We start from the raw sequence: 229390 nt of genomic DNA, 5'->3' as shown, positions 1-229390 counted from the left end.
GCGGGAGCCCTGGCGAATCGCCGAGCGGGCGCTCGGGCGGCCGCTCGGCGCCGCCGAGGTTTCGGCCTACTGGCGGGATCGTGCGCTCGCCTGGGCGCGCGAGCGGCCGGCCGATTTCGCCCGGCTCCAGTGGCGCAAGCTCGGTCTCTACTGGAGCGCGATCGAGTGGCCCGACGCCGTCGACTACGCCTGGGTGCGCGAACGATCGCCCCTCCTGGCCGTCCTGGCGTTGGAGTTTCCCGGTCTCGTCGGACTGGCTGTTCTCGGCCTCGGGGTCGCCTGGCGCCGCCGGCAGTTGGCCGCGCTGGCGCCTGCCTGGCTCTTCGCGTTCGCCTGGATGGCCTCGACCGTCGCCTTCTTCCTCTTCTCGCGCTACCGGCTCCCGGGGCTCGTGCCGCTCACCCTCGTCGCGGGGGTGGGCCTCGCGGACCTGCCCCGGGCCGTCTCACGCGAGCGCCAGCCGATCGTTCTCGCCGGCCTCCTCCTGCTCGCCTGGGGCGTCTCGCGGCTGGCGCCGGCGGAGCCGAACCGCGAACTCGTCCACTTGAATCTCGGTCGCCTCGCGGCGCTGCGCGGCGACCTCGTCTCGGCGGAGCGCGAGTGGCGCGCCGTGCTGGCCACCGCTCCGGAGAACGCCGTGGCGCCACTCGAGCTCGGAACGCTCGCCGCGCGGCAGGGACGGCTCGCCGAGGCGCGGCAGCTCTTCGCCGAAGCGGTCGGACGCGACGCGGGATCTCCGGAGGCCTGGGCCAACCTCGGCGCGGCCGCGGCGGCGACCGGCGACGTCGCGGCCGGGCGTCAGGCGCTCGACCGGGCCTACGCTCTCGACCCGACCTTTGCGGCGGCGCTGATCAATCGCGTCGTCGTCGAGGTCGCGGCGGGGGACCTCGGCGCTGCCCAGGTCTGGTACGAGCGACTCGCCGCGGCGGCGCCGGAGCACCCCTCGTTGGCCCCGCTCGCCGCGCGGATCGCCGCCGCGCGATCCTCCGCGAAGCCCTAGTTTCCGGCGCCTTCGCGTCGACCCCGGTCAGCGCTGCTCGGGCGTGGAGGCGAGGGCTGCCGCGAGCGCCGCGCGTTGCGCGGCAAGCAGCTCGCCGCGCCCGGCCCAGAGGCTGCGGGCGCGCGCCTGTTCGTCGGGCGGGAGCGCTGCCAGGTAGTCGTCGGGCGGCGTCTCCGGGCGCAGGGCGAGCAACGCCGAGAACGTGGCGAGCCACGGCCGGTTCTTGTCGAGCAGTCGTCCGCTCTCGTATTCGACTGCCGGCAGGTCGTCGATGTGCGGCGGGATGGTGCGGAGCGAGTCCGCGAGACGTTCGCCACCGGCGAGGTAGCAGGTGAGCAGGTCCGCAGGTCCGCGGATTCCCAGAGCCGCGAGCTCGCCAGCGACCTTCGGATCGGCGAAGGCCCTGGCGAGCGCAGCGCCGTCCCAGGGCGTCGCCGCCAGGCGTCCGGTGACGATGGTGAAGGCATTGAGGGCGCTCGGCTCGTACCAGACCGTTGTGTGCGGGAAGACCTCCTGGAAGGCGCGGAGGATCATCGCGTAGTTGCGCGGCGAGAGCGAATAGGTGGGGAGCCACATCGAGGCGACGCCCCGCGGGGCGAGCCGCTTGGCGAGCAGGGCGAAGTAATCGCGCGTGTAGAGCGAGCCGTTGCCGGCGTAGCGCGGGTGGATCGAGTCGGAGAGCACCGCGTCGAAGGTGCGTGGCGTGGCGAGCAGGAAGTTGCGCCCGTCATTGATCTCGACCTGGACCCGGGGATCCCTGAGCACGCCGTGATTGACGTCGGCGAAGAAGCGATCCGACGCGGCGATGACCTCGGGACTGATCTCGACGATGAGGATTTCGTCGACAGGATGGCGCGAGACCGCCCAGGCGGTGCCGCCGCTGCCGAAGCCGATGTGGGCCACGCTGTGCGCATCGCCGGCGAGCAGGAGCGGCAGGTGCCCTTGCATCATCTGGACGGCAAACAGGTCGGGGCTGGTGCCGGCCACGTTGACGCCGTTGAGCTCGAGTGACAGGTAGGGACGTCCATCCGATTCGCGTTGGCGTCGAACCGTCACCGAGGTCGACGCATCCTCGTCGAAGAAGAGAAGGTCGTCCGGCTGATCCGTGCTGAAGATCCCGGCGCGAAGAATCACTCCGTCCGCAGGGAACGCCGGCATGGCGAGCAGGCAGAGGACGGGAGCAGCCCAGCCGACGCGGGAGGCGAGCCGAGCGGCGCGACCGCCGAGACCGCTCCTTGCCGCGGCGAAGAGCACCGCGGCGCCCAGGGTGCCGTTGACCGCACCGAGCGCGAGCATCGAGCTCTGGGTGCCGATCGCCGGAAGGAGAGCGAACCCGGTGCCGAGCGACCCGGCGATCGAGCCGAGGGTGTTGGCGCCGTAGACGCTGCCGACGTCGTGACCGAGCGGGTCGAGCTCGCGATGGAAGGCTCGCACGGCCAAGGGGAACGAGACACCCATGAGCAGCGTCGGTGGGAGGACGAGCGGCAGGACGGCGAGCAGTTGAACCACCGTGCCGCCGCCGAAGCTCTGGGGGCGCAGCAACTCGGACCATGCGGCGAGCGATCGGGCGAGCGAGGCGAAGAGCGGCACCTGTGCGATACCCCAGACGGCGAGCGCGAGCTCGACCGCGCCGAGTGCGGCGAGCGGCGACGTGACGCGATCGGCCCATGGCACCAGCGCGAGACTGCCGAGACCGACGCCGGCGAGGAAGAGCGAGAGCATCAGGCTGTAGGCATAGACGCTCGAGCCGAGGTGGAACACCAGGGCGCGAGTCCACAACACCTCGTAGCCGAGACTCGTTGCTCCCATGAGGAAGAAGAGCGCCAGCAGGGCACGCCGCGTTGCCCGGCCGGCCGAGAGCGTTCCGGTCGAGGTGGCGGTCTCGACCGGCCGGGAGAGCGCGAGCGCACCGAGCGCGGCGGCGAGGTTGAGCGCGGCGGCGAGCAGCAGGGTTGCCGAGAGTCCCAGGGTGCGGATGGTGGCGAACCCGGCCAGCGCGACGCCACCGGTGGCGCCGAGCGTGTTGAGCGCGTAGAGCAGCGCGGTGCGCCGGCCGACGTGGGGCCCGTCGTCGGAGAGGCCGCGCAGCAGCAGCGGCAGGGTGCCCCCCATCAGCAGGGTCGGCGGCAACAGCGCACCGGCCGCGAGCAGCACGCGGAGCGCGACAAAGATCGCGGGCGAGGCGAAGAAATGCTGATGCGTCCAGACGTAGCCGCGGTCGATGGCGGCGAAGATCGCGGGACTGGCGAGGGCCGCCAGGGCGAGGCCGGTCTCGAGCAGGGCGTACGCCGCGAGCGGGCGCCGGAGCCGGTCGGCTAGTCGCCCGCCGAGCAGCGCCCCGAAGCCGAGCCCGCCCATGAAGACGGCAAGCAGCGTCGCCGTGGCCTGCGTGGTATTGCCGAACGTCAGCGAGAGGAAGCGCAGCCAGACGACCTGGTCCATCAGGCTCGCGGCGCCGGAGGCGGCGAAGCAGAGGGCCAACAGGGTGAGGCGGCGGGAGGATCCGGCCGAAGTCGTCGTCAACTCAGAAGGCATGAACGATCGCCGCGGCGGCGGCCGCCCAGAGTGCGATGTTGGCGAGGAAAGGCAGGTCGCGGAGGATCGCTTCGGTGGGATTGAGCATCTCGTCGGGGCGGCGGTGCATCAGGTAGAGGTAGCGGAAGACGCCGAAAAGCACCATCGGCAAGGTCAGCAGCAGGCGGTCGGTATGGAACTTCGCCACGGTCTCGGGCGCCACCGCGTAGAGGGCGTACGAGACGACCGCCGAGGCGGTGACGACGTTGATCATCTGATCGAGGAACTGCGGACTGTAATCGGAGAGCACCTGGCGCTGTTCGCTGGCGTTGCTGAGCAACAGCAGCTCGTGCCGCCGCTTGGAGAAGCCGAGGAACAGAGCGAGGAAGCTCGTGCACAACAGGAGCCAGTGCGACACGGCGACGTCGATCGCCGCCGCGCCGCCGAGCACGCGCAGGACGAAGCCGGCGCTGATCGCCATCACGTCGAGAATGACGATGCGCTTGAGGGCGAGCGTGTAAAGTAGTCCGAGGCCGAGGTAGCCGACGAGCAGCAACGCGAAGGGAGTCCCGAGCCGCCAGGCGAGCCCGGTGGCGAAGAGCGCCAGAACGACCGCGGCGATCGCGGCGACTGCCGGCGGGAGAGCGCCCGAGGCGATCGGGCGCTCTCGCTTGAGAGGATGGCGACGATCGCGTTCGCGATCGCCGAGGTCGTTGAGCAGATAGGTCGTGCTCGCGGCCGCCGAGAAGGCGGCGAACGCTGCGGCGGCATCGCGCAGGGCAGCCGGGTCGCCCAGCCGCCGAGCGAAGAGCAGGGGAGCCAGGACGAAGAGGTTCTTCGACCACTGAGCGGGGCGCAGTGAGCGCACGAGGGCGACGAGCATGGCGGGTATTCTAAGGGCCGTGACGCGTGGCCCGTTGCCGGACGAGCGGAGAGTCGCCCGGGGCCTCCTCGGGGCTCTGCTGCTGCTCTGGCTCGCGCTGACCCTGCCCCTGGCGCTCGGGGATCGCACCCTCTTCCTGCGGGATGTCTTCGCGACCGGGCTCCCCGCCAAGGCCTTCGGTGCCGCCGAGCTCGCCGCCGGGAGGATCCCGGCGGTCGATCCCGCCTGGGCGCTTGGCCAGGTCTACCGCGGCGACCCGAACACTCTCTCCTTCTACCCGGACAACCTGCTCTATCTCGTGTTGCCCTTCTGGAGCGCGTTCAATCTCCACTTCGCGCTCCATTGGCTGCTCGGGTTCTTTGCCATGCGCCGGCTCGCTCGCGAGCTCGGTCAGCCGCCGCTCGCCGCGTTGCTCGCCGGAGTGACCTGGGCGGCTTGCGGCTACGGCCTCTCGGCCCTCAGTTTCTACAACCTCGTCGTCGTCGCGGCGTGGTGGCCGTTCGCTCTTGCCGGGGTGGCTCGCGGAGGTCGGCGGGGTTGGTCGTTCGCCGCCTTGGCGCTCGGGCTCGCACTGCTCGGTGGTGAGCCGGTGACGGCGGCTCTCGGGCTGGTGCCGCTGTTGCTGGTGGCCGTCGAGCGTCACGGCTGGAGGACGGGACTCGTGGGCGCGGCGGGCACGTTCGCGGGCGCCCTCGCCGTGGCCGCGCCGCAGCTCGTCGCGACTCTGCGGGTCGTGGGCTTCTCGACCCGGGCGTTCTGGGGGGCGGGCGAAGCGGCCGGTCGTTTCGCGCTTCACCCGGTGCGCTTGCTCGAGCTCCTCCTCCCGCTGCCGTTCGGCTGGCCGACCCGCTACGGCCCGTTCGACTACTGGAGCTTCGACTGGTTCCCCGTGGTGCCCTTCGTCTTCAGTCTCCATGTCGGCGTGGTCGGAGGCCTGCTCGCCATCGCCGCCGCTCGTCGAGCGAGCTGGTGGTCCTGGCTGGCTGTCGCGGGGTTGGGGTTCGCCTGGCTCGGAGGGGTCGCGCCTGGCCTCCTCGGCGCGGTCTCCGCGGGTCTCTTCCGCTATCCGGAGAAGTTCCTCTTCTGGTTCTTCCTGGCGGCCTGTGTGCTCGCCGGACAGGGGCTTTCGGCGTGGGAATCGTGGGCTGCCGCGGCGCGCCACCGGTTGGTGGCGGGTGCTGCGCTCCTCGCGGTCGGAGGCGTGGCGTTGCTCCTGCTCGCCGCGCCTGCGGCGGAGGTGGTGGTCCGTTGGGCCGGGTCGGCGATCGGAGGCCCGGCGGCCGGGGTGCAGATCCGGCTGGCGGCGCTCGGTCTCGTCGCCGCGGGGCTCCTGGTCGGTGCGGCGACGGTGGCGCGGCGAAGTGCCGCAGCGCTGGTCGGTCTGCAGCTTCTCGGCCTCTTCCAGCTCGCGCCGCTCTGGGCAACCGACGCGACGGAGCCCTATCGAGAGGGGCCGGCTTGGCGTGCGCTCCTGCCGGCCGGTGCGGCGGTGGCTCGTTTCGAGGCGCTCGAGCGATTGCCCGCCGGCGACGAGGCCCCGGCCGATGCCGCCGCCCGGGCCCGCCTGGACCTGGCCGATCTCGCCGCCGCGCCGGGGGCTCTCTTCGGCATGACCTACCCGCTCGCCCCCGATCTCGTCGGACTGCAGTCACCCCTCTCGGCGCATCTCGAGCTGGAGCTGCGGCGCCTCGATTGGCGGGAGCGGGTCGTCTGGCTTCGCCGGTTGGGAGCGGACGCTCTCGTGGTCCGTGGCGACGAGCAGGTGCCACTTCCCCGAACTGCTTCGCGTCGGCACGGTGGTTTCACCACGTCGCTCTACGCGGTGCCGGATGCGTCCGCCACTCGCGCTCGACAGCCTCGAGCCTGGTGGCCCGAGCGGGTCGACGTCGAGCCCGACCTCGGACGCGCGGTTCGTCGACTCGCCGCGGTGGAGGACCCGCGCCAGCTCTCGCTCGTCCCGCGAGCCCTCGCCCATGCGCCCGGAGGTCGCGTCGCGCTCGTCGCGGAATCGTCCGACCGGCTCGAGCTCGAGATCGACGGCGGGGGCGGCCTCGTGGTGATTCGCCGCGCCTATCTGCCGCTCTACCGGGCGACCCTCGAGAATGGGGCGCGGGTGCCGACGGGACCCGTCGATGTCGCTCTGCTCGGAATCGAGGTGCCGCCCGGAAAACACCGGCTGGTCGTCGACGTGAGCGCGGCAGCGGAGCGTGCCGCGGGATGGGTGGCGGGGTTCGCGGTGCTTGCGCTCGTCGCTCTGGGAGTGGCTCCCATCCGATGAGACGCTTCCTCCTGCTCTTCGTGCTGCCGGCGACGCTGGCCCTCGCCGTCGTCGTCTGGCCGCTGGCGAGCGGCGAGCGGACGCTCTGCCTGCGCGACGTGATCAACACACACGTCTCCCTCAAGGCGTTCGGGGCCGAGGCGCTGCGGCGCGGCGAGCTGCCGTCGGTCGACCCGTTGCGAGCCGGAGGGCAGCCGTACCTCGGCAACCTGAACGCTTTTCCGTTCTATCCGACGAACCTTCTCTTCCTTCTCGGCTCGACGCTCTGGGCGCTCAACGCCCACCTCTGGTTGCACTGGCTGCTCGCCCCGTGGGCGATGTTCGCCCTGGCGCGGCGCTGGGGGCTCGAGCGACTCCCGGCCTGGACGGCCGGGGTGCTCTTCGCCTTCTCCGGGCACTTCGTGTCGCAGTTGAACATGGCGAACCTCGTCGGCGGTGTCACCGTGGCGCCGGCGCTTGCCGCGGCGGCGCTGGCGCTCGGCGAGCCCGAGCGCCGAGCGCGCGCGTTCGTCGCCTGCGCCCTCCTGTGGATGCTCGAGCTGCTCGCCGGGGACCCGGTGACGGCAGCGATCGCCGCCCTCGCCGCCCTCTCGGCGGCCCTGGTGCGACACGGACGGCGGGCCGGATGGGGATGGGTCGCCACCGCTTTCGCGCTGGGCACCTTGCTCGCCGCACCCCAGCTCGTCGAGCTGGGGCGGATTCTCGGGTTCTCCTATCGCGGTTTCTGGGGCTATGCCCGGACCACGGCCGGTGGCTGGGATCCGCGGCTGCTAATCGAGTGGCTCGTCCCCTTCGCCTTCGGCCGGCCGGATCAGTTGCTGTTCTGGGGGCAGCGTCTGTCGGGAGGCGAGGAGCCACTCTTCTTCTCCCTGCTCCCGGGTCTGCTCACCTGCGCGCTCGTGGCCGCCTCGGGTCGTCGGCCGGGCCGGATCGGGTGGTGGGGCTGGGGGGCGGTGGCCGTGGGCATGTTCCTCGCCGGGGCCGAGTCGAACCCTCTGCTGCGAGGACTGTACACGCTGCCTGGCGCCGGTCTCTTTCGCTTCCCGGTGAAGTTCACGCTGCTCGCGGCGATGGGAATGAGCCTGCTCGGCGGCCTCGGTGCCCGTCGGCTGCTCGACGGTGCCGGCCGGCGCGGGGCGGCAACGGCGCTCTCCCTCGCCGGGCTCGCGCTCGGCACGGTGTGGAGCGTCGGTGCGCTCGCCCCCGCCGGGCTCGGACAGTGGATGGCCGGGGTGGCCGGCGACCGACTCGCCGCCGACCAGATCCCGAGCGAGATCTCCCGCTGGCAGGCCCTCGGATTCCTCGGTCTCGTGCTGGCCCTGCTGCTCGCGGTCGGCCTCGCCGTCTCCCGACGCCGTCCCGAGCTCGGGCTCGCCATGCTCTTGGTGATTCACGGGACGAGCCAACTGCTCTTCCTGGCGCCGGCTCTGGCCACCGACAAGACCTCCGAGCTCCGGCACCTGTCGCCGATCGCTGCTTGCCTGCCGGCAGGGGCGGCGATCGTCAACGGCGGCGTGGACGACCTCTTCGCGGTTTCGAAGGACGCGGTCGTGCGTTTGCCGGGGGCGAGCGCCGTCTGGCTGGCGCGCTATCGCCAGCTCTCGCTCGCTCCCTGGAGCGGGCAGCTTCACGGGATGCGTTTCGAGCTCGACCCCTCGCCCGAAGGGCTCGACCAGTTCATGACCGATGCGCTGGCCTTCGGGATGCGGCACTTCGGCGACCGCCGCCGGCTGCAGGTCCTGCGCGCCGTCGGCGCCGACGTCCTGCTGCTCGATCGCGAGATCGAACCGGAGGCGCGTGGGCTCGTCGAGCCGCTCGGTGAGAGCCCCCTCTTCGGCGCCACCGTCCAACGGGCCTATCGCGTTCTCGGGACGTTGCCGGAGGCGGTCGTGGTCGGCGAGACGAACGGTGCTCCCCACATGAACGCGGCGCTCGAAGCGGTGTTCGATCCCGGCTTCGATCCGCGGCAGCGTGCTGTGCTCGCCGGCGACGACATCGCGCAGCGCCGTCCTTCCGGAACGGCGACGCTCGTGCGCACCCGCGGCGACGAGCTCGAGGTCGAGGTCGACTCTCCGGCCGGTGGCCTGCTCGTGCTGCGCCGCGCCTTCCTGCCGATCTATCGCGGCACGGTCGACGGCCGGGCGACGACCCTGCGTGTCGCCAACCTCACGCGGCTGGCGGTCGAAGTGCCCGCCGGCACCCATCGCGTGCGGGTCGCCGTCGATCGCCGGCCGCTGCAGCTCGCCACCGCGGTTTCCGGCCTGGCCCTGATGGCGCTGCTGGCCCTCGCCCGCACCGCGCGTCCTGGTATCATCCCCGCACCTTCCGAACGACGGGATCCCGAGTGAAGACCATTCGCAAAGTCCTCATCGCCAATCGCGGCGAGATCGCCGTGCGCATCCTCCGCGGCCTGCGCGACTGCGGCATCGACGGTGCCGTCGTCTACAGCGAGCCGGATCGCGCCTCCCTGCCGGTGCTGCTCGCCGACGAGGCCTACTGCATCGGACCGGCACCGTCGCGCGAGAGCTACCTGCGCGGCGAGGCGCTGGTCGAGCTCGCGCAGCGCATCGGCGCCGACGCGATCCACCCCGGATACGGCTTCCTCTCCGAGAACGCGGCCTTTTCGAAGCTCTGCCGGGACTCGGGCGTGACCTTCATCGGTCCGCCGCCCGAGGCGATGGCCGCCATGGGCTCGAAGATCGAGAGCCGCCGCTTGATGCGTGCCGCCGGCGTGCCCGTGGTGCCCGGCGGTCAGGATCCGCTGCCCGATCTCGCCAGTGCCCAGAAGCTCGCCGCCGAGGTCGGCTACCCGGTGATGATCAAGGCCTCGGCCGGCGGCGGCGGCAAGGGGATGCGCATGGTGCGGACGCCGACCGACCTGGCCGAGGCGTTCCGCTCGGCGCGTTCGGAGGCCTCGGCGAGCTTCGGCGACGACGCGGTCTACGTCGAGAAGTACATCGAGGAGCCGCGCCACGTCGAGATCCAGGTCTTTGGCGACATGCACGGCAAGGTGGTGTCGCTCGGCGAGCGCGAGTGCTCGTTGCAGCGGCGCCACCAGAAGGTGGTCGAGGAGTCGCCGTCGCCGGTGGTCGATCCCGACCTGCGACGGCGGATGGGGGAGGCGGCCGTGCGTGCGGCCGCGGCGGTGGGCTACGTCAATGCGGGAACCGTCGAGTTCCTGCTCGCTCCGGACGGCAGCTTCTATTTCCTCGAGATGAACACCCGCCTGCAGGTCGAGCATCCGGTCACCGAGTTGGTGACCGGCCTCGATCTGGTGGTCGCCCAGTTGCGCGTGGCGAGCGGCGAGCCGCTCGGCCCGGAGTTCGACGCGGTCGTCCCGCGCGGGCACGCGGTCGAGGTCCGGCTCTATGCCGAGGATCCCTACAATCGCTTCCAGCCCTCGCCCGGAACGATCAATCGCCTGCGCTGGCCGCAGGGTCCCGGGGTGCGCGTCGATTCCGGCGTCTACGAAGGCTCCTCGGTTTCGATCCACTACGACCCGATGCTCGCCAAGCTCATCGTCTGGGGGGCCGACCGCGCCCAGGCGCTGTCGCGACTTTCGCGTGCGCTCGCCGAAATCCGCGTCGAGGGGATCCGCACGAACATTCCGCTCTTCCAGGCGCTGCTTGCCGACGACGACTTCCGCGCCGGGCGGTTCGACATCGCCTGGCTCGATCGCCGGCTCGGTGCCGGTGAGCTCGCGCGGCCGAGTGTCCAACGGGTTCCGGACCTGCCGCTGGTTGCGGCGGCGATCGCCCACTTCGAACGGGCGCACGAAGTCGCGGCGGCGGGCACCGCGGACGGAAGCCGCCCGAACTGGCGGCGAGCGGCGCGCCGTGGTGCGCTGCGGGAGGCCTCATGGAGCTCGTGATCCGTCGCGGTACCGAGGACGAACGGCTGCGCGTCGAGCGTCGCGGCGAGGGCTTCGTCGTGGCCATCGAGGGGGAGTCCGGAGAGCGGCGGTACGAGGTCGATCGTGCGGTGTTGCGGGCGAACCTGGCGAGCCTGCTGGTCGACGGCCGCCAGTTCGACGTCACCGTGCGGCCGCTCCCCGACGGCCGCTACCAGGTCGGCTGGGACGGTCAGTCGGAGGCTCTCGAAGTCGCCGACCCGCTCACCCATCTGGCTCGCGTGAGCCGTGGCGCCGACGCGGGCAAGGGGCGCCAGCAGATCCACGCCTACATGCCGGGCCGGGTCGTCGCCCTGCGCGTCGTCGAGGGGCAGGCCGTGCAGGCGGGCGAGCCGCTCCTGGTGCTCGAGGCGATGAAGATGCAGAACGAGATCCAGGCCGAGCGCGAAGGCACGGTGCGCAAGCTCCACGTGCAGGCCGGCGAGGCCGTCGAGGGGGGCGATCTCCTCCTCGAGATCGAGTAGCCCGAGCGCCGTCGGGCGCGAGACGACGGCTCATCGCGGAGCGCCCCGATGACGAGACACGAACCGTGAAGAGCCCGGCTCCGGCGCCCTCGGGCTCGCGCGAGGTGACGATCGACGGGGTGCATCTGCACCTTGCCCGGCCGCTCGACGCGAGCCCGCCGTGGATCGGGCAGCGTGACGTCCTCCTCCAGCTCCTCGCCGCCTGGACGTTGATCGACGACAGCGACCTGCCGCTCCATCCGCGCCTCCTCGGCAAGCCGGGCGTCGGCAAGACGACGCTCGCCTGTGCGGCAGCGCGCGAGCTCGGCCTGCCGGTCTTCGTCATGCAGGCGACGATGGACACCCGTCCCGAGGACCTGATCGTCTCGCCGGTGCTCGACCCGAGCGGAGGCGTTCGCTACATGGCGTCGCCGCTGGTCTCGGCGATGATCGTCGGGGGCGCATGCGTGCTCGACGAGGGCAACCGGATGAGCGAGAAGTCGTGGGCCTCGCTCGCCCCGTTGCTCGACCATCGCCGCTACGTCGAGAGCGTCGTCGCCGGAGTGCGCGTCCACGCCCATCCGGGCTTCCGTTTCGTCACCACGATGAACGAGGACGCCTCGACGTTCGAGGTCCCGGAGTACATCCACTCGCGCCTCATGCCGCAGCTCGTCGTCGATTTCCCCGAGGAGGACGAAGAGCGGGCGATCCTCGAGGCACAGGTACCGTTCGCCGATGCCGAGGTGGTGCGCTACGTGCTCGGCTTCCTGCGCGCCGCACACGAAGCGGACCTGCGCTACACGGCGCGCGACGGCATCAATCTCGTGCGCTATGCGATGAAGGTGCTCCATCGCCGCGAAGCCGCCGACGCCGAGGAGGCGGTGGGCCGCGCCCTCGAGCTCGCCGTCTCGGCCGAGGAGCGGGCTCTCCTCGACGACGCGTGAGTCGGCCGGGCCGGGAGCTCCCGCTCGATCGGCTGGCGCCGGAGGCGGTGGCCGGTGTGCGGATCCTGCCGGTCGTCCACGACAGCGTCGAGTGCACGGCGGTGGTGCGTGCCGTCCTCGAGAAGCTCGATCCGGCCGGCGTCGCCGTCGAGCTGCCGCGCTCGCTCGCCGCCGCGGCCGAGCGCGCCGTCGTGCGACTGCCGCGCATCACGCTGGTGGTTTCCGAGGAGCCGGGCGAGGACGCGTTGGTGTGGACCTGCGCCCCGGCCGAGCCGTTTGCCGAGGCGCTGCGCTGGGCGCACGAGCGCGGGCGGACACGGGCCCTGATCGACCCCGATCTCCCTTATGGTGAGCGCCACCGCGACCCGGTGCCCGATCCCTACGCCCTCTGGGCGCTCGGCGGTGCGCGCTACCTCGCGCTGCTCGTCGACGCCTGCCCGGAGGAGGGCGGACCGGAGGACGAGGCTCGCGAGGCCGGCATGGCCTACCATGTGCGCGAAGCTGCCGCGAGAATCGCACCCGGGACGCTCTTGGTGGTGGTCGGCGCCGCGCACGCGCGGCGTCTGGCGAGCCGGCTCGCCGCCGGGCCGCTCGCGGCGCCGCTTGGCCGGGTGCGTCGGGCCACGACCGAGCTCGCCCACCTCCATCCCGAGAGTCTGACGGCGCTCCTGCCCGAGCCGCCGCTGGCGCATGCCGTCTGGGAGCGACGGCGCAGCGGCGACGAGTCGATCCGGAGCGTCTTCGAGAAGGCCATCGCTCCGCGCGTCGTGCTGGAGCGGCGCGGTCTCCGCCTGCTGGCCGGCGCCTCGGCAGAGGAGAGGCGGGATCGCCTCCGCGAGGTGGCGGACTTCGCGGCGTGCCATGCCGCGCGAGCGCTCGCCGGCGGAGTCGTGGCGCCCGATCGCTGGGCGCTCGGGCGGGCCGCCTGGCGGGTGGCGGTGGCCTCCTACCGCGAGCAGACCGAGGGGACGGTCGCCCCCTGGCAGCGTCGGCTCTTCTTCGACTTCGCACGACGCTACGCGCACGTCGAGGGCAGGCTGGTGCCCGGGCTCTACGAGTGGACCGTCGCGGCGCGGGGCGTGGGCGACGACAACCTCGCCTGGGAGCTCTTCGACGTTCTTCGGGCCTATCCGTGGCAGGGCGAGCACGCAGAGATCGCCACCGCGCGGGTCGAGGGCGACGAGCTCGACCTGGGCAGCCGGCGGATCCGCTTCCGGCGGCGTTTCCTGCGGACGAAGAGCCGGCCGCTCGCCCTCTCGGGAAGGCGACGGGAGCGACCGGAGGATCCGGACGAGTGGCTGCGGGCCTTTTCGACCGGCGATCTCTGCTCCTACCCGCCGGAGGATCTGGTCGTCGAAGAGTACGGCCGCTACCTGCGGCACAAGGCCGTGGCTCTGCTCTCGGCAGAGCGGGAGCGGAGCGAACCGTTCAGCGGCAGCTTTCTCGATGGCGTGGACCTGCGCGAGACGCTGCGCCACCTCGGCGACGACCGTCGAGTCCGGGTGCGCGAAATGGGGCGGGTGCCGGGCGAGGCGGGGTCGGTGGTCGTGATCTTCGACCGCGACCACGACGCGAGCGGTGAGCGTTTCCCGTTCCGCATGACCTGGCACGGCGAGCACCACCAGGAGTCGGACATGGCGTTCTACTCGACCGATCCGGCGGCCCAGGTCGTCGGCCCTGGCATCCTGCGAGCGACCTACGGCGGCTTCCTCCTCGTCCACCCGCCGGGCCGGCTCTGGGACGTGTGGAGCGACCCGGACTACGCCTCGGCGCGCGACAAGGCCGAGACCCTGCTGGCCGCGGCGATCGACTACAGCCTCGGGCGACTGGTCGTGCAGGTGGCCAGGCGCCCGCCGTCGGGAGCGATGCAGCGGCGAGCGGCCGAGCAGGGCAAGAGGATCCTGCACGTCCCGCTCGGCGCCCTGGCGCCGGCGACGTTGCGGAAGGTCCGGGTCGTGCACCTGCTCGCCGGGCGCGACAAGCGCGCGATCGCCCGCGACTATCTCTGGTAGGCCGACGGCGACCCGGGCGGTTTCGCTATCATCGGGGCGGAGCGCCCGCCCCGGGCGCGGCCCACCCGATGCAAGCTCTCCTCGACGTCCTGCACGAAGGCTCGGTCGCCCACTCGCTTCTCGTCCTCTCGATCGTCGCGAGCCTCGGCCTGGCTCTCGGCGCCGTGCGGCTGCGCGGGGTGAGCCTCGGGGTCGGCGGTGTGCTGTTCGCCGGGCTGCTCGTCGGCCAAGCCGGCCTGACGCTCGATCACGCGACGATGGACCTGGTGCGCGAGCTCGGCCTGGTGCTGTTCGTCTGGGCGATCGGCCTGCAGGTCGGCCCCGGCTTCTTCTCGTCGATCCGCAAACAGGGGCTGGCGCTCAACCTGCTGGCCGCCGGCATCGTCGTCGGCGGCTCGTCGCTCGCGGCGCTGGTGGCATGGGGTACGGGCATCGGTGTGCCGGCGGCGGTCGGCGTGCTTTCGGGCGCGGTCACCAACACGCCGAGCCTCGGTGCCGCGCAACAGGCACTCAAGGACGTGGCGCGCGCACCGGCCGACGCGGTCGAGCTGCTGGGGCTCGGCTACGCCGTCGCCTACCCCTTCGGCATCCTCGGCATCCTCGCGACGATGCACATCGTCGAGAAGCTCTTCCGCATCGATCCGGAGAAGGAGCGGAGGGTCTTCGAACGGGTCCACCGTTCGTCGTCGGCGCCGATCGTCATCCACGACTACGAGGTGGTCAACCCGAATCTCGCGGGGATGGCCGTCGAACAGTTGCTCGAGTTGACCGGGCGCGGCGTCGTCGTGACGCGCGTCTACCACGCCGGCTCGCAGAGCGTGGCCCGGCCGGGCCTGCCGCTCGCCGTGGGGGACGTGTTGCATGCCGTCGGGACCCAGAAGCGCCTCGATGCCTTCCAGGTCATCGTCGGCAAGGAGAGCGACCTCGCGCTCCCCGAGCTGCCGAGCCAGATCACCTTCCGGCCGGTGGTGGTCACGAAGAAGGAGGTCGTCGGGCGCGACCTCGACGAGCTCGACCTGCACGACACCTACGGCGTGATCGTCACGCGGGTGATCCGCTCGGGCGTCGAATTCACCCCGGCCAAGGGGCTGCGGCTGGCGTTCGGCGACCGGCTGATGGTCGTCGGCGAAGAGGCGGCGATCGGGCGAGCGGCCCGCGAGCTCGGCGATTCGGGGGAGGAGCTCGACCGGCCGCAGATCATCCCGGTCTTCCTCGGCATCGCGCTGGGGATTCTGGCCGGGTCCTGGCCGATCTCGATTCCCGGGGTGCCGGCCCCGGTCAAGCTCGGTCTGGCGGGCGGTCCGCTGCTGGTCGCCATCCTGCTCGCTCGGCTCGGCCGGATCGGCCCATTTCTCGTCTACATGCCGAACGCCGCCAAGACCCTCCTGCGCGAGTTCGGGATCGCCCTCTTCCTCGGCTGCGTCGGGCTCAAGGCCGGCGAGAAGCTGGTGGCCACGGTGGCGACCCCGCGCGGGCTGCTCTGGGTCGCCTGTGGCGCGGTGATCACCATCGTTCCGCTCGTCGTCGCGGGCATCGTGGCGCGGGCGGTGATGAAGCTCGATTTCGTCACGATCTGCGGTGTGCTCTCGGGCAGCATGACCGATCCGCCGGCGCTCGCGTACGCCACCCAGAGGTTCGGCAGCGATGCGCCGTCGATCGCCTACGCCACCGTCTATCCGCTGACGATGCTGCTGCGCGTCGTCGGCGCCCAGCTCTTCGTGCTCATCGCCCTGAGCTGATCCGGGGATCCCCACCGCCCCGGTCGGTCGCCCTGGGCCGCGCCGGGCGCGGGCGCCCGCCGCACTTCCCGAAACGAGAACGGCCCCGGGTCGCCCCGGGGCCGTCGTGCACGGACCGCCGATCGCCCGCCGTTGGCGGGCGCCGGACTCAGATCTCCTTCGGAATCCGCATGCCGTAGAACGAGCGCCAGACGAAGAAGGCCGAGATGACGAAGAAGATGGCGGCCATCACCGTCGTGGTGTTCTTCTCCATCTCGATCGCCAGCTCGACGGCGAGCAGGCCGAAGAGGGTGGTGAACTTGATGACCGGGTTCATCGCCACCGAGGAGGTGTCCTTGAACGGGTCGCCGACCGTGTCGCCGACCACCGTGGCGGCATGGAGCGGCGTGCCCTTTTCCTTGAGGTCGACTTCGACCACCTTCTTGGCGTTGTCCCAGGCGCCGCCGGCGTTGGCCATGAAGATCGCCTGGTAGAGGCCGAAGAGGGCGATCGAGATCAGGTAGCCGATGAAGAAGTACGGCTCGAGGCAGGCGAAGGCCAGGGTCGAGAAGAAGACGGTCAGGAAGATGTTGAACATGCCCTTCTGGGCGTACTGGGTGCAGATCTCGACGACCTTCTTCGAGTCCTCGACGGAGGCCTTGCCGCCCTCGTCGTTCAGCTTGATGTTCTTCTTGATGAACTCGACGGCGCGATAGGCGCCGGTGGAGACCGCCTGGATCGAGGCGCCGGTGAACCAGTAGATCACCGCGCCGCCGGTGACGAGACCGAGCAGGAACGGAGCGTGGAGCAGCGAGAGGAACTCCTTGCCCTCGGTCAGGCCGTGCGTCAGCACGACGATGATCGAGAAGATCAGCGTCGTCGCCCCGACCACGGCGGTGCCGATCAGCACCGGCTTGGCGGTCGCCTTGAAGGTGTTGCCGGCGCCGTCGTTCTCCTCGAGGTGATGCTTGGCGCGAACGAAGTCGGGCTCGAAGCCGAACTCCTTCTTGATCTCCTCCTTGACGTTCGGGATCTCCTCGATGAGCGACAGCTCGTAGACCGACTGGGCGTTGTCGGTGACCGGGCCGTAGGAGTCGACCGCGATGGTCACCGGGCCCATGCCGAGGAAGCCGAAGGCCACGAGGCCGAAGGCGAAGATCGCCGGGGCGATCATCAGGCCGCCGAGACCCTGGGTCGAGACCCAGTAGGCGACCGACATCAGCGAGACGATCGCCAGGCCCATCCAGTAGGCGCTGAAATTGCCGGCGACCAGGCCGGAGAGAATGTTGAGCGAAGCGCCGCCCTCGCGCGAAGCGGTGACGACCTCCTGCACGTGGCCCGAGCGGGTCGAGGTGAAGATCTTGACCAGCTCGGGGATGATCGCGCCGGCGAGCGTGCCGCAGCTGATGATCGACGCGAGCTTCCACCAGAGCGTGCCGTCGCCGAGCGTCGGGATCATGCTGTTCGAGACGCCGAAGGTCACGGCGACGGAGATCAGCGAGGTCACCCAGACGAGGGACGTCAGCGGCGCCTCGAAGTCGAACTTCTCGGCCTCCTTGAAGCGGGAGCGGGCGACCGCCTCGTTGAGCCAGTAGGAGCCGATGCTGGTGACGATCATCATGACGCGCATGGCGAAGATCCACACCAGGAGCTGCACCTGGGTGGCCGGCTCCTTGACCGCGAGCAGGATGAAGGTGATCAGCGCGACGCCGGTGACGCCGTAGGTCTCGAATCCGTCGGCCGTCGGGCCGACCGAGTCGCCGGCGTTGTCGCCGGTGCAGTCGGCGATCACGCCCGGGTTGCGGGCGTCGTCTTCCTTGATGTTGAAGACGATCTTCATCAGGTCGGCGCCGATGTCGGCGATCTTGGTGAAGATGCCGCCGGCGATGCGCAACGCCGCGGCGCCCAGCGACTCGCCGATGGCGAAGCCGATGAAGCAGGGGCCGGCGTAGTCGCCCGGAATGAAGAGCAGGATGGCGAGCATGATCACGAGCTCGGTGGCGATGAGCAGCGTGCCGATCGACATGCCGGCCTTGAGCGGGATCTCGTAGGTCGGGAACGGCTTGCCGCGCAGGCTGGCGAAGGCCGAGCGCGAGTTGGCGAAGGTGTTGATGCGGATGCCGAACCAGGCGACCCCGTAGCTGCCGGCGATGCCGACCAGCGAGAAGGCGAGGATGATGAACACCCGGTCCATCGGGAAGTGCCGCAGGAAGCCGAAGTAATAGAAGATGATCGCGGCGATGAACGCCCAGAGGATGAGGATGAACTTGCCCTGGGTGGTCAGGTAGGTCTTGCAGGTCTCGTAGATCAGCTCCGAGATCTCCCGCATCGACCGGTGGACCGGCAGGTTCCGCAGGTGGGTGTACATCCAGACGCCGAAGGCCATTCCGAGCAGGCAGATGCCGAGCCCGAAGAGCAGCAGCGTGTGGCCGTCGATGCCGAAGAACGACACCTGCCGGAGGTCGGGCAGCTTGAGCTCGGCCTCGCTCGCCGAAGCCGGCGCGGCCAACCCGGTGAGCAGCAGCATCAGGGCGAAGAGCCCCGCTCGCCGCCCGCGCGGCGTGAAGCGGTCGAACGACATGTTCATATCTCCTCCGTCGAGAGGCATCGCGGACGATCGCCCCCACCCCCGGGGGCCTCCGCGAGGACCGTTCAAGAGCTCAGAAAACCCGAATGCCGGCCGCCCGTCCCGCCAGTCGCCCGGCACCTGGCGCCGAGCCGGCGCTGCAGACGTCCCGCCACTGCCGGAACCGCGGAATTCTAGCCGATCGCCTCGGAGGCCGCGAGTCAGCTTTGCTCGGCGAGCGCCACGGCCTCCCGGACGATGCGTTCCCAGGCCGAGCGAACATGGCGTTCGTCGGTGCCGGCCTGACCGACACAGAGCCGCAGGGTGTAGCGGCCGCCGAGCACCGTGTGCGTCAGAAACAGGCGGCCGCTGGCGTTCAGCCGCTCGAGCAGGCGGCGGTTGAGGTCGTCGCTGCCGCGGAGGCGGAAGCAGACGAGGTTGAGCGGTGGCGGCACGACGAGCTCGAACCGGGGGTCGGCGGCGATCGTCCGGGCGAGCTCCTGGGCGATCGCCACGTGGCGGCGGACCTGGCGTCGCAGCCCCTCGACCCCGTAGTGGCGGATGACGAACCAGAGCTTCAGGGCGCGGAAACGCCGGCCGAGCGGGATCTGCCAGTCGCGGTAGTCGAGCACCGCCCCGGACTCGGTCGCCTGGTTGCGCAGGTACTCCGGCAGGACCGAGAGCGTGCGGACGAGCGCCGCCCGATCCGCCACCCAGAAGCAGCTGCAGTCGAAGTTGGTGAGCATCCACTTGTGCGGGTTGAAGCAGTAGCTGTCGGCGTGTTCGATTCCGGCCTGCAGGTGGCGAAGCTCGGGACAGAGGGCGGCGGTGCCGGCCATCGCCCCGTCGACGTGCAGCCAGGCCCCGGCCTCGCGGCAGATCGGGCCGAGGGCGGGCAGCGGGTCGATCCCGTTCGACGACGTGGTGCCGATCGTGGCGCAGACGAACGTGGGGACGAGCCCGGCCTGCCGGTCGTCGGCGATCGCACGGGCAAGGGCCTCGGGCCGCATGGCGAAGCGGTCGTCGACGTCGACGAGCCGCAGGTGGCTGCGTCCCAGCCCGGCGATCCGCACCGCCTTCTCGATCGACGAGTGCGTCTGTGTCGAGGCGTAGACCGAAAGCCGGCCGTCGGCGCCGCGCTCGTCGCTGGCGAAGCCGGTGGCCCGCTCGCGGGCGGCGAGGAGAGCGCAGAGCGCGGCGCTCGAGGCGCTGTCCTGGATGACGCCGCCCCCGGCCGAGCCGGAGCGGAAGACCGGCGGCAGGTCGAGCATCTCGACCAGCCAGTCGAGCACCAGCGTCTCGAGCTCGGTGCAGGCCGGGCTGGTGGCCCAGAGCATCCCCTGCACCCCGAGCCCGGCGGCGAGCAGGTCGCCGAGCACCGAGGGGCCCGAGGCCCCGGTCGGGAAGTAGGCGAAGAAGTTGGGCGACTGCCAGTGTGTGATGCCGGGCAGGAGCTTCTCGCCGACGTCGGCGAGGATCGCCTCGAACGGCTCGCCCTGCTCGGGCGGCGACGCCGGGAGCGAGGCACGGATCGCCCCGGGGGCGACGGTCGAGAGCACCGGATAGCTCTCGACCCGCTCCTGGTAGTCGGCGAGCCAGTCGACGACCGCACGACCCCAGCGGCGGAACTCCGCCGGGGTCATGTGGGTCTGGGGTGGTTCGTCCATCGGAAGCCTCCGCCGAGCGGCGGACGGTGGCTCAGGGCTCTGCTTCGGAGGCGCGGATCTCGGCCATCACGCTGTGGCGGCGACCGTAGGCGAAGTAGATGACCAGGCCGAGAGCCAGCCAGGCCGCCAGCCGCCACCAGTTGGCGGTCGGCAGCGAGAACATCAGCAGCAGACAGCTCAGAATGCCGAGGATCGGCACGACGGGCACCCACGGGCAGCGGAAGGGCCGCTCGGCCTCGGGGTTGGTGCGCCGCATGATGAGCACCGCGGCGCAGACGATGACGAAGGCGAAGAGCGTCCCGATGTTGGTCAGGTGGAGCAGCGCGTCGATCGGCAACACGCCGGCCAGCAGGCCGACGAAGAGACCGATGAGAATCGTCGTCTTCCACGGGGTGCGGAAACGCGGGTGCACGGCGCCGAAGAAGCTGCGGGGCACGAGCCCGTCGCGAGCCATGGCGAGGAAGACGCGCGGCCCCGAGAGCATCATCACCAACAGTACCGAGGTGATACCCGCGACGCCCGCCGTGGCGATGAGCCCCTCGGCCCAGCCGATTCCCTGTTGTTGGAACGCGCGCGAGACCGGGGCGTTGATGTCGAGCTGGTCGTACTTGACCATGCCGGTGAGCACCGCGACCACGGCGATGTAGAGGACGGTGCAGATCAACAGCGAGGCGACGATGCCGATCGGCACGTCCTTCTGCGGCTGCCGTGCCTCCTCGGCGTGCGTGGAGACCGAGTCGAAGCCGATGTAGGCGAAGAAGATGATCGCCGCGCCCGCCAGCATGCCGAGCGGCGAACCGTTCGGGTCGGTCTGGCCGGCGACGTGATGGCCGAAGATGTTGATCCCGGTCCAGCCGTACGGCGCGAACGGGTGCCAGTTGGCCGGGTCGATGAGGAAGACGCCGACGCCGATGACGAAGAGCACTGCCGCCAGCTTGATGCCGACCATCGTGGCGTTGAAGTTGGCGCTCTCCTGGATCCCTTTGACCAGGACGGCGGTGACGATCGCGACGATGACGATCGCCGGCAGGTTGATCGTCGAACCCGTCGAAAGGAAGCCGCCCGTTGCCGCGTCGTAGCGCCAGGGCGATTCGCGCAAGGCGAGCGGCAACTGGTAACCGAGCTTCGCCATGACGTTCTGGAAGTAGCCCGACCAGCCGGTGGCGACGGTCGCGCTGCCGACGGCATATTCGAGCACCAGGTCCCAGCCGATGATCCAGGCGAAAAGCTCGCCGAGGGTGGCGTAGGCGTAGGTGTAGGCGGAGCCGGCAACCGGGGCCATCGACGCGAACTCGGCGTAGCAGAGGGCGGCAAAGACACAGGTGATACCGGCCACCACGTAGGAGAGCATGAGCGCCGGACCGGCCACGTTGTGGGCCGCGGCACCGGTGGCGACGAAGATCCCGGCGCCGATGATGGCGCCGACGCCGAGGCTGGTCAGCTGAACCGGACCGAGAATCCGCCGCAGGCGGTTCTCGCCCTTGGCCTCCTCGAGCAGCAGCTTGAGGGGCTTGGTGGCGAAGAGCGGGTTCGACATGTCGGGGCAGTCCTCCAGGATCGCACGCGAACGAAGGGAGTATCTCTCAGAAACGAGCCGTCAGGGCCGGGCTCGCGAATCGCTCGGGGGTGGTGCCGTGCGGTGGTGCCAGAGGTAGTAGACGGGGAAGCCCGTCATCACCAGCAGGAGGCCCGGCCAGGTGGTCTCGGGCCGGTAGAAGACCAGGACGGTGAGGATGGCGACCGCCGCAACGAGGTAGAGAGCCGGGACGATCGGGTAGCCGAGGGCGCGGTAGGGGCGCTCGGCCTCCGGGCGTCGGCGGCGCAGGACGAAGAGCGCGGCGATCGTCAGCACGTAGAAGACGAGCACCGAGAAGACGACGTAGTCGAGCAGGTTGCCGTAGAGATTGCCGTAGCGGGGCGCGCCCGCGGCGTCGAGCAACGGAGCGCCGGCGGCGTCGCGCAACCGGGTTCGCGGCAGGACGAGCAGCGCGGCCCACAGGCCCTGCGCGACCAGGCCGGCGGCCGGGACGTGGTGCCGATTGAGCTCGCCGGTGGCGCGGAAGAAGAGGCCGTCGCGTGACATGGCGTAGTAGACCCGGGCGCCGGCGAGGATCAGCCCGTTGTTGCAGCCGAAGGTCGACACGACGATGGCGACCGCCATGATCGTCGCGCCGGCCGGCCCGAAGATCACCTGGAGCGCCGCGGTGGCGACCCGGTCGTCCGGCGCCTGCTGGATGGCGGCGAGCGGCAGGGTGCAGAGATAGGCCAGATTGGCGAGCAGGTAGAGGACGATCACCAGCAGCGTGCCGGCGGCGAGCGACAGGGGGATGTCGCGCCGCGGGTTCTTCATCTCGCCGGCAGTGAAGGTGACGTTGTTCCACGCGTCGGAGGAGAAGAGCGAGCCCACCTGGGCGACGGAGAGGGCAACGACGAGGCCGAGCAGTCCCGCGCCGGCGGTCACCGCCGGGGCCAGACCCAGTCCGGGTCCGATCGTCGCGGCGTCGTGCGGGCTCCAGAGATCACCGAAGTTGGCCGCGATGGCGTTGGCGTTGCGCCCGACGACGAGGCCGAGAAGCACCAGGGCGGCGAGAGCCAGCGTCTTGGCCGAGGTGAAGACGTTCTGGATCAGCTTGCCGAGGCGGATGCCCCGCGTGTTGAGCAGGGTGAGCGCGGCGATCATCGCGATGCCGACGAGCTGCTGGGTCGAGAGGCTGATCGCGTAGCTCGCCGAGAGGTCGATCGGCGCGACGATCCAGGCGGTCGGCGAGATCGCCGGGACGAGCACGCCGAGATAGCGGGCGAAGCCCACCGCCACCGCCGCGATGGTGCCGGTCTGGATCACCCCGAAGAGCGTCCAGCCGTAGAGGAAGCCCCAGAGCGGCGAGTAGGCCTCGCGCAGGTAGACGTACTGGCCGCCGGCGCGCGGCATCATCGCGGCGAGCTCGCCGTAGGAGAGGGCGGCGGCGAGGGTCATCGCGCCGGTCACGGCCCAGGCGACGAGCAGCCAGCCGCCCGAGCCGACCAGGCGGGCGATGTCGGCCGGAACGATGAAGATCCCCGAGCCGATCATCGAGCCGGCGACGATCATCGTCGCGTCGAGTGCGCCGATCTCGCGCCGGAAGCCGGGGGCTTCGTTCGTGCCGCGCTGCTCGAGGTTACGAATGGTCGCTCCGCCTCGGTCGTGGGCCGTTCGGGATCGCAGGAACCGGCGAAGTGTAGCCCGTCTGGCGGGTGGCGGGAAGCGCCGGGCGGCAGCCGGGACAGGGGTGCGGATGTTACCCTGTCCCCCATGACTGCCCTGATTTCGTCGATTCTCGGCGTCGCCTCCACGGTCCCTCCGGGAGGAGGAGAGGTGCCGCTCGGCGCCCTCCTGCCGCTGTGGACCGTCGCTCCGTTCGTCCTCGTCCTGCTCTCGATCGCTCTGCTGCCGCTCGTCGCCGGGTCGTTCTGGGAGTCGAACCGCAACAAGGCTCTGGTGGCCGCCCTCCTCGCCGTGCCGTTCGGTCTCTACCTGGCGGTGGGGCACGGCGCCGAGGGGCGGCGCGAGCTCCTCCACACGGCGCTGGACTACCTGTCGTTCATGGCGTTGCTCGGCGCTCTCTTCGTCATCTCGGGAGGAATCCGGGTGCGCGGCTCGCTCGCCGGCACGCCGCTGGCCAACTCGGCCCTGCTCGGTCTCGGGGCGGTGCTGGCCAACCTCATCGGCACCACCGGGGCGTCGATGTTGTTGATCCGTCCACTCTTGCGCGCCAACGCCGAAAGGCGACACAAGGTCCACCTCGTCGTCTTCTTCATCTTCGTCGTATCGAATTGCGGCGGCCTGCTCACCCCGCTCGGCGATCCGCCCCTCTTCCTCGGTTTTCTCAAGGGCGTGCCATTCGAGTGGACGCTCCGCCTGTGGAAGGAGTGGCTGCTGGTCAACGGCCTGCTCATCGTCCTCGGCAACGTCATCGACCAGCGGATGCTGGCGCGCGAGGAGATCGAGGACGGCACCGAGCCGCTCTTCGACGAGCTCCTGCAGCACGAGCCGTTCCGCCTCGAGGGGTGGCACAACCTGTTCTTCCTGGGCGGCGTGGTCCTGGTCATCGTCGGTCGCGGCCAATCGTGGGGAACGGCTCCCGATCCCTGGCCGTTCGGGGTCCAGGAGGGGCTGATGGTGGCGATGGGCGTCGGTGCGTACCTCGCGACGCGGGCGGAGACGCGCGCGGCAAACCGGTTCGGCTTCGGGCCGATCGTCGAGGTGGGGGTGCTCTTCGCCGGGATCTTCGTGACGATGATCGCCCCGTTGCTGATCCTCAACGCGCGCGGCGCCGAGCTCGGCCTGTCGCGTCCCTGGCAGTACTACTGGGCCTCGGGAGCGCTGTCGAGCTTTCTCGACAACGCCCCGACCTACCTGACCTTCGCCGCTGCCGCCGCCGGGCAGCTCGGTGTCCCGGTCACCGGGGCGCGCTATCTCGCCGATTTCCTCGGTCTGGGGGCACAGGCGGCCGGGCTGCTCGCCGCGATCTCGTGCGGGGCGGTGATGATGGGGGCCAATACTTACATCGGCAACGGACCGAACTTCATGGTCAAGGCGATCGCCGAGGAGAACGGGGTCAAGATGCCCAGCTTCTTCGGTTACATGGCCTGGTCGGTGGCGATCCTGATCCCGATCTTCGGGCTCGTGACCTTCGTCTTCTTCCGCTGACGCGCCCAGGACGGCACGGCGGGAGGCCGGGAGGCGGCCGCTGTTAACGGCGCCGCCCGGCCGGCGTTCTCCTGGGTGGAGAGCCACGAGAGGAGCCACCGTGCCAGCCCTGTCCGAATCCCAGCCCCACCCGCCGGCGCTTCCCGGCGCCGGCGATCGACGCGCCGCCTCGGGTCGTCCCGGGGTGGGCCCGCCGCCCGAGCTCGAGCGCCTCTTCGCCGAGCACGCCCAGCGCGTCTACCGGGCCGCCTTCCGCGTCACCGGCAACAGCGCCGACGCCGAGGACGTCCTGCAGACCGTCTTCCTCCGCCTCGTGCGGCGGGAAGAGGGTGTCGATCTCGGTCCGGGGGCGCCGAGTTATCTCTACCGGGCGGCGCTCAACGCCGCGCTCGACGTGGTGCGCGGTCGCCTGCGCGCCGGCCTCGAGCCGCTCGACGACCGCAGCTCGACGGCAGTCGACCCGGCGGCCGGGCCCGAACGGCAGCGCGCCGGGCGCGAGCTCGGCGTTGCGCTTCGCCGGGCCCTGGCGACGCTCGCCCCGCGCCTCGCCGAAGTGTTCGTTCTCCGTTACCTCGAAGGCCTCGACAACCGCGAGATCGGCCGACTGCTCGGCACGTCGCAGGGGGTCGTCGCCGTGCAGTTGCACCGCGCCCGCCGTCGGCTCCGCCACGAGCTCGAGGCGCACCTGGGAGACCTGTCATGAAGAGCCCCGACCTGCTCGACCGCGCCGCGAGCCAGCTCCGCGAAGAGCCGCTCGACGTCGCCGCGGCGCAGTCCGCCGCTCGCCGTGTGTGGAGCCGCCTCGAAGAAGCCACCGGCGCGGCTCCGGCCGGCGCCGCCGCCGCGGAGAGCCACGTGCTCGACGGCTGTGCCGATTTCCGTTCTCTCCTGCCCTCGCTCGCCGCCGGCACGCTCGCTGCCGAGCGCCGGCTGCTGGTCGAGGATCACCTGCGCGAATGCGCGAATTGCCGGCGCGCCTATCTCGCCCTGCGGGATCCGGGGGCCGTCCGTCCGTTCGTGCCTCGCGCGAGCCGAACCGGGCGCTCCGCCTTCGCACCCCCGCGCTGGGCGCTCGCAGCGGGGCTGGCGCTCGCCGTGCTCGGCGCGGCCTTCTGGCTCGGTCCGCTGCTGCCGCTCTTCGGCGGCAGTCGGACGCTCGCCACTGTCGAGTCGATCGACGGCCAGCTCCTCCGTCTCGAGGGCGATCGTGCCGCGGTGGTCGCGGCGGGTGCGACGTTGCCCGCCGGGGTCGCCGTGCGCGCCTCCGGCGCCTCGACCGCGGTGCTGCGCCTCGCCGACGGCTCCCGCCTCGAGATCGCGCCGCGCTCCGAGGTCGCGGTGAGCCGCTCGCGCGACGGGCTGCGGGTGGACCTGGCCCGCGGCAACGTGATTCTCGAAGCCGCCAAGCAGCACGATGGCCATCTCTACGTGCGCACGGCGGACTGCCAAGTCTCCGTCGTCGGCACCATCTTCGCGGTGCACAGCGGTCCGGTCGGCTCGCGCGTCGCGGTGCTCGAGGGCGAGGTTCGCGTCAAGCACGGAGGGGATCTCGACGTTCTGCACCCGGGTGACCGGGTGGCGACGGGCGTCGCCGGCTCGTCGGCCGGCCGGATCTCGCTGCGCGAGGAGTTCCTCTGGAGCCGGAACGCCGCAGACTACAACACGCGCCTCGCCGCGCTCGCGGCGCTGGGTCAGGAGCTCGAAGGGGCGGTCGCCAACCCGGCCCTCCGCACTTCGACGCGCCTGCTCGACCTCGCGCCGGCCGGCACGGTCGTCTTCGCCGCGGCGCCCAACACGGGCGAGGCGGTGGGACGCGCCTGGCGGCTGGTGCGCGAGCGGGTCACCCAGAGCCCGGCGCTTGCCGCCTGGTGGCAGGAAGAGGTGGCGGGATCGCGCGAGGCCGAGATGAGCCGTCTCGTCGAGCGCTTCGAGCGCTTCGGCACCGAGCTTGGACCGGAGATCGCCCTGGCCGTGCGTGTGCCGAACGGCAGCGCGACGCAGCATCCCGACTTCGTCGCCTTCGCCGAGGTGCCGCGTCCGGCCGCGCTCGCCACGCTGGTCGCTGCCGAGATCGCCGCGGCGAGTGCCAACGGTGCGACGCCGCACGTGCGCCTGGTGGCCGACCCGCAGTCGCTCTCCGGAGCGACCGGCGAGGAGCTGTTGCTCTGGATCGGCGACGGCCTCTTCGTCGCCAGCCCGAGCCCGGCGATGCTGCGCGAGGCGGCGGCGACGGCGGCTGGCGCGGCCAACCCGTTCGTCGCTTCGCCGTTCCGCGCCACGCTCGCCGCCAGCTATGCGCGCGGTGCCGGTTGGCTGCTCGCCTTCGACGGGGCAGCCCTCGTCACCCGGGCCTCGTCTGCGACGAGCGCGCCGTCGCCGGAGGCGGCACAGCACCTGGCAGCCTTTGAACGCACCGGGTTCGCCGATCTCGGCACGGTCGTCGTGGAAAGCCGCGACCTCGTCTCGGGCACGGAGAACGGCGCGCACGTCGACTTCGTCCGCCCGCGTCGCGGGATGGCCGCGTGGCTCGAGGCGGCCTCGCCGATGGGCGCGCTCGATTTCGTCTCGCCGGAAGCGACCTTCGCCGCCGGTGCCTTGCTCGAGGAGCCCGGGGCGATGCTCGAGGACCTCTTGGCGATCGCCGAGGGGAGCGGCGAGGGCGACGTGCGCAGCAAGCTCGCGGCCTTCGAACGCGAGCATGGGGTGGCGCTCTCGAGCGACCTCGCGGGCTCGCTCGGCGGCGAGATCGCCTTCGCGATCGATGGTCCGGTGCTGCCGGTGCCGACCTGGAAGCTGGTGGTCGAAGTGCTCGACGAGAGCCGTCTGCTCGCCGGCATCGGCGACCTGGTCTCGGCGTTCAACCGGGAGGCGGTGGCGAACGGACAGCCGGAGTTGCGCCTCTCGCAGGAGGCGGTCGACGGGCGCGTCTTCCATCGACTCGCCCGCGCCGGGGCGACCTCGGGTCCGGCGGTAGAGTTCACCTTCGTGAACGGCTACCTGCTCGCCGGCCCCGATCGCGCGGCGCTCCGCCGGACGCTCGCGCAGCACGAGACCGGCCTCACGCTGCCGAGCTCGCAGGCCTTCCGCGGCCTGCTCGCGGCGAGCGCGCCGGGCGACCTGTCGGCGGTGGCCTACCAGAACTTCGGCGCGGTGCTCGGCTCGCTTTCCGGAGCCGGCGAGGTGCTCTCGGGGCAGTTGGCCGAGCTCTCGGCTCTCGCCTCGGTTGCCGCCGAGCGCGGACCGAGCCTCGGTTGGGCGGTCGCCGAGCCGACGTCGATCACGGTGGGCACCAGCGGAGCCCCCGGGCCGCTCGCCCTGGCGCTCGAGGGCTGGCTCTACGGCAGCGCCATGCGCGGACACGCGAGCGGCGGCGGATCCGACGCCGCCTCCGGAGCCGCGACCGGTCAGCCGGCCGAGGGGCGATGACCGCGGTTCTCGAGCTCGACGGCCTCTCCGTCGACCTGGGTGGCCGGCAAGTTCTGACGAGCCTCACGGGCGCTCTCTCCGGGCGCGCCGTGGGGCTCCTCGGTCCGAACGGCGCCGGCAAGACGACCTTGCTCAATGCGGTGCTCGGCTTCGTCAGGCCGAGCGCCGGCACCGCCCGGGTCTTCGGCCACGACGTGCGCCGCGAGAGCCGGGCGGTGCGCTCGCTTCTCGGCTACATGCCGGAGAACGACGCCTACCTTGCCGACGCGACCGCGGTGCGCTTCGTGCGGGCGATGGGCGAGCTTTCGGGTCTGCCACCCGACGCGGCCCTCGAGCGGGCTCACGAGGCGCTCTTCTACGTCGGCCTCGGTGAGGCGCGCTACCGGCCGCTCGGCAGCTACTCGCTCGGCATGAAGCAGCTCGCCAAGCTGGCGCAGGCGATCGTCCACGGGCCGCGTCTCCTGCTGCTCGACGAGCCGACCAACGGGCTCGATCCGCCGGCGCGGCGCCGGATGCTCGAGCTGGTGCGCGAGATCGTGGCGAGCGGCGTCGCCGTCGTGATCTCGTCGCATCTCCTGCGGGACGTCGAGGAGTGCTGCGACCAGGTCCTGGTGCTCAAGCAGGGGCGGATCGCCGCGCTCGCCGACCTCGCCGCGGAGCGCAGCTCGGGGCGGCGGCTCCTCGAGCTCGAAGTGCCCGAAGATCGCGCCGCCGAGGCTCGCGGCCGCGGCCGCGGAGGCGGGTTGTGAGGTCGCCCGGCCGAAGCCTCGCCGGCTCAAGCTGGTGCTGCCCGAGAGCCTGCCGCTGGCCGAGCTCTTCCGACTGGCCCACGAGCGTGGCGTGCCGCTGCGGCGAATGGGCTTCCAGCGCGACTCGCTCGAGGAGCTCTTCCTCTCGGCGATGGAGAGCGACGGCAACGGCCATGGTGGCAACGGCAACGGATCCGTCGCGGGGGGCTCGGATGCCCGTCTATGACCGCAGCTGGCGCCCCTACGACGGGACGCTGACGCCGCTCGGGCGTCGCTTCCTGGTGATCTCGCGACAGGCGCTGTCGGGCATCCTGGCGGTGCGCCTGCACGCTCTCGCCTTCTTCGCCGCCTGTCTGCCGCCCCTGGTCTTCACCGCCATCATCTACGGCGCGAACAACCTCGAGGCGCTCACCCTGATCGGCGTGCGGGCGCAGGACGCCTTCGCCATCGACACCGGCTTCTTCTATCGCTTTCTGGTTGCGCAAGTCGCCTTCGGCTCGGTCTTCACCGCACTCGTCGCGCCGGCGCTGGTGGCGCCCGATCTCGCGCACGACGCCCTGGTGCTGGTGCTGGCGCGGCCGATCGACCGCCGCGACTATGTCCTCGGCAAGCTCGTGGCGCTCGCGGTGCTCCTCTCGGCGGTGACCTGGGTGCCGGGTCTGCTGCTGTTCGGCATCCAGGCGAGTCTCGCCGGAGGGGATTGGTTCACCGGGCACCTGCGCATCGCCGCCGCGCTCTTCGTCGGCTCCTGGCTCTGGATCCTCACAGTCGGCGTGGTCGCGCTCGCCGTCTCGGCCTGGGTGCGCTGGCGGCCGGTGGCGACCGCCGCGGTGCTGGGCGTCTTCCTGGTCGGCAAAGGGCTGGGCGAGGCGTTCAACCAGGTGCTCGACACGACCTGGGGCCGGCTCCTGGTCGTCGACGACCTGATCGTCTCGGTGTGGGCGGCGCTCTTCGGCCGCGAGCAGCCGGAGGGGGCGTTGCCGATGATCGCCACGGTGCTCGGCATCGCCGCCTTCTGGCTCGCGGCGCTGCGCCTGCTCGCGCGCCGGCTGCGCGCCCGGGAGGTGTCGCGATGAGCGCGGCGATTCCAGGAGGCCACGACGCGATCGCCTTTGCCGGTGTCTCGAAGTTCTACGGCGAGGTGCTGGGGGTCAACAAGGTCGATCTCGAGATCCAGTCCGGGATCACCGCGCTCGTCGGTCCCAACGGTTCGGGCAAGACGACGTTGATGAACCTCGCCACCGGCCTGCTGCGCCCGACCCGCGGCTTGGTCCGGGTGCTCGGACTGACGACCGACGAGCCGGAACGGCTCTTCCGGGCGGTGGGCTATTGCACCCAGGTCGACGCCTTTCCGCGCGGGGCAACCGGGCTCGAGTTCGTCCGCTTCTTTCTCCGGCTGCACGGGTTCGTCGCCGCCGAGGCCGAGCGGTTGGCCTGGCAGGCGATCGAGAAGGTCGGCCTGACCGAGGCCGCCGAGCGGCGCGTCGCCGGCTACAGCAAGGGGATGCGGCAGCGCATCAAGCTCGCCCAGGCGATCGCCCACGATCCGCGGGTGCTGGTGCTCGACGAGCCGCTCAACGGTCTCGACCCGTTGGCGCGCTCGGAGCTGCTGGCGCTGCTGCGCGAGCTCGCGGCGGCCGGCCGGCACGTCGTCGTGTCGAGCCACGTGCTTCACGAGGTCGACCTGATCGCCGACCGCGTCGTGCTCATCCACGGGGGGTACCTCGTCGCGTCGGGCGAGGTTTCCGGAATGCGCGGCGAGATGGCGCCGGAGCACCCGGCCCAGGTGCGTCTGCGCAGCGGCCGCGGGGCCGAGCTCGCCGCCCGCCTCTTCTCTCGCGGCGTGGTCGTCGAAGCGCGGCTCGAGGACGACGGGGTGGTCGTGCGGACGCGCGACGCCGATGCCCTGGCGCTCGCCGTGGCGCGGCTGGTGGTCGAGGAGGGGATCGAGGTCGAAGGGGTCGCGCCGCTCGACGACGACGTCGAGTCGGTCTATCGCTATCTGATCGGATCCCAGGGGGGCGCCAATGTCTGACCCGCTCGTCGCTCGATCCGCGCCTGCGGCCCCGGTTCCGGTCGCGGCGAGTCGGGCCCAGCTCGCCGCCCTGTTGCCGTCGGAGCTCAAGCGGCTGCTGCTGCGTTGGCGCGTCATGCCGGTCCTGCTGCTGGCCTTCGCGCCTGCGGCGATGCTGGCCGCACGCTTCGTCAAGATCCACCTCCTCGGGGGCGGCGAGGAGAGCGCCGGCGAGATCGCCAACCGCTTCGCCATGGTCTTCCAGACGCTCGGTCTGCGCACGACGATCTTCTTCGGCTGCGTGGTGATGTTCACCGGGCTCTTCCGCGGCGAGATCCTCGAGCGGACGCTGCACTACTACCTGCTCGCCCCGCTCGACCGCCGCGTGCTGCTGCTCGGCAAGTACCTCGCCGGCGTGGGGGCGGCCTCGTTGCTCTACGGCGGAAGCCTGGTGGCTCAGCTCGTGCTGCTCTACCTGCCGTCGCGGAGCTTCGACGGCATGGCGTTGCTCCTTTCGGCGAGCACACTCGGGCTCGGTGCCTCCTACCTGCTCGTCGTCGTCATGGCCTGCGTCGGCTACGGCGCCCTCTTCGTCTACCTGAGCCTCGCCTTCAAGAACCCGGTCCTCCCCGCCGTCGTGGTGCTCGGTTGGGAGGGGATCAACTTCCTCCTGCCGGCGACGCTCAAGCGGATCTCCTTCCTTCACTACCTGCAGTCGCTCTGTCCGGTCCCCGTCTCGGCCGGCCCCTTCTCCATCCCGGCCGAGCCCACCCCCGCCTGGCTCTCCGTCCTCGCCCTCCTCGCCCTCGCCGCCTGCTTCCTGGCCCTCGCAGCGAAGAAGCTGGCACGGCTCGAGGTGGCGTACGGGGAGTGAGGTAGGTTGCCACAGCGCTTCCCGCCTTTCCCTGCTTGGTCACGGGCGGTGACGAGACTGGGGATACCATCCCCCCATGCCCGACTCGAACGCGACGATCGCTCTTTCTCTGTTGTCGGCGATGATCACGCCGGCTTTGCTCATCTCGGCTTGTGGGACGCTGATCTTCTCGACGTCGTCGCGCCTGGCGCGGATCGTCGACCGGGTGCGGATGCTGGCGCGGCAGGTCGAGGAGCTCTGTGCGCGGCCGGAGGAGGATCCGGTGCGCGAGCAGATGGTCGAGATCGAGCGCCAGCTCGCCACCTCGGCCGAGCGGACGCGTCTCGTCCAGGGCTCGTTGACCAGCTTCTACGTCGCGCTCGGTCTCTTCGTGGCGACGACGGTGAGCATCGGGGCGACCCGCCTCATCGGCATGGCCGAGTGGCTGCCGGCGGCGCTCGGCGTCACCGGGACACTGGTGCTCTTCTGGGGGAGCGTGCTGCTCATCCGCGAGACACGCCTCGCCCTCGGCTCGGTGCGCCGCGAGATGGAGGTCGTCCTCGAACGCTCACGGCGCGGGTGCTGATCACTCTTCCAACGAACGATCTGCATGCCTCGTCGAACCTGAACGACCCGAGCCCGTCTTGGCTCGCGCTGCCGTCCTCGATCGCGGGCGCCCCCCGCCGCTGTCGCCGGCGCGAGGGCCCGAAGCGGGATATGTCCGCTACATCCGCGCCGGCTCGGCGATGCCGAGCAGCTCGCAGAGGCCCTTCAGGCTGCGGTAGCAGATCTGGAAGGCGGCCTGCCGCACCTGGCGCAGCTCGACGTTCTCCTCGTGCAACACCGGATGGTGGTGGTAGAGGGCATGGAAGCGCTGCGCGAGGTCGAGGGCGTGGCGCGCGATGCCGGAGAGCTCGAGTGAGGCCGCCGCCTTCTCGACCATCTCGGTGCCGGAGGCGGCGAGGTGGACGAGCTCCCAGAGGTCGTCGCTCCACAGCTCTTCGGGGAGCGCCGCCACCTGGGCGGAGGTGAGCGTCGCCGGCAAGCCGGCGGTCGCCAGCTTCCGTTGGATATTGCGCGCCCGCACCAGCGAGTACTGGAGATACGGCCCCGTCTCTCCCTCGAAGGCCAGCGCCTCGTCGAGGTCGAAGGCGATGACGCGCGTCGTCGTCGCCTTGGCCATGAAGAAGCGCAGGGCGGCGGTGGCGATCTCGCGCGCCAGCTGGTGGAGCTCCCCCTTCGGCAGGTCGTGGTGGCGCTGGGCGATCTGCTCGCGCGCCTTCTCCTCGAGCCGGTCGAGCAGATCGTCGGCCTTGACGCCGATCCCCTTGCGGCCGGACATCTCGAGGCTCTTGCCCTCCTCGCCGTCGGCGACGTAGCCGAGCGCCCGGGCGGTCGCCGCGGAGAGCGAGACCATCTCGTAGGCGAAGTGGACCGAGCTCGCCGCCGCCTCGCGATGGCCGAGCGACTCGAGGCCGGCGCGGACGATCTTCTGCAGATAGCTCTGCCGGGCGTCGATGACGTTGATCACCCGGGCCGCACCGCCGAATCGCGGATGGTTCTCCGCTCCCTCGGTCGCCGTCTCCCAGACGCCTTCGTCCATCCAGTAGCGGTAGGCGAAGTCGCGGCCGAGCAAGCCGAACTTCCAGAGCTGGTAGGCGATGTCCTTGCCGACGTAGGTCACCGTGCCGTCGGAGCGGACGATCACCTTGTCTGGATCCTCGAGCCCGGCGAACTCCTCGGAGTCGGCGAGCGGCATCACCCAGCAACCGGCGTTCTTGCCGTCGGCTTCGAGGCGGACCGCGCCGGAGGCCTTGAGCAGCTCGAAGGCGGTGTCGAAGAAGTGGAGCGAAAGGATGTCGCTTTCGTGGGTCAGCAGGTCGTAGCCGATTCCCAGTCGCGCCATCGTCGTCAGGTGCCGCCGGACGATCCGCCGGGCGATCAGGCGGCCCATCTGCGCCCGCTCGCCCTCGCCGAGCTCGAGCGCGTGGAGGGTCTCGCGGCGCAGGCGGTCGCGCGTCGGGTCCTCGGCGTACCACTTGCCGACCCTGGCGTAGAGGTCCCAGCAGACGTAGTCGAACGGCTCGTCGATCGCCTTGACGTCGGCGAGCGAGGTGGGCTGGACGTCCATGAAGCCGACCACCACGTCGGCGAGCTGGACGCCGGTATCGTCGATATAATTCTGCACCTCGACATCGTGCCCGAGGGCGCGAAGCGACCGGGCGAGCAGGTCGCCGAGCACGGCGTTGCGCAGGTGGCCGATGTGGGCCGCCTTGTTCGGGTTGATGTTGGTGTGCTCGACGACGACCTTGCCGGCCTCGGGGGGTGCGACCTCGCCGACCACCGGAGCGTCGAGCAGCGAGGCGGCGAACCGCGACCGCTGGAGGAAGACGTTCAGGTAGCCCGCCCCTTCCACCCGCAGCTCGCGCACTCCGTCGGGGAGCTGCCAGCCCTCGGCGAGCTCGCCAGCCAGTTGGCGCGGCGGGCGCTTGAGCGCCTTGGCGAGGTGGAGGGCGGCCGGCAGGGCGAGGTCACCCAGGGCTCGGCGGGGGGGGACCTCCACCACGGGGAGGTGATCGGCGTCGGTCCGTTCCCGGATCCGGTCCGCGAGCGACGAGGCGAGAGAACGCTTCCAAAGGCGCAGCATGGCGGGGGCAGTCTACCGTAGCGGCCCCTCCCCGCCGGGTCTTGATATGATGCGCCCACGAGGTCCTCGCGGCCGACCGCCGCACTCCATCGTGAACCGAAGGGGGCGCGAGGCGCCCGGCGACGGGAGTTCCGACGGCCATGTCCGAGAAGTCCGAAACGAACACCGAAAAGCGGCTGACGATCAAGATGAACAGCACCTCCCTCGAGCTTCTCGAGGGGGACATCACCGAATTGGTGGTGGATGCGATCGTCAATCCGGCGAATGCGAACCTGCAGCTCGGCACCGGCGTGGCCGGGGTGATCAAGAAGAAGGGTGGTCCGGCGATCCAGGAGGAGTGCAACCGGATCGGCGGGACGCCCGTCGGCACGGCGGTCATCACCGGGGCCGGGAAGATGCCGATCAAGCACGTCATCCACGCCGTCGGTCCGCGCATGGGCGAGGGGGACGAAGACCGCAAGCTCGCCTCGGCGGTTCGCGCCTCGCTGGCGCTCGCCGACCGGCACGGGCTGAAGTCGATCGCCATTCCGGCGATCTCGACCGGGGTCTTCGGCTTCCCGATCGAACGCTGTGCCCGCATCCTGCTGACCGAAGTCCATCGCTACCTGCAGGGCGGCACGAAGCTCTCGCAGGTCGTCGTGGTGCTCTTCGGCGACGAGGCCTACGGGGCGTTCACCCGCGAGTTGCGCCGCGGCTTCCGCTGAACCCTGAGGTTCCCCATGACAGCAAGCGGTCCGGGCGACCTGGTCGTCCTCGCCATCGGAGGGAACTCGCTGATCCGGGACGAGGCCCACCGCACCGTCCCCGATCAGTGGGCCCTGACCCGCGAGACCTGCCACCACGTCGCGCAGATCGTCGCCGCCGGGCGACGGGTGGTCCTCACCCATGGCAACGGGCCGCAGGTGGGATTCATCCTGCGCCGCTCCGAGCTGGCCAGTCACGAGCTGCACGAGGTTCCGCTCGACTCCTGCGACGCCGACACGCAGGGAGCGATCGGCTACATGATCCAGCAGTCGCTGGCCAACGAGTTCCGCCGCCGCGGGTTGTCGCGCGTCGCCGTCTCCGTCGTCACCCAGGTCGAAGTCGACCCGCAGAGCCCCGAGCTCGCGCGTCCGTCCAAACCGATCGGCTCCTTCATGGACGAAGCCACCGCCCGCGCCCGCTCGACGGCCGGCGGCTGGAGCGTCGCCGAAGACGCCGGGCGCGGCTGGCGCCGCGTGGTGCCGAGCCCCGAACCGCTCGCCATCCTCGAGATCGCGGCGATCCGCGCGCTGCTCGAACGCGGTTTCGTCGTCACCGCCGTGGGCGGGGGCGGCATCCCGGTCGTGCGCGACGCCGCGGGCGATCTGCGCGGGATCGAGGCGGTGATCGACAAGGACCTCGCGTCGTCGCTGCTCGCCGCCGAGCTCGGCGCCGACCAGTTGGTGATTTCGACGAGCGTGCCGCGCGTCTGCCTCGACTTCGGCAAACCGACCCAGCGGGAGCTCGCGACGCTCACCCTGAGCGAGGCGCGGCACCACCTCGCCGCCGGGCAGTTCGGCCGCGGCAGCATGGCGCCGAAGATCGAGGCGGCGTGCCGTTTCGTCGAGCGCGGCGGCCCCTGCGCGGTCGTGACCTGCCCGGACGAGATCGAGCTCGCCGTCGACGGCCGCGCGGGCACCCGAATCACCGCCTGAACGGCCGGCAGGCGGAGGACGAGGCGTCCGCTTTCGGGGCGAGGCGCTTTCGCGTACCCTTGAGGAACGTGGTGTCGACCATTTCTCGAACCTGGAGGCTCGCCTTGAACCACCCTACGACTGCTGTCGCGCGGCTTCGCCGCGCCACGTTCGCCCTCGCCCTGCCGGTCGCCCTGGTTGCTCTCGCCGGCTGCTCCAAGGAGCTGAAGTGGGAACTGGTGCAGAACCACCTGCGCGACGGGGTGAAGCTCAAGACCGGGCTCGTCCTCGGCGCCGTCGAATGCCCACCGACGCCGCGCAAGATCTCTTCCGGCGACGAGTTCGACTGCACCGGTCGCGCCGAGGGCGGCGGGACCGTGACCTTGCACGTCAAGCAGCTCGGTGAGGGCAAGGTCGACTGGACGATGACCAAGATCTCCGGTCTCTTCGACATGCAGCCCGCCGAAGAGGCGGTGAGGCAGTCGCTCGAGGGGCAGGGCGAGATCATCGTCGGCGTCTCCTGCGGGCCTCGCTGGCAGGCCGGCAGGCCGGGCGATCGCTTCGACTGCACCGCCGAATTCGGCGACGGCCAGCGCGCCACGGTCACGGTGGTTGCCAGCGAGGCGGGCGGCAAGATCAACTGGTCGATGTAGTCGCGCCCCGTCCTCGCCGGGCGCCGCTGCGGTGACCTCGGCGGCTCAGGGCGCCGGGGGAGCGAGCAGGATGTCGACCTCCGCGAGCGCCGTCCCGCGGCCTCCAGCGACCTCCGACCAGGCGACGAGCTTCAGGTAGCGGGCGACGACCGTCGCGGGAAGAGCGATCCGCACGGCGCGGGCGCCGCCGCGGCTGTCCGGGCCATCGGAGAGGGTGCGCTCGATCCGCCCGTCGTCCCCGTCGCTCCCGTCGCGACGGGTAAAGAGCTCGAGCTGGCGGATCCGCCCGGTGATCGTGCCGTCCTGCGGCGGCAGCAGCACGACGGCGGCGATCCGCTGCTCGGCGCCGAGATCGACCTCCAGGGTATGCGGGTGCCGAGGGCCGCCGCGCCAGTGCTGTGTCATCCAGTACGTGGCCGGGTCGCCGTCCACGGCCAACGCGGCCGCCGCCCAGTCTCCACCCTCGTTGTCGGCCTTCGCCTTCCACGCCGCCTTGCGGGCGCGAGCGTCGGAGAGCGCGAGCCAGGCGGAATCGGTGACGCGCTCGGCGACCTCGTCCGGCGCCCCGTTCTCCGAGGGCAGGAACGCCAGATCCACGACGGTGGCCCCCGCGGCCCGTCCGGCCTGCACGGCGAGCGGCGCGAGCTCGCCTTCGATCGTCGCGCGGGCCCCGCTCGCCGCCGGCAGGAGGAGGGGGTCCGGGCGCAGGACGAAGAGCTCCGGCGCTCCCGGCAGCTCTCGCAGGCGCTCGAGGACCGCTCGCAGCGCCGGCGACCAGCCGTCTCGCCTGTCGTCCCATTCCCCGTGCCCCAACTCGCCGAGGCCTGGCAGAACGACCACGCGCCCGGGAGCGAACGAGGCGAGGTCCGGGGTGGTTGCCAGATCGGCGAGCGTCGCGCCACGCCTCAGGCTCGACCGGACCGCGACCGCACCGAGTCGCATCGCCAAGCGCTCACACCAGTCCGGGGTCCCCGGATCGGCCAAGGCCTCGCCGAGACAGGCGAGCCGGTGGCGATCGGCCGAGCGAGGGCCGGGTGGCGCGGGCTGCGGGGGCGCGACGACGGTTGCCGACCCGGCGCGCGGCTCGAGCTCGAGCGTCAGCACCTCGAACGGTGCGAGCTTCAGGGTGCGCGGCATCCCGGCGCTGAGCTCGATCGGTTCGCGGTCGCGTTGCTCGCGCCAGGGTCGTCTGGCGAGGTAGCTCGCCGGGGCACCGGCCGGCAGCTCGAAGAGTCGCTCGATCTCGACGCTGAAGCGCTGTGGCCGATCGGCGGGATTGCGCAGGGTGAGCACCGCCCGGCGCGCTGACCAGGCCGCCCAGCCGTAGACCTCGAGCTGGGCCGGGTCGCCGCCCACCCAATGGGTGTCGACCAGGAGGTCGGCACGTTCCCGGGCGAAGCGCGCGGCCTCGGCGAGGTCGTCCCAGTTCTCCGGGGTGAGTCGATCGGGGCTGACGTAGAGCTCCTGGAGCTGCGTGCCGCTGCCGAAGTAGGAGCGCACCTCGTCGCGGAAGTCGTCGCCCGGGTCGTCGGCGAGTCCCTGTGCGTGGCGCGCGTGGATCACCCCGTGCAGCATGAGCGAGGTGAGCGGGAAGAGCGGCCCCTTGGTCACGACCCCGCCGTAAGTGTCGGCGTCGCGGTAGGTGATCCAGCGCTGGCGGGCACTGCCGACGCCGGCGAGCTCGTGGTCGGAGCCGCCGCGCCAGATCGAATCGGCGGTGCGCAGCCAGAAGGGCGAGGGCCAGGTTCCCGTCGTCAGGTTGACGAAGAGGTCGGGCTTGGCAACGCGCAGCTCGTCGACGAGCGCGATCGCCGCCGCGAAGTCACTGTCGAAGCCGCTTCCCGGCGTCGACTTGTCGGGGCTTCCGGTGCCGTCGAGCTTGAACTGGTTGATGCCGTAGCGGGTGAGCAGCTCGAGCACCACGGAGCGGAAGCGGGCGAAGTAGCGTGGCCCGGAGAGTGCGAACCCCTGATCGTCGACCTCGTAGCCCTGGGCCTTGCCCGTGGCGAGGCGGGCCTCGCGCGGCTTGCCGTAGCCGCCCCAGGGGGAGAGCCAGACGCCCGGTGCGGCCCCGAACCGCGCCGCCTCCTCGCGCAGCGGGGCGAAGCCACGCGGGAAGCCGCGGTGGAACTCCCAGACCGTCGACGTGTCGTCCCAACCGTCGTCGAAGAGGAACGAGGCGAGCGGCACGCCGCGCCGTTCGACCAGCTCCCGGCCCCAGGTGCGGATCGTCCGCAGGCAGTCGTCCTCGGTGTAGGGGGTGAAGTAGCCGATGTCGTACCAGGAGTTGTAGTGCAGGAACGGCCGGTAGGGATGCGCTCGTTCGCGCTCGACATAGGCGAGCAGGCCGCGGCGGAGCTGTCCGGGCGGCGCGAATCCGATGACCGCGCTGTAGGCCACCGCGGTGCCGCGGCGCAGCGGCAACTTGCGCCGCAGAAGCGATCGCACGCCGTTCGCATCGGCGACCGTTTCGGCCATCGGATGTTCGGTCGACAGGAAGCGGCTGCCGGCGACCGCCGGCGAGCCGGCGACACTGCCGGCGATGCGCCACCCGCTCTGGGGCAGCTCGACGAGCACCACCTCGGCCAGCGCCACGTCGTGCCGCGTGGCTGCGAGCGTGAGCTCGGTGCGCAGATACGGCGAGCCGTCCCGCAGCACGGCGCGCCAGGTCACCGTGAGCCCGCTCGGCGGGTCGGCGAGCCGCACCTCGACGGCGACGCCGCCGGATCGTTCGGCCCGTCGCGACGCGGCGGGCTGGGGCGGCAGCGCGATCCGTCGCGTTCGCCCGCGGCGCGCGAGGGTCGAGGCGGCGGCCCGCCGGCCATCGGCGAAGACCAGCACGAACGGCTCGGTGGCGGGCAGCGTCGTCGCGCCCCAGTGATCGGTGAGGCCGGTGAAGCGGAGGCCGGGTCGTTCGCGCCAGTGCGCGGTGAAGGCCTCGTTGGTCAGGGTGATCGATCCAGCGGCGTCGATCGTCAACTGTGCGGCTCCCGCCTCGGGGATAGCGGGTGCGGTCTCGGCGGCGGCGAGCGGGGAGACCAAGGCGACGAGCAGGGCGACGACGATCGACATCGACATGGGGACCTCCTCACGCAACTCCGAGCAGCGGGCTCAATCCGTCGGCCGCGCCGGTGAGAAAGAAGCCGGCGCGCGCGGCGCAGGCGGGGAAGGCCGCGCGGTGGTCGGCGAGCCAGGTCTCGCCGAAGGAGGCGGCGTCGTCCGCCGGCAGCAGCGCCCAGACGCTGCCGCCGAATCCGGCGCCGAACGGCGAGGCGGCGATCGCCCCGAGACGCCGGGCGCTGGCAACGAGGGCCAGCGTCTCCGGGACCTGATTGCCGAGGCCGCGCACCCCGGCCTCGACCGAGCGCTCGACCCAGGCGGCGAACCTCCCGAGATCGCCGTCGACGAGCGCCGCAGCGGCGCCAGGGACCGCGTGCTCGCTCTCGAGCACGAACTGGTCGAGCCGGGCGAGGAGCTCGGGCGGCGGGATCCCCGCCTCGGCGCTGGCGCGGACGAGCCCGGCGAGCCGTTCGGCAGCTCCCGGGAGCTCGAGAATCGCCCCGAGCGTCGACTCGTCTCCTCCGGTAGCGCGGCGCCAGACAGCGACGAGGGCGGCAGCGGTCGACGCGAGGCGGTTGAAGGCGTCGCGTGCCCCGGAGGCCTTCGCGGCGTGGACGCCGCTCCCCGCGACGACGAAGGCGAGCCCCGCGGGAAGCGGAACCGCGGCTTCGGGTCGGACGGGACAGAAAGCGAACCGACCGAGCGCGCCGCGTCGGCCGAGCAGGATCGCCGTGTGGTCCTCGCTGCCGCCGGCCGTGCCGACGCCAAAGTCGGCGGCGAACGGTCCGTACGCCGCGCCGCTCTCGATCGACCCGAGATAGGTGGCGAGCGACGCGCCGTCGGGAAGGGCGTCGCGGTAATCGGGGCGCGCGGCGAGGTCGTTGACCGCGGCGAGCGCGGTGAACATCGCGACCACCAGAGCGCTCGAGCTGCTGACGCCGGCGGCGGACGGCAGGCTGCTGGCGAAGGCGATCTCGGCGCCGGTGCCGAGGTCGGGGAAGTCGCGCGCGAGCCGTCGCGCGACGCTCGTCGGATAGCGCCCCCAGCTGCCGTGGTCGATCGCGAGATCGGGCGCCAGCGCGAGCTCGACGACGGCGTCGCGCCCGACGTCGGTGACGCGCACCCGGCGATCGCCGCGCGGCGCGGCGGCGACGACGAGGGCGGGCTCGGTTGCGGCGAGCAGGCTCCGGCCGCCGGCATAGTCGGTGTGCTTGCCGAGAACCTCGAGGCGGCCAGGCACGCGCCAGGCGCACCGCTCGGCCGAGGCTCCCGCCGCGGTGAGCGTGCCGAGAACGCGCGTCAGCGCCGTGTCGAACGGCAGCGAGTGACCCGGAGCGCTCATGGGTCGACACGCTCGGCGGCGAGTCGCTCGGCGATCGCCGGCACGTCCTCGCGGCGGGCGAGGTCGAGCACCGGTGCCGCGCAGCGGGCGACGCCGAAGCGGACGCCGGCGGCCGACGCCAGCCGAACGGCATCGGGCAGCTCGAGCTCGCCGCGCGGCGAGGGTGTGACGGCGCGGCAGGCGGAGAAGATCGACGGTGCGAAACGCCAGCAGCCCATGCTCACCAGGGCGTCGTCCCCCAGGGCGCGGGCTGCCGCCTCGTCGGGCTTCTCGACGATCGCGGCGAGCGTGCCGGAGGAATCGACGGCCACCAGCGCGAAGGCGCGAAGCCGCGACGGCGGGATATTGCCCCCGGCCACGAGGCCGGCGGGCTCGAAGGCGACCAGTCCGCTGCCGCCAAGGCCCTGCAGCGAGTCGAGCGCCGCGCTCGGGTAGAGATTGTCGCCGTTGAGCACCGCGAACTCGTCACCACCGCAGATGCGCTCGGCGGCGAGCACGGCGTCGGCCGTGCCGTGCGGCTCCGCCTGCTCGGCGAATTCGAGAGCCAGACGCCGTGTCGGATGGCGGCGGTAGTGCTCCCGCACCGCCGTGTGCTCGGGCCCGATCACCAGGCAGGCGCGGCGGAATCCGGCGTCGGCGAGGCGCGAGAGCTGGTAGTCGAGGAACGGCCGGGCGAACGGCATCATCGCCTTGAGCCCCTGCGCCGCCACCCGCTCCTGGCGCGCGTCGAGCGCCTCGCCCGCGCCGGCGGCGCGCAATCGCGTGCCGAGGCCGCGGGCCAGGATGACGGCGAGTCGGAGCGGGCGATGGCTCATCGGATCGTGCGTCCGCGCCGAACGGTGGCGGCGCGGACCGAGTCGTTCCCCGCCGGATCGCCGAGACGCGGCGCTAGAGGGCCCGCTCGGCGAGCCGCTTGAGCCCCTTGAGATTGTCGCGGAACATCCGCCGCGTCGCCTCGACCTGCCCGAGGAGGCGCATGACGAGGACGCCGGGGCCGGAGAATGTCTCTTGCTGGCGAACCAGCGTCCCGTCCGGGCGGCGGTCGAGGTAGAAGGCGTGGCGGCCGGTGACGCCGCCACCCTGGCCGACCCAGATGAGGTGCTTGCCCGGCGTCGCCGCTTCAACCCGCGGCTTGAACTTCAAGGTCATCCAGGAAGGACGGAGCGCCAGCTCGAGGATGGAGCCGTCGCGGATCGCCCGCCGGTCGACGGTGCGTGCCTCGACGCAGGCCGGCCACCAGGCTTTCCAGCTCGCCGGATCCTCGAGCAGGCGCCAGACCGCCTCGGGCGGAGCGGCGATGGCGATCGACTCGTCGATGACGAGCGGCATCAGGCGCCGTACTTGGCGAGGCGACCGGCGTGGGCGAGCAGCAGGCCGACGAGCTCGCGCGACGGGAAGGTGCCGAGGTGCCCGCCGATCGCCGAGCTCTCGTCGAAGCGGGTCGCGCCGTCGACGAAGGCGAGCTTGCCGGAGACGAGGAGCGGCACCGGGTGCCACGAGTGCGCCTTCATCGGGGCCGGCGTCGAGTGGTCGCCGGTCACCGCGATCACCGCCGGCCCGAGGGCCAGAAGCTGTGGCAGAGCGGCATCGACCTCTTCGATCGTCGCGATCTTCGCCGGCAGGTTGCCGTCCTCTCCCGCCTGATCGGTCTGTTTGACGTGCAGGAAGAAGAAGTCGAAACGCTCCCAGTTCTCGCGCACCACGGCGAGGATCTCGCCGATCCGCTTGCCGCAGGGGACCACCTCCATGCCGCAGGCCGAGGCGACGCCGCGGTAGAGCGGATAGCCGGCGAAGGCGCCGAGGCGCATCTGGTAGAGCTCGCCCATGGGCGGCAGGTGAGGAAGCTGGGAGAAGCCGCGCAGCAGTGCCCGGTTGGCCTTCGGTTCGTCGGCGATGGCGCCTTCGATGCGAGCGATCGCCGCGGCGACGAGCTCGGCCGTGCGCTCGGCTTCGGGCGTGAGCGCCCGGGGCGCGAGCGGCGGCACGCCGAGCGCCTGCGGGTCGGTGTCGGCAAGCGCCGGCGACAGCCCTTCGCCGCGCAGCAGCATGACGAACCGGTGTGCCTCGCCGGGGACCAGCGTCACCTCGGCGCCGGGAAGTCCGGCGAGCGCCGCGGCGGCCTTGGCGGTGACGCGCCGGCACTCCTCGCTGGGGATTCGTCCGGCCCGCCGGTCGGTGAGGCGGCCGGTGGCGTCGGCGGTGGCGTAGTTGCCGCGCGCCGCGACGTCGCCGCGCCGGAGCTCGAGGCCGAGGCCGAGCGCCTCGAGGATGCCGCGGCCGATGTCCCCTTCGGGACTGTTCGGATCGTAGCCGAAGAGCGCGAGGTGGCCGGGGCCGCTACCGGGGGTAACGCCTGTGGCGACCGGGACGATCCTGCCGAGCGAGCCGCCGGCAGCGAGCGCGTCGAGGTTCGGGGTGCGAGCCGCCTCGAGGGCGGTCTGGGGCTGGTCGGCGTTGCGCAGGTCGCCGACGCCGTCGAGGACGAGCAGGACGATCTTGCCCTCCGCCGGCTGGGCGAGGCGGGAAAGCAGCTCGAGGTGCTTCATGGGGCGCTCCTTGGTGCGTTGCGGCGGCGATCGGCGCGAGCTCGCTCGGCGTCCGGGCGGAGGCGCTCGCCGTCAGGAGACGAGATAGGCGCTGGCCCGCACCTGCAGGCGGCTGCGCGGCTCGAAGCCGTTGCCGACCAGGGCGTAGGCACTGCGCGAGGCCATCACGGGCAGCACGATCCAGCCGTCGAAGGTGTCGCCGGCTCCATAGGGGGCCACCACCGGCTCGATCTCGGCGAGCTTGGTCCAGTGGTCCTCTTCCGGGTCGAACGATCCCTGCAGCTCGAGGTAGGCGCGATCGAGGTCGATCGACTTGCCGCCGGCGGGGTGCCAGACGGAGAAGACGAAGCGGACCTCGTCGTACGGCTCGGTGTCGACGGAGGGCGATCCGTTGAGGGTCAGCGTGAAGGCGAAGCTGCCCGAGCTGTCGGTGGCGAAGATCTCCGCTGTCGGATCAAAGACGAGCTGGAGCGGTCGGGCGGGGCGGATCATCGGTCGCAAGAGACTCGCAGGGAGGTCGGAGGTCGCGCCCGCGGCGGCGGGAGGCCTGCCCGGGCTGCCAAGGCCGGGGAGTCTATCACCCGGTCTCACCCGTCCCGGCGGCCGGCCGTGGCCTCGTCGAAGGCGGTCCTTCGCCCGGCTTGGCGCGACCCTGACGTTCGAGCGTCCGGGCGGTCCGGCGAACGAGACCGCGAAGGATGCGGACCTCGCGCGAGGTCGCCCCCGCCCGGGCGAGAAGATTGCGCAGATCGCGCTCGACGATCGGGTAGCTGTCATCCCGGGCGAAGCCGCTCGCATGGGCCAGAGCGGCGAGTTGGGCGAGCAGGCCGTCGACCTCGCCGTGCGGCGCCGGCGGTTCTCCGCTGGCGGCGAGCGAGCCGCTCGTCGCGGTCCACAGCTCGTAGCAGAGCAACAGCACGGTCTGGGCAAGGTTGAGGGTCGGCTGCGCCGGGGCGCACGGAATGGAGACGAGAAGGGATGCGAGCGCCAGCTCGTCGGCGGTGAGCCCGGAGCGTTCGGGGCCGAAGACCAGCGCCGTCGGTGTGCCCGGTGGATCGGCGGCGAGCCGCGACGGGAGCTCGCGTGCGGTGACCGCCGGAACCGCCATGGCGCGGTCGCGCCCCGAGCTCGTCGCCGCCACCCGGCGGAAGGGGGCGAGCGCGCTCGCCAGGTCGGGGTGGCGCTCGACGCGGTCGAGGATCGCGCCGGCCCCGACGGCAAAGGCCCGAGCGGTCGCGCCGAGCGGCGGGGCGGGCTCGACGAGGAGCAGGCGGGAGAAGCCGGTGTTGGCCATGGCCCGCGCCGCCGCGCCGACATTGCCCTCCTCCTTGGGTCGGACGAGGACGATCGCCAGCGAGTCGGCCGAGGTGAGCAGCACGGGGGGATCATCCCACGAGGTGCGTCGTGGCCCGGCGACGATGTGCGAGAATCGGCGGGCTCATGGGCGAAGCGTCGCTGACCCTCCTGTCGTCCTCGTGTGTCCCCGGGCGAGGAGCCCCTTCCTAGGTGGAAGCACCGGGCACGGCCGCGCCGACCGTCGAGATCGAACGGGTCTCGAAGCGCTTCGGCGATTTCGTCGCGGTCGACGACGTCTCGCTCGCCATCCACAGCGGCGAGTTCTTCGGCCTCCTCGGTCCGAGCGGCTGCGGCAAGACCACCCTCCTGCGAATGATCGGCGGCTTCGAGCTGCCGACGACCGGCACGGTGCGCATCCGCGGCGTCGACGTGACGATGGTGCCGCCCTACCGGCGGCCGGTGAACCTGGTTTTCCAGCACTACGCCCTCTTTCCGCACCTGACGGTGGAAGAGAACGTCGCCTTCGGGCTCCGCTACAAGAACCTCGACCGGGCCGCCCGGCGGCGCAAGGTCGAGGAGTGTCTCGCTCTGGTGCGGCTCGAGGGGTTCGATCGCCGCTATCCCGAACAGCTTTCTGGCGGCCAGCGGCAGCGCGTGGCGCTCGCACGCGCGCTCGCCCCGGAGCCCGCGGTGTTGCTGCTCGACGAGCCGCTCGGCGCGCTCGACCAGAAGCTGCGCAAGGAGGTCCAGGTCGAGCTCAAGAGCCTGCAACGGCGGCTCGGCATCACCTTTCTCTTCGTCACTCACGATCAAGAGGAGGCGCTGGCGATGAGCGACCGGATCGCGGTGATGAACCGCGGACGGATCGAACAGCTCGACGCCTCCCCGAAGCTCTTCGAGTACCCGCGCACCGAATTCGTGGCCGAGTTCATGGGGGCGAGCAACTTCTTCACCGCCAGCGTGCGCGGGCTCGCCGAAGGGCTGCTCTCGCTGTCGCTCCTGCCGGGGGTCGATTTCAAGATGCCCGCCGGAGGGACGCGCCCACACGACGAAGTGCGCTTCGTCGTGCGACCCGAGAAGCTCGACCTGCGCGCCGAAGATCAGACGTCGCGCGGCCTGCCCTCGCTGCCGGTGACGGTCCAGGAGCGCCTCTATCAGGGAGTGAGCACCGTCTGGCTGGTGCGTGACGGGCGCGGCGAGAGCTACGTGATCTACGAGCAGAACGAACGGCCGTTCGAGGAGCGGTCGCAGTTCGAGCCCGGCAGTCGCGCCTTCCTCTGCTGGGATCCGCGCCACGCCGTCCTGCTGCCGGCTGCGGGGAGCTGAGCGTGGCCGGAAGCGAGCGGCGGCCGAGCCCCTTCGCCTACCTGCTGGCGCTGCCCACCTGGGCGACGCTCGGGCTCTTCTTCCTCGTTCCGCTGGGGCTGATCCTCGTCGTCAGCTTCGGTCAGCGCGCGACCTACGGCGGCCTCGCGCCGATCGACGACCTCGGGCATTACGTGGCGAGCGGCGCCTTTCTCGGCAACTACGCCCACTCGCTCGAACCGATCTACCTGGCGATCGGCTGGCGCTCGCTCTGGATGGCGGTGGTCACCACGCTGCTCTGCCTGGTGGTCAGCTATCCGGTCGCCTACTACATCGCCGTCCTGGCGCCGCCGCGGCGCAAGAACCTGCTGCTCGGTCTGGTGGTGATCCCGTTCTGGACCAGCTTCCTGATCCGCACCTACGCCTGGATGCTGATCCTGCGTACCGAGGGCCTGGTCAACACGCTGCTCGTCGGCGGCGGGCTCGTCGACCGGCCGCTCGATCTGCTCTACGGCAACTTCGCCGTGCTGATCGGCCTGGTCTACGGCGAGCTGCCGTTCATGATCCTGCCGCTCTACGCCTCGCTCGAGAAGCTCGACCTGACGCTGCTCGAAGCGTCGACCGACCTCGGCGCCGGGCACGCCAGCACCTTCGTCCGGGTCACCGTGCCGATGACGATGCCCGGAATCGTCGCCGGCGTGGTGCTGGTCTTCATCCCGTCGCTCGGTCAGTTCGTCGTCTCCGACCTGCTCGGCGGCGCCCGCACGATCCTGCTCGGCAACCTGATCCAGAACCAGTTCTCGATCGCCCGCAACCAGCCGTTCGGTGCCGCACTCGCCTTCGAGCTGACGGCGGTCGTCCTCTTGCTGCTCTTCGCCTACGCCCTCTACACCCGGCGCCGTGGGCAGGAGGTCCTGCTGTGAGCGCCGAAGCGCCGGCGGGTGCCACGGCCGAGCTGCCGGAGCGTCTCGTCGGGCGCCCGGCACCGGTGCCGCGCGCCCAGCCCTTCGGCTGGGAGCGCCGCCTGCTGGCCGTTCACGCCTGGGCGGTCTATCTCTTCCTCTACCTGCCGATCGTCGTGCTGGTGGTCTTTTCCTTCAATCGCGCGCGCCAGACGGCGGTCTGGCAAGGCTTCACCCTCGACTGGTACGTGCGGCTGGCGCACAACGAGCAGGTGCTGCGCTCGGTGCAGAACAGCCTGCTGGTGGCCTGCCTGACCACGGCGATCGCCACGGTGGTCGGCACCCTGGTCGCGCTGGCGCTTGCCCGGCACGAGTTCCGCGGGCGTGGCGCCACCCAGGCGACGCTCTACCTGCCGATCATCATCCCGGAGATCGTCCTCGGCGCGGCACTGGTCACCTTCTTCGGCGTGGTCAACCTGCGCCTGTCGATCTGGACGGTCGTCGTCGCCCACGTCGTCTTTTCGGTCTCCTACGTGGCGATCGTGGTGCGCGCCCGCCTGGCCGGTTTCGACCGCGAGCTCGAAGAGGCCGCCCTCGACCTGGGGGCGACGCCGCTCGAGACCTTCCGTCGCGTCACGCTGCCGCTGATCCTGCCGGGGATCGTCGCCGGGGCGCTGCTCGTCTTCACAATCTCGATCGACGACTACGTGGTCACCTCGTTCGTCGCCGGCGTCGGTGCCACGACCCTGCCGCTGCAGATCTACTCGATGCTCAAGGTCGGTGTCACCCCGGAGGTCAACGCCGTCTCGACCCTGCTCTTGCTCGTCACCGTCGTCTTCATCGTCGCCGCTCAGCGGCTGCAGCAGCGTCCGCTCGAAGGAGGGAAGAAATGATCCGCCGTTCGACCGCCGTTCTCGCCGCCACGCTGTTCGCGGCGGCCCTGGCCGCCGGCTGCGACCGCGAGGCCAAGGCTCCCGCGCCGCCGGAAAAGAAGCTCAACGTCTTCATCTGGTCGGCCTACCTGCCGCAGGACGTCATCGACGACTTCGCCAAGCGGACCGGCACGAAGGTGAGCGTCGATCTCTACGACTCGAACGAGGCGCTGCTCGCCAAGCTCAAGTCCGGGGTGGCCGACTACGACCTCGTGGTGCCGTCGGACTACATGGTCAAGATCCTGGCCGAGGAGAAGCTGATCCGCGAGCTCGATCGTGCCCGTCTGACGCACTGGTCGAACCTCGACCCGCGATTCCTCGACAAGCCGTTCGATCCGCACAACGCCCACACGGTCCCGTATTTCTGGGGCACGACCGGGATCGGCTTCAACAAGACGGCGGTCGGCGCGGTCGACAGCTGGGCCGCGGTGTTCGACCCCAAGCACAAGGGGCGCATCCTGATGCTCGACGACATGCGCGAGTGCTTCGCCGCGGCGCTCAAGCGGATGGGTCGGTCGCTCAACGAGAAGGACCCGGCGGTGCTGCGGCAGGCGGCGGCGATGCTGCGCGAGCAGAAGCGGCTGATACGCACCTACAACAGCGGCGACTTCTCCAACATCCTCGCCTCGGGCGATGTCGACCTCGCTCACGGTTACAACGGTCAGCTCGCCGAGGCGGCGCGCAGCGCCCCCGAGCGGCTCGCCTACGTGGTGCCGAAGGAGGGCGGGACGCTGTGGCTCGACAGCATGGCGATCCCCGCCGCGTCTCGCCACGTCGACGTGGCCTACGAATTCATCGACTTCCTGCTCCAGCCGGAGATCGGTGCGCGCCTGGTCAACGGCACGAGCTACGCGAGCGCGAACCTGGCGGCCCGGCAGTTCATCCGCCCCGAGATCCTCGCCGATCCGGCGATCTACCCGCCGGACGAGGTCGTGGCACGCTGCGAGCTCATCGAGGACCTGGGCGACACGACGACGCTTCTCGACGAGCTGTGGACCGAGATCAAGGCGCAGTGAGGCGCCGGAGGAGACCATGAAGAAGCTGCTGAAGATCCTGCTGCTGGCGACCCTCGTCCTGCCGGCCGGTGCCGTGTGGGCCGGCGACGAGCCGGAGTTCGAGCTGACCGTCGACGGCGTGAGCCGCTACATCTGGCGCGGCTACGACCTGTCGCACGGCGACCCGTCGTTGCTGGTCTATCTCAACTACTCGCCGTCGGCGGCGCCCGGACTGTGGATGAACGTCGGCGTGATCGGCGGCCTCAAGAACGACGCGTCGCTCGGGGACGACAAGACCGACTTCGACGAGGTCGATGCGACGCTGGGCTACGAGACCGAGCTCGCGGGCGGGGCCTGGACGGTCGGCGGGGCGCTCTACTACTACCGCTACGAGTCGACCTGGACGCGCGATTTCGCCTACGGTGACACCTCGGACCTCGAGGCCAACCTCTACGCGTATTGGAAGGCGAGCGAGCATTTCAAGACGCTCGTCGAGTACTACCGCGGCCTCGACGACAACATCAAGGGCGACTACGTCGAGTTCGGCTTCTCGCTGCCGTTCGAGGGGGACACGCTGTCGACCGAGCCGAAGGTGCTCGCGGGCTGGAGCAATCAGTACGGCGTGGCCGATCGCCTGACGAACGTCACCGCGACGTTGCCGCTCACCTGGACCTCGGGCTCGTTCGCCTTCACGCCGTCCCTGAATTACACCTGGGTCGACGATCCGGAGGGGTTCAACCCTCGCGATCTGGTCGGCGAAACGCCGAAGGACGGGCTCTTCTGGCTCGGCGTGCGGCTGGCCTGGAGCTTCTGAGCGGGACCCCGCGCCGCCACGAGTGCAGCGCAAGAAAAAAGGCCGGGCCCACGGGCCCGGCCTTTTTCGTCGTGCGACGGTGCGACCGTCTCAGTGCCCGCCGCCCTCGCCGGCCAGCGCCTTGACGATCTCGCTGACCACCGCCTTGGCATCGCCGAAGAGCATGTAGGTGTTGGGGGCGAAGTACAGCTCGTTCTCGATGCCGGCGAAGCCGGGGTTCATCGACCGCTTGATGGCGAAGCAGGTGCGCGCCTTGTCGGCGTCGATGATCGGCATGCCGAAGATCGGGCTCGACTTGTCGTGCCGCGCCGCCGGGTTGACCACGTCGTTGGCGCCGATCACCAGCACGACGTCGGCCTGTGCCATGTCGTGGTTGATGTCGTCCATCTCGACGAGCTTCTCGTACGGGATATCGGCCTCGGCGAGCAGGACGTTCATGTGCCCGGGCATGCGGCCGGCCACCGGGTGGATGGCGAAGCGCACGTCGACGCCACGCTTGGTGAGCTGGTCGAAGAGCTCGCGCACGCGGTGCTGGGCCTGGGCGACCGCCATGCCGTAGCCGGGGACGATCACCACCAGCTGCGCCTGTTCCATCACCTGGGCGGCACCCTCGGGCGTCTCCTTCTTGGCCGTCTTCTGCTCGCCGGCGGCACCGGCCGCCTGCACCTGGCCGAAGGCGCCGAAGAGGACGTTGGTGAAGGAGCGGTTCATCGCCTTGCACATGATGATCGACAGGATCAGGCCCGAGGAGCCGTCGAGAGCGCCGGCGACCACCAGGAGCTTGTTGTCGAGAACGAAGCCCATCGCCACGGCGGCGAGGCCGGCGTAGGAGTTGAGCAGCGAGATCACTGTCGGCATGTCGGCGCCGCCGATCGGGATGATCAGCAGGACGCCGAAGGCGAGCGCCACGGCGATGACGACCGGGAACAGATAGCCGTACTGCGCCGGGTTCCACACCAGCAGACCGCCGCAGGCGACGCCGGCGGCGAGGATCAGCAGGTTGCTCAGGTTCTGCAGCGGATAGGTCACCGGGCGCTGCGGGATCCAGCGCAGCTCCTGGAGCTTGCCGGCGGCCATCAGCGAGCCGGTGAAGGTCAGGTAGCCGAGGAGGATCTCGAGGATGATGGCGGTCATCCGGAACTTGGTCAGCTCCGCGCCGCCCTCGCCCAGCCAGTAGTAGAACTTCGCCGTGCCGACGAGGCCGGCGGCGAGGCCGCCGAAGGCGTGGGAAAGCGCCGTCCGCTGCGGTACCGCGGTGAGCGGCACGCGCGACAGCGGCCAGCCGACGATCGCGCCGAGGGCGGCGGCGATCGCCAGCCACTCCCAGTGGACGATGTCGGGTCGCAACAGGGTGCCGAGAATGGCGAGCGTCATCCCCGCGACGCCGGCGAAGACGCCCTTGCGGGCCGTCTTCGGGTCGTTCATCCAGTGCAGCGAGAAGATGAAGAGGGCGGCGCCGGCGAGGTAGGCGAACTGCGCGAAGAAGGCGCTCATGGCTTCTTGGCCTCGCGCGTCTTGAACATCTTCAGCATGCGGTCGGTGATCAGGAAGCCGCTGACGATGTTGGTCATCGAGGCGAAGAGGGCGATCGCGCCGAGGATGCGGATCGGCAGCGGGTACTCCGCACCGCCGGAGAGCACGATGGCGCCGACCACCGCGATGGCCGAGATGGCGTTGGTCAGGGACATCAGCGGGGTGTGCAGCAGCCGGGAGACCCGGGTGATGACGCCCATGCCGATGAAGGTCGCGAGCAGGAAGACGAAGAGCATCGAGGTGAAATCGGAGGCCGGCGCGTGAGCGGCGGACTCGGTGGCGGGGGCTGCGTCGCTCGCCAGGGCGGCGGACGCACTGGCAAGCAGCAGGGGGCCCGAGCGCAGCAGGGCACGAATCATGGGATCACTTCCTCCTCCGCATCGGCGACAGACAGGCGGGAACGGCTATGCCCGCCTATTCTGCCATGCCCTTCGCGAGGTAATATCCAGGGGACCGCTGCGGCCCGCCCGAGAGGGTGGCAAGGGCGGCCCGGTGCGGGGTTGGCGGCTGCCTCGGCACTTGACAATAGGCCCGGAAAGCCTAGAGTAAGCCGCTGTTTCCGGTCGAAAGACCTCGGTCGCCGCCCATTTTCCTATGACCCGCTCGCACCACCCGTGCCGTCACGGGATCACCGCTCAGGTCGCCCGGCGTGCGGGCTGGCAGGAGCTGCGCCGCCAGGGTAGGGGGGCGGCTCCGGGTTGGGCAGCCGTCGTCTCCGTCGGGTCCGCGGCAGAACGCGGCGCCGTGCCGGTCGTCTCAGCCCAGGCGGGGAGCCGGGGCCGGGTCGTCGGCGGAGCGGCGACTCGCGGGGCGAGCCCGGCCCGGTAGCGCGCGGCGACGAGGACCGACGACCCATGCCAGCCTTTTCGCGCCGCGTCCCCGATCCCGCAGCATCGTTCTCATCGCTCCAACTTGCGAGCGGCTCCTGCCGCCGGCCGCCGGCGGCCCCTCGGGCGCGCACTCTGGCGCCTGGCGCGCCGTCGGGCGCCGGGCCGTCGTTCCCGGTGCCCGAGGCCGGTCGCGCAATCCGCTCGCACCAGTCTGCCGCCCCACTGCGGCGAGGCCACGAACCCATGCGAACCAGAGCCGTTCCGTTCCTCCTCGCGACGCTGCTTCTCGCCCCGACCCTGGCGGGCTGCCAGAAGTTCAAGGCGCGAACCCACTTCAAAGAAGGCAACCAGTTCTACCGCGCCGAAAAGTACGAGGCCGCGGTCAACGAGTACCAGGCCGGTCTCAAGCTGGACCCGGAGGCCCGCCAGATCTGGCGCTCGGTCGGTCTCGCCTCGATGGTGCTCTACAAGCCCGGAGACGAGTCGAAGTCGAATCTGGCCTGGGCCAAGACCTCGATGGATGCGTTCGAGAAGTACAAGCTGGCCTTCCCGGACGATCCGAAGACCGACGAGTACATCATCACCACGCTCGTCAACATGCAGAAGTGGGACGACGCCATCGCGAAGCTGAAGGCGAAGGCGACGGCGAAGCCGGAGATCAAGAACGAGATCGACGGGCAGATCTTCAGCATCCTGTTGCGCGCCGACCGGATCGAGGCCGCCTATGATCACGTGATCAAGTCGGGTGGCGCCAAGCCCGATCCGGAACGGCTCTACACGGTGGGCGTGAACTGCTGGAGCAAGTCCTATCGTGACCCCACGCTCTCGCTCGAGGCGCGGGCCAAGATGGTCGAGCTCGGGATGACCGCCCTGACCACGGCCGATCGCATCAAGCCGGAAGATTTCCAGACGATGGTCTACATCAATCTCTTGTACCGCGAGAAGGCCAAGCTCGAGACCGATCCCTACGTCGCCCAGGACTACTACACCAAGGCGCAGGAGTGGCTCGATCGGGCGAAGGCCATTCGCGAGCGCCAGAAGGCCGCGGCTGCGAAGCCGGCCGGTTCCTGAGCGAGAGGAGCGACCCACGATGTTCGAGAACGCGCTCATCGAATCGCAGAAGAAGCCGCAGCCGAAGAGCCGTCTGCTCTTCGTGCCGGTGGCCGTCGCCGTCCACGCCCTGGTGCTGGCCGGCACGGTCGTCGCGCAGTACTGGACGATCGAGCTCGTCGACGAGCCGCCAGTCCAGGTTTCCTTCGTCCAGGCGATGTCCCCGCCGCCCCCGCCGCCTCCTCCTCCGCCGCCGCCGAAGAAGGTAGCCGTCGTGGAAGCGCCGAAGGTGGCGGTCACGACGCCGGTCCAGCCGGTCGAGATCCCCGCCGAAGCGCCGAAGGCCGGACCTGACACCGGCATGGACGGTGGCGTCGAAGGCGGTGTCGAGGGCGGCGTCGAAGGTGGCGTCCTCGGCGGCATCGTCGGCGGCCCTCCGGGTGGCGTGCTCGGCGGCCAGATGCCCGAAAAGAAGGAAGAAGAGATTCTCTACGTCCAGGGTTCGGTCGAGCCGCCGGTGGCGATCCAGCGGGTGCCCCCCGCCTATACCGAGATCGCGCGCAAGGCCCGGATCCAGGGCGTCGTAATCGTCGAAGCGATCATCGACAAGAGCGGTAGCGTGACCAACGTGCGGGTGCTCAAGGGTCTTCCCATGGGCCTCGACCAGGCGGCCGCCGATGCCGTCAAGATGTGGCGCTTCAAGCCGGCGACGCTCAACGGCCGGCCCGTCTCCGTCTACTTCAACCTCACCGTCAACTTCAAGCTCCAGTAAGAGCTCGAACCGCCCCAAGGAGAAACGATATGGATATGGGTCCGCTGGCACTGTGGCAGTCGATGACGCCCATCGCGAAGGGGGTCGTCATCGCGTTGATCTGCCTTTCCGTCTGGTCGTTGTACGTCGCGATCGAGCGGCTCCTCTTCTACAAGAAGGCCAAGCAGCAGTCGCTCGCCTTCGCCAAGATCGCCACGCAGCTGATCGGTCAGGACCGCATCCAGGAGCTGCTCGACACCTCGCGCAAGCACCATCAGGCGAGCCACCTGGCGCGCGTCACCCGGGCGGCGCTCATCGAGTTCCAGCTCGACACGACGACGAATCGGCGCTCGGGCAACGACGTCATCGAGTCGGCCAAGCGCGCCATCGAGCGTGAGGCTCTCGTCACCTTCGCCGACTTCCGCAAGGGCGTCCCGGGCCTGGCGACCATCGCCACCACGGCTCCGTTCATCGGCCTCTTCGGCACCGTCATCGGCATCATCAACGCCTTCCGCGGCATGGCGATGACCGGTTCGGGCGGCATCGGCGCGGTTTCGGCCGGTATCGCCGAAGCCCTCGTTACCACCGCCCTCGGTCTGTTCGTGGCCATTCCGGCCGCCTGGATGTTCAACTACTTCACGAACACCCTCGAGCGGATCCAGATCGAGATGACCAACTCCGGCTCGGAGCTGATCGACTTCTTCATCAAGAAGGGTTCCTCCAATGTCAATGGGAGTCGCTAGCTCGAAGCCCGGATCCGGAGAGGCGGCGGTCAAGTCCGACATCAACGTCACGCCGCTCGTCGACGTCTGCCTGGTGCTGCTGATCATCTTCATGGTGGTCACACCCATGCTGCAGAAGGGCGTGGACGTCGCTCTGCCGACGACCACCGAGCCGGAGAAGATGCCGGAAGGCGCCAAGCAGGTGGACATCGCCGTCAAGAGCGACGGCAAGGTGTTCATCGGCAAGGACTGGATCCCCAACGACCAGCTCGAGGCCACGTTCGCCGAGATGTACCGCCTCACGCCGGAGAAGAACCTGGTGATCAAAGGCGACAAGCGCCTCCAGTACAAGGATGTCCAGAAGGTGATGAAGCAGCTCAACAAGGTCGGTTTCACCGGCGTGGGCCTCGTCACCCTCAAGGAGGACAAGAGCGGCGCGGGAGGTCATTCGTGAGCCGTTCCTCCCTCCGCACGAAAGGAGCCACGCCATGGGCATGAGCGTAGGTGGTGGCGGCGGCGTCAAGGCCGAGATCAACGTGACGCCGCTCGTCGATGTCGTGCTCGTGCTGCTGATCATCTTCATGGTGGTCACGCCGTTGATGCAGATGGGCTACACGGCGACGGTGCCGCCCGAGGTCAAGACGCAGGTGCCGACCCCGGCGACCGATCAGCTCATCCTGCGGCTCGACGACGACGGTCGCATCTACATCAACAAGGACGTCGTCTCGGAGTCCGAGTTCGACCGGCGGGTCCGCGAGCTGACGAAGGGCCGCGAGTCGAAGCTGGTGTTCTTCGCCGCCGACGGCAAGATTCAGTACGAACGCGTCATGCAGTTCATGGATCGTTGCCGGGCGGCTGGCGCAACGAATCTCGGGATCGTCCTCGACGATCTCGCGCACTGACGCCAGCGGCAGGCGGGCGGGTCCCTCGACGGTGAGGAGAGCCTCCGGCGGGTTCGCGTTGCGACGCGAGCCTCCGGAGGCTCAGCCCATCCAGACCGTCTTCACGTTCACGAACTCGCGCAGCCCCCAGGTGGCCAGCTCGCGGCCGAAGCCCGAGCGCTTGATGCCACCGAACGGGAGCCGCGGGTCGCTCTTCACCATGCCGTTCAGAAAGACCGAGCCGGCCTCGATCTCGACGGCCAGGCGCTCCTGTTCCGCCGGGTCGCGGGTGAACGCCGCGGCTCCGAGGCCGAACTCCGTGCCATTGGCGAGCTCGATCGCCTCGTCGAGAGAGTCGACGACGAGGATCGGTGCCACCGGACCGAACAGCTCTTCGCGTGCCGCCGCGCTGTCGCGCGGAACGTCGGTGAGCACCGTCGGCGCATAGAAGTTCCCGGGACGTTCGAGGCGTCGTCCCCCGAGCTCCAGGCGGGAGCCCGCCGCGACGGTGCGACGAACCTGATCGTCGAGCTCCTCGAGAATCGCCGGGGTGGCGAGCGGGCCGACGTCGGTGGACGGGTCCAGCGGGTCGCCGACCTTCAAGGCGGCCATCTGCGCTCGAAAGCGCTCGGTGAAGCTCGCACTGACAGCGCGATGGACGATGAACCGCTTCGCGGCGATGCAGGACTGGCCGTTGTTGATCACTCGGGCGGCCACCGCCGTGCTCACCGCCCGATCGAGGTCGGCGCTCGGCAGGACGAGGAACGGGTCGCTGCCGCCGAGCTCGAGGACGACCTTCTTCAGCGCGCGGCCAGCCGCCTGGGCGAGGCTCGCTCCTGCCGGCTCGCTGCCGGTCAACGTGGCGGCAACGACACGCGGATCGGCCATCAGCGGGGCGACACGCGACGCTTCGATGAGCAGCGTCTGGAAGACACCCTCGGGGGCGCCGGCGCGGCGGAAGACCTCCTCGATGGCGAGCGCCGCTTGAGGCACGTTCGAGGCGTGTTTGAGCAGGCCGACATTGCCGGCGACCAGCGCCGGAGCGGCGAAGCGGAAGACCTGCCAGAGCGGGAAGTTCCAAGGCATCACGGCCAGAACCGGGCCGAGCGGGTCGAACCGAACGAACGCGCGCCGCCCGTCGCTCTCGGCAGCCTCGGGGGCGATCATCTGCGCGCCCTGGTTCGCGTAGTAGCGGCAGGCGAGGGCGCACTTGTCGACCTCGGCGAGCGAGGCGGCGATCGGTTTGCCCATCTCGAGCGTCATCAGACGCGCAAGCCGCTCCCGCTCGGCGGCGAGGACTTCGGCGGCCGCCGCGACGACGGCGGTCCGCTCGACGACGGGGCGAGCCCGCCAGGTCCGGAAGGCGGCGGCGGCCCGCGCCAGGCAGCCCTCCACCTCCTCGGCAGTGTGCGGTGAAAAGGTGGCGAACGTCTCGCCGGTGGCCGGATTGACCGAGGCGATCGGCATGGCAGCTCTCCGCAAAATCGGAAGGGCGGGGCACCCTCCCCAGGGTCCGCCGTCAAGGTAGCACGGGAGCCCCGAGGGAAGGAGAGCCGACGAGGGGGGGTACTTGCGTTTCGCTAGCGTAGTGATATCATACGCCCGTGAAAGGAGGACCCAATGCTGCGTGAGAAGTCAATCGAAGCCGCGAATGGACTCGCCATGCTCCCCCTGCTCCTGGCTGCCGAGGCGGTCGCCGTCTGGGGGCTCGTGATGGCCGGTCGCGCCCACGAGGCGGGCATCGCGGTGGGCTGGCTCGTCTTCGGTCTGGTGGTTTTCGTCCTGCTTCTCGGCTTCTTCATGGTCGAGCCCAACCAGGGCCGGGTGCTGACGCTGTTCGGTTCGTACCGCGGCACGGCTCGCACCCCCGGGCTGCGCTGGGCGAACCCCTTCTACTCGAAGCGGGCCGTCTCGCTGCGCGTGCGCAACTTCGAGACCCAGCGCCTCAAGGTGAACGACCACGACGGCAACCCGATCGAGATCGCCGCGGTCGTCGTCTGGCGGGTGGTCGACACGGCCGAGGCCGTCTTCCAGGTCGACAATTACGAGAACTTCGTCCACGTCCAGAGCGAATCGGCGCTGCGCAACCTGAGCACGCGCTACTCCTACGATGCTCACGGTGAAGGGGAGACCTCGCTGCGCGGGTCGACTGCGGTCGTCGCCGAGCAGCTCTGCGCGGAGATCCAGGAGCGCCTGGCGCAGGCGGGCGTTCAGGTCCAGGAGGCCCGGATCAGCCACCTCGCCTACGCCCAGGAAATCGCCCACGCCATGCTGCAGCGCCAGCAGGCGAGCGCCATCATCGCGGCGCGCCGACTGATCGTCGACGGAGCGGTCGGCATGGTCGAGATGGCGCTCGAGCGGCTCTCCGAGCGCAAGGTCGTGCAGCTCGACGAAGAGCGCAAGGCGGCGATGGTCTCCAACCTCCTCGTCGTGCTTTGCAGCGATCGCGCCGCGAGCCCCGTCGTCAACGCCGGCACCCTCTACTCGGGCTGAGCGGAGGCGAGGATGGTGGAGCGGAAGGCGTTCCTGCTGCGGTTGGACCCTCGTGTCCACGACGCTCTGCAGCGCTGGGCCGCCTCCGATCTGCGCAGTCTGAACGCGCAGATCGAGTACCTGCTCCGCCGGGCCCTGGTGGAGACCAACCGCTTCCCGGGTGAGCCGGCCTCGCCCGGGAAGGCGGTGGACTCCGCAAACGACCTCGACCCCAGCCGGGAGGAGTGACCGCGCGCGGCACCGCCGCGAGGGAGATCCTGAGGACCATGAACGACAACCGTTGTCCGAAATGCAATTCGCTGATGAACGAAGGGTTCATCCTCGACTACCGGCACCACAACTCGCCGAGTCCCCAGCAATGGATCGAGGGGAAGGTCGAGCGCTACTGGTTCCGCGCGCTCAAGCTCCGGGGACGCCGCCGCCTGCCGGTCGTCACCGCCCGCTGTAGCCGCTGCGGCTACCTCGAGTCCTTCGCGAACGAGCAGGGCGGGTAGACCGCCGGGCCCGGACCCGCCGGCCGGCGCGGTCGTCGCCGCGACCTACCGGAAAGGGTGGGCGTCGGCGGCCGCCCGGCGGCCTACACTCTGTCCATGGCCAAGATCACGCGCGAAGAGGCCCTCGCGTACCACGCGAGCGAGCCCAAAGGGAAGGTCTCCGTCGTTCCCACGAAGCCCACCGCCACCCAGCGGGACCTGTCGCTCGCCTACACCCCCGGCGTCGCCGAGCCCTGCCTCGAGATCGAGAAGAACCCCGACCTCGCCTACGAGTACACCTCCAAGGGAAACCTCGTCGCCGTGATCAGCAACGGCACGGCGGTGCTCGGCCTCGGCGACATCGGAGCGATGGCCGGCAAACCGGTCATGGAGGGCAAGGGGCTGCTGTTCAAGCGCTTCGCCGGCATCGACGTCTTCGACATCGAGCTCGACACCCACGACCCGGAAGAGATCATCCGCACCGTCAAGCTCCTCGAGCCGACCTTCGGCGGCATCAATCTCGAAGACATCAAGGCGCCGGAGTGCTTCGAGATCGAGCAGCGCCTGAAGAAGATGATGAACATCCCGGTCTTCCACGACGACCAGCACGGCACCGCGATCATCTCGGGCGCTGCCCTGATCAACGCGGTGGAGATCGCCGGCAAGAAGATCGGCGACGTCAAGCTGGTCTTCTCCGGCGCCGGTGCGGCCGCCTTCGGCTGCATCTGGCTCTACCTCCTGCTCGGTGTGAAGAAGGAGAACCTCATCCTCTGCGACCGCAAGGGGGTGATCTACAAGGGGCGGCCCGGAGACGTCGATCGCTACAAGCTCGAATATGCGGTCGAGACCGACAAGCGCACCCTGGCCGACGCCCTCGTCGGCGCCGACGTCTTCGTCGGCCTCTCGGCGGCCGGCGTGGTCAAGCCGGAGATGCTCAAGACGATGGCGGCGAACCCGATCGTCTTCGCCATGGCGAACCCCACGCCCGAGATCGGTTACGACGAGGCGGTGGCGGCCCGTCCGGACGTCATCATGGCGACTGGCCGCAGCGACTACCCGAACCAGGTCAACAACGTCCTCGGCTTCCCGTTCATCTTCCGCGGCGCTCTCGACGTCCGCGCCACCGACATCAACGACGAGATGAAGCTCGCCGCGTCGCACGCCCTGGCCGCTCTCGCCCGTGAGGACGTGCCGGATTCGGTCCTCAAGGCCTACGGTCTCGACTCGCTGCGCTTCGGCCGCGAGTACCTGATCCCCAAGCCGTTCGACTACCGGGTCCTGCTGAACGTCGCTCCGGCCGTGGCCGAAGCGGCTGGCAAGACCGGGGTGGCGCGCCTGCCGCTGACCGACCGCGCGGCCTACGTGCGCCGCCTCGAGCACCTGATCTCGCGCCGCATGGAGCTGATGCAGCGCCTGGTCGAGCGCGCCAAGCGTGCCCCGAAGCGGATCGTCTTCCCGGAGGGCGAGAACGAGAAGATCCTCCGCGCCGCGAAGATCCTCATCGACCAGGAGATGGCCCAGCCGATTCTGCTGGGGCGCAAGGAGCTCGTGGCGGGCAAGCTCGCCGAGCTGGGAATCGCCGACGAGGCGATCACCTTCATCCACCCGGAGAGCTCCCCGGACTTCGCCCGCTACGCCGGCTTCCTCCACGAGCGCCGCCACCGCGACGGCGTGACCCTCGAGGACGCCCAGCACCTGATGCGGTCACGCAACAACTGGGGCCCGGCGATGCTCGCGCTCGGCGATGCCGACGGCTTGGTCTCCGGCCTGACCGGAGAGTACCCGGACACCATCCGTCCGGCGCTCGAGGTGATCGGAACCCGCCCGGGAGTGAAGCGGGTCTGCGGCGCCTACATCCTCGTCCTGAAGGACCACCTCTTCTTCCTCGCCGACACCACGGTCAATATCGACCCGGACGCCGAGACGCTCGCCGAAATCGCCGTGCTCACCGCCAACTTCGCTCGCCGGTTCGACATCACGCCGCGCGTCGCGATGCTCTCCTTCTCCAACTTCGGCTCGAACAAGCACCCGGCCGCACGCAAGGTGAAAGCGGCGGTCGACCTGCTCCACGCCAAGCACCCCGATCTGGCGGTCGACGGCGAGATGCAGGCCGACACCGCCGTGGTCGACTCGATCCTGCGCGGCTCCTATCCCTGGAGCAAGCTCGATGCGGCAGCCAACGTCCTCGTCTTCCCGGACCTCGGCTCGGCCAACATCGCCTACAAGCTGATCTGGCGCCTCGCCGACGCCGAGGCGGTGGGCCCGGTGCTGCTCGGCATGGGCAAGCCGGTCCACGTCCTCCAGCGCGGCGTCGAGGTCACCGACATCGTGAACATGGCCACCCTCTGCGTGCTGGACGCCCAGGACGCCGACGCGGCCAAGCGCACCGGGGCCTGATCCTCTCCACCGAAAAAGGGGGCCCCCTCGCGGGGCCCCCCTGGTATCATCCCCTCCGGCACGTCGATTGCTAACCGGATCAGGAAACGACGCTTGGCCCCTCGCGGGCCCGCGTGACGTTTCCCTAGGTGAGCCAATGTCCCTCAAGGGACCCAACGGAGGAGCCAGATGAAGCGAATCGTCACCCTCGGACTCGGCGTCCTGCTGCTCGGACTCGCGGCGGCCAGCGTCGCCACGGCGGCAGAAGGCAAGCCCCGCATCGCGGTGCTCGAGTTCAAGAACAAGGCGGACAACCAGTGGTGGTGGCACGGCGGCGCGGCCGCCGCGCAGGACGTGTTCGTCACCGAATTGGTCAAGAGCGGCAAGTTCCGCGTCATCGACCGCGAGCAGCTCGCGGCGTTGATGCAGGAGAAGAACCTCTCGATCGGCGGCGACATCGATCCGGCCACCGCGGTCAAGGCGGGAAAGCTGCTCGGCTGCCAGTACTTCCTCACCGGCGCGGTGACCGAGTACGGCCAGACCGGCACCGACGTCCACGCCCCCGGCATCGGCGGCCTGCCGAGCTTCTCGATGGGCAAGAAGACCTTCGTGGCGGCGATGAACGCCCGCATCATCGACACCCAGACCGGCGAGATCGTCTGGGCGGACGAGGCGCGCGGTGAGGAGTCGAGCTCGAAGGTGTTCGTCGGCGGATTCGGCGGCGGCGTCGACGACGACCGCATGTTCGACAAGGTGATGAAGCCGGTGATCCAGAAGCTCACGGCGAGCATCAAGGCCGCCGACCTCTGAGAAGGCCGCCGCCGGCACCCTCCCCGGGGAGGGGCCGACGGCCGCAGACACGAAGGGCCGGGGTGTCGCACCCCGGCCCTCTTGTCTTGCCAGGACCCGCCGCCGCCCGCCGCTACTTGAGCGAGAAGGCGATCTTCAGCTCCATCCACATGCGGACGGGCACGCCGTTCTTCGTCGCCGGGACGAAGGTGGTCTCGCGCGCGGTGTCCTGGGCGGCCTCGTCGAAGCCGAGACCGGCCCGGGAGGGCACCTGGGTGTCGATCACCTTGCCGTTCTCGCCCACCAGGACGCGGACGGTGACCGTCGCCTCGCGGCTCATCCGCCGGGCGGCGGGAGGATAGCGCTGCGCTCCGAGCTTGATCGTTCGCGGCGGGATGACTCCCGGACCCATCGTCACCAGGTCGCCGGGCCGAACGTCACTCGCTGGGGACGCTGCCGGAGCGGCGGCCGACGGCGCCGCAGCGACGGAGGTCGCGGGCGGCGGCGTCGGTCTCGGTGTCTCGGGCGCGGGCGCGCTGGTGGCGGCCGCAGCCGGGACCGTGGTCGCCATCGGCGCGGCAACCGTGGGCACCGTGGTCGCACTGGCGACCTGGGTCGGCGAATAGGTCGCGGGGCCAGAGGCGCCGCGCCGGGCTTGATCGGCGGCGGCCGCCTTCTGGGCCTCTTCCAGGCGCAGCTTCATCGCCTTGATCTGGTCGTCGTACTGCGTCTTCAGGCCGGCTTCGCGGGCCTTCAGCTTCTCCTCCAGCATCTGCTCGATCTGCTTCTGGATCTCCTCCGGAGAGGGGCCGGAGACCGAAGGCGCCGCCGGCGTCGCTGCCGGGGGCGGGGCGCTCCCGCGACCGAATGCCATGTAGCCGCCCACTGCGGCGACGACCAAGGCAGCGGCGATGCCCCCGAGGACCGCCGGCGACATCCCCCCCTTCTTCTCGGGCGTCGTCAGACCGAACTCCTCTTCCACGGAGCGCGCCGGGGCGGCGGCGGGGGTCGCTGCCGGCGCCGCGGGCCGAAGCTGCTCGGCGGAGAGCTGGATGGTCTTCTCGACCTCGATCTCCTGGCTCTCCTTGTCGATCTCGTCGCGGAAGAGGCTGTGCATGTAGAACGCGAGGTTGAAGGTGGTCGGGTTGTAGTGCCCGTCGCCCATCTGCTTGCTGAGGCTCTTGTGCCAGGTCGGCGCATCGGCGATGCGCTGTTCGCGGGGGACGAAGCTCTGCTTGAGCAGCTCGGCCAGACCCGCCGGGAGCGCCGTGCCCTCGTTGGCGAGCGTCGCGGCATCGACCGCGGCGGCGAGGACGGCCGAGGATCCCGCCGGAATGCGTTCCCCGGTAAGCAGCTCGAAGAAGAGCGCACCGAGCGTGTAGACGTCGTCGGCCTTGTGCCGCGGCTGCCCGGCGAGGACCTCCGGGGAAAGGTAGCGGCCGAACGCCTCGCGCAGGAGCGGGTGGGCCGCCGAGCCACGCAGGCCCCCCGCGGCTTCGAAGCCCAGCAGCCGGGTCTCGCCCTCGTTGGAGATCATCACCAGGTGCGGGGCGAGGAAGCCGTGCAGCACCCGCTCGTCGCCGAGTCGTGTCTCGTAGGCGACCGACAGACCCATCGCGGCGCGCTCGGCGATCAGCAGCGCATGATCGAACGGCACGGGCGAGTGCTTCTTGCGCGCCTGCTCGAGGAGCGCGGCGAGGCTCTTGCCGGAGATGTAGTCGTAGGCGACGAAGGGGACGCCGCCGATCTGGCCGGAGTCGACACAGAGCCCGAGGGTCGGGCTCTTGAGCGCCTGCAGCGCCGGCCCCACCGTGGCGAGATGCTGGGCGAGTCGGGCACTGTCGAGCCCCTGGCCGTTGAAGACCCGCAACAGCAGGACCCGTTCGACGCCCTGGCGTCCGATCTTGCCGGCCCGGAAAGTCTCGCCGAGGGCATCCTCGCCGACCTTCTTGAGCAGCAGGTAGCTGCCGAACTGGTCTCTGGTGTTCATCTCCCCCTCCTCCTGCCGCTTCAGCCGTCCCGACCTGGCACGCGGCGATCGCCAATCATTCACCGATGGAGCCGCCTATAGCTACACCAGCCTCCCGAGCCTGTCAATCCGCGTTCGCTTTGGCGCTGCCTGCGCTCGCGTCGCCGGTTCTCGCCCGCCGTTCCCGCCAGTAGCGGCGCTGCCATCGTTCGACCTCGCGGCTGTGCTCGGCGAGCGTCCGCGTGAAGACATGGCTGCCGTCGTTCCGGCTGACGAAGTAGAGCACGTCCGAGTCGGCAGGAGCGGCGGCGGCGGCGAGGCTGGCGAGCCCGGGCGAGCAGATCGGTGTCGGCGGGAGCCCGGTGCGCCGATAGCTGTTGTAGGGACCGTCGGTCTCGAGGTGGACACGGCGCAGGTTGCCGTCCCAGACGCCGGCGAGCTTCAGCCCGTAGATGATCGTGGGATCGGCCCCGAGCGTCATCCCGAGGCGCAGCCGGTTCGCGTACACCGCGGCGATCACCGGCCGCTCGCTGTCGAGCTTGGCCTCTTTCTCGACCAGGCTCGCCAAGGTGACGACCTGCCGGGGGTCGGCCGTCGGCGGGAGCAGCGGGCGGATCTCGGCGGAAAACCGCCGACGGAAGGCGCCCGCCAGCGTCGCGGCGACCTCGTCGGCGCTCACCTTCCGGGGGAAGCGGTAGGTGTCGGGGAAGAGGTAGCCCTCGAGGTCGGCGGCTGCCGGGTCGAGGTCGGCCACCAGCGCGCGGGCTCGTGCCGAGGTGAACGCGGCGACGAGCGATGGACGGTCGGCGACACCCGCCTCGGCGAGTGCGGCGGCGGTCTCCTGCAGAGTCAGGCCCTCGACCACGGTGGCGGAAAACAGCGCGATCTCGCCCCGGCGAAGCTGCTCGAGCACCTGGATCGGCGTGGCGGCGCCGTGAAAGCGGTACTCACCGGCCGCCAGGCGTGGATCGCCCATGCCGCGCACGAGCCAGAGGCGGGTCCAGCGCGTTTCGGGGAGCACTCCGGCCGTGCGCAGGCGCTCGAGGATGGCCCCGCCGCCGAGCCCGGGAGGGATCTCGACGTAGACCTCGTCGCCGCTGAACCCGCGGTAGGGCGTGTGCAGGAGGGTCCAGATCCGCTGCGCGGCGAGCGACCCGGCGGCGGCGACAAGCACGACGACGCCGACCGTCGCGAGAATCCACCGTCGTGCCCGGCTCATGGCTGGGGCCGGAGAAGGCCGCGCTCGATCGCCTCTTGCAGGATCACCTGGGCGGCGAGCGCGTCGATCCGTTCGTCGCGGCGCCTCCGGAGCGCCGTCGTGGAGGTGGCGACCCGTCGCGCTTCCGCCTCGACGGTCGTCAGGGTCTCGTCGACGAAGATGCAGGGCAACGCCGCAGCGCGACCGAGACGTTCGCCGAAGCGACGCGCTCGTTCGGCGGCCGAGCCGCTCGTGCCGCCCGGTCCGCGCGGCTCGCCGACGACGAGCAGGGCGACCTGCTCGGCCGCGGCGATGTCGCGGATCGCGCCGATCACCTCCCGGTCGCTCCGCCGTGCGAGCACCGAAAGCGGCAGGGCGAATCGTCCTTCGGGGTCGGTGATGGCGAGCCCGACGCGACGTTCTCCGAGGTCGACGGCAAGCGCCCGACGCCCTGTCCGCGGCCCGTTCGCCGCAACCCCCTGTGCTAGCATCAGGGCCCTCCTGTCGGACGTCGCGAGCAAGCTCGAGGCCGGTTCCGATCCACGATTCCCGGAGGCGAGATTATGCACGAGGTCGTCATTCTGAGCGCCGTGCGCACGCCGATCGGCGCCTTCCAGGGCGTGCTGCGCGAGGTCCCCGCGCCGAAGCTCGGGGCCGCGGCGCTCAAGGGTGCGCTCCAGCGCGCCGGAGTGGCTCCCGACGCCGTGGAGCAGGTCATCCTCGGCTGCTGTCTGCCGGCCGGACAGGGGCAGGCGCCGGCCCGCCAGGCGGCGTTCGGCGCCGGCTGCCCGCCGTCGGCGGGCGCGGTCACGCTCAACAAGATGTGCGGCTCCGGCATGCGCTCCGTGATGGATGCGGCCAACGCGCTGCGTGCCGGCGAGTACTCGCTGGTCGCCGCCGGCGGCATGGAGAGCATGACGCAGGCACCGTACCTCCTTCCCGGTGCGCGCGAAGGGCAGCGACTCGGCCACGGAAAGCTCCTCGACTCGATGATCTGCGACGGCCTGTGGGACGTCTATCGCGATGTCCACATGGGCAACTGCGCCGAGATCTGCGCCAGGCACTACGGCTTCACCCGCGAAGAGCAGGACGAGTACGCGCGCGAAAGCTATCGCCGGGCGCGTGCCGCCATCGAGGGCGGACGCTCGGCGGCCGAGATCGCGCCGGTCGAGGTGCCGCAGAAGAAGGGGGCGCCGCTGCTCGTCGAGCGCGACGAGGAGCCGTTCAAGTCCGATCTCGAGAAGATGAGCGGCCTGCGGCCGGCATTCCAGAAGGACGGCACGGTCACGGCGGCGAACGCGAGCAAGATCAACGACGGAGCGGCCGTCCTGCTGCTCGCCTCCGCCGAGCGGGCGGCGGCGATCGGTGCGCGGCCGATCGCGCGGATCCTGTCGCAGGCTTCGGCGGCACAGGAGCCGGAGTGGTTCACCACGGCACCGGTGCCGGCGGTCCGTCGCGCGCTCGCGCTCGCCGGCCTCACGGCGGACCAGGTCGACCTGTTCGAGATCAACGAGGCGTTCGCCGTGGTCGCCATGGCCTGCGGCAAGGAGCTCGGCCTTCCCGCCGACAAGCTGAACGTTCGTGGCGGTGCCGTCGCCTACGGGCACCCGATCGGTGCTTCCGGCGCCCGCATCCTCGTGACGCTCCTTGCCGCCCTCGAAGAGCGCGGAGCACGTTACGGTTGCGCCGGGATCTGCATCGGCGGCGGTGAGGCCACCGCGATGGTGGTCGAGCGGCTCGGGTCGCACTGAACGGGTCGCGCACGATGACTCCGCGCCTCGCGTCGCCATTCGATCCTTGCGCCCACCAAGGGAGCCGCGTGTTCCGGCTCACCCTCGCTGGTCTGGCTCTCGCCGCCGCGGTGGCCGCCCAGCCGCCGGTCGCCGCCGCGCCGGCCGCCACGCCCGCACCGGCCCCGAAGGGAGCGGCGGTCGTTCCGCCGACCCCTCCGACCCCACCCGCCCCGCCGCCGGTCGAGCGTGTGCAGTTCGAGTTCAAGCTCCCCGCCGACCAGGGGGGCGGCTCGGTGACCGGGACGGCCGGCGCGCTCGAGACCGAAGGCGAAGACAAGGCGATCCTCTCCGGCAAGGTCGAGCTCAAGTACCGCGACATGGTGATCCACGCCGAGCGCCTCGTGCTGCTGCGAGCCGAGCAGCGCGTGCTGGGCGAGGGGGAGGTCGTTCTCGACCAGGGACCGCGGCGTCTCTCCGGCAAGACCCTCGACTACAACCTCGAGACGCGCACCGGCACGCTCACCGACGCGCGGGCCTTCGTCCAGCCCGACCTCTCGTTCACCGGCAAGGTGATCGAGAAGGTGGGCGAGAAGAAGTTTCGCATCCAGCACGGCACGCTGACCTCGTGCACCGGCGATCCGACCCCCGATTGGTCGTTCCGCATGACCAGCGCCCGCGTCGAGCTCGAGGGCTACGCCCACATCTTCAACACGACGATGTGGACGAAGAAGCTGCCGGTCTTCTACCTGCCCTACGTTCTCTGGCCGGCGAAGCTCGACCGTGCCTCGGGGTTGCTGGTGCCGAACATCGGCTACTCGGAGCGGCGCGGTGAGTACCTCGGGCTGGCCTACTTCCAGACCCTCGGGCGCTCCTACGACACAACCTTCTATTACGACTGGTACGGCAAGGGCTACTACGGCGGCGGCAACGAGTTCCGCTACCGGCCGACCGCCGGGACGCGCGGCGAGACGAGCGTCTACTTCATCAACGACGTCGAGACCGGCGACTGGCGCTGGAAGGCCTCGTGGGACCACGAGTCGGCGGACCTTCCCGGCGGCATGCGGGGCGTCGTCAGCTTCCGCGACTTCTCCGACTTCGACTTCTTCCGCGACTTCGAGCGCGGCAGCAACCTGTCGACGGTGCGGCGCATCCCGTCGCGCGCCTTCCTCTCCGGCAGTTGGGGAGCGCATTCGCTCAACGTCCTGGTCGAGCGGGTGCAGACCTTCCTCTCCGCCGACTCGATCATCGAGCAAGAGCGGCTCCCGGAGATCGACTACAACCTGAGCAAGCTCAAGCTCGGGCGGGCGCCGCTCTATCTCTCGTTCAACGCCAACGCCAGTTTCCTCTCGTCGGGGCTTACCGACAGCGAGACCTCGAGCTACGGTCGTGTCGACCTCGCGCCGGAGCTGACGCTGCCGTTGCGTCTCTTCCCCTGGCTCAACCTCTCGGTAGCCGCCGGCGGGCGCGCCACCTGGTACGGGGACAGCCTGCCGCAAGAGCGCAAGGACGCGGCGGGGAACTGGCTCGGCAACTACTGCGGCGACACGCCCGCCACCGGGGCCAACAACGGCTTCTGCGGAGCTGCCGAGACGCGGATCTACCCGACCGCCTCGGCGGAGGTCGTCGGACCGGTCTTCACCCGGATCTTCGAGCGCGCGCGCGGGCCGTTCTCCAAGCTCAAGCACATCATCGAGCCGCGTTGGAGCTACTCCTACGTCGGCACCATCGACCACCCCGAGAGCTTCCCGCTCTTCGACGAGCGTGACCGCGTGAACGTCTACAACCTCGGCGAGTTCGCGCTGGTCAACCGCGTGCTCGCCAAGCCGCGCGACCCGAAAGCCGGCGGGGCGCGCGAGATCCTCTCCTTCTCGCTCGCCCAGGCGTTCAGCTTCGACGACACGCAGCCGCTGCAGACGGCGCCCGACGGCAGCAAGTCGAGCAGCCGCAGCGCGCTCTTCGCCACCCTGCGTTTCTACCCGGCGCAGTCGTTCACTCTGCAGGCGCAGGCGCAGTACAACACGCTCTTCGGTGGGCTCGACTCGACCTCGCTCTCGGCCACCCTCGGTCTCGACCGCGTCTACGTCGGCCTCAACTGGTTCACCCGCTATCAGGCCGACATCGGCGAGACCAGCTCGGACCAGATGCGCGTCTCGATCGGCCTGGAGATCCTGCCGAAGCGGCTGAGCCTCGAGTCGCAGCTCAACTACGACCTGCTCTCGGCCGATCTGCAGCAGCAGCGCTACACCATCGTCTACAACTCGCAGTGCTGGGGCGTGCGGATCGAGTTGCGCGAGTTCACCTCGATCGACCGCCAGGACCGCGACTACCGCTTTGCCCTCACGCTGAAGAACGTCGGCACCTTCCTCGACCTGACCGGCGGCGACACCACGCTCTACTGACGATGCGCTGTCTGGTTTTCGGCGGCACGGGGATCCTCGGTCGGGCCTTGGCGCGGGAGCAGCGTCGGCGCGGCGAGGCGGTGCTCGCTCTGTCCCAGGATCAAGCCGACCTCGAGGACGCCGCGGCGGTCGCCGCCTGGGTCGCCGCGTTCCGGCCCGAGGCGGTGATCAACTGCGCCGCCTGGACGCGCGTCGACGACTGCGAGGCCAATCCCGAGCTGGCCTTCCGGGTCAACGGCGCCGCCGTGGCGCACGCGGCGAGCGCTGCGGCCGCGACCGGTGCGGCGTTCGTCCAGGTGTCGACCGACTACGTCTTCGACGGACGCTCCGGTGTCGCCTACGACGAGGACGCCGAGCCGGCGCCGCTCTCCGTCTACGGCGCGAGCAAGCTCGCCGGTGAGCGATCGGCGCTGGCCGCTCACCCCCGGGCGCTCGTCGTGCGGACGAGCTGGCTCTTCGGCGAGGGCGGCCCGAACTTCGTCGATACCATTCGCGGGCTGATCGAACGGGGTCAGCGTCAGCTGCGGGTCGTCGGCGACCAGGTCGGTGCCCCGACGCACGCGCCGGCCCTCGCCCGCGCCATCCTCGATCTGCTCGATCGCCGGGCGGCCGGTCTCGTCCACTACCGCGGCCGCGATCCGGTCTCCTGGGCCGATTTCGCGCGCGCGATCGTCGAGGAGAGCGATCCGGATGTCGAGGTCGTCACTGTCACCACCGCGGAGTTCCCGCGCCCGGCGGCACGCCCGGCGTATTCGGTGCTCGCCGTCGGCCGGGCCGAGCGACTGCTCGGCCGCCGGGTCACGCCCTGGCGCCTGGGTTTGTGGGAGCATCTCGAGTCAACACGTCAAGACCGGAGGCACTGAATGAGAGCGCTGATCACCGGCATCACGGGATTCGCCGGTTCGCACCTGGCCGACTTCCTCCTCGCCGAGCACCCCGAGGTGGAGGTGTTCGGCACCTTCCGCTGGCGCAGCCGGCGCGACAACATCGAGCACCTCGAGGGCAAGGTCAAGCTCCTCGAGACCGACCTGCGTGACTACGCCTCCGTGCACACCGCACTCGCCGCGGCGCGTCCGGACGCGATCTTCCATCTCGCGGCGCAGAGCTTCGTGCCGACCAGCTGGAACGCGCCGACCGAGACCCTGACCTCGAACGTGGTCGGGCAGACGAACATCTTCGAGGCGGTGCGCGCGCTCGGCCTCGACCCGGCGATCCAGATCGCCTGCTCGAGCGAGGAGTACGGACTCGTGCTGCCGCACGAGACGCCGATCAAGGAGACGAATCCGCTGCGGCCGCTTTCGCCCTACGCGGTCTCGAAGGTGGCGCAGGACTACCTCGGCTACCAGTACTTCCAGAGCTACGGCATCAAGGCGATCCGGACGCGTGGCTTCAACCACACCGGCCCGCGGCGCGGCGAGGTCTTCGTCACCTCGAACTTCGCCAAGCAGGTCGCCGAGATCGAAGCCGGGCTCAACCCGCCGGTGATGCGTGTGGGCAACCTCGACGCGGTGCGGGATTTCACCGACGTGCGCGACATGGTGCGTGCCTACTGGCTGGCGACCCAGCGCGCCAAGCCGGGCGAGGTCTACAACATCGCCACCGGCTCGGGCATCACCATCCGCGCCATGCTCGACAAGCTCCTGGCTCTCGCCAAGGTCGAGGTCAAGGTGGAGACCGACCCGGCCCGCCTGCGGCCTTCCGACGTCGAAGTGCTGATCGGTGACTCGTCGAAGTTCCGCGCCGACACCGGGTGGGAGCCGCGCATCCCCTTCGACACGACGCTCGCCGACCTGCTCGACTACTGGCGGGTACGCACCGCCCGACGCGCCGCGACGCGGAGCTGAGGCCCGGAGGCGGCGCCGTGCGCATCCTCGTCACCGGAGCGGCCGGGTTCTTCGGCCGGCACCTCTGTCGCCACCTGCAGGCGGCAGGCGAGGAGGTCGTGGGCACGGGACTGGGGGGAGAGATCGCCCCGCCGGGTGTCCCGCTTCACACGCTCGACGTTCGCGATGCCGCCGCGGTCGCCGCGGTGATCCACCGCGTCTCTCCGGACGCGGTCTTGCACCTCGCGGCGCTGTCGCACGTCGGCGATTCCTGGCGGCGACCGGACGCCTATTTCCAGGCGAACGTCCTCGGCGCCGAGCAGGTCTTCGCCGCGGCGGGCCGGGCCCGGGTGCTCTTCGTGTCGAGCGCCGAGGTCTACGGCGTCGTCCCGGACGACGAGCAGCCGATCGACGACGATCGGCCGCTCGCTCCGCGCTCGCCGTACGCCCTCACCAAGGCGTCTGCCGAGCGGCTTGCCGTGGCGGGTGGGGCGGTCGTCGCCCGTTGCTTCAATCTGCTCGGACCGGGGCAGGCTCCGAACTTCGCCCTGCCGAGCTTCGCGGCGCAGCTCGCGGCGATCGCCCGCGGCGACCGCGAGCCGGTGCTGCGGGTCGGCAACCTCGCCGCGCGGCGCGACTACGTGCACGTCGACGATGCCTCCGAGGCGCTGCGCGTCCTGCTGGCGCACGGCGAGCCGGCCACGACCTACAACGTGGCGAGCGGTGAGGCGCACTCGATCGAAGAGCTGCTGGAGCGGCTGCGTCGGCTCTCCGGGCTCGACGTCCGGGTCGAGTCCGATCCGTCGTTGCTGCGCCCGATCGACACGCCGCTGCTCTGCGGTCGCGCGAGCCGCCTCACCCAGCTCGGCTGGAGTCCGCGCCGATCGATCGACGCCGCCCTCGCCGAGCTGTGGGCGGAAGCCCGCCAACGCGGGTGAGCGGGAGGCCGCCATGCGGGTCCTGCTGACCGGCGGCAGCGGTTTTCTCGGCCGCCGTCTGGCCGTGGCGCTCGCCGCCCGTCACGACCTGCGCCTGCTGCTTCGACCGACGTCGAACCGCGGCGGGCTTCCGCCCGTGGCGATGTTCGCGGGCGACGTGACCGACCGAGCGAGCGTCGCGCGCGCCCTCGCCGACTGCGACGCGGTGGTGCACGCCGCGGCGCTGGTGCGCATCCTCGCCCCGCCCGCCGAATTCGACAGGACGAATCTCGGCGGTCTCGAGAACGTGCTCGGTGCGGCGGCGGAGGCAAAGGTCGGGCACATCGTCCACGTCTCGAGCTTCATCGCGCTCGGGCCGAGCGAAGGCGGGCCGGAGGGGCTGCTCGACGAGTCCGCCGAGCCGAACGACCGCCGCTGGATCAACGACTACGAGCGGACGAAGACGCTGGCCGACCGGCGGGCACGGCAGGCGATCGCCGGCGGGGTGCCGCTCTCGGTGGTTTACCCGGCGGTCATCTACGGTCCGGGCGAGCTGACCGAAGGCAACCTGCTGGTGCGCCATCTCGTCGACCTGGCCCATCGCCGGGTGCCGGCGCTGCTCGGCCGGCCCGAGCGACGCTGGTGCTACGTCCACGTCGAGGACGTCGTCGCCGGTGTCGTGGCGACGCTCGAGCGAGCGACACCCGGCTCGCGCTACCTTCTCGGCGGCGACAACGTCACCTCGGCCGAGCTCTACCGCCTGATCGGCTCCCTCGGCGGGCTCCCGGTGCCCGCATGGCGCATGCCGGATGCGGTCGCCACCACGCTCGGTGCGGCGATGAAGGCCTGGGCGCGCCTGACCGGCGGCGTGCCCAAGCTCACGCCGGATCTCGTCGAGGTCTACCGGCACGATTGGGCCTACCGATCGGATCGTGCCCGCCGCGAGCTCGGCTACGCCCCGCGTTCGCTCGCCGACGGGCTCGCCGGGACGTTCGCGTGGCTACGCGAGAACGGGCTGTTGCCGTGAGCGGCCAGCTCGCGCCGGGCGAGGGCGGTCGCAAGCTCGTCCACGTCGGGATGGGCAGCATCGCCTTCGCGTTGCGGCCGCTCGGCCCGGCGCTTTCGGCGCTCGGCGCGGTGACCGCGATCGTCTTCAACCTCGTCGTCTTGCCGCGGATCGGTGGTCGCGCCCTCTGGCGACGCGAGGACGCGGCGCGCGGATTCGCCCTCGGCATCGTCCTCTACCCGGTGACCGTGTTGTTGCTCATCCTGGCCTTCTGGCGGCACCTCGAGATCGCCGCGGCAGCCTGGGGGATCCTCGCCTTCGGCGACGGCATGGCGACGGTCCTCGGCCAGCCGTTCGGGCGGCGGAAGCTGCCGTGGAATGCGCAGAAGAGCTGGGTGGGGAGTGTCTCCTACCTGCTCTGCGGCGGTGCAGCCGCCGGGATCCTGCTGCTCTGGACGGCGCCGGGGCGCTACGAGCCGGCCTTCGCCTTCTCGATCGGCCTGGCCGCGGCGCTCGCCGCGGCGCTCGCCGAGTCGCTGCCGCTCCGGCTCGACGACAACCTCGTCGTGCCCCTGCTGGCCGGGCTGCTGCTCTACTGCCTGACCCTGACGGCCGGCCATTGGGAAGGCTGGTGGAGCGACGAAGCGGTGCGGCGCCTCGGGATCGGCCTTGCCGTGAACCTGGTCCTGACGGGAGCGGCCCTCGCGATCGGTGGCGTCGATCGCTCGGGTGCCTGGGTCGGTGCGCTCCTCGGCACCGCGCTCTGGACCTGTCTCGACTGGCGCGGCTTCGCGCTGCTCTTCGCCTTCTTCGCCCTCGGCACGGCGGCGACGAAGGTCGGCTACGCGCAGAAGGCAGAGGAGCGCCTCGCCCAGGAGAAGGGCGGCCGGCGGGGAGCCCACAACGCGCTCGCCAAGACGTCGGTTCCCATTCTTTGTGCGCTTTTCGCCGCGACGAGCGACGAGCGGCAGCTCTTCGCTCTCGCTGCGGCGGCGGCGTTCGCCACCGCCGCAGCCGACACGGTCTCCTCCGAGATCGGGCAGGTCTACGGCCGTCGGACCTTCCTCCTCACCACCTTGCGCCCGGTGCCGCGCGGGACGCAGGGGGCCGTGTCGCTCGAGGGCACGTTCGCCGGGCTCGCCGCGGCCTGCGCCGTCGCGGGTGTGGCGTGGGCGTCCGGACTGCTGGCGCCGTCGGGGGCACCGTCGGGGGCTCCGTGGGGTGCGGCGGTGATCGTCGTCGCCGCGATGGCCGCCACCACCCTCGAGAGCCTGCTCGGCGCGACGCTCGAGCAGCGCGGGCTGCTCGACAACGAGGCGGTCAATTTCCTCAACACGTTGCTCGGCGCGCTGGTCGCCGTCGGGCTCGAGGTCCTCCGGCTCCGATGAAGAAGCTCGCTCTTTACGTCCAGCTCGCCCGGCCGTTCACCCTCCTGCCGCCGCTCTTCGGCATCGTCTCCGGTGCGATCTGCGCCTTCGGCTCGGTGCACAACCCGGATCCCTCCCGGGCCTTCACCCTCTCGGTGCTGGCGACGATCGCCCTCGGCTCGCTCTGTGCGAGCTTTCTCAACGCCGCCTCGAACGCCATCAATCAGATCTACGACCTCGAGATCGACCGCGTCAACAAGCCGGAGCGCCCGCTCTGCACCGGTGCGCTTTCGCTGCGCGAGGCGTGGGGCTTCACTTGGCTCTTCTACGCCCTGGCGCTCGTCCCCACCTGGCTGGTGGTCGTCTACCCGCACAGCTCGATCGCCGAGAAGTGGGGCGCGCCGCTCGAGGCGCGGCAGACCTTCTTCATCTATCTCGCCGGAGCGATCTTCACCTTCGTCTACTCGGCACCCGCGCTCGGTCGCACCAAGGCGCACGGCATGTGGGCGAACTGGACGATCGCCGTGCCGCGCGGCTGTCTGCTCAAGGTCGCCGGCTGGACGATGGTGGCGAACTTCTGGCACGCCGAACCCTGGTTCATCGGGATCATCTTCATGCTCTTCCTGGTCGGCGCGGCGAGCACCAAGGACTTCGCCGACATCGCGGGCGACCGCGCCGGCGGCTGCAAGACGCTGCCGATCCTCCACGGGCCGCGCAAGGCGGCGTGGATCATCGCCCCGTTCTTCGTCTTCCCCTGGCTGCTGATGCCGCTCGGCGCCTACCTCGAGGACCCGTTCCAGCCCGGCCACGCGATCCTCACCGGCAATCCCGGGTTCCTCGCCGGGCTCGGCATCGCCCTCACCCTCTGGGGCTGCTACACCGTCTACCTCCTCCTACGCGACCCCGACGAGCTCACCCGCAGCGAGAACCACCCGAGCTGGCGCCACATGTACCTGATGATGATGGCGGCGCAGATCGGCTTCGCGGTGGCGTATCTCGTGCCGCGGTGAAGGCACGCAGCGGCATGGTTGCCGGACGGTTGCCGAATGCAACCGGATCGTCTGCCCTCTGGCCAGGAGGCTTTCGATCATGGCATCCCTGACTCTGAAGAACATTCCCGACGAGTTACTCCAGAGGCTGCGCGCTCGCGCCGAGAGGGAACGCCGCAGCCTGACCGGGGAGATCCTGCACCTTCTTGAGACCGCGGTGCCGGAGCCGATCGATCGGCGGCGCTTGCTCGAAGAGGTTCGAGAAGTGCAGCAGAGGTATGGCCTCAAGGCCGGCATGCCCAAGCAGATCGACCGTTGGATGCGCGAGCGTCGAGAGGGCGAGGCGGCATCGATCGGCCCGGAGCGAGAGGACTTCTTCGCCTGGAGGGGTCGAATCGAGGTCGGCAGGGGCTCGGTCGTGGAGGATGTCCGGCAAGCCAGGAAGAAGCGTGGGCTGGTGAAGTGGTGAGGGTCCTCGTCGACACCAAGGTCCTCGTGTCGTTCGTGACCGGCCGCAATGCGACGCAGCGCAGGAGCGCGGACCTGCTTCTCGGCGCGGCGCGAGACGGGGAGATTCTGCTCCTCCTCCACCAACAGGTTCTCTCCGAGACGTCGTTCGTCCTGACGCAGTTGTACGAAAGGCCGGCGAGCGAGGTCCGGGAGATGCTCTCGTCTCTCGTCGGATCCGGGTTCGTGGCTCCGGTCGACGCTCTCGACTGGTCAAGGCTGCTCGAGCTGTGGCCCGCAGTCCTCCCTCACTTCGGCGATGCCTGCCTCGCGGCGAGCGTCGAGGCGAGCGGCGCCGACTCGATCGCCACCTTCGATCGGATCCTCGCGCGGCGGCTCCGCGGGCTTGGAATCAGGACCTACTGGAGCTGAAGGGGCAAGCTCCCGCTGATTCCGTGCGCCGAGGGCTCGCACCCGCCCATCTTGCTGGGCCGCACATCCTCGAGATCTTGCGCGCGTTCTGCCGACAACTCGATTGCCGGCGATCCGGCTCGTTCAACGCGGATCCGCGGTGCGGTTGTCGCTCCACTGGCCCCAACCCACGCTGACCTCCATCCCCGCGGGGGCGAGGGCGCGGAGCGAGGCGGCGCGCAAGACCTCGATCGCGTCGCCAGACGGCGGGGCGGCGAGGCGGAGGCGGACGATGCTCCGTGGGGCGAGCGCCGCGAGAGCGCTGCGAAGGTGCACGGCGAGGGCGGGCCCGCCGCGGCGCGGATCGACGTCGAGGACGATCATCGGCCGGGAGGCGAGCGGGTGGAAGTCCCAGCGGATCGTCGCGGGCCCGACGGATCCGTCCCGCTCGATGCCGAGGTTCACGAAGCCCTTGACTTCGTCCCGCTCGGCGCTCGACGTGCGTTCGGTCGAGCCCGGGTAGATCACCGGCGCGGGAAGCGGGTGACCGGCGAGGTCGTGCTCGACGACCTGCGCGCGATGGACGTGACCGCAGAGCACGGCGAGGAAGTCCGCCGTGGTGGCGGCGAGGTCGGCTCCGCGCACGACCTCCGCGCCGTCGCGGAAGGTGAACTCCTGCGCTCCGACGCGCGCGCCCTCGACGGCCTGATGCAGGCAGAGCAGGCGTGCGTCCGCTTCGAGCTTGTCGTGGCGGGTCGCCGCGAGGAGCGCGCGGAAGTCGGCGCGGGCACTCGGGGTGAACGGGAAGCCGGCGAGCGCCAGGCCGAAGCCGTGGCGTCGCAGGACGACGGTGCGTGGCCGGTCGAAGACGTGGATCCGCGGATGGTCGAGCAGAAGTCCGCGCGGCACCCCGGAGCGTTCGTGGTTGCCCGGCACCCAGAAGACGTCGACCCCGCTGTCGGCGAGCTCGGCGAGCCGCGTGAAGACGCGTGTCGCGAGGGCAGCGGAGATGCGGCTGCGAAAGAAAAGGTCGCCGAGGTGGACGACGGCGTCGACCTCGCCGCGAGAGGTGGGGGCGAGCGCCGCCTCGAAGGCCGCGAAGAAGTCTTCGCCGCGCCGCGGGCGCGCGACGCGCGGCCGCATCGGCAGGTCGAAGCCGAGGTGGGTGTCGGAGAGGACGAGGAGGCGGACCGACACGGTCGGGCGATCGCTAGGCAGCGCTTCGTGCCTGCGGAAAGGGCTGGAATCGAGAGGTGTACGAGGCCTCGACCGTCTCCGAGTGGAAGCGAAGAGGCCCCATGGGCCGCGGATCCTAGCGCAGGCCCGAGCCTTCGTCCCTGGCCGGCCGCCCAACCGGGGGAGGCGAGAAGATCGCCGGCGACGCTCTCGACTTGCTGCCGTTCGACCGCGATCCTCCTCCGCGGCCCCAGCCCGGAGCAAGCTCCGGGCTGGGCATCGCCCTCGCGCCGCCATACGATGCGCTGGTGATTCGCGAGCCGGCCGGAGCACTGCCGCGGGGTGTCCCCCGCATGGCCTGGGTGCGCGCGCCGGAGCGCGGCTGGTGGCGTTTCGCCTCGCCCGTGGGCGGGTGTGTGGCGCAGGAGGCCGACGCTGTGCCCGGGACGCTCGCCGCGGTCGAGGAGGCTTGCGAACGGGGGCTGTGGGCGGTCGGTTCCGTCGAGTACGAGGCGGCGCCGGGGTTCGATCGGGCGCTGGCCGTGCGCTCTCGGACGGAGAATCGAGCGCTCGCGGGCTTTGCCTTCTTCGAGCCACCGGAAGAGCTCGCGACGCTGCCACCTCCGGGCTCGGCGGAGCCGTGGGTGTCGCGTCTCGACCCCGATCTCGGTGCAGCCGATCATGCATCGGCGCTCGGGACCATCCACGAAGCGATCGCGCGTGGCGAGACCTATCAGGTGAACTTCACCTTCGCGCTGCGTGGCCGCTGCGGCACGACCGCCGAGGAGCTTTTCTTCGCCCTCGCACCGGCGGCGGAGGCGCCGCTGGCGCTGTTTCTCGACCTCGGCGATCGCGCCGTCGTCTCGCTCTCGCCCGAGCTCTTCTTCGAGCGTGACGGAGAGCTCCTGCGCATGCGGCCGATGAAGGGCACGCGGCGGCGCGGGAGGTGGCGGGAGGAAGACGAGGCGCTGGCCGTCGAGCTCGCCTCGGCGGAGAAGGATCGCGCCGAGAACCTGATGATCGTCGACATGGTGCGCAACGACCTCGGGCGCGTCGCTCGCGCCGGCACCGTGCGGGTCACTCGTCTCTTCGACGTCGAGCGCTACCCCACGGTCTGGCAGATGACCTCGACGGTCGAAGCGACCAGCCGCGCGCCGCTCCCCGAGCTCTTCGCCGCGCTCTTCCCCTGCGCCTCCGTCACCGGGGCGCCGAAGGCGAGCACCATGGGATGGATCGCGCGCCTCGAACGCGAGCCGCGCGGGGTCTACTGCGGGGCGCTCGGCTGGGTCGCCCCCGGAGGGCGAGCGCGCTTCGGCGTCGGCATCCGCACGGCTGACGTCGAGGCCGCGAGCGGAGATCTGGTCTACCGGGTCGGCAGCGGCGTCGTGTGGGACTCCGCTCCGGCTGCCGAGTATGCCGAGTGCCTGGCCAAGGGCCGGGCGCTGAGCACCGATCCGTGTCCGGTCGAGCTCTTCGAGACGCTGCGCCTCGGGAGAGATCGACGGCTCGCCCGTGTCGAGCTCCACCTCGCCCGCCTGGCGGCGTCGGCAGAGCGCTTCGGTCTGCCCTGCGACCGCCAGCTTGCGAGGGAGGTGCTCGCCGAGCACGTGACCCGGCTGCCCCCCGAGCGGTCGCGCCGGCGTGTGCGCCTGACGCTCGCGCCCGACGGAGCGTTCGCCGTGACGAGCGAGCCGATCGCCTCGGCGCGACGGCCATGGATTGCGGCGCTCGTCGGTGCGCCTGTCGAATCGGCGGATCTCCTTCTCTTCCACAAGACGACGCGACGCGAGCGCTACGATCGGGCGCTTGCCGAGGCGCGGGCGTGCGGCGCCGACGAAGCGATCCTCCGCAACGAGCGCGGCGAGCTCACCGAAGGGTGCCGGACGAATCTTCTCCTGCGCGTCGGCGGCCGTTGGCTCACGCCGCGGCGCGAAGCCGGTCTCCTCCCCGGTGTGGCGCGCGAGCGGCTGCTGCGCACCGGCCGAGTCGCCGAGTCGACGCTCACCGTGACGGATCTCGCGGCGGCCGAGAGCGTGCTGCTGATCAACTCGCTGCGCGGAGCCATCCGTGTCGCGGCGGTACACGCGGCTGCGGCGGAAGGCGATAGACTTCTGTGGGGATCGAGCGAGAACGTTGCGCCCGTGACGGAGGAGCGATGACCGAGCCGCGTCAGGACGTCCACCTGCAGCCGCAGCGCTTGCTGAGCTTCTACGACCGCCTGCGGGTGCGCATGGTGCGCTACGTGGCGCGGCGCAGCAAGCGGCTCGGGCCGGCGGCGGTCGAGGCGCTGCTGCTGGTGCCGGACATCTTCATCCTGCTCGTTCGGCTGGCGCTCGACCCGAAGGTGCCCGGCGGCGCGCGGGCGCTCATCGGCGGTGCGCTCCTCTACTTCGTCTCGCCGGTCGACCTCTTTCCCGAGGCGATCCTCGGCCCGGTCGGCTTCCTCGAGGACCTGGTGCTGGCGTCGGCCGTGCTCTCCCAAGCGCTCGGCGGCGAGCTCGAGCCGTACGCGCGGCGCTACTGGAGCGGCGAACAGGAGCTGCGCGAAGTGCTCCACGACATCGCGCATTCGGCGAGCTCGCTGCTCGGCGGCCGGCTGCACCGGCGGCTCGAGCGTGCGCTCGCCCGGCGTGGCGTCGAGCTGCCGCCGGCCGAGCCGGCGCGGCGCCTCCGGCCGGCGGGACGGTCGTCCCGGGCCCGTCGTGGGGGAGCGGGAGAACCCGCCGGACCGATCGTCGAGGAGGCGTGGACCGAACCGCCGGTCGATCCCGAGCTGCGGGGCGGCTTCGAGTCGCCGCACCGCGACCGGTAGTCGTCAGGTGCGGTCGAGCGCGGCGCGCCGGGCCCGCAGCTCGGTGACGAGCTCGCCGAAGAGCGGGAACTCGTTCGTGTCGGGGAAGTTGCCGGCGTGGTTCCAGAACTCGGCGAGCCCGGCACAGCCCCACCTTTCGTAGACCAGCACCTTCACCATGAGCTGCAGCTTGTCGCAGGCGCGGACGAATCGCGCCTCCGGCGAGCTCGCGGCGAGGTACTCCTCGAAGCGGGAGATGGCGCGCGCGCCGGCCGGAGCGGCGAGCTCGGCGAAGGCCGCCCGCTCCGCGGTGTGCTTGGCGCCGTCCGGGAGGTAGCGGGCGGCGTTGCGGGGCAGATCGCCGGTGCGGACCTCGGCGAGGTCGTGGAGGAGAGCGATCTCCACGGCGCGAGCGCCGTCGAGGCCGGAGTCGAGCGGGGCGAGGGCCCAGACCGCCAGGGCAACCTGGTAGGAGTGCTCGGCGACGCTCTCCGGATCGGGCACGCCGCGCAAGGCGTAGCCGGCGCGGTCGACGCGATCGAGCGCCTGCGCCTCGAGCAGCAGGTCGAGAAGGGTGTCGTTGGGGCCCATGGCAGGCACGGCGCCCCCGCGCCGGCGCAGCGATCCTACAGCCAGGACGATCCGGCCCCCATCCAGCCGCGCGTGAAGTAGTCGGCGAGGGTGAAGGCGAGCAGGATCATCAGCCAGAGCAGCGAGCTGCCGACGACGATCGGGATCAACCGTCCGCTGTAGCGGACGTGCATGAAGTAGAGGATCACCAGCGTCGCCTTGAAACCGGCGATGCCGAGCGCCACGACATTGTTGAGCACGCCGAGGTCGAAGAAGGCGACGGCGACGGTGATGGCGGTCAGCACCATGAGGGCGCCGAAGACCGAGAAGTAGACGCGGAGAGGGACGACGTGGTTCGACATGGCGTTCGCGCTCCTCGCCGGGTCAGTGCCGACCGATCAGGTAGAGCAGCGGGAAGAGGAAGATCCAGATGATGTCGACGAAGTGCCAGTAGAGCCCGAAGTTCTCCACCGGGTTGTAGTACTCCGGGCTGAACCGGCCGCGGTAAGAGTCGACGAAGATCCAGACGAGCAGGCCGAGCCCGACGATCATGTGCAGGGCGTGCATGCCGGTCATCGCGAAATAGAGGGAAAAGAACATCTGCACCTGGTCGCCCAGCGGTCCCTCGAAGTGGAAGTGCGGGCCCGGGATCAGGTGATGGTGCCACTTGGCGGTGTACTCGACCGCCTTGATGCCGAGGAAGACGATGCCGAGGATGCCGGTGGCAGCGAGGAAGCCGAGCAGCTGCCGGCGCTTGCCGAGTTGCGCGGCGCGCACGCCGAGCGCCATGGTCAGCGAGCTGCCGATGAGGACGCCCGTGTTGATCAGCCCGAGGGTGATGTCGAGCTCGTGACTGCCGGCGACGAAGGCCTCGGGCCGGGCCGAGCGGTAGACGATGTAGGCCGCGAAGAGGCCGCCGAAGAACATCACCTCGTTGACCAGGAACAGCCACATCCCGAGGGTGGACGACTCGCGCTGCTGCTCGAGCGAGTCGAAATGGTGCGCGAGGGCGGCGTGGTGGTTGCGGGACACCGTCGTGGCTCTCCTGCGGTCGAGGTCAGTAGGCGGCCGGCGTGCTGCCGGTTCCACCGTCGTCGGGCGTGTCGGGCACGATGTCGACGATCGGCGCCTGGCCGCGGTAGGCGTAGTCGTACGCCTCGTGCGTGACGATCGGCGTGACGAGGAAGTTCTCGGTCGGCGGCGGCGAGGGGATCTCCCACTCGAGGCCGATGGCGCCCCACGGGTTCGCTCCGGCGCGCTTGCCGGACTTGAGCGACCAGAGGAGGTAGACCAGCGGCAGTCCGTAGCCGAGGCCGAGTACTGTCGCTCCCGCCGACGAGAGGACGTTGAGCACCTGGAACTCCTCGGGGTAGGCGTGGTAGCGGCGTGGCATCCCCATGTAGCCGAGGAGGAACTGCGGGAAGAAGGTCAGGTTGAAGCCGACGAAGACCAAGCCGGCCGAGAGCTTGCCCCAGAACTCGGGGTAGAGGCGGCCGGTCATCTTCGGCCACCAGTAGTGGATCGCCCCGAGGTAGGCCATGATCGTGCCGCCCACCATCACGTAGTGGAAGTGCGCGACGACGAAGTAGGTGTCGTGCACGTGAACGTCGAGGCCCAGCGTGCCGAGGAAGACGCCCGTCAGGCCGCCGATGGCAAAGAGGCCCATGAAGCCGATGGCGTACATCATCGGCGTCTCCCAGGAGACCGAGCCCTGGTAGAGCGTGGCGGTCCAGTTGAACACCTTCACCGCCGACGGGATGGCCACCAGCATCGTCAGCACCGAGAAGACCGTTCCGGCATAGACCGACTGGCTGGAGACGAACATGTGATGGCCCCAGACCAGGAAGCCGAGCACCGCGATGCCGAGCGAGGCGAAGGCGACGAAGCTGTAGCCGAAGATCCGCTTGCGGGCGAAGGCGGCGATGAGCTCGGAGATCACCGCCATCGCCGGCAGGATCATGATGTACACCGCCGGGTGCGAGTAGAACCAGAACAGGTGCTGGAAGAGCACCGGGTCGCCGCCCTTGGCCGGATCGAAGATGCCGAGCTGGAAGAGTCGCTCGAGGGCGAGCAGGGCGACCGTGATCGCCAGGACGGGAGTCGCCAGCACCTGGATGAGGCTGGTGGCGTAGTGGCTCCAGACGAACAGCGGCAGGCGGAACCAGGTCATCCCGGGGGCCCGCATGCGGTGGATGGTGACGATGAAGTTGAGCCCGGTGAGGATGCCGGAGAAGCCGTTGATGAAGATGCCGAGGCCGGTGGCGACGACGTAGCTGTTCGAGTAGGCGGTGGAGAACGGGGTGTAGAACGTCCAGCCGGTGTCGACGCCGCCGTGGGCGAGGGCGTAGAGGGAGAAGATCCCCCCGACCATGTAGATGTACCAGCTCGCCAGGTTGAGGCGCGGGAAGGCCAGATCCTTGGCGCCGATCATGATCGGGATCAAGAAGTTCCCGAAGATCGCCGGAATCGCCGGGATCAGGAAGAAGAAGACCATCATGACCCCGTGCATGGTGAACACCCGGTTGTAGGTGTCGGGCTGGAAGAGATCGCCCTGCGGGGTCAGCAGCTCGAGGCGGATGCCGGCGGCGAAGAGACCGCCGATGGCGAAGAAGAAGGTCACCGAGAGCAGGTAGAGCAAGGCGATGCGCTTGTGGTCCCGCGTGAGGAGCCACGAGAGCAGGCCGTGCTCGGCGTTGAGGTAGTTGATCGCCGGCGTCTTCGCGGCGGTGTCGGCGGCGGTCATCGCGCGGCCCCCTTCCCGGCGGCGGTGGGAGCTCCGGCGGCGGGCGGCTCCGGCGCGCTCGGCGGCACCTTCTGGGTCTTCAGGTAGCTGATCAACTGCAGCAGGCCCTCTTCGCTGAGCTGGCCCTGGTAGGTCGGCATCACCGGCTGATAGCCGTAGACCACCTTGGCCATCGGGTTGAGGATCGATTCGCGCAGGTAGTTCTCGTCGGCGATCAGCGTGCTGCCGTTGGCCAGGCGCACTTGCGAGCCGAAGACGCCGACGAGGACGGGCCCGCGGCCGGTCGCGTCGGCCTTGTGGCAGGTCGAGCAGGCGAGCTGGGTGAAGAGCTGCTCGCCCGCGGCCGCCATCGACACGCCCGTCGCCCCGCCGGCGAGCCAGGCCTGGTACTCCTCGCGGTCCATCACCACCACCTGGCCGATCATCTTCGAGTGCTCGGCGCCGCAGTACTCGGCACAGAAGAGGTGATAGGTGCCCTTCTCCGTCGCCTTGAACCAGAGCGTGGTGTAGCGGCCGGGGAGGACGTCGGCCTTCACCCGGAACGCCGGGACGAAGAAGCTGTGGATGACGTCCTCGGAGGTCATCGTCAGCTTGATCGGCACGCCGATCGGCACGTGCAGCTGGTTGATCTCGCGCTGGCCGGTGGGATGCTGGATCTTCCACATCCACTGCTTGCCGGTGACGAAGTACTCGACGGCGTCGGCCGGCGGCCGGAACATGCCGAAGTAGAGCTTCGCCCCCCAGAAGAAGGTGCCGAGCACGATGAGCAGCGGGATCACCGACCAGGTGACCTCGAGCAGCAGCGAGGAGTCGAAGCGGCTGCCCACCTCGCGCGGGGCGCGACGGCGGTAGCGCACCGCGAAGACGAGGATGAGGGCGGCGATGAGCAGCGAGAAGAAGACGCTGATCCCGACCAGCCAGAGGTAGAGCGAGTCGACCTGTCCGGCGAGCGAGGAGGCCTGCTCCGGGAGGAGGTGGATCTTCGGCTGCATTGCTAGGCGAGACCTCCTGCGGCCGCGCGGCGGGCGCGCACGTCACGGCGCAGGAGCGCACCGATGACGCAGGCGAGTGCCACGACCGTCAACGCCGCCGCGATGCGCAGCGTGAGCATCGACACGGCGGAGTACTTGCCGAGATTGGCGTCATAGTGGAAGCAGAGCAGCAGGAGCTGCTCGGCGAAGCCCCCGATCTTGCCGTCGCCCGCCTCGACCACGGCGAGGCGCAGATCCTTCGGCGCGTACTCGATGCCGTAGAGGTAGCGGGCGAGGCGCCCGTCGGGGGTCAGCACCAGGACACCGCTCGCGTGGGCGAACTGCCCGGTCTTCTCGTCGACGGCGTAGCGGAAACCGGCCGCTGCGGTGAGCGCCCGGATGCTCTCCTGTCCCCCGACGAGGAAATGCCAGCCGGCGGCGGTCTCCGGGCGGCCGTAGCGGGCGAGGATCTCGGCCTTCTTGGCCGCCGCGCTCGCCGGCGTGTCCTTCGGGTCGAAGCTCACCAGGACGACGTCGAACTCCTGCCCGGGCGCGAAGCGCAGGGGCTTGAGCGCCGATGCGAGGGCGTTCTGGATCATCGTGCAGAGCATCGGGCACGAGTGGTAGATGAAGGCCAGGACGACGGGCCGCTTGCCGAAGAGCTCGCCGAGCGCGAGCTCGCGGCCGCTCTCGTCGCGGAAACGCAGCTCGAGTGGCACCCGCTCGCCGAGCCGCTGGTCGAAGCCGACCTCGGAGAGGGGGCCGGTCGGTGCCTCCTGGGCCGGCCGCTCGCTGCGGAGCAGGTCGGGGGGAAGCGCCGCCGCGGGCGTCGAGGCGAGGGCGACGAGCGCGGCGAGCGCGCTGGCGAGGCGAGAGGTCATCGGCTCGCCGCCGCTCCCGGGGCGGCAGCCGGCGACACCGGCGACGGCTGCGGCAGTCCGCGCTGAGCCACCAGATCGATGGCGCGGTCGATGGGAATGCGGGCGATCCCGGCCGGGCGGTCGACCCAGCCGTAGCTGCCGAGAAGAGCCTTCTGTTCGAGCCGCAGCGCCGCGAGCTCGCGTTCCGGAGCCGGTTGCAGGCGCGGCTCGGGCGGCAGTTGGCGCACCGACGCCTCGGGGATCGGCGAAGCCGCCGGGTCGGCGCGGTGCTCGGCCTGGCTCAGGCCGCGATAGAGCAGGATCATGCCGACGAACGAGACGGCGGACACGGCGATCGTCCAGAGGCCCGCCTTGAGGATCGGGCGAATCTGCAGCTCGCCGTCGAAGCCCGAGTGGCCCTCTCCGTGCGCATCGTTCGGCGCGTGGCCGGGATCGTGCCGCTCAGCCATGGCCGAGGACCTCCTGGATGTCCGGATCCCCCACCGGCAGCAGCGGTCGCCTGCCGAGCTCGCGGAAGAAGGCGGCGAGCCAGAGGCCGCCGACGGCGAGCGGCGCGGCGAGATCGAGCCAGTGGAAGGCAAGGTGGTGCGGGCTGAAGGTCGGCGCCGCCTGCCAGTGGAGATCGAGCCAGCGCATGACGAAGAGCAGCGTCGCCACGGCGGCGAGGGCGCCCTTGCGCCGCTTGAGACTGCGCGACAGCAGGAGCATGAAGGGGAACGCGAAGTGGAACAGGATGAGGCCGAGCGCCAGCACCTGCCAGCCTCCGTGCATCCGGTGGTCGAACCAGGCGACCTCTTCCGGGATGTTGGCCTGCCACATGATGATGAACTGCGAGATCGACAGGTAGGTCCAGAACATCACGAAGGCCAGCAGAAGCTTGCCGTAGTCGTGGAAGTGCTTGGCGGCGAAGACGCCGGCGAGCGGCGCCTGGCCGGCCAGCAGCCAGGCCACGACGATGGCGAAGCAGAGCGCCGACAGGCCCTGGCCGGTGAAGAAGATCGGTCCGTAGAGGCTCGAGTACCAGTGCGGGTCGAGCGACATCAGGAAGTCGATCGACGCGAAGGTCCCGAGCAGGACGAAGAGCACCAGACCGAGACCGCTCGCCTTCTTCAGCGTCGCGTGGGCGGCCGGCTCGCGCGTCTCGTCCTGGCGGCGCGAAGCGCGCGAGAGGACGAAAGCGAGGCCACCGAGCACGGCGAGGTAGAGGGCCGTGCGGACGAGGAAGAACGGGACGTTGAGATAGGCGGCCTTGTGGCGCAAGAGCTCGTCGGCAGCGACGGCCTCCGGGCGCGCCCACAGGTAGACCGCCGGCAGGCCGGCCGCGAGCGGCACGGCGAAGAGGGCGAGCAACGGGAAGGTGCGGGTGGCGGCCTCGAGCACGCGGCGGATCATCAGGCCCCACTGGCCGCCCGAGAGGTGGTTGATCATCGCGAGCGCCAGACAGCCGGCGGCGACGCCCAGCCAGAGCAGCCAGCCCACCAGATAGGAGCGGAAGAACTGCTCCCGCTGCAGGAAGGCTCCGGCCAGGCAGGCGGCGCTACCGACGACGCCGACGGCGAGGCTGCGAGTCTGCCAGCGGCGCACGTCGGCCGGTGGCGCCCAGGCGGCCGGGTCGAGAGAGAGAGGGGCGGATCGTTCCATGGCGTCTCGTCGGGCCTCAGGGTTGCGCCGGCAGGGCGGAGAGCGCGGCGCGGTCCTCGGCCGGCAGCTCGGCGACGGGGCTGTACTGGGAAGCCTGGAGCGCTCGCACGTAGGCGGCGATCGCCCAGCGGTCGGCCGGCGGGATCTGGCTGGCGTAGCTCGACATCGCGCCGAAGCCGTTGGTCATCACGTCGACGAAGTAGCCCACCGGCAGCTGGCGCAGGCGGTCGATGTGATACGAGGGCGGCTGCTTGAAGCCGCGCCGCACCACCATGCCGCGCCCCGAGCCGCTGGCGTCGTGGCACGGCGAGCAGAAGATGTCGTAGCGCTCGCGCCCGCGCAGCAGCAGCTCGCGCGAGAGCGGCGTCTCGCGCGGCAGCGCGGTGGCGAACTGCCCGTCGGGCCACTTGCCGGTGTAGAAGACGACGTCGGCGCGCAGGTTGCCGCGCGAGACGACGTGGGCCGGCAGCGGGCGGGCGCCCGAGCCGTCGGCGAAGAAGCTGCTCTCGCGCAACGGCTTGAGGCGCGGCTGGTCGTGCATGTCCTGGCGGCAGCCCGCGCCGGCGAGCGCCGCCCCGGCGAGCAGGGCGCAGGCAAGGGAGCGGACGGCCCTCGGGCCTCGCAGGCTTCGCGGCAGGCTTGGATTACTGCGCAACTTCCGTCACCTCCGTGGCCGCGAGCGAGAGCAACAGCTCCCGGGTCCGGGCGCGGTCGAACAGCGGGTCCTCGGCCTCGATGCAGAGGAAGTAGCGGTCGCGCGAGGCGAGCGCGAAGCGCGGCGCGTTGAAGACCGGATGATGCGGTTGCGGCAGGCGGTTGAGCGCCATCATGCCGAACACCGCGGCGAACGCGGCGCAGAGCACCGTGGTCTCGAAGGTCACCGGAATGAACGCCGGCCAGCTCCAGTACGGCTTGCCGCCGATGTTCAGCGGGTAGGCGGTGGTGGACACCCAGAACTGCAAGCCGATGCCCCCGAACATCCCGACGAGGCCGCCGCCGAGCACCAGCAGCGGGACTTTCGAGTGGTGGTGGCCGAGCGCCTCCGACAGCTCCTCGATGGGAAACGGCGTGTAGGCGTCGATCTTCACGAAGCCGGCGGAGTGGACACGGTGGGCCGCGTCGATCAGCCGCTGCGGCGAGTCGAACTCGGCGAGGAGTCCGTGCAGCCCGTCGGTTTGCGGCTCGGCGTGAGCGCTCATTTCTGGGCCTCCTTGACCTTGGCCTCGGGCACCAGCGTCCGCATCTCGAAGATCGAGATCATCGGCAGGAAGCGGATGAACAGGAAGATCAGGGCGAGGAAGAGCCCGATCGTGCCGACGAACGTCGCCCAGTCCCAGCGGGTCGGCGAGTAGAAGCCCCACGAGGCCGGCAGGAAGTCGCGGTGCAGGCTGGTGACGATGATGACGAAGCGCTCGAGCCACATGCCGACGTTGACCACCATGGCGATGAGCCACAGCCAGAGCTCGGAGGTGCGGAAGCGCCGCGACCAGAGGAGCTGGGGGATCAGGCCGTTGCAGAGGATCAGCATGAACCAGATCCAGCCGTACGGGCCGGTGATCCGGTTCTTCACCATGAACGCCTCGTAGAGATTGCCGCTGTACCAGGCGGTGAAGATCTCGACCATGTAGCCGTAGAAGACCACCAGGCCGGTCAACAGCATCACCTTGCCCATGTTCTGCAGGTGGCGCAGGGTGATGAAGTCCTCGAGGTGGAAGAGGCGGCGCAGCGGAATCGACAGCGTCAGCACCATCGCGAAGCCGGCGAAGACCGCACCGGCGACGAAGTAGGGAGGGAAGATCGTCGCGTGCCAGCCCGGCAGCTGGCCGACGGCGAAGTCGAAGCTGACGATGGTGTGCACCGAGAGCACCAGCGGCGTCGAGAGGCCGGCGAGCAGCAGGTAGGCCGACTCGTAGTTGTGCCAGTGGGCGGCCGAGCCGCGCCATCCCATCGACAGTACGCCGTAGACGAAGCGCTGCACGCCGTGGGTGGCGCGGTCGCGCAGGGTCGCCAGGTCGGGGATGAGGCCGACGAACCAGAAGAGCAGCGACACCGTGGCGTAGGTCGAGACCGCGAAGACGTCCCAGATCAGCGGGCTGCGGAAGTTCGGCCAGACGTTCATGGTGTTGGGGTACGGGAACAGCCAGTAGACCGCGAGCCACGGCCGTCCGGTGTGGAAGAGCGGGTACATCGCCGCGCAGGCCACCGCGAAGAGCGTCATCGCCTCGGCGAAACGGTTGATCGAGGTGCGCCAGCTCTGCCGCAGCAGCAGCAGGATCGCCGAGATCAGCGTGCCGGCGTGACCGATGCCGATCCACCAGACGAAGTTGATGATGTCGAAGCCCCAGCCGATCGGCTGCGTGTTGCCCCAGATGCCGATGCCGGTGAAGACCAGCTTGGTCAGCGCCCCGAACAGGGTGAGCACGCCGACGAGGGCCACCCCGAAGGCGGCCCAGAACCAGATCGGCATCCGGCCGAAGACGATGCCGCTGATCCGCTCGGTGACGCTCCCGGCGCTGTGCCCCGGGGCGATGATCGGCGACTGGGCGGGCGCCGCGAGGGGCGGTCGCGTGGACTCGACGCTCATGTCAGGCGCTCTCCAGCTCGGGGTTGGGGTTGCGGACGCGGGCGAGGTAGGTGGTACGTGGCCGGGTCCCGAGCTCGGTCAGGATGCCGTAGTTGCGCGGGTCGGCCTTGTGACGTGCGACCTCGGACGCCTGGTCGTTGACGTTGCCGAAGCTGATCGCCTGGCTCGGGCAGGACTGCTGGCAGGCGGTGACGATCTCGCCGTCGCGGATCGACCGCCCCTCGCGCTCGGCGTCGATGCGGACGTGGTTGATCCGCTGCACGCAGTAGGTGCACTTCTCCATCACGCCGCGGCTGCGCACGGTCACGTCAGGGTTGCGCTGCAGAGCGAGCGACGGCGTCTCCCAGTCCTGGTAGAGCAGGAAGTTGAAGCGCCGCACCTTGTAGGGGCAGTTGTTCGAGCAGTAGCGGGTGCCGACGCAGCGGTTGTAGACCATGTCGTTGAGGCCTTCGTCGCTGTGCGTCGTCGCGGCGACCGGGCAGACCACCTCGCAGGGCGCCTGCTCGCACTGCATGCAGGTGACCGGCTGGTGGACGATTCCCTCGGGCTCGTCGATGCCACCCTTGAAGTAGCGGTCGATGCGGATCCAGTGCATCTCGCGGCCGATCCGGACCTGTTCGCGGCCGACCACCGGGATGTTGTTCTCGGCCTGGCAGGCGACGACGCAGGCGTTGCAGCCGGTGCAGGCCGAGAGGTCGATGGTCAGGCCCCAGGCGTAGCCGTCGTAGCGGAACGCCTTGTTGAAGGAGAGGTTCGGGTCGACTTCGCCCTCGTGCTCCTGGGCGAAGTGCGGGTTGGCGAGGAACTCGGCGAGCGTCGCCTCGCGCACCAGATGGCGCTTTTCGGCCTCTTCGCCTTCGAGCCGGGTGTACTCGATGTTGTGGTGGCCCTGGGTGGTGGCGAGCTCCTGGCGATCGCCGGTGCGCTGCACCGACACGCCGGCCGTTCCCCAGCGAGTTGCCGCGGTCTGGGCCGCGTAGGCGTCGAAGCCGACGCCGTCGGCGACGCGACCGATCGCCTTGCGACCGTAGCCGAAGTGGGTGGTCAGCACCTCGTCGGCCTGGCCGGGCAGGATCCATGCCGGGCCGCGCAGCACGCGGCCGCCGGGCGCTGCGACCTCGAGCACGTCCTGGCTGGCGACGCCGAGCTGCTCGGCGGTGCGCGGCGAGACGAAGAAGACGTTGTCCCAGACGAGCTTGGTGATCGGTCGCGGCAGCTCCTGGAGCCAGCCGTTGTTGGCGAAACGGCCGTCGAACACGTTCGGGTCGGCGCGCAACGCCAGCTCGAAACCGCTTCCCGGCGCCGCGGTGGTCGAGAGCGCCGAGATCGCCGCGGCGAGGGCCGCCGGCGCGACCGCCGCCGCCCTGGCCGGGGCCGCGGTGCCCGGGACGACGCCGTCGTGAAGGGCCTTGCGGAAGGTCTCCTCCGAGCCGGCAAGCTGCGCGCGCCAGTGGTCGTGAATCAGGTCGTAGGCGCTCAGGTCGGCGCGTCCGGCAAGGGCGGCGACGACTTCGATCTCGGTCTTGCCGCCGTAGAGCGGCTCGATGAGCGGCTGGATCAGCGTGGCCGTCCCGTCGAGCGCGCGCGCGTCGGCCCAGCCTTCGAGGAAGTGGGTCGCCGGCACGTGCCAGTGGCAATGGGCCGCCGTCTCGTCGGCGTAGAGGCCATGGTGGATGCGCAGGCGCGCCTTGTCGATGGCGTGGGCGACGCCGAGGTCGGCGGGCGCGTCGTAGACCGGGTTGGTGCCGAGGATCACCAGGGTGTCGACCTGGCCGCTCTCGAGGTCCGCCACCAGCCGGGTGAGCGAGTCGAGGTAGTCGGTGCCGTGTGCCTCGACCGGCTCGCTGACGAGAAGCGTCGAGCCGAAGCTCGCCAGCCGCTCGTTGATCGCCAGGGCGAGAACGTGCGCGTCGGCGGGCATCGTCTCGCCGACGGCGACGAGCGCTCGCCCGCGGTGAGCCGCGAGGTCCTTGGCCACCGCCGCGGCGAAACGCGCCGCCTCGGCGGAGAGCGGGGGCGCGGCGGCGCCGGGCACGCCGAGCGCGGCGGCCACGGCGAGCAGCAGGCCGGGCATCGCGGTCGGCCGCAGGGCGAGTCGATGATCGGCCGACGAGCCGGTCGGCGTTGGCGAGCTCTCGACGACGTAGAGACGGTTCATCGCCCCGTCGGCGACGACCTTGCGGCGCGTCGCGAAGTCGCGGGCGTGGCGCACGCACCAGGGGCCGGTGGCGAGCAGGTCGCTCTCGACGGCGAGAACGACGTCGGCCCGCTCGAGGTCGAAGCGAAGGCTTGCCGGGCTGCCGAAGGCGAGCGCTGCGCCCCGTCCCGAGGCCTCGCGGCCGAGCGGCTCCCACTGGTGCCAGCGCGCCTGGGGCAGCTCGGCGAGGAGGGCCTGGATCTGCGCCGCGAGCGAGGGCGAGGTCACCGCGCCCGTGAGGATGCGCAGGCCGCCGCCGCCGAGTGCGCGCTGGGCGAGGACGACCCCGGTCATCTCCTTGAGCAACTCGCCCCAGGTGGTGATGCGGCCGAGGCGGGTGATCGTCTGCGAGCGGTCCGGGTCGTAGAGGCCGAGGATCGCCGCCTGGGTCACCGCGTCGCTCGCCCCGAGGCTCGCCGGGTGCTCGGGATTCCCTTCGAGCTTGGTCGGGCGACCGGTGTGGCTCTCGGCGAGCAGGCCGGTGGCGAAGCCGGCGAGCGGCATGGCGGTGGCGAAATGCAGCGGCCGACCCGGGACGACCTCCTCCGGCTGGCGCACGTAGGGGACGATCTTCTCGAGCGGCTGCCGCGTGCAGGCGGTCAGTCCGGCGAGGCCGAGCGAAGCCGCGGCGAGCTGCAGGAAGTTGCGACGCGACACGCCGGCGGGCCATTCGGCGGCGAAGCGCGGGAACTCGCGGTGCAGCATCTCGTCGAACTCGGGGGTCCCGGCAACCTCCTCGAGGCTGCGCCAGTAGGCCTGCCCGCGGGCGCCGGCGAGACGCTCGCGGACCGCAGCGAGGTCGAGCGCGACGCCGGCAGCGGCCGGACGGGAGGCCTCGGCGTGACAGCTGCCGCCGGTGGCGGACGGGTGGACTGCCGGATCGCTCATCTCTCGCGGACCCCTTGCTCGAATGCCTTGCTCGAATGCACCGGGCGTCCTACCGGTGACAGGTCGAGCAGCTCATCTTGCTCTTGACGTTGTACTTCGCGGCGAGCTCGCGCTGCAGCTCGGGCAGGTTCTCGGGCGCGACCCAGCCCATCGCCGTCATCGCTTCGCGGGGCCGCAGGTTCTTCACCGGATCGCGGTGGCAGGAGAGGCACCACTCCATGGTCAGCGGGCTTGCCTGCCACATGAGCGGCATCTTGTCGACGCGCCCGTGGCAGGTCTCGCAGCCGACGCCCTTGGCGACGTGAATCGAATGGTTGAAGTAGACGAACTCGGGCAGGTCGTGAACGCGCGTCCACTCGAGCGGCCGGTTGGTGCGGAGGCTCGCGCGCACCGGCTCGAGCATCGGCGCCTGGGCCCAGATCTGCGAATGGCAGTTCATGCAGGTCGCGGTGGGCGGAATGCCGGCCGACGAGGAGCGCTCGACGGCGGTGTGGCAATAGCGGCAGTCGATGCCGATCTGCCCAACATGATGGTCGTGGCTGAACGGCACCGGCTGCTTGAGGATGACCTCCTGCCGCGTCACCCACGGGCTGCGCGGCAAGGTCAGGATCACCCAGCCGGCGACACCCACGAGGCCGACGACGCCGACGAGCGTGGCGCGTGCGATCGCGTTGCTGCTGCGACGGAACAGTTGCGACATGGAGACCCCTTCCTGCGGCGACGGCGAAAGATACCGGAGTGAGAGCGAAGATAGCAAGGCGAGAAATCGGCCTGGAGCGCTCTTGAATCGTCCGCCGAGCGAGATGGACTCGCTCCTCCGCGAGACAGGCGCGAAACTCGCGCTAGACTGCGATTTCACGGGCTTTCGCGAGCTGCGGAAGATCCGTTCGAGAGGAAGAGATCTCGATGTCCAGAGAAGCGGCCGCCGTCGCCACGTTGCGCCCCGCCGACTTCGTCGAGCTGGCCAAGCCGCGCATCACGCTGATGGTCGCGCTCACCGCCGGCGCCGGCTTCGCGCTCGGCAGCGGCGAGTCGATCGACGCGCTGCGCCTCGCGCACACGATGACCGGCACGGCGCTGCTCGCCGCCGGAGCGTCGGCGCTCAACCAGGTGCTCGAGCGGCAGAGCGACGGCCTGATGCGGCGTACCGCCGACCGGCCGCTGCCGACGGGCCGCATGCCGTCCGATCTCGCCCTGCTCTTCGGGGCGTTGCTCGCCTTCACCGGCATGTTGCAGTTGACGCTCGCGGTCAACGCGCTGACCGCGCTGCTCGGCGCCGCGACGCTCGCCGCGTACGTCTTCGTCTACACGCCGCTCAAGCGCGTGACCTCGCTCGCCACGGTGATCGGCGCGATCCCGGGTGCGACGCCGCCGATGATGGGCTGGGCCGGCGCGCGTGGCGAAGTGGAGCTCGGCGCGTGGGTGCTCTTCGCCCTGCTCTTCCTCTGGCAGTTGCCGCACTTCCTGGCGATCGCCTGGCTCTATCGGGCCGACTACGAGCGCGCCGGCATGCCGATGCTCTCGGTCGTCGATCCCGAGGGCGGACGCGTCGGGAGGCAGGCGCTGCTCTATGCCGCCGCGCTGTTGCCGGTGAGTCTCATGCCTTCGGCGCTCGGGCTCGCCGGCGGCTTCTACGCCCTCGGCGCGCTCCTGCTCGGACTCGGCTTCGTCGGGACGAGCGGGGCGTTCGCCTTCGACCGGACGCCGCTTTCCGCACGCCGGCTGCTGCTCTTCTCGGTGCTCTATCTGCCGGCCGTGCTCGTCGTGCTGATGCTCGACCGCGTCGGCGTGCCGCGATGAGTGACGGGCGCAGCGCCCTGCGCATCGCGGTGTGGGCCCTGCTCGCGCTCGCCGTGCCGGTGCTCGCGCTGCTCGCCTGGAAAGAGAGCGCGCGCCGTGCGGTTCCGCCGCCGCCGGTGCTCGGCGTGGTCCCCGACTTCGCTTTCGTCGAGCGCGACGGCGGCACGGTGCGACGCGCCGACCTGGCCGGTCGGCCGTGGGTGGCCGACTTCATTTTCACGCGCTGCGTGCTGTCGTGCCCGCGCCTGACGGCGCAGATGAAGCAGTTCCGCACCCGCCTGCCGGAGAGCGTGCGCAGCGTCTCAATCTCCGTCGACCCCGAGTTCGACACGCCGGAGGTGCTGCTCGAGTACGCCGGCCGCTATCAGATCTACGGCCGCGACTGGCTGTTCCTCACCGGCCGTCGCGACGACGTCTTGTCGCTGATCCGCGACGGCTTCAAGGTCAGCGCGTCGCTCCCCGAACCCGGTCAGATCGTCGACCCGCGCGAGCCGATCCTGCATTCGACGCGCTTCGTGCTCGTCGACGGGGCAAACCGGATCCGTGGCTACTACGACGGTTTCGACGAGGAGGCGCTCGCCAAGCTCCTCGGCGACCTCTCCCTCGTTCTCGACGAGAAGGTGCCGGCGGGAGAGCGTCGATGACGGTCGGCGATCTGCCGACGCTCAACGCGGCGCTCAACTCTGCCGCGGCGATCCTCCTCGTCGTCGGCTGGCGGTCGATTCGCGCCGGCCGTCGCGCGGCGCACCAGCGGGTCATGCTCGCCGCCTTCGCCTGCTCGATCGCCTTCCTCGTTTCCTATCTGGTGTACCACGCGCAGGTCGGCTCGGTTCGCTTTCCGGGTACGGGGGCCGTTCGCACCTTCTATCTCGGTGTGCTGCTCACCCACACCGTCCTCGCCGCAGCGGTGCCGGTGCTTGCCCTCGTCACCCTCTCCCGCGCCTTCAGGTCCCGCTTCGCCGCACACCGCGCCATCGCTCGCTGGACGCTCCCGCTCTGGCTCTACGTCTCGGTCACCGGCGTCGTCGTCTACTGGATGCTCTATCGCATGACCTGGTAGAGCCGATCAGCCCGTCACCTTGTTCGTGCCTTCGAGCCGCCCGAGACCGCGATCGAAGGTCCCGAGCGGCAAGTGCCCGGCCTTGCGCGCGATCTCGAGGATCAGGCAATCGGAGAATCCGAGAGCCGGCCGCTGCTGAAGACGAGTGAGCGCCGCGGCGCCGACGTCGGGATCCTGCAGACTCAGATTCTCGTGCTCGAGCAGTCGAGCGACGGCGTGTGCGATCTGCCGGGAGCTTCTCGAATAGACCGTCGACAGGACCCACGTCGTCTCCGCCAGGACGAGGCGCGACACCCAGGCCCCGCTCGCGACGAACGGCTCGGCGGTAGCCGCCCGATTCGGGTCGTCGCGGGTCAGCAGCCTGACGAGGAGGTTCGTGTCAACGGCGCGCATGTCGCTTGGCCACGGCGCGGCGGATAGCCTCCTTCATCTCCTGGAGGCTGTGCGGAGCGGGCGTGCCCTCGGGGAAGAGCGTCGCGTGCAGGTCCGCCGAGGAGTAGCGATGACCGCGCCGCACCACGACGAGGTCGCCCTCGGCCTCCCACTCGAGCAGTGAGCCCGGAGCGAGGCCGAGTCGCCGCCGTGCTTCCGCCGGCACCGAGACTTGTCCTTGCGAGGTCAATCGCGACAGGGCGAGCTTCATGTTCTTCGATTACCACGGTAATGTGCCCGGCGAAGAGCCTGACGTGTGTGAATGGGCCGATGCCTGGCGTCGTCGATCACGGCTCCAGGCGGTGCCGAGAGCCTCGCCTTGCCCGCGCGTTCGCGCGCGACGCCTCCTGCACTCGCGGCGAGCGGCCTCTCAGTCTGCGGGCGACGCCGCCCAGGGCGACTCGGACGACGAGGCCGCGGCGATGGCGCTCGCCAGGCCGTCGGGGTTCTCCCATGCCATCGAGTGCCCGGCGTCGGCAACCAAGGCAACCTCGACGCCGCACCGCGGAAGCCGTGCCGTGTCGTCGTCGGGCAGACTGCGCACGCCGAAGAGGACCGTGCGTCGCATGGTGAGCTGTTCGAGGGTGGAGCGCCAGGACGGCGCGCCGCCGCGAACGAGCGAGACGGCGCCGCGATGGGCCGCGAGCGGCAAGGTCACGGCGAGCGAGCCGCTCCAGACGAGGTTGCCGGCCGCCGCGGCGCTTCGCACCGTTTCGGTGTGACCGGAGCGACCGTAGTCCTCCTCGCTCTGCGCCGCGATGGCGCGGCTGAACGTTCCGCCACCGGCGTCGAGGTTCGGCTCGGAGAGGATCAGCGAGCGCACGCGGTCGTTCAACTGCGCGGCGGCGACGATGGCGATCGATCCGCCCATGCTGTGGCCGTAGAGGTCGAGCGCGCGAAGATCGAGCTGCCGCACGATCGCCGCGACGACGCCGGCGTGTGCCTCGACGCTGTAGTCGAAGGACTCCGGCTTGTCGCTGAACCCCGAGCCGAGAAGGTCGACGAGCAGCGCCCGCCGCCCGGCGAGCGCCGGGCTCCCCACCACGCGCGGATAGTCGCAGGACGACGCACAGCCGAGCCCGTGGACGAAGAGCAGCGGCGTTCCTCGTCCTGGCAAGTCCTGGACGCGGACGACGAAGCCGGACGGAGAGAGGGTGATCGGGCGCATTCGTGCCGCGATTGTTCGCCTGCGACGCGCGCGGGTCAAGCGGGACGCTCGGTCGGTGCCGTTCGTAGGAAGTGGAGAGCCGGTACCCTCCGCGGTCGGGCTCCGATAGCGTGGTGCAGCGGTCGATGGAGGACCCGCCCGGGAGGATCCGAAGGCGACCTGGGCTCAGCCCCTTGGAGGCGCGATGCGGTCAGGGGATCGAAGAAGTCGGAGCGCACGTCTTCTCATCGGTGCGCTCTGCACTCTTGGCGCGGCAGCGACACGAGCCGGAACGATCGACGTGACAGCGCCGCCGGCGACGCCGGTGAAGGTGACCTGGTGGAAGGCCGGGGGTGTCGTGGCGAGCGAGGCGCTGGTGACTGCGCCGACGTCAGTCGGCGTGCCGGTGGACGGCCCGCGACCGGTCGCGGTGAGTGTCGAGGGGGAGGGGCTCTGGTGTGGCCTCGACCTCGACCAGAACCCCGGCGGCGGGTCCTGTCGCCTGCAGGCGCTAGCCGCGCTCGACGCGCCGTGGCCCTACCCGCCGAGTCGGCCCGCCGCGGAGACGCCGATCCGGATTCGTTTCTCTTCCGAAGTGCGGCCAGGGGATGAAGGGAGCCGCTTGCGCTTCGCCCTCGCCTGCCGACAAGAGCAGGCGCGTCTGCGGTGTCCGTTGCCGGTCGGCCGGCGAGACGCGGCGATCGAGCTCCCGGGCGGGGCGCTCGTCCTCGTGCCCGCGGCGGAGGCCACCGCGGCCCGTCCGCTCGTCGTTCCGACGCTACGCCTGGTTCGTTCGGCGCAGCTTCGCGGAGCGGTGACCGGCATGGCGCGCCAGGAGGTCGGCGTGACTGTCGCGGTGACGATCCTGGATCGCGGCACTCGTCCGGTCGACCGACGCGTCGAGATCGCCGAGTCCACGGCGGATCTCGACTCGGGCGCCTTCCGACTCGGTGCACTGCCGGCCGGACCCGCGATGGTGCGCCTCGCAACCGGCTCCGGATTGTCGCGGGAGCTGCCCGTCGCGTTCACGCACGGCGAGACGATCGATCTCGGAGCGATCGAGTTGCTGCCCGAGGTCGCCCTCGCGGTGTCGGTGAATCCACCGGTCTCGCCCTCGGGCGAGCCGTGGGTAGTGTGGCTCAGCCAGGAGCGAACGGAGCTTGGAGTGACGAGGATGGCTGTGGTCGAACGCTCCACGGCCGATGCCGCGGGCAACTGGAAGAGCTCGCCGCAGCCGGCGGCGGTCTACGAGGTGGGGATCTTCGACAAACAGGGTTTCCCTTGGTGGCGGCAGCGAGAGGTTGACCTGAGAGAGCAGACGCTCGTGACGGTCGCCCTTCGCCTCGTGCCGATCCGCGGGCGCGTGGTGATCGGCGAGCGGCCGGTCGCCGCTCAGGTCCTCTTCGGCAGTCGTCCGGGAGATGCGTCCCGCGCGCTGCCGCGGGCGGATGCCTGCGCGGTGAAGGTTCTCTTCGACGCGAAGGAGCGCGAGGGATTCACGGGCTTCCTCCCGCACGCGGGCAGGTGGAGCGTCTCGGTGCGCTGGCCGCAAGAGGCGTCGCGGGACGAAGCCGAGGGGCCGCCGGCCAAGTCGGTCCCGCGGCTCGAGCCGACCTTCCTCAGCGTCGACCCGGTGGAGGTCGAGGCCTCGAGCGATCACGAGCCGCAGGAGATCGTTGTGCGGGCTCCCGACACGCGGGTCGTCGGACGCGTGGTCGATCGCTCCGGCCAGCCGACATTCGCGATGGTCCAGATCGATCGAGTGGACGAGAGAGGTGGGCGGCAACAGGTTCGCACGCGGCAAAACGGAACGTTCGAGATTCTCGGATTGCGCCCCGGCCGCATCTCCCTGTACGCCGAGGCGTGGGACGGCTCGGCGAGCCGGCGTCGCGAGCTGACGCTCGAGCCGGAGCGCGAGATCCTGAATGTCGAGCTGGTCCTCGATCCGCGCGGCGAATTCCACGGTCAGGTCTTCCAGGACGGAGCCCCGGTCCCCGGCGCGACCGTCGTGGTGCGCTGGGAAACGCCCGGTCCCGGCGGGCTCCCCGGGGCGGACCTCTGCCAGGCCACGACCGATGCGACGGGCCGATTCGAATGCGTGGTCGGCGCCCGCCGGATCGCGCTCGTGGTGTCGGCGCCCGGCCGACCGCTGGCGCTGCGATCGATCGACGTGTCGGAAGCCGGCCGTCGCGAGCAGCGGATCGATCTCTCGAGCGCCGCTGGCTCGCTTCGAGTCGCCCTCGACCCGCGACCGTGTGGGGGGCTCATGCCTCCCTGTCCGGAGTTTGTTCTTGCTGTGCCTGGAGCCGAGGTCAACCTGCTGAGGCTCGAGGGGCAGGGTGTGGTGGAAGACACCCTCGACGCGACGGGCGCAGGCGAACTCCTCGTTCGCAGCCTCGAAGCGGGCCGCTACACCGTCTGCGTGGTCGGCGAAGACGGACCCAGCTCATGCCAGGAGGTGTTGGTCAGCGCGGGCGACGCGACGCGCGTGCAGGTCCAGGAACCCCGGGACGCGGAGTCGACGCCCCGCCGTCGCTGACCTTCGGCTTGGCCGTCTTCCCTTGCGGCGGATCGCCTGGGCCGTTGCCTGTCTGTTCGACTCAGCCGGCCCGACGCGCGGTCGGTTTGGATGGTTTCCGCGGACCGATTCCGGCCGAACGCGTCCTCGTCGCGGGCCGAGCGACAGGAGACGCCGTGAGGCGTTGGCCGAGGACCTGGGAAACGGGCGAGACGATCAGCGTGTTGAGCGAGACACCCTCCTGCTGCGCGCGGGCGATCCGTTGGGCATGAAGCGAGCGCGGCACGCGCTGCACGAAGCGACCGCTGACCGCGCCGAACGGCTTGGGAGCTCGGTCGCCGAGCTCTTCGGCGACGGCGAGCCAGGAAGCCAGTGCATCGCCCCCGTTCTCCAGCGCCTCCTCGGGAGTCTCACTGTCGGATCGGCAGCCTGGCAGGTCCGGGAAGGTGATCGCGAATCCGCCCCCTTCCTCGGGGGACAAGGGCGCGATCTCGAACGGATACTCGATCGGTTGCGTCTTCATTCGGCAACTCCGTCTTCCACCAACCGGACGAGCTTCTCGACGTCGATCGGCTGGATCGGCCGGTGCGCAGGCACGCCGCGGATCGCCCCGCCTGGGTGCCGGAAGATCACGTGGCTCCCGCCCGGTTGTCGCTACGCGAGGCCGCAGGCGTCGGCGACCGTCTGCAGCTTCCGGATCCGCCCGTCTCGCGGATAGGCCTTCATCCGTGTTCGCGGCCTGGCCGCCACGGTCGCCGGCGACGGATCCTGCCGGTGTCGCGGTTCGACAAGGGGGATTGGCAGGCGCTACCTGCTGCGGCGACTCAGTCGGCGTCGTCTTCTCCAGCCCCGAGATAGACGAATCGCTCGAGCGGCCGGAGGTAGACGAAACCGCTGCCGGTGTCGCGGGCGGCGCGGAGCTGGGCGAGCTTGGAGTCGAGGTCGTCGATGAAGTGGAGGACGAAGGCCTCGAAGGTCATCGGCTCGACGGGAGAGGAGAACTCCTTCTTGCCCTGGTGCGAGAGCACGAGGTGCTCGAGCAGGAGGAGAAGGTCGGCGGGGAAGTCGGGGATCGCCGCGGCGCGCTCCTTGAGCAGGTCGCGGCCGATCACCACGTGGCCGACCAGGCGGCCGGGCAGGGTGTAGTCGTTGTCGGGCATCGGCGCGAGCTCGCGCAGCTTGCCCAGGTCGTGGAAGAGCACGCCGAGCAGGACCAGGTCGCGATCGACGTCGCGGTAGTGGCCGGTGACGGCGAGCGCCAGCTCGGCCATCGACACCGTGTGCTCGAGCAGCCCGCCGCGGTAGGCGTGGTGGATCGATTTGGCCGCCGGGTGTTCGCGCAGCTCGGCCCCGAGCGCGTCGAGCGTTTCGGCGGCGAGACGGACGAGCTCGGGGCGAACGACCTCCTCGCGGTAGATCCGCGTCAGCCGACGCCAGAGGTCGTCGATATCCTCCTTCGTCGTCGGGATGAGCCGCGCCTCGTCGAAGCCGCGCAGCCGATCCTCCTCGACCACCTTGCGGCAGTTGTCGAGCTTCATCTGTGGCGTCTCGCGATAGCTCTGCACGGTGCCGACGAAGGCGACGTAGTCGCCGGCACCGAAGCTCTGCGAAAGCGCCGGGCTGTCCGACCAGGCCTTGGCGGGGATCGCCCCGGAGGCGTCGGCGAGCGTCAGGTCGAGGTAGTCGCGTCCGTTGCGGTCCTGCCGCACTTCGCGGCGACGCACCAGGGCGAACCCCTGCACCAGGTCTCCCTCCTGCCAGGTGGCGATCGGCTCGTTGGTTCGCTTGCTCACGAGGTCTCCCTTCCGCCCTCCGCCGGCGGCTCGGCGGGGGGATCGATGCTCTCGTCGAGGACCGCGCGCACGGTTCGCACCAGAAGGCCGGTGGGGAACGGTTTCTGGAGGAAGGGCGCGCGGGCCAGGGGGCCGGCGAGCGACGGCGAGCCGAGGCGGTCGGCGTAGCCGGAGATGAAGACGACGCGCAGCGTGGGCTGTTCGGCAACCAGCGCCGTCGCGAGATCGACGCCGCCGAGACGTGGCATCACCAGATCGGTCAGCAGCAGATCGATCGTGCCGTCGTCCGTCGCGAGCTGGCGGGCCTGCTCGCCATCGGCCGCCTCGATCACCCGGTAGCCGGCGGCGCGCAACGCCGAGGCGAGAAGCTGGCGCACGGCGCGCTCGTCCTCGACGAGCAGCACGGTCTCGCGCCCCGGTGGCGGCGGCGCCTCGACGGTGCGCCGCTCGTCGGGCTCGGGAAGCGAGTCGGCGAGCGGCAGGAGAACGCGGAAGGTCGATCCTTCGCCGGGGCGGCTCGTCGCCTCGACCTGTCCGCCGCTCTGGCGGACGATGCCGTAGACCGTCGACAGCCCGAGGCCGGTCCCCTTGCCGCGCTCCTTCGTGGTGAAGAACGGTTCGAAGATGTGCTCGAGGACGTCGGCCGGCATGCCGACGCCGGTGTCGGTCACCCGCATCTCGAGATAGTGGCCGGCCTGCATCCCCGGGTGGCGCCGCGCGGCGGCGTCGTCGACGAGCAGGTTGCGGGTGGCGATCTCCAGTCGTCCACCGTCCGGCATCGCGTCCCGGGCGTTGACCGCGAGATTGAGCACCACCTGCTCGAGCTGGCCCGGGTCGCAACGCACTGCGGCCGGTGAGGCGCCCAGCGCGATTCCCAGGTCGAGATCCTCGCCCAGCACGCGCCGCAGCAGGCGTTCCATGTCGGCGAGCGCCCGGTTGAGGTCGAGGGTGCGCGGCGAGAGAACCTGGCGCCGCGACAGCGCGAGGAGCTGACGGGTGAGCTCGGCGGCGCGGCGGCCGGAGCGATGGATCTCCTCGGCCTCGCGACGCGCCGGGTCTTCGGCAGGAAAGCGGCGCAGCAGCAGCTCGCTGTAGCCGTTGATCGCCGTCAGCAGGTTGTTGAAGTCGTGGGCGACGCCGCCGGCGAGCCGCCCCACCGCCTCCATCTTCTGCGCCTGTCGCAGCTGCTCTTCGAGTTCGCGCCGCTCGGTGACGTCGTGCAGCGTGCCGCGGAACGCCACGACCTCGCCGTCGGTGTCGCGCACCGGCGTGGCGGTCTCGAGGACACGCCGCTTGCTGCCGTCGCGCGTCCGCAGCTCGACCTCGAGATCGTTGACGTAGCCGTGGGTGCGCAGATCGGCGACGAAGCGGTCGCGCTGCGCGGCGTCCCAGTAGAGATCGCGAACGTCGCTGGCGAGCAGCTCGTCGCGCCCGGCGAAGCCGAAGAGCTGCACGCCGGCCGGGTTGATGTCGAGCATCCGGCCTTCGGGGGTGCTGATGTAGATCGGGTCGCGCGACTCCTCGAAGAGCTTGCGGTAGCGCTCCTCGGAGCTGCGCAGCGCCGCCTCGGCGCGCCGCCGCTCGGTGACGTCCTCGAAGGTGGTGAAGATGCCGACCTGACGCGAGCCCAGGCGAACCGGGAAGCTGCGCAGCAGCGCGAGCAGATGCGCGCCGTCGGCGCGCCGGCGGGTGGTCTCCACCGCCACGGCTTCGCCGGCGAGGACGCGACGCGACAGCTCGCGATCCTCGGTCTCGCCGGTCGGCGGCACGACGAGCTCGCTCAGTGGCCGTCCGAGGCACTCCGACCGCGCGTAGCCGAAGAGCCGCTCGAAGGCCGGATTGACGTCCTCGACGCGCTGCTCGGCGTCGGCGATCGCCACGGCTGCCGGCGAATTCTCGAAGAGCTGGCGGAAGTAGACATGCTGCAGCGCGAGCGCCTCCTCGGCGCGATAGCGCTCGGTGACGTCGCGGATGTTGAGCACCAGGCTGCCCACCGCCGGGTGTCCCAGCAGGTTGGTACCGCGGATCTCGAGGTGACGCACGCCGCCGTCGCGATGGCGGACGCGGAACTCGACGAGGTCGTGAAACTCCGGATCGTGACGCAGTCGGTCGAGCGCGGCGCTCGCCCGCGGATGGTCGTCCGGGTGGATCAGGTCGAACGGAGAATGGCCCAGTCGTTCGCCGGGCAGGTAGCCGGCGAGCTCCTCGACCGCCGGGCTCTCGTAGGTCACCAGGCCGTCGCCGTCGAGCAGCACGATCAGGTCGGAGCTGTTCTCGATCAGCGCGCGAAAGTGCTGCTCGCGCCGCTGCAACTCCTCGTGGTCGAGGATGCGTCCGAGCGCGGCGGCGAGATGGAGCGCCACGACTTTGCCGAGGTCGATCTCCTCGGCGCTCGTCGGACGTGGCTCGACGCGATAGATCATGAACTTGCCGAGCAGGCTCTCCCGTCGCGCCAAGGGGAAGAAGGCGAGGGCCCGGACCCCTTCGCCGAGGATCGTGGCCCGCAGCTCCGGCCCGAGGTCGCTCGTCGCCACGTCGTCGACGGTGATCGGCTGGGCGTCGTGGTCTCCGCGCTGCCACGGCGAGTGTCCGTCGACGGCGGTGCGATAGCCGTCGGAGAGTCCCCGCCAGGCGACGAAATGGACGCGATCGTCCTCTCCGAAGAGCAGGATCGAGGCGCGATCGGCACCGAGCAGCGCGACCATGCCGTCGAGGGCCGCCTCCAGCACCTCCGGCCGGCTTTCGGCGCGGTTCAGTCGCTCGACCAGATCGGCGAGCCGGCGCAGGCGGCCGCTGTCGCGCGGATCGCCGAGAGCGGACGGGGCCGCAGGGGGCGCGGGTGGGTCGATCGTGGAATCGCTCAGAACGGGGGAATTCTAGCCCGCCCCTTCCTCCGGGCCGCGGTGGGTCGGGAGGGGCTCGGGCTAGACTGGCGGCTGGCACCGCGATTGCTGGCTTTTGGCTAGTTGGCGTTTGGCTAGCTGGTGATTGGCTAGCTGGTGTTCGGCTGGCTGGCGTTCGGATGGCGAGCGCCCGGCTGGCTGGCGTTTCGATCCAGGCGCTTCAATTGCTGGAGGATCCGGCGTGCGAACCCACCGACACCCGTTGTCGTCGCTCCTGTTCCTGCTTCTCTCCCTGTCGCCGACCCTGGCGGCAGGTGGCGCTGCGCCTCCGGCCGCGCCGGCGGCTGCCGCCACGACGAACGAAGGCGAGCGCGCCTTCTTCCAGGACGGCCCCGCCTGGCTGTTGCCGAAGGAGGAGCGTGAGCGGGTGTTGGCGCTCGATCCGCCCGATCGCGAGCGCTACGCCCGGGAGTTCCTGGCCAACGATCCCCTCCCGGCGACGCCGCTCAACGAGCTCGAGATCGCCGTCGAACGCCGACGCCAGCTCGTTCAGCGAGAGCTGCTGGGTTTCGGCGACGACCGGGCGCGCCTGCTCTTCCTGCGCGGCAAGCCGGCCAACCGCGAGACGATCGAGTGCGGTCAGGTCTACCGACCGATGGAGCTCTGGACCTACGGCAGCGGCGAGGCGGCGCGTCACCTCGTGCTCTACCGCCCGGGCCCGGGACGCCCGTTCCGGCTCTGGCTGCCGACCGACGGCAAGCGCGTGCTCTACATCGAGGAGATGGAGTACCTGCTCGAACAGTGGCAGCAGCTCCGGGCTCGCCTCTCGGGAAAGCGCATCGACCTGCGGATGTGCGACAAGGCGGCGACGGTCGACAAGGTCACCGGGGTGGGAGGGATCTTCGACTTCGCCCGCGATCGGCCGACCGACGCGGAGGTCAACGCCTTCGTCGCGCCGCCGGCCGATCTCGGCGCGTGGGCGCGCGAGGCCGCGGCGACGCCGCTGCCGGAGCATCCGGTGCTGCCGGTCAGCGAGGCGCGACTGAGCTTCCCGGCGGCGCGCGGACAGCGGCTCGTCGCCCGCCTGCTCATCGGCATCCCCGCCGGGGCGCCGATCGTTGCGGCGGTCGAGGAGAAGAAGCCGGACGTCTCGGCCGCGACGCCGGCGCCGGCCGCCGCTGCGACGCCCGCACCGAAAGAGGCGCCGAAGCCGGCGGCCACTCCAGGGGCGACGCCGGCAGCACCGGCGCCGCCGGCGGCGACCGAGGCCCCGAAGGAGACGAAGCGCGAGCTCCGGCTGGCGGTCGAAGGACGAGTCGAGCAGGGTGGGCAGGTCTTCGAGGAGTTCCGCAATCGCTTCGTCCTGCCGCCCGGCGAGGTCGGAGGCGCGATTCCGCCGCTCGCGCTCATCGTCGAACGGGCGCTGCGTCCCGGCGAAGAGTTCCTGCTGCGCGTGCGCGTGCGGGACGAAGTGGGCGGCGCCGAAGCCTATGTCTCGCGCGCCTTCACCGTGCCGGCCGAGGCGACCCCCGAGGTGCTGCCGCCGGTCCCCGAGGGAACGATCGTCGCGCTGACCGATCAACTCGCCGAAGAGCGCTTCCCCGGAAAGGACAGCCTCCTTCTCGTGCCGCCGGCCGAGGACGTCGTCTTCGGTCTCTGGCGGGCCGAGGCGATCGTCACCGGAGAGCGCGTCCGCAAGGTGGTCTTTTCGGTCGACGGCAAGGCCCAGGTGACCAAGGCGGCGCCGCCGTGGAGCGCCGAGCTCCGGCTGCCCAACCTGCCGAAGGAGCAGGTGGTGCGCGCCGAGGGTCTCGACGAGAAGGGAGCGGTCGTCGTCTCCGACGAGGTGGTGCTCAACCAGCCGCAGGGCGAGCCGAAGGTGATCTTCCTCGCGCCACCGCGCGGCGCCCGCCTCACCGGCGAGGTGACGGCGCGCGCCGGCGTCGTCGTGCCCGAGGGGCATCGGGTCGAACAGGTCGAGTTCCGGGTCAACGACCAGGTCGTGGCGACGCTGACCCAGCCGCCGTGGGAGACGAAGGTCCGGGTGCCCGAGCAGGGCGAGGTGACCTTCCTCACCGTCACCGCGATCTTCAGCGACGGCGCGCGGGCCGAGGACGTGCGCTTCCTCAACGTGCCGCAGCACCTCGAGCAGGTCGAGGTCAATCTGGTCGAGCTCTACACCACGGTGCTCGACGGACAGGGCCGACCGGCCGACGGCCTCGTCGCCGAGGACTTCACCGTGCTCGACGAGGGGCGGCCGCAGAAGCTCGACAAGTTCGAGCAGGTGGTCAACCTGCCGCTCACGCTCGGCATCGCGCTCGACCTCTCGGGTTCGATGCAGGGTTCGCTCGCCGAGGCCAAGCGCGCCGCGGTCGGCTTCCTCGACTCGGTGCTGACGCCGCGCGATCGCTGCTTCGCGGTCGGCTTCTCGACGAGGCCGGAGCTGTTGATGCCGCCGACCGCCGACGCCAAAGCGCTCGAAGCCGCTTTCGCCGAGCTGCCGGCGGTCGGGATGACGGCGCTTCACGACGCGATCGTCTTCAGCCTGCACTACTTCCGCGGCACCAGCGGACGGCGCGCCCTGGTCCTGCTCTCCGACGGCGACGACACCTCGAGCGCCGTGCCCTTCCGCGACGCGCTCGAGTACGCGCGTCGCAGCGGCGTGGTGATCTACACCGTCGGTCTCGACGTCGGCATGGGAGCCATCGAGGTGCGAAGCAAGCTGAAGGCGCTCGCCGAGGAGACCGGCGGGCGCGTTTTCTACATCTCGAAGGCCACCGAGCTCGCCGGCGTCTACGACCAGATCGAGCGCGAGCTGCGCAGCCAGTACCTGCTCGCCTTCACGCCCGATCAGCAGGGGGAGAGCGGGGTCTTCCGCAAGGTCGAGGTGAAGGTGAAGAAGAGCGGCTTGAAGGCGCGCGCGGCGCGCGGCTACTATCCGTGACCTCCGGAGCCGTCATGCGCCCATCGATCCTGCTGCCGCTGCTCGCCCTGCTCGCCGCACCTCCGGCTGCGGCGGCACCTGCCGCGGGCCGCGACTTCGAGTTCGCCAAGCTCAACCGCGGCTACAAGAACCTGATGGCCGAGGCGCCCGAGTACAAGAACGGCTCGCTCAGCGTGCGCCTGTCGTCACCGCGCCAGGCGCTGATCGTCAAGTCGCATCGCCTCCACCTCGAACCGCTCGGCGACGGGACCTTCCGCGCCACGCTGGGCATCGAGTTCTACGGCAACGGCTGGCTGGTGGCCGACGTGGCGTACGGCAGCGTCGCCCAGAAGCTCGAGGACCAGCTCTTCGTCCCGCCACAGAAGATCGAGGTCCCGGCGCGCGTGCGGGTCGAGCGCGAGGCGGGCGGCTACCGCTTCCGCGCCACCGAGCTCCCGAAGCAGGTGACGGTCGAGATCCACAGCCGGCTCGCCTCCCAGATCGTCGGCCTCTGCGACGGTGCGGCGATCCTGGCGCTCGGCCAGCTCGACTGCGGTGGCGTCGAGCGCTCGCTGACCCGGGTCGCCGTGCCGCTCCCCGGGCCAGGCGGCGAGTTCTTTCTCGGCAACGACGAGATCGGTGCGGAGGAGCGCGCCGCGCTCGAGTCGCTTCTCGCCGGGCGTCGCTGAGTCGCGACGGCTCTGGAGCGTGCGCCGGCGGCAACGGCCGCCGACGGCGGGCAGCGAATCCTCTCTCCGGCCGGAGGCTTCTCCGGTTGCGAAAGTTCGCCCGGAAACCTCGCGATTCCCCTGATAAATCATCGATTTGGGCCTACCGCACGCCGCGCCGCGGCGTTACCATGACCGATGGCTGAGTCCGCCTCTCCCCGACGGACTTCCCCTGAGGTCAACCCTGATGAGCTCTCCTGATCCGAACACCGTCCACTCGGGCGGTCCTTCGCTTGCCGTGCAGATCGAGAGGATGAGCGGCGAGCGCGCTGCGCGCTGCTACCAATGCGGCAAGTGCTCGGCCGGGTGTCCGATGACCGAAGAGACGACGCTGCGTCCGCACGACGTGATGCGTCTCGTCGCCCTCGATCGCCGCGACGAGCTTCTCGACCACGAGTCGCTCTGGCTCTGCCTGGCCTGTGAGACCTGCGCCGAGCGCTGCCCGAACGGTTGCGACCCGGCACGCACGATCGACGCGCTGCGCGAGCTCGCGCTCGCCGCGGCGGATTCCGCGCCGCATCCGCGGCGGTCCGGTTCGCGCGCCGTTCGCGCCTTTCATGCCGCATTCCTCGACCAGATCCGTCTGACCGGCCGCTCCTTCGAGCTCGGTCTGGTCGCCGACTACAAGCTGCGCACCGGTGCGCTCTGGCAGGACGTCGCAACGGTGCCGGGCCTGGTCGCCCGCGGCAAGCTCGGCCTGGTTCCCCACACGATCGCGGGCGTTGCCGAGGTGCGGCGGATCTTCGCCCGCTGCGAGGCGCGCCGGGACGAAAGACCGGGCGGAGAGGAGGCGAGCGCGTGAAGATCGGCTACTACCCCGGCTGCTCGCTCCACGGCACGGCGCGCGAGCTCGACGAAAGCCTGCGCGCCGTCGCCGCGCCGCTCGACCTCGAACTGACGGAGGTCGAGGACTGGTCCTGTTGCGGCGCCTCGTCGGCGCACGCCGCCGGACATGAGCTCGCGGTGGCGCTGCCGGCGCGCAACCTCGCGTTGGCGGCCGAACAGGGGCACGACCAGGTCCTCGCGCCCTGCGCCGCCTGCTACAACCGTCTGGCTCAGGCCCGCCTCGCGGTGGAGCGAGATGCCGATCTCCGGGCCGCGCTGCCGGACCTGCTCGGCCGCCCCTTCTCCAACTCCGTCGCGGCGCGCAATCTCGTCGACATCCTCCACGAGCGGCGCAACCTCCTCCGGGAGCGGGTGACCCGACCGCTCACCGGCCTCAAGGTCGCCTGCTACTACGGTTGCCTCCTGGTGCGGCCCTCGGCGCGGCTCGGCTTCGACGACGCCGAGGAGCCGGTCTCGATGGAGCAGGTGATTCAGAGCCTGGGCGCGACGCCGATCGCCTGGAATCGACGCCTCGACTGTTGCGGCGGCGCCTTCTCGGTGGCGCGCACCGGCTCGGTCATCCGCCTGAGTCGGGCGGTGCTCGAGGACGCCCGATTGGCGGGAGCGGAGGTGCTCGCGGTGGCCTGTCCGATGTGCCACTCGAACCTCGACTTCCGACAGCAGGCGTTGCTGCGGCGAGGAGAGAAGACGCTGCCGGTCCTGTACCTGACCGAGCTGGTCGGCCTGGCCCTCGGCCTGCCGGCCGAACGTCTCGGGCTCCTGCGCCACTTCGTCGACCCGCGCCCGCTTCTCGCGAAGCTCTCGGCGGCGCCGGAGGTGCACTGATGTCGGCGCGCATCGGCGTCTTCGTCTGCCACTGCGGCGAGAACATCGGCCGTACCGTCGACAGCGCCCGCGTGGCGGCGGCGCTCGGCGAGCTGCCGGGCGTGGTCTGCTCGGTCGACGCGAAGTACATGTGCTCGGATCCCGGGCAGGCGATCGTGCGCCAGGCGATCGTCGAGCACCGCCTCACCGGCGTCGTGGTGGCGGCCTGCTCGCCCCACATGCACGAGAAGACCTTCCGGCGGGCCGCCGCCGGAGCCGGGCTGAATCCGTTCCTCTGCGAAATGGCCAACATCCGCGAGCACTGCTCGTGGATCCACGAGGACCGCGAGGCGGCCACCGAGAAGGCGATCGACCTGACCCGGCTGATCGTCGAGAAGGTGAAGCGCAACGTCCCCCTCGAGACGATCCGGATTCCGGTCGAGCGCCGGGCGCTCGTCATCGGCGGCGGCATCGCCGGCATCCAGGCGGCGCTCGATCTCGCCGACGGCGGGGCCGAGGTGGTGCTGGTGGAGAAGGAGCCGTCGATCGGCGGGCACATGAGCCAGCTCTCCGAGACCTTCCCGACGCTCGACTGCTCGCAGTGCATCCTCACGCCGCGGATGGTGGAGGTCTACCAACATCCGCGCATCCGCCTGCTGGCCTGGAGCGAGGTGGAATCCGTCGAGGGCTACATCGGCAACTTCCGGGTGAAGATCCGCCGCAAGGCGCGCAGCGTCGACGAGACGAAGTGCAACGGCTGCGGGGCGTGCCAGAAGGCGTGCGTCATGAACCGCATCCCGAGCGAGTTCGACGAGGGGCTCGGCAAGCGCACGGCGATGTACGTGCCCTTCCCGCAGGCGGTTCCGAACATCCCGGTGATCGACCGCGCGAACTGCGCCTACTTCAAGGCCAAGGCGCGCGGAGCGAAGAAGGAGGCGTGCGCGAAGTGCCGCGAGGCCTGCAGTCGCGACGCGGTCGATTTCGCCCAGGAGGACACCTTCGTCACCGAGAAGGTCGGGGCGATCGTCGTCGCCACCGGGTTCGAGCTCTATTCGATCGGTCGGGAGCAGACCACCGCCGGAGTCAAGGGGTACGGTGAGTACGGCTACGGCAGTATTCCCGACGTCATCGACGGACTGCAGTTCGAACGACTCGCCTCGGCCTCCGGGCCGACGGGCGGGAAGATCCTGCGACCCTCCGACGGCCGGGAGCCGAAGCGTGTCGTCTTCCTCCAGTGCATCGGCTCGCGCGACCCCGCCAAGGGGATCGACTACTGCTCGAAGATCTGTTGCATGTACGTGGCCAAGCACACGATGCTCTATCGCCACAAGGTGCACGACGGCCAGGCGACGGTCTTCTACATGGACGTTCGCGCGGCGGGCAAGGGTTACGACGAGTTCACGCGCCGGGCGATCGAGGAGGAGGGTGCGATCTACCTGCGCGGTCGGGTGTCGCGGCTCTATCGCGACGGCGACGTCGTGCAGGTGGTCGGCTTCGACACGCTCTCCGGTTCTCCGGTGAAGATCGCCGCCGACCTGGTCGTGCTGGCGACGGCGATGCGTCCGCGGCGCGGGATCGAGGCACTCGCCCAGAAGCTCTCGGTCTCGTACGACCGCCACGGCTTCCTCAACGAGGCCCACCCGAAGCTGCGCCCGGTCGAGACCAACACGGCCGGTGTCTATCTCGCGGGAGCCTGTCAGGCACCGCGCGACATCCCCGACTCGGTGGCGATGGCGAGCGCCGCAGCGGCCAAGATCCTCGGTCTCTTCTCCAATCGGGAGCTCGAGCGCGAGCCGACGGTGGCCTGCGTGAATCCGGCGCTCTGTGCGGGCTGCTTCCACTGCGAAAGGGTCTGCCCCTATGGCGCCGTCGAGCACCGCGAGCTGCGGGATCGAGCGGGGCGCCCCACGAAGGTCGTCGCCGAGGTGAACCCGGGCGTCTGCCAGGGTTGCGGCACCTGTCAGGCGACCTGCCCGTCCAAGAGCGTCGAGCTGATGGGATTCACCGACGAGCAAATCTATGCGCAGGTCAACGCGCTCGCCCTCTGAGCGCGGAGAGGTCACGATGTCCGTCACGTCCTCGTCAGAAATCTCCGACACCGCCCCGCCGGTCGGTCGGTCGGTGCCCTTCGAGCCCCACCTCACCGCCTTCGTCTGCAACTGGTGCACCTACACCGGTGCCGATCTCGCCGGCACCAGCCGGTTGCAGATGGAGCCGTGCGTCCGCGTCGTCCGGCTCCCCTGCACCGGGAGGATCGACCCGCTGTTCGTCCTCAAGGCGTTCGAGCGCGGTGCCGACGGGGTGATCGTCAGCGGCTGTCATCCGGCCGACTGCCATTACACCTCGGGCAACTACCACGCCCGTCGCCGCTTCGCCCTGCTCAAGGAGCTGCTGCTCTTCCTCGGGGTGCCGGAGGAGCGCCTCACCTTCTCGTGGGTTTCGGCCTCCGAGGGGCAGAAGTGGCGGGAGGTGGTCAACGGCGCCACCGAGCGCGTGCGCCGCCTCGGGCCGTTCACCGACTACCGGGCGCTCGCCGGGAGGGTCGCATGAACGAGCTCCAGGAGCTTGCCGGCCGCCTGCTCGCGGAGGGCACGGTCCAGGTCGTCATCGGCTGGGGGGAGGGTCCTCGCGGAGTCCGTCCTGCCTTCGTGCGCGAGCCCGGCGAGGCCTCACGGCTGATCTTCGACGAGCGCTGTACGCAGAATCTGGTGGCCTACCTCTCGCCGCGGCGATCGCACGTCGCGCGGCTCGGACGCCCTGCCGTGGTGGTGAAAGGGTGCGACGCGCGCGCCGTCGCCGGCCTGTTGCGCGAGGGCCAGCTGCGCCGCGAGGAGGTCGTCGTCATCGGTGTGCGCTGTGGCGGGGTGCTCGACGACCCCGCCGGCGAGGCGCCGACGACCGCCGACCGCTGTCTCGATTGTGCCTCGCGCGAACCGAAGCTCGCCGATCACCTGGTCGGCGAGCTGCCGCCGCCGCCCGCTGGCACGGCGCGACGCGAGGCACGGCTCGACGAGCTCGCCGCGCGCTCGGACGCCGACCGCTGGGCGTTCTGGCAAGAGGAGCTGGGGCGCTGTGTGCGTTGCCAGGCCTGTCGCCAGGCCTGCCCGCTCTGTTTCTGCGAGCGCTGCGTGGCCGACAAGACCGAGCCGCAGTGGATCGAGTCGTCGCCGCACGGGCGAGGCAACTTCGCCTGGCACGTGACGCGGGCGCTGCATCTGGCGGGTCGCTGCACCGATTGCGGCGAGTGCCAGCGCGCCTGCCCCCTCGACATTCCGCTCGGACTGATCAACCTCCGGCTCGCCCGCGTCGTCGCCGAGCGCTTCGGCTATCAGGCGGGCGACGACCCGACCGTCCCGGCCCCGATCGGTGCCTACCGCCTCGACGATCCCCAGGAGTTCATCCTGTGAAGCCCGCGACGATGCTCTCCTCGACCCAGCTTGACGGGCTCCTCCACGACCTGCTCGCCGCCGGAGTCGAGATCATCGGTCCGGCGCGCGGACGCGACGGGCGGATCGACTACCAGTCGCTGACCTCGCCCGAGGCGCTCGTCCTCGACGGTGGGGTGCCGCGCCGCTCGCTCAAGTCGACCTTCCTTCCCGCCACCGAGCCGCTCTTCGCCTGGCGCCTGAAGCGGGGCGATGTCGAGATCGAGTCCGTGCCGACGAGCTTCGCGCCGCGCGTGGTGATCGGAGCGCGACCCTGCGACGCCGCCGGGGTGGAGGTGCTCGACCGCGTCATGGGCTGGGACTACCGCGACGAGCTCTGGTTCGGCCGGCGCGCCGCGACGACGGTGCTGATCGTCGCCTGCGACGGCGGCGATCGCTCCTGCTTCTGCACCTCGGTCGGTCTCGGTCCGGACGCGACGCGAGGTGCCGATGTGCGCCTGGTGCCGGTCCCCGGCGGCTTCCGCGTCGACATCCTCTCGGAGAAAGGGGAGCGGTTCGCGGCGATGCACGCGGACCGGTTCGCCACCGCCGGCGAGATCCCCGAGGCCGAGGCGTTCCTGTCGCAGGCGCGGTCGCGGCACGTGGCCCCGTGGGGCGGTTCCCCGGCCGCGGTCGAGCGCTGGCTCGGCGAGCACTTCGAGCACGAGCTCTGGGGTGAGGTGGCGTTGCGCTGCCATGGCTGCGGGGCGTGCGCTGCCGTCTGTCCGACCTGCCACTGCTTCGACATCGTCGACGAGCCCGACGGGGTGATGCACGGGACGCGGCGGCGCAACGCCGATACCTGCCAGACGGCGCGCTTCACCGTGCACGCCTCCGGGCACAACCCACGGGCCGACCAGGCGGCACGCCTGCGGCAACGGGTCCGGCACAAGTTCCAGATCTACCCCAGCCGCTTCGGTCAGGTGCTCTGCACCGGCTGTGGGCGATGCAGCCGGGCCTGCCCGGGAGGCGTCGACTTGCCGGAGATCCTGACGCGCCTCGAGGCGCTCGCCGGCCCCACCGCCGGCGACACGCCCCTCACATCCGTCGCGGGAGGTGTCGCGTGAACCTCTACGAGCCGTACCGGGCGAAGATCGTCGACCGGATCGACGAGACGCCGGATACCCGGACCCTCCGCCTCGAGCTCTCGGACCCCGAGGTCGCGAGCTCGTTCACCTTCAAGGCCGGTCAGTTCGGCGAGTACACGGCCTTCGGCGCCGGCGAGTGCACCTTCTGCATCGCCTCGCCGCCGACCCGGCCGGGCTATCTCGAGTGCAGTTTCAAGACGGTCGGCAAGACCACCCGGGCGCTGCGTGCCCTCGACATCGGCGACACGGTCGGCTTCCGCGGGCCCTACGGGAACTGCTTTCCGCTCGAGCGGATGGAGGGCAAGAAGCTGGTCTTCATCGCCGGCGGCATCGGCCTCGCCCCCGTGCGCTGCGTGATCTGGAACGCCCTCGACCTGCGCGATCGCTTCGACGAGGTGACGATCGTCTACGGGGCGCGCAGTGTCGCGGACCTCGTCTACAAGCGCGAGCTCGCCGAGTGGGCCGCCCGGCCGGACGTGAAGCTCTGGCAGACCGTCGATCCGGGCGGGGAGAGCGCCGACTGGACCGGCGAGGTGGGGTTCGTGCCGGCCGTCGTCGAAAAGGCGGCCCCGGTCGCGGAAGACGCCTTCGCCATCGTCTGCGGACCGCCGGTGATGATCCGCTACACCCTGCCCGTCCTCGCTCGTCTCGGGTTTCCCGGCGAACGGATCTACACCACGCTGGAGAACCGGATGAAGTGCGGCCTCGGCAAGTGCGGGCGCTGCAACATCGGGTCGGTCTACGTCTGCAAGGACGGGCCGGTGTTTACGGCCGAAGAGCTCGCGCGGCTGCCCGCCGAGTACTGACCCGTCGCCATCGCCCGGCGTCCCCAGCGGGAGACGCCGGCCTCCCCGCCGGGGCACGCCGTTTGGGACGCGTGCCCGGCGGAAGCTGTCGCCTGCCCTCTCGAGCTCACTCCCGCGGCGTCTCACCGCCCCGGAATGTTTCTTGCAGCGGCTCTCCGGCGTCTAACCAGGAAACGCGGCGGGGCCGCCTTCCCGCGGCCCGCCGGAGTCCGGCGAAGCCGGGAGAGGAGGCGGCCGTGTTCGAGAGCCCGTCGATGTCGACTCGCAGCAGCTTCTCGCCACGCGCGCGGGTGGCGGTGCTCGGCACCGCGGTCTCGGCACACCTCGCGCTGCTCGGCTTCGCGACGCTGGCGAGCCTCTGGCGCATCGTCCCGGTCGCGGTGCCGCAGCCGACCGAGGCGTTCATCTCGGTGACGCTGCCGCCGCTCGAGGAGCCGATCCCGCAGGCCCCGCGGCCGCGCGAGCGCGGTGGCGGGGGAGGCGAGCCGTCGATTGCAGCGGTGGCTGCCGAGACGACGGCTGTGCGACCGATCGTCCAGCCGACGACCTCCGACCTGCCGACCGCCACCACGGCGACCCTCGACGGACCGGTCGGTTCCGCGATCGGCGTCGCGGACGGCCCCGGGGTGGGCCCCGGCAGCGGTCCCGGGAGCGGCGAAGGGATCGGCAGCGAGATCGAGGCCGCGCCGATTCCGGTCGCCGGGGCGGTGATCGCTCCGGTGGTCCTCTCGCGCATCGAGCCGCACTATCCGCAGGCGGCGATCCTCGTGCGACGTCAGGGGGTCGTGGTGGTCGAGGCCGAGATCGACACGCAGGGGACGGTGCGCGGCGTGCGGGCGATCGGTCCGCGCCTCGGCCTCGGTCTGGAAGAGTCGGCGATGGAGGCGGTGCGTGCCTGGCGCTTCAGCCCGGCCCGGCTGGGCTCGCGCCCGGTGGCGGTCTATTTCCGGCTGACCGTGCGCTTCACGCTGCGGTGAAGACTGCGGAGTCAGGGGGACGGGGACAGGCTGAGGCCTGTCCCCGCCGGCAGGTGCGCTCGGGTCAGTTGTCCCAGCGCGCGGCGCTGCCGGACTCGAAACCGTCGGTGAAGATCGCCGTCGAGCCGACCTGGCGGACCAGGGCGGCCGCGCTCATGCGCAGGATCTGCAGGCCCATCTGCTGGGTGATCTGGCCCGGCAGATCGGTCGTCCGGTGGTAGTGCGGATAGAGGTCCCAGTCGTTCTCGATCGCCAGCAGCGCGACACGGTTGGCCTCGAGGAACGGCTGGTGGTCCGACCCCCAGGCGCTGAGCGACTCGACGATGGCGAGGGTGGTGAAGTCGACGGCGGCCTGGGCGAAGAGAGCTTGCCAGGTCGCGCCCACCGGCTCGGTCTCGAGCAGGCAGTCGAGCTCGGCGTCGGCGGTGTAGCCGATCATGTCGAAGATCAGCACGCCGCGGAGCTTGGCGAGGTCGCCGGTGGCGGTGAGGTCGTCGACGTAGTCGTAGCTGCCGTAGAGCCCCTGCTCCTCGCCGGAGAAGCAGATGAAGATCATCGTGGCGTCGGGCGGGTGAGCCGCGAACAGCCGCGCTATCTCCAGCACGCCGGCGCAGCCCGAGGCGTTGTCCTCGGCACCCGGGGCAGCTGCGGAGGCGTTCTCGGAGGTCGAGTCGTAGTGTCCTCCGACCACGTACCAGTCGTTCGGCAGGCGGGTGCCGGGCAAGGTGGCGATGACGTTCCAGCCGGTGCTCGTTCCCACCGGGAAGCTCGTGGTGACGGTCGAGATCCCGGGGAGCGCCGCGAAGGTGGTGGCGAGCCAGTTGCGTGCCGAGAGGATCTGGGACCCGCGCGTCCAGCGGTTCCAGCCCGCCAGCATCGAGAGATCGGAGAACCAGCGCGCGGCATCGAGCTCCCCGAGCAGCGCCTCGATCTGCGGATCGCCGAGGGCCTCGGCGTTCGGCAGGTGACGTCGGGCGAGGATGCGGTCGGGGACGAAGGGGAGGAGCTGCTCGCCGACCCGGTCGGGCCCCGGCCCCGGAGCGGTCGTCGTTGGGCCCGCGGGGTCGCCCGACCAGGGCGCGAGCTCGACGACCGCCCAGCGGCCGCCGGTGGTCAGGACGCGCCCGAGGGAATCGGCCGCCGACCGTCGTCCGCCGTGCCAGAGGCGCAGCCGTTCGGCTCGTACCTCTGGATAGCGAGCGGCGACGGTCGTTCCCGCCCGCTCGGTCGCGGTCGCCAGCTCGAGGCTGGAGGCACCGCCGGCGCGGGAGCAGAGCAGCAACTCCCGATCGGCTTCGATCCAGTAGTCGACCGCGGCGAGCGCCCGCAACCGCTCGGCGAGCGGGCTTGAGCCGGACTCGATGCGGGCGACGACACACGCGTCGCCGCGCCCTGCGGCGAACGCAGCGAGCGCGGCGGGTGGGGTGAGCAACAGGACGAGAGCGGCCGAAAGGGCGGCCGCGACGAACGGCGAGCGGGCTGCCGGGGCGTGTCCGGGGAGCATCCCGGCTAGGGTACTACCGCATCGCCTCCATCGGGGAGAGGCGCGCGGCACGGACGGCGGGATAGAGGCCGAAGACGAGCGCCAGCGCCAGGGCGATGGCCCAGGCGGCGGCGAGGCCGTAGGGGTTGACCACCAGCCCCCAGGGGAACTTGTCGGAGAGGGCGCGACAGAGCGCGCTCCCGCCGAGCGTGCCGATCGACGCGCCGATCGCCGCCAGCACCACCGCCTCGAGCAGGAACTGCACCAGGATCTGGTGATCGTCGGCGCCCATCGCCTTGCGCAGGCCGATCTCGTAGCGACGGTCGGAGAAGGAGATCAGCATCACCGAGAGGACACCGACGCCGCCGACCAGCAGCACCGTGCCGGCGAGGCTGAAGAGCACCACGCTCCAGCCGTGGATCTGGTTGTCGAAGTCCTGCCGCGCCCGGACCAGCTCGGCGTCGAGGTTCTTGATCTCGACGTCGTCGATGCCGTGGTGGGCCTGCTTGACGCGCGCGAGCATCGCCGCCGAGACCTCGTCGAGGGCGTCGGCATCGGCGAGCTTGACCGCCACGTGCGCCAGCTGGTGCTCGGGGTCCATGCGGTCCATGTAGGTCTCGAGCGGCAGCAGCACGCCGTTGGCGTCCATGTACATCTCGTCGTTGAAGATCATCCCGCCCGCCTGCACGCCGACGATGCGGAACGGCACCCCCTCGATCACCAGATCGCGGCCCACCGGGTCACTGCCGCCGAAGAGCTTCGAGGCGAGCGTCGCCCCGACGACGGCGACCGTCGAGCGCCGCCGCTGGTCGTCGGCGGTGAGATTGCGGCCGAGGCCGATCGGGCGGTTCATCAGGAAGGCGTAGTCGGCCGTGACGCCGTTGACGAAGATCCGCTCCGAGCCGCCAGCGGTCCGCACCACGCTGCGGCGGGTGGCGCGCGGCGAGAATCCCGCCACCTGCGGATGCGGGGTGGTGATCCGCGACAGGTCCTCGTAGCGCAGCCCGGGGCTCATCGCGAAGCGCTTCTGCTGCTCGGAGGTCTTCGCCGAGCGCGGCGCGAGCATCACCGTGCCGTCCCAGCTCATGCCGGCGAATCCCGTGGCGACCTTGTCCTTGATGCCGTCGAGCACCGAGGTCATCACCACCAGGGCGAAAACGCCGAGCATCAGCAGGGTGAGCGTCAGCGTGGAGCGCAGCTTGTGCGCCCAGAGCTCGCGCAGGCCGCCGGTGACGACCTCCCAGACGAGGGCGGCACGGACCCCGAAGCTGCGGCGGCGCCGGGGCGCCGCCGGCTCGCGCACCGCCGGCGGGGAGAGGGCGAGGGATTCACTCATAGCGCAGCGCCTCCATCGGCGACTGCCGGCTGGCCTTGATCGCGGGGTAGAGGGCGAAGAGGAAGCCGAAGACCACGGCGAGCCCGGTCGCCCAAAGGAAGCTCATCGGCGCGAGCGACATCGGGATGCCGATCGACGAGGTGATGATCCAGGAAAAGAGGATGCCGATGGCGAAGCCGGCGAGACTGCCGAGCAGGGTGAGCAGGAGCGCCTCGGTCATGAACGCCTTGAAGATCTCCGCTCCGGGGGCGCCGATCGCCATCTTCACGCCGACTTCGCGGACCCGCTCCTTGAGCGAGGCGAGCTGGATGTTGACGTTGACCATGCCGCCGCCGAGCAGCGCGAGGACGCCGGAGAGCATGAAGACGACGTTGTAGATGTCGCCCTGCGAGAGCTGTCGCTGCAGCCTCTTGGCCACGTCGTCGAGGCGAAAGTCCTTCTGCAGGCGGTGGTTGGTGGTGACGAGCGAGGACAGCTCCTGGGAGAAGTCGGCCATCGCCTTGAGGTCGGGAACACGGAAGGTGATGCGGTCGAGCCGGTGGTATTCGTCGCCGTTCATCCGCGCGGCGACGAGCAGCGACGGGACGGCGATGATCCGGTTGCGCCAGGAGAAGATGTTGTGCTGCCCCTCGCGGAAGCGGAAGACCTTCTCCCGGAAGACGCCGACGACGGTGGCGGGCACGTCGCCGATGCGGATGGTGCGGCCGACGATGTCGCCGGTCGGGAAGAAGACGCTCGCCGCCTCCGAGCCGAGCACCACCACGGGTGCGCCGCTTGCCAGGTCGTGGGAGGAGAGGCCGCGCCCGTGCTCGATCTCGTAGCCGTTCATCGCCACGTAGTCGGCGCCGATCCCGGTGACGTCGCGCTCCTGGTCGGCGAACTCCGACCGGACCCGCGCGCGCGCCCGGCGCTGCAGGCTGGTGGCGTTGGCGGCCTTGGCGGACGGCACGCGTTCGCCCTCGATCAGGTCCTGCATGCGCAGGCCGAGATTGGCGTTGGCGAGTGCGCTCGGCGTGCCGTCGGCGACGATGTCGGTCGGCATCACGTTCAGCTTGTCGATGCCGCCGATCCTGGCGAAGATGCGCTCGGCCTGACGGCGCTGGCTGTCGGAGATCGAGAAGCCGCCGAGCACCGAGGCGACCCCGAGCACCACCCCGAGCGCCTGCAGCACCGAACGGCCGGGGTTCTCGCGGATCTCGATCCACGCCTCGCGCAGCCGCTCGCGAAACGCTCCGGAGCTTCTCATGCCGCCGCCTGCGCCGCCTCGACGTGCACCAGGCCGTCGCGCAGCTCGACGCGGCGCTCGGCGAGCGCCGCGATCGCCGGGTCGTGGGTGACCAGCACCAGGGTGTTGCCCTGGGCGTGGAGCTCGCGGAAGAGGGCGAGCACCTCCTGCCCGGTCTTCGAGTCGAGGGCCCCGGTCGGCTCGTCGGCAAGCAGCAACGCCGGTCGGTTGGCGAGCGCGCGGGCGATGGCGACACGCTGTCGCTGACCGCCGGAGAGCGCTCCCGGCAGCACGTTGGCCTTCTCGGGGATACCGACCTGGGCGAGCAGCTCGAGCGCTCGCTCGCGCCGCTCGCGCCGCGGCACCCCGGCATAGAGCATCGGCAGCTCGACGTTGCGTTGCACCGAGGCCTTGGGCAGCAGGTTGTACTGCTGGAAGACGAAGCCGACGCTCTCGTTGCGGATCGCCGCGAGCTCGGCGCCGGCGAGCTTCTCGACCTGGCGCCCGGCGAGCGCGTAGCTCCCGCCGGTGGGCGTGTCGAGGCAGCCGAGGATCGCCATGAGCGTGCTCTTGCCCGATCCCGACGGGCCGATCAGGGCGACGAACTCGCCCGCTCGGACCTCGAGGTCGATGCCACGCAGGGCGTGGACGGCGGTGCCGTTGCTGCCGAAGGTCTTGGTCAGGCTTCGGGTGGCGATGATCGAGGAAGTCATGGGATCCTTCGCTTCGCTCAGGATGAGGCTTCGCCTCAGTTGTTCTCGTCGTCCTTCTCGACCTTCTTGCGCGTCACGTCCTCGAGCGCCACCTGATCGCCGGCCTTGAGGCCGTCGAGCACTTCGACGCGCTCGAGCGTCGCGACGCCGGCCTGGATCGTCACCGGCTCGAAGTAGTCCTTCCAGTTCTCCGACAGCCAGACGAACTTGCTGCGCCCGGCGAGCCCTTCGCGTGCCTTGGCGAGCTGCTTCGGCTCGAGGTCGGCCTTCAGGCGGTAGGTCACCGTCTCGCCCTCGCGGCGCTGCAGCGCTTCGAGCGGGATCGACAGCGCCGCGTCGCGGCGCTCGCCGAGGATCTCGACGTTGGCGCTCATCCCGGTGCGGAAGGACGGGTCGAGCTGGTCGAGGGCGACCTCCACTTCGAAGACCTTGATCTTCTCGACCAGCTTGGCGGCCGGCGCGACGAAGCGCACCTTGCCGGCGAAGGTCTTCTGCGGGTAGGCGTCGAGGGTCACGCGCACCGGCTGGCCGACGTGCACCTTGGCGATGTCGACCTCGTTGAGATTGACGCGGATGATCAGCGACTTCAGGTCGGCGACCGTGAAGAGCACCGTCCCGGCATTGAACGAGGAGACGCCGGAGGTGACCGTCTCGCCGAGCTCGACGCCCTTCTTGATGACCACGCCGGCCATCGGTGCGGTGACGCGTGCCTTCTGCGTCGAGGCGTCGCCGGAGATCGGGATCCCGCGGTCCTCGACGATCTGGTAGCGCGTGCGCGAGGTGAGCAGCGTGTCGGCGGCGATGTCGCGCGCCGCCTGGTAGCTGCGCAGCTGCTCGCTGCCGATCAGCCCGTTGTCGTAGAGCGACTTCTGGGCGGCGAGATCCCGTTCCGCCTCGCGCAGCCGCAGCTCGGCGGTGCCGACGGCGGACTTCACGTCGGAGAGCGACTGGGCCTGGTTGACGTCGGGCTCGACCTCGGCGAGGACGTCGCCGGCGGCAACCGTGTCTCCTTCGCGCACCCGCAGCCCGAGCACGCGGCCGGAAACCGTCGACTTGACCTCGACCTTGATCTCCGGATCGACGACGCCGACCTCGCGCACGCTCACCTGCAGGTCCTCGGCCTGGACCTTGCCCAGGCGGAAGGGCGGCTCCTCCTCCTTCGGCTTGGCGGAGGTGGTGGCGCGGGCGACGACCAGACTGGCGCCCACGAGAACGACGGCAAGCACGACGATCAGCCTCTTGTTCCGCATGAGAAAACCCCTCTCGTTTCCTTCGATTTCGGACATCGCGGCGCCGGGTTCGGGCTCGGGAGTGGTCGCTTGGCTCCGCATCACGTCCTCTCCTACGAGGGGCGGGAGCGAAAGTTCCAGTCGGCGGCACGAAGGGCGCCGCCCGAAATCGGAGGAGCCGGAAGGGAATGCGGGCGGCTCAGCCGCCTGTGCCGACGCCGGAGAGCGGCAGGCCGGCATGCGTCGCGGCGTCCAGGATCTCGCGGTGGAGGCGGATCTGGAAGAGAAAGCGGCTGCGCTGCGCCGGTTCGAGGAACGACGTCTGGCGCATCAATTCGGCGTAGGCGCGCTCGAGCAGCGGTTGGGGATCCTCGGCCGCGAGCCCGCGTTGGCGCAGCCAGATCGCAGCGCGGTGGAGATGGAAGTCGAACGGTTCGTCGGCGGGGCGAGCGTCGTCGAGCGCCTCGAGGCGCGTGGCGAGGAGGCCGGCATGGCGGCTGATCGCCTCGACGTCGTTGGCGGCGATCGCCACCTCGAGGCGTCGGGCGAGATCGCGCAGGGCGAGCGACGGCTTGCCGGATTCGCGGTGGATCCGTTCGGCCTCGGCGAGGCAGCGGTCGGCTTCGACGAACTGCTTCATGCCGAGCAGGATGCGACCGAGCAGGTGTTCGGCGTCGGCACGCGATTCGCCCTCCGGCAGCAGCGAGAGATCGAAATGCGCGCGGCGCGCCTCGTCGAGCGCCGACCGGAGCTGGCCGAGATCGTAGTGGTTCTCGGCCACCGCGAGGCGGGCGATCGCCTCGCCCTGACGGTCGTCGCGACCCTCACGCAGGGCGAGGGCGCGGCGGAGCCAGGGCGTCGCCGCGGCGAAATCGCCGAGTCGAGCGTGCGCCCTGCCGAGTCCGATGAGGGCGAAGCTCTCCTCGCCCTCCTTGCCATGCTCGGCGAGGATCTCCTCGGCCTCGCGGCAGTAGGAGAGGGCCCGCGGGTAGTCGCCGCGCGCCAGCATCAGGGCGCCGAGGGCGGAGAGCGACGCGGCGGTGGCCGCCGGGAGGCCGGCCTCGCGCCGGGTGAGCAGCGAGTCGCGGTAGAGCCGTTCGGCCTCGGCGAAGCGCCGGTCGTGCACCGCGGCGTTGCCGAGCAGGAACTGGCAGGTCGCGGCGAGGCCGGAGCGGCCGGCGCGGACGAACGCCTCGAGCGCCCGCTCGAGCAGGTCCCGTGCTTCGGCGCCGCGCCCCTGCCGCAACAGGACCCGCCCCAGCTCGACGACGAGCAGCCCTTTGCGCCGGTCGTCCCGTCCACTGGCGGCGGAGAGCGCCTGGCGCAGCAGCGACTCGGCCTCGCGGTGGCGGCCGGAGTTCTGGGCCAATTCGGCACGCAGCGTGGCGAGGGCGAGGAAGCGGTCGACCTCACCGCGCCGCTCGGCCAGGGCGAAGGCGCGGTCGAGCTCGCGCTCCTGCTCGTGCAGCTTGCCGACGCGCCGGGAGAGCGGCAGCAACGCCCAGAGGAGGTCGAATTCGAGCTCCTCCTCCTCGGGGCGACCGGTGAGCAGGGCCACCTCGCTGCGCAGGGCGGCGAGCAACTCCAGGCGCGGCACCTCGGAATGGGGGGACGAGACGACGGTGCGCAGCTGTTTCGCCCCGGCGAGGCTCCCGGCGAGAAGTCGATAGCTGTTCCAGCGCGACAGCGCCGTGCCGCCGGCGATGGCCATCCGTTCGCCGATCGCTCGGCGCGCCACCGGTTGCGTCTCGGCCGACAGCGTCGCGGCCAGGGCGCAGGCGTGGGCGGGCGTGGGCAGCTCGACGCCCTCGCCCCAGGGACCGTCGGCGGCGCGCAGCCACTGCGTGGCGAGATAGGTCGACTGCCAGCCGGTGGCCGTCGGCGTTCCCAGGTGCTCGGCTGCCCGCGCCAGCTCGTCGGGCGGGACGCGCTCGCCGGCGAGCGCCTGGAGCCGGAGCGGCATCGGATCGCCGAGGCGGGTCGCCTCGGCCTCGAGATGGCGGATCCAGCGGGGCGACGCGAGGTAGCCGGCGCCGGCATCGCCGCTGAAGAAGAACGAGCCGTAGATCCGACGCAGCTGGCGAACATTGGCGAGCTGGATGATCCCCTCTTCCAGGGCGAACGGGTTGCCGCCCGCCGCTTCGCGAAGGCGCTTCTCGACCGCCGGAGGGATCGACAGGCCATCGAGGGCCTGTCGGGCGACGACCTCCTCGGCCTCGCCGAAGAGCGGTGGAATGTGGAGGACGGTCGAGCGCCGGCACTCGTTCGGCCAGCGCGTCCCGGTCCGGCCGAGGAGCAGGAGGTGCAACCCCCGGCCGGCGCCACGGGCGAGCAGCGGGCGAATCGTCTCCCACTCCTCGGGGCTCGCCGCTTCGAGCCCGTCGAGGACGAGGAGCCGCTCCGTCGACTGCGCCGCGAGCGCCGCCATCCGCTCGGCCAGGGCCGGGGCGGGTAGACCGCGAGGGCTCGGCGCGCTGCCGTTCCCGAGTCGCTGGGTGAGCAGGGTGGCCAGATCGACCCCGGCGAGCCGCGCGGCTCGCCGCGAGCCGATCGACACCCAGATCACCTCCCCGCCGCGCTTCCGGGTCGTCTCCCAGGCGAGACGGGTCTTGCCGGTGCCCACCGGGCCGGTGATCCGGACGACCTCGGCGGCGTCGAGCGCTTCGGCGAGGGCGCGCTCCTCGACCTCGCGGGGCACCCAGCGCAGGCGCCGACCGAGCAGGTCGGAGTTGCGATACGGCGGGGGCGACGCAGCGGAGCGGTCGAGCGTGACGAGGGGGAAGGAGTGGCCGCTCGGCGAGTCGTAGGTCCCCGCCGAGATGAGCGAATGGGCGGTTTCGAGAGCCTGCGCGGCGCGCGTCGTCAGGTGGACGACTTGCGGAGCGAGTGTCGGGGTCTGTCGGGCGATGGCCTCGAGGACGGGGTCGGGGAGCAGGGCGAGCCCCTGCGGGCCGGAGCGAACCGTCGCCGGGAAGACGAGCCGGCGCGGCAAGTCGCGTTCGTCCGCCGCCAGTGCCAGGCGGTTGGCGGCGGCGACCGCGACGTCGACGACCTCCGGGTCTCCCGCGACCGGCAGGACGACCAGGAGCTCGTCGTCGATCCGAGTCACGCCAGGGAAGGTGGCGAGCGCCGCGATCAACGGGCCGGCGAGGCCCCCCTCCTGGCGATGCCAGAGCACCGCCGCCGGCAGCTCAAGCTGGGGGCTCACCGTCGCGGACTCGGGGGGTGGGATCGCCCCGACGCGGTTCGGCGGGCCGCTACGGGCCTTTGGTTCGGCGGACAAGCTGCTGATAGGATAGCAGTTAACAAGATCCGTGGCGGCCCGGCGCGGCCGCCCTTCGCCGCTTCCCCAGGAGAGACCCGATGTCGCCGCGACGCCTGCTCAATCGCCTGTACTACTTCACCGTCGAGGACGAGGGCATCCTCGCCGAGGCGGTGCCGAAGTTCGAGACCGACGCATTCTGCATCACCTACAAGGTGATCGGGACGGACGACGTGTTCGTCGGGACGGCCGAGATCAAGGACGCCATGGACCGGCACGACCTGCCCTACACGCTGCTCGGCGAAGAGGACTCGGCCCGGCTCTCGCTCTTCCACTCCGTGCAGTCGAAAGAGGAGCTCGCCGAATACGAGGACGCCCTGAAGGCGCTGGCACTCGCCCATCGGGCGATCGCCATGGCCTGCGTCGGCGTCAACGGCGACAACGACCTCGGCTTCCAGCACAGCTCCGGGGCGCGCGATTACACCTACTTCACCGCGCCGGCCGGCCATACCTTCATCTGGCGGCTCTTCTCCGACCGCGAAGACGCGGTCGCGTTCATGCGCAAGCGCACGGACGGCGACCGCAAGGCGGTGGAGTGGGCCGAGTCGCTGCCGCTGGCCACGGCCGACGTTCTCAAGTCGTTCCACTGACGTGGCATTCGGCTCGCTCGAGCCCACCTACACGGTCTCCCAGCTCGGCGGCGAGATCCGCGACCTGCTCGCCGAGGCGATGCCGTCGGTGTGGGTCGCCGGCGAGCTGCAGCGCCTGAAGTCGCACGCCAACGGACACCTCTATTTCGAGCTGATCGAGAAGGGGGACGCCGACCAGATCGTCGGCCGGCTCGACGGCGTGCTCTGGCGGGGCGATCTCGCCAAGGTGCGAGCGCTGCTCGGGCGCACCGGCCAGCAGCTCGCCGAAGGGCTGGCGATTCGCTGCCGGGTCGAGCTGTCGTTCTACCCGCCGGGCGGCCGGTTGCAGCTGGTCGTCCGCGAGGTCGACCCGGTTTTCACGCTCGGCCAGCTCGCCCGGCGCCGCCGCGAGACCCTGGCGGCGCTCGAGGCTGCCGGGCTCGTGGAGCTCAACCGGGGGCGCCGTCTCGCCGAGCTGCCGCTTACCCTGGCGCTCGTCACCTCCGAGGGGAGCGCGGCCTACCACGACTTTCTCGCCACGCTTCGCGAGAGCGGGTTCGGCTTCCAGGTCACGTTCGTGCACGCGGCGGTCCAGGGCAAGGAGGCGGAACGCGACGTCGCGGCGGCGCTCGCGCTCGCCGGCACGCTGCCGGTCGACTGTGTGGTCCTGGTGCGCGGCGGCGGAGCGCGGACCGACCTCGCGGCGTTCGACAGCCGCGCGGTCGCCGAGGCGGTGGCCCGCTGTCCGGTGCCGGTCGTCACCGGGCTCGGGCACGAGATCGACCAGTCGATCGCCGACCTCGTCGCTCACACCGCGGCGAAGACGCCGACCAAGGCCGGAGAGCTGCTGGTCGAGCGACTGCGCGGTGCCGAAGCGGCCTTCGTCCGACTGCGCGACGGTCTGATCCGCGAGGCCGGCGAACCGATCGCGCGGGCGCGGCGGCAGGTCGAGCGCGCCGGGCGGGGATTCGCCCTCGCCTCGCCGCGGCTCGGACGGATCGCCGATCGCTTGGCGGCGCTCGAGCGTGCGGTCGGGCGCGCCGGTGCGGCGCGACTGCGGGAGGCCGGCGGCCGTGTCGCCCATGCCGGAGCGCGGCTGGGTCGCGAATCGGCGCGGCGAATCGAGCGGTCACGCGGCGCGAGCGAGACCCTGGGGCGGCGGATCGCCGATCGTGCCGCCGCACGCCTGGCACTCGCCGCCGCGCGGCTCGCTGGCCACGGCCGGTTGCTCACCGAGCTCGGTCCTGAGCGTGTGCTCGCCCGGGGGTTCAGCCTCACCCGGCGGGCCGATGGAACGGTGTTGCGCGACGCGGCGACGGCGCGGCCCGGCGAGCGGCTGATCACGACCCTGGCGCACGGCAAGATCACCAGCCTGGTGGAGGACGCATGAGCCCGAAGACCCCCGACAGCCCGCCCGCCACCCCCGAGCCCGGCTTCGCCGCCGCGATGCGCGAGCTCGAGGCGATCCTCGCCCGCATCGAACGGGAAGAAGTCGACGTGGACCAGCTCGCCCTCGAGCTCGAGCGTGCCGCGGCGCTCGTCGAGGTCTGTCGCGGCAAGATCCGCCGCGCCGAGGTCGAAGTGACGCAGATCCTGCAGCGTCTCGAAGAGCTGCCGGCCGGTCCGGGCGCCGAGCCGAGCGCCGGCTAGCGCGGCGAGGTCATCGCCGCGTGGGCGCGAGCGACGGCAGGGCGAAGCTGAACGTCGCGCCCCGGCCGAGCTCTCCCTCGCACCCGACGCGTCCGCCGTGGCGCAGGACGATGCGCCGGGCGAGCGCCAATCCGACGCCGGTTCCCTCGAACTCGTGCGCGCCGTGCAGACGGTGGAAGACGCCGAAGAGCTTGCCGGCATAGCGCATGTCGAAGCCGACCCCGTTGTCGCGCACGCGGTAGACCGCCTCGCCTCCTTCGAGCACGCCTTCGACGGCGATCGTCGGTTGCGCTTGCCCCGACGAGAACTTCACGGCGTTGGAAAGCAGGATCTCGAAGACCTTGCGGAGCATCGGCGCGTCGCCGGACACGGCCGGCAGGTCGCCGATCGAGAAGGCGATCCGGGCGCGCGCCTGCAGATCCGGGACGGTTCGCGCAAACGCCTTCTCGGCCTCCTCCCGCATGGCGACGGTCGACCGCTCGAGACTGGCGCGGCCGGCCTGGGAGTAGGCGAGCAGATCGTCGATGAGCTGGCCCATCCGCTGGGCGTTCCAGCGCAGGGCGGAGAAGTGCCTCCTCGCCTCGTCGTCGAGCGCCGCGCCGTCGTCCTCGACCAGCACCGCCGCATAGCCGTCGATGGCGCGCAACGGGGCGCGCAGCTCGTGGGACACCGAATAGGAGAACGCCTCGAGCTCGCGGTTGGCCTCGGTGAGCTCGGCGGTGCGGACGACGACGCGCGCTTCGAGATCCTCGTTGAGGCTGCGGATCTCCTCTTCGGCGCGGCGGCGGGCGGTCAGGTCGCGCCCCACGGCGACGACCGAGCGGACCTCGCCGCGCTCGTCGTGCTCGGCCACGACCCGCCAATTGTGGCAGTCGATGCCGCCGTCGCCCTCGGTCGTCACCTCGCCCTCGAAGGCCGCTCCGGATTCGAGAACCGCGGTGACGGCCTGCGCGAGCAGACGCGCCTGCGGCTCGGGCGCGCCGAGCTCGCCGGGCGGCTTGCCGAGCAGGTGCGACGGCTCGCCGGAGATCATCGTGCGGAGGTTCTCGTTGGCGAAGAGGAACCGCCCGCGGTGGTCGAAGCGCATGACGACGTCCGGGAGGCTCTCGACGAGCGCGCGGTAGGTCGCTTCGCTCTCCGCCACCTTGAGGCGGGCGGTCTCGCGTTCGGCGACGAGAACGCCGACGACGAGCGGTACGGTGACGAGGAGCAGCTCGAAGACCTGCAGGGCGGTATGGCGTTCGACCCGCGCGACGGCGAGGAAGGGCCCCTTGCCCGCGATCGTCGACAAGGCGATCACGATCGCGACGACCGCGCCCGTCGTCGCCGCTCCGCGCGGCCCGAAGCGGACGCCGGCAAGCAGCGAGAAAGCCAGGGTGCTGACGAGCAACAGGACGCCCGTGACGTTGACCGGCAGCCGTTCGATCATCCACAGCGTGCCGACCGCGCCGGCGGCGGCGGCGAGCGCGGCGAAGAGCTTCTGGCGCCGGGAGAGCGGGTCGGAGCGCTGTTCGAGCCAGGCCACCGCCGGAGGGACGATGGCGAGGACGCCGAGGGCGTTCATCCGCCACCAGCCTCCCCAGCCGGAATAGAAGGCCATGTCCGGATGGCGCCAGATCAGCAGGCGGCCGAGCCACGACGCGGCGATGCTGGCCGTCGGGGCGGCGATCGCCGCCAGGAGGAGCACGCCGAAATCGCGCAGCCGCGAGAGCGCGCCGTCGAAGTCGAAGCCGCGGAGGAGGGCGGCCCCGAGAAGAGCCTCGGCGGCGCTGCCGACCCCGGCCGAGGCGGCCACGCCGAGGTCGTAGCCGAGATGCAGGCGTTGAACCGCCGTGCAGGCGACGATGATCCCGCACTCGCGGAGACCGAGCAGCCAGAGTCCGGCGACGCCGACGCCGGTGGGAAACCAGATGATCGCCTGATCGACCGCGGCGCCGTCTCCCTCGCGGAGCGCTGCGGCGACGAACAGCGCGAGCACGAACAGAAGCCGCTTGACGAGAGCCGCTCCTCGGCCTGACCACACGGATCCGCCCCCCCTCTCCGCCGCGGTAACGGCAAGTCGCAGCGTCGCCGGATCCGATTTTATTCTCGCCGGCGCCAAGGCGCGCGACGCGTTTGTATAGCCTCGCGAGCTCCGACGCGGCTCGCCCGGCCGTCGCTCAGCCGTGCACGGTCGGCGCCCGGCCGAGCCCGCGGGCGAGATCGCGCTCGTGCTCGAGCCAGCCGCGGAAGTAGGGTGCGAGCTCGTCCTCGGGAAGCTCGCGCAGAGCGAGCTTGTAGAAGAGCTGCCAATGGCGCTTCTCGGCCGGTCCGAGGTCGTGCAGCAGCCACTCGACCTCCGGGTCGTCGAGCACCTCGAGCAGCCGCGTGAAGCGCTCGCAGCTGCGCGCTTCGATGAGGGCGCCGACGATCAGTCGGTCGACCTTCAGGCGCCCCCGGCCGTGTGCGCCGATGCGCTCGCGCAGCGCCTGCGCCCAGGCGTTCTTCCGGCGCCCGGCGGGTTGCAGGCCGCGCCGCCGGAGGATCTGCGCGACGCGGCGCAGGTGGCGCACCTCTTCGGCGGCGAGCGCGCTCATCTTGTCGACCAGCAGAGCGTCTTCGGGGTACTGGCCGACGAGCGAAAGGGCGAAGAGGGCGACCTGCTGCTCGCAGACCGCGTGGTCCGCGAGGAAGGTCGGCAGGTTCGCCGCGGCGAGCTCGCCCCAGCGGCGCGGCGTCCAGCAGAGCAGCGGCAACTCGGCGGTGACGGCGGCGAAGTCGACCCGCGGTGGACGTTCGGACGACGGGGAGGCGGAGGCTCGGCTCATGCGGGCGATGCTAGCCCGAGCGCCGGTCGCCTGTCGTCGGGCTCGCCGTCGTCGAAACGCTCGCCGCTCAGCGGCAGTCGCCGGCGGCGTCGAGCTCGTCGAGCAGGTCTTCGATCCGGTCGGCCCCGGGCAGATCCCGGTCGCTGCGCAGCGCGGCGGCGAAGTGGCTGCAGGCGGAGCGCCGGTCGCCGCGGTCGTAGGCGAGCTGGCCGAGCTCGCGGTGCGCCTCGGCGTGTCCCGGATCGAGCCCGAGGGCCTGGGTGAACGCCGTCGCCGCGTCGTCGAGGTGCGCGTCGCGCCCCGCGGCGTCCTTGGCGGTCGCGGCGCGCGTGCGCGCCAGCATGCCGACGAGAAACTGGGTCTCGGCGTCGCCGGGCAGCTCGCGGCGGGCGCGTGCCAACTCGCTCTCCGCCAGCTCGAGCCGGCCGAGCTCGAGGTTGAGCCGCGCGTCGTCGCGGGCCACGGTGCGCATCCGCAGGGCGAACTCGCGCTGGTCGCCGAGCCCCCGCGAGCCCGGCGCGACCGGGCCCTGGGCGCGCAGCGCCTCTTCGGTGCGGGCGATGCGATCCTTGAGGTTGGGGTGGCTGCCGAAGAAGAACGCCTCGACCTTGGCCGGCGGCTCGCCGTGGTCGTCGAGCAGCGCTTCGTAGAGCTTCGGTGCCTGCGCGGTGTCGTAGCCGGCGAGACGGAGTCGGGTGAGCCCGCCGGCGTCGGCCTCGCGCTCGAGCTCGCGCCCGTAGCCGTTGACCGCGGCGATGAAGGCGAGCTCGAGACCGAGACTGGCGATCACGTTGGCGAGGATCTCGACGGCTGCGGCTTCGCCCCAGTGCCCGTCCCAGTAGAGGTCGCCGACCTTCTCGGCGATGATCACCGAGGCGGCGATCGAGGCGATGGTGAAGCCGATCTCGCGGTTCTGCGCCGCCCGCTGGTGGCGCAGCATGTGGCGGCCGTCGACGTGCGTCATCTCGTGGCCGAGGACGGTGGCGAGCTGCGCTTCGTTGTCGAGCCGGGCGAGCAGCCCGGTGTGGATGTAGAGCGAGCCGTGCGGGTAGGCGAAAGCGTTGAGGGTCGGGTCGGCGACGACGTGGATCGTGGTGCGCACTTCGCGGTTGGCCGCCATGCCCGGCGGCTGGAGCTCGTCGACGATTCCGGCGAGGTAGCGCTCGAGCGCCGGGTCGTCGTAGAGCCGGACCTTCTCGAGCAGCTTCGCCTCCTCCTCGCGCGAGCTCTCCCAGAGCGCGACCTCGTCGGCAAGCGGCGTGAAGGCGCTGCCCGTCGCCGAGATCGGCGGCAGGTTGGTCGAAGCGCAGGCGAGCGCGAACGCGGCAAGCACCGCGAGGGCGGTGAGCCGGAGCCAGGGTGAACGGACGGAAGGGCGCATCGGAAGCTCCTCGGAGCGTCGGCTGGGTGGGCGATGTCGGGCTACGGCAGGCCGCGGATGTAGCCGCCGTCGACGGCTAGCGCCTGCCCGGTCAGATAGGAGGCCGCGGGCGAGGCGAGGAAGGCGATCGCCTCGCCGATCTCCTGCGGCTCGGCCAGACGCCCGAGCGGGACGTTGGCCGTCCAGCCCGCCCGCACCTCGTCCGGATGGCGGCCGGTGCGGGCGGCGGTCGCGGCGGCGAGCTCGGTCTGGCGCTCGGTGGCGGTGTAGCCGGGCAGCACCGCGTTGACCGTCACACCCTCGCCACCGACCTCCTGCGACAGCGTCTTGAGGTAGCCGAGCACGGCGGGGCGGAGCGTGTTGGAAAGGGCGAGGTTGGGGATCGGCTGGCGTGCCGAAACCGAGTTGACGGCGACGATGCGCCCCCAGTGGCGCGCCCGCATCCCCGGCAGGACGAGCCGCACCAGGCGCGGCACGAAGAGGAGCACGGCCGGGATGGCGGCGAGCCAGTCTTCTTCGACGAGCTCCACCGCCGGCTTGGCGACCGGGCCGCCGTTGTTGGCGATCAGGATATCGATCCGACCGAGGCGGCTCTCCGCCTCTTCGACGAGTCGCTCGATCTCCTCGCCCTGGCGCAGATCCGCGGCGATCGCGGCGACGGCGAATCCTTCGTCGGCGAGGGCGCGCTGCGCGGCGGCGAGCTTGGCGCCGCCGCGCGAAGCGATCACCACCCGGGCGCCGCGGTGCGCCAAAGCGCGGGCGGCGGCCAATCCGATGCCGGCCGAAGCGCCGGTCACCAGCGCGCCGCGTCCGGTCAGGTCTGAGGCCGTCTCGCGAGTCACGGGATCCTCCTCCCTTCGGCGTCGTAGCGGTGCACCCCGCGACCGCTCTTGCGGCCGAGTCGGCCGGCCTGGACGAACTGCCGATGCAGATGCGTCGGGCGGAACGCCTCGCCGAGCGTGGCGTGGAGATGCTCGAGGATCGACAGCCGGACGTCGAGCCCCACCAGGTCGACCATCTCGAACGGTCCCATCGGGTGATTGAGCCCCAGCTTGACTGCCGTGTCGAGGTCCTCGGCCGACGCGACGCCCGCTTCGAGCATGCGGAATGCCTCGTTGCCGATCAGCGCGTTGATCCGCGAGGTCGCGAAGCCGGGGACGTCCCGCACCGTGACCACCTCCTTGCCCATGGAGCGCGAAACCGCGGCGAGCGAGGCCAGGGTCGACTCCGCGGTCTCGAGCCCGCGGACGAGCTCGACGAGGCGCATGACGTGTGCCGGGTTGAAGAAGTGCATGCCGGCGAAGCGATCCGGTCGCCCGGTGGCGGCACCGATCTCGGTGATCGAGAGTGCCGAGGTGTTGGAGGCGAAGAGCGCGTCGGCGGGGGCGTGGCGGGCGACGGCGGTGAAGAGCTCGATCTTCAGCGCGAGCGACTCCGGGGCCGCTTCGATCACCAGCTCGGCCCCTTCCACGGCCGTCGCCAGCTCGGTCGTGCAGCTCAGGCGGGCCAGTGCGGAGACGGCGTCGTCGGCGGCGACCTTGCCGAGTGTGACCCCCTTGCGGAGATCACGTCCGATCGCCGCGCGGGCGCTGGTGATGGCGGTCTCGGCAACGTCGTAGAGCCGCGTGGCGAAGCCTCCGAGCGCGGCGACGTGGGCGATGCCGCGCCCCATCGTGCCGGAGCCGAGAACGGCGATCGTGTGCACCTCGACGCTCATCCGGTCTCTCCGACCGTCAACACCACCTTGCCGAACGCCTCGCGTCGGGCGAGGACCTCCTGGGCGTCGGCCGCCTCGGCGAGTGGGAAGGTGCAATCGACCACGGCGCGGAACGTTCCGCGGGCGAAGTAGGGTAGCAGCGTGTGGAGCTCGGCGAGACTGCCCATTGTCGAGCCGAGCACGGAGAGGCTCTTGAAGAAGACCAGTCGCAAGTTGAGCTCGGCGCTCGGTGCGGCGGTGGCGCCGCAGAGCACCACGCGGCCGGCCCAGGTGAGCGCCTTGAGCGTCTTCTCGAAGGTCTCGCCGCCGATGTGGTCGACGGCCACCTCGACGCCTTTGCCCTCGGTCGCCTCCTTGACGGCGCGGACGAAGTCGTCGGTGCGGTAGTTGACCGTGTGGGTGGCGCCGAGCTCGCGCGCCCGGGCGAGCTTCTCCTCGCTGCCGGCCGTGGCGATGATCCGCTGCGCCCCGAGCTCGCGGGCGATCTGGATCGCCGCGCTCGACACGCCGGACCCGGCGGCGTGGATGAGCACGTCCTCGTGGCGCTGCAGGCCGGCGCGCGCGGTGAGCATGTGCCAGGCGGTGAGGAAGACGAGCGGCAGCGCGGCGCCTTCGACGAACGACAGACGGGCCGGGAGCGGCAGCACGTTGCGTCGCGGCACGGCGACGAGCTCGGCGTAGCCGCCGTCGCGGTGCTCGCCGAGGATCGCGTAGCGCCGGCAGAGATGGTCCTGGCCGGCGACGCAACGGCGACAGTGTCCGCAGGAGACGGCCGGCGCCAGCATCACGCGGCTGCCGATCTCGAGGTCGTCGACGCCCGGGCCGCGCCCCGCGACGACTCCGGTGACGTCGCTGCCGGGAACGAGCGGCAGCGGAAAGCGATGTCCGGGCACGCCGTCGCGCACCCACAGGTCGAGTCGATTCAGGCCGCAGGCGCGCACCCGCACGAGCACCTCGCCGGGTCCGGGCTGCGGATCGGGGAGCTCGCGCCAGAGAAGGGCTTCGGGCCCGCCGTGGCTTTCGATCTGGAATCCGCGCATGGCGGGAGTCTAACGCCGGCCCCGGCGGGCGCCGACTTGCCGTGCCGGGCCCCCGAGAGGAGAATCGCAGCGACGCGAGGGAAGGAGGCCGGAGTGAGGCGATCGGGGATCGTGTTGGGCATCGTGCTGGGGTGCTCGAGCGTCGTCGCAGGTGCCGCGGCGTCGGCGAGTGCCGCCGAGCCGGATCTGCCCTACCTGCTCCAGTTGCGCGGCGAGCTGGTCGAGGTGCGCTACAGCCCGGGGGCCCTCGACCGTGCAGCCCACGTGCAGCGACGCTTCGAGCTCCTCGCCGGGTTGCTCGCCGACCTCGCGCACCGCCCGGTTCGCCTGACGGTCTGGGTCGTCGACCCCGAGGACTGGAAGCGCGGCGGCTTCACCCGGCCGTTCGGCCTGCCGCAGACGATGGGCGAGTGGGGTGTGGCACTGCCCGCCTGGGGCGACGATCAGTCGGTCGCTCTCTGGCGCGATCTGCTCGGCGGGGCGCTTCCGCCCACCGGCGGCAGCCCCGTGCGCGGCTCGGGCGCCGAGGCGGCCTCCCTCGGTCTCGCCGACGTGGTGGCGCAGGTCGACGTGGTGCGGCTCGCCTTCACGTCCTTCGGCTATTCGGCCGAGCCGCCCTGGGCCACCGAGGTCGCCGTCCACGCCGCCGCTCGGCTCGCCTTCTCGCGCTTCGAAGAGGGGCGGATGGAAGAGATCGACTCGGTCTTCGCGCGGCTCGCCGCGCGCGGCGGTGGCGACGGCGCCCACTCTCTCGCCGGGTTCGATCCGCTCGCCCCGGCCCCGGTCAAGCTCTGGTACGAGGCGCAGTTCGCGCGCGGTGCCCGCCTGCTCTTCGACGCGGAGAGGGATCGACAGATCCGCCGGCTGCTCCTCCACGGGCTGCGCAAGGGCGCCGTGGCCGGCGGGGCCGAGTTGGAGAAGCGCGCCCCCGCGCTCGTCGACTGGCAGCGCGTCGCCTTCGCGCCTTGAGCGGTGAAGCCTCGGCGAGGCGACGCCTCGCCCGTAGGGCTCAGAAGGGCTTCAAGACCATCAGGACGGTCAGCAGGACCACGGCGAGCGCGCCGAGATCGGCGACGATCCCCGGCCATCGAGCCGCGGCGAGCGCGGTGAGCTCCGGCGTCGGCGCACCCTGCTGCAGCGAGCGCTCGGCGGCGGCGAGGGTGCGCTTCAAGCGTGGCGCGGTGGCGAGCAGCATCGCCGCGGTGGCGAGCGCCCAGAGGCCGACCGAGGCGTGCACCCAGCCCTCCTTCCAACCGAACCCCCGTGCCGTGACGAGATGAAGGCCGATCGCTCCGGCGACGAGCGAGCCGGGGATCGAGCAGACGGTCAGCAGTCGCCAGCCGAGCCGCAGCCCGAAAACCTTCTCGGCGAGCGTCGTGGCGCGCCGCGTCTGGGCTCGCACGAAGGCGCCGGCAAACGCTCCGCCGGCCAGCCAGAGGGCGGCGAGCACGTGGGCAAGGACGAACCAGTTGACCGATCGGGACATGGGCTACCTCCGCGCGGGCGGGATGCTAGCACCGCTCGGCGCACCCGACCGGCGGGCGTTTGCCGCAGCGCGGCCCCGAGCGCGGGTAGAATCGGCGCGAGAGACCGCGACAGCGAGGAGATTCCATGAGCTCCGAGGACCGCCCGAAGTTCACCTGGCTCGGTCACGCGACCGTGCGCTGCGACCTGCCCGACGGTCGGGTCGTGCTCGTCGATCCGTGGGTCGGCGGCAATCCCGCCTGCCCCGAAGCCGCCCGGCAGTTCGAGCGGATCGACGCGGTGCTGATCACCCACGCGCACTTCGATCACATGGGTGACGCGGTCGAGCTCTGCCGGCGCTTCTCGCCGGTGGTGGTGGCGAACTTCGAGATCTGCGCCTGGCTCGGCAAGCACGGCGTCGAGAACTGCTCGGGGATGAACCTCGGCGGCAGCCAGGAGGTGCTCGGGCTCCGCGTCACGATGGTGCGCGCCGATCATTCGAGCGGCTTCGTCGAAGACGGCGTCCCGGTGTACGGTGGCCTCGCCTGCGGGTACGTCGTGCGCATGGCCGGGGGCTTCACGTTCTACCTCGCCGGCGACACGGCGCTCTTCTCCGACATGGAGCTGATCGGCGAGCTCTACCGGCCCGAGCTCGGCTTCCTGCCGATCGGCGACCACTTCACCATGGACCCGGCCCAGGCGGCGCGGGCGTGCCGCTACCTCGGGCTGCGGCGCGTCGTGCCGGTGCACTGGGGGACCTTCCCCCTGCTGCGCGGCCGGCCGGTCCACCTGCGCGAGGCGCTGGCCAGCTTCGGCGCGACCTGCGAAGTGGTCGAGCTCGCGCCCGGGGGGGCGTTCTGAGCGCGCCCGAGCCTTCCGGAGTGCGCCCGGCGCGCGGCAAGCTCGTCGAAGTCGGCGGCGTGCCGCAGTTCAGCGTCGGCGAGGAGATCGCTCACGGCGTAAGCCACGGCGTCGGCATCGTCCTCTCCATCGCCGGGCTGGTGATCCTCGTCGCGTGCGCGGCGCTGCGCGGCAACGTCTGGCACGTCGCCACCTCGGCGGTGTTCGGCACCACGCTGATCCTGCTCTACGTCGCCTCGACGCTCTACCACTCGGTGCCGATCCTGCGCGCCAAGCGGGTGCTGCGCGTGCTCGACCACTCGGCGATCTACCTGCTGATCGCCGGCACCTACACGCCACTGACGCTGGTCACGTTGCGCGGGCCCTGGGGCTGGACGCTCTTCGCCATCGTGTGGTCGTCGGCGGTGGCGGGGGTCATCTTCAAGAGCGTGGCGCTCGGCCGCGCTCGCATCTTCTCGGTGGTGCTCTACGTGCTGATGGGCTGGTGCGTGGTCATCGCCATCAAACCGCTGCTCGCCGCGCTGGCACCCGGCGGCGTGATGCTCCTTTTCGGCGGCGGCCTCGCCTACACCCTGGGCCTCATCTTCTACGGCTGGCAGAGCATGCGCTACCACCACTTCCTCTGGCATCTCTTCGTGATGCTCGGAAGCGTGCTCCACTACTTCGCCGTGCTCTTCTACGTCATCCCGCGCCCCTGAGGGCGTCTCCGCCGCACGACTCCGGCGCCGGTGCTCACGGCCCCGGGCAGACCCAGCGCCCGAGCCAGGCGCGGCGAGCGCCGTCCTGGAGAACGGGGCCGATCTGCTGCTCGGCCTGGGCGAGGACCGTGGGCTGGATCGTGCCGACGAAGCTGTTCAGGATGGTCGCGATGGCGCAGCCGCTGAAGGCGAGCGTGGCGTTGAGGTCGATCGTCGAGAGGTCGACGGTGGCAACTTCGAGGAGCGGCACGAAGCAGGCCGGCACGGTGGTGAAGGCGAAGGCGCCGGTGCCGGTCCCCTGGGTCACGTTCAGGTTGCAGTTGTAGGTCGAGCCGAGGGTGACCTGCGTCGGGAAGACGTCGTCGTCGAGCGTCGCCACGAAGGTGGCGGTCGAGGAGGCGAGGCTGAACGTTGCCGACGTGACGTGCGCGGTGGCGTCGCACCCCGTGGCGCCGGTCGAGCAGGTGGTCGTGCCGCACACGGTCATCGACCCCCCGGGGATCGCACTCGTCGACGGTGGCACGCAGACCGGATAGGTCCCGAGCAGCCCTGCCGCCATCTCCTCCTCCGTCGAGCAGACGCCGTCCCCGTCCGCCCATTCGCAGAGGCGGCCCCCTTCGAAGCTGCTTCCGAACGGCAGATCGGCCGCCGCTCTGTGCGGTATCGCCGAGAGGACGGCGAGCACGAACAAGATTCCTGTCGGTCGCAGCAGGGGCATGGAGCAGTCTCCCGAGACTTCCTATCGCCGGTGGCCGGCGGAACGACGAGATGGAGGTACGAGCAGCTATTCTCGACGAGAATCGGGTGTTCGTCCAGGATGAGCGCCACGATACCCGTTGGATGGGACTCGAAGAACGAGGCGGGGGCGTTACCATGGACGAATCCAGGTGGAGGTCACGCGACTCGCGTGTCGGTGGGTGGAACGAGGAGAGCGCTCGAATGCGGTGGACGATTCGATTGGCGGTTGTGGGGTGGGCGGTCATTGCCTGGGGAGTGGCGGGGTCTGTCCAAGGGACGGGCCTGACCGAGGTCGTCACCCGCGCCGACCCGCGGCTTCAGAAGAAGGTCGACGGCTCGGTCGGATCGAGCAGCTTGACCCGCGATGGTCGTTTCGTCGCCTTCGACTCGGGTGCGACGAATCTCGTAGTTGGGGATACGAACCTCTCGACCGATGTCTTCGTGGTCGACCGCCAGACGGCCCGTACGACCCGCGTCTCGGTCGACAGTACGGGAGGTCAAGGAAACAACGGGAGCTACCGCTCCTCGATCTCCGCCGATGGCCGTTTCGTGGCCTTCCTGTCGGAGGCGTCGAACCTGGTGGTTGGAGATACGAATGGCCGTGTCGACCTGTTCGTTCACGACCGCGAGACGCATCAGACGACGAGGCTCGAGGTGGGAGTACCGGGAACGGAGCTGGATGGACCCATCAGCGATCCAGTGATCTCGGCCAATGGACGGTTCATCGCGTTCTCTTCGTGGGCCACGCACCTGGTGGCCAACGACACCAACCGACGCACCGACGTCTTCGTCGTTGACCGGCTGGAGGGAGGGACGACGCGGGTGTCGGTCGACAGCTTCGGTCGTCAGGCCGACGACGACAGCGATAGCCCGCGGCTTTCCGCGGATGGGCGCTACGTGGTCTTCGCCTCGAAAGCCACGAACCTCGCGCCTGGAAGTCGTGAACTGAGCTCGAGCGTCTTCATCCGCGACCGCCTCCTGGGAACGACAGAGAGGATCTGGGTCGTGGGACCCGGCGTCGAAGAGCTCGGCTACAGCGTCCACCCGGACATTTCGGAAGAAGGCCGCTTCGTGGCATTCACCTCCGCGACCGCGACGCCGGAAGACACGAATTTCGAGGCCGACGTCTTCGTGCACGACCGACAGACGGGAGTGACCACGCGCGTCTCGATCTCCAGCTCGGGGGCGGAAGGCAATGATTTCAGCCAGGCGCCTCGGATCTCGCCGGATGGTCGATTCGTGGCGTTCAACTCGGCGAGCACCAATCTGGTCGATGGCGACGTCAACGGTCGCATCGACGTCTTCCTGCACGATCGCGCTTCCGGGACGACAACCCGAATGTCCGTCGCCGACTCCGGAGAAGGGGGCGACGAGAACAGCTACGTTTCCGCAATTTCGGCCGGCGGCCAAGCCGTGGTGTTCACCACCGGGTCCAGGAACCTGATTTCGGGTGACCCCGGCGTCCCGGACGGCAGCTTCCTTCGCGACAACCGTCTCGGAACGATCGAGCGCGTTCCCAAGGCCCCAGCTCGAGAGTTGGCGACCGCGACCGACGGGTCGAGCGGCCTGGCGGCGGTATCTGCCGAGGGTCGGTACGTTGCCTACGTCTCCCGAGCGACGAACCTCGTCCCGGGCGACACGAACCGCGCCGCCGACGCTTTCGTCACCGATCTGCGGACCGGGCAGACCACGCGCGTCTCGGTCGACAGCGCTGGAGGTCAAGCGAACGCGGACATCGAGTTCGTCGACCTTTCCGCCGACGGCGAGCTCGTTGTCTTCTCCTCTCGTGCGTCGAATCTCGTGCCCCCAGACACGAATTCGTCCTGGGATGTCTTCCTCCACGATCGGCGGAGCGGGGCCACGACCAAGCTCTCGGTGGGTGCCTCCGGTGCCGAAGGCAACGGGGCCAGCTGGCAACCGCGGGTGTCCGCCGACGGCCGCTTCGTGGCCTTCACGTCCAACTCGACGAACCTGGTCGCCGGAGACGTCAACGGCCACGACGATGTTTTGGTCCGCGATCGGGAGACCGGGTTGACGACCCTCGTGTCGGTGGGCCCAGCGGGAATCGGGGGATACGGCGACAGCGCGTCGCCGGCAATTTCTGCCGACGGCCGATACGTGGCATTCGTCTCCAGCGCCGTGAATCTCGTGCCCGGTGACGGCAACGGAGCGCCCGACGTCTTCGTCCACGACCGCGTGACCGGAGTGACGACGCGGGTTTCGGTCGACAGCCTGGGCGGAGAGGGCAATGCGCTCAGCCTCGCTCCGGCCTTGTCTGCCGATGGTCGGTACGTGGCGTTCGCATCCTGGGCCTCGAACCTGGTGCCAGGAGACCAGAACGGTGTCGTCGACGTATTCGTTCGAGACCGTGTCCTGGGTGCCACGACGAGGGTGTCGGTGAACAGTGACGGGACCGAGGCGGAGGGTGGAGGCGAGCTACCCGCGATCAGCGTGGACGGGCGCTGGGTGGCCTTTTCCTCGTACTCGCGTGGTCTCGTCGCGGGCGGTGCCAACGACTGGTCCGACATCTACTTGCACGACCGGCTGACCAGCGTGACCTCGCGAGAGTCCGCGGGCATCGGCGGGGCAGCCGGGAGCGGCGACAGCCGCAGGCCGGCGTTGACACCTGACGCGCGATATCTCGCCTTCGAATCGGACGCCCACAACCTGGGGCAGGACAACTACAGTCAGTACACCCAGGTCCTGCTCCGCGACCGCGGCACCGGCCCCTGCGAGCCGTCGGCGACGACGGCCTGTCTGCGCGACGGCCGGTTCGAGGTGCGGGTCGACTACCGGACGGCGGGGAGCGGGGGCGCAGGCGAGGTGATGAGCTTCGGCGGGGTGAGGGCCGAGAACCGCGACTCGGCATTCTTCTCGTTCTTCTCGCCGACCAATTTCGAGATGGGGCTCAAGGTGCTCGACGCCTGCGTGCCCGAGCTCGGAAACCGGTTCTGGGTCTTCGCCAGCGGGCTAACCGACCAGGGCTGGACGGTGCGCGTGCGAGACACCGCGACGGGTGAGATGCAGCGCTACGACAACGCGCTCGGTGATCTCTCGTCGACCTTCCGCGACGCTTCGAGCTTCTCCTGTGGCGGCGCCGAGAGCACGGAAGCGGAGCTCGCCGCGCCCGTCGTCGAGTGGGTGGCGGACGCGAGCGCCCCGCTCGAAGTGGGTGCGCTCGCGCCGCGGGCGCAGAGCGAGAGCTGCGTGCCGAACGCGACGACCTCGTGTCTGCAAGGCGGACGATTCCGCGTGCGCGCCAACTGGCAGACGCAAGCGGCGAATGGGAGCGCCGCGGTGATGAGCTTCCTCGGCGCGCGAGCGGAGAACGTCGATTCGGTCTTCTTCTCGTTCTTCGGCGCGACGAACTTCGAGCTCGGTCTCAAGGTGCTCGATGCTTGTGTCCCCGAGCTCGGCGACGACTTCTGGGTCTTCGCGAGTGGCCTGACGGATCAAGGGTGGGCGGTGACCGTCGAGGACCTGGTCAACGGCCGAGTTCAGTCGTACCGCAACGCGGTCGGCACCCTGTCGACCACATTCCGCGACCCTACGAGCTTCCCCTGCCAGTAGGCCGGTTTCTTCCCGACGGTGCCCGAGCTTTGGCATCCGGAATGCAGGGCTGATATCCAAGACGGGCGGAATCTCCCCTGGTTCGCCTCGTTCGCCAAGGCGATTGGCGCAGCAGGGGGATCCCTCGCCAAGGAACTGAGCTTGGCGCTCACGGAATTGGCAGGGATAAGCCGTCGAGCTCGTCCGGGGGGCCGATGCCGCGAGGGGCAACCAGAGGCTTGAAGGCCGGGGAGGCCGCGGCGCGCGCGTGGGGAGATGGCCGTGTGCCGCGGTCGGTGGCCGGGAATGAGGCGCGCGGCCGGCTGTCGCCGATGCGGCTGGGGCGTTTCGGGCCGTCGGCGCTCCTTCTTTTCGTCGCCGGGGTCGGTGCCGCCGCGGGCCTTTGCTCCGGTCTCGCTCTGGTGCGCGGGAGGAGCGGGGAGCCGCCCACCGTCGCCCCGGTCGAGCAGGGACTCTGGAGCGCTGCGGTCTCGGGTGTCGTCGATACCTCCCCAGCCCTCGCCCCGCTGCTCGCGATGCTGCTCGCCGCGCTCGTCGCGCCCCGGTTTCGCGAGGCGGCCGTGGTGCGGCGGACCCGCGAGCTTGGCGAGCAGGTGGAGCAGCGGACCCGCGAGCTGGCCCGCGCCAACGCCGAGCTCGATCGCATCGCGCATCTCGATCCCCTGACCCAGGTGGCCAACCGGCGGGTGTTCGACCGCCAGCTCCTCGAGTTGCGTGAGACGAACGCGCGTGTCGGTCTCGTCCTGGTCGACGTCGATCGCTTCAAGTCGATCAACGACCGGTTCGGCCATGCGGTCGGCGATCTCGTCCTGCAGCGGCTCGCCGAAGCGCTGAGCGTGGCGGCCGCGGGGCGCGAGCGTGTCGCGCGCATCGGCGGTGACGAGTTCGCGCTGCTCGTGCCGCTGGGTGCGGAGGACGACCCGGCAGGCGTGGCGATGCGCGTGGTCGCCGAGCTCGAGCGCACCCGCCTCGACATCCCCGGGCTCGACGTCGGCGTCTCGCTCGGCTGGGCTCTCGCCGAGCCGGGCGATTCGCGCGCCAGCCTGTTCCTCTGCGCCGACGCGGCGCTCTATCGCGCCAAGCGCGGCGGCATCGGGCTCTGGAGTGCGAGCGGCCCCGGCATCGCCTGGACAGAGGTGGGCGACGGCGACGAGATGCCGGACCCGCTCTCGGACACCGCCGAGCTCGCCGTCATCGCTCCGCTGGATGCGGCGCCGCCGACGCCCTTCTGAGCCGCCGACCCGATTCCCACCGCCGCCGCAGCTCCGCGGCGCTCAGCCGCGGGCGAGTGAACCCCAGCGCGCCCGCGCCACCAAGCGAAGGCGCTCGAAGGCGCCGAGCCGCGGGGGCTTGGCGACCAGGCGCGTCCCGACGGCACCGGCCCGGGCGAGGAGGCGCTCGGCGGCGAGCACGAGGTAGGCGGTCGGCCGGCGGAAGGTGAGCGGGACCTCGCGCACGGCGCGGGCGCCGCGCAGCAGGAGCGGTTCGAGCCGTTGGATCTCGGCGTCGAGCGCGGCGGAGAGTCGGTCCGGAGGGGGAGCCGGGACGATCGCCGGCAACTCGTCGACCGGCAGCGGACAGCGTCCGCCGGCGAGCTCGGCGCCGAGACCGAGAAGGGCGCGCAGGCCGAGGAGGCCGGAGGCGAACTCGAGCGAAGCCGGGCTCTGGCCGTCGCCGAGCAGGATCTGCACGAGCCCTTCGGCAAGCTGGCGGCGGGCGGTTTCCGCCTCGGCGGCGTGGATCGGTCGGTCGCAGGTCGCCCGGCGGCGGGCGGCGGCGAAGAGCGCGTCGAGCCCATCGCGCGAGAACGGACGGCGCTGCTCCTCCTCTCCCATCCGCAGGAAGACCGGCTGGCCGATGCGATCGCCGGAGAGCGCCGCCTCGAGGGTGTACTCCCAGCGGTTGATCTGCGCCAGTCGCTCGCCGTCGACGCCGCGTTGGCGGGCGAAGTCGAAGAGCGTCAGGGCGAAGGCGGCGACCGCCTGGGCGCGCCGTCGTTCGGCGACGGGCAGGAGGACGAGCGCCGGCGCGAAGTCGCCCAGCGCCTCGCGGCAGACGTCAGCGCAGAGCCCGGCGGCGCGCTCGCTGTCGAAGTCCTCGGCCGGTGCGGCGAGCAGCTCGGCCAGCCGTCCGTGCGGGCTCGCGGCGAGGGCGTCGCCGCGCCAGGTGCCGCCGGGCGGTGCGGCGTCGCGCGCACCGCCCGTGGCAGGCTCGACGGCCGAGCGTCCCCCGGGCGGCGTTGCCGGACGGGCCGCGGCGAGGGGAACGACCGGCAGCGTCTCGTCGAGCGAGGCTCCGGGCGGAATCGTCCTCCGCACTGTCTCGCGCACGTCGGCGGGGTTGGAGGAGATGAGGACCGGCAGGGTCTCGTCGAGACTCGCCGGCTCCCCGGGGCCCGCTGCCTCGGGAGCGGGGGACGCACCCGCAGGTTCTACCGGATCGTTCACCCGTGGTTCGCCGGGCTCGTCCATCGTCGGGCTCCTTCCCGCCGGGTCCGCGCGGGTCAGGCGAGCAGCCGGAGCAACTCGCGCTGCGGCTCGCCGCCGGTGACCTCGGCGAACGTCGGCGTCAGGGCGATGTTGACCTCGGTGCGCACCCCGAACTCGCCCGGCAGGTAGATGCCCGGCTCGATCGAGAAGCCGGTCATCGGCAGCAGGCGACGCGTGTCGTGCGTCTCGAGGTTGTCCATGTTCGCCCCCTGACCGTGGTCCTTGGTGCCGATCGAGTGGCCGGTGCGGTGGAAGAAGTACTGTCCGTAGCCGGCCCGGTCGATCACCGCGCGGGTTGCGTCGTCCACCTCGAAGCCGCGGATCTCGTGCGCCGGGTAGCGTGCCTGCACCAGGGCGATGCCGGCGTCACGCGCTGCTGCGGCGATCGACCAGATCTCCTGCTGGCGCGCGGTGGGCGCCTCGGCGCAGACGCCGCACCAGGTGATGTCGCCGTAGATCGCCTCGGGCGTCTTCTCCTTGGCCCACAGGTCGATGAGCAGGAAGTCGCCGCGGACGATCGGCGACGAGCCCTCGGCGAGCGTTTCGTAGTGCGGATCGGCGGCGTGCGCGTTGACGCCGACGATCGGGTCCCCCTCGCTCCACATCGCCGAACGCTCGAACGATTCGAGGAGGAAGACCTGGACGTCGCGTTCGTGGATCGGTTGTCCGGCGCGCAGCGCCGAGGCGACGCGGGCGAAGGCCTCCTTGACGATCTCGTGCAGCCGCGTGTTGGCGCGCCGGTGGCTCTCGAGCTGCTCGGGCGACCAGACGGCGGCGAACTCCTGGACCAGATCGGCCGACGACACAAGCTCGATGCCGCAGGCGGCGAGCAGCTCCGCCGTGCCGGCGTCGAGGCGCGAGACCGCCGGCAGCTCGTTGCCCGGACTGTACTGCGCGGCGAGGCGCTTGCAGCCGGCGACGAGCGTCGCCAGCTCGGCGCGATGCTCCTGCCAGCGCAGGTATTTCGTCTTCGCCCCCGGCAGATGGTCGAGCATCCCCTCCTCGAGGGTGTGGACGAGCTTGCGCGGCTCGCCCTGGCGCGGCACGAGGTAGTAGCAGCGGCGCGTCACCAGGTTGCGGCCGCCGAGCGCGAGCAGGTCGAGCGAGACGGGGTCGTTCTGTTGGAAGACGGCGAAGATCCAGCCGTCGAGACCGGCGTCGGCGAGGGCCTGTTGAATGCGCGGCAGGCGGTTGACGAGGGCGATGTCGGACATGGCGAGGATGCTAGCAGAGCGTCCGGAGCGCTAGAGTGGCGGGGCGAGAAGGGAGGCGAGGTGAGCGGTTACTGCGACGTCGCGCCGGGACATCCGCTGCACGGTCCCTATCACGACCACGAGTACGGTTTCCCGCTCGCGGACGAGACCGCGCTGTTCGAGCGGCTGGTTCTCGAGATCATGCAGGCGGGGCTCAACTGGGAGCTGGTGCTGCGCAAGCGCGAGGGGATGCGGGCGGCGCTCGCCGGGTTCGCGGTCGACGCGCTCGCCGAGCTCGACGAGCGCGTCGTCGCGGCGCTGCTCGCCGACGAGCGGATCGTGCGCAACCGGCTGAAGGTCGGAGCGATCGTCGCCAACGCGCGAACGGTGCGGGCGCTGCGCGCGAGCCACGGCGGCTTCGCCTCCTGGCTCGCCGCGCAGCAACCGCTCGGGCGGGCCGAGTGGGTGCGCCTCTTCAAGCGCACCTTCCGCTTCACCGGCGGCGAGATCACCGGCGAATTCCTGCAATCGATCGGCTACCTGCCGGGCGCGCACCGCGAGAGCTGCCCGGTCTTCGGGCGGATCGCCGCCCTCGCGCCGCCGTGGATGCGCGGGGCGATGCCGTGAGGTCGCGAGCGGCTTGATCGACGTCGCGCCGGTCCGCGATCGCCGTACGCGCGAGGCGTTCCTGCGCCTGCCGTGGCGGCTCTACCGCGATCGTCCGGCGTGGGTGGCGCCGCTGCTGGCCGAGCGGCGGCGCTTCCTCGACCGGCAACGGAACCCGTTCTTCCGTCATTCCGAGGCCGAGCTCTTCCTCGCCCGGCGCGGCGGCGCGGTGGTCGGGCGGATCGCCGCGGTGCACAATCGCCGGCACCTCGACGCCTGGGGCGACGGTGCGGGCTTCTTCGGCTTCTTCGAATGCGAGGATGACGCCGCGGCGGCGGGTGCCCTGCTCGATGCCGCCGCCCGGTGGGTGCGCGAACGCGGTCTCACGCGCTTGCGCGGTCCGATGAGCTTCACCATCAACGACGAGAGCGGCCTGCTGCTCGACGCCTTCGACCGTCCGCCGGTGCTGCTCATGCCCTACAACCCGCCGTACTACCGCGCGCTGCTCGAGGGTTGGGGGCTTTCCAAGGTCCAGGACCTGCTGGCCTACCGGTTGGAGGTCCCCGCGATCCTGCCGCAGCGGCTGGCGCGGGCCGAGGAGCTCGTCGCGGCCGCGCCCGGTCTGGTCATCCGTCCGGTCGATCTCGCGCACTTTCGCGAGGAGGTCGACCGGATCCACCGGGTGCACAGCGCCGCCTGGGCGGAGAACTGGGGTGCGGTGCCACTCGCCGCCGAGGAGATCGCCGAGCTGGCCAGGGAGCTGCTGCCGATCGTCGTGCCCGAGCTCGCCCTGCTCGCCGAGCAGGACGGCGAGCCGGTGGGCGTCTCGATCACCCTGCCGGACTTCCACGAAGTGCTGGCGCATCTCGAGGGTCGCCTGCTGCCGACCGGCTGGCTGCGCGCCCTCTGGTGGAAGCGGCGGATCACCGGGGTGCGCGTGCTGATCCTCGGGGTGGTGCGGGAGCATCGGCGACGCGGGATCGAGGCGGCGATGGTGGCGCGGACGGTGCGGGCGGCGATGGCACGGGGGTATCGCTCGGGCGAGCTCTCGTGGATCCTCGAATCGAACGGCCCGATGCGCCGACTGCTCGAGCGCCTCGGAGCTCGAGTGGACAAGACCTACCGCGTCTATGAGAAGGCGATCTGAGGTGGCACGACGGCGCACGAACGACGGGGGCCGCCGGGTCGACGCCCGGGCTGGCGGCCCTCCGGGATTCGAAGCGACCGACTGGCTCTCTCTCGCCTACCACACCGGGCTCTTCCTGCTGCTCGCCACCGCCGGTCCGGCGGGGCGGCTCGGCGAATGGCGGGGCTGGGCGGTCGGACACCTGGCCTCCGCGGTGGCGATCGTCTGGCTCGTCACGCGGCAGGAGTCGACCGGGGTTCTGGCGCTGCTGCGGCGCTGGTACCCGGTGATCTCGCTGCTCTGGCTCTACGGCGAAGTGGGCGCGCTGCGCCACCTCGTCGTCGCCGCCGACCTCGACCCGATCCTCGTGCGCTGGGACGCGGCGCTCTTCCGCAGCGAGCCGCATCTGGCGCTGCCGCGGGTGCTGCCGGTCTGGGCCCTCGAGGCGCTCCACGGCGTCTACGCGAGCTACTACCTGCTGCTCTTCGTCCCCGGCCTCCTCGCCATGCGCCGGGCCGGCGAGTCGGTGCGGCGCTACATCGCGGTGCTCAACGCGGCGATGCTCGTCCACTACGTCGCCGGGATCCTCCTGCCGATCTCGGGCCCGGTGGCGCGTCGCGCCGAGGTCATCCCGACGGGCCGGCTGTTCATCCCGATGATGGACGCGCTCTACGCGCTCTTCGACCGCGGCGGCATGGCATTCCCCTCGACGCACGTGGCGGCCACGGTGATTGCCGCCGGGTTTGCCGGACGCTGGTTCCCGGCCGCCCGCGGGCTCTTCTGGGCGCTCGCCGCGGCGATCGGCTTCTCGACGGTGGCCTGCTGCTACCACTACGCCCTCGACGCGGTCGCGGGTCTGGCGACCGGCTTCGCTGCCCTGGGGATCGCCGGCCTGGCCGCCGGCGAGCGCCGGAAGGGCCCGCAGCCGCGCCGACGTCGCTGAAGCCGAGCGAACGGGCCCCGTTCCCGTAGAATTCGCGATCATGGCCATTCCCGCGAAGGTCGGGCGCTACCGCATCACCGGCGAGCTCGGGCGCGGCGCGATGGGGGCGGTCTACCGCGCCCACGATCCGCAGCTCGATCGGCCGGTGGCGATCAAGATGATCTCCGCCTCGGCGACCGGCGGCTCGCTGCGTGCCGACGAATCGGAGGCGAGGTTCCTGCGCGAAGCGCGAGTGGCGGCGCGGCTCGCGCACCCGAACATCGTCGCCGTCTTCGACGCGGGTCGCGAAGGTAACGACCTCTACCTGGTCATGGAGCTCGTCGAGGGGGAATCGCTCGCCGCGCGGCTGGCGGGCGGGCGCTATCCGTCGGCGGCCGAGACGTTCGAGATCGTGGCGCAGGCAGCCGAGGCGCTCGCGGTAGCGCACGCGGCCGGCGTCGTCCATCGCGACATCAAGCCCGCGAACCTCTTGATCGGTCGGGACGGGCGGGTGAAGGTGAGCGACTTCGGCGTCGCCAAGGCGGTCGGCGAAGCGACCGAGCTGACGCGCACCGGGACCCTCGTCGGCAGTCCGGCGTACATGGCGCCCGAGCAGATCAAGGGGCACGAGCTCGACGGTCGTGCCGACCTCTTCTCGCTCGGTGTCGTGCTCTACGAGCTGCTGTTGCGGCGCAAGCCCTTCCCGGCCGACACGGTGACGACGCTCGTCTACCAGATCCTGCACGAGGATCCGCTCGCCGACCCCGCGCTTTCGACCAGCCTTCCGCCCGACCAGGCCGCCCTGCTGCGCCTCTGTCTCGCCAAGGAGGTCGGAGCGCGCGTCGCCGACGGCCGGGTGCTGGCGGCGCGCTGTCGGGCGCTGGCGGCGGTGCCCGCGCCGGACGAGTCGCCGACCCGCGTCCTGCCGGCGTTCGTCGCGCCCCCGCCGCCCCCCCTGCCCGCCCCGCCTCCGTTGCCGCCGGCGGTGTCGCCGCCCGCGACCTCCCCGGCGCTCGCCTCGGCGTCGCTCCCGGCCTCGGCGCCCCGCCGGGGTTGGCTCTGGGTCGTCGGTGCCGTCGCCGTGGCGGTCGGCATCGGCCTCGCGGCGCTGGTGCTCCGTTCGCCGTCGGTGCCGCCCGCGCCGGGGACCACGAGCCCCGTGGTGACGCCGCTCCCGGTGGCCGCGGAGACGCTGCCGGCGCCGGTCGGGACGCCGTTCGGGCTGCCGGAGTCGACGGCGACCCCCACCGCGACGCCGGAGCCGACGCTCGAGCTCAAGCTGCCGACCTTCGCGCCGCGTCCCACCGAGGCGCCGACCGCCGCACCGCCGCCGGAGGTCGCGACGCCCGAGCCGTCGCCCGTCGAGCCGCCGCCGGAGGTCGCGACGCCCGGACCGCCGATCGCCGAGGTCTACCGCTGCCAGATCGCTGCGGAGTTCCACATCGATCCCGAAGAGGCGCGGGTGTCGATCGACGGTCGCGACATCGGGACCTCCGACGACTGGGACGACACCGGCGGCGGCAAGCAGTGGCGCTTCGACACGACCGGTCGCCACCTTGCCAGCCTCTCGCTGGCGGGCTACCAGACGGTGTGGATCGAGCTGGCGACCGACCTCGGGGCGGAGGACGAGGTCTGCAACGTCGACCTCGAGCTGAAGAAGGTGAAGCGCCGGTGACCGGGAGGCGATTCAGCCGGAGCTCGTCGCTCCGCCGCAGGAGCTTCCGGCGCCGGCCGTGCAGCCGTAGCAGTGCCGGGCCGTCACGATCCGGCGCGTCGCCAGTCGCGCCGGGTCGAAGTCGCGCAGCTGCATCCCTCCGCCCGGCGGCGCGACGGGAAGATCGAGCATCTGATTGAAATCGCAGTCGAACAGACGGCCGTCCCATGAGACGGAGAGTGTGTTGCGGCACATCAGTCCGGCGACCGTGGCCGGGTTGAACGCGGCGAGCAGCAGCGCGGCGTAGCTTTCGAGGTTGCCGCTCGCCTCGAGCCAGTCGAGGTAGCGGGCGATCGGCATGTTGTTCAAGGCGATCAACCGGTCGAAGGCGACGTCGTGGTGGCGCTCGAGCGACTCGCGCCATTCCTTCTGCATCGCTCGCTGGTCGCCGGCGAGAAAGGCCCCGGCCGGGTTGGAGACCAGCGTCAGCACGCGGCGTGGATCGCCCTTCCCGTAGCCGGCGGCGTTGAGCCGCCGCAGTGCCTCGATCGAGCGCTCGAAGGTGCCGTCACCGCGCTGGGCGTCGGTATTGCGCATCCGGTGGTGGGGGAGCGAGCAGACGACCTCGACGCCGCGTTCGCCCAGCCAGGCGGGCAGATCGCGGAAGCGTGGCAGCAGGAGCACCGTCAGGTTGCAGCGGTCGATGACGTGCAGGCCGCGGCGCACGCATTCGTCGACGAGGAAGGCGAAGTGCGGGTTGAGCTCCGGTGCACCGCCGGTCAGGTCGACGGTGTGACACGGGGTCTGGTCGAGGGCGGCGAGGCAGAGCTCGACGGTGGCCCGGTCCATGTTCTCCGTCACCCGGTCGGGGCCGGCGTCGACGTGGCAATGGCGACAGGTCATGTTGCAGAGCTTGCCGAGGTTGATCTGGAAGATCTCCAGCGCGGCGGGGGTGAGCTCGGGCCAGCCGCAGGCGGCAAGGGAGCGAGCGAAGGCAGCGGGCCGCCCGTCGGCGTCGACGAGCGGCAGAGCGCCGAGGCGCCGCAACTGCTCGGCGGGCGCGGCGAGCGGCGAGCCGCGATGCACGAGGCTCGACGCGGCCTTCGGCCCGGCCGCCGTCGTCGCCAGCTCGGCCACGCCCTCGAGTCGGGCGGTTTCGCCCGCGATCGCGTCGCCGGTCCTCACATCCCTGCCTTCTTGGCGTGCTCGAGCATCTGCATCCCGTGCACCAGCGAGGCGCCGCCGCGGATCGCCACGGCGACGTGCACCGCCTCGGTCAGCTGCTCGAGATCGCAGCCCTTCTGCTGCGCGTCGTGGGTGTAGGCGTCGATGCAGTAGGGGCATTGCACCGCGTGGGCGACGGCGAGGGCGATGAGGGACTTCTCGCGCGCGGTGAGCGCCCCCTCCGCGAAGACCTTGCCGTAATAGTCGAAGAACTTGGCGGCGAGCTCGCGGCTGCCCTCGCCGATCGTGCCGAATTGCGCGAGATGCTCGGGTTTGTAGTAGTCGGACACGGGACTCTCCGTTCGGCTCGGGCGGTGCGACGGCCGGAGCGAGGTCAGAAGATCGACTTGCCGAGCAGGCTCGCGGCGAGCTCGACCATCAGGCGGGCGGTGCGGTTCTCGCGGTCGAGGATCGGATTGACCTCGACGAGATCGAGACTGGTCACCCGGCGCGCGTCGGCGAAGAGCTCCATCAGCAGGTGCGCCTCGCGGTAGGTGAGGCCGCCTGGCACCGGCGTGCCGACGCCCGGCGCGACCTCGGGGTCGAGGGCGTCGGCGTCGAGCGAGACGTGGAGCCGCGGCAGGTGGGCGAGCCGGCCGAGCGTCTCCTCGGCGATCCGCGTGATGCCGAGGCGGTCGACCTCCTTCATCGTGTAGACGGTGACCCCGGCCTCGCGCATGAGGCGCTTCTCGCCGTCGTCGAGATCGCGGATACCGATCAGCACGACGTCCTCGCCGCGCAGCTTGGGACCCGGCCAGCCGAGGTCGACGAGCCGTGGCTCGCCGCGTCCGCAGAGGGCGGCGAGCGGCATGCCGTGGATGTTGCCGGAGGGCGAAGTGGCCGGCACGTTGAAGTCGCCGTGGGCATCGACCCAGACGACACCGGTGCGTTCGCGGCGCGCACAGCCGGTGACCGAGCCGATGGCGATCGAGTGGTCGCCGCCGAGGACGATGGGGAAGACCTGGGGGTCGAGCTCGGCGAGGCGGCGGATCGTCTCCTCGCAGGCGCGCGCGATCGTCTTGAGGAAGACGAGACCCCCGTGCTCCTGGCGCCAGTCGAGGTGCAGCGACTCGACGACCGGCACCTCGACGTCGCCGAGGTCGAGCACCTCGCAGCCGAGCGACTCGAGGATCTCGTCGAGGTGGCTGTAGCGCAAGGCGCTCGGTCCCATGTCGACGCCGCGGCGCCCCTGGCCGTGGTCCATCGGAACGCCGAGTACGGCAACGGTCCTGCGAGTCGTCGAAGCCATGGGGGCGCATCCTACCAACCCGGCTCGGGTCGGTCCGGTGCGGCCGAGTTGGGGCGGGCGGCGGACCGCCGGGCTGGTACGCTCGTCGGGTGGACGAACTGCCGGACATCCCGGATCTCCATCGCCGATTCGGGAGGCGCTCGCTCGGCTTCGCCGTGATCACGGTGTCGGACCGTCGGGATGCGACGACGGATCGTGGGGGGCCGGTGGCGCGGGAGGCGATCGCCGGCGCGGGTCACACGGTCGTGCGGGCGACGATCGTCGCCGACGAGGTCGAGGCGATCCGTGCGGCGGTCGACGCCGCGGTGGACGATGCCGGCTGCGACGTGGTGGTGCTGACCGGCGGTACCGGCGTGGCGCGGCGCGACGTCACGCCGGAGGCGGTCCGGCCGCTTTTCGAGCGGGAGCTGCCCGGCTTCGGCGAGCTCTTCCGGCAGCTCTCGTTCGCCGAGATCGGCGCCGCGGCGATGCTCTCGCGCGCCACGGCCGGGACGGTGCGCGGGCGGGCGGTCTTCCTCCTGCCCGGCTCGCCGGCCGGTGTCCGTCTGGCGATGGAGCGGCTCGTCCTGCCCGAGGCGGGGCATCTCCTGGCGCAGGCGTCCGCTGCTTCGACTCCCTGAGCCGCGCCGATCGGTCATCGTGAACAGACGCCTCCTCCTCGCCCTGCCGCTCGTGGCCCTGGTCGCCCTCGTGGTCTGGGTCTTCCTGCCGACCCTCGACCACCGCTGGGCCCCGCTCGACGACGAGCTCAACTTCGTCTCCAACCCGCACTATCGAGGCCTGTCGTTCGACCATCTGCGGTGGATGGCCACCGCTCGCCACGCGGGGCACTACATCCCCCTCTCCTGGCTGACCCTGGCGGTGGACTACGAGCTTTCGGGGATGGATCCGCGCGGCTATCACCGCACGAACCTGCTGCTCCACCTGGCCAACGCCCTGTTGTTCGGGGCGTTCGCCTGGCGGCTGTTCGGAGTGCGCTCGCGGACGGCCGGGGAAGGTGCCCTTCCGGACGGGCCACGGGCCCTCGCCGCCTTCGCGACCGTGGCGGTGTTCGCCGTCCATCCGCTGCGGGTCGAGTCGGTGGCCTGGATCACCGAACGGCGCGATCTGCTCTGCGGACTGTTCGTTCTCCTCGTCCTGCACGCCTACTTGCGGGCAGCGGAAGCGACCGGCCGTCGTCGCGCCCTCGCCTTGTCGGGCGCCTGGATCGCCTTCGCGGCGGCGTTGCTTTCCAAAGGGATCGCGCTTGCCTTGCCCGTCGCCCTCCTGGCGCTCGACCTCGGCCCGCTCGCGCGGCTGGAGCCGCATCCTCGTCGTTGGCTCGAACGCCCCGCGCGCGCCGTGCTGCTCGAGAAACTGCCCTTCCTCGTGCTCTCGGCGCTCTCGGCGGGCGTCACCTTCTGGGCGGCCGCTCCGGCGTTGGCGGATCGCACGCAGGCATCCCTCGAGCATCGGTTCCTCTCGGCCGGTTACAGCCTTTCCTTCTACCTCGAGAAGACGCTCTTCCCGTTCGCGATCCCCTTCCAGGTGCCGGCCATTCATCCCTTCTCGGTGGCGAGAGACGGTGTCGTCCTCCTGCGCGGGCTCGGCTTTCTCGTCGTCTTCGCCCTGGCGCTGGCGCTGTGGCGCCGCCGGCCGGCCGTTCCGCTCGCCCTGGCCGTCTTCACGGCGTTCGTGTTGCCGGTCTCCGGTCTCTTCCAGGCCGGGCCGCAGCTCGTGGCACACCGGTATACCTACCTGGCGGCCCTTCCCCTCGCGCTGCTGGCCGGTGCCGGTCTTCACGGCGTGGCGCGCCGGCAGGGTCGCCGCGGCCTCGCCGTGCTCGTCCTGCTCACCCTTGGACTATCCGTCGCGCTCGCGACCTCGGCCCGATCTTTCGTCGCCCAGTGGCACGACGACGTCACCTTCTGCCGCGCCGCCGTCAGCGCGGCGCCGGACGCCTGGGCGCCGCGCGGTGCGTTGGCTCGCGCCTATCTTGCGCGGGGTGAGGAGGGTGCGGCGCTCGACACGCTGCGGGTCGGCCGCGAGCGCCTTCCCGACGCGTTGCTGCTCACCTACCTCGAAGCGGTCGTCCTGGCGACCAGTCCGAACGACGCGCTCCGCGACGGCGACCTCGCGCTGCAGCTCGCCCTGCGGGTGGCGCGAGGGACGCGCGACCAGGATCCGGCGGCGCTGTTCGCGCTCGCGGCGGCGAGAGCGGAGACCGGCGACCTCGCTGGAGCGCGGCGGCTTCTCGACGGGGCCTTGCTGCTCTGTCGCGCGGGACGCAAGCCCGAGTTCCTGCCGGTTCTCGAGGCGGCGTCGCGACAGCTCGCCGCGCGCGGCCTGGTGCGCCTGAGCACCGACGACTGGAGGAATACACCTCTCTGAGCGGAGAGCGCTCGCCGCGCCGTCGCCGCACGCGCTGCGGAGACGGTTGGCGGTGCCGGTATGATCGCCGCGACGCTCGATTCCAGCGGGCCGTGGAGGGGCCAGGATGAAGCTCACATCTCGAAGAACGGGGGCTGTGCTCTCCCTGGTCGCCGTCTCTCTGGCCTGCGGGCGCTCCGCGCTGCCCGCGCCCGCCGCCGGTCGCGATCCCGCGGCGGTCGTGGCGCGGTGGACGGGCGGGGAGATCCGCCGCGGGGCGATCGAGGAAGCGCTCGAGCGGCGACTCGCGGCGGTCCCCAAGCCGATCGCTCTCGAAACCCGGAAGGCGATCGTCCGCCAGGTGATCGAGCGCCGGGTCCGCGCGGCGATGCTGTTCGAGGAGGCGAAGGCGAACGGCTTCGCCGAGCGGCCAGAGGTCCTGAAGCGCGAAGTGGCTGCCGAGGAGAGCTTCCTGGCCGAGGACCTGCTGGCACGGGAGACGGCTGACGTCCGGGCGAGCGAGGCCCAGGTCGACGCGGAGGTCGCTCGGCGGTTGGCGTCCGAATCCAACGAGGAGGCCCGGAAGTTCAGCCATCTCTTTCTGCGCGCGCCGGCCTCCGACCCGGCGGGGCGTGCGCGGGCCGAGGCCCAGATGAAGGCGATCCGCCAGGAGCTCGACCGGGGCGGCAATTTCAACGAGCTTGCCGAGAAATACTCGAGCTCGGTGACCGCCCGCGGCGGGGGGCGCATCGAGTGGACGCTGCGCAGCGCGCTCGGACGCGGCGCGGCCGACGTGATCTTCGGCCTCAAGGTGGGGGAGGTCAGCGCGGTGATCCGCTCGACGGACGGGTTCCACCTCTTCCGGCTCGACGGGATTCGCCCGGGCGCCAGCGCGGACGCCGAGGCCGTTCGTCGCGACGTCCGCCGGGAGCTGGACCGCGAGGCGCGTGCCGCCGCGGCGAACGCGCGACGGCAACAAGAGCTCGACGCGCACGGCGTGGAGCTCCCGCCCTCGGAGCGGCGCGGAGGCTCCGAAGACGAGGTCGCGTCGCGGCTCGAGGCCGGGAATCGCCTGCTGGCCGCCGTGCGGCGCGCGCAGGGCCTGACGCCCGAGATCGTGGCGCGCCTCGAGGAGGTCCGTCGCCAGGCGGTGGTCGAGTCCTATCGCGAGCGGTTGAGCGAAGGGTTCGACACCGAGCCGACCGAGGCGGAGATCGAGCGCTTCCACCGGGAGCGCGGGGAGAGCGATCTCCTGTTGCGCGATTTCCAGGTCGATGTGCTGTTCTTTCCGCAGACCGCCGAGAGTGTGGCCGAGGTGTACGCGGCGGGGGAGGAGATCGTGGCGGCGCTGCGCGCCGGGGTGACGTTCGACGATCTCCTGCGCCGGAAGGTGCGTCCCGATGCCCGACTCTGCCGCGAGGTCCGCGGCGTCGACCTCGCGGCCCTGGGCCGCACGTCGATCCGGCTGCGCAAGGCGCTGCTGAGTCTCGAGCCCGGCGCGGTCTCGCCGGTGATCTACCTCGACGGGCCGCGCACCGAGGTTGCCGCTCGCACCTGTGTCCTCGACGGGCGTGGCGTCGCTTTCGTCCGTCTGCGTGGTTTCGGCACGCAGCCGCTGGCGAGCGCACGGGAGTCGATCCGGGCGGCGCTCCAGCAGGAGAAACGGGCGGCGGCAGTCGAGGCCCTGCAGACGAAGCTGATCGCCCGCTCGGGTCTCGAGATCCTGGTCCCCGAAGGGTAGCGGGCGAGGCGCCGGGGTTCGCCGGTCTCGCCGAGGCGCCGCCGCGAAGGCTGAGCGGTCGACAGGGATCGCCGCGCCACGCGATGCGGACTGTTCGGCTCGAGGCGTCGGTCCCTTCGAGCTCGGGGCGGTCGCCGGGCGGGTTCCGTTCGGACCGCCTCGTCCGGTCTCAACGTGTGGTGCCACCCCTCGCGACCCGCGCTGCGGCGACGAGATCGGCGGGTTGATCCTCGTCGCCGAGGATCCGATCGAGCTCGCGCTCGCCTTCGTCGCGGTGGCCGGAGGCGATCAGGAAACGGGCGAAGCCGAGCCGCAGCCAGCCGGCGCGGGGAGCGACGGCAATCCCCCGCCGCCACTCGGTCTCCGCTGCCACAGCGTCCCCCGCCGCGAGCAGGGCGTCGGCGAGCAGCCGACTGGCGCCACCGTCGGTCGGCGCGAGGGCGACCAGACGCCGCGCCAGCTCGACCGCGAGGTGGTGGTCGCGGCGTTGACGAGCGAGGACGACGAGCTGCGCGAGCGCCGCCACCGACTCGGGATCCTGCGCGAGCAACTGGCGATAGAGCGACTCGGCCTCGGCATTGCGGTCGCGCAGCTTGGCCAGCCGTGCCAGCCCCTCGAGCGCGGCCGCCGGAGGGATCCGCGCCTGGCCGAGGAGCGAGCGCAGGGTCGCCTCGGCCTCGTCGAAGCGACCCTCGGCGAACAGCTGATAGGCACGGTCGATCTCGCTCAGCGACGCAATGGCGTCTTTCGGATCGGTTGACGGTGCGGCCGCCGACCGGGGACCGCCGAGGTAGCCAAGGGCCGCAAGCCGGGCTTGCTCTTCCTTCTTCGGCTCGGCTGCGCGCCGCTCCGCCAGCCGTGACCGCATCGTCGTCTCGATCGCCCGAGCCGCTCGGGCGAGCGGAGCCGCCCGCGCCGCCGCGTCGCCGCTCCGGTCGACCTGCTCCCGGGGATCGTCGGCAAGCGAGTAGAGCTCGGGGCGCGGCGCGGCGATGTACTTCCACCCGGCCTCGCGAACGGCGACGAGCGTCGCCCAGCCGAGGCGGCGGTGCGGCGACTCGGAGACCGCCGCGAGCCGGCGGGGCGTGTCGGTCGAACCGAACAGGTCCCTGCCGTCGACGCCGGGAGTCGCGTCCAGGCCGGCGAGCGCCAGCACGGTCGGCGCCACGTCGGCCAGGGTGACGGGGTCGCGACGGACCTCGGCTGCCGCGAGCCTCCCCGGCAGGCGAAAGATCAGCGGCACGTGGAGCGTCGCGTCGTAGAGCAACACCCCGTGCGTCAGCTCGCCGTGCTCGCCCAGGCTCTCGCCATGGTCGGAGGCCAGCACGACGAGCGTCTGGGCGGACGCGCCGGAGCGCTCGAGCGCCGAGAGCAGGCGCGCGACCTGGGTGTCGACGAAGGCGACCTCGCCGTCGTAGGGGCGGTCGGCGTAACGGGCGCGGAAGCCCGGCGGGGGCTCGTAGGGTGCGTGCGGATCGAAGAGATGGAGCCAGAGGAAGAACGGCTTCGTCCGCTCGCGGCGCAGCCAGGCGAGGGCACGATCGACCCGCTCGTCGGCCCGGCCGGTCGCATGCAGCAGCTGGTCGAGCGCGGCATCCGCCGCCGGTCCGTCGTCGTAGCGGGCGAATCCGCGATCGAGTCCGAAGGTGCGGTGGAGAACGAAAGCCGAAACGAACGCCGCGGTGTCGTAGCCGGCGGCCGCGAAGCGCTCGGCGAGCATCGCCACCGGCGGCGCGGCGAGGGTCATGCCGTTGTCGACCACGCCGTGGTGCCAGGGCTCGACGCCGGAGAGGAGGGTCCAGTGCGCCGGGAGGGTCAGCGGAACCGGCGTGAACGCCTGCGTGAAGCGGACGCCCGACGTGGCGAGGGCGTCGATCGCCGGGGTCTCGACCTGCGTCGCGCCATAGCAGCCGAGCCGGTCGGGGCGCAGCGTGTCGACCGACACCAGCACGACGTTGGTCGGCGTGCGTCGGGTGGCGGGCGAGCAACCCGGGAGGAGGAGCGCCGCGAAGAGGAGCGAACAAGCCCCCGCGGAGCACCTCCGGTCGATCCTCGAGAGGATGTGGCGCATGGCGTCGGCGACCGCGTGACCAGACACAAAAGGCCTCCGGCACAACGAGCCGGAGGCCTCGCGGGCTTGCCTGAGGCGCGGCAGCGCCCCGGCGGACGTCAGTCGATCGTGAAGCTCTGCAGCTCGACCGGGAGCGGCGCCGCGCCGTCGAGGGTGAGCGACCACGAGTTCAACGTTCCGGTGATGATCGAGGAGTCGTCGCCCACGGTGAGCGTCCAGGTGCCGCCCGACGCCGTGGTGTCGAAGGCGTTCATCGTGCCGGCGGCCGGCGACTGGAACGATCCGGTGAAGGGGGCGCCGGTGGTTCCCGCGCACGGGAAGGCCCCGGCATCCTCGTCGATCGTCGTGTTGGTGAAGTTGTCCGCACTGCCGCCGCAGTTCTGCACCAGGAGCTGGATCGGGGCCGCCGGGCCGGTCAGGCTGACGACGACGTCGGAGTCCCAGGCGTGGGAGATGTCGAACGTCAGGTTGGCGTCGATGATCGTGCCGTTGACCGTGAAATTCAGCGTACTGGTGGTGCTGCTGTTGTCGGGAATCGCCTTGGGCACGTCGGTGCTCGACTGGGTGACTGCAGCGAAGAGCTGCGCGGCACCGAGGGCAACCATTGCGATCGTCAATCCCTGGACAGCGAGCCGGCGGATTTCCATGGCGAGCATTCCTCCTGGTCGATTTTCGAGCGATTCTGTCGCAAGTCCTGTTCGGCGGCAAGGCCGCGGTGCGGCCTGGGCCGCCTTCCCGAGCGACAGGGTTGGGCGGGCTCCGGCGATCGGTCCGGTCCTGGCCCCGCCGCGAGTCCTTCCCGCGACCGCGGAGGATCCCCTGCGCGAGCAGTAGCAGGACCGCCCCGCAGGTGGCGATCAACAGGCTGCGCACGTCGAAGCCGGAAATCCCACCGAAGTCGAGGAGGGTGGCGGCGAGGCCGCCGAGCGGGCGACCGCCCGGCAGCGCCGTCCTGGTGGTGAACCGCCTTGCTCTGCCGAGGCCAGGACTCCTCGTCGCTCAGGCGCGCCATCCTGGCTCCCGGGCACTCCCGACGTTGGCCGGTCGCCGTCGGTTGTCGGGCGTCGCGCCGAGGCTCCTCACTCCATCGAGTCGGCCAGCAGCAGCGCTGTGGAGATCGCGAGCAGGTCGAGGCGCTCCTCGGCGCTGAGGGTGTTGGCGAGGACGAAGCGCCCCTTGTTCAGCACCTCGACGGCACCGACCGCCTTCCCGTCGCGCTTGAAGAGGAATCCCACCGGGGTTGGCAGCGCAATTGGCGTGCCTTCGACGCGACGGCTGGCCTCGACAGCGACGATCGGCCCCCGCTCGTCGCTCAAGGTGCCGCGGCCGAAGGAGACGAGCAGGTCGCGCGGAGCGCCGGCGGGGGAAGTGAAGCGGCAGCGCAGCTCTTGGTCCCAGGGCAGATCGAGGTCGGTCTCCGAATGGCGCCCAGCGACCTTGAGTCCGCGACTCTCGGAGCTCTCGATGCAATCGACGGGAAGGCGCCCCGACCGGGGATCCGCGAGCTCGAAGCTGAACTTGCGCCAGGTCTTCTCCCTGAAGACGGCGAGCGCTCCCTGGCCCACGGCGAGTTGCGTCCGCTCCGACCAGCCGGCGCGGTACTGCATGACCTCGTTGTCCCCGAACACCAGGAAGTGGTCGACCGGTCGAGCCGGCAGGGTGAAGGAACGCCGCTGGGTGACCCGGAGGTCCTCCACCTCCTGCTGGAGCCTCGGACGGCAGGGCGAGTCGAATGGCCTTGGCTTCGAGGACAGGGGTCAGGGCGAAGGCGGTCACGACGACGGTGGGCCAGATGGCGCGGGCGACCGCCGGGGCGCGGTGACGGGAGGGAGCGGCGGACATCGGATCTTCCTTTCTCGAGGGCGCCTCGTCGACGCCGCTCTCTGCAAGGGCAAGAGCCATGCCGGGGGGGACTGCGCCTTCAGAGGCTCGTTCGTCCTCCTTGCAGGACGCCGCTGCACCGGTCCGTTGACGAACCCAGGTGGCGACGGGGAGGCGTCGGGGATCAGCGCTTTCGCGACGCGGCGGGCTTCCCGCCGGCGAGCCGCGCGATCCCCAGGACGAGCAGGAGGAGGACCGCCCCGAAGGTGGCGATCAGCAGGCTGCGCACGTCGAAGCCGGAGATCCCGCCGAAGTCGAGGAGGGTGGCGGCGAGGCCGCCGAGGACGGCACCGGCGACGCCGACGGCGATGGTGGCGAGGCAGCCGAGCGGGCGACCGCCCGGCAGGAGATAGCGGGCCACCGCGCCGGCGAGCAGGCCCATGGCGATCCAGGACAGGAGCCCCATCGCGCCGAATCCGCTGAGCAGTGCCGAACCGATTCCTTCCATCGGAGTCCTCCCGACTGCACGAGGAGTCTAGCCGCTCGCCCGCCGGCGCGCAGCCGTCACCGCCGACGCACGAGGATGAGCGTCTGGTCGTCGGGTGGCGGTGCGCCGTCGCCGAAGTCGTCGGCTGCGGCGAGCACCGCGTCGGCAACCTCCTCGATCGGCTTGCCGGCGTGCCGCCGCAAGGTGGCGATCAGGCGATCGACGCCGAACTCCTCGTCGTCGGGGCGCCGCACCTCGGTGATCCCGTCGGTGTAGAGCGCCAGCAGATCGCCGGCCTCGAGGCGCTCGAAGTGGCGCTGCCAATGCCGTGGCTGGCGCCGGTCGAGCCCGAGCAGGGGGCCGGAGGAGCGCAGCTTCTCGAGCCGCTTGCCGTTCCTGCCGAGCAGGATCGCCGGCGGATGGCCGGCGTTGATGTAGATGAGATGTCCGTCGCGGTCGATCTCGGCGAAGAAGAGCGAGACGTAGCGGCCGGCCGGCGAGCTGCCGGCAAGAACGCGCGAGAGCTTCTCGACCGTGGCGACCATCTTGAGCTGAGTATCCATCCCCATGCGCAGTCCGACGATCACGTCGCGCGCCTGAAGGGCCGCCGGCAGTCCGTGGCCGGTGGCGTCGGCGATGCAGACGGCGAACGAATCGGGCGGCAGGATCGCCAGGTCGTAGACGTCGCCACCCACCACTTCCGCCGGGCGGATCCGCACCGCGAGCTCGAAGCCCGGGAGCGCCGGGAGTTGGCGCGGCAGCAGCGAGGTCTGCACCGCCCGTGCCTGTTCCAGCAACTCGCGGAACTGCTGCCGCTCGAGGTGCGAGTCGGCGAGCGAGCGGAGCGCCGTGAGCGCGTTCTGCACCTCGGCCGTCGAGATCGGCTCGCGCAGCGTGAAGGAGAGAAGCATCTCGCGCTGTGGCCCAAGGGCGAGCTTGGCGAGCGCGTGGGTCCCCGCCGTGCGTTCGATCCACTCGTCGTGGCGCGAGTCGCCGCGGCGGACGATCGCCCAGCCCTCGCGCAGCGCTTCGGCGACGACGGGATGTCCCGCCGGGATGCGGTAGCCGAGCTCGACCGGGCCGGCGAGGCCGCCCTTCTCGATCAACTCGAGCTCCTCTCCGGCGACCCGGTAGAGGCGGACGCCGAGGATCGGCGACGACTTCGGACGCTCTTCGAGCAGCGCTCGGAAGAGCTGACGCGCCAGCCCTTCGGCGTCCATCGGCGAATGCCCGCCGAAGGCAAGGCTGCGGAAGCGACGGTAGACGCCGTAGAGCGGCAGGGCGCGCGGATCGCGCCCCCGCCGGGGGCGTCCGGGACGGTCCGCGCGCTGGGCGTCGGACGAGGGATCGGCAGACGAACGGGGGATTTCGGAAGTCATGGCTCGTGGGACCAGCGACGGCCGGCGACGGGACCTCCGGCGTCGACAGTGTATCGCCCTGCTGTCGCCTCCGGTGTGACCGGCGGGTAACGGCCGACCGGGAATGTCGGACGCGTCGGCGGACGCCGAAGGTCGCTCGTGGAAACCGCGCGCGTCGCGCTGCGTAGGATGGAATCGGAGGACACGACGATGGTCGAGCTGCTTGCTCTCGGTTTCGTGGTCGCGGTGGTCGGTGGCGTACTCCTGCTGGTCGGACTGGCGCTCAAGGCGGTCGGGCTGGTGCTGCGGCTCGTCCTGGGGCTCCTCTTCGGCCTGTTGCTCGTGCCGGTGCTGGCGGTGGCCGGGGTGGCGACGGTCGTCGCGCTGGGGATCGCGGCCGTGGTGGTGCTCACCGTCGGTCTCGCCGTCTTCGGTCTGCCGGCGCTCGTCGTCGGCGGGTTCGCCTGGCTGGTGGCGCGCGCCGCGCGGGCCTGATCGGCGCCGTCGAAACCGCGGATTGACCGGATGGCTCCGCCGCGACCGCGAGCCCCGGTTTCGCGATGGGATCTCGGTCCGGCCCGCTGGGGCAGAATGGTCCCACGATGCGGCTCGACTATCTCGCCTTCGGACTGGTCGGGTACCTGGCGGGGATGGTTCCCATGGTCTACCTCGCCGGCTTCCTGGCCGCGGTCGTCGTCCCGAAAAGCGTGGACAGCGGGTTCGCCGGTGCGGTGGGTCCTGCTTGCGCCATCGATCTCGCGCTGCTCGTCGGTTTCGGTCTGGTGCACAGCCTGCTGGCGCGGGAAGAGACGAAGGCGCAGATCGTGGCGCGTTTCCCGGCCGGGCTCGAGCGCAGCCTGTATTCGCTGGTCGCGGGGACGCAGATCGCACTCCTTTGCTGGTTGTGGCGCCCGATCCCGTCGCCGGTTTGGAGTGTGCCGGGGCAATGGGCGTTGCTGCGCCTCGTGCTCTGGGCGATCCAGGGTGCCGGATGGGGGCTCGTCCTCCTCTCCCTGCTGACGATCCGTCACGCTCACCTCTTCGGTCTCCGGCAGGCCTGGTCGGCGGCGCGCGGTGTCCCGGACGAGGCGCTTCCCTTCGAGAGTCGTGGCGTCTACCGGTGGATCCGCCACCCCATCTACGCGGGGACGATCGTTGCCTTCTGGGCGACGCCGGAGATGAGCCGCGGACGCCTGCTGCTGGTCGGTGTGCTGACGGCCTACCTCTTCATCGGCCTGGCCTTCGAGGAGCGCGACCTCGATCGGACCTTCGGTGAGGCCTATCGCCGCCACCGGCGGGCGGTGCCGGGGTTCATTCCGCGCTTCCGCGGGTAGGGCCGGCTGGCGCCGGCGCCGGGCAGCCTCGCCCGTAGAATGCGCCCATGGCCTCCTCCCGCCCGCGGCTCTACCTCATCGACGGCTTCTCCAACATCTTCCGGGCGTTCTACGCCATCCGCAACCTCTCGAGCTCGCGTGGCGAGCCGACGAACGCCGTCTACGGGTTCGTCCAGATGTTGCGCAAGCTGCTGCGCGACGAGAACCCCGAGCTCGTCGGCGTGGCGCTCGATGTCTCCGACCGGACCGTGCGCACCGAGCGCTACGCCGAGTACAAGGCGAATCGCGCGCCGATGCCGGAGGATCTCAAGCCACAGATCCCGTGGATCCGCGAAGCGATCTCGGCCTTCCGCATCCCGATCCTCGAGCTGGAGAACTACGAAGCGGACGACGTGCTCGGCACGCTGGCGAAGAAGGCTGCCGGCGAGGGGTACGAGGTCGTGCTGGTGTCGGCGGACAAGGACCTGATGCAACTCGTCGGTGACGGCGTCTCGGTCTTTCACACGGGTCGCAACAAGCTCTACGACCGCGCCGCGGTGTGCGAGGAGTGGGGCGTGCCGCCGGAGCGCGTCGTCGACGTCCTGGCGCTGATGGGCGATGCCGTCGACAACGTCCCCGGCGTGCCGGGCATCGGCGACAAGGGGGCCAAGCAGCTCGTCGCCGAGCTCGGCACGGTCGAGGAGCTGCTCGAACGCACCGCCGAGATCAAGCGCAAGGCGTATCGCGAGGGGCTCGAACAGCACCGCGAGCAGGCGCTGCTCTCCAAAGAGCTGGTCACCATCCACACCGATCTGCCGGTACCGTTCGATGCCGAGGCGCTGCGCCACGATCCGCCCGATCTCGAGGCGTTGCGCAAGCTCTGCGCGGCGCTCGATTTTCACACCCTGCTCGCCGAGCTGTCGGCGACGGCACCCGGGAGCCCCGCGCCGGAGGCCTCGCCGGCGCTGCCACCTGCGGCCCGACGGCTGGAGAGCGCCGGCGAGCTCGCGGCGGCGCTCGGCGTCGAGTCCGGCGAGCTCGTCGTGGCCAGGCTCGGCGGCGATCGACCGCTCGGCCTGGCGCTCCTCCGTCCTGGCGGCGAGGCGCTGTTCGTCGATTTCCGCCTCCCGGGTCTCGAGCAGGCAGCGCTCGCGCTCCTCGCTCGTCTGCTCGCCGACGACGAGCGCGAGCTCGTCGGCCACGACCTCAAGGAGGTGCTCCGCCTGTCGCCGGACGGTGAACGGGCCCGCTGTCGGCTCTTCGACCTGATGCTGGTCTCCTACCTGCTCGAGCCGTCGGTGCATGGCCACACCTTGGCCGAGATCGCCACCCAGCGTCTGGGTCGCGCGCCGATCGGCGAACGGGAGGCCGGATGGGACAAGGGACTCGAGCCGCCGGTCGGCGATCCGCGACTCGCCGCCTTCGCTGGCGAACGGGTCAACCTCGTCGCGCGGTTGGCCGAGCCGATGCGCACCGAGCTCGGATCGGCGGCACTCGCCCGGGTCTACCGCGAGATCGAGGCGCCGCTCGTTCCGGTGCTGGTGGGGATGGAGCAGGCCGGCATCGGCCTCGACGTCGCCCTGCTCGGGGAGATGTCGCGCGAAATGGGTGCCGAGCTCGCGGCGCTCGAGGGGGAGATTCACGCTCTGGCGGGCGAGCCGTTCAACCTCAACTCGCCGCTTCAACTCGGTGCCATCCTGTTCGAGAAGCTGGGCTATGCCGGAGGGCGGAAGACCAAGAAGACGAAGAGCTGGTCGACCGATGCCGAAACGCTCGAGGCGCTGGCGGCCAAGGGCTACGCCCTGCCGCAGAAGCTGCTGCGCTACCGCGAGCTGACCAAGCTCAAGTCGACCTACGTCGACGCGCTGCCGACGATGGTCGGGCCGGACGGGCGGATCCACACCCGCTACCAGCAGGCGGTGGCGGCCACCGGCCGCCTCTCCTCGGTGAACCCGAACCTGCAGAACATTCCCGTCCGCACCGAGGCGGGGCATCGCATCCGCAAGGCGTTCCGGGCCGCTCCCGGGATGCGCCTCCTGGTGGCCGACTACAGCCAGATCGAGCTGCGCGTCCTCGCCCACATCGCCGCCGAGCCGGCGCTCGTCGAGGCGTTCCGGCGCGGCGAGGACATCCACCGCACCACCGCCGCCTCGGTGCTCGGGGTCGACCCCGGGCTGGTGAGCGCCGAGCAGCGCCGGGCCGCCAAGACGATCAACTTCGGCCTGATCTACGGCATGAGCGCCTTCGGGCTCGCCGCGGCGCTCGGAGTCTCGAACAAGGAGGCCGAGCAGTTCATCGCCGCCTACTTCGCGCGCTTCGGCAGGGTGCAGGACTACATGCAGGAGACCCTGCGGCTGGCCGAACGCGACGGTCGCGTCGAGACGCTCGCCGGCCGCGTGCGCTACCTGCCGGACATCCACAGCAAGAACTGGAACCTGCGCGAGAACGCCCGGCGCATGGCGATCAACGCGCGCATCCAGGGGACGGCGGCCGATCTGCTGAAGAAGGCGATGCTCGCCGTCGACCGCCGCCTGCGGGCGGAGCACGCCGGGGCGAGGCTGCTGCTCTCGGTGCACGACGAGCTGGTGCTCGAGGTCCCCGCCGACGCGCTCGAGCCGATCGCCGCGCTCGTCCGCCAGGAGATGGAGGGGGCCGAGCGGCTGGCGGTCCCGCTGGTGGTCGACGTCGGCACCGGCGAGACCTGGTACGACGCCAAGAACTGATGTCCGGTCGTGCGGCGGACGCCCGCCCGGGCCTGAACTTTTCCCCCGCCGAGGGCGTAGAAAGGGAGACGGCCTCGACGGGCCGGCGAATCCCCATGGAGATCGATGCGATGAGGAGAGCACTGACAGTGGCTGGACTTCTGCTGGCCGGCGCAGCCGGTCTGTTGGGCGCGACGGCGCGGGCGGCCAGCGCTGCCGACGCCCCGTTGATTCCGCGCGAGGTGCTGTTCGGCAACCCCGAGCGGGCCGGTCTGACGGTGAGCCCGGACGGCAAGCAGCTCGCCTGGCGGGCGCCGGTCGACGGGGTGATGAACGTCTGGGTGGCGCCGGTCGGCGACCTCAAGGCGGCGCGCGCGGTGACCAAGGACAAGAGCCGCGGCGTGCGGATCTACTTCTGGGCCTACTCGAGCCAGCACATCGTCTACCTGCAGGACCGCGGCGGCGACGAGAACTGGCGGATCTACGTGGTCGACCTCAAGAGCGGCGAGGAGAAGGACCTCACGCCGCTCGACAAGGTGCAGGCGCGGATCGAACAGGTCTCGCCGAAGTTCCCCGACGAGATCCTCGTGGCGCTCAACGACCGCGTGCCGCAGCTCCACGACATCTACCGCGTGAACCTGAAGTCCGGCGAGCGCAAGCTGGTGCAGCAGAACGAGGGCTTCGTCGGCTTCACCACCGACGACGACTACAAGGTTCGCCTGGCGGCGCGCTACCTGCCCGACGGCGGCCTCGAGATGCTCAAGGCGGGCGAGGGCGGCTTCGTGCCGTTCGCCCAGGTGCCGGCGGCCGACTCGCTGACCACCAACGCCCTCGGCTTCGACAAGAGCGGCCAGGTGCTCTACATGCTCGACAGCCGCGATCGCGACACCGCGGCGCTGACCAAGGTCGATCTGGCGAGCGGCAAGAGCGAGCTGGTCTTCGCCGACTCGAAGGCCGACGTGGCCAACGTGCTCGTCCACCCGACGGAGAAGACGCTGCAGGCGGTCTCCTCGAGCTACCTGCGCGAGGAGTGGAAGGTCCTCGACCCGGCGATCGAGGCGGACTTCGCGGCCCTCGCGAAGGCGGCGCGCGGCGATTTCGAGATCACCGGCCGTTCGCTCGACGACAAGGTCTGGACGGTGGCCTACGTGCAGGACGCCGGGCCGGTGACCTACTACCTCTACGATCGGCCGACGCGCAAGGCGACCTACCTGTTCACCGGGCGCCCGGCGCTCGAAGGCAAGGCACTCATGCCGATGCATCCGCGGGCGATCAAGGCGCGGGACGGGCTCGAGCTGGTCAGCTACCTGACGCTCCCCGCCGGCTCCGACCCGGACGGCGACGGCAAGCCGGCCGCGGCCTCGCCGATGGTGCTCTTCGTCCACGGCGGCCCCTGGGCGCGCGACGAGTGGGGCTACAACCCGTACCACCAGTGGCTCGCCAACCGCGGCTATGCCGTGTTTTCGGTCAACTTCCGCGGCTCGACCGGCTTCGGCAAGAAGTTCCTGAACGCCGGAAACCGCGAGTGGGCGGCGAAGATGCACGACGACCTGATCGACGCCGTCGACTGGGCGGTGGCCCAGAAGATCGCCGACCCGACGAAGGTGGCGATCATGGGCGGCAGCTACGGTGGCTATGCGACGCTCGTCGGCCTGACCTTCACGCCGGAGAAGTTCGCCGCCGGAGTCGACATCGTCGGACCGTCGAACCTGGTGACGCTGCTCGAGTCGATCCCGCCCTACTGGGCGCCGATCCTCGCGGTCTTCGAGCAGCGGATGGGCGAGATGAAGACGGACGAGGGCAAGAAGTTCCTGCACTCGCGCTCGCCGCTCTTCAAGGCCGGCGAGATCAAGCGTCCGCTGTTGATCGGCCAGGGTGCCAACGACCCGCGCGTCAAGCAGGCCGAGTCCGACCAGATCGTCAAGGCGCTCGAGGCGAAGAAGATCCCGGTGACCTACGTCCTCTTCCCCGACGAGGGTCACGGCTTCGCGCGGCCGGAGAACAACAAGGCGTTCAACGCGGTGGCCGAGGCGTTCCTCGCCCAGCACCTCGGAGGTCGCTACGAGCCGATCGGTCAGGACTTCACCGGCTCCTCGATCTCCGTGCCCGCCGGCGCCGCCGGCGTGCCGGGAGTCGCCGCGGCGCTTCCCAAGAAGTAGTCGGTCGAGCGAGCCGCGACGACCAGGGCCGTGGGGCGGATCGCCTCACGGCCCTTGCTTTTCGTCGCGATCCCGTGTGGTCAGGCCCGCGGCTGACTGCGGCTGCGTAGCCAGTCGAGGGCGTCGGCGGGCACCTGCCAGAGCTCGCGCACCTCTTCGGCGTAGTACCAGGCTTCGAGCGGACTGCCGCGCTCGACGGTGGGGCCGCCGAGATCGGCGTCGTCCTCGTCGTCGAGGTCGCCATCCGCCGCGCTGCGCTCGTCGTCGTCGCCTTCGGCCGCGTCGTGCTGGTGGCCGCAATGCGGGCCGTGGACGTGTTCCTCTGCGACCTCCGGCGGCTCGTCGGTGGGCTCGAGCAGGGCGCCCGGGACGTGCGGCTGGGCGGCGAGGGCGGTGTCGAGCGCTGTCTCGGCCTCGCCCCGCCGTCCGAGACGCAGGAGAGCGAGCACCCTGCCGTAGCGGATTTCGGGCAGCTCGTCGTCCGGGAGCGGATCGGTGAGCGCCAGCGCGGCCGCATCCTCGCCGCGGCGAAGGTGCAGCGTGGCGAGATCACCGCGCATCTCGTGGTCGTCGCTCGGATTGATCGCGAGATAGCGCTCCATCGCCGCGGCGGCCTCGTCGAGCTTCTCCGAGCGCAGGTCGAGGAAGACGGATTCGACGAGCAGGCGCAGGGCCGGGCGGTTCTCGGGCTCCGCCCAGGGGAGTCGGTGCACCGGCGCGCCGGCGAGCGCGTGGTCGAGGATCGCCGCGGCGCGGGCGAGCAGCGGCGCGAGCAGCTCGCGGTCGACCCACGGGGTCTGCGCCTGTTCGAGCGCGTCGACACCGAGCACCAGGTCCTCGAGGATCGACAGGCTGTCGGCGGCCTCGACGTGTTGCTCGAGCCAGCCCAGCCACTCGCCGGCGGTGTCGCGTTGCCACGGGTCGTCGCCCTCTCCCGGCCCCGCCTCGGTCAGCCGCGGCTTGGCGAGAGGCCAGAGATCAGCCCAGGCCTCTTCGAGCTCGAGCTGGGGGATCGACAGGGCAAAGGCGCCCTCGGCCGGGCGCTCCTCGTCGGCACGAAGCTCGACGGCCGGGAGGGGGCGGTGGCTAGCGGTCTCGGCCCAGATCTGCAGACGCTCGAGATCCTCGGGGTGGGCTCGCCCGGAGAAGAGGGCGACGGCGCGTTCGGCGTCCGCCGTCGCCGCGGCGAGGAACGGCCGCGGGGCATCCCCGGCGCGGTAGCCGCGGCGCGCCAGCCGGGCGCTCCAGTCGGCGGCGCGCTCGCGCGCTTCGTCGAGCTCGCCCTCGGCCACCAGGAGCTGCACTTCGAGTCCGCCGAGCCCCGGATGGTCCGGGACTTCGGCGGCAGCGCGTCCGAGTGCACGGCGGGCCGCCTCGAGCTCACCGTCGTCGATCGCCTGCGAGGCGAGCCGCAGTTCGAGGACGGCGCGATCGGGGCCCGTGAGATCCCGGCGCAGGCGGGCGAAGAGCGCCTCGCGCTCGTCGTCGTCGAGCGACCCGGCGGCGTCGACCAGCGGGTCGGCGATCTCCTCGAAGCGTTCGGGCAGCAGTGCCGTCTCGGCGAGGAACGGTTCGAGCAGCGCCAGGGTGGCGTCGGTGCCTCCGGCCCGCAGGAAGGCGGAGGCGATCTCGCCGAGGAGCTCGGGAGAGAGGGCCCGCGTCCGGGCGAGCGCGGCGAGCTCCTCCTCGCCCAACCGGTCGATGAGCGCCAGCCAGACGTCGAACGGCGCGAGGCCGCCCACCGCCGGCGGCTGGGCGCCGCAGCACTTCTTGTACTTGCTGCCCGAGCCACAAGGGCAGGGGCCGTTGCGCTCGGGCGCCGCCAGCGGCTCGGGGCGGAAGCCCCGGTCGGGGCGCGGCACGGCGTTCCAGACGGCGAGGGCGAGCGCGGTGGAGAAGCTCCGCAACCCGGCCGCGTCGACTTCCAACCCCAGCGCCAGGGCGGCGCGCGGTGCGCCCTCGGCGCGCATCCAGGCAAAGAACGTCTCGGGGCGAGGGTCACGCAGGATCTCACCCACGGCGTCGCTGACGAACTCGAACCAGTCGGCTTTCATGGCTGCGGCAAGCTAGCACAGGCGCCACTTGGCCGCGCCGCGGCAGGCGCAGCCGCCGCGGGGTGGCTATGATCCGGGCGCCTTTCAGGCGACGTAGAGACGACGTACGAGCGGCAGACCGCCGGAGAGCGGTCGAGGCTCGTCGCAGGGCTGCAAGCGACCGCCGAGGAGGGGGAGACGATGCGAACCGTGGGCGAGCTCTTCGAGGGGACCGTGCGGACGCACGGCGATCGGCCGGCGCTGCGGTGGAAACAGGACGGCGCCTGGCAGACCGCCACCTGGGCGGAGTACGGAGCGCGGGCGCGGCGGGTGGCCCGGGCGCTCATCGCTCTCGGGGTGGAGCCGCGGCGCGGCGTGGCGATCATGAGCTACAACCGCCCGGAGTGGCTGCTCGCCGACCTCGGCGCCATCCTCGCCGGGGCCATTCCGACGGGCATCTACACGACGAGCGCTCGCGAGCAGGTGATCTACATCGCGCGCCACTGCGAAGCCGCGGTGGTGGTGGTGGAGAACGCCGCCTACCTCGAGCTCTTCGAGTCCTTGCGCGGGGATCTGCCGCAGCTCAAGGCGATCGTCGTGATGAGCGGCGTCGCCTCCCGCGGCGACGTGCTGTCCTGGGAGGACTTCGAGGCGCGCGGCGACGGCGTGCCGGAGTCGGCGCTCGCCGAGCGTCTGGCGGCCCAGCGGCAGGACGACCCGTGCACGCTGATCTACACCTCTGGCACTACCGGTCCGCCGAAGGCGGTGATGATCTCGCACGGCAACGTCACCTTTCTTGCCGAAGTCGGCGGTCCGACGTTCGCGATCGGTCCGTCGGACCGCTTCCTGTCGTATCTGCCGCTCTCCCACATCGCCGAGCAGTGCATCTCGGTCTACATGCCGATGGTCGGCGGCTCCTGTGCCTACTTCGCCGAGAGCCTCGAGAAGCTGCCGGAGAACCTGCGCGAGGTCCGTCCGACGATCTTCTTCGGCGTGCCCCGGGTGTGGGAGAAGATCCAGGCGCGCATGCAGGCCGTCGGTGCTTCCTCCTCTTGGTTGCGCCGCCGGATCGCCGCCTGGGCGCGTGTCAAGGGGCTCGCCGGCGGCTACGCCGCGCAGCGCGGTCTGCCCCTGCCCGCTGGCTACGGCCTCGCCGAGAAGGTGGTCTTCTCGAAGGTGAAGGAGCGGCTCGGTCTCGACGCGGCGCGGGTCTGCATCACCTCGGCAGCGCCGATCTCGCTCGGCACCCTCGAGTACTTCCTCTCCCTCGGGATCGCCATCTGCGAGGTCTACGGGATGAGCGAATGCACCGGGCCGACGACCTTCTCGGTTCCCGACCGCTTGCGCACCGGCCGCGCCGGCTTTGCGATTCCGGGCACGGAGCTGAAGCTCGCCGAAGACGGTGAGGTGTGGATGCGTGGCCCGCACGTCTTCCTCGGCTACTACAAGGACGAGACGGCGACCCGCGAGACGCGCGACGCCGACGGCTGGCTTCACTCGGGCGACATCGGCGAGCTCGATGCCGACGGATTCCTGCGCATCACCGACCGCAAGAAGGAGCTGCTCATCACCTCGGGCGGCAAGAACGTCGCGCCGGCGCCGATCGAGGCGCGGCTCAAGACGATTCCCGGCATCGCCCAGGCCGTGCTGGTGGGCGACCAGCGCAACTACGTCGCGGCGCTCCTCACGCTCGATCCGGAGCGCGTCGCCGAGGTGGCGCGCCGGCTCGGCAGCCCGGCGCGCGACATCGCCGCGGCGCGCACCTGCGAGATCTTCCGCGCCTATCTCGAGCGCGAGCTCGAGAACGTCAACGCGACGGTGGCGCGTTACGAAGCGGTGCGGCGCTTCGTTGTCCTTCCGGGGGAGCTCACGATCGTCGGCGGCGAGCTCACGCCGACGATGAAGCTCAAGCGACGGGTCATCCGCGAGAAGTACGCCGCGGAGATCGAAAGCCTCTACAACTGACGACCCGCCAGCCGGCCAGCCATCGCGGCACGGCCGGCCCGATCGTTTCTCCTCTACTCTCGGTCCGATTTCTTCTCCGCGTCGTCACGGGAAAAGTGTCCGGTTTTCGCCCGCTGCGGCAGCTAGAGAGGTGTAGGCGGGAACGCTTCATCACGGAGCGCGCTCCCGGGCCTCGGAGGAGAGAAGGACATGGCGCTCATCGATCTGCTCCTGATGCTGCTCGGCCTCGATGGCGGCGACGACCCGACGGTGGTGACCGACGACGACAAGAAGGGGACCTGGGATCCGGGTGGCTGAGACGGTCGGGTGCGAGAGGCTTCGACGTCACTCCGCGAAGCCGCCGCCGTCCGGGAGCTCGATGGGAGGGATCTTTCGGTTTCGGTCCGAGAGCGCTAGGCTCTTGCTGCACTACTGGGTGTGTAGCGATGAGCGTCGACCCTCGGCCATACGAGCCGCCCGCGTCCTGCCTCGGAGACCTCCTCGACGAGGTCGAGCCGCGGTTGCGAAGCGTGCTCAGGCGCTACGCCGTACCGGCGGAGGATGCCGAGGACCTGCTTCAAGAGGTCTTCCTGCAGTTCCTGCGCAAGGAGGGGTTGCTCGTTCAGCCCGCTGCCTGGCTTTATGGAGCGCTGCGCAAGGAATGTCTGCTCTATTGGCGTCGTCGTCGCCGCCGGCTCTATGACGCGATCGATCAGGAACTGATCGAGATCGCGGCCGATCCGACCGTCGACGCGGCGGAACGCCGTCTCTTCAAGCGCGAAATGCAGGAGGCGATGGCACGCCTGCGCGGCCGGTGTCGTGTCGTCTTGTCGCTGCGCTACGGTTGCGAGCTCGAGAGAAGCGCGGTCGCCCAGCAGATCGGCTGTGCGGCGATCAGCGTCGACAAGATCACTCGCCGTTGTCTCGACGCGCTGGGTCGAACCTTGCTCGCCCCGGTCAGGAGGAGCTTCCGTGGTTGACGACGAGACCATCGACCGCGTGAGTGCGATCGAGAGCGGGACGGCCACCGCCGAAGAGCGGCGGAGGGTAGTGCGGAATCTCGTGAGATCGGCGGCGAATCCGCAGGCGTCGGCATCGGTGAGAGATTTCGAGGGGACGTCGAGGCCCGCCGAGCGCGACTACGACCGTGCCCTGGCCTCCCTTCTGGCGAAGGTGCAGACGGCAGCGACGTCGATCGATCGGGAGCGGCAAGATGCCGCGCCGCTCGTGGAAGAGTTGCTGGCCCTCCCCGAAGGACAGCAGACGCTGGTGGCGACCAATCACCGCCGTTACCACACGTGGTCGGTGTCGGAGCGATTGCAGGAGCTGTCCCTCGAGGCCGGGCCGGAGGATCCGGCGCGTGCGGTCCGTCTGGCGCGCCTGGCGCTGCAGATCGCCAAGCGCGCCGAGGTCGCGCCGGCGAGCGAGCGACTCCGGCACGATCTGGAGATCGCGGCCCAGGCGCAGCTCGGCAACGCGCTCCGGCTCGGTGGTCAACTCGTCGATGCCGAGCTTGCGTTCCGCCAGGCAAGCGAGCTCCTTGCTGCCGGCACCGGAGACCCCCTGGTCGAAGGAAAGATGCTCGCTCTCTATGCGGCGCTGAGGAACGAACAGTCGCGGTATCGCGACGCCGAGGTCTTCGCGCGACGCGCCTTCTCGCTCTTCGGCAAGATCGGCGATCACCATCAGCAAGGAAGATCGCTCTTCACGCTGGCCAACGCGCTCGCCTTCGACGGTCGGGTCGACGAAGCGCTGGAGGTCCTCGATCGGGCCCGGAACCTGATCGACGAAACGAGGGAGCCGCGGGCGATCTGGGGTGCGATCCACAACGCCGTGAACTACCTGGTCGAAGCCGGCCGTTTCGCCGAGGCAGAGGTCCGGTACGTCGAGGACGTCCAGGTCGCCCGACGTCTCGGCCTGTCGCCGCTCAACGAGCTGCGCCTGCGCTGGGTCGGCAGTCGCATCGCCCTCGGGCTCGGGCGGCACGAGGAGGCGGACCCGGAGATGCGGGCGGTCGTGGCTGGTTTCGTCGAGCGCGGCTACACGATGGAGGCGGCGACCGCGGCGCTGGAGCTCGCGGTCAGCCTGGCGGAGCGGCGGCAGTGGTCGGAGGTGCGCGAGCTCGCCGGGATGCTGGTGCCGGTCTTCTCGTCCCAGGAGGTCGAACCGGAGGCGCTGGCGGCGCTCGCCGTCTTCCGCGACGCAGTGCTCGCCGAGACCGTCGAAGTCGCGGTGGTGCGCGAGGTTCTCGCCTTCCTCCAGCGGGTCGACCGCGATCCGACGGCGCGCTTCCGGCCGGCCTCGACGAGCTAGTCGCGCTCCTCCGCCGAGTCTCCGGGCAGACCCACGGTGACCCGCAGCAGCTCCGGATGGAGGTGCCGGCGGGCGGCCTCGGCGACCGCTTCGGGCGTCACCGCCCGGGTGCGTGCGTTGGGCCACTCCGGATCGTCGAACGGCAGAGCGGAGAGGGTGGCGAGGCCGAGCAGGTCAGCCCACTGCCGTGCCGTCTCGCGCCGGAACGGTTCGCGTCCGAGCAGGTACGACTTGGCATCGGCCACCTCCGTCGCCGTGGCGCCGTCGGCAAGCAGCCGGTCGAGCTCTTCGCGCACGGCCCGCTCGGCCTGCTCCACGGTCTCCGGCGAGGTCCCGACGTAACAGACCAGCCGTCCGGGGTCGAGCGCGGCCCCCGCGGCGGCTTCGGCCGAGGCGGCGTAGGCGAGCCCCTCCCGCTCCCGGACGCGTGCCGGGATGCGACCCGAGAGGCCGGGTCCGGAGCCGAGCAGCACCCCGAGCACCTCGAGCGCCGGCAGGTCCGGGTGAGAGCGGTCCACCGTCAGGTGGCCGAGGAAGAGGTGGGCCTGGTCGTTCGCTCGCGTCTTGAACTCGCGACGCGGGGCCGGGCCGCTCGGTGGGGGCGAGGGCCGCGGAGGTGCGGAGGAGCCGGTCGGCAGGGCTCGCCGCAACTGCTCGAGACGCTCGGCGGCCGCGGCGTCGTCGAGCGCGCCGGTCATCGTGAGCACTCCGCCCCAGGCGAGAGCCCCCCGGTGGAACGAGGCCGCGTCGGCTGCGGAGAGCGAACGGATCGCGGCCGGCTCACCCTGGAGCGGTCGGCCACGCGGATGGGGAGCGTAGAGCTGGGCGAGGAACTCCCGCGCCGTCAGCGCATCGGCCTGGTCCGCCTGGCTCTCGAGCTCGCCGAGCGCCTGGGTCTTCAGCAGCTCGGCGCGATCCTCGGGAAAGGACGCTTCGAGCAGCAGCTCGGCGAGATCGTCGACGGCCCGCTCCCAGTCGCGGGCGAGCGCGTCGACGGCGACGCCGTGCGCTTCGAAGCCGCCGAACGCCTGCAGCACCATGCCGCGCGACTCGGAGCGCGCGGCGATCGCGTGCCAGTCGTGTTGTCGGGTGCCTTCGGCGAGAAGGCGACCGGCAAGGTAGGCCTGCCCCGGGATCGCCTCGGCGCGCGCCCCGCCGCGCACCCAGGCGCGCACGGCGACGAGCGGCGCTCCGTCGACCCGGCGCACGCGAACCTGCCAGGCCGGCGCCGCCGGCGGTCCGTCAGGGCCGGCGGGCATGCTCGAGCAGGTCGCGCAAGGCGCCGTAGCGCCGGTCGTAGTCGCGGCGGCAGCAGGCGATGACCTCGTGCGCCTCCTCCCGGCCGTAGACGCCGGCGATCGAGACGCGCGGCTCGTCGCCCGGCGCCTGTTTGTAGGTGAGGAAGTAGTGCTGCAGCCGGTCGATCAGCGCGGGTGGACACTGCGAGATGTCGGTGAGGCCGCCGTAGACGGCGTCGCCGGCGAGCACCGCGACGATCTTGTCGTCGGCCTCGTCGTGGTCGATCATCCGCAGCCCGCCGATCGGCACCGCGTGGAGCAGCACGTCGCCGCGCGGGATCGACTTCTCGGCGAGCACGCAGACGTCGAGCGGGTCGCCGTCGCCGACGATCCCGTCGAGGCCGGCGCGGCGACTGCAGAGCGCTCCGACCTCGTCGCCGCAGTAGGTCTGCGGCAGGAGGCCGTAGAGGGTCGGGCAGAGGTTGGAGTACTTCTGCGGCCGGTCGATGTGCAGCAGGCCGGTGGCCTTCTCGAGCTCGTACTTGACCGTGTCGGTCGGCACGATCTCGACGTAGACCGTGACCTTGTCGGGCGCCTCGTCGCCCAGCGGCACGCCGTGCCACGGGTGGGGACGGAAGAGCGAGGCGAGCTGTTCCCAGGTCGGTCCGGCGGTCGGGGCGGGGAAATCGTCGTGGCTCATGGCAGGGACCATCCGAGCACCGCGCCGCGCTCCGGGTCGAGGCGGCGGCGGGCGACGTCTTGAAGCGTCCCGGCCTCGCAGGCGAGGGTCGCCGCGAGCGAACGCTCCGGATGATGGAGGTCGAAGAGGGCGAGAGCGGTGCCGGCCGAGAGCGCCTGCTGGTGGATGCGCTCGTGACCGATCGCCCAGTCGGCGAGCAGCACCTGGCGGGCGCGGGCGATCTCGTCGTCGGCGAGCGGTGCCTCGCGCACGCGAGCGAGGCTCGGCCATCAGGGTCGCCTCGACCCGGGCCGGCTCGACGCCCGGCAGGACCTCGGCGGCGATGGCGAGATAGCCGTCGGTCGCGCTCTCGGCGAGATTGACGTTGACGCCGAGGCAGAGCGGGTCCTGCTCGACGAGCCGTCGCTGCAGCCGGCTGGCCCGGCCGGAGCCGAGAGCGGCGGCGAGCAGACGGAGGGCGGCGTGCTCGGCGGAGTCGGCGCCGGGGGCCGGCAGGGCGAGGAGTGCCCGCGCCGTCTCGCCGTGACGCCGCTCGAGCCGTTGCAGGCGATCGGGGGGAGAGGCCGGGCCGACGGGGACCCGCGCCGGGTCCCGTGGCGCGATCGTCCCGAAGTGCTCCTCGACGCGCGCCTCGGCGCGCTCGTCGAGCTCGCCGGCGACCACCAGGACGGCGTTGTCCGGTCCGTAGTAACGCCGGTGGAAGGCGCCGAGCTCCTCCGGTCCGACGCTGGCGAGCTCCTCGGCGGTGCCGAGCACCGGTCGGCCGTAGGGATGCCCGGCGAAGAGGGCCGCGAGCACGGCGAGCTCGAGGGAGTCCCACGGCTCGTCGGCGTACATGTCGATCTCTTCGAGGATCACCTGGCGCTCGCTCGCCACCTCGTCGGGGTCGAGGCGCAGGGCGCGCATCCGGTCGGCTTCGAGCTCGAGAGCGCGCTCCCAGCGGTCGGCGGCGAAGGAGAAGTAGTAGACCGACAGATCGTGGCTGGTGAAGGCGTTGTTGGCCCCGCCGAGCGCCTGGGTGACGCGGTCGATCTCCCCGGGACCGAAGGCGGCCGAGCCCTTGAACATCATGTGTTCGAGGAAATGGGCGACTCCGCCCTGTCCCGCCTGCTCGTCGCCGGTGCCGGCGCGGTAGAAGAGCGCGGTGGTGACCAGCGGTGCCTGCGGGTTGTCGAGTCGGCAGAGCAGCAGGCCGTTGTCGAGGCGACGGCAGCTCGCCCGCTGCAGCCAGGGCAGCAGGTCGAAGACGGGCGACACGGCGCCGGACGACACCGGGTCGGCGGACATGGGGGGGCTCAATCCACGGTCACTGCCGGGCGAGCTTCGCCTCGACCGTCTGCTTTCTGTCGGGGGCCGACGGCGAGACCTCGACGACGAGCTCGAGTGCGACGTAGCCGGGAGCGGAGATCACCACGCGGTGCTCGCCGCCGGCAAGCTGCAGCGACTTGCGTCCGAACGTGCCGCGGAAATCGCGTGCCGTGCCGAGCGGCTGGCCGTCGACCGCCACTTCGGCCCCGTCCGGGTCGATCTTGAGATTCACCCCTTCACTCACGCGCAGTCGCCGTTTGGCCTCCTGCGAGACGGACGGTCCCGAGGCACGACTGCCCATCGTGTGGACGATGGTGGTCACGCCGCCGCGACCCGCCTGCGCCTTGACCCGAATCCGCACGTCGCGCATGCCGTCCTTGATCAGCCGCACGACGTACTCGCCCGCTCCCGGCAACTGGTAGACGCGCCCCTCTTTCTTCTTCGAGTTCCATTCCGCGGCTTCGCCGAGAACGGTCTTGTCGACGCGGACGATCGTGTCGTCGGGGGTGATCTGGAACGACAGGGCGAGCCCGCTCTCGATCTCCCGGTCGACCTCCACCCGCTCGGCGGTGGGCTCGGGGGTCGCTGTCGGCTCGGGCGTCGGCTCGGGGGTCGGTGGCGCCACGGTCGGTCGGTAGCGCGGGGTCGCCGTCGGGTAGGCCGGGGTTGCCGGAGGCGTGGCGGTCGGTTCGAGCGGGGTCGTCGTGGCGACGCCACCGAAGGTCGGCGGGGTCGGCCGCTCGATCACCACGGCGTGCGGCGGTGGCACTTCGGTGGGCGTGCCGGTGGGGATCGTCGGCGGCTCGACCGCCGGTCCGCCCGGTTGCCCGGCCTGCGGCGGCGAGGGACGGCCGGAGAGCCAGGCTCGACCGACCAGTCCGCCGCCGACGAGCAGCACCGCGGCGGCGATGGCCAGCCCGACGATCAACCCGGTCTTGCGCCCGCCGGCCTGGGTCGCCGCGGTCGGTGACGCGGCTGCGGCGAGCGGCTGCGGCGCCGGCGCGACTCCGGTGGAAGGCGGGGGCGGGGGAACGAACGCGCCGCTGCCCGGGCTCGGAACGGCTCCCGAGGGCATGCGCATCGTCGCCTGCAACGCCTCCGGGTCGTCGCTGGGTGCGGCGGGTCCGGCGAGCAGGACGGGATCGAGCTCGCGCTCGAGCCGCCCGATCTCGGCGACCACCTCGCGAGCGGAGGCGAAGCGCTGGTTGCGGTCCTTGGCGAGCATCCGCCGCACCAGCGACTCGAGCCGCGGCGTGAGGTCGGGTCGGCGCAGCACCAGAGCGTTCGGCTCCTGGTGCAGGATCTGGTAGACGAGCGTGGTGAGCGTCTCGCCGTTGAACGGCCGGCGCCGGCTGAGCAGCTCGTAGAGGACCACGCCGAGCGAGAAGACGTCGCTGCGTCCGTCGAGCTCCTCGCCGCGGATCTGCTCGGGCGAGAGGTAGTGGGGGCTTCCCACCACCGAGCCGGTCATCGTCAGCTCGCTCGTCTGGTCGGTCATCCGGGCGATGCCGAAGTCGGCGATCTTGAGCTGGCCGGTGCGGTTGATCAGCAGGTTGCTCGGCTTGATGTCGCGGTGGACGATCCCCTGCTGATGGGCGAAGTCGAGCCCGTCGGCGGCCTGGCGGACGAGCCCGAGCGCCTCGCCGAGGGTGAGCGGCGGACCCTGCTCCATCCGCTTGGCGAGGTCGGCCCCGGCGACGTACTCGAAGGCGAGGAAGAGGACGCCCTGGTCCTCGCCGGCGTCGAAGAGCGCGACGATGTTCGGGTGGAGGAGGCGACCGGCGGCGCGCGCCTCGCGCAACAGGCGGCGCTTGCGCTCTTCGACCTCGCCGGCCTTGCCCTCTTCGATGCGGACCGTCTTGATCGCCAGCTGGCGGTCGATCTGCGGGTCCTCGGCAAGGTAGACCTCACCCATCGCTCCGGCGCCGAGCGGGCGGACGATCCGGTAGCGCGCGAGCTGGCTTCCGGCGACGAGCGGGCTCATTCCTTCGGCGTCTCCTCGCTCTCGCCGGACTCGTCGTCGCCGCTGGCGGCGAACGACTCCTCGCGCGCCGCGAGCACTGCCTCGGCCTCCTCGAGTCGGTCAGCGGGCACCTTGACGCGGACCTCGCCGAGACTGCCGAAGTTCACCGGCTCCTGATGGAAGCGCAGCGACTCGACCTCGGACGGGATATCGGACTCTTCGAGGAATCCGGCGAGCAACGCCGCCTCTTCCTCGGTGCCGACCACCCGGACGGTCTCCCATGCGTCGGACATGACACTCCTCCTCGCCGGCCGCCCAGCGCGGCCAGCGCGATGATATCCCCTCGCCCGCCGGCGGTCAGACCGGGGTGGGGACGACGCGGCGGGGGGCCCGCAGCTCGCCGAGCGGGGCGAAGGCGCCTGCCGGCTCGTAGCGCAGCGGCGTGACGCGGATCTCGCCGGCGTCGACCTCGATCCAGTTGCAGGTCATCCGTCGCCGCTCGGCGCCGCGACCGCGGTAGGAGCTCGAGGTGCCGCTGTGAACCAGCAGGACGCGCTCGCCGCTGCCCGGGTACCACTCGTCGCTGCCGGTGACGAACGCCTGGTGGAGATGCCCGGAGAGCACCATCTCGACGCCGGAGGCGGCAAACCGGCGAGTTGCGGCGAGCGCGTTGCGCAGCACGGTGCGATCGCCGAAGCCGGGAGCGGGAACGAGCGGGTGGTGGGCGACGACGATGCGACAGCGTGTCGCCGGGACGGCCGCGAGCTGCTCGCCGAGCGTGCCGAGGCGCGCCAACCGCAGTCGGCCGTTCTTGAAGGTCCAGTTGAAGGCGGTGTTGAGTCCGACGACGTGCAGCTCGTCGTCGGCGAAGGCCGGTTCGAGCTCGCGGTCGAAGTGCCGGCGATAGGCGCCGTAGGGCGCGAAGAGGCGCTCCCAGACGCGGTAGAGCGGCACGTCGTGGTTGCCCGGCACGGCGATCGACGGTACGCCGAGGGCGTGGATCCGGTCGACGAAGCGTCGTGCCTCGACGAACTGGCGCGGCTTGGCGCGTTGCGTCAGGTCGCCCGAGACGACGACCAGGTCGGGACGCCGGCGCGCCACGAGGTCGAGCGCCGCCGCGGCGGCTTCCGGTGCGTGGTGCGGGCCGAAGTGGACGTCGGAGAGGTGGAGGAGGCGGCGCACCGGCCGCCTAGCCGAGGTCTTCGCCGATCAGCTCGCCGACCTGGGCGGTGACCTGCGAGGCCGCGAACGAGCCGAGGGCGGCGAGCAGCGCCGGCCCCCGGCTGCGAGCGAGCAGATAGCCGCCGAGCGCCGCCACCGCCAGGCTGCTCTTCGGGTAGCGCCGCACCAGGTGCTGCCAGTCGAGCTGCTCGGGGAGCACCTCGTCGAGGAACTCGTCGGCGACCGAGGCCGGCCGTTCGCGGGGCTCCATGGCGGGTGCGATCAGTCGTCGCGGCGACCGCGCACCAGCAGGCCGATGGCGAAGCCGACCGCGGCGGCAATCAGGATCGACTTGCCCGGGTTGTCGCGCACGTACTCGTTGACGTCGGTGGAAAGCTCGCCGACGTCCTTGCGCACGCGATCGTAGCCCTGGCGCAGCCCCTCCTTGGCGGAGCCGAGCTTGTCCTTGGCGAAGGCGCGGGCGGCCTCGGCGCGGCGCCGGACCTCGCGGCGGGTGGCCCCGGCCTTCTCGGAGACGTCGTCGGCGAGCTCCTCGAAACGCTCGCGCGCGGCGTCGAGCCCGCTGTCGAGACGGTCGCGGGTGTCGTCGAACGCGTCGACGACGGCGTCCTTGGCGCGGTCGATGGTCTTGCTGGTGTCGGTCATGGTCTCCTCCGGGCCCGCCCCGGGGCGCGAGGGCCAGTGCACGAGATCGGCAGCTGGCAGTCGTTCGGCGGAGCGAATGATACCCGATCGACCGCGGGGCGTCTGCTACACTGCCGGAGGAGCGACCCCATCCATGGCCAGCGTGACCTTCCTCGGGGCGTGCGGCGCGGTAACCGGCAGCTGCACCCTGCTCGCCTGGGGCGAGACCCGTCTGCTCGTCGATTGCGGCCTCTACCAGGGCGACGAAGAGCTCGAGCGTCGCAACTGGGAGCCGTTCCCGTTCGCACCGTCGGAGCTCACCGCGGTGCTCCTCACCCACGCCCATCTCGATCACACCGGTCTGCTGCCGAAGCTCGCGGCGCAGGGCTTCGCCGGGCGGATCTACTGCTCGCGACCGACGCGGGCGCTCGCCTCGCTGGTGCTGCGCGACGCTGCCGAGCTGCAAGAGGAAGAGGCACGCTTCGCCGCCAAGAAGGGCTACAGCCGGCACCCCTCGCCACGGCCGCTCTTCACCTCGCGCGACGCGCGCCACGCGCTCGGGCTCTTCGAGGTGCTGCCGTTCGACACCGAGCGCGAGGTGGCGCCGGGTGTCCGCGTGCGCTATCTGCGCGCCGGTCACCTGCTCGGCGCGGCGTCGATCGTCGTCTCGGCCAAGGGAGCCGACGGCGAGCGGCGCGAGTGGTGTTTCTCCGGCGACCTCGGCCGCTTCGACGTGCCGATCCTGCATGACCCGGTCGCCCCGGCGCACGCCCCGGCGGCGCTTCTCCTCGAATCGACCTACGGCAATCGCACCCATCCGGCCGAAGACCCGACGGCGGCGCTGCGCGCGGTCATCGAGCGCACCTTCGCCCGCGGCGGCAGCGTCGTCGTCCCGGCCTTCGCCCTCGGCCGCACACAGGACGTGCTCTTCCACCTCTCGAGCCTAGTCGACGACGGGTTCCTCGACCCGGAGTGCGTCTACGTCGACAGCCCGATGGCGATCGAAGCGACCGAGATCTACCGCAACTCGCCGTCGGAATTCGACGAGGAGCTGAGCGCGCTGGTGCGCAACGGTGCCAACCCGCTCGCCGCCGACCGCTTCCAGCGTTGCCGCACCGTCGAACAGTCGCGCGAGCTCAACGGTCGCAGCGATCCGGTGGTGATCGTCGCGGCGAGCGGCATGGCCGCTGGCGGACGTGTCGTCCATCACCTCGCTCACCGGCTGGGCGACGCGCGCAACACCGTGCTCTTCGTCGGCTACCAGGCGGCCGGCACACGCGGGCGCGCGCTGCTCGAAGGGGCCGACGCGGTGGCGATCCACGGACAGAAGGTGCCGGTGAGCGCCGAGATCGTCGCCCTGCAGGGCCTCTCGGCGCATGCCGACCGCGAGGAGATCCTGCGCTGGTGCCGCGCCTTCCCGGCGCCGCCGGCGCGCGTCTTCCTCAATCACGGCGAGGACCCGGCGCGCAAGGCGCTGGCGGCAGCGATCCCGGCGCTCGGCTGGGTGCGGCCCGAGCTGCCGCTGTCGGGCACCACTGTCCCGTGGTAAGCGAGCCGGTCGGCGGGGAGCCGACGGCGTCCGAGTCCTCGCGACGGGAGGCACGCCGCGACGGCCTGCGCCGTCGCCTGCAGCGCATCCGACACGAGATCCGGGAGTTCGGCCGCTTCCTGCTCATCGTCTGGCGCCGCGCCGGCGCCGAAGGGATCGGCCTGCGCGCTTCGGCGCTCGCCTTCATCACCGTCGTCTCGCTGGTGCCGCTGCTCGCCGCCTTCGCGGCGGTCGGCGCCCGTGCCTTCACCCAGTACCAGCGGCAGCTCCTCGACCTGCTGACCGAAATCCTCCCGTACTCGGAGGAAGCGACGCTCGCCGCGCTCGAGCGCTTCGTTGCCCAGGCCGAGACGATCCGTGGGCCCGGCCTCATCGGCTTCGCGATCGTCGTGCTCGGCGTCTTCTTCGCGGTCGAGGAGACGATCAACCGCACCTGGGAGGCCTCGGCGCGCCGGCCCTGGAGCGTCCGGCTGGTCTCCTACCTGCTGCTCCTCGCCACCGGGCCGCTGCTCATCGGCACGGCTCTCTCCGGCCTCTACAACATGGTCGAGCAGTTGCGCACCGAGCCGCTGCTCGCCGGCACCTCGCCGCTCGCCGTGCTGCCGACGCTCGCCACCGCCCTCGGGTTGACCCTGCTCTACGCCCTGGTGCCGAACACGCACGTGCGGGCGCGCAGCGCGCTGCTCGGCGGAGTCCTCGCCTCGGCCGGGCTCGAGCTCCTGCGGCGCGGCTTCGTCGGTTACCTCGATCTCTTCGGCCGCACCAACCAGATCGTCTACGGCGGCTTCGCCGTGGCGTTCTTCTTCATGGTCTCGCTCCAGGTCGGCTGGTGGATCGTGCTCGCCGGCAACCTCGTCGCCTATTGCCACCAGCACCGGCGGGCGATGCTCGGCGATCGCGAGGGCGAACGCGAGCACCTGGCGAGCGATCCGTGGCTCGGGCTCGCCGCGCTCGCCCTGCTCGCCGAGCACGGGGAGCGCGGCGAGCGGCCGCTCGGCCTCTCGAGCCTCGCCGAAGAGCTGGCGGTCGCCCCGCCGCGGCTGCAGCGCGCCCTCGCGCCGCTCGAATCGGCCGGCCTCGTCGTGCGTACGCGTCTCTACTCGCCGCGCTTCGCCGCCTCGCGCGGGGCGCTCGCCTCACGCGTCGGCGAGCTGCTGCGCCTCTACGAGCGCGAGCTCGCCGACGACCTGCCGGCGGTCGGCCCCTTCGCCGGCATCACGGCGATGCGCACCCGCTTCCTGCGCGGCTTCTGCGACGCCGCCGGCGATCGCACCCTGGCCGAAGCGATCGGCCGCCCCGCCCCCGCCGCCCCGCCGAGCACCACGGGGGCCATCGCAGGGGGCACCGCAGGGGTTGCCCCGCCCGCGGCCTCGAAGGTAGAGTAGCCGTCCCCGAGTGGGGCAGTAGCTCAGCTGGGAGAGCACCACGTTCGCAACGTGGGGGTCGAGGGTTCGAATCCCTTCTGCTCCACCAATTCACTCACCTGGTGGGAAGTCCCCTCGATGTTCATGAAAAATGGACAGGTTAGGGGTGTTCGAAATTCTTCGCCGTCGAAGCTGAGACCTTCGGGGAAGAACAGCTTCTGCAGGCGCTGCCGCTGATCGAGCGCGGCCTCTAGCCACAAGCGACTCGAGTGGGTCACCAGGTGTTCGGCGAACGCCAAGGTGCCCTCGATGTCGAACTCGTCGATCTCGGCCTCGTGCCGGTCGATCTTGGCGAGCGTCAGCTCCTCCTCGACGCGCGCCAGGTGCGACTGGTAGGTCTCCTTGTCGATCGTCCCCTCGTAGAGGTAGGCGCTCACGACGCGCTCTTTGCGCTGCTGGAGAACCTCCAGCCGCTGCTCGATCGCCCGGCGCTTCTCGGCGACGCCCTTCTGCTCCTCGTTCCAGCGCTCGAGCACCGCGGCGGAGAGGAGCTTCAGGACCTCCGGCCGCGGCGTGAGGCGGTCCAGGAGCTCGACGAAACGCGCCTCGAACTGCTGCTGCGGGACGTTGATCCGCCGGCAACCGGGGCAGTTGTAGTAGGCGTAGCGCGCCCGCTTCCCCTTCGACCAGGCTCCCGAGATCGGCTTCGAGCAGTGCGCGCAACGCACGAAGCGCCGGAGCGGGAAGTCCGGGTGGTTGCGCTGGTAGCCGGCGAGGAGCGGCTTGGCCCAGGTGATCGCGGCCTGGGCCTTGGTGAAGGTCTCCTCGTCGACGAGCGGCTCGAAGTCGCCGGCGACGTCGATGCCCCAGTCCTCGACGACCACTCGACCGTGGTAGACGGTCTTGCGCAGGAGCTTGTGGAGCATCCCGCTCGACAACTCCGCGCCGCGCCGGCCGGTGAGGCCGCGCCGACGCAGCTCGCGCAGGATCTCGGCGACGCTGTGAAGGCCCGAGGCCGCCATCGCGAAGGCGTGGCGGACGAGAGGAGCCGCCTGCGGGTCGGGCTCGATCGTCTTCGAGCCGTCAGCCTTGAGCGCCACCCGGTAGCCCAGCGGCGGCGGGAAGACCCATCGCCCCCGGCTCGCCGCCGCCTGCATCCCACCCACGCAGCGCTCCCGGCGGACGTTGTTGTCGAACTCGTTGAACGCCGCCAGGATGCCGTCCATCAGCTTCCCGGTCGCCGAGTCGTCGATCGGCTGCGCCACCGCCCGCAGCGTGATCCCGAGCTTCTGGAGATAGGCCTTCAAGGCGTGATGGTCGTATTGGTTCCGCGCGAAGCGGTCCAGCATGTAGACCACCAGGAAGTGGACCCGCCCCCGGTGCGTCCGGCAGTAGGTCAGCATCCGCTGGAGCTGCGTCCGGTCGGTCGTGCTCGCCGACTCGGCCCGCTCCACGAAGACCTCCGCCACCTCCATCCCCTGGGAACGGCAGTAGTCGATGCACGCTTTCGACTGCGTCTCCAGGCTCAGGCCCTTGAGCTGCTCGTGGCTGGACACCCGGCAGTAGACGACCGCCCGGGAGGCGCTCCGCTTGGCGCTCTTCCCAGCGCTGCCGACGAGAGTTCCAGCTCCGGCCTTCGTCATGATTCTCCCTGGCGACCCGCAGCGCGAGGTCCGCGAAGCCGTAGACGAAGTCGCGCAGCTTCTCGACTTCGGCATCGGACAGCCGGCAATCGGCGCCGAGGATCTCGCGGCATCGAACTACGCTCAGCATTCTACTCCCGGCTCGCTCTTGGTCAACGTTCGTTGAGTGGCGGGCGCTCGTCCGCCTCGCCGCCCGGTCCAGCGGCGCCCTCTCCAGCGAGCTCGGCGCCAATATCAACAATTGTAGAGTGTCACGAGCAATCCCGCAACCAGCCCCTCCGAAGCAGCCTCCTCATCGGAGCGGACGGCGAGCCTTGGCCTTGCGCCTCGACTGACGTAGGCCGCTAATCTCGAAGGAAAGCTTCGACGCCGGAACGGACGCCTTCGGATACCTCGACCGCAGCCTCCCGGCCACCTCGGCGATCTCGCCCCCGTGCACGAGCGCGGCGGCGATCAGCTTCGCGGCGGACCGTCGCGCGCCAGGGCTTCCCTCCAGGCAAGCCGCCCAGGCCACCTCGGCGGCACCCGGATTCACCCGATCCAGAATTCGAGCGAGCGCGCCCGGTGCATGCTCCGCAAGGACGCTGACGAAGGCATCCACGTGGTCGTATGTGTTGGCCTGGTTTCGTGCGAGCGCCTCGGCGGCCTTGTCGACATGGGGACCGACCAGCGCCTCAACTAGGTCTGGCCTCTCGCGAGCGAGGGAATCGATGATGTACGCGACCCCGAACCACTCGAAGGTCATCGACTGATCGAGCGCCACACTTCCGCCGCGCTTCACTACGTCCGCCGCCAGGCTGGGAGACATGATCGCCAAGCGCACGGCTAGAACCTCGATGCGGTCCGAATGGCGCCTGAGCCACGACACCACTGGCTCGTGATCCGGTCCCGCTCTGAGCTGACCAGCGAGGATCTCGAGCTCGTGCGGAAGCCGTTTCCAGTGCCCTTCGAAGGCCGCGGCCAGCCGATCGAGGTCGATCGCGGTGACCACAGCTCGATGAAGTCGCGGCTTGGTCCTCGCGAAGTAACCGAGCAGCTTCGCGTAGTCCTCAAGGCTCGCTCTAGAGCCTGCTGAGATGCTCGCCGCCAGCGCGGAGGGGTCGATGTCTTCGAGCAACCTCCGAGCCAGCGCGCGCGCTCGCGAAGAGGGTCGCAGGCTGCCAACGTAGATACCCAGCGGGTCCCAGACGCGGAGAAAGTGGAACAGAAGATCGTCCAGGTTTCGGAAGGCTTCCAGAGGAGTGGCTGAAAACCAACGCCTGAATCGCGGCTCCGCGCGCTCCATCATCGAGAGCCCGAGATCCTCGTCGTATGCACCAACGCCGGCGGCAAGCCGAGCGAATTCCGCAAGGTGCTCTTCGGACCACTCCTCCCCCGCAGATAGAAGCTTCGCTCGATCCAGCGCGCTCACGAACAACGCACGCCACGAAGCGCTGGTGCCTAGTCGGAGGCGGTCGATCAACTCGGCCATCGACCATGCCGCCGAAGATCCAGCACAGGACACCACCTCGGCCAGGGCTCTGGCGTCTACCCTGTCGCAGATCTCCTCGGCGAACGCTCGATCGCGGTTGTAGACGTTGTTCATGAGCCGAGACAAACCGAACCCTGAGGGATGCTCGGCCTCCGCTATCCACCGAGTCAGGTCGGGTATGCGCGGTCGAAGTGTGGCCTCAAGCCAATCGTCGGTGAAGGCTTCCAGGTCCGTCAGCAACAGCGCAGCCGCCATCCGCACCTCCGCGTCCTTCGACTCAAAGCAGCGCGCGAGAAGGTCAGACTCGACTCTGGATCCCAGAAGACTGTTGAGGTTCCACCGAATCGCATCCGCAAATCGAAGCGTGTCCAGGAGCGAGTGCACTCCCAGAAGAGGCATCCGACGGTCGCCGACTGCCGCTCGGCAGATTTCGAAGAAGAGTGCGCGCCGGTCGGCGGTCAACCCTTGATAGACCGCTCCGAGGACCACCATGGCCAAGCGTTGGTGAGGACACCTGAGGTCGTCCGCCGAAAGCAAGAGGCGCTCGCGCACGAGCCACTGGATCGCCGAAACGAAGGACTCGGAAGAGACCCCTGCGGCCGCAGCCAGCGCACCGACTGCGTCGGGGCGACCCTGCGAATCAAGAGTGACCAGCTGATGTACAGCCGCCGCGACCAAGACAAGGTCGGCTCCCGCGACGCGAGCTGCATCAACGGCCTCGCTCGCGCGGCGCCACCCACCGCCTAGGACGAAGCAGAACTGCCACGGCTGTTCCGATCGCTCGGCCTCAGAGATCCTCGCTTCGATCGTCTCGTCGAGGTAGCCCTCACCGACCCGGTCATCGAGCGCTCTCACCGCGGCTAGCGTTCGCCGCAGATCGGTCCGCAAACCTCCGGCGATCGACGCCACGGCCCGCCGGGTATCGATACGGATCGCCCCTCGATCGACCTCCACGCCTTCTGACTCCGTAGCCGCGACGAGCAAGAGCAACCGCTCGTTCGCCACCTCGCGAAGTCTTCGCAGGAGCGAGCGCGACTCCAGGTGCGCATCGTCAATGAAGACCACGTGCGGGAACCGCTGCCCAGCAAGCGGAATCTCACAACCGTCCCGCAGGAGCTCAATCGGTCGGATGATGCTGTAACCGAGTGCCGAGAGCTCCAGGAGACTCTGAGCAGCGCAGAGCGACTTGCCGGACCCCGGGGGACCAACTACCGCCGCGGAATGCCCTGCGTGCAGCCTCGACAGCACCTGATCAACTTCCGGCAGCTTCGGACAAGCGCCTGCGTCAGCAATCCCCAGAGGAAGCCCCAACAATGCCGGACCGAGCCCTCGGCTCTCGGCCAGACCTGCGAAGCGCCATCCCAACAGTTCAGGCTCGGGGACAAGGCGCGCCGCGAGTCGGGTAAGAACCTCATCCGCAGATCCGCGCAAGGCGAGGTCCCCCGATGCGTCCGGACCGATGCGACTGACGAGCCACCGGTCGGCGAGTGGTTTCGTCAATTGATCGGCGACCCACTCATCGGACTCTGAGTACCCAACAATAAGAAGTAGTCGCGGGCGCTCGCGAACTAGCTCATTCACGCGCTCTACGATCGCGTCTGGCAGGTGGCCGGAGTCCCCGGGCAGGACCCAATGTTCGTCTGACCTCGCGGCGTCACCATGGGGTTTCCAGAATCGCTCGCCGACGGCAAGGCGACCACCGTACCTCCTAGCGAAGCAGCGCTCGAGGAGCGTGTCCCAGTTGAACGAGATGACGATCTCAGCGGTACCGCGATGAAAGAGCCGCGCGAGAGCGTCGTGCGCGGTGGACTGATGGTTGATCGAGGCGTCTCGCGCCGCGAACGCGGCCTGAAAGCTCCACCGCACGCCGTCGTTCTGCCGGACGACGTCGTAGGCCTGCCTCAGCCTCGCCGCGTCGTGTCCAATGAGGACCTGCCCTGGCGAATCGACTCGACCGAGCCTCAGCGCCAAAGCCGCACGCGCCGAGGCGTTCTCGTCGAGCGCCTGCCAAAGAAGCGGCGCGAGATGGTAGGCCAAGGGGATTCCCGCCGGCCAGGAGAATCCAGCCCCGACGACTGCTACGGCACCGGCCGCCTGGAGATGGTCGGCGACTCTTTCGATCTGGGCATCCAGCGTCACTTGGACCTCACCAGATCAACTCGCGCCCCGGTGCGCCAGCTAGGCCGCACCGGCGACCCGCCTGCTCAGCTGTGTTTCCGGCCGCGCGAGCGCGGCACCTTCCGGTCCGCCAGAACCTCGTCGAGGATCGCGAGGTTCTCGGCTTCGCCGGCGAGGATGTTGTCGACGAAGTCTTCGGCGGCTAGGCGGACGATGGTGGCGCGCTCGACGGCCGGGGCGTAGTAGTTGTTGCCGCGGTCCTGCTCGAGCGCGATGTAGCCCTTTTCGACGATCCGCGTGAGCAGCATGTGGACCGTGGTGTACGACATCGCAGGCGGTCGGTCGGCGATGTCGAGGAGGATGTCGCGGATCGTCGTGCGGCCGAGCTTCCAGCAGGCCTGCATGATCCGCCACTCCGAAGGGGAGAGCTGCTTTTCGGGCAGCTCCCGGCTTCGCTGGCTCCGGTTGCCTCGGCTGCTCCGCCCCTTTGGGCGCTCGTCCGACCGCTGGCGGGCCATCGTCAGGGTATCCGTCACGACACCCGGGAGTGAGACGAGGGATCGTCGGCCACCCGGATCGGCAGTGGCGACCCCATCGAAACGCAGCCGCGCCCATTCCACTGCTTCCCGTCCACGCGCCGACTCAGGCTCATCTCGGTCTTCTCGATCCGGGCGGCGAGCTCCGCGCTCGACGTCCCCTCCCGGGCGTGCTTCAGCGCCTCGCCCACGGCGGCCCGCGCCTCCTCGACCAGGTTGAGGCGCCGGCACGCATCCGCGTGCACGCACCACGCCTTGGCCCGAAGGTCCTCGGTCCAGCTCAGGTGATAGTGACCGGGATCGAGCCGCATTGCAACGGCGACCGCGAGCTCGGAAAGGTCGCGCGAGAGCAGGGCGCTCGAGGCCACCGCCCGCTGTGACTCGGCGAGCAGGTGCTGGCAGAGCCCCCAGTGGTGGAATCGGCCGTCCTCCTGCGCCCGGAGCATGCGGCCGGCGTGGCCGATCTCCTCGATGAGCAGCTCTCCGAACAGCGCGGGCGCCTCGAGGTACTCGGGGGCGAAGATCGGCTCGAAGTGCTCCAGCTGCTGCAGCCAGTAGTCCAGCACGCGCTTCGACTCGACGTTCCGCGCGGCGATCCGGTCGTCGGATTGCCAATGCAGCGTCGCGGCGAGCTTCAGCGGATTCAACTCGTCCTGCGCGTCACTGTCCGTCATCCTCCTCCAGCCTCCCCTCCAAGGGTATGCACCAGTGCCGAAAACCGCTCGGCGCTCGGGCTCCCCGGCGAGCTCTCGCCGGCGAACCGCAAGACGCTCCGGGCGGTGCGCAATCCGAGATAGTCCTGCACGAGCCGAACGTCGTGCCCTTCGCCGACCAGATTCGACCCCGCCGATCGGCGAAGAAGGTGCGGATACAACGGGCGGGTGAGCCCGGCTCCTTCGCCGGCCCGTCGCACCAGGTAGTAGACCGCGTTGCGGGTGAGCGTGCCGCGCCGCTCGTTGAGGAAGAGCGGCGGAAGGTGAAGCGTGCCGTCCCCCCTGCGCTCTTCGAGGTACGCCGCGAGCGCCCTGGCCTCGTCCTCCGGCACGGGATGGAATCCCGCGTGCCCGCGGTTCAATCGCTCGACCCACAACGTCCGGGCCTCGAAGTTCAGATCGGGAAGCGTGAGCCGGCAGAGCTCGCTGACCCGCAGCCCATGGTGGTAGAGGGTCAGCAGCATCGCGCGGTCGCGCACGCCGTGCCTGCCTTCGCTGGCGGCGCGCAGCACGGCGGTCACTTCCCCGGGGGTCAGGGCGGCGGTGGGTGGGGTCTTCATCTCTGTCGGGGTATGGACAACTTCACTCCAGACTCTTAGCATACGTGAACTTTTGTTCAGAGTCACTGGACAGAAGGCCACACGTGCGCGCGATCGACGACCCGAAGACCGAGCTGTGCGGCTCGGTGGCGGCCAACCGCTACCTGCGCCGTGCTGTCGACAAGTGTCTCGGCGAAGGGATCGAGCGGGAACAGGTCGCCGAGGCCCTCGTCCGCATGGCGGAGGCCGTCCAGTCGGAGATCGCCGAGGAACGCTCCGAGTACCGGCTCGCGGGTCCAGGCAGTCCGGAAGGCCCCGAGAGCATCGACCAGGTGCCGGTCGGCTCCGAGTGTGCCTGCGGCTGGGTTTACTCGGCCGACCACCGCTACTGCAGCCGCTGCGGCTCGACCCTCCGACAGAGCATCGTTCCGAAGGCGATTCCGGGCCGGCTCCAGTTCGAGCGCCGGCTCGGCAAGGGGGGCTCGGGCGTCGTCTACGAAGCGGTCGACCTCTCGCTCGGCCGCCGGGTGGCGGTCAAGACACTGCCGACAGTCTGTTCGCCGAACGACATCGCCCGCCTCCGCCGCGAGGCGCAGACGCTCGCCGCGGTCTCGCACCGCAACCTCGCGATCGTCTACGGCTTCAAGGTCTACCGCGGGACGCCGATGATCATCATGGAGTTCGTCGACGGGAGCACGTTAGCCGAGCGCATCCCGCTGCCGCTCGACGTCGCGATCGAGGTAATGCTCGAGGTGACCGAGGTCGTCGCCTGCCTCCACAAGGCCGGGGTCGTCCACCGCGACATCAAGCCGCGCAACATCGCCTTCAACAGCGCTGGCGACCTGAAGCTCCTCGACTTCGGCCTGGCGCGGCTCGAGCGCGAGGCAACGATGTCGGGCGTCGGCGGCCACGTCGTGGTCGGCACGCCGGCCTACCTGTCGCCCGAGGCGCACAACCACCAGCGCGCCAACCCGAGCTTCGACCTCTGGGCCTTGGCGGTCACCTTCTACGAGATCCTCACCGGGCAGCGGCCGTTCGCTGCGTCCCCCGAGGAGCTTCCCCCACTGATTCAGTCGGGACGGTGGACACCGATAGAGAGGCATCTACCGGCTTCACCACCCTCGCTCGCGGCCTTCTTCGGCACGGCCTTCGCGCGGGATATCGCCGATCGGCCACGCGACATCAGCCAACTCGGTCGTCGGGTTTCAGCGCTCCTTGGCAACCGGCGGGCATGACTTGTCAAGAGGTCGCTGCCTGGCCGAAGAGAGTGGGTGCCGTCACCTGCTCCTCAAGGCCAAGGTCTCGTAGGAGGGAGCCAACGGCGACCTGGGCCAATTCCCTCGGTTCGATCTTGTGCAAGCCACCCCCGTAGACCCGCCCAGCCTGCCGGAGATTCTGGCCAGTGATTCGACACAACATCTCGAACAACTTGGCCAAGAGCTGGGGATCACGCTCTAGTGCACCAGCGAGATGGCCTACCGGATAGAGCAGCAGGTACAGGTTCGTTGCCGTGGCGTCCGAGCAGTTCCAGATGAATCGAAAGGGTCTTGCGTCTTCAGCCCCTCTGCCCATGTAGGTGCAAAGGAACGGCGCTGGTGCCCTCCGCTCCTGCCGATACCAGGGCGACCTCTTCTGCGACAGGTAGCGGTCTCGGGCACCCTGCTTCTCCGCGTCTTGGAGATAGGACCAAAGTAGCGGGTACTTCTCCCGCACTTGAAGTTCCGGGAGGTCACAGTCAATCAAGCAGAACTGTCTGTCTAGCTTGGGATAGCCGTCTTCCTCGGCCTCTACTACCGTGCCGGAAAGATGTCGTGGGCTCGGAAGAATCGGTCGCAGGAATCGCTCTGGAAGCCCGTGTCGCACCGCCTCCTCCCGGCTCAGGATGAACACCCGATTGGCACCCGTCGCCAGGCCGCGCTGAATCTTGAAGAGATCTCCAAGAAGGAGCCCCGACGCTGAGAGCTCCGCACGGTCTCCACCCGACCGAGGGAACCGCGTCCACTTGCCTTCGTCCGCAAGCCGGCGAAGCTGAATCTCCTCTTCAAGGTGCGGCTTGGCCAGGGAACCCCCAAAAGTGAATTGCGCCGAGGTGCCTGGTGCGGGAGGCTTCTTGCGGAAGACGACTATTGCCGACGACACGAGCGCGTCATCGAACTGCACCTCATTTGGATCGAATCGGTGAATCCGTACCAGCGAAACGCGCTCTGCGAGAAATCGCCGCAGCACCTCTCCGTAGTTCACATCCATGAACTCTGACGGGATCAGCCAGATAGCAAGCCCATCGTCTGACATCCAGGCCGTTGCGAGAAGGAGGAAGTAGACGTATAGACCAGCGAGTCCACTGGCCTGCACACCGAGCTCTCGCACCAACCTTGCCTGGAGTCGCGTCTTCTGCTCGCTACTGATGTGGTGATGTCGAACGTACGGCGGATTCGTCAGGATGAGATTCGGGCGCGCCACGCTTCCTTCGAGTGTCGCGGGGTCGGTGAAATCCCCTTCGAGAACATGGAGCCCGAAGTCTTCCCAAAGCTCACGAGCCGTCGCCGCGAATGCGGGATCCAACTCCACTCCAGTTGAAGAAGACAGTTTCTTGCTTGTGAAGACCCTGCAAGCAGCCGAGAAGAATGCGCCTGACCCAACCGCTGGATCCGCGAAGTCCAAGTTGCGCAGGCGGCCTCGAAGCAGTGTCCTCGCGAATCGAGCAATCTCAGTGGCGAGAGTCGGGGGCGTTGCGAACTGGCCCAATCGGTTCCTCTCGAGCGCCGACTTCCGCGAATCGAGCGCCGCCTGGACTTCAAGCCGCCGAGCTTCTCTGGCCGCAAGTTCTCGATCTGATGCCATCTAGAGCCCTAGCTCGAGCAAGTCCTCTATCCTGTGTTCCCACACCCAGTCGAGCCCCTCAGCGGCCTCGTAGCCGAGGTAGCCGCTGTCAAAGTACCCACAAAGAAAGAGAATCAGCTGGGTGTCCTTGCCGTACGCACTCCGCAACTGGTGAATCTTGGTCGCCTCCTCTTTTCGCCGCTTGTTGGTGTTCGTGAAGTCTCCTGCCGACTTGGCTTCGATCAGGATAGGCATTCGCCCCGGGCGGGGCTTCTTCGGCTGGATCACAACATCGATAGGGATGTTCACCTTCTTGGCCTGACCGACGACGAGATTGAGCCGAAAGGCGAACGTTCCGAGTTCCATCTCGACAATCGGGCGACCGCCCCCGTGCTGCTTTCTGCGGTAGCCGCGCTTCTCTAGGAACGTCTCGACGAGCTCAAGCTGCCGCTGCTCTTGCGAGTTCCTCACTATCGGGTCAGCGATCGCCCCGCATAGGCGGTCAGCGACGATCGTTGAGGCGCGGTCACGCTCAAGTTCCGTTGGCCTCTTGCCACCCTCCAGCCAAGGGAAGATGTCTCGATCAAGAAGCTCCGTGAGCACCTTACAGATCCGGCCCAGGCTCCCGGTCAGCTCCGTGCTCGCCATCCTCTTCGGAAGATTGCCGTCTTCCATTCGGTGCACCAAGTTCGACGTCGTACCCGCCAGCCCGATTAGGCGATCGCGTGCGATAGGCGGCGCGGTCGCCATGCGAAGTGTCACCAGCACCTCGGGGTGCTTTCGCAAGAGGTCCGGGCTGAGGTCCCGGAGATCCTTGGACTTGAGTAGTGCCTCCTTCACGCGCTCGGTGGTCTGAACGCGCGTGGTCCGGTAGGCCTTCGGAGCAAAACGCATAAACCATCGGTTGAAGTGGTCGACGGATGCCGCGATGTCGGCCTTCCAGAGGTGAGGCTTGTCAGCGTTGAGCGCCACTCTAGCCGCGCCTCGCTTGATCACGGCGACGGTTCGCTTTTGCGCCCGGCGCGCTAAAGGTCGCCGGCGCTGCCTCCTCACGCCCTTGCTCACCAACCCCACCTTTCGAAGCCGGCCCGGGAGTCATCGCCTCAAGAATAGACGATGCGCCATCCCCCGGGCCATAGTGATCGTGGCTCCAGAGGCAAGAGACGCAAGACGCACTTGTGATCTTGCGCCCCGGGGAGCGCTGGTAGGGTGCCGATCACCAGGGGCCGCCCCAGCCGGGGCGGCCCCTGAGCCCGCCTGCTACTCCGCCCGCTGGCGGATCTTGTGGCGCTCGATCTTGAGGTCCTCGACGACGAAGTTGCGGACGGTCTTGGTCTCGCCGTCCTTCTCGTAGCTGCGCTCGCGGAAGTGGCCCTTGACCTTCACCCGGTCGCCCTTGCCGACCAGGCGGGAGTGGCGGTTCCAGTCGTCGCAGCGGATCCAGCGGGTGATGTCGTTGCCCTCGGCGTCCTTCTTGCTGACGGCGATCGAGAAGGTCCGGACCTCGCGCTCGGGCGTGGTGAACTCGCGCTCGACCATGTCGTCGATGATCGGGTCGTAGAACTGCTTCGTGACCTGCTTGCCGGGGATGGTGCGGGTCTCCGGGTCGTTGCCGACGTTGCCGTAGAGGGTGATCGTGGTCTTGCTGGTCATCTGCTTTCTCCTTTCGTTGTGGTTTCCGTCCAACACGGCCCGGTGGGAGCCCGGGGTGAACGGAGCCCGGCCGACAAGGCCGCGCCGCTTGACGTCAGTCGGCGCGCCGCAGGCTTGGCCTTGCGGCCGGGCGCACCTCGGGCACGGTTTTCGGGACGTTGGGCGGAGGCCCGGCGAAAGGAGAGGGATGACGGCACCGCGACTCGCCTTCGGGCGGCGGTGGCGACCCGTGGACGAAGAGCTCCAGGCCGCTCCAGGGTGGGTGGTGGACGAGCACGACGCCCCGGAGGAGACGAGGGGCTCGCGCGCAGGCCGGGTGGAAGCACCCTGGCGCGTGGGCGAGCGGCGTGACAGCGGCCTCTGGCTGGCGCGGCGCTCGCCTGCCTGGAGCTCGTTAGCGATGCCTTCCCTGCTAGCAGGTCACGAAGCAGATTCGATGGGCTTCAGCCAATCGGTCGAGCGCATCCCCAGAGCGTGGCCGGCGATTCGCCGTCTGTTCCGCCGCCGACGGCGGCCCCATGCCCGCTGTAACGACACCTCGAGTGCTCACCCTCAGGGGGCAACTGGGTGAAGGTCGAGGCCTCGAGCGCGTCCGTAGGTGGCGGGATCACGTCCGCCGCTCGTCGAGGCCTCTCAGCGCTTCGGAAGACTCCGCGAGCTCCAGCGAAGGGTCAGCGGCGGGCCACGGGCGTGGGCGGCCGAACGTACGCACTGGAAGGCTCCCGGAAGTCGTTCCAGGAGATCGCGCCGCACGCACCGCAGTAGCCTGCGCCCCAGCGCGAGTAGTGCGACATCCGGTTGGTCCGCCCCAGCCCGGAGACCTCGATTTCGGTCAACCCGTAGCACCGGCGGCCGGCCGCCTCCTCGACGGCGAACGCGGCGGCCACAAGCGGATCGCTCCACCCGTGCCATCCACGCGTCGACGGCCTCTGCGCTCGCCGTGAGCGGGCTGGTCGCGTTCGGCGTCGTCGCCGCCAAGGTGCCCGTGCTCGCGACCGAGCCTATCCGGCGGTCAGGCTACCGGGTCCGGCAGCGGCGCGATCTCGCGCGCCGCAACGCGGGTGTCGTCGACCCACGCCTCGGCTTCGTCCTCGTCGAATCCGAATTCGGCGAGCGCGAGGCGGGCCATGGCGTAGGCGAGCTCCTCCTCGCCGTGCACTGTGCGCGTGCGCGGCAGGCGCTCGAGGCGCCGGCGCTGCTCGACGAAGTGCACGCGGGCGATCACGTCGATCTCCGGGTTGACCTCCTGCGCATACTCGACCGCCCTCGCGGTGGCGAGCACGCTCGCGGTGGTGACGAGCAGCATGCGCGCGCGGTCGACCCCGGCGCGATCAAGCGCCGAAGCGGATTCCGCTGAACCCGCCATCGCCAGCACCCCGCGCCGGCGCAGCCGCTCGACGATCACGGCGTCCTGCTCGACGACCACGAACGGTTGGTCGGCGCGCCGCAGCATAGTGGCGAGAATCGCGCCGACCCGTCCGTGGCCGAGCAGCACCGCGTGGTCGCGCAACGCGGCGAGCGCCACCTGCTCACCGGCCGAGAGCGCGGCGAGCGCCGCCTCCGCCCTCTCCTCTCCCCCCGGCACGTCGCCTTCGAAGCGCTCGAGCAGCGCGCGGCGGACCTGCTCCTCGTCCCGCGGCAGGGCCAGCACGGTGACCTGGTCCCAGCCGCGCAGCCGCGTGTTGCCGGTCGGCGGAACGACCTCTTCGCCGCGCGCGATCAGCATGACGAGCGCTTCCGACGGCAGGACGAGGTCGCGCACGCGCGCGCCGGGGCGCCCCTTCGGGCCGGGCAGGTCGACGACGAACAGCCCGAGCTCGCTCCTGGCCATGGTGACCAGCTCGACGCCGTAACGCGGCATCGGTCGCTTCGGCTCGGCCAGGCCAAGCTGACGTGCGAACATGCCAAGGGTCGACCCCTGAATCGAGACCGACAGCAGAACCGCGAAGAAGACGAGGTTGAAGATCTGCCCGCCGACCTCGAGGCCGGCAGCCATCGGGTAGATGGCGAGCACGATCGGCACAGCGCCGCGCAGCCCCGCCCAGCTCATGAAGTGGCGGTCGCGGCGCGGGATCCCCATGCCGACGGTGCCGAGCCAGACCGCGAGCGGCCGGGCGACGAAGGTCAGGACCACGAACAGCAGGATCCCGTCCATCCAGATGTCCGCCCACTGACTCGGAAAGACCAGCACCCCCATCAGCACGAAGACGCCGATGTTGGCGATCATCGCAAGCGCCGCGGCGAAGTTCGCCACCCCCTGTCGGTAGACGAACTTGCGATTGCCCATCACCAGCCCGGCGGTGAAGGCGGCCAGCATCCCGCTCGCGCGGACCAGCTCGGTCAGGCCGTAGCTGAGCAGCACGACACCGAGCAGCAGGACATAGTAGTAGCCGCGGTCCTGTGGGTTCAGGCGATCGAAGATCCGGAGCGCCCCTTCCGCGATCAGCCAGCCGAGCAGCGGCCCTGCCGCGAACTTCCAGAGGAAGATCGGGACCGTCAGCCACCCCTGACTCGCTCCTGTGGCGAAGGCCTCCACCACGACCAGAGTGGTCAGGATCGCCATCGGGTCGTTTGCCGCGCTCTCGATCTCGATCGTCGAGGCCAGTTTTCCCGGCAGGGCTTGGCGGCGCAGGATCGAGAAGGTCGCGGCGGCGTCGGTCGACGAGATGATCACCGACAGCAAGAGGGCGATCTGGAACGGCCAACCGAGCGCGAAACGCAGGCTGACGAAGGTGAAAGCCGCCGTCAGAAGGACCCCCCAGGTCGCCAGGCCGAGCGCCGGCAGGGCGACCGCGCGCAGGTCCTCTCGCTTCGAGGAGAAGCCGCCCTGGAAGAGGATGAAGACCAGCGCCAGATTCGCCACCTGGCTGGTCAGCTCGACGTCATCGAAATGCCAAACGTTCAGCACGTCGCTCCCAAACACGATGCCGAGTCCGAGAGCGATCAGAATCACCGGCACGCTCCAGCGCTCGAGCCAGACCGCTGCCAGCACGACGCCGATCAGCAGCAGGGGGACAACGACGTAGAGGATCTCCATACGCGGCGACGATAGCGCGCCGGTCCGGCGGAGAACGAAGGTTCTAACTGCCGAGCGCGATGCGCCCGAGCGAAAGGTTGAAGCCGATGTCGGGTGTGTTTACGAGCAGAGCCTGCACTTCCAGATCTGGTCCGGCGGCGGCCGGCTCCTCGACCAGTCGACGCCCGACCTGCTCCGCGACCGGATTCCGGGAGCGGTGGCGAGCCCACGACCGGTCGATCCCGGCTCGCTGCCCTCCCGCGGGCTCGACGCATCGCCACGAGGCTCGGACCGACCCGGAGCCCGCGAAGACCCGGTCCGACCAAGGCTGGACGCCCCGCAGTGATTCCGAACCGATCTCAGAGGTCGCCGTCGCGGACGTACGGCTGGCCCCAGAGCGTGACCTCGAGGATCCCTGACTTCAGCCACGCTTGGTGCATCTTCTCCACCTCCTCCACGCCGTGCCCCCTTTTCTGCAAGAAACCGCATCAGGGTCGCGGTGATCGGGTAGATGAATGTCGGCAGGTAGCGGTAGCTGATGTTGTCTACGCCGGGGGGGGCCGCCCCGGAGTAAGATGGAGACGGTCGGCGACGGCCCGCCGAGGAGGGTTCGAGTTGAGTGAGCGCAACATCTTTCTGACGGCCGAGGACCGCAAACGCCTGATCGCGCTCCTCGATCGACCCACGGCCGACTGGGACCGCGACGACGTGCGCGATCTCGTCGCCGAGATCCAACGCGCGAGCGTGGTGCCGGCAGCCGAGATCCCGCCGGACGTCATCACGATGAACTCGAGGGCACGGCTCCTCGATCTCGATCGGGGCACGACGCTCGAGTACGCGCTGGTCTACCCCCAGGATGCGGACTTCGCCGACGGGAGAATCTCGGTGTTCGCGCCGATCGGCGCCGCGATGCTCGGCTATCGCGTCGGCGACGAGATCGAATGGACCGTGCCGGGCGGCCTGCGGCGCCTGCGGGTCGAGGCCGTGCTCTACCAGCCCGAGGCGGCCGGAGACTTCTCGCGCTGAAGCGTCGTTCCCGGCGACACCCTGTTCACGCGGGGCGCGGCGGCGGGACGACTTCTCCGATACCGGGACTTTCCGGCGGTCCAGGCCGACCGTCGCGGTCGAGCAGGACGCACACGCAGCAGAGGCCAGGGCGGGGGGCGAGCACCGGCTTCGCCCCGCGGACCGCCAGGCCGTCGACCACGCCTTCGAGCAGGTCGAGGTTCATGCCGCAGACGAGCTGCGTGTGCTCGCCCACGAGCGCGTGGAACGGGCAGTTGCGCAGCCGCAGCTCCGTTCCGACGAGCTCCGGCTCGTAGCCCTGGGCTACCAGGACCGCCGCGAGCTCGGCCAGGAGGCGGCGCCGGCCGGCACGCGCGCCGGCGCGCGCCCGCGCTTCGGCACCCAGGCGATGCCCCCTCGCCCGCGCGCTTCCAGCCAGTGCGTCGCGCGCCTGCGAGGCGAGACTCTGGTCCACCGCTTCGGCCAGCAGGTGCGCCGCGAGCTCGTAGCGGCGCGGCGGCAGCGACACTTCGAGCTGCCGACCCGACCGACGGTAGAGCTTGGAAGGCCGGCCCGCTCCCGGGCCGCTCCGCGCGGAGAGACGACGGAAGCTGACCTCGAGGAGTCCTTCCTCCGCCAGGCGATCGAGATGGAAGCTCGCGACGCTCCTCGACACGCCTGCGGCACGCGCCGCCTCTTCCCGGCTGACCTCCCGACCGGACGACACGACCTGGCGGTAGATCGCCCGCCGCACCGGGTCACCGAGCAGCGCCAGGCCGCCGAGCTGCTCCTCGAGCTCGTCGGGTGTGACATCGGGTGGAGCCTTCGTGTGCTCGGACATGGAAACTCTCGGTCACGGCCGGGAGCGCCGGGACGGACTCCTCTAAAATAGTCCCACTCTCGTCTAGAAAGCAATTCCGGCGCGGGTAGCAAGGCCCCAAGAGCCCGGGCGATCGCCTTCGAGGTGATTTCGGAAGCGCCCGCGAACCCAGACAGCCCAATTGAGCATTCGATTCGCGCCGGCGGACATCGGGACCCCCGCCACCCCTTGACATCCCATAGGAACCCTCTCTAAAATCGCCCATGTGAGTTTTAGAAACTCGCCGGCGCCCGCTCCCGGACGTTGAGCCAACCCCAGGAGGACCCATGAAGATCCCGCTCCTCGCCGCCGCCTCGACTGCCCTGCTCCTCGCCGTGGCCCCCGCCTCGGCCCAGATCGACGACGCCCAGATCGCGGCGATCGTCGTCACCGCCAACCAAGTCGACGTCGACGCCGGCAAGCTCGCCGTCGAGCTCTCTCGGAACCCAGCGGTCGTCGAGTTCGCGCGGCTGATGATCACCGACCATACCGGAGTCAACGAGGCCGCGACTGCGCTGGTCACGCGCCTCAGAGTGACGCCGATGGAGAGCCCGACCAGTACCAGCCTCAAGCAGGCCGGTGACGAGCACCTCGCGCGCCTCAGGAAGCTCGAGGGCACCGCATTCGACACGGCCTACGTCGAGCACGAGGTCGCCTACCACGAGCAGGTGATCGCGGCGATCGACAGCACACTGATCCCGGGCGCGACGAACGGCGAGCTGAAGTCGCTCTTGGTCAAGGTTAGGCCGGCCTTCGATGCTCACCTCGCGCACGCGCGTCAGCTTCTGAAGTCCCTCACCAAGAGCTGAAGCAGATGAGCGCGCTCGCTGCCCGGCGGCTCGCGCTCGTACTCGCGGCGGCGGGGCTCCTCCTCGTAGGAGTGAGCCTCACCGTCGCCGCCGAGGAACGGACCGGGCCGCGCCGTCACACGGTGACGATCGAAGGCAACGCATTCCGTCCGGACGATCTCACCGTCGATCGCGGGGACACCGTCGTCTGGGTCAATCGCGACTTCTATCCGCACACCGCGACCGACTCCGAGGGAAGCTTCGACTCTGGAGCAATCCCTGCCAACGAATCCTGGGTGCTCACGGTCGAGACCTCCGGCGAGCTCCGATACTTCTGCACCATTCATCCCACGATGAAGGCGACACTGCGTGTCCGCTAAGCGCCACACTCACGACAACTCGGCCTCGGGCGATACCGGCGACCTGTTGACGGAGGGCTCAACACCGCTCCAAGGTGGGTGGTGGACGAACTCGACTCCCCGGAGGAGGCGAGGGCCCCGCACGCGGGCCGGGTGAGGGCGCACTGGAGCGTCGGCGAGCGGCATGACAGCGGCCCTTCCCTGGCCCAACGCTCGCTTTCCTGGGGCCGGACGGCAGCGATCGCCTCGCAAGGTGGTCGGAGGATTCGACGACGCACCCGCGCCAACATCTCGCGAGGGCCGCGACCAGTCTCGAGGTATCGTGACCTCTCGGCGAGGTCAGGAGGCTCGAAGATGAAAGACATCCGGGCGCTACAGGAGCGGGCCAAGGAGCTCCGGTGCCTCTATGCAGTCGATGCCGTCGTCTCGGATCGTGGGCAGACACCAAGTCACGCCTTCCTCCGGGTCGTGCGCGAGATTCCGGCCGGTTGGCAGAACCCCGACACGACCGGCGCCTGCATCGTCTACCTCGGGCGCCACTACGTAGGACCTGGATTCTCCGCTGACGGTCGACAGCTCTCGGAAGCGATCACGTTGTGGGGCGTCGCCGTAGGTCAGATCTCGGTGAGCGACCACGGCGAGGAAGCGATGGGCTCTCAGAAGCCCTTCCTCGCCGAGGAAGAAGAGCTCCTGCGTCGCATCGCGTCGCGCTTGAGCGAGTATCTAGAGTGGAAGCACACCGAGCTCCTGGGCGAGCGGACAGCCGCCAAGCGAAACCACTGGGCGTGGCGTGAGCGCTTCGCCGCCGCCCTCGCCGATCAGATGGACCCGACGCGTTTCGGTGTCTCCCGGATTTTTCTAGGGGGCAGCACGGCGCGCGGTCACGCAGGCCCGGGGAGTGATATCGATCTGTACGTGGTCTTCGCAGGCTCCGAACCACAGAGGCACGAGCTGAGTGCCTGGCTGGAAGGCTGGAGCCTCTGCCTCGGTGAAGTCGCGCTCCAGCAGACCGGCCAACCGTTCCCGGGAGGAATCCTCAACGTCCAATGGCTCAAGCAGGAACCGGACATGAGGCAGCGCCTCGAGCTGCACGAACTGGCATTGAGGAGCCCCTCCGAGGCCTGACAAGAGCTCCGAAGGGGTCGCCGCAGACGTCCTGCGCGGAGACCGGACGACCTAACGTTCGACGATCGCCCCCTCAGTTGCTGTCCACCCCGGATCGCTGGACCAGGCGCCTGTTCGCCCGGTTCGTTCCAATCGGGTTGTCCTACTGCGACGCGGACTTGGCAGCGTGCCTCGCCCTCTCAAATTGCTCGCCGAGCGCCTCGAGACGCGAGGCTTCGATCTGGTGGGAAGCGAAGGCGAAGAGAACGCGCTCCTCCTTCTCGAAGTGGCTCCTTGCGACTCCGAGCACCCGGGTCAGAAGTGGACGCCATTCGGGGGCGGTGTCCTCCAGGCTCTCCAGTCGTGCCAGGCCGTCCTCGATTTCCGCATGCTCGGCCCGCATCACCGGAAGAGGACCGTTGTCGGTCGGCAGCTTCGCTTCCAGCTCGACGAACAGGAGGTCGTCCTCCAGCCGCGCGTGCAGCTCGAGCGCCCGCGCGAATGCTTCGGCCTCAGGCCAGCGCGAGCCGTTCCCGGCCAGACGAGCCATGGCGCTTCGCAGGTCGTCGTGTTCGCGAGTCAGAATGTCTACGATGTTCATGTCTTCCTCGTTCTCATCGTCGGCACTGGCCGCATTGCCAGGTGCTGGGTCTGCCATCATCCTCGTGGCAGGATCGGCCTGAGGAGATCGCACGATCGTGAAGAAACCAGCGGCCGAGCTCCCCGATGACGCTTCCGAACCGGCGAGCCGGAGCGGTGCGATCGCGTTGGCGAAGAATCGACTGCGCTCTGTCGCGCGGGCGCACCAGGAGTCCGTCGAGTCCGCGCGGCTTCGTGCCGTATCGACTCGCATCGCCGAGTCCGTCCTCGAGCTTCCCGAGATCGAAGGAGCCGAGGGAGTCCTCATCTGCCTCTCTTTCGGTCCCGAGGTCGATACCTGGGATTTGACCGACCGACTCCTCCAGAGCGGGAGGTCCGTGTTCGTTCCGAGAGCCGAACCGCGAGATCGCCAGCTTCACGTCCACCCCTACCCGTGCCAGCTTCGAACGTTGTCGTTCGGGCTGATGCAACCTCCTCGAGGTACTCACGAGCTCGTCGATTCGGAGATCGCTCAGAGAGTCGACGTCGCACTTGTTCTCGGCCTCGCGTTCGACCGACGCGGATACCGTCTCGGGCACGGGAGCGGCTACTTTGATCGGTTTCTGTCTCGTCATCGGGTTCTTGCCGTCGGCCTGACACCGGCTGATCTGCTGTACCAGGAGCTGCCAGTCTCCGCGCACGATCTCCCCATGTCGATCGTGGTGACCGAACGCGAAGTCGTCCGAACGGTAGCCAGAGCGTCCGGCGACCGGCATCCCTAGTCGTGGAGGTGTGAGTCTCCGGGCTCGCCGGAGTCTTCGCGGCCGCCACCATGGCCAACGGCCGCCGCATCGAGCGCTTCGACGTAGTGGGTGAACTCGACGTAGGCCGCGACGTACTCGCGTCCCGCGGCCACGGACTCCCTCGCATGCACCTTCGCCTCGCGGACGGTGGCAAGGCGCTGACGCACTCCGTTCGCAAGGGCGGCCTCCAGAGATTCAACGAGCCCATCGGTGGCACCCGAGTCGATCGCCCGGTCCGCCATGGCGATGATCGGTTCTACCGGCGTACCCGCCGGCGCAAGTCCGGTGTACGGGAAGCCTTCGCCTTCTCGATGAAGGCGAACCACGGTCTCGAAGAAGAACCGGTCCGCGAGCGTGCGGGCTTCGGGGGTCAGAGCCCGTACGGCGAGCGTCTGTCCGAAAGCATCCCGTACCGTCTGTTCATGACTCGGCTCGACCCAAGGCAGTACGGGTTCCACCTTCCCCGTCTCGAGCGCCTCTCGGGCCGCCGACACCACGGGCCCTTCCAGGGTGTCGCAGTGAGCGAGGGTGATCCTCGGCACCGACACGAGGGCGATCCACATCAAGCATGCGAGCCACATAGGTGAAGGAAAGCGAAGTCTAGGGGTGATGAGGTTCATACCGATCTCCTTGATTGCAGCGTTGCGCAGGCTGAGCTCTCGGGCCTTTGTCATGTTTAACGTGAGTATAAACTTGACAACTAGGAGCGTCAAGTCTACGCTTCGTACTCGCCGGGGGAGGCCGAGCGCCGCGCTGAACCCGGAGACTGGAGGCGAGAGATGCCCCACATCATCACCGAGCCCTGCATCGGCGTGAAGGACACCGCCTGCGTCGACGTCTGCCCGGTCGACTGCATCTACGGCAAGGACGAAGACTGGGAGATGCTCTTCATCCACCCGGAGGAGTGCATCGACTGCGGGCTCTGTGTCGACGCTTGCCCGGTACAGGCCATCTACCCACAAGAGGAGGTGCCGGAAAAGTGGCGCCACTTCATCGCGCGCAACTACGAACACTTCACCCTCACGGCGCCCTAGGATGGACTTGGAAGAAATGCAGCGGAGCTCACCCCAAAGCCCGAAATCGTTGAGCCGCGAGGACCTCGGTGATCGGCTCCTCGCTGGGACGCCCGAGGCGATCCTCGTTTGCGATCGGCTCGGCATCCTCCGCTTCTGGAACGTTGGGGCGGAGCGTCTCTTCGGATATCGCGCCGACGAGGCCATCGGCGCCTCGCTTGACCTCGTCATCCCGGAGCGGCTCCGAAGCCGGCACTGGGCCGGTTGGGCGGTTACGATGCGCTCCGGGCACACGCGGTACGGAGACGGGCGGCTCCTCGCCGTGCCTGCGCTCCACAAGGACGGCCGACAGTTGTCCATCGAGTTTTCGATCCAACTGCTCCCCGGACCTGGCCAACCGGTCGAGTGGGTCATCGCGATCGTTCGCGACGTATCCGAGCGCTTCGCTCGTGAGAAGGCGCTGCGACTGCGTGTGCGGGCGCTGGAGTCCGAACGCGGCGCTCCGCGCCCCGACGATGAACTCACGCACCGAAGCGATCCAGCAGCCTAGGAACACGGAGGAACGGCGATGCTTTACTACCCCTACCTGATCGTCGGCGGTGGCATGACAGCCGACGCCGCCGTACGTGGTATTCGCGAGCTCGACGACTCAGGTGCTATCGGCCTGATCGGAGCAGAAATGGACCCCCCATACGCCCGGCCGCCGCTCTCGAAGGGGCTCTGGAAGGACGAACCGCTCGAGGGAATCTGGCGCGGTACCGAGCATTCTGGCGTCGAGCTCCATCTCGGCCGCCGAGTCACGGCACTCGACCTTGCGGCCCAGACGGTGCTCGACGACCGGGGCACAGCCTACCGATTCGAGAAGCTCCTCCTCGCGACAGGTGGGAGGCCCCGCCGCCTGCCGTTCGGCGGCGACGGGGTCGTCTACTTTCGCAACCTCGCGGACTATCGCCGCTTGCGCGCGCTCGCCGACCGCGGCGCCCGTTTCGCGGTGATTGGTGGAGGCTTCATCGGCTCCGAGATAGCTTCAGCGCTGGCGTCGCAAGGACGGTCGGTGACCATGCTCTTCCCCGAGGAGGGGATCGGCTCACGCGTCTTTCCCGTCGACCTCGCCCGGTTCCTGGTGAGCTACTTCGGGGAGAAGGGCGTCGAGGTCCTCCCCGGTCGGAAGGTGACCGACTTGATCAAGAAGGGGGAGCATTACGAGCTCGAAGCCGGCGAGAATCTCCACCGAGAGGTGGATGCCGTCGTTGCAGGACTCGGAATCGTCCCCGAGACCGACCTCGCGGCCTCGGCCGGGCTCGAGGTCGACGACGGGATCGTGGTGGACGAGCGGCTGAGAACCAGCCATCCCGCAGTCTTCGCGGCGGGCGACGCCGCGCGCTTTCCCTCACCTGCGCTGGGGCACCGCATTCGCGTCGAGCATGAAGACAACGCCTTGTCGACGGGCCGTGCCGCGGGACGGGCCATGGCGGGTGACGAGTCGCCGTACAATCACCTGCCGTTCTTCTACTCCGACCTGTTCGACCTCGGCTACGAGGCCGTCGGGGAGCTCGACCCACGACACGAGATCGTCGCCGATTGGAAGGAGCCGTTCCGCGAGGGCGTCGTCTACTACCTGGCGAAAGGGCGCGTCCGCGGGGTGCTGCTATGGAACACGTGGGGTCAGGTCGACGCGGCGCGGTCTCTGATCGAAGCTCCTGGCCCCTTCCGTACGGCGAATCTCATCGGCCGCCTGCCGGGTTGACACTTTCGGCGCCAGCAAGGCCCGGCCCGCCAGGCACCACGCACGCCGCAGGCTGCGGTGGACCTCACGCTCCTGGACGGAGGAGCCCGATGCGCATCGTCGCGGGCGTCCAGCCCACCGGGAGGCTGCACCTGGGAAACTACCTGGGAGCCGTTCGTCAGTTTCTCGACCTCCAGAGCGAGCCCACCCACGACTGCTTCTTCTTCATCGCCGACCTCCATGCGCTGACGACGATACGTGATGGCGCACTCCTGCGCTCGCAGACCCTCGAGATCGCCATCGACTACCTCGCGCTCGGCCTCGACCCGGCTCGCGTGGCCGTCTACCGACAGTCGAGCCTGCCGCAGGTCACGGAGCTCGCCTGGATTCTGTCCACCGTGACTCCGATGGGGCTGCTGCGACGCGGCCACTCCTACAAGGACAAGGTCGCGCGTGGCTTGGCACCGACGCACGGCCTGTTCGCCTATCCGGTGCTCATGGCGGCCGACATCTTGAGTCTCGGTGCCGAACGTGTGCCGGTAGGACGAGACCAGGCGCAGCACCTCGAGATGACGCGCGACCTCGCTCTGGCCTTCAACCAGGCGCACGGCAAGAGCCTGCTACGTCTTCCCGAGCCGATTCTCCAACCCGGAGCGGACTTGGTGCCCGGGATCGACGGACGCAAGATGTCGAAGTCTCACGGCAACGTCATCGAGCCCTTCGCGCCGGAAGCCGAGTTGCATCGCTCCGTGATGTCGATCGTCACCGACTCGACGCCCCTCGACGCCCCCAAGCCGACACGGGGACCGCTCTTCTCGCTCCTCCATCTTCTGACCCCACCCGACGGATGGCCGGATACTCGCCGACTCTTCACCGAGGGAGGCCAGGGCTATGGCGCGCTCAAGAAGCGGCTGCTCGGGCTCATCCTCGACACGTTTCGTCTGGCCCGGCTACGCCGCGCGGAGCTCCTGCGCGATCTCGGCTTCGTCGAATCGGTTCTACACTCGGGCAGTCAGCGTGCGGCTGCTGAGGCGAAGGCCATCATGGAGGAGATCCGCCGGGCCTGCGGCCTCACGGCTTGAGCCGCACACTGCGCCCTCGTGCCGGTGCGAGACCTCGGCCCGCTGCCGGGCATCCAGGCACGTGCACAGCGAGCGCCCTCAGGCCTCGGCCTCGCGCAGCGGACGTTGCCAGCTCGATCCGGAGCGACTCGCTCGAGCTCGCAGCCTGCCACGATCGATGTGCCGAAGCCCTTCCGTCAATGAATCAGCCGCGATCCACGCTGCCACGTGAAATAGGACCAGACCCACTGGGAGAAGACGAGCAGGCGGTTGTTGAACAGAGCGAGCTGACCGAGATGGAGCGTCGCCCAGAGCAGCCAGGGCAACCAGCCGGCCAGTCGCACGCGACCGCGTTCGAAGAGCGCGAAGTTGCGGCCGACCACAGCCAGGTTGCCCAGGTCTCGATAGCGGAATGGACCCGGACTCCTGCGCCCAAGCTCGCGACTCGCGATCACCCGCGCGACGTAGCGCCCCCCTTGCAGCGCGACCTGCGCCACTCCGGGCAAGGGCCTTCCATCTTGGCTGTGAAATGCGAGGTCGCCGATCACGAAGATCTCGGGGCGATCGGGGACGGACAAGTCCTGTTCCACTCTGATTCGGCCCGCCCGATCGGTCTCGGCACCGATCCAGCCCCCGATCGAGGGTGCGGCGACGCCCGCGGTCCAAATCACGGCATCCGCGGCGATCCGCTCGCCGGCCGCCAGAACGCCTCGCTCATCCACGGACTCGACCGGCGCTGCATCGCGAATCTCGACTCCCATATGGACCAGGCGCTCGCTCGCGCGGCGCGCCAGGTCCCCGTCAAAAGTCGGAAGGATGCGGGGACCAGCCTCGAGAAGCAGGATCCGCACATGCTGTGGGTCGAACCGGCGGAACTCTCCCGCGAGCGTCTGACGGGTGAGCTCCGCGAGCGCGCCCGCCATCTCTACGCCCGTCGGGCCGGCACCAATCAGCACGAGCGTCAGGTCACCCCGGTCGATAGGAAGGACAGCGGCGGCTTCCGAGCGTTCGAGTACGGAGAGGATCCGGCTCCTGACGGATGTCGCGTCCTCCAGAGTCTTGAGTCCGGGGGCGAAGTGCTCGTAGCCGGGGTGTCCGAAGTAGCTGTGACGGACGCCGGTCGCGAGCACGAGGTAGTCGTATCGAATCCGTGACGGGCACGATCCGTCGATCTTGAGAAGAAGCTGGCGATCATCGGGATCGAGGCCGACGGCCTCCGCCATCACGACCGTCGCGTTGTCCTGGCGCTGAAGAACCTGACGCAGCGGCGATGCGATCTCCGCCGCAGAGAGCGCGGCGGTCGCCACCTGATACAACAGCGGCTGGAACAGATGATGGTTCGTGCGATCGACGAGGAGCACATCCACCGGCGCGTCGCGAAGGGCTCGGACTGTCGCGAGTCCACCAAAGCCTCCTCCGACCACGACGACTCTGGGCCTCGCGCGCGCGCCGGCCGCGCCTCCTGACGGCCGGGTTTCTTCCTCTCGCCACAGCTCGACAGTAGCTGGCCCCATCGAGTTCCCCTCAGGGTAGACCTCGAACCAAGAGCACCGCCAAGGCCAGGATGGCCAACGAAATCGCGAGCTCGCATCGGCCCAGAGTGGAGGCCTGCGCCCGCGCACGCGCTGACTCCTCACTCCCCGGATCGAGCGCGAGGAGGCGCGTCGCCCGTGGACCGAGCACGAAGTCATGAAGAGAATGGACGGCGATCAGGAGGGTGACCAGCCCGAGCTTCCATGCCAGGACGCGACCCCAGGGACTCGTCCAGAAGGCCGCAGCCGTCAACGCTTCCCAGGGAACCCCGCGCAGTCGCAAGTTGGAGAGTCCGGTGACCAGGAGGATCGCGAGCGAGAGCCAACCGACCAACCGGTACCTGAGTCCGACAACCGTGAGCAACCGGGTTCTCTGGGGCGCCAGGTCCGGCGCCCGAAGCGCCGGAACGAGCACCAGGCCAAAGAACGCAATCGACCCGATCCAAACCGTCGCCGCCAGCAGGTGGAATCCGACGGAGACGAGGTAGAGAGTGCGCATCCTGCTCACCGCCGAGAAGGTGTGAGCCTCCGGCTCATTCTGCCGAGGCCATCCGGCACGCAGCAGGTGCATTCAGAAGTCCACTTTCGCGGCAACCGGAGAAGCTCACGCAGATCGCTTCCCCACCGGATCCTTCCGGCTCGCCGGCCGGCGTTTCGCTCTGGCGCTCGAAATGGAGTAGACGCACGCGTGGCTTCCTTCCGGCATGAAGGCTTCGCGGGCGGGGCGATCTCCCACCAGGCCCTCGATCAACGCCAGTTCGAACCGGCAGGGAAGATCCGAGATCGCGACGAGATCTTGGATCGGGCAGTGACAGAGGCGCAATTGAGGCCCACTGGCCGTGTCGACGATCTCGGCCAGGAATCCGTCCTCGGAGAGGATGTCGGCGATCTTCTGCAGTCGCTCGCGGCCCTCGAGACCGGCGATCTCCGCCTCGGCCGCGCGGCGCTTCCGTGCGAGTCGCGCCGCGAAGAACTCCTCGAGCAGGTCGCGTTGCCCCTGGTCGAGAAGAAAACTCGCCAACTCCCGTAGCAACGCTCCCTCACGGCGCGGAAACAGCTCGTCCCCGGCCGCCGTCAGCCGGTAGAGCACATGAGGTCGCCCAGGACCCGCGCGCTGGACGCCGGACCGCTCGACCAGTCCCTGCGCGGCAAGAGACTTCAGGTGAATCCGGAGCGTCTCTCGGCTGAGCTCCATGCCCGCCTCGAGGTCCGCGAGGGTGCACTCTCCGGCGCGTTTCACGAGCTCGAGGAGCCTTCGCTGACTCTCACCGATCCCTGGACCGATGATCGGAAGTGCCTTGCTCATGGTCCCATTCCTTTCATTGTCGTGATTGCCGCGGCTTCGCGCCGTGCTCTCGAGGTGCGGCGCCGACCTCCGCCAGTCAAGGACCCACTCCGGGCATCAATAGGCAAGGGTCCTCCGCGCCGCCTCGAGAACTCGATCCACGTCGGGGAGGATCGCACGCTCCAGCACCCGGTGGAAGCCTACGGGAGTGAAGGCCGAACCGACCCTGTCGACCGGCGCGTCGAGGTAGGCGAACAGCTTCGAGGTGATCTGTGCTGCGATCTCCCCACCGAATCCCCCATGAACCTTGTCCTCGTGGACGACGAGTGCCCGCGAGGTCTTCCGCACGGACCTGGCGATCGCCTCCCAGTCGAGCGGAACCAGCGAGCGCAGGTCGAGGACCTCGACGCTCCGGCCTTCCTCGGCCAGGTGCTCGGCAGCTTCGAGCGCAAGATGAACAGCGGTGCCATAGGTGACGATCGTCAACTCGCTTCCAGCGCGGCGCCGCCGCGCCCTGCCGAATGGCACGCAGAAGCCGGGCGGAACGTGGGCTCGCGCCGTACGTGCGTTGTAGAGGAACTTCGGCTCGAGATAGACCGTGATTCCGCGGGAGCGGACGGCCGTCCGAAGCAATCCGGCTGCATCGTCGGCGAAGGCCGGCGTTACGATCCGGATCCCGGGCAGCGTGGCGAGCCACCCTTCGATGTTCTGCGAGTGATAGAGGCCACCTCCGATATATCCGCCCGAGGCGAGGCGGATGGTGACGTTGGGCACGAACTGGCCGCGGGTACGCCAGAATTCGTGCGACATCTCCACCATCTGCTCGGCCGCCGGCCAGAAGTAGTCCGCGAACTCCGCGCCCTCGACCACGACGCGGATGCGCTCGTCGAACCGCGAGAAGCCATCGGCGGTGCCGAGGATGTAGTCCTCGGCGATCGGGCCATTGAAGATTCGGCGCGCTCCGAACTCCTGCTGCAGCCCTTTGCTGACGTTGAAGATGCCACCCTTGTCCTTGTTCGCGACGTCTTGCCCCCACAGATAGGTGTCCGGGTTCTCGCGGAAGAGCTCTTTGAGCGTCGAGTTGAGTGCCTCGATGAACGACATCTCGGGCAGGGCCGTCCCCGCCGCCTCGGCAGGGGTCCAGTCGACCTCCGCGAGGCCATCGCCCTCGGGTTGCCAGGGATCCGGTACGACGAAATCGAGGACCGTTGCCGGATCAGGATCGAGCGCGCGGCGAACTCGATCGGCACACTCTTCGTAGATCCGGAAGTTCTCGCTCTCGATCGCCGCGACCTCGTCCTTGGTGGCCACTCCCTCCTCGATCACGCGCGCACGGAGCCGCGCGAGCGGATCCCGCGCTCGGGCTTTGTCGAGCTCCTCGCGACTGCGGTAGAGCTCGTGCCGATCCGAGTTCGAATGCGAGTGGATGCGCACGCACTCCGCGTGGACCAGGGCACACCCCGCACCGGAGGCGACATAGCGCACGGCAGCCCGCAAGGCGCGCATCGAGTCGACGAGATCGGTTCCGTCGCAGTGGAGAATCTCGAGGTTGAGGAAGCCGGCGAAGTTGTCCGAAGCGAAACGATTGGCAGTCTGGTCGCTTTTCGGAACGGAGATTCCGTAACCATTGTCCTGGACGACGAAGACCACCGGGAGCTTCTCGCGCGAGGCGCCGTTGACAGCCTCATAGAAGTAGCCCTCGGAAGTCGAGGACTCGCCCAGCGAGCAGAAAACGATCGCATCCGAGTCGTAGGTCACGATCGCGCGGCCCAGACCCGCAGCGTGCTGAGCGTGGTTGGCGACGCACGACGAGACGTTCTGGATTCCGATCGCGGGCTTCGCGAAGTGATTGGACATGTGCCGGCCGCCGGCGGCGACGTCATCGCGCTTCGATAGTCCGTTGAGCAGGATCTCCTCAACCGAAATTCCGGCCGCCAGACAGGTCGCGAGGTCGCGGTAGTAGGGGAACAGGTAGTCCTGGCCCTGCCGAAACGTGAGACCGAGCGCAATCTGGATTCCGTCGTGGCCAGCGCACGGCGCGTGGTACGACCAGCCGAGCCCCTGCTTCAGATAGTTCGGAGCCTTGTCGTCGAGGACTCTCGCCAAGTGCATGAGCGAGTATGCGTGCCGCAGATCCAGCGCCTCGGGAATGACCGACTTTGCATCTTGGCTCAGCGGGCCGGCGGGCTGCTCTTTCACCGCGGATCCTGGATCCTCCAGGCGGAAGGGGACGACAGTCATCCGGCGCCTCCCCCTCCGAGGAAAGCCCGTGGGCCACCCCTGGCGTCAGAACCAAGAGCGCCCCCTTCGTTCTCCCACCGATCCAACTGCCTTCGGTCGATGCCTACCGGCTGGCTCGCAGACCTGCCCGACCCTGGAATCGACGGGATCTCCCGACGCGGTGGAACGGAGACCGCGGGCCGGCGTGGGACGACATCTCGAGGTGAAACGCTGACTGGGGAGCTCATCGGCATCTTCGACCTTCCAACGAAAGCGTAGGCTTGACGGGCTTCATTGTCAAGCTTAAAATGCTGTTAATCATGACAACTGCCAAGAAGACAGCGGCCGTCACGATCGCGATCGAGCGCGTGTATGAGCGCTCCCCGCAGGCGCTTGGTCGTGCCTTCCTCGTCGACGGGCTCTGGCCGCGGGGTCTCCGTAAGTCCGACCTCGCAGGCGTGACCTGGTCCCCCGAGGTCGCACCGAGCCGGGAGCTGCGGCAATGGTTCGACCATCGCGCCGATCGGTGGCCCGCGTTCCGACAGCGCTACGAGCTCGAGCTTCGTGCTCGCCCGGAAGCCTGGGAACCGCTCCGTGCCGCGCTCCACGACCGGCCGATCACTCTCCTCTACGCCGCTCGCGACACGGAGCACAACAACGCGATCGTCCTGCGCGACTTCCTTCGCCGCCGGACGCACCGGAGCGCCGGTCCGCCCAGGCAGGGGCGAGCGGTTGTTCCGCGTCGATCCGGCTCGACTCCGGGCTCGGTCGACGGCTCCTCTCCGCAGCTGCCAGGAAGACGGGGCAAACCATGATCCAGCTTAAGGCCGCGCTCCTATCGCTCGTCCTTTCGCTCATCGTCATCGGCATCACGCTCTTCGTCATGCGGCGAGCCGCGTCACGGAAGGCGGACGCACCGGCGACCGTCTACCGCGTGCGGCGGTACTACGCCGTCGCGCTAATCGCCGGGCTCGCTCTCCTGCTCTTCCTGACGCTCGCGCGGACCCCCTATGTCCGCTCTGCCCTGGAGACGCCGGACAAGAAGATCGACGTCGTCGGCTGGATGTGGGCCTGGGATTTTCAGGCCGACGGCCAGAGCGTCGGGCATCCCCTGGTGCTCCCCGCGCGGAAGCTGGTTGAGTTCGCCGTCACGTCGAAGGACGTGAATCACGGCTTCGGTATCTACGACCCAGATGGCCGGCTCGTCGCCCAGACCCAGGCGATGCCCGGATACGTCAACCACCTGCGCGTTCGCTTCGAGGAGCCCGGGACGTACCACGTCCTCTGCCTCGAGTACTGCGGCGCCGCCCACACGATCATGATGGCGGAGATCTCTGTCCAATGAGCGCTCGAGCTGAAACGCGCGAACCCGCCGCTCGCGACCAACGGCTGGTCGCCACTTGGCTTACGACCATGCTGGCGGTCTTTCTCCTCATGGTGGTGCTGGGCATCACCATGCGCCTCTCCCAAGGCGCTGTCGTGTCGCTCTCTTTCCCGGACTTCTACGCGATCATGACGATGCACGGTCTCGGCATGGCCGGCTCGCTCTTCGCAGCGGGGATCGCAATGGTCTGGTTCGTCGCGGCGCGCTATGCCCGCCCGAGCCGTGCCGCGATGTGGATCGCCTATGCGCTGTTCGTCGCCGGCGCCGTGGCGCTCCTCGTCGCGACTCTGGTCGGGAAGTTTGCGGCGGGATGGTATGCCCTCTACCCGCTACCCTTCCTCAAGGCCACCTGGCCCTCCTGGGCCACGGGCGCCACGATCATTGCCCTGATGGCAATGGGCCTCGCCTGGCTCGTCGCCCAGCTCGACATCCTCCGGGCACTCGCGGCCGAGTACGGCATCGGCCGGATGTTCGCCTGGGATCGATTCCGGCGCCAGGATGGAGCACCCGTTCCGGCGGCCGTCCTCATCGCATCGGTCTGCGCCGTCGCCGGGATCTTGGGGACCATCGTCGGGGCCGCCACGCTCATGATGTACCTCTTCAAGTGGTTCGCACCCGCGACCGAGTTCGATCCCCTGCTGCTCAAGAACAGCATGTTCATGTTCGGCCACACCATCGTCAACGTCGCGATGTACTGCGGAATCTGTGTGATCTACGAGTTGATGCCCGGATTCACAGGCCGCCCCTGGAAGGTCACGAGAACGGTTGTTCTGGCTTGGAACGCGACGCTCCTGTTCATCCTCTTCGCCTACTTTCACCACCTCTACATGGACTTCGCGCAGCCGCTCGCTCTCCAGGTCCTCGGCCAGATCGCCTCCTACGGATCAGCGGTACCCGCCACCGCCGTGACCGTCTTCGGGCTCGGCAGTCAGATCCACCGCTCTGGACTGCGCTGGAGCTTCGTTCCGGCGGCGTTCACGCTGGGAATCCTCGGATGGGTCCTGGGCGGCATCACCGCGGTGGTGGACTCGACGATTGCCGTCAACCTGGTCTTCCACAACACGCTCTGGGTACCGGCGCACTTCCACACCTATTTCCTGGTCGGGTACGTCCTGATCCTGCTCGGCTTCCTCTTCCAGCTTCTGCGTTCCGGCGCCGAGCGACTCGCCAAGGTCGGTCTGGCGGTCATGGTCGCGGGGGGCTACACCTTCGTTCTCATGTTCTTTCTCGGTGGGATGGACTCCGTACCGCGCCGCTTCGCCACCTACCAGACCATCCCCTACCCCTGGCTCGTCGAGCGGGCAACCGAGCTCGCGAAGTGGGGGGCCGGAGCCGGTAGCGTCTTCCTAGTGGGAGCCCTGATCTTCTGCGTCTCACTCGTCCTCGGCCGCCGGCGGTCTGCGAACCCGGACGAATGAACTCCTTCTTATCCCGCCCAGGTTCCCGCAAGGCGGGGTCCTACCTGCCGGTGATTCTTGTCGCCGGAGCATGGATCGCCCTCGGGGCTTGGTGGACGCATGGTTTCTCCGTGGTCACGTCCTTCTCCGCGGCACGAGTGGCCCCCGGGCCGCTACCTCGACCGGCACCCCGATTCGAGGTCATCGACCAGGCGGGACGCGAATTCGACCTCGGTGCCGAGGAGGGAGGGTTTCGGCTCGTTCAGGCGATGTACCTGCGCTGCCCGGACGTCTGTCCGATCGCAATGTCCCGACTCCAGAGACTGGCAGCGGCACTCTCTGACATCCCACCGAGCCACCTGAGAGCCGTCAGCATCAGTGTCGATCGCGACACCCCCGACCGACTGCGAACCGTCTGGGAGGCCTACGGCGCCCCCTCCAACTGGTCGTTCGTGACCCCGGCAGATGGGACCCGCGACGACGAGCTCTTGCGCCAGCTCGGAATCTGGGTCTACCGACGCCCCGACGGCCTGATCAACCATGGAGTTGACATCTTCGTGATCGACCCGACCGGGAGTGTCGTGCGCATCCTGTCGGCGGACGAGGGCCTGGACCAGCTCGCCTCGAGCGTGCGCGGGATCGTTGGATGAGGCGCCTCGTCTGGATCGTCGCGTTCGCGCTCGCCTTGAGTCTTTCCCCGCTCGATCGATGGCTCGACGGGACCATGCCGCGACTCGTCCTGCTCGCCATTCCAGTGTGGGCCACGCTCGGAATCCTCGCGATCCACCGAACCGGTCGGGTCTGGTCCCTCGGCAACCCGCACGGCCTGACGGGGCTCGCCTGGGCGCTCGGCACCTTCGCCTTCTGGATGATCCCGCGCTCGGTCGACGCAATCCGCACCAGCGGCATCGCCGACCAGCTCATGCACGCCTCGCTATTCCTGGCCGGGGCCGCGCTCGCCGCGAGCTGGAGAGGCATGCCGTTCGTCATCCGCGGCGTGCTCGGGATCTACGGCGCCGCGATGACGATCGCGCTGGGGTTCGTCTACACGAGCTATTCAGCGCTCCTGTGCGGCACCTTCAATCTTGCGCAACAACGACTCACCGGATCCTGGCTCCTGCGAGTCTCGCCTGCGATCGTCCTGCTCGTCATCGTGACCGGCGTTCGATCGCTTCGCGCTGCGTCGCGACGTGGAGACTCGCGACGCGTCCGATCCGGACCGCCCGTACCCGGCACGGGTGCGGTGGCCCGCACCCCCCTCGAACAGGAGGTCTTGCCGTGACCGAGACTTGGCTTCCTTCCCTAATCACCGCGACGCCACAGGAGGGCTTCGAGCTCGCCATCACCCTCAGCCGACGCGGTGTCAAGTACACCCAACCCGACGTCGAGATCCTGAAACGACTGCGCCCGGACTACGCGAACTCGGCCGAAGCCCTGACCGCCGCCTCGCAGGTCGTGGCCATCAACTTCCACACCGTCGCCGCCGCCAACGATTACTGGCGGAAGTAGGCCAGAACCCCCCGAGGGTCTAGTAGGCGACATCCCGGGCGCCGATTCATGCGACCGAAGGGTGAGACGGGCGATTCCTGGGCCCCGAGATCAGTAGAACCAGCCAGTTCGGAACGAAACGCCAACGACAACGAAGAGGACCGAGACGGTCGTCACCGGGACGATGTGCCAAGCAAGTGCGGTCAGATTCTTCTCGGAGAGGTGCGGGATCACTCGCAGGCGCGCATCGAGCGCGAAGCCGACGGTGGTCGCAAGCAGCACGAGCTTCACACCGACGAGGGTCGCGACCGGGTCGGCGAAGGAGAGCCATCGCGAGAGCTCCGGCACCATCCTGTGCGCGAGCCAGAGGCCGGTGGCTACCTGCACGAGCAGCGCCGGCATGCCGATTCGCTCGTAAGCGGACTCGAAGTCGAGTAGCCGCGCCGGCGCCTGCTCGCGCAGCACCCTCGGCAGAATCGTGATTGCGAGGACCAGGTGGCCACCTGTCCACACCGTGGCGGCCAGAATGTGCAGTAGCAGGATGACTCCGTACACCGTCGTTCTCCTCCAGGAGAAGCGGGCGCGCTCAGCGGCCCTCGAAAACGCTACCCGACGCCTCGGCCATGACCGCCCTCGCCGTCGCGAGCGGACGGCTGGCGCGAGCGAGGCGCGGAACGATCCAGATTGCCCACCACGCGAGTCCCGAGACCTCGAGAAGGCCCGAGACACCGGCCGGGAGGAAGGCCGAGGGGGAAAGATCCGTGAGGACCTGTTGACTCACCCGCACGGCACAACCCAGATTGAGTAAGACGAAAGGTCCGAGCGGCATGGCGGCGCCCGCAGCGCCACTCCCAGTCGGTCGGGGTGCGATGCGGGATGCGACGCCAATCATCATCAGGCTGATGAACCCGACCGTGATCGCATGACGGGTTGCGCCATGCCAGGCGTGCGAAAAGGCGAGACCGAGCGCACGCGACCAGAACGGCCCGGCGACCAGCATGACGAGGGACACACCCAGCCAGATGTGGGCTGCGCGCACGAAAGCGAGCGGCGAAAGTCGTGGCAGGTCGTAGCGAGGGCGCAAGAGGGCTCGGAGATTCGATACTGCAACTAGCGTGACGATCGAGAAGACAACCGTCGCGATCCAGTAGAAGAGGAGGAACACCGGCTGCCTGGTCGCCATCGCGAGCGGGAAGAGCACCACTTCGCCGACGATGGCGAATTGGAGCGGCCAGAAGAGCCGGCCTGCCCGTGACTCGTCTGCCATCGGGGTGCCAAACAAGCCAGGCAAGACGCGCAGCGAGACGCCGAGGATCATCGACACGGCCAGGCCGTGGATCTGCAAGTCGCGCAGCGGCAGCTGCCATGTGGCGATCTCGGCGAGCAGCGCATCGCGCCCTGGGGCTCCGACGGTGTGAACGAGGTGATAGAGGTCCAGAGTGGCGGCCAGCAGGAACCAGACGAGTCCGGCCGCGAGAAAGCGATCGGCGACCCGCCAGCGCGATGTGCTTCGACGCGCTGTCGCTGAGAGAATCGCGACAAAGATCGCAATCACCGCAAGCTGAAGCGCTCCGGCTCCGATTGCCAGCTCGCCCCAGCGGCCTACTGGTCGGGCCTCAGTGACCGCGCGCACGAGGATCGCGAGCGTCATCACCAAGAGAAGGGCTCGCGCAAGCCGGGGTGCCGCGAGCTGCGCTCCCCAGAATGACGGGAACATCTGGAGCGCAAAGCCCAGGATGAACAGCCCCATCCAGCCGTAAATCTGCGCCTGGCCGTGGGCGTTGATCTCGAAGATGGAGGGCGCGGAGAAGTCTCGAGCCCGCGCGATACGCAGCAACAGCCAGGCGCCCCAGGTCGAGCCGGCGGTCAGCGTGATGCAGATCGCAACCAGGAAGAACCGAGGGTAGACCAAGCCGGGACCGCGGATTCCCGAAGGGCTCGAGACATGGCTATCATTTATCATGCTTGTTGTGACTTTATACTTGACAATATCTCCCGTCAACCACATGATCGGCGTGCGGGTGGCCGCGCTTCAGCCACCACCGGACCACCAAGGAGAGCCACGCCATGAACCTAAGCCCTCAGTCCCGAGTCGGCGACATCGCCGCCCACCATCCCCTCGCAACCCGCGTCTTCGCCCGCCATGGCATCGACTTCTGCTGCGGAGGCGGCGTGGCGCTCGCCGACGCCTGCGCGAAGCGCAACGTCGACACCACGGAGGTCCTCGAGGAGATCGAGCGCGAGATCACTTCACCCGCCGCCTCCTCCGTGACCGCACCCTGGAACGAGGCGCCCCTCGCCGAGCTGGTCGCTCACATCGTCGAGCGGTATCACGAGCCCCTTCGCGAAGAGCTCCCCCGACTCGAATCGATGGCACGCAAGGTCTTCCGCGTTCACGGGGACAAGGACCCAGAACGTCTCGGCGCGTTGCTCGAGAGCTTTCTTCGGCTCAAGGGCGAGCTCGATCAGCACCTGACTGAGGAAGAGCAGTCGCTCTTTCCTGCCCTTCTTCGCGCCGCTTCCGATGGGACCTCGGACGTGCAGGCGTTCGTCGACGATCACACCCGTGTCGGCCAGGAACTTCACCGTATCCGCGAGCTGACCGACGAGTTCCGCGTCCCCGCGGGCGCCTGCAACACGTGGAACGCGCTCTGGCACGGGCTCGCCGCGCTCGAGACGGACTTGCACGAGCACATTCACCTGGAGAACAACGTCCTGTTTCGACGCGCCGCCTGACCGCTCACTAAGCCAAGCCCGGTCAGGCCCTACCGGCGACGGGCTCCGGTCGAACTGTAACGATGGTCCAAGGAGAATCCATGAAACGCACTGAGAGAGTCGGTCGTCTTGCCGCCGGATTCGCTCTGGCCGCAACCTTCGGACTTCTTGCCATGGCGCACGCAGAAACGCCACGGGTGATCAAGCTCAAGGGTACGGACACGATGAAGTTCGACGTAACCCGCATCACTGCCAAGGCCGGCGAGCTGCTCCAGGTCGAGCTGACGACCGCGAGCAGCGTCTCGAAAGAGCAGATGGCGCACAATTTCGTGCTGCTGGCCAAGGACACGCAGGCCGACTCGTTCGTGATGGCCGCCTCGATGGCGCGCGACAGCGGTTACATCCCGCCTTCGCAGAAGCAGTACATCCTGGCCCATACCGAGTTGGCGGGCGGTGGCGAGACGGTCAAGGTGACCTTCAATGCCCCGAAAGAGCCGGGCGAGTACCTCTACATCTGTACCTTTCCGGGGCATTACCTCGCGGGGATGAAGGGTACGCTGGTCGTCAAGTAGATGGTCAGGTTCGAACCGTTCGCAAGGGCCGTGTCTGCGAAGCCCCTGCCTTCCGGAGGTCAGGTCTCGGCGCAAGGCGGGGGCACAGTGCTGGGAGAGAGAGCGTCGTACTGTCCCAGCGCATCGCTGCGGTCTGTTCGCCCTTGCGTCTCGAGCCGTCCGCGCCAAGGCGCTCTCTTCGCCACGTGATGGCTACTCCCGCAGCCCGGAGGCCCCGATGCCTGCAGAATCCGTGACCGTTCAGGAAGTTCGCGCCAACTCCGCGCTGCTCAAGCTCGATCTCTACTGCAAGGGCCTGCGCATGGACGACTCCTGCTTTATCGAACAGGACGGCGGACGAAAGGTCCTACGCACCAGAGCAGGGCTCGGGAGCGGCCTCGAGCTCGTCCTGCCGGGAGGGCTCTGGACCAACGTACCGGTCTCCGAGAGCTTCGCGCAGCGGTCGCCCTACACGCTCCACCGCGAGCATGGCCGGTATCGGCTGCGTCATAGCGGTGAGCCCGTCACAGAGGTCGCGCTCTCGCCACGCCCCGAGTGGTACGACGCGAAGCTCGCAAACGGGAAGCCGATGACCCGTATCGGGACGCTCCAGGGGACCTACCTCGGTATCTACCAGGCAAAGGTCTGCGAGTACTGGACTCAGAAGCCGACCAAGATGAACTGCAAGTTCTGCTCGGTCGGCCTGAACCTGGGCGTCGATGATGCCGACGAGAAGTCCGTCGAGGAGGTGATGGAGGTGATCCACGCGGCGCGGCGCGAGAGCGGCATCACCTATGTGGACTTCAATACCGGACACTACGACGGCGATACCTACCTCGACATTCTCGAGCCCTACATCCTGCGCATCAAGAAGGAGCTCGGGCTCCTGGTGGGTGTCCAGACACCACCACATCGGGACCTTCGCCGCTACGACCACCTGCGCGCGATCGGCGTCAATCGGGTCTCGTTCTGCTTCGAGATCTTCGACCGGCGCCTCTTCGAGGAGATCTGCCCCGGGAAACACGCTGAATACGGTCTCGACTACTACCTCGAGGCGACGCGCTACTGCGCGACGCTCGGCGCCAAGGGACCGGCCGACGAACCCTGGGTGACGAACGGCGAAATCATCGCCGGGCTCGAGCCTCCGGAGTCGTCGATCGCCGCGATCGACTGGATCACCTCGGTGGGTGCGATTCCGACCGTGTGCGTCTTCCGGCCGCTGGTCGGCACCGATCTCGAGGATGCCGAGCCACCGAGAACCGAAGAGCTGATTCCGGTCTTCCGCCGCCTCTACGAATCGACGATGGAGGCTGGCCTCCCGATCGGTTGCGCCCCGAACATCCACGTTTCGCTCGTCATGCTTCCCGAGGAGTGCCGCGCCCTCTCCCCGAAACGCTACCCCTGGCAGAGGGCGAAGCTGGGGGTCATGAAACGCGTCTTCGGCAGCAGGTTTGCCCGGCGCCTGCGAAAGATGGAAACTGCGAACGCCGCATGAGCCGAGTGCTCCTCGAGCGGGCGGGCAGTGTCGATTCGGCTGGCGTCAAGGTACCATCCTGAGAGCACACGAGAGAAGGTTCTTCGGATGAGGACTCGAGATCCAACGATGCGTGAGACGGCCGGACCGATCGCTTGGGGCATCGCGACCACGACTGCGCTCGGGGCGCTGATCGTCGCCGGATCGCGGAACCTCGCGCACTTCGACGCTGCGCTGGTCGCGTACACGTTCTCGGTACTGTTCGCCACCTTCGGCCTGACCTACCGCTATGCGATGTGGCTCAAACGGCCACCGACCGACTTCTATTGGCGCCGCGGGTGGCAGGTCTTCTTTCGGCCGGGCCGAAGAGCCCGGCACCTTGGTGGACTTGCCTGGCACGCGGTGTCGGACATTGCCCTCAACCGCTTCATCTGGGCGCGCGGCCGCCTGCGCGGGCTGACTCACCTGCTGATTCTCTGGGGGTGCGTCCTCGCGGTCGCAATCACCTTTCCTCTCGTCTTCGGCTGGCTCACCTTCGAGTCGGTACCCGGTTCGCCCGCCACCTATCGGGTGATCGCTTTCGGCTTCCCGGCATTCTCGTTCCCGAGCGGCTCTTTCGTTGGCTTCCTGCTCTTTCACGGTCTGGTGTGGGCGTCCTTCCTGGTCATCGCTGGCGTCATGCTCGCGATGCGGCGACGCATGCGCGAGGAGGGCGCCGCGGCGCTCCAGAGCTTCGCCGAGGACTTCCTGCCCCTGATCCTGCTCTTCGCCGTCAGCCTGACCGGTCTGATGCTCACGGCGAGCTACACGTGGATGCACGGCTATGCCTACGACTTCCTCGCGATCTTGCACGCGGTGACGGTGATCTTCACGTTCCTCTGGCTCCCCTTCGGAAAGTTCTTCCACGTCTTCCAGCGACCCGCGCAGATCGCCGTACGTTTCTACAAGGAGACCGGGCGCGACTCCGAACCCGAGCACTGCGTCCGCTGCGGCCACGCATTCACTTCACGCATGCACGCCGACGACCTGATCGAGGTCGAGCGCCAGCTCGGCTTCGACTACCGGCTCAGCGGTCCCGCACGCCACTACCAGCAGGTCTGTCCACCTTGTCGGCGGGCGCTGCTCGCCGCGGCCCAGGGCGCGGCATGGCGAGGAGTGCGCGGCGGCCTCTTGGTCGCGCCCGGCACAACCCCCGAGCACGTCAACCCGGGCATCGGCGAGGGGCCTCTAGGCATATCCGACGCGGAGAACTTCCATGGCTGAGCACGACTCATTCAGCGGTCTCGCGAGCCGGCGCCACACGCCGCTCGATCCCGAGCCGGCGGACCCCTACGGTCCACACCCGGCTTGTCCGAGCGGTTTGCGGCTCGACACCGGTGTCGAGCCCGATCGCGTGGTCGACACCCATTGTTGCTTCTGCGGCCAGCAGTGCGGCATCCGCCTCAAGGTCAAGGACGAACAGGTGATCGGCTTCGAGCCGCGCTACGACTTTCCGTTCAACCGCGGCATGCTCTGCCCGAAAGGGATCAAGCGTTACCTCCAGGGAGCGCATCCGGATCGGCTGCTATCGGCGCTGGAGCGCGACGAGTCCGCGCCGGGGGGATTCCGGCCACTTCCGTACGAGAGCGCCATCGAACGCGCTGCCGATTCGATGCGTCGCATCCAGGAGGAGCATGGTCGAGATTCGATGGCCGTCCTCTCTGGGGCAAGTCTGACCACCGAGAAGGCGTACCTCATGGGCAAGTTCGCCCATATGGCGCTGGCAACGTCGAACATCGACTACAACGGGCGGCTCTGCATGGTTTCGGCCGGCGCCGGCAACTCCAAGGCCTTCGGCATCGACCGCGCCGCCAATCCCTGGAGCGACATCCTCGGCGCCGAGGTCATCTGGATCTCCGGCGCCAATGTCGCCGAATGCGCGCCGATCACCACCGACTACGTCTGGCAGGCGCGTGAGCACGGCGCTCGCGTGATCGTCGTCGATCCGCGGCTGACGCCGATCGCCCGCACCTGCGATCTCTTCCTCCCGATCCGACCGGGAACCGACGTGGCGCTGTTCAACGGCGTGTTGCACCTGATGATCGAGAACGGGTGGGTCGACCGTCGGTTCATCGAGCAGTCGACGGTCGGCTTCGAGGACCTGGAAAAGTCCGTCGCGGAGTGGACGCCCGCGCGCACCGCACGCACCACCGGAATCGCGGAAGCCGCGATCCGAAGGGCCGCGGAGTGGTGGGGAACGGCGAAGACCAGCTTCCTGATGCACGCCCGCGGCATCGAGCACTCGAGCCATGGCGTCCAGAACGTCCTGGGCGCCATCAACATCGTGCTTGCCTCGGGTCGTATCGGCCGCGAATTCTGTGGCTACGCCACGATCACCGGCCAGGGCAATGGTCAAGGGGGCCGTGAGCACGGCCAGAAGTGCGACCAACTTCCCGGTGGGCGGAAGCTCGCCGATCCGGAAGCCCGCGCCTACGTCGCTGGTGTTTGGGGCATCACCCCCGACGAGCTCCCCCAGCCTGGCGTTGACGCCTACGAGATCTTCCGCAAGATCGAGCGTGGCGAGATCAAGGGCCTGCTCTCCATCTGCTTCAATCCCCTCGTCTCGCTTCCCGACAGCGACTTCGTCCGCGCCATGCTCGGCCGCCTCGACTTCTACGTCGCGATCGACTTCTTCCTCAACGAGACGGCGCGACATGCGGACCTCGTGCTGCCGGGCTCTCTGCACGAGGAAGACGAAGGTACCGTCACGACCGCAGAGGGGCGTGTCATCAAGATCAACAAAGCCGTCGAATGTCCGGGGGAGGCCAGGCAGGATTGGCGGATCATCCAGGATCTGGCGCGAGGACTCGGGCGCGAGAAGGGATTCACGTTCTCGGGAACGCGCGAGATCTTCGAGGAGCTGCGAGTTGCCTCCAAGGGGGGGGTCGCGGACTATTCCGGCATCTCGTGGGACAAGATCGAACGCCAGCAAGGCGTCTTCTGGCCCTGCCCTTCGGAAGAACACCTCGGAACACCGCGCCTTTTCGAGCCCGGATCGTGGAATGTAGTGGCTCAGGGCGCAGGCCCCTTCTATTTCTCCGACGGACGGGCACGTTTCAACGTAGCCACATTTGCCCCACCGACCGAGACCCCGGACGAGGAGTACCCGTTGATCCTCACTTCCGGGCGCCTCATCAGCCAGTTCCTCTCCGGAACTCAGACCCGCCGGATCGGCCCGTTGCTCGACATGGACCCCGAGCCGTTCATCGAGCTCCACCCGCACCTGGCTGACCATCTGGGAATCGGCGACGGCACCTGGGCCACCGCCGAGACGCGCCGCGGCGCGTTGACGCTACGCGCGAAGGTCGTCGCGACGATTCGGCCCGACACGATCTTCGTTCCCTATCACTGGCCGGGGCGCCGCAGCGTCAATCGCCTGACCATTTCGGCGCAAGATCCGATCTCGAAGATTCCCGAGTTCAAGGCCTGCGCGGTGCGACTGCGGCCCGCGACTGCTGCCGAATCCAAGGCAGCGGCTGGCGTCTCGACCCCTTCGCGCCGGGCCACACTACCCTTGGCGGGGAACTGACGAGATCCACGATGCCGGTACCCGCCGACCGTCACTTCTATCTCGACCCCGCGCGCTGCATCGGCTGCAACGCATGCGTCCAAGCGTGTTCGGAGTGCGACACGCATAAGGGCGTGTCGATGATTCAACTGGACTTCGTCGATCGGGCGCGCTCCACCCAGACGGTGCCGGTCGTGTGCATGCACTGCGACCAGCCGACCTGTGCGGAGGTCTGCCCCGCCGACGCAATCAAGCGCACTGAGGACGGCGTGGTGCAGACCGCGCGCAAGGCGCGCTGCATCGCCTGCAACAACTGCGTACTGGCCTGCCCTTTCGGCGTGCCCAAGATGCACGACGAAGCCAATCTGATGATGAAGTGCGATATGTGCTACGACCGGACGTCACGGGGCCTGAAACCGATGTGCGCCTCGGTCTGTCCGAGCCAGGCGCTCTTTTTCGGCACCCGCGAGGAGATCGAAGCGCTGCGGCCCGCCTCGCGGCCGGTCGATCGCTTCCGTTTCGGAGCCCAGGTGGTTTCGACGCGCGTGCGCATGCTCGTGCCCAAGGCGTTCGCCGAGCCGTTCCTCGCCGTCACCGAGCCGCTCGAATCCGGAGCTGCGGCGGCACCGCCCGATCCGCTATTGGCGAACCTCTTTCAGGAGAGCGACACGTGAGCGCCCGCGACCCCGATGAGCTGACGATTCCACCCGACGGGCGACCCGCTTCCGAGCAACCGAAGTGGCGCCGCGACTTCCCGATCGATGTGCCCCAGGATCAGTTCGTCGCGCGGCGTGAATTCACCAAGTTTCTCGTGCTGACGAGCTTCGCCTTCGTCGCTGGGCAGGCATGGATCCTCGCCAAGAGCTGGATCGGACGAAGGCCGACGACTCCCGAGCTCGCGATCGGCCGGCTCGACGACCTGCCGATCGGCGGCTTCCGTCAGTTCGACTACCCAGGCCCGGGCCAACCGAAGCTCCTCGTTCGCCTCGGCGAAAGCGAGGTCGTCGCCTTCGACCAGCGCTGCACCCACCTTTCGTGCCCCGTCCTGCCTCAGGTAGATCGTGGGCGATTCCATTGCCCCTGTCACGAGGGAAACTTCGATCTCGCCACGGGCCGCCCGCTCTCCGGGCCGCCACGCCGACCGCTGCCGAGAGTCGAGCTCGAGATTCGCAGCGGAGTCGTCTGGGCGGTGGGTGTCACGGAGCGCACGTCATGAACGGTCTTCGCCGGTTCTCACGCGACCAGCGCCTGCGCATCCTCGCGGGCATCGTCTCGATCGTCGTACTGATCGTCGTTCTGCAGCTCTGGCTCCTCACGGCGACGATGAACGCCTACCTGGGCGGAGATCACGGCGTCGCTCTTCCGGCGGGGATGGCGAGCCTCGTCTGTTTCCTGCTCAACCTCGGCCTGCTGCGCTATGTCTACAGGCTCGAGCGCTGAGATGGCCCTGGAGTCGAAGGAACACGTCCAAGACAAAGGGGACCGGTTCTGGACGACGGTAGTTGCGGATCTGTTCCCCGGCTACTTCGCGGCAGTGATGGCCACTGGAATCGTCTCGATCGCTGGCCAGCTTCTCGAGTGGACCCATCTGGCTCGAGTGCTCCTTTACCTCAACGTGCCGGTTTATGTCGCCCTCGCGTTCCTGACATTGGCTCGCCTCGTTCGGTTTCCGCGACGTCTTAGCGCCGACTTCGCCGATCATGCGCGCGGCTCGGGCTTCTTCACGACAGTCGCCGGAACGTGTGTCCTCGGCAGCCAGTGTCTGCTCGTGGGCGAGCGACGCGACGCTGCCGAAATTCTCTTCGCCATCGGGCTCGCGCTCTGGCTCTTCGTGATGTACGGCTTCTTCACCACGGTCATCGTGCGCGAGACGAAGCCGACGCTCGAGCAAGGGATCAACGGCGCCTGGTTGATCGCCACGGTAGCCACGCAATCCGTCGCCCTGCTCGCGCTCGCCGTGCGTGGTCCGTTCGGTTGGCCGGAGGAAGCGGTCGCCTTCGGCGCGCTCGTCTTCTTCCTCATCGGCTGCATGCTCTACCTGGCGATCATCACGCTCATCTTCTACCGCTTCACGTTTCTGCCGCTGGCGACGGCCGCGCTCACTCCACCCTACTGGATCAACATGGGAGCGGTCGCCATCAGTACGCTGGCCGGCTCCACCCTCCTTCTCGCCCAGGAGCGCTCGCCACTGCTCGCTTCTTTCGCCCCGTTTCTCAAGGGATTCACTTTGTTCTTCTGGGCTGCCGGCACGTGGTGGATCCCGCTCCTCGTTCTCCTGGGGGTATGGCGCCACGTAGTTCGCCGCCATCCGTTCGCCTATGACCCGCAGTACTGGGGGATGGTCTTCCCACTCGGCATGTACACAGCGGCGACGTTCCGCCTATCTCAGGCCTTGCCGTACCCCCCACTCGCTGCGATCGCGAAAGGGTTCTACCCATTGGCGCTCGTCGCCTGGTTCGCTACCGCGCTGGGATGGGCAACGAGCCTCGCGATCCGCAAGCGCAAGGGTGCGAGCAGCGTCGCCTCCCAGATCAACTGAAGCCTCTCGGGCCAGGGCCCGAGCGCGGTCGCTCCAGATCACGCCGACACGAGGTCCTCCCATCGCTTGGCAGCCTTCGACCTCGACTCAGTCTCCAGAACGACCCACGGCCGCCCTGACCTGCGATCTCGGTGCGAGTTTCCATCCAGGCTGGAGTGTCTCTGCCTCCAGTTGCTCCCGTCTCGCCTGCAGCACGTCGGATCGGGTGCAGATCCCGACCAGCCGACCGTGATCGAGCACGGGCAAGTGCTCCACATCTTCGCTCAGCATCCGATCCAGCGCGGTCAAGAGGTTGTCCTCAGTAGCGACCGAGACGACCTGCCGGCTGGCGATCGACAGTACCGGGCCGTCGGAGCTCGCCGTCGGATTCCCGAGCAAATCGGTACGCGAAACGATGCCGCACAACACGCCGTGCTCATCGATGATCGGGTAGGCGCCGTGTCGCCCGATCGCGAAGCGTGCTCGTGCTGCACCCACCGTCGTCTCGACCGGCAATGTCTCGACCTGGCGGCTCATCACGGAGGCGACGCGAACCTGCCGGAAGGGATTAACCTCGTACTCGGCGGTGACCCGCAGGCCCCGACGTGCGAGCTTCTCGGTCATCAGGCTCTCCCGGGCCAGGAATGCGGCGACCAGGTCCGCAAGCACTGCGGCTACCAGAAGCGGGAGCACGATGCCGTAGTCGCGAGTCAGCTCGAAGAGGAAGACGATCGAGGTGAACGTCGCCCTGGTGGCGGCTCCGAATGTCGCCGCCATCGCCACGAGTGCGAAGGCGCCCGGGTCGACATGGAGCCCTGGAAAGCTCAGGCTAAGGAGCTTTCCGATCACGGCGCCAAAACTGCCGCTGATCAGCAGTACCGGAGCCAGCGTTCCGCCCGAGGTTCCGGATCCGAGCGCGACCCACCACGCGACGAGCTTGACGGCGAGAAGCGTGAGAAGCGCCCCGATGGCAAGCCTGCCAGCCAGCACATCCGAAATGGCGTCGTAGCCGACGCCGAGGGCACGAGGCTCCAGGAGTCCGACCGTGGCGAACACTCCCGCTCCGACAACTGGATGCCAGATCTCGTCCAGCGGTAGGCGGCGGAAGCTCGCCTCGACCAAGAACAACCCCCGGCTCACGACCACCGCCAGTCCCCCACAGGCAATTCCCAAAATCGCGAAGAAGGGCAAGGTTTCGAGACCAGTGAAGTCATGTGGCGGCACCGCAAACAGCGGGCCGGGCCCCAGGAGCCAAGCGTGGATGCCCGCAGCAATCGATGCCGCGACGGCCAGGGGAACGAAGGCACGAGTCGAGAACTCGAACAGCAGAAGCTCGAAAGCCAGCAGAATCGACGCCAGCGGTGCTCCGAAGGTCGCCGCCATTCCCG

At 70.0% G+C, this 229390-nt stretch carries 197 protein-coding genes, 1 tRNA gene and 3 pseudogenes (2 of these 201 only partly in view); 109 read left to right on the top strand and 92 right to left on the bottom strand.

Translation table 11 applies throughout. From position 1 onward, the window contains the following. Window positions 1-1000: the 3' portion of a glycosyltransferase family 39 protein gene (locus tag IPJ17_01245; GenBank protein QQR74253.1), read on the top strand. It extends 827 nt beyond the left edge of the window; 1000 of the gene's 1827 nt are visible here — the last part of the coding sequence; its start codon lies off the left edge, out of view; its stop codon occupies window positions 998-1000. A 27-nt stretch (window positions 1001-1027) separates the two neighbouring features. Here the strand turns inward: IPJ17_01245 and IPJ17_01240 are convergent, their stop codons facing one another. Both IPJ17_01240 and IPJ17_01235 read right to left on the bottom strand, forming a co-directional pair. Next, window positions 1028-3535 carry a fused MFS/spermidine synthase gene (locus IPJ17_01240; GenBank protein ID QQR74252.1) on the bottom strand — a complete coding sequence of 836 codons (2508 nt, stop codon included), beginning with the start codon at window positions 3533-3535 and terminating at the stop codon, window positions 1028-1030. Continuing rightward, window positions 3525-4397 carry a decaprenyl-phosphate phosphoribosyltransferase gene (locus IPJ17_01235; protein QQR74251.1) on the bottom strand — a complete coding sequence of 291 codons (873 nt, stop codon included), beginning with the start codon at window positions 4395-4397 and terminating at the stop codon, window positions 3525-3527. The genes IPJ17_01240 and IPJ17_01235 overlap by 11 nt, the downstream gene beginning before the upstream one ends. Here IPJ17_01235 and IPJ17_01230 point away from each other — a divergent pair. The 7 genes from IPJ17_01230 (at window position 4396) to IPJ17_01200 (ending at window position 15723) form a co-directional block, all read left to right on the top strand. Then, window positions 4396-6675, top strand: a complete 2280-nt coding sequence (locus IPJ17_01230; GenBank protein QQR74250.1) for a hypothetical protein — start codon at window positions 4396-4398, stop codon at window positions 6673-6675. The two genes, IPJ17_01235 and IPJ17_01230, sit on opposite strands and share 2 nt — an antisense overlap. After that, window positions 6672-9023, top strand: coding sequence for a hypothetical protein (locus IPJ17_01225; GenBank protein ID QQR74249.1), 2352 nt, complete (start codon window positions 6672-6674; stop codon window positions 9021-9023). The genes IPJ17_01230 and IPJ17_01225 overlap by 4 nt, the downstream gene beginning before the upstream one ends. Beyond that, window positions 9020-10546, top strand: a complete 1527-nt coding sequence (locus tag IPJ17_01220) for an acetyl-CoA carboxylase biotin carboxylase subunit (GenBank protein ID QQR74248.1) — start codon at window positions 9020-9022, stop codon at window positions 10544-10546. The genes IPJ17_01225 and IPJ17_01220 overlap by 4 nt, the downstream gene beginning before the upstream one ends. Beyond that, complete coding sequence (locus IPJ17_01215; protein ID QQR74247.1) at window positions 10534-11049, top strand: biotin/lipoyl-binding protein; 516 nt, start codon at window positions 10534-10536, stop codon at window positions 11047-11049. Before IPJ17_01220 ends, IPJ17_01215 begins: the two co-directional genes overlap by 13 nt. A 65-nt stretch (window positions 11050-11114) precedes the next feature. Next, window positions 11115-11972 carry a MoxR family ATPase gene (locus IPJ17_01210; protein ID QQR74246.1) on the top strand — a complete coding sequence of 286 codons (858 nt, stop codon included), beginning with the start codon at window positions 11115-11117 and terminating at the stop codon, window positions 11970-11972. Then, the gene (locus IPJ17_01205) at window positions 11969-13984 is read left to right on the top strand and encodes a hypothetical protein (GenBank protein ID QQR74245.1); all 2016 of its coding nucleotides are present in this window, start codon (window positions 11969-11971) and stop codon (window positions 13982-13984) included. Before IPJ17_01210 ends, IPJ17_01205 begins: the two co-directional genes overlap by 4 nt. Window positions 13985-14052: 68 nt before the next feature. Continuing rightward, the gene (locus IPJ17_01200; GenBank protein QQR74244.1) at window positions 14053-15723 is read left to right on the top strand and encodes a putative transporter; all 1671 of its coding nucleotides are present in this window, start codon (window positions 14053-14055) and stop codon (window positions 15721-15723) included. Window positions 15724-15871: 148 nt separating this feature from the next. Here IPJ17_01200 and IPJ17_01195 read toward each other — a convergent pair whose 3' ends face one another. The 4 genes from IPJ17_01195 to IPJ17_01180 form a co-directional block, all read right to left on the bottom strand. Continuing rightward, the gene (locus IPJ17_01195) at window positions 15872-18283 is read right to left on the bottom strand and encodes a sodium-translocating pyrophosphatase (protein QQR74243.1); all 2412 of its coding nucleotides are present in this window, start codon (window positions 18281-18283) and stop codon (window positions 15872-15874) included. Window positions 18284-18489: 206 nt separating this feature from the next. Then, window positions 18490-19911: an aspartate aminotransferase family protein gene (locus tag IPJ17_01190; protein QQR76056.1), complete on the bottom strand. Its 1422-nt coding sequence runs from the start codon at window positions 19909-19911 to the stop codon at window positions 18490-18492. Between the two features lie 55 nt (window positions 19912-19966). Next, a complete protein-coding gene (locus IPJ17_01185; protein QQR74242.1) occupies window positions 19967-21472 on the bottom strand; it encodes an amino acid permease in 1506 nt (501 codons plus the stop codon). A gap of 60 nt (window positions 21473-21532) precedes the next feature. Further along, window positions 21533-23023, bottom strand: coding sequence for an APC family permease (locus tag IPJ17_01180; GenBank protein ID QQR74241.1), 1491 nt, complete (start codon window positions 23021-23023; stop codon window positions 21533-21535). A gap of 201 nt (window positions 23024-23224) precedes the next feature. On the opposite strand from IPJ17_01180, the gene IPJ17_01175 reads away from it, so the two are divergent. The 8 genes and pseudogenes from IPJ17_01175 to IPJ17_01140 all read left to right on the top strand — a co-directional run bounded on the left by IPJ17_01175 (window position 23225) and on the right by IPJ17_01140 (window position 32250). Then, a complete protein-coding gene (locus tag IPJ17_01175) occupies window positions 23225-24622 on the top strand; it encodes a sodium:proton antiporter (protein QQR74240.1) in 1398 nt (465 codons plus the stop codon). Between the two features lie 100 nt (window positions 24623-24722). Continuing rightward, window positions 24723-25325 (top strand): sigma-70 family RNA polymerase sigma factor, encoded by a 603-nt coding sequence (locus IPJ17_01170; GenBank protein ID QQR74239.1) that lies wholly within the window; start codon window positions 24723-24725, stop codon window positions 25323-25325. Continuing rightward, complete coding sequence (locus tag IPJ17_01165; GenBank protein ID QQR74238.1) at window positions 25322-28048, top strand: FecR domain-containing protein; 2727 nt, start codon at window positions 25322-25324, stop codon at window positions 28046-28048. The genes IPJ17_01170 and IPJ17_01165 overlap by 4 nt, the downstream gene beginning before the upstream one ends. After that, window positions 28045-29023 (top strand): annotated as a pseudogene (locus IPJ17_01160) (ABC transporter ATP-binding protein). Before IPJ17_01165 ends, IPJ17_01160 begins: the two are co-directional and overlap by 4 nt. Then, window positions 29010-29873 (top strand): hypothetical protein, encoded by an 864-nt coding sequence (locus IPJ17_01155; protein ID QQR74237.1) that lies wholly within the window; start codon window positions 29010-29012, stop codon window positions 29871-29873. Before IPJ17_01160 ends, IPJ17_01155 begins: the two are co-directional and overlap by 14 nt. Next, window positions 29870-30832, top strand: a complete 963-nt coding sequence (locus IPJ17_01150; GenBank protein QQR74236.1) for an ABC transporter ATP-binding protein — start codon at window positions 29870-29872, stop codon at window positions 30830-30832. The genes IPJ17_01155 and IPJ17_01150 overlap by 4 nt, the downstream gene beginning before the upstream one ends. Beyond that, window positions 30825-31685: a hypothetical protein gene (locus IPJ17_01145; GenBank protein ID QQR74235.1), complete on the top strand. Its 861-nt coding sequence runs from the start codon at window positions 30825-30827 to the stop codon at window positions 31683-31685. The genes IPJ17_01150 and IPJ17_01145 overlap by 8 nt, the downstream gene beginning before the upstream one ends. Window positions 31686-31761: 76 nt before the next feature. Continuing rightward, window positions 31762-32250: a DUF2721 domain-containing protein gene (locus IPJ17_01140; GenBank protein ID QQR74234.1), complete on the top strand. Its 489-nt coding sequence runs from the start codon at window positions 31762-31764 to the stop codon at window positions 32248-32250. 138 nt (window positions 32251-32388) lie between these two features. Here the strand turns inward: IPJ17_01140 and IPJ17_01135 are convergent, their stop codons facing one another. Beyond that, entirely contained in the window at window positions 32389-34311 is a 1923-nt protein-coding gene (locus IPJ17_01135; GenBank protein QQR74233.1) for an arginine--tRNA ligase, read from the bottom strand. 176 nt (window positions 34312-34487) lie between these two features. Here IPJ17_01135 and IPJ17_01130 point away from each other — a divergent pair, with 176 nt between their 5' ends. The 3 genes from IPJ17_01130 (at window position 34488) to IPJ17_01120 (ending at window position 36619) form a co-directional block, all read left to right on the top strand. Further along, on the top strand, window positions 34488-35015 hold the full coding sequence (locus IPJ17_01130; GenBank protein ID QQR76055.1) for a macro domain-containing protein: 528 nt from the start codon (window positions 34488-34490) through the stop codon (window positions 35013-35015). A gap of 15 nt (window positions 35016-35030) precedes the next feature. After that, window positions 35031-35987, top strand: a complete 957-nt coding sequence (locus IPJ17_01125; GenBank protein QQR74232.1) for a carbamate kinase — start codon at window positions 35031-35033, stop codon at window positions 35985-35987. A gap of 104 nt (window positions 35988-36091) precedes the next feature. Beyond that, complete coding sequence (locus tag IPJ17_01120) at window positions 36092-36619, top strand: DUF4333 domain-containing protein (protein QQR74231.1); 528 nt, start codon at window positions 36092-36094, stop codon at window positions 36617-36619. A gap of 45 nt (window positions 36620-36664) precedes the next feature. Here IPJ17_01120 and IPJ17_01115 read toward each other — a convergent pair whose 3' ends face one another. The 7 genes from IPJ17_01115 to IPJ17_01085 form a co-directional block, all read right to left on the bottom strand. Continuing rightward, entirely contained in the window at window positions 36665-39697 is a 3033-nt protein-coding gene (locus tag IPJ17_01115; protein QQR74230.1) for a discoidin domain-containing protein, read from the bottom strand. A gap of 10 nt (window positions 39698-39707) precedes the next feature. After that, window positions 39708-41021 carry a galactokinase gene (locus IPJ17_01110; GenBank protein QQR74229.1) on the bottom strand — a complete coding sequence of 438 codons (1314 nt, stop codon included), beginning with the start codon at window positions 41019-41021 and terminating at the stop codon, window positions 39708-39710. Then, window positions 41018-41836 (bottom strand): nucleotidyltransferase family protein, encoded by an 819-nt coding sequence (locus IPJ17_01105; protein ID QQR74228.1) that lies wholly within the window; start codon window positions 41834-41836, stop codon window positions 41018-41020. Before IPJ17_01105 ends, IPJ17_01110 begins: the two co-directional genes overlap by 4 nt. A 73-nt stretch (window positions 41837-41909) precedes the next feature. Then, complete coding sequence (locus tag IPJ17_01100; GenBank protein QQR74227.1) at window positions 41910-42350, bottom strand: SRPBCC domain-containing protein; 441 nt, start codon at window positions 42348-42350, stop codon at window positions 41910-41912. Further along, window positions 42350-43567, bottom strand: a complete 1218-nt coding sequence (locus IPJ17_01095) for a 2,3-bisphosphoglycerate-independent phosphoglycerate mutase (protein QQR74226.1) — start codon at window positions 43565-43567, stop codon at window positions 42350-42352. Before IPJ17_01095 ends, IPJ17_01100 begins: the two co-directional genes overlap by 1 nt. A gap of 72 nt (window positions 43568-43639) precedes the next feature. Next, window positions 43640-44059: a hypothetical protein gene (locus tag IPJ17_01090; GenBank protein ID QQR74225.1), complete on the bottom strand. Its 420-nt coding sequence runs from the start codon at window positions 44057-44059 to the stop codon at window positions 43640-43642. 85 nt (window positions 44060-44144) lie between these two features. After that, window positions 44145-44945, bottom strand: coding sequence for a hypothetical protein (locus tag IPJ17_01085; GenBank protein ID QQR74224.1), 801 nt, complete (start codon window positions 44943-44945; stop codon window positions 44145-44147). A gap of 128 nt (window positions 44946-45073) precedes the next feature. Here IPJ17_01085 and IPJ17_01080 point away from each other — a divergent pair, with 128 nt between their 5' ends. The 5 genes from IPJ17_01080 (at window position 45074) to IPJ17_01060 (ending at window position 49811) form a co-directional block, all read left to right on the top strand. Then, on the top strand, window positions 45074-46189 hold the full coding sequence (locus IPJ17_01080) for an ABC transporter ATP-binding protein (protein QQR74223.1): 1116 nt from the start codon (window positions 45074-45076) through the stop codon (window positions 46187-46189). A gap of 41 nt (window positions 46190-46230) precedes the next feature. Next, on the top strand, window positions 46231-47091 hold the full coding sequence (locus IPJ17_01075) for an ABC transporter permease (protein QQR76054.1): 861 nt from the start codon (window positions 46231-46233) through the stop codon (window positions 47089-47091). 101 nt (window positions 47092-47192) lie between these two features. After that, window positions 47193-47963: an ABC transporter permease gene (locus IPJ17_01070; protein ID QQR76053.1), complete on the top strand. Its 771-nt coding sequence runs from the start codon at window positions 47193-47195 to the stop codon at window positions 47961-47963. Continuing rightward, the gene (locus IPJ17_01065) at window positions 47960-49018 is read left to right on the top strand and encodes a spermidine/putrescine ABC transporter substrate-binding protein (GenBank protein ID QQR74222.1); all 1059 of its coding nucleotides are present in this window, start codon (window positions 47960-47962) and stop codon (window positions 49016-49018) included. Before IPJ17_01070 ends, IPJ17_01065 begins: the two co-directional genes overlap by 4 nt. 16 nt (window positions 49019-49034) lie before the next feature. Further along, window positions 49035-49811 carry a hypothetical protein gene (locus IPJ17_01060; GenBank protein ID QQR74221.1) on the top strand — a complete coding sequence of 259 codons (777 nt, stop codon included), beginning with the start codon at window positions 49035-49037 and terminating at the stop codon, window positions 49809-49811. Between the two features lie 90 nt (window positions 49812-49901). On the opposite strand, the gene IPJ17_01055 is transcribed toward IPJ17_01060, so the two are convergent. Then, complete coding sequence (locus tag IPJ17_01055; protein QQR74220.1) at window positions 49902-51305, bottom strand: NAD(P)(+) transhydrogenase (Re/Si-specific) subunit beta; 1404 nt, start codon at window positions 51303-51305, stop codon at window positions 49902-49904. Next, window positions 51302-51580 (bottom strand): NAD(P) transhydrogenase subunit alpha, encoded by a 279-nt coding sequence (locus IPJ17_01050; GenBank protein ID QQR76052.1) that lies wholly within the window; start codon window positions 51578-51580, stop codon window positions 51302-51304. The genes IPJ17_01055 and IPJ17_01050 overlap by 4 nt, the downstream gene beginning before the upstream one ends. An 837-nt stretch (window positions 51581-52417) precedes the next feature. On the opposite strand from IPJ17_01050, the gene IPJ17_01045 reads away from it, so the two are divergent. The 5 genes from IPJ17_01045 to IPJ17_01025 all read left to right on the top strand — a co-directional run bounded on the left by IPJ17_01045 (window position 52418) and on the right by IPJ17_01025 (window position 55599). Next, a complete protein-coding gene (locus tag IPJ17_01045) occupies window positions 52418-53245 on the top strand; it encodes a tetratricopeptide repeat protein (protein ID QQR74219.1) in 828 nt (275 codons plus the stop codon). Between the two features lie 19 nt (window positions 53246-53264). Then, window positions 53265-53996, top strand: a complete 732-nt coding sequence (locus IPJ17_01040) for an energy transducer TonB (GenBank protein QQR74218.1) — start codon at window positions 53265-53267, stop codon at window positions 53994-53996. Between the two features lie 62 nt (window positions 53997-54058). Further along, on the top strand, window positions 54059-54718 hold the full coding sequence (locus IPJ17_01035) for a MotA/TolQ/ExbB proton channel family protein (GenBank protein QQR76051.1): 660 nt from the start codon (window positions 54059-54061) through the stop codon (window positions 54716-54718). Beyond that, entirely contained in the window at window positions 54699-55151 is a 453-nt protein-coding gene (locus IPJ17_01030) for a biopolymer transporter ExbD (protein QQR74217.1), read from the top strand. Before IPJ17_01035 ends, IPJ17_01030 begins: the two co-directional genes overlap by 20 nt. Window positions 55152-55185: 34 nt before the next feature. Continuing rightward, window positions 55186-55599: a biopolymer transporter ExbD gene (locus IPJ17_01025; protein QQR74216.1), complete on the top strand. Its 414-nt coding sequence runs from the start codon at window positions 55186-55188 to the stop codon at window positions 55597-55599. Window positions 55600-55680: 81 nt separating this feature from the next. On the opposite strand, the gene IPJ17_01020 is transcribed toward IPJ17_01025, so the two are convergent. Continuing rightward, on the bottom strand, window positions 55681-57045 hold the full coding sequence (locus IPJ17_01020; GenBank protein ID QQR74215.1) for an NAD-dependent succinate-semialdehyde dehydrogenase: 1365 nt from the start codon (window positions 57043-57045) through the stop codon (window positions 55681-55683). A gap of 153 nt (window positions 57046-57198) precedes the next feature. Here IPJ17_01020 and IPJ17_01015 point away from each other — a divergent pair, with 153 nt between their 5' ends. The 5 genes from IPJ17_01015 (at window position 57199) to IPJ17_00995 (ending at window position 61730) form a co-directional block, all read left to right on the top strand. Continuing rightward, entirely contained in the window at window positions 57199-58071 is an 873-nt protein-coding gene (locus IPJ17_01015; GenBank protein ID QQR74214.1) for an SPFH domain-containing protein, read from the top strand. A gap of 12 nt (window positions 58072-58083) precedes the next feature. Beyond that, window positions 58084-58299 carry a hypothetical protein gene (locus IPJ17_01010; GenBank protein QQR74213.1) on the top strand — a complete coding sequence of 72 codons (216 nt, stop codon included), beginning with the start codon at window positions 58084-58086 and terminating at the stop codon, window positions 58297-58299. A 38-nt stretch (window positions 58300-58337) separates the two neighbouring features. Further along, the gene (locus IPJ17_01005; GenBank protein ID QQR74212.1) at window positions 58338-58565 is read left to right on the top strand and encodes a hypothetical protein; all 228 of its coding nucleotides are present in this window, start codon (window positions 58338-58340) and stop codon (window positions 58563-58565) included. Between the two features lie 96 nt (window positions 58566-58661). Then, entirely contained in the window at window positions 58662-60941 is a 2280-nt protein-coding gene (locus tag IPJ17_01000; GenBank protein ID QQR74211.1) for an NADP-dependent malic enzyme, read from the top strand. Between the two features lie 168 nt (window positions 60942-61109). Continuing rightward, the gene (locus tag IPJ17_00995) at window positions 61110-61730 is read left to right on the top strand and encodes a hypothetical protein (GenBank protein QQR74210.1); all 621 of its coding nucleotides are present in this window, start codon (window positions 61110-61112) and stop codon (window positions 61728-61730) included. Window positions 61731-61842: 112 nt separating this feature from the next. On the opposite strand, the gene IPJ17_00990 is transcribed toward IPJ17_00995, so the two are convergent. The 3 genes from IPJ17_00990 to ruvX form a co-directional block, all read right to left on the bottom strand. After that, window positions 61843-63699: a TonB family protein gene (locus tag IPJ17_00990; GenBank protein ID QQR74209.1), complete on the bottom strand. Its 1857-nt coding sequence runs from the start codon at window positions 63697-63699 to the stop codon at window positions 61843-61845. A 103-nt stretch (window positions 63700-63802) separates the two neighbouring features. Next, complete coding sequence (gene mltG / locus IPJ17_00985) at window positions 63803-64897, bottom strand: endolytic transglycosylase MltG (GenBank protein ID QQR74208.1); 1095 nt, start codon at window positions 64895-64897, stop codon at window positions 63803-63805. Further along, on the bottom strand, window positions 64894-65367 hold the full coding sequence (gene ruvX, locus IPJ17_00980) for a Holliday junction resolvase RuvX (protein ID QQR74207.1): 474 nt from the start codon (window positions 65365-65367) through the stop codon (window positions 64894-64896). The genes mltG and ruvX overlap by 4 nt, the downstream gene beginning before the upstream one ends. Before the next feature lie 72 nt (window positions 65368-65439). On the opposite strand from ruvX, the gene IPJ17_00975 reads away from it, so the two are divergent. The 10 genes from IPJ17_00975 to IPJ17_00930 all read left to right on the top strand — a co-directional run bounded on the left by IPJ17_00975 (window position 65440) and on the right by IPJ17_00930 (window position 75989). Further along, on the top strand, window positions 65440-66627 hold the full coding sequence (locus tag IPJ17_00975) for an acetyl-CoA C-acyltransferase (protein ID QQR74206.1): 1188 nt from the start codon (window positions 65440-65442) through the stop codon (window positions 66625-66627). 68 nt (window positions 66628-66695) lie between these two features. Next, window positions 66696-69008, top strand: a complete 2313-nt coding sequence (locus IPJ17_00970) for an LPS-assembly protein LptD (GenBank protein QQR74205.1) — start codon at window positions 66696-66698, stop codon at window positions 69006-69008. A gap of 2 nt (window positions 69009-69010) precedes the next feature. Next, window positions 69011-69871 (top strand): dTDP-4-dehydrorhamnose reductase, encoded by an 861-nt coding sequence (gene rfbD, locus IPJ17_00965; protein ID QQR74204.1) that lies wholly within the window; start codon window positions 69011-69013, stop codon window positions 69869-69871. Continuing rightward, a complete protein-coding gene (locus IPJ17_00960; GenBank protein QQR74203.1) occupies window positions 69872-70852 on the top strand; it encodes a GDP-mannose 4,6-dehydratase in 981 nt (326 codons plus the stop codon). Between the two features lie 17 nt (window positions 70853-70869). Then, window positions 70870-71769: a GDP-mannose 4,6-dehydratase gene (locus IPJ17_00955; protein QQR74202.1), complete on the top strand. Its 900-nt coding sequence runs from the start codon at window positions 70870-70872 to the stop codon at window positions 71767-71769. A 13-nt stretch (window positions 71770-71782) separates the two neighbouring features. Further along, complete coding sequence (locus IPJ17_00950; protein ID QQR74201.1) at window positions 71783-72775, top strand: NAD-dependent epimerase/dehydratase family protein; 993 nt, start codon at window positions 71783-71785, stop codon at window positions 72773-72775. Next, window positions 72772-74142 (top strand): DUF92 domain-containing protein, encoded by a 1371-nt coding sequence (locus tag IPJ17_00945; GenBank protein QQR74200.1) that lies wholly within the window; start codon window positions 72772-72774, stop codon window positions 74140-74142. The genes IPJ17_00950 and IPJ17_00945 overlap by 4 nt, the downstream gene beginning before the upstream one ends. Next, window positions 74139-75131, top strand: a complete 993-nt coding sequence (locus IPJ17_00940) for a UbiA family prenyltransferase (GenBank protein ID QQR74199.1) — start codon at window positions 74139-74141, stop codon at window positions 75129-75131. Before IPJ17_00945 ends, IPJ17_00940 begins: the two co-directional genes overlap by 4 nt. Window positions 75132-75210: 79 nt before the next feature. Continuing rightward, window positions 75211-75579: a hypothetical protein gene (locus IPJ17_00935; GenBank protein ID QQR74198.1), complete on the top strand. Its 369-nt coding sequence runs from the start codon at window positions 75211-75213 to the stop codon at window positions 75577-75579. Continuing rightward, window positions 75576-75989 carry a PIN domain-containing protein gene (locus IPJ17_00930; GenBank protein QQR74197.1) on the top strand — a complete coding sequence of 138 codons (414 nt, stop codon included), beginning with the start codon at window positions 75576-75578 and terminating at the stop codon, window positions 75987-75989. Before IPJ17_00935 ends, IPJ17_00930 begins: the two co-directional genes overlap by 4 nt. A 123-nt stretch (window positions 75990-76112) precedes the next feature. Here the strand turns inward: IPJ17_00930 and IPJ17_00925 are convergent, their stop codons facing one another. Beyond that, window positions 76113-77165, bottom strand: a complete 1053-nt coding sequence (locus tag IPJ17_00925) for a metallophosphoesterase family protein (protein ID QQR74196.1) — start codon at window positions 77163-77165, stop codon at window positions 76113-76115. Window positions 77166-77452: 287 nt separating this feature from the next. Between IPJ17_00925 and IPJ17_00920 the strand changes: the two genes are divergently transcribed. Then, window positions 77453-79303: a chorismate-binding protein gene (locus tag IPJ17_00920; protein QQR74195.1), complete on the top strand. Its 1851-nt coding sequence runs from the start codon at window positions 77453-77455 to the stop codon at window positions 79301-79303. Further along, on the top strand, window positions 79300-79956 hold the full coding sequence (locus IPJ17_00915; GenBank protein ID QQR74194.1) for a DUF1232 domain-containing protein: 657 nt from the start codon (window positions 79300-79302) through the stop codon (window positions 79954-79956). The genes IPJ17_00920 and IPJ17_00915 overlap by 4 nt, the downstream gene beginning before the upstream one ends. 3 nt (window positions 79957-79959) lie before the next feature. Here the strand turns inward: IPJ17_00915 and IPJ17_00910 are convergent, their stop codons facing one another. The 13 genes from IPJ17_00910 to IPJ17_00850 form a co-directional block, all read right to left on the bottom strand. After that, a complete protein-coding gene (locus IPJ17_00910) occupies window positions 79960-80526 on the bottom strand; it encodes an HD domain-containing protein (protein QQR74193.1) in 567 nt (188 codons plus the stop codon). A gap of 35 nt (window positions 80527-80561) precedes the next feature. Further along, window positions 80562-80867, bottom strand: a complete 306-nt coding sequence (locus IPJ17_00905) for a cytochrome C oxidase subunit IV family protein (GenBank protein QQR74192.1) — start codon at window positions 80865-80867, stop codon at window positions 80562-80564. 22 nt (window positions 80868-80889) lie between these two features. Then, window positions 80890-81459: a cytochrome c oxidase subunit 3 family protein gene (locus IPJ17_00900; GenBank protein ID QQR76050.1), complete on the bottom strand. Its 570-nt coding sequence runs from the start codon at window positions 81457-81459 to the stop codon at window positions 80890-80892. 103 nt (window positions 81460-81562) lie between these two features. Continuing rightward, the gene (ctaD, locus tag IPJ17_00895; protein ID QQR74191.1) at window positions 81563-83248 is read right to left on the bottom strand and encodes a cytochrome c oxidase subunit I; all 1686 of its coding nucleotides are present in this window, start codon (window positions 83246-83248) and stop codon (window positions 81563-81565) included. Beyond that, a complete protein-coding gene (coxB, locus tag IPJ17_00890) occupies window positions 83245-84240 on the bottom strand; it encodes a cytochrome c oxidase subunit II (GenBank protein QQR74190.1) in 996 nt (331 codons plus the stop codon). Before coxB ends, ctaD begins: the two co-directional genes overlap by 4 nt. Window positions 84241-84242: 2 nt before the next feature. After that, entirely contained in the window at window positions 84243-85100 is an 858-nt protein-coding gene (locus tag IPJ17_00885; protein ID QQR74189.1) for an SCO family protein, read from the bottom strand. Continuing rightward, complete coding sequence (locus IPJ17_00880; GenBank protein ID QQR74188.1) at window positions 85097-85549, bottom strand: hypothetical protein; 453 nt, start codon at window positions 85547-85549, stop codon at window positions 85097-85099. Before IPJ17_00880 ends, IPJ17_00885 begins: the two co-directional genes overlap by 4 nt. After that, window positions 85542-86741 (bottom strand): hypothetical protein, encoded by a 1200-nt coding sequence (locus IPJ17_00875; protein QQR74187.1) that lies wholly within the window; start codon window positions 86739-86741, stop codon window positions 85542-85544. The genes IPJ17_00880 and IPJ17_00875 overlap by 8 nt, the downstream gene beginning before the upstream one ends. Before the next feature lie 16 nt (window positions 86742-86757). Beyond that, window positions 86758-87282: a cytochrome c gene (locus tag IPJ17_00870; protein ID QQR76049.1), complete on the bottom strand. Its 525-nt coding sequence runs from the start codon at window positions 87280-87282 to the stop codon at window positions 86758-86760. A 103-nt stretch (window positions 87283-87385) separates the two neighbouring features. Next, a complete protein-coding gene (locus IPJ17_00865; GenBank protein ID QQR74186.1) occupies window positions 87386-87940 on the bottom strand; it encodes a DUF3341 domain-containing protein in 555 nt (184 codons plus the stop codon). Further along, a complete protein-coding gene (gene nrfD / locus IPJ17_00860) occupies window positions 87937-89325 on the bottom strand; it encodes a polysulfide reductase NrfD (protein QQR74185.1) in 1389 nt (462 codons plus the stop codon). The genes IPJ17_00865 and nrfD overlap by 4 nt, the downstream gene beginning before the upstream one ends. 1 nt (window position 89326) lies before the next feature. Continuing rightward, window positions 89327-92410 (bottom strand): TAT-variant-translocated molybdopterin oxidoreductase, encoded by a 3084-nt coding sequence (locus IPJ17_00855; protein QQR74184.1) that lies wholly within the window; start codon window positions 92408-92410, stop codon window positions 89327-89329. Window positions 92411-92459: 49 nt separating this feature from the next. Next, a complete protein-coding gene (locus tag IPJ17_00850; protein QQR74183.1) occupies window positions 92460-93110 on the bottom strand; it encodes a cytochrome c3 family protein in 651 nt (216 codons plus the stop codon). A 206-nt stretch (window positions 93111-93316) separates the two neighbouring features. Here IPJ17_00850 and cyoE point away from each other — a divergent pair, with 206 nt between their 5' ends. The 3 genes from cyoE to IPJ17_00835 are packed head-to-tail and all read left to right on the top strand — an operon-like array spanning window position 93317 to window position 95270. Further along, complete coding sequence (cyoE, locus tag IPJ17_00845; GenBank protein QQR74182.1) at window positions 93317-94210, top strand: protoheme IX farnesyltransferase; 894 nt, start codon at window positions 93317-93319, stop codon at window positions 94208-94210. After that, window positions 94207-94854 carry an SCO family protein gene (locus IPJ17_00840; GenBank protein ID QQR74181.1) on the top strand — a complete coding sequence of 216 codons (648 nt, stop codon included), beginning with the start codon at window positions 94207-94209 and terminating at the stop codon, window positions 94852-94854. The genes cyoE and IPJ17_00840 overlap by 4 nt, the downstream gene beginning before the upstream one ends. After that, window positions 94851-95270 (top strand): DUF420 domain-containing protein, encoded by a 420-nt coding sequence (locus IPJ17_00835; protein QQR74180.1) that lies wholly within the window; start codon window positions 94851-94853, stop codon window positions 95268-95270. The genes IPJ17_00840 and IPJ17_00835 overlap by 4 nt, the downstream gene beginning before the upstream one ends. Window positions 95271-95276: 6 nt before the next feature. Here the strand turns inward: IPJ17_00835 and IPJ17_00830 are convergent, their stop codons facing one another. From IPJ17_00830 to IPJ17_00820, 3 genes are all read right to left on the bottom strand, one after another. After that, entirely contained in the window at window positions 95277-95663 is a 387-nt protein-coding gene (locus IPJ17_00830; protein ID QQR74179.1) for a type II toxin-antitoxin system VapC family toxin, read from the bottom strand. Beyond that, on the bottom strand, window positions 95650-95913 hold the full coding sequence (locus IPJ17_00825; protein ID QQR74178.1) for an AbrB/MazE/SpoVT family DNA-binding domain-containing protein: 264 nt from the start codon (window positions 95911-95913) through the stop codon (window positions 95650-95652). Before IPJ17_00825 ends, IPJ17_00830 begins: the two co-directional genes overlap by 14 nt. A 159-nt stretch (window positions 95914-96072) precedes the next feature. After that, entirely contained in the window at window positions 96073-96870 is a 798-nt protein-coding gene (locus IPJ17_00820) for an alpha/beta fold hydrolase (protein QQR74177.1), read from the bottom strand. A 280-nt stretch (window positions 96871-97150) separates the two neighbouring features. Between IPJ17_00820 and IPJ17_00815 the strand changes: the two genes are divergently transcribed. Then, window positions 97151-99388, top strand: coding sequence for a carboxypeptidase regulatory-like domain-containing protein (locus IPJ17_00815; GenBank protein QQR74176.1), 2238 nt, complete (start codon window positions 97151-97153; stop codon window positions 99386-99388). 61 nt (window positions 99389-99449) lie between these two features. On the opposite strand, the gene IPJ17_00810 is transcribed toward IPJ17_00815, so the two are convergent. The 3 genes from IPJ17_00810 to IPJ17_00800 form a co-directional block, all read right to left on the bottom strand. Further along, window positions 99450-99890 (bottom strand): type II toxin-antitoxin system HicB family antitoxin, encoded by a 441-nt coding sequence (locus tag IPJ17_00810; protein ID QQR74175.1) that lies wholly within the window; start codon window positions 99888-99890, stop codon window positions 99450-99452. Window positions 99891-100191: 301 nt separating this feature from the next. After that, the gene (locus IPJ17_00805; protein QQR74174.1) at window positions 100192-101160 is read right to left on the bottom strand and encodes an HD domain-containing protein; all 969 of its coding nucleotides are present in this window, start codon (window positions 101158-101160) and stop codon (window positions 100192-100194) included. Next, on the bottom strand, window positions 101157-103889 hold the full coding sequence (locus tag IPJ17_00800) for a PAS domain S-box protein (GenBank protein QQR74173.1): 2733 nt from the start codon (window positions 103887-103889) through the stop codon (window positions 101157-101159). The genes IPJ17_00805 and IPJ17_00800 overlap by 4 nt, the downstream gene beginning before the upstream one ends. Before the next feature lie 355 nt (window positions 103890-104244). Here IPJ17_00800 and IPJ17_00795 point away from each other — a divergent pair, with 355 nt between their 5' ends. From IPJ17_00795 to IPJ17_00755, 9 genes are all read left to right on the top strand, one after another. Then, window positions 104245-106947, top strand: coding sequence for a VWA domain-containing protein (locus tag IPJ17_00795; protein QQR74172.1), 2703 nt, complete (start codon window positions 104245-104247; stop codon window positions 106945-106947). A 14-nt stretch (window positions 106948-106961) separates the two neighbouring features. After that, on the top strand, window positions 106962-107615 hold the full coding sequence (locus IPJ17_00790; protein QQR74171.1) for a hypothetical protein: 654 nt from the start codon (window positions 106962-106964) through the stop codon (window positions 107613-107615). 226 nt (window positions 107616-107841) lie between these two features. Continuing rightward, a complete protein-coding gene (locus IPJ17_00785; protein ID QQR74170.1) occupies window positions 107842-108456 on the top strand; it encodes a 4Fe-4S dicluster domain-containing protein in 615 nt (204 codons plus the stop codon). Then, window positions 108453-109325: a CoB--CoM heterodisulfide reductase iron-sulfur subunit B family protein gene (locus tag IPJ17_00780; protein QQR74169.1), complete on the top strand. Its 873-nt coding sequence runs from the start codon at window positions 108453-108455 to the stop codon at window positions 109323-109325. The genes IPJ17_00785 and IPJ17_00780 overlap by 4 nt, the downstream gene beginning before the upstream one ends. Next, window positions 109325-111352 (top strand): CoB--CoM heterodisulfide reductase iron-sulfur subunit A family protein, encoded by a 2028-nt coding sequence (locus tag IPJ17_00775; protein ID QQR74168.1) that lies wholly within the window; start codon window positions 109325-109327, stop codon window positions 111350-111352. The genes IPJ17_00780 and IPJ17_00775 overlap by 1 nt, the downstream gene beginning before the upstream one ends. A gap of 16 nt (window positions 111353-111368) precedes the next feature. After that, a complete protein-coding gene (locus tag IPJ17_00770) occupies window positions 111369-111854 on the top strand; it encodes a hydrogenase iron-sulfur subunit (protein ID QQR74167.1) in 486 nt (161 codons plus the stop codon). Continuing rightward, window positions 111851-112711: a 4Fe-4S dicluster domain-containing protein gene (locus tag IPJ17_00765; protein ID QQR74166.1), complete on the top strand. Its 861-nt coding sequence runs from the start codon at window positions 111851-111853 to the stop codon at window positions 112709-112711. Before IPJ17_00770 ends, IPJ17_00765 begins: the two co-directional genes overlap by 4 nt. A gap of 964 nt (window positions 112712-113675) precedes the next feature. Beyond that, a complete protein-coding gene (locus tag IPJ17_00760) occupies window positions 113676-114623 on the top strand; it encodes an FAD/NAD(P)-binding protein (protein QQR74165.1) in 948 nt (315 codons plus the stop codon). Window positions 114624-114859: 236 nt separating this feature from the next. Continuing rightward, window positions 114860-115600, top strand: a complete 741-nt coding sequence (locus IPJ17_00755; GenBank protein ID QQR74164.1) for an energy transducer TonB — start codon at window positions 114860-114862, stop codon at window positions 115598-115600. A gap of 64 nt (window positions 115601-115664) precedes the next feature. Here IPJ17_00755 and IPJ17_00750 read toward each other — a convergent pair whose 3' ends face one another. The 6 genes from IPJ17_00750 to IPJ17_00725 form a co-directional block, all read right to left on the bottom strand. Then, window positions 115665-117104 carry a M28 family peptidase gene (locus IPJ17_00750; GenBank protein QQR74163.1) on the bottom strand — a complete coding sequence of 480 codons (1440 nt, stop codon included), beginning with the start codon at window positions 117102-117104 and terminating at the stop codon, window positions 115665-115667. A gap of 13 nt (window positions 117105-117117) precedes the next feature. Then, window positions 117118-118419 (bottom strand): ABC transporter permease, encoded by a 1302-nt coding sequence (locus IPJ17_00745; GenBank protein ID QQR74162.1) that lies wholly within the window; start codon window positions 118417-118419, stop codon window positions 117118-117120. After that, entirely contained in the window at window positions 118412-119665 is a 1254-nt protein-coding gene (locus IPJ17_00740; GenBank protein QQR74161.1) for an ABC transporter permease, read from the bottom strand. Before IPJ17_00740 ends, IPJ17_00745 begins: the two co-directional genes overlap by 8 nt. Beyond that, a complete protein-coding gene (locus IPJ17_00735) occupies window positions 119662-120357 on the bottom strand; it encodes an ABC transporter ATP-binding protein (protein QQR74160.1) in 696 nt (231 codons plus the stop codon). The genes IPJ17_00740 and IPJ17_00735 overlap by 4 nt, the downstream gene beginning before the upstream one ends. Window positions 120358-120392: 35 nt before the next feature. Then, window positions 120393-121607 carry an efflux RND transporter periplasmic adaptor subunit gene (locus IPJ17_00730; GenBank protein ID QQR74159.1) on the bottom strand — a complete coding sequence of 405 codons (1215 nt, stop codon included), beginning with the start codon at window positions 121605-121607 and terminating at the stop codon, window positions 120393-120395. A gap of 178 nt (window positions 121608-121785) precedes the next feature. Further along, complete coding sequence (locus IPJ17_00725) at window positions 121786-124794, bottom strand: tetratricopeptide repeat protein (GenBank protein ID QQR74158.1); 3009 nt, start codon at window positions 124792-124794, stop codon at window positions 121786-121788. A 155-nt stretch (window positions 124795-124949) separates the two neighbouring features. On the opposite strand from IPJ17_00725, the gene IPJ17_00720 reads away from it, so the two are divergent. Genes IPJ17_00720 through xseB form a run of 3 tightly spaced genes read left to right on the top strand, consistent with a single transcriptional unit; the run spans window position 124950 to window position 127127 of the window. After that, window positions 124950-125498 (top strand): hypothetical protein, encoded by a 549-nt coding sequence (locus IPJ17_00720; GenBank protein ID QQR74157.1) that lies wholly within the window; start codon window positions 124950-124952, stop codon window positions 125496-125498. 1 nt (window position 125499) lies between these two features. Continuing rightward, the gene (gene xseA, locus IPJ17_00715) at window positions 125500-126867 is read left to right on the top strand and encodes an exodeoxyribonuclease VII large subunit (GenBank protein QQR74156.1); all 1368 of its coding nucleotides are present in this window, start codon (window positions 125500-125502) and stop codon (window positions 126865-126867) included. After that, a complete protein-coding gene (xseB, locus tag IPJ17_00710; protein QQR74155.1) occupies window positions 126864-127127 on the top strand; it encodes an exodeoxyribonuclease VII small subunit in 264 nt (87 codons plus the stop codon). Before xseA ends, xseB begins: the two co-directional genes overlap by 4 nt. Window positions 127128-127137: 10 nt before the next feature. Here the strand turns inward: xseB and IPJ17_00705 are convergent, their stop codons facing one another. From IPJ17_00705 to IPJ17_00680, 6 genes are all read right to left on the bottom strand, one after another. Then, window positions 127138-129228, bottom strand: a complete 2091-nt coding sequence (locus IPJ17_00705; protein QQR74154.1) for an MASE1 domain-containing protein — start codon at window positions 129226-129228, stop codon at window positions 127138-127140. A 58-nt stretch (window positions 129229-129286) separates the two neighbouring features. Continuing rightward, complete coding sequence (locus tag IPJ17_00700; GenBank protein QQR74153.1) at window positions 129287-129934, bottom strand: tRNA-(ms[2]io[6]A)-hydroxylase; 648 nt, start codon at window positions 129932-129934, stop codon at window positions 129287-129289. 67 nt (window positions 129935-130001) lie between these two features. Beyond that, complete coding sequence (locus tag IPJ17_00695) at window positions 130002-131315, bottom strand: M48 family metalloprotease (GenBank protein QQR74152.1); 1314 nt, start codon at window positions 131313-131315, stop codon at window positions 130002-130004. A 41-nt stretch (window positions 131316-131356) separates the two neighbouring features. Continuing rightward, on the bottom strand, window positions 131357-132133 hold the full coding sequence (locus IPJ17_00690; GenBank protein ID QQR76048.1) for an SDR family oxidoreductase: 777 nt from the start codon (window positions 132131-132133) through the stop codon (window positions 131357-131359). Between the two features lie 20 nt (window positions 132134-132153). Continuing rightward, window positions 132154-133032 carry a 3-hydroxyacyl-CoA dehydrogenase gene (locus tag IPJ17_00685; protein ID QQR74151.1) on the bottom strand — a complete coding sequence of 293 codons (879 nt, stop codon included), beginning with the start codon at window positions 133030-133032 and terminating at the stop codon, window positions 132154-132156. Continuing rightward, the gene (locus IPJ17_00680; protein ID QQR74150.1) at window positions 133029-134072 is read right to left on the bottom strand and encodes a zinc-binding dehydrogenase; all 1044 of its coding nucleotides are present in this window, start codon (window positions 134070-134072) and stop codon (window positions 133029-133031) included. Before IPJ17_00680 ends, IPJ17_00685 begins: the two co-directional genes overlap by 4 nt. A 93-nt stretch (window positions 134073-134165) precedes the next feature. Here IPJ17_00680 and IPJ17_00675 point away from each other — a divergent pair, with 93 nt between their 5' ends. Further along, the gene (locus IPJ17_00675; GenBank protein QQR74149.1) at window positions 134166-135041 is read left to right on the top strand and encodes a hypothetical protein; all 876 of its coding nucleotides are present in this window, start codon (window positions 134166-134168) and stop codon (window positions 135039-135041) included. Window positions 135042-135081: 40 nt separating this feature from the next. On the opposite strand, the gene IPJ17_00670 is transcribed toward IPJ17_00675, so the two are convergent. Continuing rightward, complete coding sequence (locus IPJ17_00670) at window positions 135082-135558, bottom strand: DUF2269 family protein (GenBank protein ID QQR74148.1); 477 nt, start codon at window positions 135556-135558, stop codon at window positions 135082-135084. A 125-nt stretch (window positions 135559-135683) separates the two neighbouring features. On the opposite strand from IPJ17_00670, the gene IPJ17_00665 reads away from it, so the two are divergent. Both IPJ17_00665 and IPJ17_00660 read left to right on the top strand, forming a co-directional pair. Further along, window positions 135684-136397 carry a metal-dependent hydrolase gene (locus IPJ17_00665; protein QQR74147.1) on the top strand — a complete coding sequence of 238 codons (714 nt, stop codon included), beginning with the start codon at window positions 135684-135686 and terminating at the stop codon, window positions 136395-136397. Window positions 136398-136417: 20 nt separating this feature from the next. After that, entirely contained in the window at window positions 136418-137095 is a 678-nt protein-coding gene (locus IPJ17_00660) for a hemolysin III family protein (GenBank protein ID QQR74146.1), read from the top strand. 34 nt (window positions 137096-137129) lie between these two features. On the opposite strand, the gene IPJ17_00655 is transcribed toward IPJ17_00660, so the two are convergent. After that, window positions 137130-137813 (bottom strand): hypothetical protein, encoded by a 684-nt coding sequence (locus tag IPJ17_00655; GenBank protein ID QQR74145.1) that lies wholly within the window; start codon window positions 137811-137813, stop codon window positions 137130-137132. 221 nt (window positions 137814-138034) lie between these two features. Here IPJ17_00655 and IPJ17_00650 point away from each other — a divergent pair, with 221 nt between their 5' ends. Then, the gene (locus IPJ17_00650; protein ID QQR74144.1) at window positions 138035-141403 is read left to right on the top strand and encodes a PD40 domain-containing protein; all 3369 of its coding nucleotides are present in this window, start codon (window positions 138035-138037) and stop codon (window positions 141401-141403) included. 263 nt (window positions 141404-141666) lie between these two features. Next, window positions 141667-142635, top strand: coding sequence for a GGDEF domain-containing protein (locus tag IPJ17_00645; GenBank protein QQR74143.1), 969 nt, complete (start codon window positions 141667-141669; stop codon window positions 142633-142635). Window positions 142636-142677: 42 nt separating this feature from the next. Here the strand turns inward: IPJ17_00645 and IPJ17_00640 are convergent, their stop codons facing one another. Next, the gene (locus IPJ17_00640) at window positions 142678-143874 is read right to left on the bottom strand and encodes a hypothetical protein (protein ID QQR74142.1); all 1197 of its coding nucleotides are present in this window, start codon (window positions 143872-143874) and stop codon (window positions 142678-142680) included. A gap of 32 nt (window positions 143875-143906) precedes the next feature. Further along, window positions 143907-145106: an aminopeptidase P family protein gene (locus IPJ17_00635; protein QQR74141.1), complete on the bottom strand. Its 1200-nt coding sequence runs from the start codon at window positions 145104-145106 to the stop codon at window positions 143907-143909. Window positions 145107-145166: 60 nt separating this feature from the next. Between IPJ17_00635 and IPJ17_00630 the strand changes: the two genes are divergently transcribed. The 4 genes from IPJ17_00630 to IPJ17_00615 are packed head-to-tail and all read left to right on the top strand — an operon-like array spanning window position 145167 to window position 149414. Continuing rightward, window positions 145167-145712 carry a DNA-3-methyladenine glycosylase I gene (locus IPJ17_00630; protein QQR74140.1) on the top strand — a complete coding sequence of 182 codons (546 nt, stop codon included), beginning with the start codon at window positions 145167-145169 and terminating at the stop codon, window positions 145710-145712. A gap of 13 nt (window positions 145713-145725) precedes the next feature. Then, the gene (locus tag IPJ17_00625) at window positions 145726-146838 is read left to right on the top strand and encodes an N-acetyltransferase (protein QQR74139.1); all 1113 of its coding nucleotides are present in this window, start codon (window positions 145726-145728) and stop codon (window positions 146836-146838) included. 1 nt (window position 146839) lies between these two features. Then, window positions 146840-147760 carry a phosphatase PAP2 family protein gene (locus IPJ17_00620; GenBank protein QQR74138.1) on the top strand — a complete coding sequence of 307 codons (921 nt, stop codon included), beginning with the start codon at window positions 146840-146842 and terminating at the stop codon, window positions 147758-147760. Between the two features lie 40 nt (window positions 147761-147800). Then, window positions 147801-149414, top strand: a complete 1614-nt coding sequence (locus IPJ17_00615; GenBank protein QQR74137.1) for a protein kinase — start codon at window positions 147801-147803, stop codon at window positions 149412-149414. Window positions 149415-149426: 12 nt separating this feature from the next. Here the strand turns inward: IPJ17_00615 and arsS are convergent, their stop codons facing one another. From arsS to rocF, 3 genes are read right to left on the bottom strand one after another with little or no spacing between them, the layout of a single operon-like run. After that, a complete protein-coding gene (gene arsS / locus IPJ17_00610) occupies window positions 149427-150521 on the bottom strand; it encodes an arsenosugar biosynthesis radical SAM protein ArsS (protein ID QQR76047.1) in 1095 nt (364 codons plus the stop codon). Between the two features lie 53 nt (window positions 150522-150574). Next, window positions 150575-150907 (bottom strand): carboxymuconolactone decarboxylase family protein, encoded by a 333-nt coding sequence (locus IPJ17_00605; protein QQR74136.1) that lies wholly within the window; start codon window positions 150905-150907, stop codon window positions 150575-150577. Window positions 150908-150951: 44 nt separating this feature from the next. Then, entirely contained in the window at window positions 150952-151866 is a 915-nt protein-coding gene (rocF, locus tag IPJ17_00600; GenBank protein ID QQR74135.1) for an arginase, read from the bottom strand. Between the two features lie 155 nt (window positions 151867-152021). Between rocF and IPJ17_00595 the strand changes: the two genes are divergently transcribed. The 3 genes from IPJ17_00595 to IPJ17_00585 all read left to right on the top strand — a co-directional run bounded on the left by IPJ17_00595 (window position 152022) and on the right by IPJ17_00585 (window position 155956). Beyond that, window positions 152022-152486, top strand: coding sequence for a MogA/MoaB family molybdenum cofactor biosynthesis protein (locus IPJ17_00595; GenBank protein ID QQR76046.1), 465 nt, complete (start codon window positions 152022-152024; stop codon window positions 152484-152486). Window positions 152487-152505: 19 nt separating this feature from the next. After that, complete coding sequence (locus tag IPJ17_00590) at window positions 152506-154236, top strand: hypothetical protein (protein QQR74134.1); 1731 nt, start codon at window positions 152506-152508, stop codon at window positions 154234-154236. Between the two features lie 106 nt (window positions 154237-154342). Further along, window positions 154343-155956 (top strand): peptidylprolyl isomerase, encoded by a 1614-nt coding sequence (locus IPJ17_00585; protein ID QQR74133.1) that lies wholly within the window; start codon window positions 154343-154345, stop codon window positions 155954-155956. 169 nt (window positions 155957-156125) lie between these two features. Here the strand turns inward: IPJ17_00585 and IPJ17_00580 are convergent, their stop codons facing one another. The 5 genes from IPJ17_00580 to IPJ17_00560 all read right to left on the bottom strand — a co-directional run bounded on the left by IPJ17_00580 (window position 156126) and on the right by IPJ17_00560 (window position 161714). Beyond that, window positions 156126-158054 (bottom strand): sulfatase-like hydrolase/transferase, encoded by a 1929-nt coding sequence (locus IPJ17_00580; protein QQR74132.1) that lies wholly within the window; start codon window positions 158052-158054, stop codon window positions 156126-156128. A gap of 71 nt (window positions 158055-158125) precedes the next feature. Beyond that, entirely contained in the window at window positions 158126-158674 is a 549-nt protein-coding gene (locus IPJ17_00575) for a proprotein convertase P-domain-containing protein (GenBank protein QQR74131.1), read from the bottom strand. A 432-nt stretch (window positions 158675-159106) separates the two neighbouring features. After that, complete coding sequence (locus IPJ17_00570; protein ID QQR74130.1) at window positions 159107-159724, bottom strand: hypothetical protein; 618 nt, start codon at window positions 159722-159724, stop codon at window positions 159107-159109. Window positions 159725-160032: 308 nt separating this feature from the next. Continuing rightward, window positions 160033-160314, bottom strand: coding sequence for a GlsB/YeaQ/YmgE family stress response membrane protein (locus IPJ17_00565; GenBank protein ID QQR76045.1), 282 nt, complete (start codon window positions 160312-160314; stop codon window positions 160033-160035). A gap of 98 nt (window positions 160315-160412) precedes the next feature. Next, complete coding sequence (locus IPJ17_00560) at window positions 160413-161714, bottom strand: PP2C family protein-serine/threonine phosphatase (GenBank protein QQR74129.1); 1302 nt, start codon at window positions 161712-161714, stop codon at window positions 160413-160415. Window positions 161715-161903: 189 nt separating this feature from the next. Between IPJ17_00560 and IPJ17_00555 the strand changes: the two genes are divergently transcribed. The 4 genes from IPJ17_00555 (at window position 161904) to IPJ17_00540 (ending at window position 167867) form a co-directional block, all read left to right on the top strand. Beyond that, window positions 161904-162188 (top strand): hypothetical protein, encoded by a 285-nt coding sequence (locus tag IPJ17_00555; protein ID QQR74128.1) that lies wholly within the window; start codon window positions 161904-161906, stop codon window positions 162186-162188. Window positions 162189-162295: 107 nt separating this feature from the next. Continuing rightward, a complete protein-coding gene (locus tag IPJ17_00550; GenBank protein ID QQR74127.1) occupies window positions 162296-163027 on the top strand; it encodes an isoprenylcysteine carboxylmethyltransferase family protein in 732 nt (243 codons plus the stop codon). Between the two features lie 47 nt (window positions 163028-163074). After that, window positions 163075-165729: a DNA polymerase I gene (polA, locus tag IPJ17_00545; GenBank protein QQR74126.1), complete on the top strand. Its 2655-nt coding sequence runs from the start codon at window positions 163075-163077 to the stop codon at window positions 165727-165729. Between the two features lie 110 nt (window positions 165730-165839). Further along, a complete protein-coding gene (locus IPJ17_00540) occupies window positions 165840-167867 on the top strand; it encodes a S9 family peptidase (GenBank protein ID QQR74125.1) in 2028 nt (675 codons plus the stop codon). 80 nt (window positions 167868-167947) lie between these two features. Here the strand turns inward: IPJ17_00540 and IPJ17_00535 are convergent, their stop codons facing one another. Then, complete coding sequence (locus IPJ17_00535; GenBank protein ID QQR74124.1) at window positions 167948-169921, bottom strand: SEC-C domain-containing protein; 1974 nt, start codon at window positions 169919-169921, stop codon at window positions 167948-167950. A 180-nt stretch (window positions 169922-170101) separates the two neighbouring features. On the opposite strand from IPJ17_00535, the gene IPJ17_00530 reads away from it, so the two are divergent. From IPJ17_00530 to IPJ17_00520, 3 genes are all read left to right on the top strand, one after another. After that, entirely contained in the window at window positions 170102-171865 is a 1764-nt protein-coding gene (locus IPJ17_00530) for an AMP-binding protein (protein ID QQR74123.1), read from the top strand. A 500-nt stretch (window positions 171866-172365) separates the two neighbouring features. After that, window positions 172366-172824 (top strand): sigma-70 family RNA polymerase sigma factor, encoded by a 459-nt coding sequence (locus tag IPJ17_00525; GenBank protein QQR74122.1) that lies wholly within the window; start codon window positions 172366-172368, stop codon window positions 172822-172824. Continuing rightward, window positions 172817-174157 (top strand): hypothetical protein, encoded by a 1341-nt coding sequence (locus tag IPJ17_00520; GenBank protein QQR74121.1) that lies wholly within the window; start codon window positions 172817-172819, stop codon window positions 174155-174157. Before IPJ17_00525 ends, IPJ17_00520 begins: the two co-directional genes overlap by 8 nt. On the opposite strand, the gene IPJ17_00515 is transcribed toward IPJ17_00520, so the two are convergent. The 7 genes from IPJ17_00515 to IPJ17_00485 all read right to left on the bottom strand — a co-directional run bounded on the left by IPJ17_00515 (window position 174154) and on the right by IPJ17_00485 (window position 181193). After that, window positions 174154-175416: an insulinase family protein gene (locus tag IPJ17_00515; protein QQR74120.1), complete on the bottom strand. Its 1263-nt coding sequence runs from the start codon at window positions 175414-175416 to the stop codon at window positions 174154-174156. The two genes, IPJ17_00520 and IPJ17_00515, sit on opposite strands and share 4 nt — an antisense overlap. Further along, window positions 175400-177382 (bottom strand): inorganic pyrophosphatase, encoded by a 1983-nt coding sequence (locus IPJ17_00510; GenBank protein QQR74119.1) that lies wholly within the window; start codon window positions 177380-177382, stop codon window positions 175400-175402. The genes IPJ17_00515 and IPJ17_00510 overlap by 17 nt, the downstream gene beginning before the upstream one ends. A 19-nt stretch (window positions 177383-177401) precedes the next feature. Continuing rightward, complete coding sequence (locus tag IPJ17_00505) at window positions 177402-179387, bottom strand: serine/threonine protein kinase (protein ID QQR74118.1); 1986 nt, start codon at window positions 179385-179387, stop codon at window positions 177402-177404. After that, entirely contained in the window at window positions 179384-179659 is a 276-nt protein-coding gene (locus IPJ17_00500; GenBank protein QQR74117.1) for a DUF2007 domain-containing protein, read from the bottom strand. Before IPJ17_00500 ends, IPJ17_00505 begins: the two co-directional genes overlap by 4 nt. A 64-nt stretch (window positions 179660-179723) precedes the next feature. Next, complete coding sequence (locus IPJ17_00495) at window positions 179724-180548, bottom strand: metallophosphoesterase (protein QQR74116.1); 825 nt, start codon at window positions 180546-180548, stop codon at window positions 179724-179726. 7 nt (window positions 180549-180555) lie between these two features. After that, the gene (locus IPJ17_00490; GenBank protein QQR74115.1) at window positions 180556-180798 is read right to left on the bottom strand and encodes a hypothetical protein; all 243 of its coding nucleotides are present in this window, start codon (window positions 180796-180798) and stop codon (window positions 180556-180558) included. An 11-nt stretch (window positions 180799-180809) separates the two neighbouring features. After that, on the bottom strand, window positions 180810-181193 hold the full coding sequence (locus IPJ17_00485) for a DUF883 family protein (protein QQR74114.1): 384 nt from the start codon (window positions 181191-181193) through the stop codon (window positions 180810-180812). A 133-nt stretch (window positions 181194-181326) separates the two neighbouring features. On the opposite strand from IPJ17_00485, the gene IPJ17_00480 reads away from it, so the two are divergent. From IPJ17_00480 to IPJ17_00470, 3 genes are all read left to right on the top strand, one after another. Then, window positions 181327-182721 carry an MBL fold metallo-hydrolase gene (locus IPJ17_00480; protein ID QQR74113.1) on the top strand — a complete coding sequence of 465 codons (1395 nt, stop codon included), beginning with the start codon at window positions 181327-181329 and terminating at the stop codon, window positions 182719-182721. Further along, window positions 182715-184106 carry a YihY family inner membrane protein gene (locus tag IPJ17_00475; GenBank protein QQR74112.1) on the top strand — a complete coding sequence of 464 codons (1392 nt, stop codon included), beginning with the start codon at window positions 182715-182717 and terminating at the stop codon, window positions 184104-184106. Before IPJ17_00480 ends, IPJ17_00475 begins: the two co-directional genes overlap by 7 nt. 12 nt (window positions 184107-184118) lie before the next feature. Beyond that, window positions 184119-184194 (top strand) — tRNA-Ala (locus tag IPJ17_00470). A gap of 685 nt (window positions 184195-184879) precedes the next feature. Here IPJ17_00470 and IPJ17_00465 read toward each other — a convergent pair. Then, window positions 184880-185311, bottom strand: a pseudogene (locus tag IPJ17_00465) (recombinase family protein). 364 nt (window positions 185312-185675) lie between these two features. Here IPJ17_00465 and IPJ17_00460 point away from each other — a divergent pair. Further along, complete coding sequence (locus tag IPJ17_00460) at window positions 185676-185894, top strand: hypothetical protein (GenBank protein QQR74111.1); 219 nt, start codon at window positions 185676-185678, stop codon at window positions 185892-185894. 126 nt (window positions 185895-186020) lie between these two features. Here the strand turns inward: IPJ17_00460 and IPJ17_00455 are convergent, their stop codons facing one another. The 4 genes from IPJ17_00455 to IPJ17_00440 all read right to left on the bottom strand — a co-directional run bounded on the left by IPJ17_00455 (window position 186021) and on the right by IPJ17_00440 (window position 191126). Continuing rightward, window positions 186021-189338, bottom strand: a complete 3318-nt coding sequence (locus tag IPJ17_00455; GenBank protein ID QQR74110.1) for a hypothetical protein — start codon at window positions 189336-189338, stop codon at window positions 186021-186023. A gap of 65 nt (window positions 189339-189403) precedes the next feature. Next, window positions 189404-189721 carry a BlaI/MecI/CopY family transcriptional regulator gene (locus IPJ17_00450; GenBank protein QQR74109.1) on the bottom strand — a complete coding sequence of 106 codons (318 nt, stop codon included), beginning with the start codon at window positions 189719-189721 and terminating at the stop codon, window positions 189404-189406. 128 nt (window positions 189722-189849) lie between these two features. Then, on the bottom strand, window positions 189850-190527 hold the full coding sequence (locus IPJ17_00445; protein QQR74108.1) for a hypothetical protein: 678 nt from the start codon (window positions 190525-190527) through the stop codon (window positions 189850-189852). Further along, window positions 190524-191126, bottom strand: coding sequence for a tyrosine-type recombinase/integrase (locus IPJ17_00440; protein QQR74107.1), 603 nt, complete (start codon window positions 191124-191126; stop codon window positions 190524-190526). The genes IPJ17_00445 and IPJ17_00440 overlap by 4 nt, the downstream gene beginning before the upstream one ends. An 83-nt stretch (window positions 191127-191209) precedes the next feature. Here IPJ17_00440 and IPJ17_00435 point away from each other — a divergent pair, with 83 nt between their 5' ends. Beyond that, the gene (locus IPJ17_00435; GenBank protein QQR74106.1) at window positions 191210-192340 is read left to right on the top strand and encodes a serine/threonine protein kinase; all 1131 of its coding nucleotides are present in this window, start codon (window positions 191210-191212) and stop codon (window positions 192338-192340) included. Window positions 192341-192344: 4 nt separating this feature from the next. On the opposite strand, the gene IPJ17_00430 is transcribed toward IPJ17_00435, so the two are convergent. The 5 genes and pseudogenes from IPJ17_00430 to IPJ17_00410 form a co-directional block, all read right to left on the bottom strand. After that, a complete protein-coding gene (locus IPJ17_00430) occupies window positions 192345-193946 on the bottom strand; it encodes an Eco57I restriction-modification methylase domain-containing protein (protein ID QQR74105.1) in 1602 nt (533 codons plus the stop codon). Continuing rightward, a complete protein-coding gene (locus IPJ17_00425) occupies window positions 193947-194897 on the bottom strand; it encodes a XamI family restriction endonuclease (GenBank protein ID QQR74104.1) in 951 nt (316 codons plus the stop codon). A gap of 288 nt (window positions 194898-195185) precedes the next feature. Next, on the bottom strand, window positions 195186-195578 hold the full coding sequence (locus IPJ17_00420) for a single-stranded DNA-binding protein (GenBank protein QQR74103.1): 393 nt from the start codon (window positions 195576-195578) through the stop codon (window positions 195186-195188). A 1012-nt stretch (window positions 195579-196590) separates the two neighbouring features. Beyond that, window positions 196591-198615 (bottom strand): potassium/proton antiporter, encoded by a 2025-nt coding sequence (locus IPJ17_00415; protein QQR74102.1) that lies wholly within the window; start codon window positions 198613-198615, stop codon window positions 196591-196593. Between the two features lie 338 nt (window positions 198616-198953). Then, window positions 198954-199134 (bottom strand): annotated as a pseudogene (locus tag IPJ17_00410) (protogloblin ApPgb). Between the two features lie 75 nt (window positions 199135-199209). Here IPJ17_00410 and rnk point away from each other — a divergent pair. Next, on the top strand, window positions 199210-199620 hold the full coding sequence (gene rnk / locus IPJ17_00405) for a nucleoside diphosphate kinase regulator (GenBank protein ID QQR74101.1): 411 nt from the start codon (window positions 199210-199212) through the stop codon (window positions 199618-199620). 25 nt (window positions 199621-199645) lie between these two features. On the opposite strand, the gene IPJ17_00400 is transcribed toward rnk, so the two are convergent. Beyond that, window positions 199646-200440, bottom strand: a complete 795-nt coding sequence (locus IPJ17_00400; GenBank protein QQR74100.1) for a helix-turn-helix domain-containing protein — start codon at window positions 200438-200440, stop codon at window positions 199646-199648. Window positions 200441-200745: 305 nt separating this feature from the next. Here IPJ17_00400 and IPJ17_00395 point away from each other — a divergent pair, with 305 nt between their 5' ends. The 3 genes from IPJ17_00395 to IPJ17_00385 all read left to right on the top strand — a co-directional run bounded on the left by IPJ17_00395 (window position 200746) and on the right by IPJ17_00385 (window position 202730). Continuing rightward, window positions 200746-201267 (top strand): DUF4142 domain-containing protein, encoded by a 522-nt coding sequence (locus IPJ17_00395; protein ID QQR74099.1) that lies wholly within the window; start codon window positions 200746-200748, stop codon window positions 201265-201267. 5 nt (window positions 201268-201272) lie between these two features. Continuing rightward, a complete protein-coding gene (locus IPJ17_00390; protein ID QQR74098.1) occupies window positions 201273-201626 on the top strand; it encodes a cupredoxin family copper-binding protein in 354 nt (117 codons plus the stop codon). Between the two features lie 801 nt (window positions 201627-202427). Further along, the gene (locus IPJ17_00385; GenBank protein QQR76044.1) at window positions 202428-202730 is read left to right on the top strand and encodes a nucleotidyltransferase domain-containing protein; all 303 of its coding nucleotides are present in this window, start codon (window positions 202428-202430) and stop codon (window positions 202728-202730) included. A gap of 142 nt (window positions 202731-202872) precedes the next feature. On the opposite strand, the gene IPJ17_00380 is transcribed toward IPJ17_00385, so the two are convergent. Continuing rightward, complete coding sequence (locus IPJ17_00380; GenBank protein ID QQR74097.1) at window positions 202873-203370, bottom strand: hemerythrin domain-containing protein; 498 nt, start codon at window positions 203368-203370, stop codon at window positions 202873-202875. Window positions 203371-203407: 37 nt separating this feature from the next. Here IPJ17_00380 and IPJ17_00375 point away from each other — a divergent pair, with 37 nt between their 5' ends. Continuing rightward, on the top strand, window positions 203408-204070 hold the full coding sequence (locus tag IPJ17_00375) for a 5-formyltetrahydrofolate cyclo-ligase (protein QQR74096.1): 663 nt from the start codon (window positions 203408-203410) through the stop codon (window positions 204068-204070). Here IPJ17_00375 and IPJ17_00370 read toward each other — a convergent pair. Next, on the bottom strand, window positions 204067-204804 hold the full coding sequence (locus tag IPJ17_00370; GenBank protein QQR74095.1) for a hypothetical protein: 738 nt from the start codon (window positions 204802-204804) through the stop codon (window positions 204067-204069). The two genes, IPJ17_00375 and IPJ17_00370, sit on opposite strands and share 4 nt — an antisense overlap. A gap of 66 nt (window positions 204805-204870) precedes the next feature. On the opposite strand from IPJ17_00370, the gene IPJ17_00365 reads away from it, so the two are divergent. From IPJ17_00365 to trpS, 4 genes are all read left to right on the top strand, one after another. Next, window positions 204871-205125, top strand: coding sequence for a ferredoxin family protein (locus IPJ17_00365; protein QQR74094.1), 255 nt, complete (start codon window positions 204871-204873; stop codon window positions 205123-205125). A gap of 16 nt (window positions 205126-205141) precedes the next feature. Then, window positions 205142-205654: a PAS domain S-box protein gene (locus IPJ17_00360; GenBank protein ID QQR76043.1), complete on the top strand. Its 513-nt coding sequence runs from the start codon at window positions 205142-205144 to the stop codon at window positions 205652-205654. Between the two features lie 18 nt (window positions 205655-205672). Further along, complete coding sequence (locus tag IPJ17_00355; GenBank protein QQR74093.1) at window positions 205673-206851, top strand: FAD-dependent oxidoreductase; 1179 nt, start codon at window positions 205673-205675, stop codon at window positions 206849-206851. A gap of 89 nt (window positions 206852-206940) precedes the next feature. After that, on the top strand, window positions 206941-207912 hold the full coding sequence (trpS, locus tag IPJ17_00350) for a tryptophan--tRNA ligase (protein ID QQR74092.1): 972 nt from the start codon (window positions 206941-206943) through the stop codon (window positions 207910-207912). Window positions 207913-208088: 176 nt separating this feature from the next. On the opposite strand, the gene IPJ17_00345 is transcribed toward trpS, so the two are convergent. The 4 genes from IPJ17_00345 to IPJ17_00330 all read right to left on the bottom strand — a co-directional run bounded on the left by IPJ17_00345 (window position 208089) and on the right by IPJ17_00330 (window position 212949). Further along, the gene (locus IPJ17_00345; protein QQR74091.1) at window positions 208089-209405 is read right to left on the bottom strand and encodes an NAD(P)/FAD-dependent oxidoreductase; all 1317 of its coding nucleotides are present in this window, start codon (window positions 209403-209405) and stop codon (window positions 208089-208091) included. Window positions 209406-209415: 10 nt separating this feature from the next. Next, window positions 209416-209922 carry a DUF4149 domain-containing protein gene (locus IPJ17_00340; GenBank protein QQR74090.1) on the bottom strand — a complete coding sequence of 169 codons (507 nt, stop codon included), beginning with the start codon at window positions 209920-209922 and terminating at the stop codon, window positions 209416-209418. Between the two features lie 105 nt (window positions 209923-210027). Continuing rightward, complete coding sequence (locus IPJ17_00335) at window positions 210028-210729, bottom strand: ArsR family transcriptional regulator (protein ID QQR74089.1); 702 nt, start codon at window positions 210727-210729, stop codon at window positions 210028-210030. Between the two features lie 96 nt (window positions 210730-210825). After that, window positions 210826-212949, bottom strand: a complete 2124-nt coding sequence (locus tag IPJ17_00330) for a 2-oxoisovalerate dehydrogenase (protein ID QQR74088.1) — start codon at window positions 212947-212949, stop codon at window positions 210826-210828. A gap of 299 nt (window positions 212950-213248) precedes the next feature. Here IPJ17_00330 and IPJ17_00325 point away from each other — a divergent pair, with 299 nt between their 5' ends. From IPJ17_00325 to IPJ17_00305, 5 genes are all read left to right on the top strand, one after another. After that, window positions 213249-213743 carry a DUF488 family protein gene (locus IPJ17_00325; protein QQR76042.1) on the top strand — a complete coding sequence of 165 codons (495 nt, stop codon included), beginning with the start codon at window positions 213249-213251 and terminating at the stop codon, window positions 213741-213743. Between the two features lie 68 nt (window positions 213744-213811). Further along, window positions 213812-214273 (top strand): cytochrome c oxidase subunit II, encoded by a 462-nt coding sequence (locus tag IPJ17_00320; protein QQR76041.1) that lies wholly within the window; start codon window positions 213812-213814, stop codon window positions 214271-214273. Continuing rightward, window positions 214270-215730, top strand: a complete 1461-nt coding sequence (locus tag IPJ17_00315; GenBank protein QQR74087.1) for a cbb3-type cytochrome c oxidase subunit I — start codon at window positions 214270-214272, stop codon at window positions 215728-215730. The genes IPJ17_00320 and IPJ17_00315 overlap by 4 nt, the downstream gene beginning before the upstream one ends. Then, window positions 215727-216359 carry an SCO family protein gene (locus IPJ17_00310; protein ID QQR74086.1) on the top strand — a complete coding sequence of 211 codons (633 nt, stop codon included), beginning with the start codon at window positions 215727-215729 and terminating at the stop codon, window positions 216357-216359. The genes IPJ17_00315 and IPJ17_00310 overlap by 4 nt, the downstream gene beginning before the upstream one ends. A 58-nt stretch (window positions 216360-216417) precedes the next feature. Further along, window positions 216418-217218, top strand: a complete 801-nt coding sequence (locus IPJ17_00305; protein ID QQR74085.1) for a hexameric tyrosine-coordinated heme protein — start codon at window positions 216418-216420, stop codon at window positions 217216-217218. A 90-nt stretch (window positions 217219-217308) separates the two neighbouring features. Here IPJ17_00305 and IPJ17_00300 read toward each other — a convergent pair whose 3' ends face one another. Both IPJ17_00300 and IPJ17_00295 read right to left on the bottom strand, forming a co-directional pair. After that, window positions 217309-217752: a copper resistance protein CopD gene (locus IPJ17_00300; protein QQR74084.1), complete on the bottom strand. Its 444-nt coding sequence runs from the start codon at window positions 217750-217752 to the stop codon at window positions 217309-217311. Between the two features lie 31 nt (window positions 217753-217783). Further along, complete coding sequence (locus tag IPJ17_00295; GenBank protein ID QQR74083.1) at window positions 217784-219109, bottom strand: NnrS family protein; 1326 nt, start codon at window positions 219107-219109, stop codon at window positions 217784-217786. 155 nt (window positions 219110-219264) lie between these two features. Here IPJ17_00295 and ric point away from each other — a divergent pair, with 155 nt between their 5' ends. The 9 genes from ric (at window position 219265) to IPJ17_00250 (ending at window position 228023) form a co-directional block, all read left to right on the top strand. Continuing rightward, window positions 219265-219933 (top strand): iron-sulfur cluster repair di-iron protein, encoded by a 669-nt coding sequence (gene ric / locus IPJ17_00290; GenBank protein ID QQR74082.1) that lies wholly within the window; start codon window positions 219265-219267, stop codon window positions 219931-219933. 80 nt (window positions 219934-220013) lie between these two features. Further along, on the top strand, window positions 220014-220484 hold the full coding sequence (locus tag IPJ17_00285; GenBank protein ID QQR74081.1) for an azurin: 471 nt from the start codon (window positions 220014-220016) through the stop codon (window positions 220482-220484). Window positions 220485-220701: 217 nt separating this feature from the next. After that, a complete protein-coding gene (locus IPJ17_00280) occupies window positions 220702-221958 on the top strand; it encodes a hypothetical protein (protein ID QQR74080.1) in 1257 nt (418 codons plus the stop codon). Window positions 221959-222066: 108 nt separating this feature from the next. Continuing rightward, window positions 222067-223200 carry an MFS transporter gene (locus tag IPJ17_00275; GenBank protein QQR74079.1) on the top strand — a complete coding sequence of 378 codons (1134 nt, stop codon included), beginning with the start codon at window positions 222067-222069 and terminating at the stop codon, window positions 223198-223200. Then, window positions 223193-225505, top strand: coding sequence for a molybdopterin oxidoreductase family protein (locus IPJ17_00270; GenBank protein QQR74078.1), 2313 nt, complete (start codon window positions 223193-223195; stop codon window positions 225503-225505). The genes IPJ17_00275 and IPJ17_00270 overlap by 8 nt, the downstream gene beginning before the upstream one ends. A gap of 11 nt (window positions 225506-225516) precedes the next feature. Then, window positions 225517-226158, top strand: coding sequence for a 4Fe-4S binding protein (locus tag IPJ17_00265; GenBank protein QQR74077.1), 642 nt, complete (start codon window positions 225517-225519; stop codon window positions 226156-226158). Next, the gene (locus IPJ17_00260) at window positions 226155-226700 is read left to right on the top strand and encodes a Rieske (2Fe-2S) protein (GenBank protein QQR74076.1); all 546 of its coding nucleotides are present in this window, start codon (window positions 226155-226157) and stop codon (window positions 226698-226700) included. The genes IPJ17_00265 and IPJ17_00260 overlap by 4 nt, the downstream gene beginning before the upstream one ends. Further along, on the top strand, window positions 226697-226924 hold the full coding sequence (locus IPJ17_00255; GenBank protein ID QQR74075.1) for a hypothetical protein: 228 nt from the start codon (window positions 226697-226699) through the stop codon (window positions 226922-226924). The genes IPJ17_00260 and IPJ17_00255 overlap by 4 nt, the downstream gene beginning before the upstream one ends. Before the next feature lies 1 nt (window position 226925). Beyond that, on the top strand, window positions 226926-228023 hold the full coding sequence (locus IPJ17_00250) for a tellurite resistance/C4-dicarboxylate transporter family protein (protein ID QQR74074.1): 1098 nt from the start codon (window positions 226926-226928) through the stop codon (window positions 228021-228023). An 87-nt stretch (window positions 228024-228110) separates the two neighbouring features. Here the strand turns inward: IPJ17_00250 and IPJ17_00245 are convergent, their stop codons facing one another. Continuing rightward, window positions 228111-229390: the 3' portion of a chloride channel protein gene (locus IPJ17_00245; protein ID QQR74073.1), read on the bottom strand. Its footprint extends 451 nt past the window's final position; 1280 of the gene's 1731 nt are visible here — the last part of the coding sequence; its start codon lies beyond the right edge, outside the window; it ends in the stop codon at window positions 228111-228113.

It is taken from the genome of Holophagales bacterium (assembly GCA_016699405.1).
In the GTDB taxonomy this organism is placed as follows: domain Bacteria; phylum Acidobacteriota; class Thermoanaerobaculia; order Multivoradales; family JAGPDF01; genus JAAYLR01.
The sequence above is the reverse complement of the archived record's forward strand: the minus strand, read 5'-3'. Positions and strand labels throughout refer to the sequence as shown.

Excerpts from the sequence above, each read along its gene's own strand:
- IPJ17_01240 (QQR74252.1), bottom strand. The coding sequence starts at position 3,535 with ATGCCTTCTGAGTTGACGACGACTTCGGCCGGATCCTCCCGCCGCCTC.
- IPJ17_01230 (QQR74250.1), top strand. The coding sequence starts at position 4,396 with ATGGCGGGTATTCTAAGGGCCGTGACGCGTGGCCCGTTGCCGGACGAG.
- IPJ17_01235 (QQR74251.1), bottom strand. The coding sequence starts at position 4,397 with ATGCTCGTCGCCCTCGTGCGCTCACTGCGCCCCGCTCAGTGGTCGAAG.
- IPJ17_01225 (QQR74249.1), top strand. The coding sequence starts at position 6,672 with ATGAGACGCTTCCTCCTGCTCTTCGTGCTGCCGGCGACGCTGGCCCTC.
- IPJ17_01215 (QQR74247.1), top strand. The coding sequence starts at position 10,534 with ATGGAGCTCGTGATCCGTCGCGGTACCGAGGACGAACGGCTGCGCGTC.
- IPJ17_01200 (QQR74244.1), top strand. The coding sequence starts at position 14,053 with ATGCAAGCTCTCCTCGACGTCCTGCACGAAGGCTCGGTCGCCCACTCG.
- IPJ17_01195 (QQR74243.1), bottom strand. The coding sequence starts at position 18,283 with ATGTCGTTCGACCGCTTCACGCCGCGCGGGCGGCGAGCGGGGCTCTTC.
- IPJ17_01190 (QQR76056.1), bottom strand. The coding sequence starts at position 19,911 with ATGACCCCGGCGGAGTTCCGCCGCTGGGGTCGTGCGGTCGTCGACTGG.
- IPJ17_01185 (QQR74242.1), bottom strand. The coding sequence starts at position 21,472 with ATGTCGAACCCGCTCTTCGCCACCAAGCCCCTCAAGCTGCTGCTCGAG.
- IPJ17_01180 (QQR74241.1), bottom strand. The coding sequence starts at position 23,023 with ATGATCGTCGCCGGCTCGATGATCGGCTCGGGGATCTTCATCGTTCCG.
- IPJ17_01175 (QQR74240.1), top strand. The coding sequence starts at position 23,225 with ATGACTGCCCTGATTTCGTCGATTCTCGGCGTCGCCTCCACGGTCCCT.
- IPJ17_01165 (QQR74238.1), top strand. The coding sequence starts at position 25,322 with ATGAAGAGCCCCGACCTGCTCGACCGCGCCGCGAGCCAGCTCCGCGAA.
- IPJ17_01155 (QQR74237.1), top strand. The coding sequence starts at position 29,010 with ATGCCCGTCTATGACCGCAGCTGGCGCCCCTACGACGGGACGCTGACG.
- IPJ17_01150 (QQR74236.1), top strand. The coding sequence starts at position 29,870 with ATGAGCGCGGCGATTCCAGGAGGCCACGACGCGATCGCCTTTGCCGGT.
- IPJ17_01145 (QQR74235.1), top strand. The coding sequence starts at position 30,825 with ATGTCTGACCCGCTCGTCGCTCGATCCGCGCCTGCGGCCCCGGTTCCG.
- IPJ17_01140 (QQR74234.1), top strand. The coding sequence starts at position 31,762 with ATGCCCGACTCGAACGCGACGATCGCTCTTTCTCTGTTGTCGGCGATG.
- IPJ17_01135 (QQR74233.1), bottom strand. The coding sequence starts at position 34,311 with ATGCTGCGCCTTTGGAAGCGTTCTCTCGCCTCGTCGCTCGCGGACCGG.
- IPJ17_01125 (QQR74232.1), top strand. The coding sequence starts at position 35,031 with ATGACAGCAAGCGGTCCGGGCGACCTGGTCGTCCTCGCCATCGGAGGG.
- IPJ17_01115 (QQR74230.1), bottom strand. The coding sequence starts at position 39,697 with ATGTCGATGTCGATCGTCGTCGCCCTGCTCGTCGCCTTGGTCTCCCCG.
- IPJ17_01110 (QQR74229.1), bottom strand. The coding sequence starts at position 41,021 with ATGAGCGCTCCGGGTCACTCGCTGCCGTTCGACACGGCGCTGACGCGC.
- IPJ17_01105 (QQR74228.1), bottom strand. The coding sequence starts at position 41,836 with ATGAGCCATCGCCCGCTCCGACTCGCCGTCATCCTGGCCCGCGGCCTC.
- IPJ17_01100 (QQR74227.1), bottom strand. The coding sequence starts at position 42,350 with ATGCCGCTCGTCATCGACGAGTCGATCGCCATCGCCGCTCCGCCCGAG.
- IPJ17_01095 (QQR74226.1), bottom strand. The coding sequence starts at position 43,567 with ATGAAGCACCTCGAGCTGCTTTCCCGCCTCGCCCAGCCGGCGGAGGGC.
- IPJ17_01090 (QQR74225.1), bottom strand. The coding sequence starts at position 44,059 with ATGATCCGCCCCGCCCGACCGCTCCAGCTCGTCTTTGATCCGACAGCG.
- IPJ17_01065 (QQR74222.1), top strand. The coding sequence starts at position 47,960 with ATGATCCGCCGTTCGACCGCCGTTCTCGCCGCCACGCTGTTCGCGGCG.
- IPJ17_01060 (QQR74221.1), top strand. The coding sequence starts at position 49,035 with ATGAAGAAGCTGCTGAAGATCCTGCTGCTGGCGACCCTCGTCCTGCCG.
- IPJ17_01055 (QQR74220.1), bottom strand. The coding sequence starts at position 51,305 with ATGAGCGCCTTCTTCGCGCAGTTCGCCTACCTCGCCGGCGCCGCCCTC.
- IPJ17_01050 (QQR76052.1), bottom strand. The coding sequence starts at position 51,580 with ATGCTCTTCGTCTTCCTGCTCGCGACCTTCATCGGCATGGGCGTCATC.
- IPJ17_01045 (QQR74219.1), top strand. The coding sequence starts at position 52,418 with ATGCGAACCAGAGCCGTTCCGTTCCTCCTCGCGACGCTGCTTCTCGCC.
- IPJ17_01040 (QQR74218.1), top strand. The coding sequence starts at position 53,265 with ATGTTCGAGAACGCGCTCATCGAATCGCAGAAGAAGCCGCAGCCGAAG.
- IPJ17_01035 (QQR76051.1), top strand. The coding sequence starts at position 54,059 with ATGACGCCCATCGCGAAGGGGGTCGTCATCGCGTTGATCTGCCTTTCC.
- IPJ17_01030 (QQR74217.1), top strand. The coding sequence starts at position 54,699 with ATGTCAATGGGAGTCGCTAGCTCGAAGCCCGGATCCGGAGAGGCGGCG.
- IPJ17_01025 (QQR74216.1), top strand. The coding sequence starts at position 55,186 with ATGGGCATGAGCGTAGGTGGTGGCGGCGGCGTCAAGGCCGAGATCAAC.
- IPJ17_01020 (QQR74215.1), bottom strand. The coding sequence starts at position 57,045 with ATGCCGATCGCCTCGGTCAATCCGGCCACCGGCGAGACGTTCGCCACC.
- IPJ17_01015 (QQR74214.1), top strand. The coding sequence starts at position 57,199 with ATGCTGCGTGAGAAGTCAATCGAAGCCGCGAATGGACTCGCCATGCTC.
- IPJ17_01010 (QQR74213.1), top strand. The coding sequence starts at position 58,084 with ATGGTGGAGCGGAAGGCGTTCCTGCTGCGGTTGGACCCTCGTGTCCAC.
- IPJ17_01005 (QQR74212.1), top strand. The coding sequence starts at position 58,338 with ATGAACGACAACCGTTGTCCGAAATGCAATTCGCTGATGAACGAAGGG.
- IPJ17_01000 (QQR74211.1), top strand. The coding sequence starts at position 58,662 with ATGGCCAAGATCACGCGCGAAGAGGCCCTCGCGTACCACGCGAGCGAG.
- IPJ17_00995 (QQR74210.1), top strand. The coding sequence starts at position 61,110 with ATGAAGCGAATCGTCACCCTCGGACTCGGCGTCCTGCTGCTCGGACTC.
- IPJ17_00990 (QQR74209.1), bottom strand. The coding sequence starts at position 63,699 with ATGAACACCAGAGACCAGTTCGGCAGCTACCTGCTGCTCAAGAAGGTC.
- mltG (QQR74208.1), bottom strand. The coding sequence starts at position 64,897 with ATGAGCCGGGCACGACGGTGGATTCTCGCGACGGTCGGCGTCGTCGTG.
- ruvX (QQR74207.1), bottom strand. The coding sequence starts at position 65,367 with ATGCTAGCACAGGGGGTTGCGGCGAACGGGCCGCGGACAGGGCGTCGG.
- IPJ17_00975 (QQR74206.1), top strand. The coding sequence starts at position 65,440 with ATGCACGAGGTCGTCATTCTGAGCGCCGTGCGCACGCCGATCGGCGCC.
- rfbD (QQR74204.1), top strand. The coding sequence starts at position 69,011 with ATGCGCTGTCTGGTTTTCGGCGGCACGGGGATCCTCGGTCGGGCCTTG.
- IPJ17_00960 (QQR74203.1), top strand. The coding sequence starts at position 69,872 with ATGAGAGCGCTGATCACCGGCATCACGGGATTCGCCGGTTCGCACCTG.
- IPJ17_00950 (QQR74201.1), top strand. The coding sequence starts at position 71,783 with ATGCGGGTCCTGCTGACCGGCGGCAGCGGTTTTCTCGGCCGCCGTCTG.
- IPJ17_00940 (QQR74199.1), top strand. The coding sequence starts at position 74,139 with ATGAAGAAGCTCGCTCTTTACGTCCAGCTCGCCCGGCCGTTCACCCTC.
- IPJ17_00935 (QQR74198.1), top strand. The coding sequence starts at position 75,211 with ATGGCATCCCTGACTCTGAAGAACATTCCCGACGAGTTACTCCAGAGG.
- IPJ17_00915 (QQR74194.1), top strand. The coding sequence starts at position 79,300 with ATGACCGAGCCGCGTCAGGACGTCCACCTGCAGCCGCAGCGCTTGCTG.
- IPJ17_00910 (QQR74193.1), bottom strand. The coding sequence starts at position 80,526 with ATGGGCCCCAACGACACCCTTCTCGACCTGCTGCTCGAGGCGCAGGCG.
- IPJ17_00905 (QQR74192.1), bottom strand. The coding sequence starts at position 80,867 with ATGTCGAACCACGTCGTCCCTCTCCGCGTCTACTTCTCGGTCTTCGGC.
- IPJ17_00900 (QQR76050.1), bottom strand. The coding sequence starts at position 81,459 with ATGTGGCTGTTCCTGGTCAACGAGGTGATGTTCTTCGGCGGCCTCTTC.
- ctaD (QQR74191.1), bottom strand. The coding sequence starts at position 83,248 with ATGACCGCCGCCGACACCGCCGCGAAGACGCCGGCGATCAACTACCTC.
- coxB (QQR74190.1), bottom strand. The coding sequence starts at position 84,240 with ATGCAGCCGAAGATCCACCTCCTCCCGGAGCAGGCCTCCTCGCTCGCC.
- IPJ17_00885 (QQR74189.1), bottom strand. The coding sequence starts at position 85,100 with ATGACCTCTCGCCTCGCCAGCGCGCTCGCCGCGCTCGTCGCCCTCGCC.
- IPJ17_00880 (QQR74188.1), bottom strand. The coding sequence starts at position 85,549 with ATGGCTGAGCGGCACGATCCCGGCCACGCGCCGAACGATGCGCACGGA.
- IPJ17_00875 (QQR74187.1), bottom strand. The coding sequence starts at position 86,741 with ATGGAACGATCCGCCCCTCTCTCTCTCGACCCGGCCGCCTGGGCGCCA.
- IPJ17_00870 (QQR76049.1), bottom strand. The coding sequence starts at position 87,282 with ATGCACGACCAGCCGCGCCTCAAGCCGTTGCGCGAGAGCAGCTTCTTC.
- IPJ17_00865 (QQR74186.1), bottom strand. The coding sequence starts at position 87,940 with ATGAGCGCTCACGCCGAGCCGCAAACCGACGGGCTGCACGGACTCCTC.
- nrfD (QQR74185.1), bottom strand. The coding sequence starts at position 89,325 with ATGAGCGTCGAGTCCACGCGACCGCCCCTCGCGGCGCCCGCCCAGTCG.
- IPJ17_00855 (QQR74184.1), bottom strand. The coding sequence starts at position 92,410 with ATGAGCGATCCGGCAGTCCACCCGTCCGCCACCGGCGGCAGCTGTCAC.
- IPJ17_00850 (QQR74183.1), bottom strand. The coding sequence starts at position 93,110 with ATGTCGCAACTGTTCCGTCGCAGCAGCAACGCGATCGCACGCGCCACG.
- cyoE (QQR74182.1), top strand. The coding sequence starts at position 93,317 with ATGTCCAGAGAAGCGGCCGCCGTCGCCACGTTGCGCCCCGCCGACTTC.
- IPJ17_00840 (QQR74181.1), top strand. The coding sequence starts at position 94,207 with ATGAGTGACGGGCGCAGCGCCCTGCGCATCGCGGTGTGGGCCCTGCTC.
- IPJ17_00835 (QQR74180.1), top strand. The coding sequence starts at position 94,851 with ATGACGGTCGGCGATCTGCCGACGCTCAACGCGGCGCTCAACTCTGCC.
- IPJ17_00830 (QQR74179.1), bottom strand. The coding sequence starts at position 95,663 with ATGCGCGCCGTTGACACGAACCTCCTCGTCAGGCTGCTGACCCGCGAC.
- IPJ17_00825 (QQR74178.1), bottom strand. The coding sequence starts at position 95,913 with ATGAAGCTCGCCCTGTCGCGATTGACCTCGCAAGGACAAGTCTCGGTG.
- IPJ17_00820 (QQR74177.1), bottom strand. The coding sequence starts at position 96,870 with ATGCGCCCGATCACCCTCTCTCCGTCCGGCTTCGTCGTCCGCGTCCAG.
- IPJ17_00810 (QQR74175.1), bottom strand. The coding sequence starts at position 99,890 with ATGAAGACGCAACCGATCGAGTATCCGTTCGAGATCGCGCCCTTGTCC.
- IPJ17_00790 (QQR74171.1), top strand. The coding sequence starts at position 106,962 with ATGCGCCCATCGATCCTGCTGCCGCTGCTCGCCCTGCTCGCCGCACCT.
- IPJ17_00785 (QQR74170.1), top strand. The coding sequence starts at position 107,842 with ATGAGCTCTCCTGATCCGAACACCGTCCACTCGGGCGGTCCTTCGCTT.
- IPJ17_00775 (QQR74168.1), top strand. The coding sequence starts at position 109,325 with ATGTCGGCGCGCATCGGCGTCTTCGTCTGCCACTGCGGCGAGAACATC.
- IPJ17_00770 (QQR74167.1), top strand. The coding sequence starts at position 111,369 with ATGTCCGTCACGTCCTCGTCAGAAATCTCCGACACCGCCCCGCCGGTC.
- IPJ17_00765 (QQR74166.1), top strand. The coding sequence starts at position 111,851 with ATGAACGAGCTCCAGGAGCTTGCCGGCCGCCTGCTCGCGGAGGGCACG.
- IPJ17_00760 (QQR74165.1), top strand. The coding sequence starts at position 113,676 with ATGCAGCCGGGCCTGCCCGGGAGGCGTCGACTTGCCGGAGATCCTGAC.
- IPJ17_00750 (QQR74163.1), bottom strand. The coding sequence starts at position 117,104 with ATGCTCCCCGGACACGCCCCGGCAGCCCGCTCGCCGTTCGTCGCGGCC.
- IPJ17_00745 (QQR74162.1), bottom strand. The coding sequence starts at position 118,419 with ATGAGTGAATCCCTCGCCCTCTCCCCGCCGGCGGTGCGCGAGCCGGCG.
- IPJ17_00740 (QQR74161.1), bottom strand. The coding sequence starts at position 119,665 with ATGAGAAGCTCCGGAGCGTTTCGCGAGCGGCTGCGCGAGGCGTGGATC.
- IPJ17_00735 (QQR74160.1), bottom strand. The coding sequence starts at position 120,357 with ATGACTTCCTCGATCATCGCCACCCGAAGCCTGACCAAGACCTTCGGC.
- IPJ17_00730 (QQR74159.1), bottom strand. The coding sequence starts at position 121,607 with ATGCGGAACAAGAGGCTGATCGTCGTGCTTGCCGTCGTTCTCGTGGGC.
- IPJ17_00720 (QQR74157.1), top strand. The coding sequence starts at position 124,950 with ATGTCGCCGCGACGCCTGCTCAATCGCCTGTACTACTTCACCGTCGAG.
- xseB (QQR74155.1), top strand. The coding sequence starts at position 126,864 with ATGAGCCCGAAGACCCCCGACAGCCCGCCCGCCACCCCCGAGCCCGGC.
- IPJ17_00700 (QQR74153.1), bottom strand. The coding sequence starts at position 129,934 with ATGAGCCGAGCCTCCGCCTCCCCGTCGTCCGAACGTCCACCGCGGGTC.
- IPJ17_00695 (QQR74152.1), bottom strand. The coding sequence starts at position 131,315 with ATGCGCCCTTCCGTCCGTTCACCCTGGCTCCGGCTCACCGCCCTCGCG.
- IPJ17_00685 (QQR74151.1), bottom strand. The coding sequence starts at position 133,032 with ATGAGCGTCGAGGTGCACACGATCGCCGTTCTCGGCTCCGGCACGATG.
- IPJ17_00680 (QQR74150.1), bottom strand. The coding sequence starts at position 134,072 with ATGCGCGGATTCCAGATCGAAAGCCACGGCGGGCCCGAAGCCCTTCTC.
- IPJ17_00670 (QQR74148.1), bottom strand. The coding sequence starts at position 135,558 with ATGTCCCGATCGGTCAACTGGTTCGTCCTTGCCCACGTGCTCGCCGCC.
- IPJ17_00665 (QQR74147.1), top strand. The coding sequence starts at position 135,684 with ATGAGCTCCGAGGACCGCCCGAAGTTCACCTGGCTCGGTCACGCGACC.
- IPJ17_00655 (QQR74145.1), bottom strand. The coding sequence starts at position 137,813 with ATGCCCCTGCTGCGACCGACAGGAATCTTGTTCGTGCTCGCCGTCCTC.
- IPJ17_00650 (QQR74144.1), top strand. The coding sequence starts at position 138,035 with ATGCGGTGGACGATTCGATTGGCGGTTGTGGGGTGGGCGGTCATTGCC.
- IPJ17_00640 (QQR74142.1), bottom strand. The coding sequence starts at position 143,874 with ATGGACGAGCCCGGCGAACCACGGGTGAACGATCCGGTAGAACCTGCG.
- IPJ17_00635 (QQR74141.1), bottom strand. The coding sequence starts at position 145,106 with ATGTCCGACATCGCCCTCGTCAACCGCCTGCCGCGCATTCAACAGGCC.
- IPJ17_00615 (QQR74137.1), top strand. The coding sequence starts at position 147,801 with ATGGCCATTCCCGCGAAGGTCGGGCGCTACCGCATCACCGGCGAGCTC.
- rocF (QQR74135.1), bottom strand. The coding sequence starts at position 151,866 with ATGGCTTCGACGACTCGCAGGACCGTTGCCGTACTCGGCGTTCCGATG.
- IPJ17_00585 (QQR74133.1), top strand. The coding sequence starts at position 154,343 with ATGAAGCTCACATCTCGAAGAACGGGGGCTGTGCTCTCCCTGGTCGCC.
- IPJ17_00575 (QQR74131.1), bottom strand. The coding sequence starts at position 158,674 with ATGGAAATCCGCCGGCTCGCTGTCCAGGGATTGACGATCGCAATGGTT.
- IPJ17_00565 (QQR76045.1), bottom strand. The coding sequence starts at position 160,314 with ATGGGGCTCCTGTCCTGGATCGCCATGGGCCTGCTCGCCGGCGCGGTG.
- IPJ17_00560 (QQR74129.1), bottom strand. The coding sequence starts at position 161,714 with ATGACTTCCGAAATCCCCCGTTCGTCTGCCGATCCCTCGTCCGACGCC.
- IPJ17_00555 (QQR74128.1), top strand. The coding sequence starts at position 161,904 with ATGGTCGAGCTGCTTGCTCTCGGTTTCGTGGTCGCGGTGGTCGGTGGC.
- IPJ17_00550 (QQR74127.1), top strand. The coding sequence starts at position 162,296 with ATGCGGCTCGACTATCTCGCCTTCGGACTGGTCGGGTACCTGGCGGGG.
- polA (QQR74126.1), top strand. The coding sequence starts at position 163,075 with ATGGCCTCCTCCCGCCCGCGGCTCTACCTCATCGACGGCTTCTCCAAC.
- IPJ17_00540 (QQR74125.1), top strand. The coding sequence starts at position 165,840 with ATGAGGAGAGCACTGACAGTGGCTGGACTTCTGCTGGCCGGCGCAGCC.
- IPJ17_00535 (QQR74124.1), bottom strand. The coding sequence starts at position 169,921 with ATGAAAGCCGACTGGTTCGAGTTCGTCAGCGACGCCGTGGGTGAGATC.
- IPJ17_00530 (QQR74123.1), top strand. The coding sequence starts at position 170,102 with ATGCGAACCGTGGGCGAGCTCTTCGAGGGGACCGTGCGGACGCACGGC.
- IPJ17_00515 (QQR74120.1), bottom strand. The coding sequence starts at position 175,416 with ATGCCCGCCGGCCCTGACGGACCGCCGGCGGCGCCGGCCTGGCAGGTT.
- IPJ17_00510 (QQR74119.1), bottom strand. The coding sequence starts at position 177,382 with ATGTCCGCCGACCCGGTGTCGTCCGGCGCCGTGTCGCCCGTCTTCGAC.
- IPJ17_00505 (QQR74118.1), bottom strand. The coding sequence starts at position 179,387 with ATGAGCCCGCTCGTCGCCGGAAGCCAGCTCGCGCGCTACCGGATCGTC.
- IPJ17_00500 (QQR74117.1), bottom strand. The coding sequence starts at position 179,659 with ATGTCCGACGCATGGGAGACCGTCCGGGTGGTCGGCACCGAGGAAGAG.
- IPJ17_00490 (QQR74115.1), bottom strand. The coding sequence starts at position 180,798 with ATGGAGCCCCGCGAACGGCCGGCCTCGGTCGCCGACGAGTTCCTCGAC.
- IPJ17_00485 (QQR74114.1), bottom strand. The coding sequence starts at position 181,193 with ATGACCGACACCAGCAAGACCATCGACCGCGCCAAGGACGCCGTCGTC.
- IPJ17_00480 (QQR74113.1), top strand. The coding sequence starts at position 181,327 with ATGGCCAGCGTGACCTTCCTCGGGGCGTGCGGCGCGGTAACCGGCAGC.
- IPJ17_00450 (QQR74109.1), bottom strand. The coding sequence starts at position 189,721 with ATGCAGGCCTGCTGGAAGCTCGGCCGCACGACGATCCGCGACATCCTC.
- IPJ17_00445 (QQR74108.1), bottom strand. The coding sequence starts at position 190,527 with ATGACGGACAGTGACGCGCAGGACGAGTTGAATCCGCTGAAGCTCGCC.
- IPJ17_00440 (QQR74107.1), bottom strand. The coding sequence starts at position 191,126 with ATGAAGACCCCACCCACCGCCGCCCTGACCCCCGGGGAAGTGACCGCC.
- IPJ17_00430 (QQR74105.1), bottom strand. The coding sequence starts at position 193,946 with ATGGCATCAGATCGAGAACTTGCGGCCAGAGAAGCTCGGCGGCTTGAA.
- IPJ17_00420 (QQR74103.1), bottom strand. The coding sequence starts at position 195,578 with ATGACCAGCAAGACCACGATCACCCTCTACGGCAACGTCGGCAACGAC.
- IPJ17_00415 (QQR74102.1), bottom strand. The coding sequence starts at position 198,615 with ATGGAGATCCTCTACGTCGTTGTCCCCCTGCTGCTGATCGGCGTCGTG.
- IPJ17_00400 (QQR74100.1), bottom strand. The coding sequence starts at position 200,440 with ATGTCCGAGCACACGAAGGCTCCACCCGATGTCACACCCGACGAGCTC.
- IPJ17_00395 (QQR74099.1), top strand. The coding sequence starts at position 200,746 with ATGAAGATCCCGCTCCTCGCCGCCGCCTCGACTGCCCTGCTCCTCGCC.
- IPJ17_00390 (QQR74098.1), top strand. The coding sequence starts at position 201,273 with ATGAGCGCGCTCGCTGCCCGGCGGCTCGCGCTCGTACTCGCGGCGGCG.
- IPJ17_00385 (QQR76044.1), top strand. The coding sequence starts at position 202,428 with ATGGACCCGACGCGTTTCGGTGTCTCCCGGATTTTTCTAGGGGGCAGC.
- IPJ17_00380 (QQR74097.1), bottom strand. The coding sequence starts at position 203,370 with ATGATGGCAGACCCAGCACCTGGCAATGCGGCCAGTGCCGACGATGAG.
- IPJ17_00365 (QQR74094.1), top strand. The coding sequence starts at position 204,871 with ATGCCCCACATCATCACCGAGCCCTGCATCGGCGTGAAGGACACCGCC.
- IPJ17_00360 (QQR76043.1), top strand. The coding sequence starts at position 205,142 with ATGCAGCGGAGCTCACCCCAAAGCCCGAAATCGTTGAGCCGCGAGGAC.
- IPJ17_00355 (QQR74093.1), top strand. The coding sequence starts at position 205,673 with ATGCTTTACTACCCCTACCTGATCGTCGGCGGTGGCATGACAGCCGAC.
- trpS (QQR74092.1), top strand. The coding sequence starts at position 206,941 with ATGCGCATCGTCGCGGGCGTCCAGCCCACCGGGAGGCTGCACCTGGGA.
- IPJ17_00345 (QQR74091.1), bottom strand. The coding sequence starts at position 209,405 with ATGGGGCCAGCTACTGTCGAGCTGTGGCGAGAGGAAGAAACCCGGCCG.
- IPJ17_00340 (QQR74090.1), bottom strand. The coding sequence starts at position 209,922 with ATGCGCACTCTCTACCTCGTCTCCGTCGGATTCCACCTGCTGGCGGCG.
- IPJ17_00335 (QQR74089.1), bottom strand. The coding sequence starts at position 210,729 with ATGAGCAAGGCACTTCCGATCATCGGTCCAGGGATCGGTGAGAGTCAG.
- IPJ17_00330 (QQR74088.1), bottom strand. The coding sequence starts at position 212,949 with ATGACTGTCGTCCCCTTCCGCCTGGAGGATCCAGGATCCGCGGTGAAA.
- IPJ17_00325 (QQR76042.1), top strand. The coding sequence starts at position 213,249 with ATGACAACTGCCAAGAAGACAGCGGCCGTCACGATCGCGATCGAGCGC.
- IPJ17_00320 (QQR76041.1), top strand. The coding sequence starts at position 213,812 with ATGCGGCGAGCCGCGTCACGGAAGGCGGACGCACCGGCGACCGTCTAC.
- IPJ17_00315 (QQR74087.1), top strand. The coding sequence starts at position 214,270 with ATGAGCGCTCGAGCTGAAACGCGCGAACCCGCCGCTCGCGACCAACGG.
- IPJ17_00310 (QQR74086.1), top strand. The coding sequence starts at position 215,727 with ATGAACTCCTTCTTATCCCGCCCAGGTTCCCGCAAGGCGGGGTCCTAC.
- IPJ17_00305 (QQR74085.1), top strand. The coding sequence starts at position 216,418 with ATGGCTCGACGGGACCATGCCGCGACTCGTCCTGCTCGCCATTCCAGT.
- ric (QQR74082.1), top strand. The coding sequence starts at position 219,265 with ATGAACCTAAGCCCTCAGTCCCGAGTCGGCGACATCGCCGCCCACCAT.
- IPJ17_00285 (QQR74081.1), top strand. The coding sequence starts at position 220,014 with ATGAAACGCACTGAGAGAGTCGGTCGTCTTGCCGCCGGATTCGCTCTG.
- IPJ17_00280 (QQR74080.1), top strand. The coding sequence starts at position 220,702 with ATGCCTGCAGAATCCGTGACCGTTCAGGAAGTTCGCGCCAACTCCGCG.
- IPJ17_00275 (QQR74079.1), top strand. The coding sequence starts at position 222,067 with ATGCGTGAGACGGCCGGACCGATCGCTTGGGGCATCGCGACCACGACT.
- IPJ17_00270 (QQR74078.1), top strand. The coding sequence starts at position 223,193 with ATGGCTGAGCACGACTCATTCAGCGGTCTCGCGAGCCGGCGCCACACG.
- IPJ17_00265 (QQR74077.1), top strand. The coding sequence starts at position 225,517 with ATGCCGGTACCCGCCGACCGTCACTTCTATCTCGACCCCGCGCGCTGC.
- IPJ17_00255 (QQR74075.1), top strand. The coding sequence starts at position 226,697 with ATGAACGGTCTTCGCCGGTTCTCACGCGACCAGCGCCTGCGCATCCTC.
- IPJ17_00250 (QQR74074.1), top strand. The coding sequence starts at position 226,926 with ATGGCCCTGGAGTCGAAGGAACACGTCCAAGACAAAGGGGACCGGTTC.